The sequence below is a fragment of the Streptomyces melanosporofaciens genome (assembly GCF_900105695.1).
In the GTDB taxonomy this organism is placed as follows: domain Bacteria; phylum Actinomycetota; class Actinomycetes; order Streptomycetales; family Streptomycetaceae; genus Streptomyces; species Streptomyces antimycoticus.
Genome location: NZ_FNST01000002.1, coordinates 9845689 through 10072448, shown reverse-complemented (window position 1 = coordinate 10072448; position 226760 = coordinate 9845689). Strand labels below are relative to the sequence as shown.

Below are 226760 nucleotides of genomic sequence, written 5' to 3'. Positions count from 1 at the left end.
CCGGATTGGCACCGGCGCGTAGCCCATGCCGCCGTTACGCGTCGGTGACAGTGCGGACAGACCCGTAACGGCACGGGGGGACAACTCACGGGCCGGGTGGCGGGTCGTAGTGACCGGGAAATCAACCCGCGGCACTTCACCGACAACACCGAACACCATACGAACGGGGAACCAATGACTCACCTCAAGCGCGCCCTGGCCATCGCGGCAGTGACCGGCGCCGGCGCTGTCGCCCTCATGGCGGCCGCGCCCGGGGCCTCCGCGACCGCCTCGCGCGTTGCGTACAACGGCGCCTGTGGCTCCGGCTATACGGTCGTCAACTCCACCGAGGTCGGGGACAAGGGCACGGCGTATCTCACCTACAGCTCCGCCACGGGCAAGAACTGCCTGGTCGCGATCCGGAACGTGGCCGGCGAGCCGGTGCCGATGACCATCTACCTCTCGCGGAGCGACACGGAGATCCACGACATCTACGACAGCGGCAACTACCGCTCCTACGCGGGACCGATCTATGTGAGCGCACGAGGAACCTGCGTGGACTGGTGGGGCTGGCTCGACGGTGTGCGCTTCGAGAAGGCCGAGACCAACTGCGGCTGACACGCGGCGGTTGACACCCGACCGACCGACCCGGTGCCCCGCACGCGATGGTGTGCGGGGCACCGCTCCGCGACCGGCGGTATGGGCCATGCGGTCACCTTTATGCGGTCACCTTGGCGAGGAACGCGGCCACGTTCGCCACCGTCCGCTGGACCTTCTCCTCCAGGGTGAGCGACTCCTGGGGCCGTGAGCCCGCGCCCGCGTCCTTCTTGCCCCGCACATAGAGCGAGCAGGCGAGGTCGCTGCATATGTAGTCGCCGACCGAGTTGCCCTGCTGTCTGGCCTTCCCCGCCTTCGGCGCGACCATCAGCGAGACGCCGCCCGTGTGGGCCGTCAGGCACATCGAGCACATGCTGCGCCGTACCTGCCAGGAGGCGGGGCCGGGGCAGCGCAGCGCGACGGCGATCGGGCGGGCGTCCAGTTCGGTGACCAGGTAGGCACGGTCGGGTGCCTGAGGATCTCGCCAGCCGAGGAAGTCCAGGTCATCCCAGGGCCGGTCGGCCAGGTCGCGTGGAACGGACAGGCGCTTCGCCTCGCCCTTGCTGCAGTTCACGAACGCGGCACGGATCTCTTGCTCAGTCAGCGGCTTCATAGAACGCAGGCTAATTTGCCTAAAGGTGTTAGGCAAATGCATAATCAGTTCTGCCGAAGGAGAGGAAGGGCATGGGACGGGCAGGACTGACCACGGAACGGCTGACCCAGGCGGGAGCGGAGCTGGCCGACGAGCTCGGCTTCGACCAGGTGACCGTCTCTGAGCTGGCCAGACGGTTCGACGTCAAGGTCGCGAGTCTCTACTCGCACCTGAAGAACGGCCATGACCTCAAGACCAGGATCGCCCTGCTCGCCCTGGAGGAGCTTGCCGACCGGGCCGCCGAGGCCCTGGCCGGGCGGGCCGGAAAGGACGCCCTGACCGCCTTCGCCAACGTCTACCGCGACTACGCCCGCGAGCATCCCGGCCGCTACGCCGCGGCCCAGCTCAGGCTCGACCCGGAAGCGGCGGCCGCCAGCGCCGGCGTCCGGCACTCACAGATGACGCGGGCGATCCTGCGCGGCTACGACCTCACCGAGCCGGACCAGACGCACGCGGTCCGGCTGCTGGGCAGCGTCTTCCACGGCTACGTCAGCCTCGAGTTGGCAGGCGGGTTCAGCCACAGCGCCCCCGACAGCGAGGAAAGCTGGTCGCGGACCCTGGACGCCCTCGACGCGCTGCTGCGGAACTGGCCCGCGCCCTGACGCGGTGGCACGGCAGCACTCAGCAGCGCGGCAGCGTTCCTGAGGCGGTCAGCCTCGCGGCGCATCGGCGTAGCCGATCCATCCGTCCGTCCGGCCGCCCCCACATCCATCCATCCACACATCTGTGATCAACAGGCTGGGACCATGCACACCACCGAACACGACTGGATCACCACGCCCATCACCGCGGACATCCTGCGGGGCGCCCTCGACCTGGAGCACACCGCGCACGGGGTGCTGCCGCACCGGCTGCCCGCCTGGGCCCGCGCCCAGTACGCCGACGGACAACTCGCCATGGCGGAGGCCCAGCCCTCCGGCGTACGGCTGGTCTTCCGGACCCCGGCCACCGCCGTCGAACTGGACACGCTGCCCACCAAGCGGGTCTACGCGGGCGCCCCGCCCCGCCCTGACGGCGTGTACGACCTGCTGGTCGACGGCCGCCTGGCCGGGCAGTCCGTGGTGACCGGCGGCAACACGCTGGCCATCGACCTGGCCACCGGGACGGCCGAGAGTCACCCGGGCCCGGTCGGCACCCTCCGCTTCTGCGACCTGCCCGGCGCCGTCAAGACCGTCGAGATCTGGCTGCCGCACAACGAGACCACCGAACTCGTCGCCCTGCGCACCGACGCCCCCATCGAGCCCATACCGGACCAGGGCCGCAAGGTGTGGCTGCACCACGGCAGTTCGATCAGCCACGGCTCCGACGCCGCTAGCCCCACCGGCATCTGGCCCGTGCTCGCCGCCTCCCTCGGCGGTGTGGAACTGATCAACCTGGGCCTGGGCGGCAGCGCGCTGCTCGACCCGTTCACCGCCCGCACGATGCGGGACACCCCCGCCGACCTGATCAGCATCAAGATCGGCATCAACCTGGTCAACGCCGATCTGATGCGGCTGCGCGCCTTCACCCCGGCGGTGCACGGCTTCCTCGACACGATCCGCGAGGGGCATCCCACCACGCCACTGCTGGTCGTCTCCGCCATCCTGTGCCCCATCCACGAGAACACGCCCGGCCCCGCAGCCTTCGACATGAGCGCGCTCAGCGCCGGAAAGCTGCGGTTCCAGGCCACCGGCGACCCCGCCGAGCGCGCCGCGGGGAAGCTGACGCTGCGCGTCATCCGGGAGGAGCTGTCCCGGATCGTGAAGCAGCGGGCGGCCGACGACCCCCACCTCCACTACCTCGACGGCCTCGATCTCTACGGCGAGGCCGACGCCGACGAGCTGCCGCTGCCCGACGAGCTCCACCCGGACGCCGCCACCCACCGCCGTATCGGGGAACGCTTCGCCGCGCTGGCCTTCGCCGACGGCGGTCCGTTCGGGCACCACAGCGCCTGACGCCGGGCTCCGGCCACCATGATGCTGGGCTCTGTCCGGTACGACGTCGGGCTCCGTCCGGTACAACCGGCTGGTCCGGCCGCTCTGGACGGCCGGCCCGCCCCCTGCGCCACCGGAGCGCCAGGCCCTACCCTGGTGGCCGTGCACATCTGCTTCGTCTGCAGCGGGAACATCTGCCGGTCGCCGTCCGCCGCGCTGGTCCTCGCCGAGCAGCTGCGCCGGGCCGGACTCGACGGCGCGGTACGGGTCAGCAGCGCCGGTATCGGCCCCTGGCACGCCGGTGAGCCCATCGATGAACGGGCCGGCGCACTGCTGGCACGGCACGGCTACCCGGTCGAGCATGTCGCGGCCCAGATCGGCGCCGAGCACAGAGACGCCGACCTGTTCCTGGCGATGGACCGCGGCCACGAGAAGGCATTGCGCCGGCTGGTCGACGATCCGTCCCGGATCAGGATGCTGCGGTCCTTCGACCCGGACGCGACCGGTGATCAGGACGTGCCCGACCCGTACTACGGCGGCCCGGAGGGGTTCGACGAGGTGCTGGCCATGATCGAAGCCGCGATGCCCGGCCTGCTGGCCTGGGTGCGCGAGCGCCGCGGCTCATGAGTGCCGGTCCGGCGGCCGAGGCGGGCGAGGGCCCCGGTGCCGCGGCGGCCCGCCTCACCGGCCGCCCGGTGACCGGTCGGAGGCGGCTGTCCGCAACGCTCACCGAAGTCACCCTCGACGGCGGGCAGACGGTGATGGTCAAACGGGGCGACGGGTCACGCGCGGCACCGGCCGAAGCGGCGGGGCTGCGCTGGCTGGCCGACGCGGGGACGGTCCGCGTCCCGGTGGTGCACGGCCACGACCGGGACTGGCTGGTCACCGATCAGGTGCCGGTCGGCAGGCCGGGCACCCGGGCAGCGGCCCGGTTCGGCCGCGACCTGGCCGCCCTGCACGCCGTCGGCGCGCCCGCGTTCGGCGCCCCGCCGCCCGACGGCCCCACGGACGCGTACATCGGGTCGGCCCCGATGCGCAACGTCCCGGGCTCCGACTGGCCGCACTGGTACGCCGAACACCGGGTGCTGCCGTATCTGCGCCGCGCCGTCGACGACGGCACGGTGCGCCGCGGCGAGGCCGAGGTGATCGAGCGCGCATGCGAGCGGCTGCCCGAGCTGGCCGGACCCGCCGAGCCACCCGCCCGGCTGCACGGCGACCTGTGGAACGGCAATGTCCTGTGGGGCGCCGACGGACAGGCGTGGCTGATCGACCCGGCCGCGCACGGTGGCCACCGGGAGACCGATCTGGCGATGCTCCACCTGTTCGGCTGCCCGCACCTCGATCAGGTGCTGGACGGCTACCAGGACGTGGCGCCGCTCGCCGAGGGCTGGGCCGACCGCATCGGGCTGCACCAGCTCTTCCCCTTGCTGGTGCACACCGTGCTGTTCGGCCGTGGCTACGCCGGGCGGGCAGTCACGGTGGCCCGGGCGGCCCTGGCGCGCTGACCTGCCGCAACTCCGCGTGCGGCCCTTCCAGAGCGGTGTGGTCGTCGTCCGTGCCGGTGTGCGGGGCGGCGAACCAGCGCGCTCGGCGCCCACTGGTCCCGGCGGGAGAGCACAAGATCCCAGGAAGCGTGCGGGCCACCGCCACCGGAATTTCACGCCCCGCACCGGAAACCGACGCGCCTGGTGGCCCGTCTTGAGGTGCGGAATCGAACGGATGGAAAGCCATGGTGGAGCAGGTGGACGGCGAGGCGACCTCGCCGGTGCAGGCGGCGGCGCCCCGGCGCCTGGGGCGCTGGGCGGCGCACTGGGCTCGGGGCGGGTCGCCTTGGACGCGGGGGCGGGTGCTCGCCGGAGCGGCGGTGCTGACGGCCGGGCTGCTGGCGTTCCACCGGGTGGTGCCCAACTCCGTGGGGCACCTGGGCAGTTTGCTGGAAGCGTTCCTGCCGTGGCTCGGCCTGGTGGTCGTGGTGCTGCTCGGCCTGGCGCTGCTGCGCCGTTCGGCCATCGCGCTGGTGGTCCTGCTGCTGCCGGTGGCGGCCTGGGCGTACCTCTTCGGCGGGCTGCTCCTGCCCGGGGCGAAGCCCGGCCCGCACGACCTGGTCGTGGTGCAGCACAACGTCAGCGACGAGAACACCGACCCGGCGGGTACGGCCCGCACCCTGGCCGATGCCGAACCCGATCTCATCGCGCTGGAAGAGCTGGTGCCCACCGCGCTGCCGGTCTACGAGAAGACCCTCGCCCCGCACTACCCGTACCACGCCGTCCGGGGCACCGTCGGACTCTGGTCGAGGCATCCGCTCACCGACGCCCGGCCGTTGGACATCAAACCCCGGGGGATCACGGAGGCATGGAGCCGCGGGCTGCGGACCATGGTCCACACGCCGCGGGGCGAGATCGCGGCGTACGTCGCGCATCTGCCGTCGGTCCGCGTCGGGGCGAGTGGCCTCGCGTCCTCCTGGCGTGATGAGAGCGCCGGCCTGTTGGGCAAGGCCATCGCCGCCGAGAAGCGGGATCGGCTGATCCTGCTGGGCGACCTCAATGGCACGGTCGACGACCGTGGGCTGGCTCCGCTGACCTCACGGATGAACGTCGCGGAGCGGGGCTTCGCCTTCAGCTTCCCCGCGGGCTTCCCGCTGGCCCGGATCGACCAGGTCATGGCCCGTTCGGCGGCTGTCGGCCACATCCGCACCCTGCCCGCCACCGGCAGCGACCACCTGCCGGTCGCCGCCCGGATCGCGCTGGGCTGAAGCCGCCTTTCGAGCTGTGGCAGCCAAGGGGTGACGGCCATTTGGGCGCTTCCTCGGGAGCGGTCCCCAGACCCACGGGTTAGAAATGCCGCGCAGGAATCCCCGAAACAGGAGGTCCAACTGATGGGTATCGGTATGCGCTGGACGACCACGACGGCCGCGGCGACCATGACTCTGGCGGGCACCCTGGGACTCGGCCTGATGGCGCCGGTGGCGCAGGCCGCCGCCCACGGGCCATGCTACGACGGGCGGTGCAAGATCACCGTGTCGAGGCCCACCAACATCGCGGTCGACAGCCACCGGTTCGGCTTCGGGAAGCTGCGGATCACCCACATCAGCTCCCGGTCCGTGAAGATGTCGGCCACCACTACGGGCGGCGCGCGCCTGAGCGGCAGCACCAGTCCGGGCGGCACCGTCAGGCTCAACAGCCTGAGCATCCGGGTGCAGTCGGCCAGCGGCCACAAGGCCAAGCTCGTCCTGACACGGGCGTCCTGACACGAGCGTGCTGACACACACGCCCTGACACGGGCGTCCTGAATTCCCGTCCCACCACGATCACTTTCCCGTGATGTGGGTGGTCAGGCGGCTCAGCAGGGGCACACAGTCGCGCAGCCGCCGCTGTTCATCGGTGCTGAGCGCGTCGCCGATGGCGGCGCCCAGCGAAGTGGCGCGCTGCGCGCGTTCTTGCCGGAGACGAGCGCGGCCGGTGTCGGTGATGTCCAGCAGGAGCTTGCGGCCGTCGCTGGGATGAGGTTCGGCGCGCACCAGGCCGGCGCCGAGCAGCTCCTTGACGGACTTGGCGGCCGACTGGTGGGTCACGCCGCGCCGGTGCGCGAGGTCGGCCGTGGTCTGCGGGCCGCCGCGGTCGAGGTGGCCGAGGATGGCGGCTTCACCGGAGGGCATGGTGTCGGCGGCCCGCACGGCACGGACGAGTTCCCCGATGGCCTGCCGCAGGTCTTCAGCCAGTGTGTCGTCTTCCATGGCCCCACCCTACCCATGTCATGAATCTGAGTTGTACAACCTTGTTGTACAGTTAAACTACCCAGCCAGGTTGTACAGTTTCAGGAAGGGATCAAGGGCCCCACTATGCGACTCACCAAGTTCGGCCACGCCTGCATCCGCATCGAGAAGGACGACCGCCGCCTGGTCGTGGACCCGGGCGGCCTCACCGAACCGCACGCGCTGGACGGCGCGGACGCGGTCCTGGTCACCCACGAACACTTCGACCACTTCTCCGAGGAGACGCTCCGCAAGGCCGCGGAGAACAACCCGGCCCTGCGCATCTGGACCAACACGCCCGTCGCCAGGCAGCTGGACGGCCTCGGCGCCCGCGTCACCGCCGTCGGCGAGGGCGAGGCCTTCACCGCGGCCGGTTTCGATGTGAAGGTCTACGGCACGTGGCACGCGGTCATCCACCCCGACATCCCGGCCATCGGCAACATCGGCTTTCTCATCGACGACGCCCTCTTCCACCCCGGAGACGCGCTCACCGTCCCGGACGCCACCGTCGACACCCTGCTGCTGCCCGTACACGGCCCCTGGTCCGCCACCGGGCAGCTGATCGACTACGTCCGAGAGGTGGCCCCGCGGGACACCTACGCCATCCACGACGGTGCCCTCAATGACGTCGGCACCGCCATGGTCGGCGGGTTCCTGGGCGCCAACGGCCCCGGCATCGGGGCCCGCTACCACCGGCTGACCGCGGGCGCTTCCATCGACATCGGCTGACTCCGAGATCCCCGCCCTCAGCCCGGCGATACCGCGGGCGGCGCGCTGGTGAGCCGTACGCGAAGCTCCATCGGAATGGATCGCGGTTCGGTGTCGCCGTCGGCGGCCATCAGGGATTCCAGTCGCTGGGCGGTCTGCCTGCCCAGTTCGTCCCGGGCCATCGAGGCCGTGGTGAGGCGCCCCCAACGCCGCCATCGCACCGAATGCCACCAGGTCGTTGTACGCGACCACAGCACTCACACCACGATCCCGCACCGCGTCGGCCGCGTCGTAGCCATGCCGCGCCGTGTGGCCGCACGGGATGACCGTGACGTCGATACCGAAGGCCGCCGCGGCCTCGAAGTCCCGGATACGTTCCGCATTGGCCCAGGACGCTTCGGGATCGCTCAGGCAGGCCACCCGGCGATGGCCGAGCTAGCCCAGTTCGGCGACCGCGCTGTGCACTCGGCGCGCCAGCTCGGGATCAACGCCGGGCCGTGCCGTTGAGAACACGGGAGACGGTGGCGGCGGACACCCCCGCCGCCGTGCCGACATCGGTGATCGTCACGCGCCGCTGGCGCGCCCCCCTGAGCCATGGAACCGCTCGCCACACCGGGCCTCTCAGGCGTATCGGGCAGCCCGGCCGCAAGGGGTAGATCCGGCTCTTCGGAAGATCCCGGACTTCCCGTCATCTCCGGCGCTTTCGGATTACCAACCGAGCCCCCTGCCCTTGTGTCCCGCCAGGGTAGTTCGTCGTTCCGCGCGCCAACGGCGCATCCCACCCGCGGTCCCGGGCCGCACGCACGCCGCCGCGTACTTTCCGATCGACCCACACCACTGGCGCGGCGCCCGTCTGAGGCCCTCCGCACCGAATTGGGCCGTTGACGCTCCGGACCGGTTCGGCACGGCGGCCTCGGCCCCGCGGGGACAGGGGCTGCGGGTCGAAGCCTGGCTGGGCTCACGCACAGCACGGCGGTGGGAGAGAGCGCGCCCGAGCTGACCGTGCGCAACGCGTTCGATGAACGACACGGGTATGCCCTGTGCCCGGCGCAGCCCGAAGTGGCGGCGTACGCGGTGCGGTTGGTCCGGGCCTTCTGCGCACGGTACGACGCCGCCGAGGTGCCGTCGCTCATGCTGGAGGCGTGCGGATGGCTGGGCTTCGAGCACGGCAGCCGGCATGAGAAGACAGCGGGCGCCGATCTGAGCGCGGGCTGCCGGGATCTTTTGTCGATATGTCTGTGCGCCGCGTGCCGTACAGGGATCGAGGCCGCCGGAGCGGACCCCACCGGTGTCGCACGGGCGGTGCGCCGCACCGTCGACGCGGAGATGCGCGACGGTGTCCGCGCCCCGAGCGCGTTTCCCGAGTCGCTGGGTGAGCAGGCGGCACAGGCTCTGCGGCGTCACCGCCAGGCCCTCACCGAGCAGTTGACGCTACGGATCGCCGCGCCGGCGCCCGGCCGAGGATCCTTCTGATGGCGGACGGCGACCCCCAGGCCACCGGCCCCGACAGCGGACTCGACCTGGGCCACTTCGACGGCCGGGCCACCGCCTTCGTCCTCAAATGCTGGGAAGACGAAGTCCGGGCGGTGACCCGCATCAAGGAGGCGGTGCGCAACAGCGCACGGCCGGTCATCGCCAATGTGTCCGTGCTGGAGGAGCACCGCGCGGCCAACGCGCGGGGAGAGGTGATAGCCATGACGGGAACCACGGCACAATCAGCAGAGGGAGCAACATGACCACAGCCACCTTCACCCTCGTCATGGTCCCCCCGCTGCCGGACGAGACACGGTCCTGGCCCGGCAAGCTCATGGAGGCCGTTCCCGGAATCGAGGTCCTCTGCCCCGAAGGCCCCGAGGACGTCGGCGCCGCGCTGGGCCGCGCCGACGCCGCGTACGGCACACTCACTCCCGAACTCCTGGAGCGGGCAGGGAACTTGCGCTGGTTGCAGGCTCCGCAGGCGGGGCCTCCTCCCGGCTTCTACCATCCCGCGCTCGTGCGTCATCCGGTGCTGGTGACGAACATGCGGGACACGTACACCGACCATGTGGCCACGCACACGCTGGCGTTGGTCCTGGCTCTGGCCCGGCAACTCCCCCACTATGTGCGCGAGCAGGCCGCCGCCAACTGGGCACCGGACTGGTCGGACGGCGGGGTCCTTCCGCTCGGTGAGGCGCGTGCGCTCGTCGTCGGTACGGGTGCGGTCGGTGCCGAGACGGGGCGGCTGCTCGCCGCGTTCGGCACCCGCGTGGAGGGCGTCGATGCCCGGATCACCGAGGCGCCGCCGGGTTTCGACCGGGTTCTGCCCGCCGACCTCCTGGATCACGTCCTTCCTGAGGCGGACATCGTGATCCTGACCGTGCCGCACACTCCGCGGACGGAAGGGCTGATGGACACCGGCCGTATCGCGTTGATGAAACAGGGAGCCTGCCTCATCAACGTCGGCCGCGGTCCCATCGTCCGGCTCGACGACCTGGTCACGGCCTTGGACACGGGGCGTCTGCGGGGCGCCGCCCTCGACGTCATGGAGCAGGAGCCGCTGCCGCCGGACCACCCTCTGTGGCGTCATCCCAAGGCACTGATCACCCCCCATGTCGCGGGGGCCGGACCGCACGCCGCGGAGCGCCGGTTCGAGGTGCTCGCGGACAACGCGCGGCGGTTCGCCGCCGGGCAGCCGTTGATCAACGTAGTGGACAAGTCGCAATGGTTCTGAACGGCATCGGCTGACAGCCTGACCGCCGTGCGCTGATGAGGTCAGCGCCTGAGCGAGGCCGATATCGGCCTCGCTGCCTCGCTGTGCCTGTTCGCGGCCGTTCGCTGCCGTTCGCCGCACCGGCACTCGCCGCCGGCGCCCTGGCCTCGGTGCAGAGTGCGTCGGCCGCTCCGGCGGACGCCGCCGCCTGCCCCGCACCGGCCGCGGCCATCGGCCTGAGCACCGGCTGGAAGCTCCAGCTGCCCACCCCCAACAGCTCCGGCTCTCCCCAGGAGATGAAGCAGCCGGCCCTGCCGACGTACAACAAGGCACCGTGGTTCACGACCACGTCGGGCTGCGACGCGATCCTGATACGGGCCGCCGTCAACGGCGCCACCACCAGCAACACCGGATACCGCCGGTCGGAGCTGCGCGAGATGACCGCCGACGGGTCGGCGACCACCAGCTGGTCGTCCACGAAGGGCACCCGCACCATGGTCGTCGACGAGGCCATCACCCATCTCCCCGCGGACAAGCCGCCCGTCATGGCCGGGCAGATCCACGACGGGACGAGCGACGCCACCTCGTTCCGCCTCGAAGGGACGAGCCTCTACGTCACCTCCTACAACACCGCCCACTACACGCTGGTGACCTCCGGCTACAAGCTGGGCGACCGCTTCGAGGGCAAGTTCGTGGCCCACGACGGAAAGGTCGACGTCTACTACAACGGCACGCTCCAGGCCACCGTCACCGCCAAGTTCGGCAGCGGCTACTTCAAGGCTGGCGACTACACGCAGGCGAACTGCAACAACTCCAAGCCGTGCGACACCTCGGCCTACGGCGAGGTCGTCCTGTACGGGGTCACGGTGAAGCACAGCTGAGCACCACGCCGGGCGGCCGCGGTCAGTAGGAGGATGCCGGCTTCCTCCTGGCCGCGGCCGCCGTTCCGGCCGCGCACCTGATGCTTGTCGCGAGGGCCCGCCATGCCCCGCCTCGCCATGTCCCATCCGACTCCACCCCACGCCATGTGACGGACGTCACGGTATGCGGGAGCCTTGTCTTCAGGTCATCATATGACCCGATCGCCGCCGAGGCCGGAGGCCGATTGCGCCTTCGGCCGGCACAGCAGGGCGGCGGCGCTCCCCCATAGGCACGGCAAGGACGAGGAGGGGCATGAGCGACCAGGACAGGCCTGCACAGCCACGCGTGGGCGTGGTGGGGCTCGGGGCCATGGGACTCGGCATGGCTCGCAGCCTGCGGAAGGCCGGCTACGAGGTCGGGGTCCACGATCTGCGACCGGAGGTGGCCGAGGGCTTCGCCCGCGACGGCGGGACGGCGTTCGCCTCCCCCGGCGACCTGGCGGCCGCGGTGGACGTCATGGTCGGTGTCGTGGTCAACGCGGCGCAGGTCGAGTCGGTGCTGTTCGGTGCCGACGGGGCCGCCGCCCGGCTGAGCCCGGGGGTCGTCTTCGTGATGTGCTCCACGGTCGACCCGGGCTGGTCCGCTGAGCTCGGGGGACGGCTGGCCGAGCGGGGTGTGCTCTACCTGGACGCCCCCATCTCCGGTGGTGCCGCGCGCGCCGCGGCCGGCGAGCTGACCATGATGACGTCGGGCTCCGCCGCGGCGTACGCGGTCGCCGACCCGGTGCTCGAGGCCATGAGCGCCACGGTCTACCGCCTGGGTGAGCAGGCCGGTCTCGGCTCCAAGGTCAAGATCGTGAACCAGTTGCTCGCGGGTGTGCACATCGCCGCGGCGGCCGAGGCGATGGCGCTGGGCCTGAAGGCCGGTGTGCCGGCCGAGGCGCTCTACGAGGTCATCACGCACAGCGCCGGCAATTCGTGGATGTTCGAGAACCGGATGGCCCATGTGCTCGCCGGTGACTACACGGCCCTCTCCGCGGTCGACATCTTCGTCAAGGACCTGGGGCTCGTCCTCGATTCCGCACGGCCGGAGCGGTTCCCGCTCCCCCTGGCCGCCACGGCTCATCAGATGTTCCTGCAGGCGTCGGCGTCGGGTCTGGGTGCCGAGGACGACAGCGCGGTCATCAAGATCTTCCCTGCGATCGACCTGCCCCAGCCGGCGGAGGCCTGAGATGGGAATCCGACTCGGCTGCATCGCCGACGACTTCACCGGCGCCACGGACCTGGCCAACAACCTGGTGCGCGCGGGCATGCGCGTGGTCCAGCTGATCGATGTGCCGCCCGGCGGCGCCGAGGAACCGGTGGACGCGGACGCCGTGGTCATCGCGCTCAAGTCGCGGACGATTCCGGCCGCCGACGCCGTCGAGGCATCGCTGCGGGCCCTCGCCTGGCTGCGGTCCGCGGGCGCCGAGCAGATCTACTTCAAGTACTGTTCCACCTTCGACTCGACGCCGGCCGGCAACATCGGGCCGGTCACCGAGGCCCTGATGGACGCGCTCGACACTGGCTTCACGATCGCCACGCCCGCGTTCCCCGACAACGGGCGCACGGTCTTCAAGGGCCATCTCTTCGTCGGCGACGTGCTGCTCAGCGAGAGCGGTATGCGCCATCACCCGCTCACCCCGATGACCGACCCCAATCTCGTTTCGGTCCTGGCTGCGCAGACCACACGGGCGGTCGGCCTGATCGACCACACGGTCGTCGGCCGCGATGCCGAGGCGGTCCGGGCCCGGATCGACGAGCTGCGCGAGCAGGGCACCGGGATCGCCATCGCCGACGCCGTCTCCAACGAGGACCTGGTGCGCCTCGGCACGGCGGTCCAGGGGATGCCCCTGGTGACCGCCGGTTCGGGCCTGGCCATCGGGCTGCCCGCGAACTGGGGCTTCACGCCGTCCCACGCCGCCGCACAACTGCCACCGTCCGGCGGCCACCGGGCCGTCATCTCCGGATCGGTCTCCACCGCCACCAATCGCCAGGTCCAGGAGTTCCTGCGCGCCGGCCGGCCCGCGTTCAGCGTGGATCCGCTGCGTATCGCGGCCGGTGAGGACGTGTCCGGCCAGGCCCTCGCCTTCGCCGAGTCCCACCTGGCCGGGGGTCCTGTCCTCTTCTACTCCACCGAGGCGCCCGAGGCGGTCCGCACCGTCCAGAGCAAGCTCGGCGCCACCGAGGCCGGCGAGCTGGTGGAGCGGACCCTGGCCCGCGTGGCCCAGGGCCTCGTGGAGCGCGGTGTCCGCCAACTCGTCGTCGCGGGCGGCGAGACCTCGGGAGCGGTCGTCCGGGCGCTCGGCATCACCGGGCTGCGGATCGGGCCGCAGATCGATCCCGGTGTGCCCTGGTGCGCGACGCCGCTTCCCGGCGGGGACACGCTCCACATCACCCTGAAGTCCGGCAACTTCGGTGGCCCCGCGTTCTTCACCGACTCGTTCGCCCTGCTCGACCGGGAGGTCTCATGACCGAGCTCCTCGACGCCGCCGTGGACGAGGCGCGCGACGAGATCGTCCGGGCGGGCACGAGCCTGTTCAACAGGGGCTATGTGCACGCCAGCGCCGGGAACATCAGCACCAGGGTCGGCGACGGCCATCTGATCACACCCACCGACGCCGCCCTGGGTTTCCTCGAGCGCGACCGCCTCGCGCTGGTCGACGCCCAGGGTGAGCAGATCGCGGGCGACCGCGCGAGCAAGACCCTGACGCTCCATCGGCGGATCTACGCGGCCGACCCCACGGCCCGCTTCGTCATCCACACCCACTCCACCCACCTGGTCGCACTCACCTTGGCCGGTGTGTGGAGCCAGGACGACGTGCTCCCGCCCATCACGCCCTACTTCGTGATGAAGGTCGGGCACGTCCCGCTCATCCCCTACCACCGGCCCGGCGACCCGCGCGTGGCCGACCTGGTGACCGCCCGGATCGCCGACCGCCAGGCGAGCCACACGCCGATCAGGGCCGTCCTGCTCGACCGGCTCGGCCCCGTGGTCTGGGGCCCGGACGCGGCCGCCGCCCTCGCCGTCCTCGAAGAACTCGAGGAGACGGCACGCCTCTGGCTCCTGACCGACCGTCGACCGGAGCCGCTCACCACCGACGCCATCGACGAGCTGAGGGCCACGTTCGACGCCGCTTGGTGACCCGCTTCTCCCCTCCCCGTTCGCAGAATCCCCTGAGCCGCACAAAGGATTCGTCATGCCCATACCCGCAGTGGCGACCGAGACCCCCGCGCTCGCCCGTGAGAACACGGTCTATCGCAAGGTCGTACGCCGCATCGTCCCCTTCCTCATCCTCTGCTACGTGGCCTCCTATCTGGACCGGGTCAACGTCGGCTTCGCGAAGCTGCAGATGTCCGACGACCTCGGCTTCAGCGAGGCGGCGTACGGCCTGGGGGCGGGCCTGTTCTTCATCGGCTACTTCATCCTGGAGGTCCCCTCCAACCTGATGCTGCAACGCGTCGGGGCCCGCACCTGGATCGCCCGCATCATGATCAGCTGGGGCCTGGTCTCGGCGGCGTTCATGTTCGTCACCAACGAGGCGATGTTCTATGTGCTGAGGTTCCTGCTCGGTGCCGCGGAGGCGGGGTTCTATCCGGGAGTGATCCTCTACTGCACCTACTGGTTCCCCTCGTACCGCCGGGCCCGGGTGATAGCGATGTTCATGTCGGCGATCCCGGTGGCGGGTATCTTCGGCAATCCGCTCTCCGGCTGGATCATGGATCACTTCCAGGGCGTGAACGGCTGGCAGGGCTGGCAGTGGATGTTCCTGCTGGAGGCCGTCCCCGCGCTCCTGGTCGGTGTCGTCACCCTCTTCTACCTGGACGACAACGTGCGCGCCGCGAAGTGGCTGACCGATGAGGAGAAGTCCGTCGTCGAGCGGGCGGTCGCCGACGACACCGCGCACCGGACGGTGGACGGCCGGGTCTGGGACGCCTTCCGCGAGCCCAGGGTGTGGCTGATGTGCCTCATCTACTTCTGCTTCGTGATGGGCCAGTACGCCCTGACCTTCTGGATGCCCTCGTTCGTCGAGTCCACCGGCATCGAGGGCAACTTCGCGATCGGCGTGCTCAGCGCCGTGCCGTTCCTGGCCGCGCTCGTCGCGATGAACCTGTTCGGCCGCTCGGCGGACAAACGCCGCGAGCGCCGCTGGCACCTGGTCGTCCCGAGCCTCATGGGCGCCGTCGGATTCTCGCTGTCCGCCGTCTGGAACGGCTCGACCGCGCTGTCCCTGACCGCGCTGTCCATCGCCGCGGCCGGGGTGCTGACCTGCGCTCCGCTGTTCTGGTCGCTCCCCACCGCGTTCCTGAGCGGCACCGCCGCGGCAGCGGGCCTTGCCATGATCAACTCGGTGGGCAACCTCGCCGGCTTCGTCAGCCCCTACATGATCGGCGCGCTCAAGGACGCCACCGGCTCGGCGTCGATCCCGATGCACGTCCTGGCGTTCAGCCTGGTCGTCGGCTCCGCCGCGGTGCTCACCACCAAGAAGCACATCGTCAACCGCTGACCGGGACGGTCCCGGCCCGAACGCAGGAGCCAGCATGCCGAGGTTCGCCGCGAACCTGTCCATGATGTACACCGAACACGACTTCCTCGACCGCTTCGCCGCGGCGTCGGCGGACGGCTTCGAGGCCGTCGAGTACCTCTTCCCCTACGCGTACGACGCCACCGAGCTGCGCCGCCGGCTCGACGACCACGGCCTGAGGCAGGTGCTCTTCAACGCGCCTCCCGGCTCATGGGAGTCCGGCGAGCGCGGGCTCGCGGCGCTGCCCGGCCGCGCGGCGGAGGTGCGCTCCGGGGTCGAGCGGGCACTGGAGTACGCGGCGGAGCTCGGCTGCCCACGGGTGCACATGATGGCCGGGCTGGTGGGGCCCGCACCGGACCCGGCCGAGCACCGCGACACCTACCTGGCCAACCTCGCCTGGGCCGCGGAGCGGGCCGCCGCGGCGGGCGTCGACATTCTGATCGAGCCGATCAACGGCCGCGATATGCCCGGGTACTTCCTGAGCCGGCAGGCCGAAGCGCACACCGTGGTACGGGAGGTGGGGGCCCCGAACCTCAAGGTGCAGCTCGACCTCTACCACTGCCAGATCGTCGAGGGCGACCTCACCACGATCCTGCGCCGTGACCTGCCCACCGGCCGGGTCGGCCATCTGCAGATCGCGGGCGTACCCGATCGCCATGAGCCCGACCGGGGCGAGCTCGACATCCGCCACCTGTTCGGCGTCATCGACGAGCTGGGCTTCGGCGGGTGGATCGGCTGCGAGTACATCCCCCGCGCCGGCACGAGCGAGGGGCTCGGCTGGCGAGACGACTACCGAGGAGAGAACGCATGAGGATCGTCATCACGGGTGGCTTCGGCTTCCTGGGACAGCGGGTCGCCGCCGCATTGCTCACGGCACGGACGTTCCGCGGTGTGCCCATCGACCGGCTGGTGCTCGCCGACCGTGTCGTGCCGTCCGGTTCGGCAGCGTCCGACCCCCTCGTGGACGTCGTACGGGGCGACCTGGTCGACCGGCTGGACGAGGTGTTCGCGGAGCCGGTGGATGTGCTGATCCACCTCGCCTCCGCGGTCTCGGCCGAATGCGAGGCCGACTTCGACCTCGGTATGAGCGCCAATGTGGACACGACGCGCGCGCTGCTCGAGGCCGCGCGGGCCCAGTCGGCGGCCGGGGGGCCGACGCCGCGGGTGGTGTTCTCCAGCAGCGTCGCCGTCTACGGATCCGACCCCGCGCTGCCGCTGCCGCCGGTCGTCAGCGAGTCGACCCTGCCCACACCGCGGTCGAGCTACGGGATCCAGAAACTCGTCTGCGAGCAACTGATCGCGGACTACACCCGCCGCGGTTTCCTCGACGGGCGCGTCGCCCGACTGATGACCGTGTCGGTGCGGCCGGGCAAGCCCAACGCGGCCGCCTCCGGCTTCCTGTCCGGCATCATCCGCGAGCCGCTCGCGGGCCTCCCGGCGATCTGCCCGGTCCACCCCGACCTGAAGGTGGCCCTGGCCTCGCCACGGCGCACCGTCGAAGGCATCATCCGCGTCGCGGAGTCCGAGCGCGGCGCCGGGCCGGGCCGGATCGACGGCGGGGTTCCGGTCAACCTTCCGGCGCTCACGGTCTCGGTCGCCGACATGTTGAACACACTGCGGCAGGTGGCCGGGGACGCCGTCGCCGACCTGGTGACGATCGCACCCGATCCCGGCGTCGAGGCCCTCGTGGGCTCGTGGCCCGCCGCGTTCGACAACGCGCGCGCCGCCGCGCTCGGGCTGGCACCCGACCCGGACTTCGCCTCGGTGGTGCGCGACTACCTCGAAGACCACGCCGACGCGGTCGTGGACGGTGCGCACTCTTGGCGGCCGGGGCGACCGGGACGGTGCCGATAAACTGAAGACCATGTTCTCCAAGGTGAGCGGTCCCGTGCGGCTCGCGGATCGGGTCGCGGCGATACTCTCGGAAGAGATCGAGTCCGGGCGGCTGGCCGAGGGCGACAAGCTCCCGACCGAGGTGGCGCTGGTCAAGCAGCTGGGCGTCAGCCGCACCGTCGTACGCGAGGCCGTGTCCCGGCTCCGTAACGCAGGCCTGGTCGAACCCCGTCAGGGGCTCGGCGTGTTCGTGATGCCGCGGCGCACCCGGCCGCTCGATCTGGAGGCCGAGACCGCCGAGGACACCAAGTCCAAGGTGCGGCAGATCGTGGAGGTGCGCCGCCCCATCGAGGGCGAGGCGGCGTACCTCGCGGCCACCCGGGCCACTCCGGCCGGCCTCGCCGGGATGCGTGGGGCCCTGGAAGCCATCGACGCGGCGGTGGCGGCCGGGGGCGACGGCGTGGACGAGGATCTCGCCTTCCACCGGTCCATCGCCGAATCGACCGGGAATCCGGTGATGCTCTCGACGCTGCGCTACCTCGGCGAGGTGCTGCGCAGCGGAATCCGTGTCACGCGTGCGAACGAGGCGCGGCGCGGTGACTTCCTCGAAGCGGTCCGGGACGAGCATCACGCCATCCTGGCCGCCATCGAGGCCCGCGACGCCGAGGCGGCGCGCGACGCGGCGCTGCTCCACCTGAGGCACGCGGCGTCCCGGCTGCAGGACGCGGACGAGGGGTTCTGGACCGAGGCCGAGAACCTCGAGGTGGATCTCGACGCCGCTCCCTGAGACGCGCTCCTGAGGGGTGTCCCTGAGGTGACTCGCCGAGACGCACTGTGCGGCGCGGGTCGCTCATCGGCTCGGTGGTGGCGTGGTGGGCTCGGCGGGTCCGTCGGCCGCGGCCTTCGCATAGCGGCGGGCCAGGTGGGCGAAGGCGCCCTTGAGCTCGGTCGGCCCGATGACCTCGATGTCGGCGTCGAACCTGCCGATACTGGCGGCCAGTCCGGGCCATGACCACGCGCCCAGCACCAGCCGGCAGCGGTCCGGGCCGAGTTCTTCGACGACTCCGTCCCGGGTGTAGGTGGACACGACGGAGGCGGGGAGGTCGAGGACGACTTCCCCGAGGCAGGGCCAGCCGCCGGTGCCGTCGGACCCCTGGAATCTGCCGGCGACAAAGGCGGCCACGTCCCCTCCGGGCAGCTCGCGCGGGGTGAAGCGGGGCCCCGTGGGGGTGCGTGGGCTGATCCGGTCGACGCGGAAGGTGCGCCAGTCGTCGCGGTCGAGGTCCCAGGCGAGGAGATACCAGCGCCCGCCCCGGGTGACGAGGTGGTACGGCTGCACCCGGCGCGGCGCGGTCGCGGCGGGGTCGGCGCGGGCGGCGGTTCCCGTTGGGGAGACGGGGTCGTAGTCGAAGCGCAGTACTTCGCGGGCGCGGACGGCCGCGCTGAGGGTCATGAGAACGCCAGGGGCGACCTGCGGATGCGGCCGGGCCCCCGGGCCGTCGACGGCGGTGACCTGGAGGGCGTCGACGCGATGGCGCAGCCGTGCGGGCATGACCTGCCGGACGGTGCTCAGCGCACGCGTAGCCGCCTCCTCGATTCCGGCCCCGGTGACGGCGGCGGTCTGAAGCGCCACGGCGAGGGCCACGGCCTGGTCGTCGTCGAACAGCAGCGGCGGCAGTTCCATGCCGGCGCCGAGCCGGTAGCCCCCGTCGGGGCCCTTGATGGCCGCGATGGGATAGCCGAGCTCGCGCAGGCGGTCGACATCGCGGCGCACTGTGCGCGGGCTGACCTCCAGCCGCTCGGCCAGCAGCTGCCCCGGCCAGTCCCGGCGTGCCTGCAGCAGGGAGAGCAGTGACAGCAGTCGCGCTGATGTCTTCGGCATGACGCCTATTCTGCCTCGAGAAGCGGCCACAACCTGTCCTCTACCCCTGCGACCGTTGTCTCTGTCAGACAAGGAACGACAGAAGGACCCCATCACTGTGACCGCCACCACCACGCCCCCCACCACGCTCGACGGCGAGCGGGCCGATCTGCTCGCCGAGCTCGCCGCCGCACGATCCGCCCTGACCACCACGGTGCGCGGGCTCGGCGACGAGCAGGCCGGCGAGCGCCCGACGGCCAGCGCACTGTGCCTGGGCGGGCTGATCAAGCACGTCGCGGCCATCGAGGAAGGATGGCTGCGCTTCGTCCTCGAAGGCCCTTCGGCGCTGCGCTACGACCTGCCCGACGGTGTCACCTGGGCCGACCTCGCGGCCGGTACGGCTCGTGAGATCCCGCAGTGGGCGATCGACAACCAGAACAACTTCCAGATGCTGCCCGGAGAGACGCTGGCCGGAATCCTCCAGCGCTATGAGCAGGTCGCCGCCCGGAGCGCGGAGATCATCACCGCCGTCCCCGACCTGTCGGCGACCCACCCGCTGCCGGAGGCGCCCTGGAACGAGCCGGGAGCGGCACACAGCGTGCGCCGGGTGCTGACGCACGTCATCGCCGAGACCGCCCAGCACGCCGGGCACGCGGACATCATCCGCGAGTCGCTCGACGGGCAGAAGTCCAGCTGACCGCTGCCTGATCTCCCCCGGAACCGCGCTGGTGACGGCCGTCACCAGCGCGGTTCCGAAACCCAAGAGCCAAGGAACCGAAGGGAACGGCGCGACCGTGAAGACGCGTGAGCTGGGGCGGACCGGTATTCAGGTCAGCCCCTACTGCCTGGGCACGATGATGTTCGGCCAAGTGGGCAACCCCGATCCCGACGACTGTGCCCAGATCATCCATCGGGCGCTGGACTCGGGCATCAACTTCGTCGACACCGCCGACGTGTACGGACCCCACGGGATGTCCGAGGAAATCCTGGGCAAGGCCCTGAAGGGCCGGCGCGACGACATCGTGCTGGCCACCAAGGTCAACGGCGCGATGGGTGAGGACCCCAACCGTGGCGGCAGCTCCCGGCGTTGGATCATCACTGAGGTCGAGCACTCGCTGCGCCGCCTGCGGACCGACCACATCGACCTCTACCAGATGCACCACCCCGACCCGCGCACCGACATCGAGGAGACGCTCTCCGCCCTGACCGACCTGGTGCGCAGTGGCAAGGTGCGCGCGATCGGCTCCTCCAACCTCCCGGCCTCGGAGACCGTCGAGGCGCAGTGGGTCGCCGATCGGCGCGGACTGCAGCGCTTCCGCACCGAGCAGCCCACGTACTCCCTCCTCAACCGCGGCATCGAGCGCGAGATCCTGCCCGTCTGCCAGCGGTACGGCATGGGCACGCTGGTGTGGAGCCCGCTGGCGATGGGCCTGCTCACCGGCCGCTACCGCAAGGGCGGGCCCCCGGTGCGGAACGCGCGGATGAACTGGGTGCCCCGGCATCTGACCGACGAGCGCAAACTCGACGCCGTCGAACGGCTCATCCCACTGGCCGAGGAGGCCGGTCTGTCACTGACCCACCTGGCGATGGCCTTCGCCATCACCCACCCCGGCGTCACCTCGGCCATCATCGGGCCGCGCACCATGGAGCAACTGGAGGATCTCCTGGCCGGGGCCGCGGTCACCCTCGACGACGACGTCCTCGACCGGATCGACGAGATCGTGGCGCCCGGAACCGACATCGGCCCGCTCGATGTGTCCTACACCCCGCCGGCCGTCGAACGCGCGGCACTGCGGCGGCGACCGGCCGACGAGCGCGCCGCGGTGACACGATGACCGTTCTCGGCAACCGGGCCCTGGGCCGCGCGACGCTCGCCCGCCAGTTGCTGCTCGACCGCGCCGACATACCGGTCCTCGACGCCGTCGCGCACCTGTGCGGCATGCAGGCGCAGGAGCCGCAGGAGCCGTTCATCGGACTCTGGTCGCGGCTGCGCGCGTTCGACCCGGCGGTCCTCTCGGACCTGCTGAGCGGGCGCGGCCTGGTGCGGACCCACCTCATGCGTCGCACCGTCCACCTGCTCACCGCCGATGACACCCTGGCCTGGCGGGCCCGCCACGAGACCATGCTGCGCCAGCGGGTGCTCGGGACCTACCGCCGTGAGCTCGAGGGGATAGACCTCGACGAACTGGCCGCCGCGGGCCGGGCGGTGATGGCCGACGGCGAGCCCCGCTCGATGGCCGAGCTGGTCGGGGCGCTCGCCCCGCGCCGGCCCGCCCCGCCACCGCGGGCACTGGGCGAAATGCTGATCGCCGCCCTTGTCCCGGTGGCGCAGACACCGCCCCGCGGGCTGTGGCGCACCAAGGCGGGAGTGCGCAACGTCCTGCTCTCCTCCTGGCTGGGGCGACAGCCGGACCCGCCCTCCTGCGATGGCGCCGACCCGGTCGGCCAGGCGCTGGTACGGCGCTATCTGGCCGCCTTCGGCCCCGCGGCCTCAGCCGATCTGCGCGCCTGGTGCGGCCTCGCCGGACTCCCGGCCGCGGTGTCCGCGATACGCGAGGAACTGGTCAGCTTCCGCGATGAACGCGGCCGCGAGCTGTTGGACCTCCCCGGCGCGCCACGTCCGGACCCCGACACGCCCGCGCCGGTGCGGTTCTTGCCCGCGTTCGACAACGCGATCCTCGGGTATCACGACCGCGGCCGGATCATCGACGAAGCCCACCGGGGCCTTTCGGTCGCCGGGGAGCGCGTGGTGCTGGTGGACGGCCGAGTGGCCGCGACCTGGAGCGTCGACACCGGCACCGTGGTCGTCACCCCGCTGGGCCGCCTGTCCCAAGCCGACCGCACCGCCGTCGCCGAGGAGGGACGGGAAGTGGCGTCGTTCCTCTCCGGCGGCGAAAGCGACCGCGTGCGCCTGTCTCCAGGTTGAGCGGTTCCGTACGTCTCCATGTTGAACGGTTCCGTGCACCCGCGCGCGCGTACGCACCGGGCCCACCGGTCATGGAGTGGGGTCCTCCTGGGGCATGGGCGCGGTCTGGCCGTCGGGTACGGGGTGCGCGGTCGGCGCGGAACCGGCGCGAGGGCGGGCGAAATGGCGCATCATCGGCATCTCGACACCGCGCCACAGCAACAGCGACACCGCCACACACAGCGCCGACACCACGAGGGACAGCGCCGTGGCGATCACCGTGTCGAAGGTCCGCTGGTCCAGTTGCACCCGGATCGCGTACAGCACCGGGAAGTGGACCATGTACAGCGCGAACGACGCCTCGCCCAGCACCACCAGACCCCGGCGGCCCAGCCAGCTCCCGCGTCCCTCGATATCGCGGGTGGCGATGACCGGGATCAGGGCGGCCACCGGCAGACAGGTGGCCGCTCCCCATACGTACTCCTCCGGCAACTGCGGCCGCGCCGCGAAGACTCCCGCCAGGGCGAGCAGCGGCCAGCGCAGCCGCAGCGTCGGCCAGCGGCCGAGCTGGACCGCCCGGGCGAGCACCACTCCGAGTATGAACTCCAGCAGCCGTACCGGCGGGAAGAAGTAGATCAGCCACCACCGCTCCGTCGAGAGCGGCGACCAACTCCCCGGCGCCGCCTCGTCGGTGACGGCCATCGCCACCAGCGGCATCGTCACCACCAGCCCCGCCACCAGGGCGATCACCGGCCAGAGCAGCCGTGCCGGGAGCGCATGCACCGGCCGGATCAGCAGGGCGAAAAGGAGGTAGAAGAACGCCTCGCACGAGATGGACCAGGTGACCGGATTGACACTGCTGAAATCGGCCATGTCCGGCACCCAGGCGTGCACCAGCAGCAGATTCCGGACCGCCTCCCCCAACCCCGGATCCGGCACCGGAAGCAAGGCGGCGGTGCCCGTCACCATGAGCAGCCCCAGCATCAGGGTCCAGGTCACCACGTGGTTGGGGAAGATCTTCACCAGTCGGCGGCGCCAGAACCGGAGGGCGGTGTCGGCCGGAGAGGCGTTCCAAGCCAGCACGAAACCACTGAGGAGGAAGAAGGAGGAGACCGCCGCCGCGCTCGCCATGGACGAGGCATCGGCGGCCTCATAGACCCCCTGGTCCTCGAAGAATCTGCCCAGCGTCAGCACATGGCCCGCCAGCACCACCCCGGCCAGCAGAAAGCGAAGACCCGTCAACGACGGCAGCCGATCGCCACGCGGTAACACACCGGCCACAGGAGACCCCTCCCCAAACGACGCAGGCACAGCACCCACGAGCCTGCCCGTCGCACCACCCCGGCCCCAATACCGCCCCCACGGGAACATCCAGGCGAACACCACCACCCGCGGCAGGACCCTTGCCCTGATCGCGGCGCGCCCATAGCCACGATCCGTCGACCGGCCGCTGATCGTCGGGTGACTCAGTCGCGCGGGCCCGGCGTGCGCAGGAAGTCCGCGAGCGCCTCCAGCAAGCGGTCCACGTCCTCGGCGTCGTTGTAGGGGGCCAGGCCGATGCGCAGGCCGCCGGTGTCGCCCAGGCCCAGCCTGCGGGATGCCTCCACGGCGTAGAAGGAGCCCGAGGGGGCGTCGACGCCGCGGCTCGCGAGGTGGCGGTAGGCGTCGGTGGTCTCGCGGCCGTCGATGGTCAGCAGCACGGTCGGGGTGCGGTCCGCCGCCCGGGAGTGGATGGTGATCGGGTCGAGGGCGGCCAGGCCCTCGTCGATGCGCCGGCGAAGCGTGGCCTCGTACTGTTCGAGGGCCGTGAACGACGACGCCAGCCGCTCCCTTCGGCTGCCTTCGGCGCCGGGGGCCAGGGTGGCCAGGAAGTCGACGGCGGCGCGGGTGCCGGCGAGGAATTCATAGGGCAGGGTGCCGAATTCGAAGCGCTCGGGGACGGCGTTCGTCGAGGGGAGCAGCTTGTCCGGGGTCAGGGTCTCCAGCAGCTCGGGCCGGCTCGCCAGAACGCCGAGGTGGGGGCCGAAGAACTTATAGGGGGAGCAGCAGAAGAAGTCCGCTCCGAGCTGCTGGATGTCGACATGGGCGTGGGCGGTGTAGTGCACGCCGTCGACGTAGAGCAGCGCCCCTGCCTCGTGCACCCGCCGGGAGATCTCCGGGATGGCCGGGCGGGTACCGATCAGATTGGAGGCGGCGGTGACCGCGACCAGCCGGGTGCGGTCACCGAGCTGGGCGCTGATGTCGTCCGGGGTCAGTTCGCCGGTCGCGGGGTCGAAGTCGGCCCAGCGGACGGTGGCGCCGGCGGCTTCGGCGGCCTGGATCCAGGGGCGGATATTGGAGTCGTGGTCCAGCCGGGACACCACGACCTCGTCCCCCGGTGACCAGGTCTTGGCGAGGGTACGGGAGAAGTCGTAGGTGAGCGCGGTGGCGCTGCGCCCGAACACGACCCCGGCCCGGTCGGCGCCGAGCAGATCGGCCATGGCCTGCCGGGCCGACTGGACGAGGGCCTCGGAGTTGCGCTCCCCCGCGGTGAGCCGGCCTCGGTTGGCCAGCGGGTTGGCCAGCGCGTCGGAGATGGCCTCGATGACGGGGAGCGGGGTCTGGGTGCCCCCGGGGCCGTCGAAGTGGGCCGATCCGGCCTTCAGTGCGGGGAACTGTGCGCGGATGGCGCTGATGTCGTATGCCACGAGCGACTCCTTGCCGAAGGGTGACCAGGGCGATCTTATGCAGGCACCGGTGCGGAGCGGCAGGGGGCGGGTGGGGCCGCCGCGCCGGGGAGAGGTGTTCCGGCGCCCGGACAGCCACCCTGATTGAATCTGGACGTATGGGGATGAATAACCCTCCTCTTCCGCCGTGCGGGACCGGGACGCGGAAGGCGGTGGCGCCGACGTGAGCAGCGACGCTCCTCCCCCGCCCGAGCGACCGAAAGGGCGGGGCAGACGCGCTCGGCGTGGTGTGACCGGTGGCTCCGCGGGGCGTGCCTCGCGGGCGGTGGCACGGGCCCGCCACTCCGGCTCCGCGGCTCTGGCGGCGGCGGTGCGCCGGGCGGGGGACGAGGGCGGGCGGGTCCATCCCGGGCTGCGTCTGGCCACCGCCTACGCATGGCGTCTGATGGTCATCGGGGTGGCCGTCTATCTGGCGTTCTCGGTGCTGGGGCAGTTCGAGCTCGTCGCGGTCGCGGTGTTTCTCGCGCTGGTGGCCACCGCCTTGCTGCGGCCGCTGGCCGATCTGCTGGCGCGGGTGCTTCCGAGGCCGCTGGCGGTGGCGCTGGCGGTGTTCGGCACGCTGTTCGTGGTGATGGGGCTGCTGGCGCTGGTGGGAAACGCGGCGGCCGGGGAGGCGGGCCGGCTCGTGGGTGAGCTGCGCGGCGGGATCGGCCGGATCGAGCGGTGGCTGGAGGGGCCGCCGTTCCACGTCCGGCGCGGCGTGCTGTCGGGGGCCCACGACAAGGTCACCGCATTTGTCTTGCGGCATCGCGCGACGCTGCTCAGCAGAGCGCTCAGCAGCGCGGGGCGGGTCGTGGAGGCGGGCACGGCACTGTTCCTGGCCCTGTTCTGTTCGGTCTTCTTCATTCATTCCGGGGACCGGATGTGGCGGTGGTTCCGGGGCCAGCTCCCCGAGCGCGCCCGGTCTCCGTGGGACCGGGCGGCGCGGGCGGCGTGGACCACTTTCGCCGGATACACCCGGGGCATCATCGTCGTGGCGGCCTCCAACGCGGCCCTGGTCGGCATCGCCCTGTCCCTGCTGCGGGTGCCGCTGGCCCTGCCGCTGACGCTGCTGGTGTTCTTCGCGACGTTCGTTCCGCTGATCGGCTCGCCCATCGCGCTGGCGGTGGCGACGGTGGTCGCTCTGGCCGGGCGGGGTCCGGCCATCGCGGCAGTGGTGCTGCTGCTGATCGTGGCGGTCGGTCAGTTCGAGGGCCATGTACTGCATCCACTGGTGATGAGCTGGGCGGTACGGCTCCATCCGGTGGTGGTGGCGATTTCGGTCATCGCCGGAAGCATCGTCGCGGGGGTGATCGGGGCGGTCGTGGCGGTGCCCATGGTGTCCGTCGCCTGGTCAGTGACGCGGGCCCTGCGCCGCCGGCCGCCCGACGAGGCCTGACCGGCGCGGGGCCGCAACACTCCACGCACAGGTGACCGGAACACACCCACCTAAATGGCATCTGAGATTCGCATTAAGCTAGTGTGGCGCCATGCGGCTGACGAAGTCAACGGACCTGGCACTCCGCACGATCATGCGGCTGGCGGTCACCGGAGCCGAGCCCTGCACCGCCCGGCAGGTCGCCGGGGAGATGCAGGTGCCCTACAGCCACCTGGCCAAGGTGGCGGCCCGGCTGCAGCACCTGGGCATGATCGAGACACGGCGCGGCCGGGGCGGTGGGCTGGCGCTCACCACGACCGGGCGCACCGCCTCGGTCGGCCAGCTGGTCCGGGAGTTCGAAGGGGTCGGCGATGTCGTCGACTGCGAGGGGGATGTGCCGTGTCCACTGCGGCAGGGGTGCCGGCTGCGCATGGCACTGCGCCGGGCACAAGAGGCGTTCCTCACCTCGCTCGATCCCCTGACGGTGGACGATCTGGTGGCGTCCCCGACCGGCCCGGTGCTGCTGGGGCTGATCGGGCGCGCACCCGGCCTGTCCCCATGAGGCCGCCCCGTCCGGGGTGCGCACCGCGGGCCCCGTCCCCCTGAGCCGTGATGCCACGGAGGTCGCCATGCCTGCTCTACCCATGCCGCTGAATACGAATCTGAGATACCAGTTAGGCCCGCTCATGCTCTCCCAGAAGTCCGCCGAGACCGTCCGCGCCACGCTTCCCGCCGTTGGTGAGGCCATCGGCACCATCGCCGACCTGTTCTACCGGAAGCTCTTCGCGGCCCACCCCGAACTGCTGCGCAATCTGTTCAACCGGGCCCACCAGGCCGCGGGCACGCAACGGCAGGCTCTCGCGGGCGCGATCGCCGCGTTCGCCACCGCCCTCGTGGAGCGGCCCGGCGTCCGCCCCGATGCCCTGCTGAGCCGGATCGCCCACAAGCACGCCTCGCTCGGGGTGAGCGCCGCACAGTATCCGGTGGTGCACCGTCAGCTGTCCGCCGCCATCGCCGAGGTGCTCGGCGACGCCGCCACCGAGGAGGTGATCGCCGCCTGGGACGAGGTCTACTGGCTGATGGCCAACTCCCTCATCGAGACCGAGCGGCGGCTGTACGCGGAGCAGGGTGTGCTGGCCGGGGGGACCTGGCGGCAGTGGAAGGTGATCGAGCGGACCCGGGAGACGGCGGATGTGGTCACCTTCCGGATACGGCCGGCGGACGGCCGTCCCGCCCCGGCGTTCCGAGCGGGCCAGTACGTCTCGGTGCAGGTGGAACTGGCCGACGGGGCGCGGCAGATCCGCCAGTACAGCCTGACCAACGCCCCCGACGCCACGGTGCGCACCTTCTCGGTCAAGCGCGTGGACGCCGGCGAGGACCCGGCCGGTGAGGTCTCCGGCCATCTGCACGACCACGTCCACGAGGGCGGTGCGCTCACCGTCTCCGCGCCCTACGGCGACATCGTGCTCGACGCCACGGACGCGCCACTGCTGCTCGCCTCCGCGGGCATCGGCTGCACCCCGATCGTGGCCATGCTGGAGGAGCTGGCGGCCAGAGGCCATCAGGCTCCGGTCATCGCCGTCCACGCCGACCGCTCCCCCGCCGACCACGCCCTGCGCGCCGACCAGGAGCGGCTGGTCACCAAGCTGGCACAGGGCACCGCCCACGTCTGGTACGAGCGGCCCGAGGGCGACTGGCCGACCGAGCGCACCGGCCATGTCGACCTGTCCGGGATCGGGATCCCGGACGGCGTCCAGGCGTATCTGTGCGGGCCGCTGCCCTTCATGCGGTCGGTGCGCACCCAGCTGCTGGAGCGCGGTGTGCACCCCTCCGCGATCCACTACGAGGTCTTCGGGCCCGATCTGTGGCTGCCGCGGGGCGACGGCGAGGGTGGCTGACACCCGACCCCCATGATGTTGGCCGGATGAACTCGAATGGCCCAGGGGCCGGTCGCTTTCACCCCGGGGAACGTGGGACCGTACGGACACGGGTTCTGTCCGTTCCGTGCGCAACCATGCGGAATGTTCCGTCCGGTACCCCCACATCGACGAGGAACCATGGATCGCGAAAAGATCACTCTCAGCGGCGCTCAGGAGACCTTGCTCGCCACGCTGTACGGCAGGGCGGTCGACAGCCGTTCACCGGACTCCGTCCTGCACGACCACGCGGCCCGCGAGGCGGTGGAGCGTGTGGCCTACGACTTCAGCAAAACGGGGATGACGGACACGACGGCGGTCGGCATCGCCCTGCGGGCGAAACAGCTCGACGACTGGGCCATGGAGTTCCTGGCCGAGCATCAGAAGGCGACCGTGCTCCATCTCGCCTGCGGTCTCGACACCCGGGTGCAGCGCCTCGACCCGCCCTCGTCGGTGCGCTGGCTCGACATCGACTACCCCGAGGTGATCGATCTGCGCCGCAGGCTGCTTCCCGAGCCGTCGGGGAACTACGAGATGGTCGGCGCCTCGGTGACCGATGAGGCATGGCTGCGCGAGGTCCCCGACGACCGGCCCACCGTGGTCGTCGCCGAGGGGCTGACGATGTATCTGCGCAAGGAGGACGGCAAGCGGCTGATCCAGCGGATCACCGAGCGGTTCCCCAGCGGCCAGCTGCTCTTCGACGTCTACGGACCGCTGGGCATCCGGCTCCAGAAGATGGTCCCCGCGGTGCGCAACGCGGGCGCCACACTCCACTGGGGTCTGGACGACCCCCATGAGGTCGAGACCTGGCATCCGGGGCTGACCTGCCTGGACGCGGTGCGCAGCGTGGACATGCCGGGGGTGGAGAAGATGCCCACCTCCGGCCGGATGAGCATGCGGGTGATGGCCCATCTGCCCGGCTTCCGGGATGTGGGCCGGATCCTGCGCTACCGCTTCTAGCGGCTCGGCGCGAGGAAGCGATTTGCCCGGCGCCGGGTGGTTCCGGCGCCGGGCCGGGCGTGATGCGTGGTGGCTACGGGCCGGACGGCCATGTGATCGCTATTTGATGCCCACCAGCATGGAGTAGCCGTCCGTCAGCGGTTCGATCCGACTGCTGCGGAATCCCGCCTCCGTCATCCAGGCGCGGCCGTCGGCGGCCGTGTACTCGAAGCCGGACCGGGTCTCGATGAGCATGTTCAGGCTCGCCAGCAGACCGAAGGTGTTCTCCTTGCGGTCGTCGTCGAGGATGGCGTCGTAGACGAGGACCGCTCCCCCGTCAGGCAGTGCGTCGTACGCCTTCTTCAGCAGCAGCCGCTTCTCCTCCAGGCCCCAGCCGTGCAGGATCTGGCCCAGCACGATGACATCGGTCCCGGGCAGGTCGTCGGTGAAGAAGTCGCCCGCGTGGAAGGTGAGCCGGTCCTCCAGTCCGAAGGACGCCACGTACTTCTCGAAGACGGGCCGCACGCGGGGCAGCTCGAAGACACCGCCGCTCATGTGCGGGTGACGCTGGGCCACCGCCACCGGAAGGCAGCCCACCGCACCCCCGACGTCCAGCACCGTCCGGTAGTCGGCCCAGGGGAACCGCTCGGCTATCACCAGCGCCTTGCCCATGCTGAGCCCGGTCATTCCGTGCAGGAATCCCTCGAGGCCCTCCTGGTCCCGGTAGATGGCGTCGAATACGTCGCCGCCGTGCTTGTGCTCGTTCTGCGGTTCGCCGGTTCTCAGCGCCTCGGTGAGCGACCCCCAGAAGGGATAGAGCCGGCTGTTGGCCATCTCCAGGATGCCGCCAACATAGGTGGCCTTCTTACGGTCGAGAAAGGTGTCGGCGGACGGGCTGTTGCGGTACACGCCCCCGGAACGCTCCAGGATTCGGAGGGCGACCAGCGCGTCGAGGAAGTCGGCGGCGCCACGCGGATGCAGCCCCAGCGCCTCGGCCAGGTCACCGCCCGTGCGGGGGGCCTCAGCGAGCTGGGAAAACAGATCCAGTTCCACCGCGGTGAGCAGTGCCTTCGACGCCATGAAGCCGAGCCCGACCTGAAGTATGGGCTCGGGGCTGATCTCGTGCCGCATTGGGCTACCTCACTGTTTCCCCGGATGTGCGGTCTCACCACACCTGACCGTATTTCGACCTCCTTACGCTACCGTGCCGTTGCCCCCTACACGGGTCGCCGCCGGACCGCCGGACGAGAGCCGCGGCCCACCCCATCCCACCGCGTGAGCGCGCCCATGGGACGCCTCCAAGAAAGCGATTTCCCCCTTGTCCTGCGTGATCCTGGGGCATGCGCATCCAGACTCTTGACACCGGATGCGACAGCGCTTTCCATTCGACGAATGACACCTGGACGACGATCCGTCAGACTCGGCCGGCGACCCCTCGGCCGGCCTTCTCACGGCCGCCGCCCTCGGCGCGGCCACGCTGGTCGCGCACCCCGCCGCAGCACAAGCGACACAAGCCGCACAAGCAGCGCCGGCCACGCGGGCCGCACCGACCGCCCCCGCGGCCAAGGGGGCCACCTGAGCAGCCAGACCCCCGCGACCGGGACTCCGGGCGAGAATCTGCGGGATCTGCGCGGTATCCATATCTCGGCGGACAACGCGCGGCGGCTGGGCCACTTCCTCGTCGACGGCTACGGCTCCTCCCTGAACGCGCGCTACGACCTGCACGACGACGCCTTCTCCTCGGCGGTCGCCGACGCGAGCCTGACCACCAGCCCGACCATCCGCTACGCCAACAACGTCTACGGCGGTGCCCCACTGCCCGTGCCCGCCACCGACACCACCGCGCGCACGGGCGACCCCCTGTTGGTGAACCCTGCGGTGTCCGGGCCGTACGGCACCGCCGACAGCGGCCCGCGGCTGCGCACCGCGCTGGGCTTCGCTCCCCGGCCGGGCTCACCGCTGATCGGCAACGGCACCGTCGTCCCGGACAACGGCGGCCGTGACTACCGGGGCGCCCCGCTCTACCGCGGCCGCCCCGACATCGGCGCCGTCGAGGGCCCGCCCGGCGGAGCCCGGGCCGGCCACGCCCCGCGCTTGACCTTGTCGTAGCGGCAGGGTTTCTACTGGCACCATGCGCATCGGAGAGATCGCCGCGCTGGTCGGAGTCACCTCCCGGACCGTGCGGCATTACCACCACATCGGCCTGCTGCCCGAGCCCCAGCGGCGGGCCAATGGTTACCGTGTCTACAGCCTCAGGGACGCCATCCTGCTGGCCCGGATCCGGCGGCTGACCGAGCTCGGGCTCGCCCTGGACGAGGTGCGGGACGTCCTCGCGGACGACGCCGGGCGCGAACTCACCGAAGTGCTGGGCGAGTTGGACGCCGACCTGGCGCGCCAGGAACACGAGATCCAGCAGCGCCGCAGGGTCCTCAAAGCTCTTCTGGAGGACCCGCTCACGCCGGACGCGCCACTGTCCCCCGCGCTCATGGAGCTCCTGAAGGTCGCGCCCGCCACCGCCTCGCCGGCCGCCGCCAAGGACCGCGAGCACCTGATCCTGATGGACGGGATCGTCGGCGGGGACGCGGTGTACGCGGCGCTGCGGCCGCTGGCCGAGGACCCCGCCATACTCCCCCTGTACGAGCGGCTGGACGAGCTGGACGCGGCCGACGAGGACGATCCGCGGATCGCGGCGCTGGCCGACGACCTCGTCGCCGCCGTACCGGACGGGCTCCTGGGGGCCATCCCCGACGGCGGCCCCACGGCGACCGGCTTCGAGCAGGCGCTTCTCGCCGACTACTCACCCGCCCAGGCCGCGGTGGTGCGCCGGGTGATGGAGAAGCTGACCGCCCAGCTGCGCGACAGGAGGGCGTCATGAGTGCTCCGATCGCACGGGCGGTGGCGTGGCTGAGGGGCGCGCTGCGCAGCCTGCTCCCGGTGGTCGTGTACCGGCTCCTCGCACACGAGATCCGGTCCCTGCACAGCCTCGCCCTGTGGGTGCTGCGCCGCCGCCATCAGATCCCCGAGGGGGCACTGGCCGCCGCCTACACCGGACCCCAGACGGCCATGATGTACGGGATGGTGTTCGTCTCGGTCGTCGAGACGGTCGCGCTGGCGATGGTGATCCCATGGCCGGCCGTGCACGCGGTCCTGCTCGTCATCGATGTGTACGGGGTGGTGCTGATCCTCGCCCTGCACGCGGCCTGCGTGGTCCGGCCGCATGTCGTGGGGTCCGATGGCTCGCTGCGCGTACGGTACGGCGCGCTGTTCGACCTGCGGGTCCCGGCCGCCGCCATCGCCACCGCCCGGGTCGACCGGCGCTATCCCGACGGGCGGCTGGTGCGGGTGAGTGCGGACGGGGTGCTCGACCTCGCGGTGGGCAGCCAGACCACGGTGACGGTGGAGCTGACGGAACCGGTGAAGTTCGTGCGACCGCTGGGCGCGGAGGGCTTCGCCCGTACGCTCCGGTTCCACGCGGACGATCCGCGGGAGGCGGTCGCCGCGCTCACCCGGGTTCGGACGGATGCCGGTTGAGAGCCGCTAGGCCGATGCGCTGATGAGCTCGTCGGTGACCCACCGTGCGACATCGGCGGGATAGGGCGCCGCCAGGCCGAGGATGATGTGCCGGAAGCCCGCGTCGATCGCCTCCGCGATCGCGGCCCGGGTGACGCCGGGCTGGTCGTAGGAGACGGACAGGACGATCGAGCGGGTGATCGCGGCGGGGTCGCGGCCGATCTCGGCGCAGTAGCGGTCCAGCAGTGCGCTGCGGTTGACGGCGTCGTCGATCTCGCCGCCGGGCATGTTCCACACGTCCGCGTGCTCGGCCACCACGCGCAGCGTCGCGGACGAGCGTCCGCCGATGACGATCGGAGGGTGGGGGCGCTGGACGGGCTTGGGGTTGCCGAACGCCCCGGTGAGCTGGTGATAGGCGCCGTGGAAGTCGAACGGCTTCTCCTCGGTCCATAGCCGCCGGATCACCGTGCAGGCTTCGGCGAGGCTGCCCACGGCATGCGCGGAGTCGTGGAAGGGCAGGCCGTGTGCCGCGTACTCACGCCGGGCCAGGGGGTGGCCGGGCCGTGAGCCGACGCCGATGCCGAACTCCAGCCGACCGTCGGAGACGATGTCGACGGTCGTGGCGATCTTGGCCAGCATCGCGGGCGGCCGGAACCGGTTGCTGGTCACCAGCAGGCCGAGCCGGAGCCGACGGGTGTGGGCGGCGAGGGCCGTGAGCAGCGTCCAGCCTTCGTAGGCCGGTCCGTCCGGGTCGCCGCCGATCGGCATGAGGTGGTCGAACAGCCATGCGTGCTCGATCTCCGGGATCGTGTCCGCCTCGCGCCAGACCCGCAGGACATCGTGGTAGTCGACCTGCATGGGGGCGGTCATGATCCCGAAACGGGGCGGGGGTGTGTGTGACATGGAGCCGTTGGTCCTTTCGGCACCGGCAGCGGCGGCCGGAGCGCGCTGCCGAGATTCAAGCGGAAGAGCTTCCGGCCGGCCAACTTCCGGAAGGATGCGGAGGCGTGGTGGCCATGCGTGGCGTGGTCGCCGGGTCCCTGCTCCGACAACACAAGCAAGCGGAACATCGCTCCGGTAACGATACGGAACGCCGCTCCGCTTGGCAAACCCGACAGCGGAAGGAGCGGCACGGTGAACAGCAGCACCAAGGGCGCGAGGCCGGCGGCCCGGCCCAGGCGGGCGGACGACGGCGCCCGATTTCTGAGTACCTTCTGAGTATCCGGACGGATGCGGGGGCCGCCGCATCCGCCGATTCTTGTCCGCATGAGTGAGACACCGGTCAAGCAGCAGAGCACGGCCGCGTTCTACGGTCAGGCGATCGCCTCCTTCGCCGTCGCCATGGCCGCCACCGCCATCGGTATCTTCCAGCTGAGCGCCGACGCCTGGGTGCGCGGCTTCCTGGCCATCTCCGTGCTCTACCTGGTGACGTCCGCCTTCACCCTGGCCAAGGTGATCCGGGACCGGCAGGAGGCCGGGCAGATCGTCAGCCGGGTCGACCAGGCGCGGGTGGACAAGCTGCTCGCCGCGCACGACCCCTTCGAAAAGCTGTGAACGTCCCCGGGCCGCCCGCCACTACGCGTCGATGACGAGCCCTTTGGCCCAGGGCCGCCGTGCACCACAGCGACCCGCCGCGACTCCAGTACCTGAGGCGTTTACCGATTTCCCGCGGCGACGCCCTCAGGGGGCGGTCCGCTGGTGCCCCGTACCGTCAGCTTCGGGTCCAGCACCGCCTCCCGCGGCTCCGGCGCCGTGCCCTCCAGCCGCTCCACCGCGAACCGCACCGCGTACTCGGACATGAGCACCGCGTCCTGGCGGACCGTGGTCAGGCCGATCGGCATCAGATGGGAGAGATGGCTGTCGTCGTAGCCCACGACGGACAGATCGCGCGGGACGTCGACGCCCGCCTGGGTCAGGGTCATCAACAGCCCCATCGCGCAGCGGTCGTTGCCCGCGAGGACCGCGGTCGGCAGGGGCCGGCCGCGGTCGCGCTCGCTCAGAAGCAGTCGCCCCGTCTCGATGCCCGACTGCTCGGTGTGGTCGCCGGGGATCACCCGCAGTTCCGGCTCCAGGCCATGACGGCGCATCGCCGCACGGTAGGCGCGGCGGCGTTCGGCAGAGCCCGGTCCGCGGCCGCCGTCGATGTGGACGATCCGGCGGTGGCCCAGTTCGACGAGGTGCTCCATGGCCTGCCGTACGCCCTTGCCCTCGGCTGTGTGCACACTGTCGACGCGGGCGTGGGGGACCCGGCGGCCGACGGTGACGGTGACCGTGCGGTGTCCCAGCGCGTCGATGTCCGCGGGCTGCGCGTCGGGGCCGAGCAGGATCACCGCCTCGCAGCGGTGGCCGAGCAGCGCCTCGACGGCCCTGGCCTCGCCGCGTCCCTGAGCGGTCGCGGAGAGCAGGACGTCGTAGCCGAGCCGCTCGGCCTCGGGATAGATGCCCTCGACGAGGTCGGCGTGGAAGGGCTGGTGAACGGTGAACATCACGCCGAGCGTGCGGCTGCGGCCGCGAGCCAGCAGGCGCGCCGCGCTGTCGGGCCGGTAGCCGATCTCGTCGGCGATGCGCAGCACCCGGTCGCGGGTGCGCGGGCTCGCTCCCGGCTGATCGCGGAAGACGATCGAGACGAGTGCCCGGGACACGCCCGCCCGCTCCGCGACGTCCGCCATGGTGGGCCGCTGCTTGCCCGATCCATCCACCTGTGACCACCCTCCGATGCCGCCCACCCTACGGGCAGTCGTGAAACCCCCCGGCAACCAGCTATTGACATGACATTCGGACAGGGACCATCGTACTCGCCTAGAGCGCGCCAGTAGAGCGCGCTAGTCAACCGTTCCCCCTCCCCTCGAACCGGCAGGAGGCGGCCATGGACGTCAGGCACGACGCGACACAGGCCCCCACACCAGCCACCGCCGTCACGGGCCCCGCCCCGCGGGCGGTCTCCCGGCGGCTGCGGACCATCACGGTCGTCGCCACCTTCGGCGGTCTCCTCTTCGGCTACGACACCGGCGTCATCAATGGCGCGCTGCCCTATATGACCGACGGCCTGGGGCTCACCCCGGTCGCCGAGGGCATGGTCACCAGTGCGAGACCGTGGGCGAGGACGGCCTGCTCAGACTGCCGGACCCGGCGGCCGTCGGCATCCGTACCGCCGGGCGGCACGGCACCGCCGTCCTGCAGGACTGGAAGGGCCGGTTCGGCGATGCCTTCGACACCGAGTTCGGCGAGTGGGCCGCCTCCGTCGCGGCGGGCGCCGAGCCCACCGGCCCGTCCTTCTGGGACGGATACGCCGCCACCGTCATCACCGACGCCGCCGTCCAGTCCCTGGAGTCGGGCGGCCAGGTCATCACCGTCGACATGAAGCCCCGACCCGTCCTCTACGGAGCCACCTCGTGAAGATCGCACTCGACCCGTACATGCTCCGCGCGCTGCCACTCGACGAGATGGTACGCACGGTCGCCGAACTCGGCTACAGCCACATCGAGTTGTCCCCGCGCGACGACTTCATGCCGTTCTTCCTCCACCCCCGGGCGGACGACGAGCGCGTCGCGGCGCTGAAGCGGGCCCTGCGCACGCATGGTGTCCAGCTCTCCTCCGTGCTGCCGCTGTACAAGTGGTCCTCACCCGACGAGACCGAGCGGGAGACCGCCGTCCGCTACTGGAAGCGGATGATCGAGATCACCGCGGACCTCGAATGCCCGCTGATGAACTCGGAGTTCAACGGCCGCCCCGAGCGCGCCGCCGAGAGCGAGGCCGCCTTCTGGCGCTCGTTGGAGGAACTGCTGCCGCTCTTCGAACGCGAGGGCATCGCCCTCAATCTCGAAGCCCACCCGGACGACTTCTGCGAGGAGAACACCCCGCCGTCGACCTGGTCCGCGCCATCAACAAGCCCTGGGTGAACTACCTCTACTGCGCTCCGCACACCTTCCACCTCTCCGGTGCCGAGCCGACGGCGGACATCGCGGCGATGATGCGCTACGCGGGCGACAAGCTCCAGCATGTGCACATCGCGGACTCCTTCAACCACAAGGGCTCCTCCGGGCTGCGCTACATCCTCAACCCGCCCGGCACCCTTGCCCGCATCCACCAGCACCTGGACATCGGCCAGGGTGAAGTCGACTGGGACACCTTCTTCGGCACCCTCCGCGAGCTGAACTTCGACGGCGTGGCCACCGCCTGTGTCTTCGCCTGGGAGGAACGGGCCCGGGAGTCCTCCGCCTTCATGCTGAACCGCATCCGCAAGGAGCTCACCGCGTGAAACGGGGTGGCCGGACCGGATGCGCCGGGTCCGGCCACCTTCCGGACCGGCGGAGGCATCGGCGGAGCACCGGCGGACGCACCGGCGGAGCGCCAAAGTCCCGTTAAAGGTCATCACAGCGGCGTAAGAGGAGCGTCAGGGTGCAACAGGGTGCGTTCCACCCGCCCTGCGCCCCGCTTGGCGTGCGCGTATGGAACGGCTGATGGACGGGCCCGCCCGGACGCCCCGTGGCGGCCGTCCGCGTGCGGACGCGCGGTGGGCGGTGTGTCTCGCGCCGGCGTTCGGCGGGGTGACGACGCTGCTCGACTGGGCCTCGGGCGGGCTCACCGTAGGGCGGGCCGACCTGTGGGCCCTGCTCGCGGTGGTGGTGTTCACCGTGCTGCGGCCACCGCGGGTGACGGCGGGCGACGGCCGGCTGACCGTACGGGGCTTTGTACGCGTCCGCCGGGTACGCACCGACGCCCTGGCCGGGGTGTGGCAGGACGGCCGGATCGCCACACGCCTGCTCCTGTGGGACGTCTACGGCCATCGGGTGACGCTCGACCTGCACGTTCTGGTCGCGGATCCCCTGCTGTGGCATGAGCTGGACACCGGTGCCCGGCGCTCCCTCGAACGCGGTACGTTGCGGCACGGCACGGAGATCCTGCGGCTGCTGGGCCGGCACCTCGACAACACGGCCACCCGGGGGATCCTCAGGGCGTCCGGCTTGGAGTAGGCGGGGCGGGCGCGGACCGTACATGACCGGGCCACCGATCGCGTCTGCGGCGGCGGCAGGTCATCCACGCAATGCCCGCAGGTGGGCACTGCGGACGTCGGCGGTCTGCCCCTGCACCACCAGGAACAGACCCTCCCGGGCCAGCCGCTGCGCGGGGCTGCCGAGGCCGAAGGCGCGGCCGCCGCCCGCGACGATCGCCGCGGTGGTGGCGGCGCGCAGCACGTCATAGGCCCGGGTCTTCACCGCGAGCCGGTCCGCCAGGCGCTCCCCCGCCGGAACCTCGTCCACCAGCGCGTACGCCTCCCGGCGCACCTCACGCAGCCGCTCGCCCAGCACTTGCGCCGTCTCCTTCGCCTCCGTGTCCCCGGCGGCCTCCAGCAGGTCCAGGGCCGCCCCGGCCACGCCGAACACGGCCGGGTTGGGGTTGGTGTTCTTCGGCCGGTCCGCGGTCGCCCACACCTCGTAGGGACGGCTCCAGACCACGGCCTCCTCCGGCACCACCAGGCCGTCCAACTCCAGGCCGACGGTGCGGGTACCGGTCAGCGCGGCCAGCTGGAGCTGCGGTGTGGGGCGCAGACCGGGCTGCTCACGGGCGTCCGCGAAGGCGAACAGCGCCTCGCCGTCGTCGGTGACCCCGGCGAGGAGCATCACGTCGTTCAGGCCCCAGCCGGTGTACCACGGCACCCGGCCGTCGAACCGCCTGCCGCCCGGGACCCGGGTGACCCGCACCGGCTTGCGTGGATAGGCCGCAGATGGGAGAAGGCGATACCGGACAGCAGCGTGCCATCGCACAGCGGCCGCAGCAGCCGCTCGCGCGCCGGGGAGTCGGCGGCGGAGAGCATTTTGACCGGGCTGTGGTGCTGGGCCTGCACGAAGTAGGTGGAACAGCAGGCGCCGGCGAGGATTTCGGCGATCTCACGGGCGACCGCGTCCGGCGCCTGCGCCCCGCCGTACGCCACCGGGCCGCCCACCCCGAGCACCCCGGACCTCTTGACCTCGGCGATCGTGGCCGCGGAGACACCCTGACGGTCGGCGGACTCGGCACCGGGCGCCAGCACCTCGTCGGCGAGGCGCCGGGCCGCCTCGATCAGCGTCGGGGCCGGGGCGGTCACGACCGCTCCTTTCGTTGGCTCGTCGGCGTGGGTGATGGGTTGGCTCGTCGGCGTGGGCGGTGTCCTGCGGCGCCGAACCGCTCACGCGTGAGCGTCGGGGGACGTGAGACCGGCCAGCAGCAGGCGCATGCCACGGTGGAAGTGGGATTCCCAGTCGTCCTCCTCGAGGAGGGGGAAGTGACCGGCGAGGGTGGGGTAGTCGTCGATGTGTGCGCGGATGTGGGCGTCCACGGCCGAGCGGGTCGCCACCTCGTCGGAGCGCTGCTTCCACACCGCTTCGGAGGAGGCGGAGCCGATCACATAGTGGGTGATGGTGGCCGCGGCGGACGACAGGTAAACCCCTTCGAAGCCGCCCGTGGTGAGCGCGGTGTAGGCGAACTCCGAGGAGCGCAGGGCGTTGGGCCCCATGAGGGGGCGCGAGTTGGCCAGGGCCGCTGCCCACGGGTGGTGCAGGAGAGCGGAGCGCAGGCCGGTCATGAACGCCTCGATGTCCTCCTGCCATGAGGCGCTGTGCTCCTCGGGGAGGTCGAGTTCGGCGAAGACGGCGTCGAGGGCCAGGTCGAGGACGTCGTCCTTGGTGGCCACATGCCAGTAGAGGCTGGTCGCGTGGGCGCCGAGCCACTCGGCGAGCCGGCGCATGCTGAGCTTTCGAACGCCGTCGCGATCCAGCAGCTCGACGGCGGTGGCGATGATCCGCTCATGTGACAGCTGAGGACGGGGGCGGGACGTCTTCTCGGCGCGGAACCATACCGCTCCCGGCGCGTTGTCCAGCGCCTTCTTTCCCTTGGTCCCGCTCGTTCCCTTGGTCCCGTTCGGCTTCGCGCTCACGAGCCCGCAGCCTACCCCGTTGCCGCCACCGTTCCCTCACTCCTACAGTGTTGGGTAGATTCCAACAGTGTTGGATAAGTGGAACGAGGGAGGACCATGGGAGACGAAGAGGGCCACCCACGGCGGTGGGCGATCCTGGTGGCCTTATGTGCCGCCCTGCTCGTGATCGTGATCGACAACACCGTCCTGCATGTCGCGGTGCCCGCCATAGGCGATGCCTTCGACGCCTCGGCGGACCAGCTCCAGGCGGTGATCGACGCCTATGTCGTGGTCTTCGCCGGGCTCCTCATCACCGCGGGGGTCCTCTCCGACCGCTACGGCAGGCGGCGCACCCTCGTCCTGGGGCTGCTGGTCTTCGGGGCGGCGTCGGCGCTGGCCGCGACGGCCCCGTCGGTGTGGTGGCTGATCGCGATGCGGTCGCTCATGGGGGTGGGCGCGGCGCTGGTGATGCCCGCGACGCTCGCGGTCCTCATCGTGGTCTTCCCCGAGCCTGAGCGCCCGCGGGCCTTCGCGGTGTGGAGCGCGGTCGCCTCGGTCGGCATGGCGGCGGGGCCGCCGCTCGGTGGCGCCCTGGTGGACATGTGGAGCTGGGCCGGGGTCTTCCTGATCAACATCCCCGTGGTGGCGGTGGCCCTGTTCGGGGTCGTACGGCTGGTACCCGAGACGCGGGCGCCCGATGGCCGGGGGCTGGATCTGCTCGGCACCGTTCTGGTCACCGCGGGCATGACCGGCCTGGTGTGGGCCCTGATCGAGGCCCCGGTGCACGGGTATACCGCGCCCGCGGTGCTGGCCGGGGCGGCGGTGGCGCTGATGGCGTTGGCCGGTTTCGGTATACGACAGCACCGCTCCGCGACGCCGATGGTCGATCTGCGGCTCTACCGCGACCGGCGGTTCTCCGGGGCCGGCTTCGCGGTGGCGGTGATGACGATCGCCACCGGCAGCACCCTCTTCGTGCTGAGCCAGTATATGCAACTGGTGCTGGGCTACAGCGCGTTCGAGACCGGTCTGGCCGCGGTGCCGCTCGCGGTGGGGGTCGTGGCGGGCTCGACCGTGGGCGGCCGGGCCCCGGCGAGGTTCGGGCCGCGGGCCTGCATCGTCGCGGGATTCACCGTCACCGCGGCCGGGTTCGTGGTGCTGGCCTCGCTCTCCGAGGGCAGCGGCTATGCGACGGTGTCCATCGGGCTGGCGCTGGCCGGTGTCGGATCCGGTGTCGCCGGGCCCTCGGCCACCAGCACGGCGCTGGGGGCGGTGCCGCCCGAGCGGGCCGGTATGGGATCCGCGCTCAACGACACCCACCAGCAACTCGGCATCGCTGTGGGCGTGGCCGGGCTGGGCAGCCTGCTCGCCACCGTCTACCGGGGCGAGCTGCCGGACGGTCTGCCCGACGACGCGATGTCCTCGCTCGGCGCCACGCTGTCCCACGCCCGGGACCACGCGGACGACGGGGCGCTGGCCGATGCGGCCCGTTCGGCCTTCACCGACGCCCAGTCCGTCACGATGAGCGTCGCAGTGGCGGCCGCCCTGGTCGGCGCGGCCGTGGCGCTGTTCGTGCTGCCTGGCCGCACTACCGGGGCGACGGCGCCCGAGCCGGAGTCCGAGGAAGCGGGACAGCCGGGATCACAGCGGGGCGCGGAGTGAGGACCGGCCCTCCCGCCAGGCACCCATAAGCTCCTCGGCGAGGCGGTCTTCCAGAAACACGGTGGCATCGACGCCGAACGCCACATCCGCGGCCAGTTCCGGTTCGCGCTTCAGGAGCTCGTCGATCACCCCGTGGCGTACGACCTGCTCATGGACGGCGTCGGCCTCCACATGCTCGGTGTAGAAGAACACCGCCGCCTCACCCGCACCGAACCGTCGCAGCGCCTGGGCCAGCCGGTCGGACGCGGGTGAGGAGGTGATCTCGACTGTCGCGAAGTGTCCCACCAGAGCGCCGCGCAGCGCCCTGTGCAGCCCCAGCAGCGACATCATGTTGACCACCGCCAGCATCCGCGCCGATGTGGCGTCCAGATAGTGGTTGTACGTGGGATCCAGAGCCAGGTCGGTCATCAGGTCGGCGAACAGCTCCTGGTGCACCCGCTCGCCGTGCCCGGCCCCGAACTCGTCGTACTCCACCGCCGCCATCGCCGCCTTGGCCTGGCCGCGCAGCCGCGGAATGACCCACACATGCGGGTCGGCCTCCTTGAGCTGGTACAGCGACCGATGCGCGATGTACTCACGCAGCTGCCACAGCTCACCCTCGTCCCGGAGATAGTGCGACACTCCCGTTCCGTCGGCCGGCTCCACCAGCAGCTCGGCCACGGCGGTGTCCGGGTCGTCGTGGGTCGTGGCATCGGAGCGCAGCGCCGCCAGAAAGCGGCGCTCCAGCGCCTGCCGCACCCGGAGCAGATCCGGGTCCCACTCCCAGGTGTCGTCCACACCGGAGAAGCTCTGGTAGTGCAGTTCGTAGCACACGTACAGCGCGAGCTGCAGATCATCGCCGTAGGGATCGGCCTGTTGGAGCGACGGGCCGACGGGCAGTGGCGTGCCGCCGGGCTCCCGTACGAGGGCGTCGACGAGCGCGCCGGACACCTCTCCCCGCGCCGTGGGCAGGGGCATCAGCCGGGTCGGATTCGCCGGACGCGTTTCGCTCACTGTTCCCTCTGCCTCCGTTGTGGTGGGTTGTCTCTGTCGTCGTGGCCATCTCTGTCGTGGTCGGCCCGGCCTCGAGCCGACCTGCGCCGGTGCGTCAGTCGGCTCCGGTCCCTTCGACCAGGACGCGGATGGTGTTCAGCGCGGGGTCGGCCGCGTCGGGGAGGTTCATCCCGGCCTTCACTCCGGTGCGCAGATAGTCCAGGACCGGCTGCTTCAGCACCTCGCCGGGCAGCACGGCCGGTATGCCCGGCGGGTAGGGCGTGACCATCTCGGCAGCCACCCGGCCTGCCGCGCGGGCCAGGGGCAGGTCCTCCACGGAGCCGAAGTAGGCGTCCCGCGGCAGGCAGGACTGCTCCATCCGCAACTCGCCCGGTGCGGGTACGGCCACCTCGGGAGCGGGCCGCAGATCGGCCGCTTGGCCGACCAGGTCGCGCAGCGCGGTGAGCAGCGGGCCGGTCGTCGAGGGGTCGTCGGCGTGGGTGAGCTGGGTGCTGATCCGCCGGTGGTCGGCCAGGTGGGCGTTGATGTCGTGGTGTTCCCGGAGCCAGTCGGCCGCCCGGTAGCCACTGACCGCGAGCTCGGTGAGATCGATGACGACCGGGAACGGGTCGAAGTCAACGGCGAGACCGGGGCCCACGTAGTCCGCCCGCCCGTCCACATGGAGTCCGTCGACGGCCGCGATCTCCTCGCGTACCGCATGCGCCCGGCGCAATGCCTCGCCGAGCAGTTCCTCGCCGTTCAGCACCATCTGCCGACGCCATCCGTCCATTCCCGCGTAGAGGAGCACGGACGGACTCGTGGTGCCGAGCAGATCGGCGCGGGACTTCAGGACGGCCGGGTCGATCAGGTCGCCGCGCAGATGGAACACCGAGCCCTGCTCCAGACCGCTGCCCATCTTGTGGATGCTGGTCACGCAGACGTCGGCACCCGCGTCCATGGCCCAGCTCGGCAGCTCGGAACAGAACGGCAGATGCGCTCCCCACGCCTCGTCGACGATCAGCGGGCGTCCGCGCCGATGGCAGATCTCGGCGATCGCCGCCAGATCGGCGCAGGATCCGTACGGAGTGGGGCTGGTCACCAGGGCGCCCCTGGCCTCCGGATGTGCATCGAACGCCCGCTCGAATGACGCGGCCGACGGGGGATGGGCGATGTGGCGGGCACCGTCCCATTCGGGTTCCACCCAGACCGGCCGGACGCCGGACATGACCAGGCCCGAGATCACCGATTTATGGGCGTCACGACCCACCAGCAGGGTCTCGTGGGGGCCGGCGACCGCCAGCATCGCCGCCTTGACGGAGAGCGAGCTGCCGCAGGTCGAGAAGAACGTGTGCTCGGCGCGCACCGCGTCCGCCATCAGCTCCTCGGCACGCTCCAGCACGCGGCCCGACCCCAGCCGGTCGTCCAGGCCCCCGAAGGCGAGGAGGTCGGTGCGGAACACCTCCTCACCCAGGACCTTGACGACCTCCGGGTCGGCGCCCCTGCCCTGTTTGTGCCCGGGCGGGGTGAAGGGGAGGGCCCCACGCTCGTGGTAGCGGGCCAGGGCCTCCAGGACGGGAGCCTGCATATGATCCATGGGCCACGGGTGCCCCGCCACCTGGACGGGAAACCGTGCGGCGCCGGGCCGGACGGGCCGAGCGTCGCAGCCCTACAGCGGACTTCAGGCGCCCGTCAGCGGCCCTTCAGGTGCCCGTATCGGCGCCCCTTCAGCGATCCTCAGCTATCCCTGCGCGAGCGATGGAAAAGCCAGGCCGCGGGGACGAACCAGCAGAGCACAAACCAGATCAAGGCCGCGGCCGCCAGCCAGAACGCGGTGGCGTCGGCCACGACGACACGCAGGATCAGCAGCAGCGCCGAGGCCACCGTGCACAGCAGCAGCACCAGCCCGGCCACGGTGAAGCGGGAGGCCCAGTCCACCGTTTCCGGCTTCAGCCGGCGTCCGGTGACGATCCGGTGCAAGGAAACCGGCGCGATCAACGCGCCGGTGGCCGCCGCCCCCAGAAGGACGGTCGCCACATAGATGGACCGATCCACCTGGCCAAGGCTCTGGAAGTGCGGGGTGAAGGCGACCGTGAGCAGGAAGGCGAAGAGAATCTGCACGCCCGTCTGCGTCACCCTCACCTCCTGCAGCAACTCGGCCCACTTGCGGTCGGCCCGCTCCTCCCGGGTCTCCACACGGCCGGACCGCACTTCACCGTCCTCGTTCCTCGGCGCCTCGTGGTCGTCATGCATCAACGGGCCTCCTTCGCGTCCACCCCCGTGTTCCCAGCCGCTCCGAAAGGTGAACATGCGGTGCGAGGCCACGAGTCGGTGGAGAGGAAGGAGAGCGACACCTGGCACAAGGCACTCCGACACCCCGAGTGCCGGGCACGCGGGGGCCGGGCCTCCGAGGTCACCTACAGCACGGCGATCGCGAACGCGACGCAGAAGGCCGCGAACAGCACCACAAAGGCCCAAATGATGATCGTGGGGCCCTTCGACCAGCCCTTCGTGGGGTTGTACGTCTCCTGGGGGCCCGCTTCCGAGAGGCCGTCCTCGGCCGGTGGGGTCTCCCCCGGGGGCACGCCCACGCTGGGCCGTAGTCCGGAGTTGCGCTCGCGGTCCGGGACTGGGTTCGTCTGATCCATCACCGATGCGCTCCTTTCCGCCTTTGGGGCGCCGCTTGCCCGGGGCCCGCCACCCCGCACGACCCGTACGAGGCGGTGGCCCCGGTGGACTCTCTCCACGATACGGCGGAAAGCGCGCCGGGCACGGCGTGGCGTTCGCGGCCCACCGTGAGCGTCACGGTTGCTTCGCGTTCGAGGCCGTGCCGGTGGTGTGGAACACCAGGTGTCCGTCCGCGACCTCGACCCGGGCCCGGTCGCCGGAGGAGATGTCGCCGTCCAGCAGCAGCCGCGACAGCCGGTTGTCGACCTCACGCTGAATGGTGCGGCGCAGCGGCCGGGCACCGTAGGCGGGTTCGTGGCCCCGCCGCGCGATCCAGTCGACGGCCTCGGGGGCGAACTCGACGGCGATGTCCTGGGCGTCCAGCCGACGGCGGGTCTCCTCCAGCAACAGATCGGTGATCCGGCGCAGATGCTCGTCCGTGAGCTGCCGGAAGACCACCATCTCGTCGATGCGATTGAGGAACTCGGGGCGGAAGTGCTCGCGCAGCGGTCGCAGAACGCGCTCGCGCCGGGCCTGCTCGTCCGTCTCGGACTCCGCGGTCCCGAAGCCGAGCGCACCGCGCCCACCGATGGCCTCGGAGCCGAGGTTGCTGGTCATCACGACGACCGTGTTGCGGAAGTCGACCGTACGGCCGTGGGCATCGGTGAGCCGGCCGTCGTCGAGCACCTGGAGCAGTGTGTTGAAGACGTCCGGATGGGCCTTCTCGATCTCGTCGAGCAGGAGCAACGCGTAGGGGCGGCGGCGCACCGCCTCGGTGAGCTGCCCGGCCTCCTCATGGCCGACGTAGCCGGGTGGGGCGCCGACCAGCCGACTGACGGTGTGCCGCTCCTGGTACTCGCTCATGTCCAGCCGGACCATCAGGTCCTCGCTGCCGAACAGTGCCTCCGCCAGCGCCCGCGCGAGCTCGGTCTTGCCGACGCCGGTCGGGCCGAGGAAGAGGAAACTGCCGATGGGACGGCCGGGGTCGGCCAGTCCGGCCCGGGAGCGCAGCACCGCCTCGGCGACGGCGCCGACGGCCTCGTCCTGCCCGATGACCCGCTCGGATAGGTGTTCCTCCAGCCCGAGCAGGCGGGCCTTCTCCTCCTGGGTGAGGTTGCTGACCGGAATCCCGGTCTGGCGGGATACCACCTCGGCGATGTCCTCGGCGGTGACCTCCAGGCTCTGCCCGTCGTCGGGTTCCGTGCCGTGGTCGGCCTCCATCCGGCGGTTCAACTCGCCGATGCGGTCGCGCAGTTGGGTGGCCCGCTCGTACTCTTCCGCGGCCACCGCCTGGTCCTTGTCCCGGGCCAGCTGCTCGACCTCGCGTTCCAGGGTGCGCGTGTCGGTTCCCTTGGTACGCGAGCGCAGGCGCACTCGGGCGCCGGCCTGGTCCATCAGGTCGATGGCCTTGTCGGGCAGGAACCGTTCGGTGAGGTAGCGGTCGGACAGCTCCACGGCGGCGACCAGCGCCTCATCGGTGAAGCGGACCTGGTGATGGGCCTCGTAGCGGTCGCACAGGCCACGCAGTATCTCCACCGCGTCGGCCGCGGAGGGCTCCGGGACCAGGACGGGCTGGAAGCGCCGGGCCAGCGCCGCGTCCTTCTCGATGTGGCGGCGGTACTCCTCCAACGTGGTGGCGCCGATCACATGGAGTTCGCCACGGGCCAGGGCCGGCTTGAGCATGTTGCTCGCGTCCATGGAACCGCCCTCGGTGCCGCTCGCTCCCGCGCCGACCACGGTGTGCAACTCGTCGATGAAGACGATGAGCCCCTCGGAGTGTGTACGGACCTCGTCGATGATGCCGCTCAGCCGCTCCTCGAAGTCGCCGCGGTAGCGGGTACCGGCGACGACGGCGGACATGTCCAGGGCGACCACCCGGCGGTCCAGCAGGATGTCCGGGACGTCTCCCTCGGCGACGCGCTGGGCGAGCCCTTCGACGATGGCGGTCTTGCCGACACCGGCGTCGCCGATCAGTACGGGGTTGTTCTTGCCCCGGCGGGACAGCACCTCGACGGTCTGCTCGATCTCCTGCTCACGGCCGATGACCGGGTCGATGCGGCCCGCGCGGGCGAGGTCGGTCAGGTCGCGGCTGAACTTGTCGAGGGTGGGCGTGTCCTGCCGCCGGCCGGACTGCTGCCCGGCCCCGTTGACCGGCGGCCGGCCCGGTGTGCTCTGTGGGCCGCCCTCGGCCGCCGTGGGGCCGAAGGGGAGGGAGTTGAGGATGCGGCCGGCCGTGGAGTCGTGGTTGGCGGCCAGCGCCCCGAGCACATGCTCGGGGCCGATGTAGGAGTCGCCGTGGGCACGGGCCAGTTCATGCGCGTCCAGCAGGGCGCGCTTGACCGCGGGGGTGATGGACAGCTGGGTCCGTGGCGGTCCCTCGCCGCTCGTCCGGTCGATCTCCGCGGCCAGCGCGTCGGTGTCGGCGCCCGCCCCCGCCAGCAGAGCCCGGGTCGGCTCGGTGGCCAGCGCCGCACGCAGCAGATGCCTGGTGTCCAGATCGGTGCTGCCGTGTTCGGCGGCGTAGGAGGCCGCGTCGGCGACGAGTTGCCGGGCGGGGTCGCTCATCAGGCGGCCGATGTCGATTTGGCGGAGGCCGGGGCGCGGCCCGCCGCCGAGGAATCGCGCCATGAATTCCTCGAACGGGTCTGGACCGAAGTCCCCCGGACCCATGAAACCGCTGCTCATGGCCTTCCGTTCCGCGGTCCCGGCCAGGCGTGCGGACCGGGCCCGCTGTCTTGACAGGCGTGATCCTTTCCGGGCGCGGGTGCCCGGGAGGCGCCCGGCTTACACCTGCGCTCCCCCGGCTCGTACGGCCGCGGCGGACCACGTCGCGGCCGGGCGTCAGCGTGCGCTCGATCACCTGGCTAGGGTGATCCGGCATACCGAAGACGTCGCGTGACCAGCAGGAGGTGGCGAGTGGGGGCAGCCGATCCCCTGGCGATTCGGGTCCCGGTCGGGGAAGGCTCCGGTCGCTGGGCCAGCCGGGCCACCCCTCGCCGGGTCCTGCTGGTGGTGCACAACGTCACCTCTGCCGGACGCCTGCTGGACGTGCTGCCGCTGTTCCACGACGACTTTCGGGTGCAACTGCTGGCCACGTCGACGGAGTCATCCGCCTTCCAAGGGGGATCCGCGAGCTGTTCGCCGAGCTGGGGCTGCCCGTGCTGCCCTGGGAACAGGCGCTGGCAACGCCGGTGGACCTGGCGGTTTCCGCCAGCTTCGGCGGTCGACTCGACCGCCTGCACGGCAGGTTAGCCGTACTGTCCCATGGCGTCGGATACACCAAGAAGCTGCTGGTGACGGAAGCCGGAGGCCACGAGCCGACGTTCGGGCTGTCACCGGAGTGGCTGCTCGCGAACGGCGAACCCTTCGTGGACGGCCTCGTGCTGTCCCACCCGGAGCAACTGGAGCGGTTGCGGCGCGTATGCCCCGAAGCCGAGGAGGCGGCCGTCCTCGCGGGCGATCCGTGTTTCGACCGCCTGCTGGCCGGCCGCGCCTACCGTGAGCGGTTCCGGCGCGCCCTGGGTGTGCGGCGCGGGCAGCGGCTCGTGGTGCTCAACTCCACCTGGAATCCGGAGGGTCTCTTCGGAAACGGCGGTGGCCATGACATCCTGCCGAGTCTGCTGCCACGGCTCGCCGCCGAGTTGCCGGCCGACGATTACCGGCTGGTGGCCGTGTTGCATCCGAACATCTGGTACGGGCACGGCCCGGGGCAGATCCGGGTGTGGCTGGACCGGGCCCGCCGCAACGGTCTCACCTTGATCGACCCCGTGCACGCCTGGCGCCAGGCCCTGCTGGCGGCGGATGTCGTGGTGGGGGATTTCGGGGCGGTCTCCTACTACGCCGCGGCGCTGGGCATCCCCGTACTGCTGGCGTCCGCCACACAGGACAGGCTGGATCCCGCGGCGCCACTCGCCACGTTCGTCCGGGAGGCGCCGCGGCTCGATCCGCATGGCCCGCCACGGGATCAGCTGGAGGAGCTGCTGGCGTGGCACCGCCCGCTCGCCGGTCCGGCGGAGTTCACCAGCTCGGCCCCGGGCGCCTCGGCGGCGTTGCTGCGGCGGCTCTTCTACGGCCTGATGGATCTCCCCGAGCCCGCGGCCCCCGCGCTGCTGGAGCCGCTGCCCCTGCCGCCGTACGACCCCCCACGGCGCACGGCTCCCCTGAACGTCCGTACCCATGTGCACGGAACCGAGGTCCGGATCGAGCGCACCACGGGGCACCCGTACGACGCGGTCGGCGAAACACACCTCGCCGTGCACGAGGACACCCGGGACCCCGGCGACCTGGCCCTGGCCGATGTGATCGTACGCGAGGGGCAGCCGGACGACCCCCGCCTCGGTGGCCCGGAGGAGTGGAGCGCGGAGGTGCTGGACCGGCATCCGCACTGTGCGCTCGCCGTCTACGTGAGCGGGCCGGACCGGTGTACGGTGCGCGGCCGGGAGCACGGCGTGTTCCAGCTGAAGGCGGGCCCGGGGGCGGACGCCGACCCGGCCGCGTACGCCTCCTCGCTGCACGCCTGGCTGGCGGGCGGCCGGACCGTGCCGTCCGGTGGGACGACGCTCCGGGTGCACACGGCCGGCGGCGTGCACCCGGTGGCGGTGGTGCCCGCTAGCGCGGGGTTTGGCAGCTCAGCCGCAGACGGGCGAGATGGTTCAGGTGCGGAGTCGCCTTCTCCGGGTTGAGCAGGCGCTCGGCCTCGTCGATCTTCGTCAGCGCCCCGGCGTGGTCGCCGGCGTCGCGCAGCGTCTCGGCGAGGTCGGTGAGGGCGCGGGCCTGGTTGTACGCCTCTCCCCGTTCGGCGAAGAAGTTCCGCGCGGCCTCCAGACGGACGCGGGATTCCTCCAGCCGGCCCAGACCGCGCAGGGCTCGCCCCTGGTGGCGTTCGGCCAGGGCGAGGGCACGTGGCAGATCCTCCGCGCCTTCCTGGCCGGGAGCGATCCGCCGGTAGAGGCGCTCCGCCTCGACGAACCGCTCGTATGCCGCGTCGTACCGCCAGTCGTTCAGCTTCAGCAGGCCCAGCATCTCGACGGACGACGCCTCCCCCCGTAGGTGTCCCGCGGCGCGTTCACACGCGGCGGCGGTGTGCACCGCGCGGTCGGCCTCGTTCCACAGCCTCAACTCTCCCAGGCAGTGGCCCAGTTGGAAGTGGAGCGCGCCCGCCATGCGGGAATCGGCGTGATGCCGGTCGGCACACCGGGCCGCGATCCGCAGGGCGGGCAGCACCTCGTCCCAGAACCCGGCCTTCAGCTGCACCGGCCACAGCGCGCGGGCCATGCGCATCGCCGTGTCGATGTGCTGGTACTCCTCCGCCACGGAGACCGCCCGGACCACGTTTCCGGTCTCGGCCAGCAGCGCCGCCATGCCCTCGGCCTCGTCGCGGTGCGGAGTGCCCTGCGCCGGTGCCGGTTCGGTCCGCCAGCTCTGCGGCAGCGCCGCGTGCGCGGCGTGCAGGGCTCGGTTCAGCAGCCCGTCGAGGGCCCGGGACGTCGCCGCGGAGCACTCCGGGATCCCGTGTTCCAGGGCGGCGGTGTCCGCCAGAACGCGACGCACCTCGGGCCGGAAGCGGTACCGGCCGTCGCCCAGGGCCTCCACCAGCTGGGCGTCGGCCGCTTCGGCGAGCATCCCGGCGGCTTCCTCCTGGCCGACCGCGGCGGTGTCCCCCGCCAGCCGGGCGTCGATCGCGGGCCAGCCGCCCAGAGCGGTCAGCCGGCAGAGCCGTGCCGCCTCCGGCCGAAGGCGGTGGCAGGCGCTGCGCACCATGCCGTGGACCGGATGGCGCGCCGTGGACTCCGCCACGTCTTCCGGCAGCGGCGGCTCCTCGGCGAGCAGGCTCATCGCCGCGGCCTTCAGGGCGAAGGCGTTGCCCGCGCAGTGGCCGAGCAGGGACGGCATCCGGGGCTTGGCCAGCGCCACCTTCTCCGGGCCTGCCACCTTGCGCAGCATTTTCACCGCGTCCCGGTCGCTCAGGGGCGGCACCTCGATGCGCTCCGCCTCCAGCGCGAAGGCCGGACCGGAGGCGACCACCAGCAGGAAGACCTCCGGCGTGGCCGGGACAAGGGCGCGGACCTGCGCGGCCGAGGACGCGTGATCGATCACCACGAGCGCCCTGCGGCCGGCCAGCAACCGGCGATAGAGGTCCACACGCGCCGACTCCGCGGGCGGAATCTCCTCGGGTTCGACGCCCATCTGCCCCAGCAGGCGCAGCACGACGGCAGACGGCTCCAGTCCGCTCTCCCCGGCGGCATCCCGAAGGTCGACGTAGAACTGCCCGTCGGGGTACTGAGCGATCTGCTCGGCACCCCAGTGGAGAGCCACCGCGCTGGTTCCGATCCCGGGCGGCCCGTATAACAGCGCGACGCGTGGCCGCCCCGCCGCGGCGCGGGTCGCCTCCCGCTTCAGTCGCCGCAAGACGGCCTGACGGTCAGTGAAATCCCGTGTGGCAGGCGGGAGTCCGGCTCCTGGGCGGAGCGCCACGTCGTCGTCCTGCAAGGTCCGCAGCAATATGGCCCACTCGCCACCGCGCCGCGGATCCCCGCTGAGGCGCGCGTGCATCTCCCGCGCCAGCACCTCCCACCCCTCCGGGGTGGCCGGCAGCGGCGTCTCCCGCCCCAGGGTCCGTCTCACCAGTGCGCCCGTCGACAGCAGCATCTGCTTGCCCATCTCCCCGGCGGCGCCGTTCCCCGCCGCGGTGAGGAATGCGGTGAGCGCACTCACCGTCACGACCTCGAACACACCAGCCCCTCCCCTGGTACCCATCCGGACCTTGGCCGGACTGTATCCCCGCAGCCGCCACAGGAGACAGCCGAGTCTCGCCGACTCCGCTCGACGGCCGCCCACGCGACCACGATAGGCGACAGACGCACAACACACTGTCACTTTCCTCGGGGTACGGAACCGCCGGCGGCCGCGCCGTCGATGACGGAACCCTCGCCGTGCGACGGTCGCGTTCTTGCGAGACGCTGGGAACAGGGGAGCGTGCCCGGGTAGTGGCGACGGGCCGCCCGCGGGGTCGCGCCCGGCAGTGGCGCCGCACATCCGGGGTGACCTCTGCACCTAGTGAGGAAGGCGGGCCGTGATGAGCGCTTCGGATACGGACGCCAGGAGGCGGAGCCAGGGCGAGCCGGCCCCCTCTCGGCGATCACGTTGAACGTCAACGATCAGGTGCGGCGGCTCGAGGTGGATCCGCGGACCTCGCTGCTCGACGCGCTGCGCGAGCAGCTGCGCATGAGCGGGACCAAGAAGGGGTGTGATCACGGGCAGTGCGGTGCGTGCACGGTGCTGATCAACGGCCGGCGCGTCAACTCCTGTCTGACGCTCGCCGTCATGCACGAGGACGACGAGATCGTGACGATCGAGGGGTTGGGCGATCCCGACCACCTGGGCCCCATCCAACGGGCCTTCGTCGAGCGTGATGGCTTCCAATGCGGCTACTGCACACCCGGCCAGATCTGTTCGGCCGTCGGCATGCTCGCCGAGGTGGCCGCGGGCTGGCCCAGCCACGCCACCGCAGACGTGTCCGCGCCGCGGATCACCTTGACCGATGACGAGATCCGCGAGCGGATGAGCGGCAACATCTGCCGGTGCGCCGCCTATCCGAACATCGTCGCGGCCATCCGCGACAGCGCGGAGGGAGGCTCGCGATGAGATCCTTCACCTACGAGCGGGCGACGGACGCACAGGACGCCGTCACGGCGGTGGCGCGAACCGGCGCGAAGTTCATCAGCGGCGGCACCAATCTGCTCGACCTGATGAAGCTCGACATCGAGGATCCCAGCCATCTGGTGGACATCAGCCGGCTTCCGCTGCGGGACATCGAGGAGCTGTCGGACGGCGGGCTGCGCATCGGCGCCCAGACGCGGAATTCGGACGTGGCCGCCGATGCCCGGGTGCGCACGCGCTATCCGGTGCTGTCGGAGGCGTTGGTATCGGGGGCCTCGGGCCAGTTGCGCAACAAGGCGTCCACCGGCGGAAATCTGCTGCAGCGCACGCGCTGTCCCTACTTCTACGACACGGCCGCGGGCTGCAACAAGCGGACCCCCGGATCCGGTTGCGCGGCGATCGGCGGGTTCAACCGGATACACGCGATCCTCGGCGCCAGCGACTCCTGCATCGCCACCCATCCCTCGGACATGGCCGTCGCGATGGCCGCACTCGACGCGGAGATCGAGCTGCTCCGGGCCGACGGCTCGGTGCGCCGCGTCGCCATCACGGACTTCTACCGGCTGCCGGGCGACACCCCGAACATCGAGACCGTGCTGGCTCCCGATGAGATGATCACGGCCGTGGCGCTGCCCTCGCCCCCGCCGGGCCGGCAGATCTACCGCAAGGTGCGCGACCGGGCGTCGTACGAGTTCGCGCTGGTCTCGGTGGCGGCCGTCGTCTCGGCCGATCAGGGGACGATCAGCGAGGCACGCGTGGCATTCGGCGGAGTGGCGCACAAGCCGTGGCGGTCCGTCGAGGCGGAGGACGCGCTGACGGGCCGTCCGGCCACGATGGCCACCTATCGCGCCGCGGCCGAGGCGGCGCTGCGCGACGCGGTCGGACGGGGTGACAACGACTTCAAGATCGAGCTGGCCAAGCGCACGCTGTGCCGCACGCTGGCGCAAGCGGCCCAGCCGGGCTGAGGAGGCGAGATGATCGGGCAAGCCATGCAGCGTGTCGACGGTCCGCTGAAGGTCGCCGGCCGGGCCGCCTACGCCTACGAGCACTGGGAGGCCGGCCAACCGCTCTACGGGTTCATCGTCGGCGCCACGATCGGCAAGGGCCGCATCATCGAGATCGACACCGAGGACGCCGAAGGCGCACCCGGAGTGCGCATGGTGATGACGCATCGCAACGCCCCGAGCAGGGCATCCGCGATGAGTCCATTCCGTTCGAATACTGGCGCGCCCAGCCGGTGCTGACCGGCCCGGACATCCACTACTACGGCGAGCCGGTGGCGCTGGTCGTCGCCGAGACCTTCGAGCAGGCCCGGGCGGCGGCCGAGCTCGTCGAGGTGGAGTACGCGGGCGGGCGGGGGCGCTTCGCCTTCGCCGAGCACGAAGGTGAGGCGTACGTCCCGAAAACGGTCAACGCCGGACTGCCCACGGACACGTCGGTGGGCGATTTCGATGCTGGATTCGCCGGCGCGGCGGTCAAGGTCGACCAGCACTACACGACGCCGTATGAGCTCTCCCTGCCCATCGAACCGAACGCGTGCATGGTGGCGCCGCGTGATGAGGACCTGATCGTCTATGTCAGCTCCCAGATCGTCGACGCGGCGCAGGCATCGATCGCCAACACCCTGCGGATCGACCCGGCGCGGGTCCACGTCTTCACCCCCTTCGTCGGCGGCGGATTCGGATCCAAGCTGGGCATCCACTCCGAGACGATCCTGGCCGCGCTCGCCGCTCGCGAGCTCGGCCAGCCGGTCAAGGTCGCGCTGACCCGGCAGCAGGTCTTCCAGCTCGTCGGCATGCGCCCCACATCCAACCAGCGGGTCCGACTGGGCGCGGATCGCGACGGACAACTGGCCGCCATCGCCCATGACGTCACCATGCACACCAACCCGGACGTGGAGTACGCCGAGCAGACCGCCGCCACCAGTCGCAGCCTCTATGCCGCGCCCCACCGGCTCACCAGTCACCGGCTCACACCGCTCGACCTGCCGCGTGGGACGGACGTCCGCGCGCCGGGCGAGGAGCCCGGCCTGCTGGCGGTCGAGTCGGCGATGGACGAGCTGGCCGATACGCTCGGGATGGACCCGGTCGAGCTGCGGATCCGCAACGAACCCACCCTCGACCCCGAGCGAGGCGTGCCGTACAGCGACCGGCACCTGGTCGAATGCCTGCGCGAAGGCGCGAGCCAGTTCGGCTGGGAGCACCGCCCCGCCACTCCTGCGAGCAGGCGCGAGGGACGGTGGCTGGTCGGCTACGGGATGGCCGTCGCCATCCGGGTGCATCTCCAAGGGCCGGCCGCGGCGCGGGTGCGGTTGGAGGCGGACGGCACCGCCGTCGTCCAGACGGACATGACCGACATCGGCACCGGCACGTACACCATCCTCACTCAGGTCGCGGCCGGCGGGCTCGGCCTGCCGCCCGACCGGGTGCGCATTGAGCTCGGGCGTTCCGACAACCCCACGAGCTGGGGATCCGGTGGCTCGTGGGGCGCCGCCAACTCCAGCACCGCGGTGCACCGGGCGTGCGCGACGCTGCGCGAGAAACTGCTGGCCGAGGCGCACGACGACACGCGCTCCGCGCTGCGGGGCCTGGACCCGGCGGACGCCGTGTTCTCCGACGGCGACGTCCGCATCGGTGGCGAGTCGGAGCCGCTGAGCGAGCTGGTCGCACGCAACCACCCCGGCGGTGTGGAGGCAGAGGGCGAGACCCGCTTCATGGGCGATGAGCCCAACTACACCAACTACTCGATCCACACCTACGGAGCCCATTTCGCCGAAGTGGGCGTGGACGCGGACACCGCCGAGATCCGGCTGCGGCGGATGCTAGGCGTGTTCTCCGTGGGCCGCCTGCTCAACCCGAAGACGGCCCGCTCGCAGCTGATCGGCGGCATGATCTGGGGCGCCGGCGCCGCCCTCGAGGAAGAGGCCGTCGTCGACCCACGCTCCGGCGCCTTCGTCAACCGGGACTTCGCGCAATACCTGGTGCCCGTCAACGCCGACATCCCCGACGTCGAGGCCGTCGTCCTGGACGGATACGACGACAAGGCCAATGTCCTCGGCGCGAAGGGCCTCGGCGAGTTGGGCATCTGCGGGGCGGGTGCGGCGGTGGCGAACGCGGTGTTCAACGCCACCGGGGTGCGGGTGCGCGACTTCCCCATCACGCTGGAGAAGCTGTTGCCCGGGCTGCCACCCATGGAGGACGCCTGAACGCGCGCGACGGCCGTGCCGATGTGTCGGCCGGCAGGACGTGCTTCGAGAGGCTGGGCAGCCCGCGTTCTGTCCGGCGGATCATGTGAACACTAGGCTGCGGCGATGGACCGAGTGAGCGACATGCCCGAGATTCTCGCCCAGCCCGCGGATCCGGCCCGGGCGAATGACTACGACAGCTTCGCCGAGGCGTACTCGGCGGAAACCGAGAACAGCCTCGTGAACGCGTACTACGCGCGGCCCGCGATGTTAGCCCTCGCCGGAGACGTGGCCGGTCGCCGGGTGCTGGACGCCGGCTGCGGCTCGGGGCCGCTGTCCGCCGCGCTGCGCGAGCGCGGTGCCGTCGTCACCGGCATCGACGCCAGCGCCGGGATGCTGGCGCTGGCCAGGCGGCGGCTGGGCGAGGACGTGGCCCTGCACCTGGCCGACCTGGGCGACCCCTTGCCGTTCGCCGACAGGGAGTTCGACGACGTGGTCGCGTCGCTGGTCCTGCACTATCTGGAGGACTGGGGGCCGACGCTGGCCGAGATGCGGCGCGTGCTCAGGCCCGGCGGCCGGCTGATCGCGTCCGTCGACCACCCCTTCGTGGCCTACACGTTCCAGGATCCTCGGCCCGACTATTTCGCGACCACCGGCTATACCTTCGACTGGACGTTGAACGGGCAGTCGTTCCCGATGAAGTTCTGGCGCAAGCCGTTGCACGCGATGACCGATGCCTTCACCACCGCCGGCTTCCGCCTTGCCGTCGTCAGCGAGCCGCAGCCCGATCCGGCCGCCCGTGAACTGTTCCCCGACGGCTTTCATGACCTCTCGACCACACCCACCTTCCTGTTCTTCGTCGTCGAGGTACCGCCGTCGGCTGCCGGCTCGGACGAGTAGACCGCGGCGACGGCGTCACGCGCCGGAGCCGCCCACGGCCGGCCGCCGGAGGCGGCCGACCAGCGCGGCCATGCTCCGCGCGGTCCTGAAGTTGTCCATCTGGAGATCCGCTCCGCGCACGGCGATGCCGTACGTCCGCTCCAGGTGCACCACCAGCTCCATGGCGAAGAGCGAGGACAGCCCGCCGGAGCCGAAGACATCCGCGTCGGCCGACCAGGTTTTCCCGGTGCGCAGTTCGAGGTGGTGCAGCAGTTCCGTCTCGATGTCGCCGGGGTCGCCCAGGGGCTCCGGAACCGCACGGTCCGATGACATGGTCATGCTCTTTTCTCCCTCGTGCTCGTAGAAGCGCCTTCGATCCGCCCCGGGGCCTCGTCGTCCGGCCGTCGCCGGTCGAGGTCGACCGGCGACACCGCCCTCCCCTGCCTGTCGCCTGCGCTCACTCCTCCGAGCGGCTCACCTCGGAGCGCTCGGGCCGCGGAGGGACCAGATCCCCCGAGGGTTCCGTGTAGAACTGCTGCGCCCACTGCCGGTACCGGCCGATCGGACCGTCGCCCTTGGCGAGCCGGGGGCGCGCGACGTGCTCCTGGTGGTGCCACATCAGCAGGTCCGCGCCGGTGTCGACGCTGCCCACCCGTTGCAGGACTTCGCTGAGCAGCCGGGCCACGGGCATCACCGCCGGGCGCCCCAGCCAGTCCGGCACCCTCGGGAGTCCGTTCAGCTCCAGCTTCGTGCCGAAGCGGACCTGCATCCGCCCCGGGGCGGTCGGGGTCGCGTGGAGCATCACATAGAGGCTTCCCGCGCCCGCGGGCAGGACCGTCCGCGCCGCGATGGTGGCGAGCCCGATCACCGTGAGCGTGTAGGACTGGTGGAACCCCCGCATCATCGTGTTGCGCGCGGTCGCGGTGACCGTGCTGACCGGTTCCCCCGTCACCGGCAGGCCCTCGATGTCGACCTCCTCCAGACCGTGCAGGGCCGGCAGATGGCCCCAGTCGAAGGCGTTCTCGATGACGTCCTGCGGGTGACCGGCGATGTCGAACGTGGCGTGGCTGAACGGCTGCCGGTCGTCCATCGGGAAGAGCGGGACGTCCCACTGCGGGGGCATGCCCAGGGCGTGCCACCACACGTAGACCGCGCCGTTGGCCTCGCACACCGGGTACTGAGTGAGCGACGCCTTCGGCGGCGGCTGGTCGTAGCCCGTGCGCACACAGGCACCGGACGGGTCGAACGCGAACCGGTGGAAGGGGCAGACGATGTCCTCGCCCTCGACCGATCCGCCGACGCCGAGATGGGCCCCGAGGTGCGGGCACTGGGGCCGGACCGCCCGCAGCACGCCCTTGGCCGTCCGGTAGAGGACGACCTCGGCGCCCGCGAGCCGCCGGGTGGTGAGGGACCCGGCCCGCAGCTCGTCGCTGAAGGCCAGGCAGAACCACCCGTTCGGGTAGGGCCGTGAGGGAGCGTGCAGGGTGTCGGCCGGCTCCGCGGCGTGCAGGCTGATCTCCCGGGAGCCGAGCAACTGCTTCACCAGGGGCTTGAGGTGAGGCCTCATGGGATCACTTCCCGTGCTTCACCGGGCAGGCGGCGGCGCCCGGCTGGGTGGACGGCTGGACGGAGGCGGACAGCGGTGCGGCGGCGCTCTGCTCCGCGTCGCCGACGCCAAAGGACCGCCGCTCGGTGAGCCGCAGGCGCAGTCCCCGTGAGCTCAGGCTGGTCTCCACCTTGGGCTGGAACGGCTGGTCGCCGACCGGGGTCAGCTCCCAGCGGTCGACGATGGCGGTCAGCGCCAGGATGGCCTCGGTGAGGGCGAACTGGTCCCCGATGCACTTGCGGGCACCGGCGCCGAACGGGATGTAGGTGGCCCGGTCGGGCTGGGCGTCGAGCCAGCGGTCCGGGTCGAACCGGTCGGGCTCGTCGTAGAGATCGGCCCGGCGGTGCAGAAGGTAGGGGCTGAGCACGATGGTGCTGCCGCCCTTGAACCGCACGCCGCCCAGTTCGGCGTCCTCCCGGACGACACGGGTCATCATCCAGGCCGGCGGATACAGCCGCAGCGTCTCGGTCACCACCCGGGAGGCCAGGCCGAGCGAGGGCAGATGCGCGGGGTCGAGCTTCCCGCCCGCCAGGACCCGGTCGGTTTCGGCCTTCAGACGGTGCTGGACGTCCGGGTTCGTGGCGAGCAGGTGCAGCGCCCAGGCCAGGGTGATGGCCGTGGTCTCCATGCCGCCGAGGAAGAACGTGAGGGCCTCGTCGGCGAGTTCGGCGTCGCTCAGCTGCCGCCGGCCGTCCTCGCTCTCCTCGTCGACCGCGGCGACCAGCGTGGAGAGCAGATCGGCGTGGTCGGTCGGATCGGCCCGCCGCTCGGCGATGATCTCCGCGATGGTGGCGGCCAGCCGGGTGCGGGCGTCGTCGTAGCGCCGCTTCTGCCGGGTCGGCAGCCGCCGCAGCAGGGCCGGCGTCATCATCCGGCGGAAGAACGCGCTCACGATCACCGCGGTGTCGGCCAGGCACCGTTGCATGGTCTCCGCGGGCAGCGCGCCGCTGAACATCGTCTCCATGGTGGCCCGCGTCGTGAGCGTCATCATCTCCTGGGTGACGTCGAGGACGTCGCCGTCCCGCCAGGAGCCCGCCTTGGCCGCGGCCGCGCGCGCGAACACCGCGCCGTAGCCGGCGAGGCGGGTCGGGTGGAACGAGGGCTGGCACAGCCGACGCTGCCGCCGGTGCAGGGGGTAGGCGCAGGTGGACAGGCCGTCGCCGATCACCTCGCGGATCCGGTCGTAGATCGGGCCGCCCTTGTCGAAGGTCCGGTCGTTGAGGAACACCTGCCGGGTCAGGTCGGGGTCGCAGATCATCACGGCGGAGCTCGGGCCGAGCCGGACGCGGACCATCTCCCGGTATCCGGACAGCGACATGATGAACGCCAGCGGATCTCGGAGCAGCGGCAGCGCGTGGCCCAGCAGCGGCCACGCCCTCGGGGCGAGCGGCACCGACCCGGCCGAGGCCGTACTCGTGTCTGTCATGGGGAACCTCACTTCTTCGTTGAGTGGCCGGCCGGCACCGCGGTGACGGGATCGCGGGTGATCTCCAGCAGCGCGGTGGTCCAGCGGAAGCCGAGCCCGAAACTCACGACGAGGACCCGTTCTCCGGCCCGCAGCGTGCCGGAGCGGAACTCCCGGTCGAGGGCGAGCAGGACGTCACACGGTCCGCAGTGGCCGAGGTGCCGGCCGAAGGTCCAGCTGGTGTCGGCGGCCCGCAGGCCCAGCGGCGCACCGCCGAGCAACAGGTCCAGCACCTCCGACCCGATCGCGATGGGCAGCACACGCGCGATGCCCTCCGGCCGGACGCCGGTCTCCTCGAGGACGGTCTCGACACAGCGGCGGGTGGACTGCCGCAGCGCATCGATGTACGGCATGAATCCGGTCTCCTCGACGAGGAGCGGCCGGCCGCTGCCGTCGGGCGCCGTCCGGGCCCGGGTCAGCACCTCCAGCTGCGGCTGCGCGGCTTGATCGGTCGCCAGCAGTCGCGCGAAGCCCGTGCCCCGGGTGAGGACGGCGGCGGCGCCGGAGTCGCCGGCCAGATGCCCCATCTCCGAGACGTGGCCCCACCGCTCGGGCCGGAACCGGACACCGGCGGTCACCAGCGCGGCCTTCGCGACCGGTTTGGCGGTGAGGTGTTCGGCCGCGGTGACCAGCGCGGCTCCCCCGCCGTCGCTGGCGGCGCCCAGCTCGATCGCGTTGGTGTCCGGCCCGCCGAGCACCCGCAGCAGATAGGCGGAGGGCGCGTAGTGGTCCTCGTCCTGGAAGTTGGCGTGCACCAGCAGGCTCAGGTCGGCTCCCGTGACGCCCGCGTGGCGCAGTGCCTTCAGGCCGGCGCGGGCGGCCATCTGTGACGGCGTGCTGTCCGTGGAGACGGCGGCCGAGGTGAATCCGTTGAGCGCGACCAGGGAGGGCGGCCCGTTGTCCACCGGCTTGTCCCACGGCTCGTGTTTCTGCCGGATCGGCGGTATCCAGGAACCGGTCCCGGCGATCGTGATGTCCTGCCACAACACTGCTGTCTCCTCGGCTGTCACGAATCGGCTGTCAGGACCCGGCCGTCAGGAACGGACCGGTCGTGGCGCGTCGCCGCGGGGCCGGACGAGTTCTCCGCTGTGGTCCAGGGCGTGTGCGCTGACCCCGGATATCCGGGCCAGCACCTGCCCGTCACCGGTCAGCGCGGTCAGCTTCCCGGTGGCGAAGTCGCAGTGCAGCCGGATGACCGGATGCAGCGCGCTGAGTCGGCAGTCGTCGCCGGGCGCGCCCAGGTCGACCTCGTCGAGGCCGGCCATCGGCCCGACCAGCGGTGGCAGGTCACCGCGCGGCGGCAGCAGCAACAGGTGCACCATCGCGTCCAGCAGGATCGCCGGTACGGTCATCCCGGCCAGAACCGGACCCCAGGCGGCGTGGTCCAGACGGAACCTGGCGCTGTTGCCGTCCGGCCCGCGGGCGTAGTCACCGGTGCCGGCGAACGGTCCGGTGAGCGAGATCGGCGGATCCGGGGAGTACACCGGCATCGCGAAGTCGGGCTCGGGTTCGTGGCCCGAGAAGTCAGGCGGTCCGGCGAGCACCGGGAAGCGGTCCGCGAGCAGCACCCGCGTCTCGCACAGCAGGTCGTTGAAGCGCAGTACCTTGCCGTTCTTGCCGATCCGGTGTGCGGTGATCCGCACGGTCACCTCGGCGCGGTCGCCCGCACGGCTCACCACCCGGGCCTCCACCGCGACGGTGCGCATCGGCCCGGCGAGCCGGACCGTGATCGACGACCGGCAGACGAGACCGCGGAACCCGGTGACCCGCAGTCCGGGACAGAGGGTGGCGGCCGCCGCGGCCGCCGCCTCCAGGGTGAACGTGCCCGCGAGCGTGTACTCACCGTTGACCTGGTGGTGACGCATCCATCGCCCGTCCCGCTCGGCGAGGGTGCCCGGATCCCAGGTCTTGGTGAACACGGCCCAGTCGTCGCCCCGGTACAGCACGCCGTCGAGCAGCGGCGTGGTCAGCTCCGGGTCCGGCGGGGCCGGAGCTGGCGCGTCCGGGGCCTCGATCCGCGGTTCGACGTGGGAGCCATGGGTGCTGATGCCGCGCCGGGCCAGCAGGACGCGTTCCTCCTCCCGGATGAAGAACGCCACTCCGCCCGCCGGCGGCCGGGTCACCGCGGACAGGAACTGCGCACGTCCCTGGGCGGTGCTGATGTAGGCGTCCATCTTGTTGCGTTTGAGGGTCTCCCGCATGGTGACGCTGCTGGCGACGCCGACCTCGCGCCAGCCGCTCCACAGGACCGCGATCTCATGGCCGCCCGCCGGGCCGTGCCGCTGTGCCCTGGCGCTCGCGTACGCGAGGTACTCGTTGACGGCGCAGTAGTCGATGTCGCCGGGCGCGGGGGCGAGCGTCGCCAGGGTGCTGAAGTTGCACCAGATCCGGGGCGCGCGCCCGGCCAGGGCCCGCTTCAGGTTGCGGTAGCCGGTCGCCTTGGTGGCCCGCACGGCCCGGAAGTCCGTGAGGGTCTTGGCGTGCAGGGCGCGCGAGCGCAGGTCGAGGACGGTGTTGATGAGCAGGTCGATCCGCCCGTGCCGGTCGAGGATCTCGCCGAGGACGGCGGTGGTGCGTTCGGCGTCGAGGACATCGCACACGCGGTGGTGGACCCGGTCCGGGCCGCACAGCTCCGCCAGCCGTCGCACCGTACGGCGCACCTCCAGGCGCGCCTCGGCCTTCTCGTAGGCGACGCGCAGCTCGCGCACGGAGGCGTCGGGACGCCGTCGGCGCTCGGCGGCCATGAACTCGGCCTGCGATGGCAGCGAGTCGTCGGCATCCGGCAGCGGGGTGCGGCCGATGACGTACACAAACGGCCTGTCGGTGCTGTTCGCCACCTCGTGCAGCAGCTCGGGAGTGATCCCCCGGGCACCGCCGAAGGCGACCACGACCGCGCCGGAGGGCAGCGGGACGCCGTCGGACGGGGACACGGGATCGTCGGCCACGGCCAGGGCCGACCAGTCGTCCCCGCGGCAGGCCAGCGTGTGGGTCGGCACCTGGGCGGCGCCCGCCCGCGCCAACTGGTCCAGCCCGGCCGCCACGTCCACCGCATCGCTGATCAGGGTCAGCCCGCCGCACTGCGGCACCTCGGCCCGCACGGAGCGGACGAGACCGGTGAACAGCCCGCTCAGCGGGGGCGGCAGATCGTCCGGCACCTCTCCGAGCAGCAGCGCGGCGAGCGAGCCGCCGGAGCGCAGCGCGGGCAGCGCCGCCTGGAGCGTGGTGAAGGCGAGGTCCTGGAGGTCCTCCATCCGGGCGGCCTCGGCCTCCTCGCACCCGTCGTCGTCGACGGGCAGCCGGGACAGCACCCGGATATGGCGCGGGACGAACGGCAGGCCGGTCAGCGCGCCGGGCGCGTCCTCGGGCGCCACATGGGCGGTGCCCGCGACGCCCGGCCGCGGTGACCAGACGGCGGTGTCCGGGCCGGTGACCGCGGCGGCGAGGTCCGGGGCGTCGGTGATGACGACGGTGCCCGGCGGGATCGACGGCGTGGCGGGCTCGGCCGGCGGCGGGTCGGTCGGCACGAGGCGGAAGGTCTGACGGCGGCCGGTGAACTCCTCGGTGTGCTCCGCCCTGTCCTGCTCCGACCCGGCGTGCTCCGACTGGATGGGGGGTGGGTCGGTGTGCCCGGATCCGGCGTGCCCGGATCCGGCGTGCTCTGGCTCGGGGCGTTCGGGTTCGGCCTGTTCCGGGCCGGTGAGCGCGTCGCGCGGGCCCGCGGGCGGGGTGAACCGGATCAGCGGCGAGCCGGTGGCGGCGGGCCGGACTACGGTCTCCGTCTCCGTGACGACGGCCTTGAGAACCGTCAGCAGGGCGTCCAGGGAGAGATAGGTGTGTCCGGTGCCGGCCAGTACGGGAAGGGCGTGCGAGGGCGTGACCGGGGGCCGGGGGTCGGCGACCTCGACCTCGGTGGAGAGCGTGCCCAGGACGGGAAGTCCATGCTCCAGCGCGGTCGAGCGCCGGGTGACCGCCAGGACCGCGGCGCCCTCCGCGATGGACCGGCCCTCCGGTACCAGGTGGGCAAGGTGCCGGTCCCAGCCGCTGATCGGCCGCAGACACACCGCGCCGATCAGGGCGAGGTCGCAGGCCCGGTGCCGGAGTTGACGCAAAGCCAGGTCGACGGCCGTATGCGCGGAGTCCCGCTGGGAGTAGACGCTGGTCCCCAGGCCCTGGAAGTCGTAATAGTTGGCGGCTCGGCCCGACAGGATGCAGGAGACCGCACCGGTGAAGTCGTCCTCGTTCAGATCGCCGGGGATCACTCCCTTGGCCTCCGCCATGCCCTTCGCAAGATACTCCTTGAGCACCTGGGCCTGCGCCGGGTCGGGCAGCAGGTCGAACGCGGTGGCGCACTCGGCGGCGTGCACCCGCAGCGCCGCCTGGGTGTTGTGCGTGGTCGGCAGCGTCGAGCCCATCACGATCGCCGTGGTGGGCCGCAGGCTCGTGCCCGGCTCACCGAGCTGCTCCAGCAGCGGGCCCAGCGCCTGGAGCACCATCAGGTGGGCGGCGTCCATGTGCCGCATCGTCAGCGGTGGGATGCGCACGTCACGCGGCGAGGGCAGGGGGTACGGCGTGCCGAAACCGGGCTCGGGGAGCGGCCCGTCGCCACGGAGCCAGGCGGGCACCTGGTCGGGCTCCATGCCGGGAAGATGGGTGTTCCAGCCGACGACGACCAGGTCCTCCCTGTCGTCGCGCACATCGACGCCCCGCCTCCGCGCGGGGACGGACCGTGGCGCATGGTCGGACAGGACCACGTGCGCGTCCGCCCCGCCGAGGCCGAACGACGACACCCCGACGACGCGCGGTCGCGCCCCGGCCGGCCAGGGGGCGTCCTCGACCGGCACGGTCAGCCGCTCGCCGTCGCCCAGCAACGGATGCGGATCGGTGACCACGGGCTGGCCGGGCACCGCTCCGCGTTCGAGGGCGACCAGCGCATGTGCGACCGAGACCAGGCCCGCCAGTACCCCGGTATGCCCGAAGACCTGCTTGTTCGATGTCAGCAGACAGGTCCGCTCGCCCGGTCCGAGCCGGGACAGCAACGAGCGGAGTTCGATCTCGTCGCCGACCGGCGTTCCGGTGCCGTGCGCCACGACCCAGTCCACGTCGTCGGCCTCGACGCCCGCGTCGGCCCAGGCACGGGCGATCGCCAGCTCCTGCCCGCGCGTGGCCGGGGCGTGGATGCCCTTGCCCCGTCCGTCGGCGGCGAGTCCGGTGCCCCGGATGACGCCGAGCACCCGGTCGCCGTCCGCGACGGCCCGGGCGTACGGCTTCAGGACGAGCGCGACGGCGCCCTCGCCGATCAGGGTCCCGTCGGCCGCCCGGTCGAAGGGCCGTACCCGGCCGCTCATCGAGATGCCCTGGGCCCGGCAGAACAGCGTGAAGCCGATCGGCTCGATCACCGAGGTGCCACCGGCCAGCGCCATGTCGCAGGAGCCCTCGCGCAGCGCCTTGACCGCCGCGTCCAGGGCGAACAGTCCGCTGGCACAGGCCGCGTCGAGGGTCAGGTGCTGTGTGTCACCGGGGATCAGCCCGCGTAACGCGTTGCGGACGACGGACGCGGGCAGGTAGGACTGCGGGTCGCCGCCGTCACCGCCGTACTGCGTGCTGATCGCGTGGTCGGCGAGTTCCGCCAGCCAGTCGCCGTCCCGGTCGGTGGGGATCGCCTCGCGCACCATGCGCCGGTACTCGTCGCCGAGGACGATGCCCTGGGGACCGAGCCCGGTCTGGTCGTGGATGCCGGTGGTCGCGGTGAGCCAGCGGTCCGTCGGACGCCGGCGCACCCCCGCCAGCGCCTGGACGGCACAGTGCCGCAGCCAGCGGGTGGTGCGCGGCCAGCCGGGGTGTCCGATGTTCCCGTCCGGTTCGGCGACCGAGGCGGGGTCCGGCACGAAGTCGTGGAGGTACCCGGCCTCGCGGACGTAGAAGGCGTCGGTCTCCTCGCGGGTGGGAGCCCAGAAGTGCTTCAGGTCGAAGGCGGACGGCTCGCTGGAGAGCAGGACGCCCTCCCGCAGCCGGTCCCAGAACTCCGCGGTGTTGTTGGCCCCGGGCAGTGCCAGGCCGAGTCCGACGACCGCGACGGCGCCGGGATCCGCCTCCGGCGACCGGTCCGACAGTTCGGCCAACGCCGCGTCCGGCACTTCGTCAGGCACCTCGGCCGACACCGGGGTCACCGGTGGTCGGGGCGTTGGTGGCGGTGCGGGGGCGGGTGCGGGCGCGGAAGGCGCGGGGGCCGGTACGGACGCCGCCGGCGCGGTGGCCGGTACGGACTCGGACGGCGCGGACCCTGTCGGCACCGACGCCGACACAACCGGGCGGCGGGCGGGCTTGCTCACCTGGTCGGCCAGCCTGCTGTGCAGTCGCAGGCCCTGCATTCCGCCGATGCTGATACCACCGTCGGCGACGAGCGTCTGCCCGGTGATGAAACCGGCGTCCTCGTGGAGGAGGTGCACGATCAACCGGGCCGCCTCCGGGGTCGAGAGCGTGCGGTTCATCAGTTCATCGGCCACGGCCGTGCCGCCGAACGTCGCCGGACCGTCGAGGTTCACAACGATCTCGCTGGCGACGGAGCCCAGCAGCACGGTGTTGACCCGGATGCCCTGGCCGACCAGTTCCAGGGCGAGATAGCGGACCAGCGACTCCAGGGCCGCCTTGGTGACACCACCGGGACCGTAGCCCGGAACCGGCTGGTGCGCCCCGACGCTGGACAGGCAGAGGATGCTCGCGCCCTCGCGTCCCGCCATCAGCTCGGCCGCCCGGCGCGAACAGTGGTAGGCCGCCATCACGTTGGTGGACCACGCCCGCTGCCAGTACGTGTCGTCGATGTCGAACAGGGGCAGGAACGCCCCGCCCGCGGCGTTGTTGATCAGGATGTCCAGGCCACCGTGGCGTTCCTGGACCAGGTCGAACATCCGGTCGATCTCGCTGGTCTTGGCCACCGATGCGCGGATGAACTCGCAGCTGTGGCCGGCCTGTTCCAGTTCCTCCTGGAGCAGCTTCGCCTGGTCGACCGAGTGGAAGTAGTTCACGATCACATGGGCGCCGCCCTGCGCCAAGCGGCGCACGATGTCCGCGCCGAGGCTCTTCGCGGCGCCCGTCACGAGGGCGACCTTGCCCCGCAGGCTGTCGTCCGTCACCCGGCGGCCTCCGCCCGGCCCTGTACGACGCCCTCCGCGATCCGCCGCAGCGTACCGGCGGTCAGCAGCGAGGAGTTCGACCTCAGATCGGGCAGGTCGTACCGCTCGGAGACCCGGCCGAGCAGGGTGACCTGCTTGAGCGACTCCACGCCCAGCTCGGACTCCAGACCGTCGTCCTCGCCGAGCAGGTCCGGCGGGTAGCCCAGGAAGTCACCGTAGAGCGTGCGCAGTTCGGCAAGCACCGTTTCGTAGTCGAGCCCGGCGGATGGCGGGGCGACCGCGTCCACCGGAGCGGCCTGCGTGACAGGAGCGGCCGCAGCCTGGGCGGTTGCCGGAGCGGGCGGAGCATAGGAGATGACTGGATCGGCCGGGACGGGCGGAGCGGCGGCGATGACCGGAACGGCCGGGGCGGGCGGAGCGACGGGCTCCGTGTAGGGCGCCGGGGCGGCGGACACAGGCACGGAGGCCCGGGCCGGCTCCTCGACGACGGCGACGGCCGAAGGCGGGCCGGCCGGCGCGGGCGCGCTCGCCCGCGCGGAGGGCAAGAGCCTGTCGCTCGGCCGTGCCGACGGGCGCGAGGAGAACGCGCCGATCGCCGTGGAGTCCTCGGCCAACGCCCGGACGGCTGCGACCGGATCGCTCTCGCTGAGCGGTACGACACACCGCACACCCGGGACCGACGACTCGACGAACTTGGTGACGACGGGCCACTCCCCGCACTCGACGAAGACGTCGGCACCCGCCGCATGCAGCTCGCGGACCGTCTGCAGCATCCGTACCCGGGCGGTGAGCGCGCCGGCGACCAGGTCGACCGGGTCGTCGTCGCCGACGTCGCGCCCCAGCCAGGGTGAGCGCACGCGCCAGCGTCCGGAGCCGTACGCGACCCTCGGCGCGGTCGTCCGGAGATCCCGCGCGGCCTGCGCCATCGCCGGAGTGTGCGTCGGGTGCGGGACGTCCAGGGGGAGGCTCGGCCAGCCGAGCGCCTCGGCCACCCGCTCCACATGCCGGATCAGTTCCTCGGGCCCGCTGATGACGCTCTGCCGAGGGGCGTTCTCGCAGGCCAGTACCAGGTGGGGATGGTCGATCAGCCCGGCGAGCGACTCCGCCCGGCGACCGTCCACACCGACCGCGAGCATCTTCCCCCGCCAGCTCTGCCGGGTCAGCGCCTGGGACCGGGCCACGGCCAGGCGGGCGGCGTCCTCCACCGGCAGGTGGCCCGCGGCGGCGAGGGCCCATAATTCCCCGATGCTCTGTCCGACGATCGCGATGGGCTCGACGCCTTCGGCGACCAGCATGTGGTGCGTCGCGAGGCTGACGGCGAAGATCTCCAGATACTGGACCTCGGGACCGCGCCGGTCGCTCGTACCGTCGTCCTCGATCAGCCTGGTGCTGATGTCGGGCAGTCCCAGGCCCCCGGCTGCCTTGTCGATGCGGGACAGCGCGTCACGGACGGTCTCGTAACGGTCGTAGAGGTCGCGAAGGACGCCCCCGCGCGGAGCGGCCACAGTTCCGGGCATGACGAAGACAGCATCCACCTGTGCATCACCCTCATTTCGGTCCCGGCCTCCGGCGAGGCCTCATCCGCCGACCGGGCTCCGAAACGCCATGACGGCGCGACAAAGCCCTCGGCAATACGTTCACTTACTGCGCTATACCGGAGTGGTGGGTCCAACGAAATGGACCCCGGGCAGAAATTCGTTTCCCTGCGCATTTCGTGTCGTTCGGGGCCCGCATTTACGGTATCTGGGCCTCTTCCGGAGCGGCAATGATGTTCAGGCAGCTAGTTTCAGCCTAAATCGATCATGCATTTCAATTTAGCCAATCACCCGCAGGCACCCTTGCCGGCGCCCGAGGTCGCATGCTAATCCCGACGCCCCGCCGTAAGTACTGCCACCTTATGACCGCTTGATCCCGATTTACTTTCGGACATTCGTGCATGATTCAACGGCACAGTCGGCATGCTGCGACGATCCGACGTGACCGGGGCCGGTCGCACGGCCGACGTCGGTCGCGTACCGTGGCCCGCCCGGTCCGGCCCGTCCGATACGTCCACCATTTCGACATTCGGCCAATCAGCCGGCTCATGAGGCGGGGTCATGTTTACCGGCGACACCACCCAACGACCACCGGAACGGCGCCCTTCTCGCCGGTGGCCCGCAGGCCATGACCGTGGCGCCGCGATGACCTGATTCCGGCGGCGGAGACAAGCCGATGCCCGGCAGGCCGGGGGAACCGTCGTCGAGACCGGCGATTGGCCATGGCGTTCCGGCAGGTGAGCACGCCGACCACGGAACGGAGCGACCACACCCGCCTCGGTCACCGCATCCTCCTCGGCCGCGGGAGGGTGCGCGGAGCGGGCCCCGGCCATCGACGCGTACGCGGACGCGCGCATCCTGCCTACGACAGAGGCAGAAGCCGCTGGGGCAGCGAAACAACGGTTTCGCTCGGCTGAATGGCAGGTCGAGACAGTGGGCCCCGAGACGGTCCGAAACGCCGGCCACTAATTGTCACTTACCTTTATCAGAGGGCAACGAATCCGCGACGACGGGCAGCCGCACGCACGACGTTCCGTCATAGGACCGGCCACCGCTCAGCGGGATGTGCGAGCCTCCGTATCAGGCCTTTCGCCCTTGGGCTTGGGCGGTACGCAGAACCATGCGAGACCCGCGGCGGCCAGGTAGGCGAGCGCGCCGATGGCCATGCTGATGCGCAGCCCCTCGCCGTAGTCGGCAGCCGTGGCCAGCAGGGTGCCACCGAGTGCCACACCCATGGCGCTTCCGAGTTGGCGGGTGGTGTTGAACAGGGCGGAGGCGGTCCCCGAGTACGCCGCGGGCGCGGCGCCCATGACGGTGGAGGCGGAACCGGTGAGCGCGAAGGAGGTGCCGAATCCCGCTGCCATCATCGGGGCCACCAGCAGCGAGTAGGGAGGCTCAACTCCCGCCGTGACCCAGCCGGCCAGCCCCAGCCCCGCCAGAAGCATGCCGGTGAACACCAGCGGACGGTCGCCGGTCGTACGGGCCAGCCGCCCGGACAGCACGGAGGCGAACATGGTCATCGCCACCGCGGGGAACAGCGCCAGACCGGTGACGAGAGCGCTGTAGCCGCGCTGGTGCTGGAAGTCCAGGCTGGCGGTGAACACCATGCCGTAGAAGCCGAAATTGAACAGCAGGCCGATGACGGCTGCGCCGCCCAGCGCACGCGAGCGCAGCAGACTCGGCGGAACGGCGGGCGAGCGGGCCAGCCGCTCGCGCATCAGGAACGCCATCGCGGCCAGGACGGACAGGCCCACCCCGGCGAGGACGGCCGGATCGGACCACCCACGTCGGCCGGCCTCGTTGAGCGCCGCGGTCAGCGAGGCCACTGCCGCAACCACCGCGCACTGGGCCGGCCAGTCCAGAGCCCGGCCGGTGAGCCGGTCGGAGGGTGCCACATGGCGCAGCGTCAGCACCAGGCAGGCGACGCCGACGGGCAGGTTGATGAGGAACACCCACCGCCAGCCCACGGTGGCGACCAGCAGCCCGCCCAGCAGCGGCCCCGCCGAGGCCGCGATGCCCGCGATGGAGCCCCATACCCCGAAGGCCCGCGAGCGGGCGGCCGGAGCCGGATACGCCTGCTGGAGAAGGGCCAGTGAGCCGGGCACGAGCAACGCCGCACCGAGGCCCTCCACCACCCGGGCGGCGATCAGGACAGGGGCGGTCGGTGCGAAGGCGCACGCGGCCGAGGACACGGTGAACACGGCCACGCCGGTGCGGAAGATCCGGCGGTTTCCCAGCCGGTCCCCCAGCGCACCGCCGCTCAACAGGAACCCGGCGAAGACCAGGGTGTACCCGTCGGTGATCCACTGGATGCCGGTGAGCGAAGCCGACAGCTCCCGGCCGATCACCGGCACAGCTACGTTGATGACCGTCACGTCCAGGATCACCATGAAGTACCCGGCACACACGGCCAGCAGCGGGACCCAGGACCGCATGCCGGACGCCGGGCCGGACTCAGGAGAGGAGGCGGGCTCGCCGCCACCGGCCGACTCCGCGAACGCCACGTCCCCGACTCCGTCCCGCCCACGAAGGCTCTACAACAAAAGGCACAATAAGGGATGAATGGGGTGCGCAAAGGGAATCAGCGGCCCGGATCACGCGGTGGATACTGGACACGTGGCCCAACCTCATGAAGATCCGCAGTCCCTCCCCACCGAACTGCGGCCCTACCTGGAGGAACTCGTCCGGCGCGCCCGCACGGTATGCGGGCCTCGTCTGGTGAGTGTCATCGCCCTCGGTTCCCTGGCGCTGCGGGACTATCGGCACGGGCGCAGCGACGTCGATGTGGCGGTCGCCGTGGAGCCGTCACTGCTCCGACCGGCCCTGCACGACCTGGCCGGAGCCCTCGCCCACCCCCACCTTCCCTGCCCGGCGGCGGGCCTGGAACTGGTCGTCAACGGAACGGACTTCCTCAGCCGCCCCTCCGCTGGGGCCGGGTACCTTCTGGACCTCAACACCGGCCCGCTGCTGCCGAACCGCGCCGACTTCGACGCGGCACGGTCCCCGGCGTTCTGGTATGCCATCGACCGCTCCGTCGCCCATCAGACCGGACTCTCGCTGTTCGGCCGCCCCGCGCGGGAGGTGATCGCCGCGCCGGAGCGCCCGGACCTGCTCGCCGCGATCCGCGCGTCCGTCCGTGAGCACAGCGACGGCGAAGGTCACCTCGCGGACAACCGTGTGCTCAACGGCTGCCGCTCGGTGGTCTTCTGCCGTACGGGTCGCTGGATGGCCAAGCGCGCGGCGGCGCGGGAAGTCGCCCTGTCCGAGGGGGACTTCCGGCCGATCGTCGAGGCCGCGGTGCGCAGCTTCGAGCGCTCCCGCTCATCCGCGATCCCCCTGCCCACCACCGAGGTGCGAACCTTCCTGACCTGGGTACGCGAACACGTCGATCAGACCGCCCGGGAGAGCGGGGCCTGAGCGGGACTCCAGCGTGAGGGGGCAGGGTGGATACCCCTCTACAGCTCCAGAAACGTCGAAACCGCCTCCGTGAACGCCTCTGGGTCCGCGCTGTGGATCAGGTGCCCGACCGGGATGGTGACCATGCGTCCGCCGGGGATGCGGTGGGCCAGCTCGGCGACGCCGTCCTGGGGCACATGGCTACCTGGGCCACCGGCCACCACCAGAGTGTCGGCGGTGATCCTGGCAAGCCGCTCCCACCACACCGGGTCCGGTGTGTCGATCTGCTTCCTGATGGCCAGCACCATCTCCCAGTCGAAGGTCAGCTCGCCCTCCGGCTTGGCCGGGGTGGTCGGCCGCCGGGGACGCGGAACTCCGACATCCTCCAGGACGAGCCGCGCCACCCGCCGCGGATGGTCCGACGCGATCAGGTAGGCCACGATCCCACCCATCGAGTGGCCTACCAGCTCCACCTGGCCAAGTGCCAACGCGTCCAGCACGGCGAGCACATCGGCCCGCATGAGTTCGAGGGAGTAATCCCTCGGCCAGTCGCTTCGGCCGTGGCCACGAAGGTCGAGGGCGTAGACCCGCCGGCTCCGGGCGAGGACGGGCGCCACCACATCCCAGTCGGTGGCGTCCTCCCCCAGGGCGTGCAACAGCACCAGCGGCGGAGCATCCGGCGGGCCCGACACCTGATAGGCCAGCCGGATCCCTCCCAGCTCCACCGAACAATGATCAGCCATACCCGGAGGCTAGGCGACAGGCCGCCACCGGCAGAACGCCCTTCGCCGACAGCAGACCCGGCTCAGGGCCGCAGCAGGATGCGGATCGGGTTGCCCTCCCGGTCACGCAGCCGGCGGATGGCCTCGTTCACGTCCTCCAGTGGCAGGACCGCGCTGACCGACCCGGAGATGTCCAGACGGCCGCGGGCGGTCAGCTCGACGAGGTCCTCCAGATGCTCCATGCGATACCCGGTGTGTCCGATCACGGTGTGGCGGTTGCGCACGAAGTGGAGTTCCGGGCCCACGGACAGCGGGTCGGGAGAGATTCCGACGAGCACCAGGCGGCCCCGATGGCCGAGGGCACGCTCTGCCTGGGTGAAGGAGGGCGTGCGCCCGACGCAGTCGAAGGCGACGTCCAGGCCCTTGCCCGCCGTGATCTCCTTCAGCCTGGCCCGGGTGTCATCGTCCGTCGGGTCGAGCGCGAAGTCGGCGCCCAGGGCGAGGGCGCGCTCGCGTGCGGCGGGCAGGGGGTCGAGGGCGACGATCGGGGAGGCGCCGCAGATGCGGGTCAGCTGCACGAGGTGGGTACCGAGGCCCCCCAGCCCCCAGATGCCCACGGATTCGGCGGACCGCAACTGGGCGGTGTCGATCGCGCCGTACGGGGTGGACACGGCGTCGGCGAGCACGGCGGCGTGTTCCAGCGGTACGGAGTCGGGCACGGCGATGAGCGTGGTGGCGTCGGTCAGTACGTACTCGGCCCAGGCCCCGTCGTAGTGGAAGGCCATGACCTGGAGGTCCTCACAGGTGTTCGTGCCACCGCCGAACCGGCAGGCGGGACACGTGCCGCACGCCTTCCCCGCGCCCAGGACCACCCGGTCGCCCGCCTTCCAGTGCCCGGCGCCATCGCCGACCGCCGCCACCACGCCCGACGCCTCGTGCCCCGGGGTGACCACCGGCAGCCGGGGCGCGATATGGCCGTCGAGCTGGCTCAGGTCCGACTGGCAGATACCGCACGCGGCCACCTCGACCACGACCTCGCCCACTCCCGGCCGGGGCACGGGCACATCCTCGACCGTGAGCGTGCCCGCTGCCGCATCGAACCGGGCCGCGCGCATCGTGGCCGGGAGGGCGTCCGCCACCGCGTCTGCCGTTGAGTGCGCGCCGGAGCGTATCGGTCCTGCGTCCAAGGTCATCGGGGGTTCCTTTCAGGTGCTTCGCCGGGTGGAGCGGCCGGTCACCGCGCCGGTACGGGGACGGCTAGTGATCATGATGCCGCACGCAGTCTGCCGCATGCGGCGCATCCGATGGCAGGCCCTGAGGCCCCGTCACCGATGCGCGTCGCGCAGCAGAGTGTCGACGGTGCGGTCGACGAAGGTGGTGAGTTCCTGAGCATCGTGGCGCCCGAAGGTGGAGGTCCACAGGGCGAAGCGGCCGAAGAGGGCGGACCACAGGAGGATCGCGGTCTGCTCGGCACCGTCGGGCCAGCGCAGCCCTTCCTCTTCACCTGCGTGGATGGCGTCCAGCCACTGCTGCCACAGCAGGCGGGCCGGGTGGGTCTGGCCCAGCTCGCCGAAGCCGGACGCGTTATGACCGAACATCAGGCGGATGACACCGCGCTCGGTGCGGGCGAAGGTGCAGAAGGCGTTCGCCTGGGCGCGGAGGCGTTCGCCGGCGTCGGCACCGTGGGCGGCCGCCTGGGCATCGGCATCACGCATGGCCGCGACGACACGTTGGTAGCCGTCCTCGGCGACGGCGCGGGCGAGCTGTTCCTTGTCGGCGAAGTGCAGATACATGCTCTGAGCGGCGATGCCGACTTCGCGTGCGACCTCCCGGAGGGACACCGGCAGTGGGTTTTCCGTGAGTTTCTGGTCAAGGAGCCGTGCCACGGCAGCCAGAATCTCCGCGCGGAGCCGGCCCCCTGGCCGCGGGGATTGCGCCTGCGTGTGGTGTCGGTGGCGGTGTCCTCGTTCATGCACCTCATTCTGCGATACGTCGATGGCCAGTCCTTCTGCCGTCAGGGGTCCGTCCGGCTCACCAAGTGACCGGAAGGGAGTTGAGGCCGTAGACGATGGAGTTCTTCTTGAACGGCAACTCGTCCTGGGCGATGGCGAGCCGTAGCCCGGGGATGCGTTCGAAGAGCCGCGGCCACGCGACCTGCATCTCCACCCGCGCCAGGTTCTGGCCCAGGCACTGGTGGGAGCCGAATCCGAACGCCACGTGGCGGCGGGCGTTGCGCGCGATGTCGAGCGTGTCCGCGGGACACTCGCCCTCGTTGGCGCCGAAGGCGCGGGGGTCCCGGTTTCCCGCGATCAGCGAGACGATGACTCCCTCGCCCTTGCGGACAAGCTGCCCGCCCACCTCGACGTCTTCAAGGGCCACACGCCGCGGATCGGTGGAGACGATGCTCCAGTAGCGCAGCATCTCCTCCGCGGCGCTCGGGGCCAACTCGGGGTGAGCCCGCAGCCGGTCGCGCTGGTCGGGGTTGACCAGGAGCGCCACCGTGCCCAGGCTCAGCATGTTGGCGGTGGTCTCGTGTCCGGCGCCGACCAGGATCCCGACCAGGACGGGCATCATCTCGGGCGCGAATGCGTCCGGGCCGGTGTGGTGGGCCAGCAGCCGGCTGATCATGTCGTCCGAGGGCTCACGGCGTTTGCGCTCGACGAGGGCCTCGTAGTACGCGAACGACTCCCGCTGTGTACGGGCGCGCTCGTCGTGGCCGACGTCCAGGTCCGTCCCGGCGTTGGCGTGCCGCTCGAAGAGGTCATGGTCCTCGTAAGGGACGCCGAGGATGAGGCAGATGGCCCGGGAGGGCAGGGGCAGCGCGAAGTCACGAATGAAGTCGGCCGGGCCGCCCTTGGCGAGCATCGCGTCGATCAACTCGTCCGTGATCCGCACCAGGTTCTCGCGCATCGCCTGCGTGCGCTTGACGCTGAACTCCTTGGTGAGCATCTGCCGGAGCCGGGCGTGCTCGGGGTCGTCCAGCCGCAGGAACAGACCGCCCTCGTGTTCGGGCTGGTTGGAGTGGACCAGCGGGAAGTCGGGATTGCGCACATCGGCGCTGAAGGACGGGCTGGACAGGACGGCCCGGATGTCCGCGTGTCGGGTGGCCAGCCAATGCGTGGAGCCGTCCCAGATGGTGACCTTGTGGAGACCGCCGGCTTCCCGGAACGCGGTGTGCTGTGGAGGTGCGCTGAACGGACACGTGCGCGGGGCGGGGAAGAACGGTGCTTCCTCGGTGGACGCGGCCTCGGATGCGGTGGTCGTCATCTCGCCTTCCCTGTTGCGGAATTGATGTCAACCTGACATGCGTCACCTTACGACTGTCTGGCCAAGCGCGGCAAGGACTGTCCAGCCGTCAGGAACATGGCCACGCCGAGAGGCCGACCGCATGTGCACCCCCTGGGCCAGTGGCCGCGGCCGCCGCGCCAGCTCAACGGCGGGATCAGCCTCCACGCGGCAATCACACGGATGTACCATCCAGCACCAACGTGGTGTGCGCCCAGATGAGGGAGCTTGTAGTGGACACTCCTGCCGATAACACCAGCCTGAAATCCCAGTACGCGGCTCAGGTGGCCGCCGATCTGGAACGCAACTCCGCCGAGCACGAGCGTCTCAGCTCCGAAATCGCCTCACTGCAACAGCAGTTGGCGGTGCTGGAAGACAACCGGGCGCTTCTGCTCAGCATGCGAGAGACCCTTGGTGACGACGCCGTGGGTGGCGCACCGGAGAACGGTGGCGTCAGCGACTCCGGGGATGGTTCGTCCGCCACACGGGAGTCCGCGGCGCCGCCTGCCACGCGCAAGCCCAGGAAGAAGGCCGACGCGACCAGCGGAAAGCGGAAGGGTGCGGAGTCACCCGGCAGCCGCCCGAGCCGCAAGCCGGTGCGCGAAGCGGGCGCGCCCACGCTCCGAGAGCTCGTGCGCAATGACCTCACCCAGCACGGCGAGCCCCGCTCCGCGGCCGAGATCACCGCCACTCTCACCCAGGCTCTTCCGGGACGCGACATCAAGCCCACGGTCGTGCGCAGCACCCTCGAATCACTCGTCGCCAAGGGTCAAGCACACCGCACCAAGCAGCAGAAGTCCGTCTTCTATTCGACCGCCACCCCGGACGCGGACACCGTTGCGCACTGACGCGCGGGTGTGCCGCGTTCAGCGCGGATGACGGGCGTGGCGGCGCTCCCGGAGCAGCACCCGAGCGGTGGCCGGCAGCGGAGGGCGGACGGGGGCGCGGAGGACGCCGGGGCCCTTGGCGGCGGCCGCCGTGGCCGTGAGCTGCTCGATCTCGATCATGGCGCGGAACAGCGGGCGGCCCTCGGGCGACGCGAGGCCGACCAGGCTCCGGCTGCTGGACAGGGACTGGCGGGCCTGGCCGAGCACGTGTGCCAGCAGGCTCCGGGTTCCGGTGGTGTCCCGGGCGTTCTCCAGGTCGACGCGGGTGACACCGTGCGCGTCGAGTGTCTCCCGCACCAGGTTCAGGCGCCCGTCGGCGAGGTCTTCGGACAGGTCGTTGACGAAGTCCAGGCGCTGACTGCCGTCGATGTACGTACGGCATGCCTCGCGGTAGCCCACCGGGCTGTCCTCCCCGGCGATCAGGCCCGCGATCAGCATGAACGCCGGTAGCGCATACGTGTCGACGTAACGCTGGTAGTCCACTTCGGTGGCGAATCCGGTGAACTCCAGCTCCAGTGGGGCCGCGTCGAGGAAGTTCTCGACCCGGTGGCGCAGCGCTGGGTGCGCGGAGACGGTGTTCAGCAGCGGACGTACGGCAGCATGCTCGCTTTCGCCACCGGCCAGCCCGTCACGCACCTGTTTCACCCACTCCGCGAAAGCCCCGGCGCGCTCCTCGACGGGGCCACTGTCGAGGAGGGCGTCGGTGCGATGCATGAAGGCGGTCGCCGCGATCAGATGCGGCAGCAACGGCGGAGGCAGCAACAGGCGCGCTGCGAGATAGGAGCTGCGCCGGTAGCCCGCCACCAGTTTCCGCTGGTGCGTATAGTCCTCCCGCAGCCGGGGATCGCTGATCCCCGCGGCATCCAGCGCCGTGCCCCACAGGCCCATGCCCGACCCTCCCGATGTCTTCATGTCTCCTGGCGGCCGTCCGCGGACTCCGGCGGGCCCCGGCCCCGGCCACCAGAACGCTCCCCGTACGGCCGACCGGTGGCGATCCGCACCGGCGTGTGAAAGCGCCGTACTTGCGGGCAGCCGTCCGCGGTAGAGGCTACCGTCGCCATCCCGCACCACCGGGCAGACACGGGGCACGCCTCGGTCTCCCTGCCACGCCACTGCGATGCACGCCCCAGTAGGACTCCGTTAGGTCTTTGCGTCGGTTGTGTTCAGCGGCATGGTGGGTGTGTGGATGCACATGAAGTGAACCGTGCTCGGGCGACATTGGCGTTATTCGTGGGGGATGTGTTCGCCTCGATACCGCGGAAGGACCAGCGGGCCAAGGGCGACTGTTACCTGCGGGGACTGATGCTGGATGGTCGCCGCAAGTCCGTCCAGGCCATGGCCGCTCGGCTGCCGGACGGCAACGAGCAGACCTGCAGCAGTTCGTGCATCAGCCACCGTGGGATCCGGTGCCGGTGCGGCGGCGGATCGCGCGGCGGATGGTGCCGCGGATCGGTCCCGATGCCCGGGCCGTGGACGATGTGTCCTTCCCTAAGGACGGAAAGATGTCGGTCGGTGTTGCTCCCCAGTACTGCGGTGCGCCGGGCAAGCAGGCGAACTGCCAGGTCGCGGTCAGCGTGCACGCGGACTCCGACACGGCCTCGTGCCCGCTGAACTGGCGGCTGTTCCTGCCCCGGGAGTGGGCGGACGACGCCGTCCGGCGGCGGCGGACCGGCGTGCCGGATAACGTCGGGCACCGGGAGAAGTGGCGACCGGCACTGGACGCCCTGGACGAACTGGCCGCCTGGCACCTTGCGCCGCCGGTCGTGGTGGCGGATGCCGGCTACGGTCAGAATGCCGACTTCCGCGCCGGCCTGGCCGGGCGGGGACAGGCGTACGTGGTCGGCATCCGCGGCGATATCACCGTCCAGCCGCACGAGGCGCACCCCGCCGTCCCCGCCTGGTCCGGCACCGGCCGTCGGCCGGTTCCCCGCCACCGGCAGCCACCGGTGACGGTGGCGGAACTGGCCGCGGGCACCGGACGGGAAGCCTTCAGCGAGGTGACCTGGCGGGAAGGCTCCCGCGGACCGATGACCTCCCGCTTCCTCGCGATGCCTGTCCGGCCCGCCGGGGCGCGCTCACGCCGGCTGGCCCAGGCCGCCGCGGTGGCCGCGCACGGCCAGTGGGGCGGCGTCCTGCCCCAGGTGCGGATGCTCGCCGAATGACCCGACGGCGAAGACACGCCGACCCGCTTCTGGCTGTCCGACCTGCCCGAGGACACCCCGATCGCCGACCTGGTCCGCCTGGCAAAGATCCGCCGGCGGATCGAGCACGACTACCGGGAACTCAAGCACGGCCTGGGCCTGGACCACTTCGAAGGCCGCTCCTGGAACGGCCGGCACCACCACGCCACCCTGGTCACCGCCGCCCACGCCCTCCTCACCGAACAGCGGCTGGCCCCAAATGCCGACACACCGGACTCACCCTCTACCAGATCCTCGACGCCCTCCAGAACCTGCTGAACTGCTGGACCGGCATCTGCACCACCTGCCACCAACCCCTGCCCAATTGTGCCACGCCAAGATCAAGACAGACCTGACGGAGTCCTACTTAGTGGCTCGTCTCGCGGCGTTGAGTGGGTAATCGACGTCCCGTCTGATGATCAGCAGACTGTCTCCAGGACCTGATTTTGGAGGTGGCCGTGGGACGTCGACCGAGTGTGTTCGTGGAGGCGTCGGTGGCGCGTACCTCCAGGACCGGGGCGACCCTGCGCAGCTGCTTCATCGCGGCCGGGGGCAGATCGGGGGTCGCGAGGCCGGTCCGCACGACGGTCCTCGCCCGGACAGGTCCTCGGTGGTGTCTTCACATGATCTTGCCTGGTGCCGCGGGTGCCAGCCGTGCCACCGGCGGCAGCGGTGAGTGCTGCGGGGAGGCACGGAATGCCTGGATGACGAGCGCGGCGAAGCGCCGGGAGGCCGCGACCCGGGTGGCCTGCGATGTGGTGTGAATGCCCCTGTTGGCCATGAGCATGAGGATCAGGTCGTCCAGGACGAAGTCGGGGCGCAGATGGCCGGCGTCCTTGGCGCGGTGGGCCAGTTCGGCGATCGACTTCACTGCGTACGCACGCTCCGCGGCGAAGTCCATCGCGTCGGGGAAGGTCGACATGAAGGCTTCGGTGAAGCCTCGGCTGCGTGCGTGCAGCTCACAGGTCTTCTCGATCACGTGGCAGAAGCCACGCCATGGGTCCGGCTCGGCGAGCCCCTCGTCGACGAGGACGTGGCATGCGCGCATCTCGTCCGCGAAGGCTTCGGTGGCCAGCATCTGCTTGGTCGGGAAACGGCGGTACAGGGTGGCGGGGCCGACCCCGGCGTGCCGGGCGATCTCCCGCATCGGCACGTTCAGACCTTCGGTGGCGAACAGCGCGCGGGCCGCGTCGAGGATGCGTCCGCGGTTGTCCAGGGCGTCGGAGCGCAGGGGGTGAGGCAAACGGTCGGTCACCACTCTCACTTTAGCCAAGCGGACGGGGGCGTCCGTTAGCGTCCGAAGGCATGGAGGCCCGGCGCTTCTCCGAGTGCGGCCCCCTCGGCGCCGGGACCGGAGTCGGGCGGCCCCGACCGGTCCCGGCCGGCCCCCAGTGATCCCGGCCGGCCCCCATCGATCCCGGCCGGTCCCAGAACGAGGAGACGACATTGAAGGCAGTCGCGATCCAGGCGTTCGGACGCCCCGAAGGTCTGGCGGTCATCGACCTCCCCACCCCCGCCCCCGCGGCGGGACAGGTGCTCATCGCCAATGAGGCGATCGGCGTCGGCGGCGTCGACGTCCTGATCCGAAGCGGTGTTCTCGCCTCCTACGGCTTCAAGGAAGGCCATATCCCCGGCAGCGAGGTAGCGGGCACCGTGACCGCGGTCGGCGACGGCGTCGACCCGTCATGGATCGGTCAGCGCGTATGGGCGTTCACCGGCGTGAGTGGCGGCTACGTCGAACAGGCGATCGCCTCGGTCGAGGAGATCCTGCCCCTCCCCGCGAAGCTGTCGCCGGTCGACGCGGTGACCCTCGGAAGCTCCGGAGTGGTGGCCCACTTCGGCCTCGCCCATGCCCACTTCGCTCCTGGCGAGTCCGTGCTGGTGCGCGGTGCGGCCGGCAGCATCGGGATCATGACGGTCCAGCTCGCGGCTCGTGGCGGTGCCGGCGCGGTGGCGGTCACGACATCGTCGGCCGAGCGTGGTGATCGCCTGCGCAAGCTCGGCGCGACCCATGTGCTGGACCGCTCCGGCGGAGGTGGCGAGGACGCTCCCACGGGCTACGACGTCATCATTGACATCGTCGCCGGTGCGGACATGCCCTCCTTCTTCGCCAAGCTCAACCCGAACGGTCGCATGGTGGCCGTCGGCATGGTCGGGGGCCGGCCGCCGGCGGATTTCGGCATGACGATGATGGCGGCGTTCCAGAAGTCGATGTCCTTCGCCACCTTCAGCTCCGACACCGTGGCCGGAGCCGATCGACGTGCGGTGCGGACCGAGCAGTTCGCTGCCGCGAGCCGTGGCGAGCTGCAGATGGTGGTGCATGAGCTGCTGCCGTTGGAGGACGCCGTGTCGGCACACCGGAAGATGGACGCCGGTGAGGTGTTCGGCAGGATCGTGCTGACACCGTGATCGTGGCGGCCGGGGGGCCGTGACAGGGTACGTACCCCCGGGGAAGTTCCCCCCGGCTCGGTGCAGGGAGGGCGCGTGGAATCCGTGAGCGGGCAGGGCGACCGCGGCAGCACCTGGCCCTCGGGGCTGGATGAGGCGATACGCGCCACCGCGGCCGACATCGCCACAACGCTGCGCGGCGCACCCGACACCGGGGCTCCGGTGCCCGGGTCACGGTGGACGGTCGGGGAGGCGGCGGCGCATCTGGCGCAGGCCAACGAGCTGATGGCGCACCTCGCGGACGGGAAGACACGCAGCTACGGGGACGGCACGCCGCACGGGCTGGCCGAGGCCAACCAGCTCGCGCTCGCCGCGTTCGCCGAGCGCCGGGCCGAGCCGCTGGCCGCCATGATCGTGGAGCAGGCCGATGCCTTCCTCCGGTCGGCGGCCCGGCCCGCGTCACCCGGGGAGCTGGTCACACCGATGGGCCCGATGAGCCTGGACGTACTGGGGTCGTATCTGCTGACCCATATGCTCGGCCACGGCTATGACCTCGCCCGTGCGCTGGGCCGCCCGCACATGATCAACCGGGACCGGGTCGAGCTGACCCTGCCCTTCCTGACCACGGCCATGCCACGGGTGGTCGACACCACGGCCACGGCCGGGCTGACCGCCCGCTTCACCGTCCGCCTCAGGGGTGGCGCCCGTTTCGGTGCGACCTTCACCGACGGGGCGGTGACCGTCACCCCGCACCCGCCGAGCCGCCCGGACTGCACCATCCTCACCGAGCCCGTCGCCTTCCTTCTGATGGCGCTGGGCCGCCTCGGCCCGTGGGGCGCCGCCGCCAGGGGCCACGTCCTCGCCTGGGGCCGGAAGCCCTGGCTCGCCCCACGGTTTCCCACGCTCTTCACCGCGCCGTGATCGGGCCGGGGACCGGATCGGTCCGGTCCTTGGATGGCCTGCCACGGACGCCCCGTGGCTCAGGCGGCGCAGGCCGGATGGCCCCAGCCGTCGGAGTTCTTGCTGATCGTCTCGCCCTTGGTGTAGGGCGTACCGCAGCGGCACCGGCCGGGGAACTTCGCCTTGATGGACGCCTTGGAGCGGGTGCCTGTCCCCCGCTGTGCCGCCGTCGTGCGCGGGCGCGCCGTGCCACCGCGGCCCGCTGAGCGTGTCGTCGTCTGGGCCTCGGGCGGTGGCGGGGCGGAGCCGAGCGAGGTGCCCGCGGGCTGCTGGGTGCGGGCGGTGTGGCTGGCCGCCCCGTCGGCGGCCGCGTTGAACGGGTCCCCGTCGACCTGGTGCGCCGGAACGTAGACGAATTCCACCTTGCGGCCGTCCAGGAGCTCGTCGATACGCATCACGAGCTCGCGGTTGGCCACCGGCGATCCCGAGGCGGTCTTCCACCCCTTCTTCCGCCACCCGGGCAGCCATGTGGTGACCGCCTTCATCGCGTACTGCGAGTCCATGCGCACCTGCAGCGGCACGGCCGCGTCGGTGGACTCCAACAGCCTTTGCAGCGCGGTGAGTTCGGCCACGTTGTTGGTCGCGGTGCCAAGCGGCCCGGCCTCCCAGCGCTCCACCGCACCGTCGGTGCCCGCGATGACCCATGCCCAGGCCGCGGGCCCGGGGTTTCCCTTCGATGCCCCGTCACACGCGGCGATGATCTGTTCTGCCATACGTCGATACTGCCAGCACTCCTCATCCGACACGGCGGAGACCTGGTCATCGGCGGCCTGGGGTCTGCGCCGATGGTGGGCCGAGCCGCCCACTCCCGCTCCTCGGGCGAGCCCTCACGCGAGCCGCAGCAGAGGCCGACCGGTCCTTCCCTTGACCACTGGGCGTTCACCGGATCCGCGCCGAACGGGCACACGATGTACACGCGTTCGGGCTTCGCGCATGGGAATCTCCCAGAGCTTGTGCCTTGAACATCCGTACTCGCGGCGCCGGTTGGCGGTCCGGGTACTCATCTAGGAGAGGACACCCCCCACATCATGTCCACTCATCGCCCGAGCCGATCACGGCGTCTTCCCCTGCTGGCCGTAGTGGCCGTGGCCGGTATCGCCGCTCCTTCGGTCGCCGCCGCCAACACACCGGCCGCGACCGACACCAACCGGCCCACGGCCGTGCAGGCGCTGGACGACTACTACCAGGACGCGATGGGCAAGAGCGGCCCGGAGCTGAAAACCGCGCTGCACACGATCATCAGCGACCAGACCAAGGTGTCCTACGACGAGGTATGGGACGCGCTGAAGTCCACGGACGAGGACCCGGACAACTCGTCGAACGTCATCCTCCTCTACTCCGGCCGCTCCCAGTCCAAGGACGCGAGTGGCGGCAACCCCGACGACTGGAACCGCGAGCACGTCTGGGCGAAGTCGCACGGCGACTTCGGCACGGCCACCGGGCCCGGCACCGACCTGCACCACCTGCGCCCCACCAACGTCACGGTGAACAGCATCCGCGGCAACAAGGACTTCGACAACGGCGGCCAGGACGTGCCCGACGCCCCCGGCAACCGCACCGACGACGACTCCTTCGAACCCCGTGACCAGGTCAAGGGCGATGTCGCCCGGATGATCCTCTACATGGCCGTCCGCTACGACGGAGACGACGGCTTCGCCGACCTCGAGCCCAACGACAACGTCGACAACGGCTCCGCGCCGAATATCGGCCGCCTGTCCGTACTCAAGGAGTGGAGCGCCGAGGACCCGCCCGACGCCTTCGAGAAGAACCGCAACCAGGTCATCTACGACAGCTTCCAGCACAACCGGAACCCGTTCATCGACCACCCCGAATGGGTCGACTCCATCTGGAAGTAACCCGCGGCTCCGCCGATGCCCCTGCCCCGACACACGCGCCGGGGCAGGGGCGTCGGCCGAGGTGGCCACCATGCCACCTGGCTCCGGACGGCCGGGGCCCCTGTGGTAGGCAGTCCCCGTGCGTATTCTCCTGCCGCTGCCCGACCGGGACTTCGACGTCACCGAGGTGGCCGTGCCCTGGAAGCTCCTGACCGACCTCGGCCATGAGGTGGTGATCGCCACCGAACACGGCGACGGCCCGCCGGCCGCCGATCCGCTGCTGATCACCGGAGTGCTCTTCGGGCAACTCGGCGCGGAGCCCGAGCCCAAGGAGTTCTACCGGCGGCTCACCGACGCGACCGCCTTCCGCCATCCCCTCGCGTGGGCGGACCTCGAGCCCGAGGCGTACGACGGGCTGATCCTGCCCGGCGGCCACGCCCCGGGGATGCGCCAGTACCTCGGCTCCGACGTCCTACGAGAGAAGATCGCGGAGTTCTGGCGACTGGACCGCCCGGTCGGCGCCATCTGCCACGGCGTCCTCGCCCTGGCCCGCACCAAGGACCCGGCCACCGGCCGCAGCGTCCTCGCCGACCGGCGCACCACCTGCCTGCCCGCGTACATGGAGCGGACCGCCTACTACCTCACGGCCTGGCGCCGCGGCCGCTACTACCGCACCTATCCGGCCTACGTCCAGGACGAGGTCGTCGCCGCCCTGAACGACCCCACCCAGTTCGAACGCGGACCCATCGAACTGCGGCGCCGCGGCACAGCCACCGACGACGCCCCCGCCTTCGTCGTCCAGGACGGCCGATACCTGTCCGCCCGCTGGCCCGGCGACGCCTACCTCTTCGCGCGGCGCTTCGCCGAGATGCTCACCTGAGGGACCCGACCCCCGCGGCGAACGTAGGAACCGGCACTGCACCGCCCCTCCCGGGCAGGGCAGAAAAGCGCCGGCAATGGCAGTCGGCTCCGACACACGGGCGGAGTGTCAGGGCCGACAGTGAATACGCTCAGGCTCAACAGCCCTTAGTCATCAACGCACTTGGGGTACTTCGAGCCCCGATTGCAGTCGTGGTAGTCGTACTTGCTGACCCGGAACTTCTTCTCGTCGCCACCCTTGGCCGGATCGACGACCAAGTAGAACTTCTTCCCGTCCTTGACCTTGTCGCTGACTGTGCCATCAGGGCCCCGGTCAAAGTCCTGCGCGCACCCGGCGAGTGTGAGGGCTGAACATGCCAGGAGGGCAAGGGCAAGGCGACGCATGTCGTGCTCCGATCAACGTGAGGATTGCGAGACAGTCTAGGGGCCTCCGGAACATGTGCAGGCCAGGGGTGGCATTCCCTCGCACTCATGGGAACGCTAGGTGTGCGGCGGCGAGGGAAACGCAAGAAAAGCCAAAGGTCGTCCTCGATGCGAGCCCGGCCGACGCGCGCTCCTGAAGGGGTCAGCTGCTGCGCCGGGCTTTCGTCAGCGCCCGGTGCAGCACCTCCTCGGCGAAGGCGGGCAGCCGTGTGTCAGCGGCGGGTCCGTGCATGTCCATGTTGAGGACGATGTTGTCCTGGCGCACGAGCACCTGACCACCGCCGTCCCACCGCCACCAGACCGCCTCCTGCCCGAGGCCCAGCATTGACCTGCGACCCCGAGCGTGTTCTCCGCTGATGGTGTCCGCGCTGCGGAAGACCATCACGGCTTCCTGGACGGCGCTCTGACCCGCCTCCGCCCGCCCGATCGTGACCACCAGGTCGACCCTGGGCATCATCTCGCCGTCGGTGGACCAGTAGCAGCGGGACTCCCCGTTGCTGAAAGGTTCTCGGGTCGTCGCTTCCGGTCGGGGTATGGCCCGGGCGGCAAGGTGCTGGTCCAGCAGCTCGCAGGCTTCGGGGACAGACCGGTAGCGTTCGTCGTCCGGGGTGTTGAGTGTGATGATCAGCCCCGGCAGCATCAGGCAGAGCACGATCGGGGACAGGGCGGGGACGATCACCTGCCACGGCGAGGGTGCATCGGGTTTCGGGGTGGAGGTCGGCGGACCCGGCCGGGGTGGCGCCAGCCGGTCCTGGAGGGTGCGGTGCCGGAAGGACAGGACACCGCCGGACTGGCGGAGAGCGCCACGTTGGCAGGCGTCCTCCAGGAATTCCATCAGGTGCCAGGGGAGACGGCCGGTCGCGGCCAGCCAGAGTCTGGCGATGGCGAACTTCCCCCACGCCGAGAAGGCGAATCCGTACAGGAGCAATGCCGCCGCGCCGGTCAGGCACGCCAGCAACCAGTCCCCGCCGGTGACCAGTTCCTCGCTGTGGGCGGGGGGCGTCACACCCGGAGGGTAGTTCGTCGTGATCTGTTGGCTCAGGAACAGCGCCAGCGGCGACAGGAGGCACAGCGCCACGGCGCAGGCATGGCGGGGGTCTGTGAAGGCGCGTGTGCCGGGCAGTGCCAGTACGGTCCGGCGGTCCGAGCGCAGCAGCGCTCGCGGACTGCGGGCCAGGGCGTGGTCGGCGGTGTCCTGCCAGACCGCGCCACCCACGAGCAATACCAGCGGGGCCACCGCGTACAGCGACGACCGCGGGTCCCCCGCCGTGGCGGCCATGACCACGAAGACCGCGATCGGGACGACGGCTGCCGTTCTCCGCAGGAGGAGGGGTATCCGGCCACGGGTTGTGAGTGCGCGGGGCTGCGGGGTGCCCACCGCGTCGTCGATGACGGCGATCACACCGAAGAGGACCGCTACGGCGAGCAGGGGCGGCGAACCGATGCCCAGCGGCCCCTCAACGGGCCGGCTGTAGCCGGTGGGTGCCAGCGCCACCAGGCCCATCGCCATGGCGGCGATCACCGCCGCGTGGCGTACCGGCCACGGCAGCGCGCGTGGCAGGCTCCACCAGGTCACCTCCGGGGTGCCCAGGGTCCGGGCATGGCGAGCGAGGAAGGTGAGCCAGCGGCGTGCGTCCTCGGCGTCCCAGTGCCGCCCCGGGCTCGCGGCGGCGAGGGAGGCGTCGTAGGTGGCGGGCACGAACTGGTCGAGGAGGTGTGCCTCGATGGCCGCGGGTCCGGGGAAGCGGCTGGGGTCCAGCAGTTCGGCCGGGTCCCGGCCGGTGTCGCTGTACGCCTTGCGGGCCAGCGACGCCATCAGCGGGGTGGCCAGCGCCTCGCCCAGGACCCGGGCCCGCGCCGCGCGCGCCGGGTCGGTCGTGCGGGGATCGAGCACCTGCCGCCAGGAGCTGTCGGCTCTGGGGGACGGGGCGGCGGTGCGGGAAAGATAGGCCGTGAGGTCGGCGCGGGTGAGCGGCCGCACGCTGACTGCGGCGGCGCCGGTGAGCAGGCGCGCCTCCCCCGCCGCGTCGCGGTATTCGCCCTCGCGGCTGGTGAGGACGATCTGCGCGGCCCGGTCGAGAGTTCCGTTCAGGGTGCGCAGGGCCTGTGGCCGCACCGCCGCGGGCAGTTCGTCGAATCCGTCGAGGATGGGCAACAGGCGGCCGGTGCGCAGCAGTTCGCGTGCGATGTCGCGGGCGGAGGCGGTGCCTGTGGCCACCGAGGCGTATCGCGTGCCGAGCAGTTCGGCCGCCCACTCCCATAAGTCGGGCTGGGCCTGGGGCCGCCAGGTGGCGAGGGGCAGGATCACCGGGATCCTCTCGCCGGGGGCGCGGCGTTCGAGGCGGTCGAGTGCGAGACGGACCATGAGCACGGACTTCCCGGTACCGGCCGGGCCGAGTACGACGAGCCGGCCCGACGGCACCCGGTCGAGCACATCGGCGATCTCCTCGAACCGCCCGCCGAGAGCGACCGGGCCGCCGCCGGTGATGTTCTCCCGGTGGTCGATCAGGTCTTGGGCGGCGGTGTCCCAACGGACCGGGATCGGCGCCGGATCCTGCAGGCGGCGCAGCCGCTCCTCACGGCCCGACTGCTCCCGTACGGCGCTCGCGAGCCGGTCGGCCGCCGCGTTCAGCTCCGGGCCGGAGAGGTCGCCCCACAGGACCCTGGAGCGCCGGTGGCGCAGGATGGCACGGACGGCCAGCCACACGCCCACCGTGGCCAGCGCCATGGCCGCCGGCCCGAGCATCAGCCCGGGCAGCGCGGAAGCGTCCCCGTCGTCCCGTGCCCTGAGGGCGAACAGACTCGCGCCCGCCGCCACCGAGCAGCCCGCGAGCAGCAGTTGACCTGCGAGCTGAAGGCCGGTGACCGGGCGGCGACCGTCGTTGAAGTGGATTCCGCCGTAGATGGTGTGCGCCTGGATCACCGTGTGCGCGGTACCGGAGAACTCGTTGCGCGCCACCGGCTCGCCCTGCATGCGCTCCCCCTTACGCATCCCCCCGCACATGGTGACGCAGGCGCAGCGCGGGTGTACACCCCGGCGGGGCGCCCTTTCGGGCGCGCCACCGCTGGCCGACTCCCCCGTGGCTAGGGGCGGATATAGGGCCGGGTGATGATCTCCATGTTGTGGCCGCCGGGGTCGTCGAAGTACGCGCCACGGCCACCGAAGAGACGGTTGATCCGTCCGGGGTCGGTGTGGCCGGGGTCGGCGAAGTAGGTGACACCGACCGCTTCCAGGCGGGCGATCATGGCGTCGAACTGCTCATCGGGCACCAGGAACGCGTAGTGCTGCGGCTGTATCGGCTCGTCGCGCTTCTCGTAGTAGTCGAGCGTCACGCCGTTGCCGAGATCGACGGGCAGAAACGGGCCGAACGGGGCGCCGACCTCCACCCCCAGAATCGCGGCGATGAACTCGGCGGACAACTGCCGGTCGGGGGCGTAGACGGCGGTGTGATTCAGCTGAACGACGGTGGCCTGGGGCTCGGAGTCGTGTTGGGGCTGCGTTTGGTGGGGCATCTGTGGTGTGTCTCCGCATCGTGGAATCCGCTGGAACCGGCGCCACGTACGGGCGCCGGGAGGAATGACACGGAGGAAAGGGCGGGCCTCTGGCCCGCCTCGGACTCACGCCGAGGCCGGGCGCCTCACTCGTGCGTGGCCCGTGGCCGACCCGGCAGTCACGTTGCCGACTCTAGCAGCGCCCGCCGGTCCGGCCCCAGGGGCAGTTGGCGGTGGCGCAGAGCCGTGACGCGATGCGGGGCACTCGTTGATCCGAGCACATGTCCGAACGCCACGCTGTCCGATCCATGTGCCACCAGGTCGAGTCGCTCCCTTGCCGGTGACACCCCGGCTCCGTTCCCTTCTGTTGCCCCGCTCCCCTCCGTATGCGAAGGCGGTCCCCATGCCCACGACTGCTGCCGACCCGCGTCAGACGGCCGCGCTGCTGCTCAACCAGGCGGACGCCGCCGTCCCCGCGCCCACGGCACCCCGGCGGGCACCCGACGCTCGCCGCGGCGGGCGGGTGTCCCCCATGTCGTCGGCGTGCATCTGTATCTGGAGCGCGACGGCAAGGTCCTGCTCGGGCTTCGCCACCCCGACTCGGCGTACGCGCCATCCACCTACCACTTCCTGGCCGGCCCCTGCGAGCAGGAATCCGCCGTCGCCTTCCTGATCCGGGAGGCCCAGGAGGAAGCCGGTCTGGTGATCGAGCCCGGGGACGTGGAGTTCGCGCATGCCATCCACCTCATCGACGCTCCCGGCACACAGCCGCGCAGATGGTCCTCCGCGCCCGGCGGTGGCGGGGCGAGCCGGAACTCCTGGAGCCGGACACGTGCGTCGGCTGGGACTGGTGGCCACTAATCGGCCTGCCGGAGCCGACCGTCGCCTACACCCGGGCCGCGATCGACGGGATCAGGGCGGGGCGCCTCTACACCGAGATGGGGTGGAGCTGACTCCGGTCGAAGCGCTCGTGCCGGGCCGTTAACCGCACTGGGCCTCGGCCGGTGATCCGGTCAGGGAGGCACTGGCGGATGACTTCTCCCCCACGCCCACGGGCCCGGGAGCGTCATGTCCGATTTCCGCCAGCGCGCTTCCCCTGCCAGGGCGCACAGTGGAGGTGTGATGAGCGACGACAGCAGGTACGAGGCGGTGTGCAGCCGCGACGCGCGATTCGACGGCGAGTTCTTCTTCGGTGTCGCCACGACCGGGATCTACTGCCGGCCGAGCTGCCCGGCGACCACGCCCCGGCGCAAGAATGTCCGGTTCTTCCCGACCTCGGCCGCCGCGCAGGGCTCGGGGTTCCGGGCCTGCCGCCGCTGTCGGCCGGACGCCGTGCCCGGCTCCGCCGACTGGAACGCGCGGGCGGACGCCGTCGGGCGCGCCATGCGGATGATCGGGGACGGGGTGGTGGACCGCGAGGGAGTGGCCGGGCTCGCGGCGCGGCTCGGTTACAGCGCCCGGCAGGTGCAGCGGCAGCTGACCGCCGAGCTCGGCGCCGGGCCGGTGGCGCTCGCCCGCGCGCAGCGCGCCCACACCGCGCGGATCCTGCTGCAGACCACCCCCCTGCGGGCCTCGGAGATCGCGTTCGCGGCCGGGTTCTCCAGCGTCCGGCAGTTCAATGACACGCTGCGCGAGATATATGCCGCCACCCCCACAGAACTGCGTGCCGCCCGGCCCGCGAAGTCCTCCCTGTCCGGGCCCGGGGTGGCCACCGGCGGGGTGCTGGGGACGAACGGCGGGACGGCCGGGGTGCCGCTGCGGCTCGCCTACCGCGGTTCGTACGACACCACGCAGGTCTTCGACTATCTCGCCCGGCGTGCCCTCACCGGCCTGGAGGAGATGGTGGGCGCCCCAGGCACCCGGACCTACCGCCGCACCCTGCGGCTGCCGGTCGCCTGCGCCATCGTCGAGATCGACGAACGGCCGGGTGACGGCTGGCTGGAGTGCCGGCTGCGCCTGACCGAGCTGCGCGATCTGACCACCGCCATTCAGCGGATTCGGCGCCTGTTCGACCTGGACGCCGATCCATACGCGGTCGCCGAGCGCCTCGGCGCCGACGCCGCGCTCGCGCCCCTGGTGGGCGCGCGGCCGGGGCTGCGGTCGCCGGGCACCGCCGACCCCCATGAACTCGCCGTGCGCGCCGTGCTCGGCCAGCAGGTCTCGGTGGCGGCCGGGCGCGTGCTGGGCGACGCGCTGGTCGCCGCGTACGGGAAGCCCCTGGCGCGGCCCGACGGCGGGCTCACGCATCTCTTCCCGCGTGCGGAGGACCTGGCCGAGGCGCCGCTCACCGAGCTCGGCATGCCGGAGAGCCGACGCGCCACGCTGCGCACGCTCGCCACCGCGCTCGCGGACGGCACGGTGCGGCTGGACGCCGGGGCCGACCGCGACCGGGCCGAGAAGGAGCTCCTGGGGCTGCGCGGCATCGGCCCCTGGACGGCCGGTTACGTCCGGATGCGGGCGCTGAGCGACCCCGATGTGCTGCTGGAGTCGGATGTCGCCGTACTGGCCGGGGCTCGCGGCGCCGGGGCACATCTGGAGGACTCCGAGGGCTGGCGGCCCTGGCGCTCGTACGCCATGCACCACCTCTGGAACGTCCCGCGGGCCCGGCCCGAGTGAGCGCGCCCCGAGCGGAACCGCGCCCACCAAGCCGTCGGTGCGACGGCCGCGCGGCGGCGACGTGTGTTCTCGAGGTGCGCGGGGCAGGACGGCGTACCGCGTGCGCGCCGCGCCATCCGCGGCCGCCCCGTGAGCGGGGTCAGCCCGCCGCCAGGTCGCGGGCCCTGCGCAGCCCGGCGGTGACATCGGCGAGGGTCGCGCAGTCTCCCACCGCCGCCCCCGCGGGCAGGACGAGGTCCGTCGGGGGGCGGCGGGCGGCGACGGCGTCGGCCAGGTCGGACAGCGCGGCCCGCAGCCGGGCCGCGAGGGCGGGCTCGGGCTGCGGGGCGCCCTGATCGAGCCGTACGCCGCAGGCCGTGGCCGCGTCCACGATCTCCTCCAGGGCGAAGACCACCGGCGCCCATGCTGCCAGGTCCCGGCCGAAGGGCGGGTGTTCGGCGCTGGCCACCTCCACCGCGCTGCGCGCGTCGGCGAGGGCGCGGTATGCCTCGCGGCGCAGCCGCAGCCGGGTGGCGTACGGCGCTTCGGCGGTCAGCACCCGGTCCAGGTGGTCGCGGGTGGCGCGGACGGCGAGCGAGAGCCGCACGGATACCTGGGCGCGCGGGCCGCCGAGCCCGGGCAGCGCCCCGGCAGCCAGCACCACACCGCAGGCCAGCAGCGTGTCGGTGAGCCGGGTGAACCCGGGGTCGGTGTCGCCGCCGAGGTAGACGAGGGAGAGCAGCAGCGGTGTGAGCACGGCGGTCTGCAGGGCGAAGTGGCGTACCGAGACGGGGATCAGCGCGGAGCAGACCGCCGCGACGACGACCGGCCAGATGGCGGGGGCGCCCGCATCAGGGGTGACGCCCGCGCCGGGACCGAACAGCGTGGCGAGCCCGCCGAAGACGGCCACGCCCACCGCGGTGCCGAGCGCGCGGGAGACGGCCCGGGAGACCAGCGGGCCCATGTCGGGCTTGACCAGGAAGGCGGCGGTGGCGGGGAGCCAGAACCAGTGCTCGCCCGGCAGTTGCTGGGCGAGCACGGTGCTGACGCCCACGCACAGGGCCACCCGGGCGGCGTACTCCCGGCCCGCCGGGCCCAGCGCGCGGCGCAGCCGCTGCCGGTGGCCGGGGACGACCGCGCCGACGGGGGGCGCCGGTTCGCCGTCGAAGACCCGGGCGGCGAGCAGCACGGCCCGGTGCATGGCCACGTTGCCCGCAGTGTCGGGTACGGGGGCGGGCAGCCGGCCCGGTGGCAGTCCGGTCCGTACCGAGCGGGCCAGTTGGGCGGGGGTGCGCGCGATGCGGTCGGGCACCGGCTCGTTCTCCCACAGGAGGGTCAGGACGCCCTCGCTGAGTGCTCCGGCCACTGCCAGCCGGTCGCGCAGCCGCCGCTCCTCCTCGTCGAGGCGGTGGAGGGGGAGCCGGTGGGCGTAGAGGGCTTCGTACGCGACGTCGTAGGCGGCGGTCAGCCGGCGCCGGGCGGCCTGGCCGCCGTCGGTGCCGACCGCCGTCATCAGGTCGGCCAGGGCGTCGTATACGGCGGCCACCGTCTCCCGTTCATCGGAGGGCGCGGTCTGGCGTGAGGGGATGACGCGTGGCAGCAGCGTGGCCATCGCGATCACCCATACGGCGCCGATGAGCAGCAGGCCCGCCTTGACCGGCGGGGGCACCGGGACGGGCATGCCCGCGCCGACCACGGCGAGCACCATCAGCTGCACCCCGGCGGCGGAGCTGACCGGCCCGATGGCGCTGATCGCGCCGGAGACCAGTCCGACGGCGGCGAGCGCGAGCGCGATCCATATCCCGAGGCCCAGGGTGCCCAGCCAGGCCCCGGTCAGCAGGCCGACGGTCCCGGCGAGGGCGGGCAGGCCGATGCGCACGATCCGGGTGGCGCGGGTGGCGGGGCGGTCGTTGACATGGGCGAACATGGCCCCCAGCCCGGCGAGCATCCCGAAGGGCAAATGCCCGGACGCCACGCCGACGGCCACCACCGGTCCCACGCCGAGGGCTCCTCGGGCCACCGCCGCCCAGGGGATGGGGTCCCGCAGCGCCCGCTCCCCGCGCAGGGGGTGCGTCAGCCAGTCGGGCGGTGTGGGCAGCGTGCGCAAGGATCCTCCGTGAGGTGGAAATCGTGGGCCTCTTCGAACCGTACGTGAGCTATGCGGAACTTTCGTAACCTGCGTATTTCCGCCATGTGAGGCGCTGATGCCCCACCTCGCGCAACGGCGGTCCGCGACCCGGATACCCGGGTGTGACCTGGTGGTTTGGACAGCCTCCCCGGGTCGGCCGGACGGCCTGCCCGGGGTGCACATGCCAGGCTCATATGTCTCGCTGCGTGGCCAGCTTCTTGCGGAGCGTGTTGTGCTGGGTACGCAGGAGAACTAGCCTCCCTTCCGCCCGTTACCGAACATTCGTCTGGTAACCGCCTTCCGTTGATCCCCCAGTGCCGGAGAACGCCATGCAGGTGACCTTGCATCAGGACAAATGCGTCGCCTCGGGGCAGTGCGTACTCGCCGCCCAGGACGTGTTCGACCAGCGGGACCTGGACGGTGTCGCCGTCCTCCTCGACGATCGCCCGCCGGCGGAACTGCACGACGACGTGCGTCAAGCGGCCGCCGTCTGCCCCGCCCTGGCCATCGCCCTGGCCGACGCGTGAACACACCGGGGAACGTCGTGGTCGTGGGCGCCTCGGTCGCGGGGCTCACCGCGGCCGTCACGCTGCGCACCCTGGGATACGACGGAAGGCTCACCCTCATCGGCGACGAGCCCCACACCCCCTACAACCGGCCACCGTTGTCCAAGCAGATCCTGGCGGGCACCTGGGAGCCGGACCGGATCAAGCTGCGCACCGACGAGGAGCTGTCCGACCTCGACGCTCGGCTGCTGTTCGGCAGGTCCGCCACCGGTCTGGACACCGCCGCCCGCCGGGTGGTGCTGGAGGGCGGCGACAGCGTCTCCTACGACGCCCTGGTCATCGCCACCGGCGTCACCCCCAACAGCCTCCCCGGCGCCCACCATCTGGCCGGGGTGCATCTGCTGCGCACCCTCGACGACGCCCTCGCGCTCCGCGCCGATCTGCGCCACAAGCCCGATGTGAAGGTGGCGGTGGTCGGCGCGGGCTTCCTCGGCTCGGAGGCCGCGGCGGCCGCCCGCAGGATGCGGCTGGACGTCACCATGATCGACCCCCGGCCGGTGCCGATGCGGCGGCAGTTCGGCGACCGGATCGCCGGTCTCGTCGGGCGGCTGCACACGAAGAACGGCGTGTCCATGCGCTGCGGCACCGGGGTGCGGCGGTTCTTCGAGTCCGGCGGCCGGGTGACCGGTCTGGAGCTGACCGACGGCACGCTGCTCGACGCCGATGTCGTGGTGGTCGCCATCGGCGCCGCCCCGGCGATCGGCTGGCTGGCCGGATCCGGACTGGAGCTGGGCAATGGTGTCGAATGCGATCCCACCTGCCGTGCCGCGCCCGGTGTCTACGCGGCCGGTGATGTCGCCTCATGGCACAACGACCACTTCGGCTGCCGGATGCGGCTGGAACACCGGCTGAACGCGACGGAACAGGCCCAGGCCGTCGCCCGCAATGTGCTCGGCGAGGGCCAACCGTTCGCCCCCGTGCCGTACTTCTGGACCGACCAGTACGACGCCCATATCCAGGCGTACGGCATATTCCCCGCCGACGCCGAACTCGCCGTGCTCCACGGCGAGCTCGAAGGCGGCCACTTCGTCGTGGCCTACGGGCACCGGGGCCGGGTGGTCGGGGTGCTCGGCTGGAACAGCCCGTGCGAGCTGCGCAAACTGCGTCAACTCGTGGTCGACCGGGCACCGTGGACATCGATCCTGCCCACCCCGCCCGCGGTGTGGCCCGGCCGACACCTCTCGGCCAGTCTCCGGTGACCGCGACGTCAATTTCCGGCCATGCGCTCTCGCGACCCTGGCGTGGTGCTGCGTCGTGTTCTCGTCCAAGGTGTCGCCGTCGCTCCGGGTCACTGCCGGCTTCTCGGCCTCGCTGGGTCAGTGGCCCTGGCGGCGGGCGGGGCGGCGGCCGGAGCGCTGCCGGTGGGGGACGCCCTCACCCCTGACTCCGCGAGAGAGGCGCTCGGGCTGATCAGCACCTATTTCGGGCTGGTGTTGCTGATCGCGGCATGGTGGCTGCTGGGGCGCGAGGTGCGCGGACCGCGGTCGCCCGGCCCCCGCTCCCTGCTGCTCACGCTCGCCACCTGGGCGGCTCCCCTGCTGCCCGGGCCGCCGCTGTTCAGCCGGGATGTGTACAGCTATCTCGCCCAGGGCGCCATGGTGCACGCCCGGATCGACGTCTACACCCACGGCCCCATACGGCTCGGCGGGCCGCTGGCGGAACAGGTGGCGCCGGTGTGGCAGCACACCCCGACGCCGTACGGCCCGGTCTCGCTGGCCTTCGAATCCGCCGTCGCCCACGCCTCGCGCGCCGAGCCGTCCCTCGGGGTGATCGGGCTGCGGCTGATCGCGCTGCTCGGGGTGGCGGTGATGGTTCTGGCGCTGCCCGTTCTGGCCCGCCGCTGCGGCACCGACCCGAGCGCCGCCCTGTGGCTGGGGGCGCTCAATCCTCTCCTGCTGCTGCATCTGGTGGGCGGGGCGCACAATGATGCCGTGATGCTCGGGCTGCTCGGGGCCGGGCTGGTGGCCGCGACGGGCCGATGGCCGGCCTGCGGCGCGGTGCTGGTCACGCTCGCCGCCCTGGTCAAGGGTCCGGCCGCGCTGGGGCTGCTGGCGGTGGCCACGCTGTGGGTGCGCCGGGTGGAGGGCCGCAGGCGCCGCGTCGGCGCCGTGGCGGCCACCGGGGCGCTGGCCCTGGCCACCACCGGAGTGGCGACGGCCGTCACCGGCACCGGCTACGGCTGGATCTCCGCGCTCACCACCCCGGCCTCACCGGACAACTGGGCGCTCACCAGCACGCTCGGCCGCGCCACCGGCGCCCTGCTGGAGGCCGTCGGCAGCGGTCTGGCTCCGCTGGCCGCGCCCGCGTGGCACGGTCTGGGGCTGCTGGCCACCGCCGTGGCCATAGGGATCGCCTGGCTGCGTCCACCCCGCCCCCGGCCCGTGTACGCGCTGGGCCTGAGCCTGATAGCGGTGGCGGTGCTGGGCCCGGCGATCCGGCCCTGGTACGTGCTGTGGGGGCTGTTCGTGATCGCGGCGGCCGGGCCGGGCGGAACGGTGCGCAAGGCGGTGGTGGCCGGGAGCGGGGTGCTCACGCTGGCCGTGCTGCCCAACGGGTTCGCCCCGGATTCGCGGCAGCTGACGTTCGCCGTGTGCGGGGGCGTGCTCGCGGTGTGCGCGCTGTGGTGCGCACGGCACGCACCGGGGTTCGCCACCGGCACCCCGCTCTCCGCCGTCCACGGCGGCCACCGATCGGAGCGTTCGGCATGACGGGGCCCACCACATCTCGCGGACGGCTGGTACTGGCGCTCGCCCTCACCGTGGCGGTGGGGCTCTTCCTGGCCTTCGTCCCGCTGCACCGGGACTGGTTCGACCTGAACGTCTACTACGGGGCCGTGGGCCACTGGCTGCGGGACGGCCGGATCTACGACTTCACCATCCCCGGCGCGGACGGGGCCGACTACGGCTTCACCTATCCGCCCTTCGCCGCGCTGTGCATGCTGCCGATGGCCCTGTTCGACTGGCCGGCCGCGATCACCCTGAGCATGGTGCTCAACGTGGCGGCCTCGGCCACCCTGCTCACCTGGCTGATCGGCCCGATCGTCCGCCGGCACGGCTGGAACAAGTGGTTCGCCTTCGTGGTGGCGGCCTGTCTGTTCGCCCTGCTGGAGCCGGTGCGGGACACCTTCAGCTTCGGGCAGGTCAATCTGCTGCTGCTGGTACTGGTGTTCTTCGACGCCTGGCTGCTGTCCACGGGGCGTGGCCGGTTCGCCGGCTGCGGTATCGGACTGGCCGCCGCCATCAAGCTCACCCCGGCGATCTTCATCGGCTATCTGCTGATCACCCGGCGGTGGCGCGCCGCCGCGACGGCCACGGCCACCGCCGCGGCCGCCACCCTGCTCGCCCTGGCGGTGGCGCCGGGGGCCTCACGGGTCTACTGGACCGAGGCGCTGTGGGACACCGACCGGATCGGTGTGCTCAGTTACGTCTCCAACCAGTCGTGGGAAGGGGTGCTGGCCAGGCTGGTCGACCCGGTTCCGCCGAGCGGGGTGGTGTGGGGGCTCGGGGTGCTCGCCGTGCTGGCCGTCTGGGCGCGCCGGGTGCGCTGGGCGGCGGCCGTCGGGGACGAGCGGGCCGGATTCGCGCTGACCGGAGTCGCCGCCTGTCTGATCAGCCCGATCACCTGGGTGCACCATCTGGCGTGGCTGATTCCGGCCCTGGCGGTGCTCGTCGACAGCGGGCTGCGCCCGGACGCGCCACCGGCCCGGCGCAGGCTGCTGCTCCGGGTCTGTGCGGTGGTGTACGTGCTCCTCTGCAGCAGCGTGGTGTGGCTGTGGCGGTTCGACTCCACCGGGGTGGACGGCTTCCTCGGCAGCAACGCCTATGTGTGGATCTGCCTCGGCCTGCTGATCGCGCTCCCGCTGCGCGGCGCGCGTTCCGCGAACATGCTGGGCCAAGAGCCCTATCCGGCACGTATCCCATGAACGACAGGAGTGTCCGGACCGATGCCTGACGTGATGCCGTGCCCCGCGGGGCAGCCGCTGGAGCAGCCCCTGGACCAGCCCGTGAAGCGGGCGGGGCGCTGGGCCCTGCTCCGGCGGCTTCCGCTGCGCCAGATCCTGTGCCTGCTGCCGCTGCTCGTCGTCGGCTACTGGGTGGTCCGGCACCGGTCGCTGATCGGCTCCGGCGCCCGTCAGATGTTCACCGCCAATCCGTACTGGCTGCTGACGGCGGTGGCCACGACCGGGCTCGGCTGGGTGGCCGTGTCGTTCGCCCGGCAGGGCACGGTGCTGGAGCGGCTGCCGGCCAGGCGGCTGTTCGCCACGCAGTTCGCCGCGGGGGCGGCCAATCATCTGCTGCCGTCGGGGATCGGCGCGAGCGCGGTGAACATCCGGTTCATGACCGGCTGTGGACTGCCGCCCGCCCGTTCCTCGGCGGCGCTGGCCCTGTACTTCCTGGCGGAGGCCACGACCCGGGTGGGGCTGCTGGTGGTGCTGCTGCTGGTGTTTCCCCGGGCGCTACGGCTGGGCCCGCTGCTCCCGGAGTCGGTGAGCGGGATGGTGGTGGCCGGCGCGGTGGTGGCGGCCGGGGCGCTGGTGGCCGGGGTGGCTCTGATCGGGCCGGTGCGCCGGATCGTGGTGAGGTTTCTCCGCACCGCGATGGCCGACGCCCGGTCGCTGCACATGCGGCCGTCCAGGGCGCTGGCGTTGTGGGGTGGTTCGCTGGCGTTTCCCCTGCTGCAGGCGGCGGGGCTGGTGGCGGTCGCCCTGGCGCTGGAGCTCGAGGTACGGCCGGCGCATGTGATGCTCGCGTATCTGGCCGCCACGGCGGTGGCCGCGGTCGTCCCCTCCCCCGGTGGTATCGGCTCGGTCGACGCGGCGCTGGTCATCGCGCTGGTCGCGGCGGGGGCGCCGGTCGAGGCGGCCACGTCCACGGTGCTGGCGTACCGCTTCATCACGGTGTGGCTGCCGCTGATCCCCGGGGCGCTGGTGCTGGGCGGGCTGGTGCGCTCGAAGATTGTCTGACCCGGCGGGGTCAGGGCCGGCGCAGGGTGAGGACGTCGTCGGGCCGGACGTCGATATGCGAGCCGAGGCCCGACCCGGCCCGGTCGAGGGTCGCGCCCAGCCATGCGGCGTCCTCGTGGCCGGTGTGCTCCAGCCGCATCCGCCGCGACCGCAGGGGCACCATCCGCAGGTTCATCAGACGGCCGGTGTCCGGGTCCACCTCGGGGAAGTAGAGCAGCCGCAGATCGTCGCGGTACCGCTCATAGCCGCCGATGCCCTCGTAGTCGTCGACCACGTCGCCGCAGCCGTAGAGGATCAGCTTGCCGCGGTACACCTCGAGCGGGCGGGGGTGGTGGGAGGAGTGGCCGTGGACGAGGTCCACACCGCCGTCGATCAGGGCGTGGGCGAAGTGGATCTGGTCCGGTGAGACGCCGTATCCCCAGTTGCCGCCCCAGTGGACCGAGGCCACGGCGATGTCGCCGGGGTGGCTGAGCTGCCGCACGCGGTCGGTGATCGCGGCGGCGCGGGCGTCGGACAGATCGGGCAGGAAGTCGACCCCGGGCCTATCCTCGGCCGCGGCCCACCGGCCCGGAATGCCACTGGAGGCCGCGCCGAACGAGAACACCAGCACTCGGCGGTGGTCACCGGCCGGGACGACGGCGGGGCGCCGCGCGGCGGCCGTGTCACGGCCCGCTCCGGCCACCCGGAGTCCGGCGGCGGCCAGGGTGTCGAGTGTCTCCTCCAGCCCGCGCCGGCCGCCGTCGAGCACATGGTTGTTGGCCAGGACGCAGACGTCGGGCCGGACGGCGGTCAGACAGGGGAGGTTGTCCGGGCTCATCCGGTAGTGGACATCCTTCCCCGAGGCGAACTCATCGCTGCGGGTGACGCTCGTCTCCAGGTTGAGCACCCGCACATCGGGCGCCTCCTCGTCCAGTACCGCCAGGGCATCGCCCCAGGGCCACGAGAAGTCGACCGGGCGCGGGATCGGGCCGTTCGCCTCCTCGGCCAGCTCGACATAGGCCCGGGAGTCGCGGATGAAGGGCTCGTGGAGCTCCGGGTCGCCGGGGTGCGGCAGGATCTGGTCCACACCGCGGGCGAGCATCACATCGCCGCAGAGGAACAGCGTCACCGCTGTGCCGTGCATATCTCAACGATCGCATAGCCCGCCATGAGTGACCGTGGCCGCGGCGGGGACCCGGAGGTGTGGACGCACAGGGAGGTGCGGCGGATGAACAGAGCGGAGACGAGTGAGAGCCCACTGCGGCCCCGGGACCTGGAGGAGGCCGCGGCCCGGCTGTCGGAGCAGGCGGACCGGCTGCGCTCGCAGCTCGCCCGGACGGAGGAGGCCGCGTCCGCGTTGCGCGCGGACTGCGATCTCGACGCGGGGGACTCGGGTGCGAAGGCCATGACGCTCCGGGAGCTGCGCACGCGTGCGGAGGCGGATGAGGCCCTGCTGGTGCGGACCGCCGCGGCGCTCGACCGGCTGCGCGCCGGATCCTTCGGGATCTGCACGCGATGCGGCCGGCCTCAGGGCCGGGAGCGGTCGCTGGCCCTGCCCCATACGGAGCTGTGTGTCGTATGCGCCGAGGAGCGGGAGGCGGGACCGGGTGGATGAGACGCGCCCCGCTCACCGCGTCCTCGCTCACCGCGTCTGGGCTCGGGGCGGTGGCCGCCGGGGCAGTGGCCACCAGGGGCGCGGTCGCCGGGGACGGGGGCGCTACGCGGCACGCGCGCCGACCTCCTCGCCCAGGCGGGCGCAGGTGCGGCTGATGAGCCGGGAAACATGCATCTGGGAGATGCCGAGCCGGTCGGCGATCCGGCTCTGGGTCTCGTCGCAGAAGAACCGCAGGTAGAGGATCTCCCGCTCGCGCTCGGGGAGCCTGCGCAGGCAGGGCTTGAGGGATTCGCGCTGGACGACCCGCTCGTAGGAGGGCTCGGTGGAGCCGAGGGTGTCCATCAGCGCGTAGCCGTCGTCCGCGCCGCGCAGTGCGGCGTCCAGCGACAGCGTACGGAAGCTCTCGAGCGCCTCCATGCCGACGAGGACGTCCTCCTCGGCCATGCCGGTGTGCCGTGCGATGTCCTTGACGCTGGGCGAACGGTCGTCCGGTGAGCGGGTCAGCTCCTGGACGGCGGTGCGGACCCGGTTGCGCAGCTCCTGGACCCGGCGCGGCACGTGCAGGCCCCACATATGGTCGCGGAAGTGCCGCTTGACCTCTCCGACGACGGTCGGGACGGCGTAGCTCTCGAAGGCCGAACCCCGGTCCGGCTCATAGCGCTTGACCGCCTTGACCAGACCGACCATGGCCACCTGCCGCAGATCCTCGGGCGTTTCACCGCGGTTGCGGTACTGCGAGGCGATGCGCTCGGCCATCGGCATCCAGGCCCGGACGACTTCCTCCCGCAGGGCCTCCTTCTGCGAGCCGTCCGGCAGTTCGGCGATCCGGCGGAACGCGCCGGAGGTGTCGGGGGCGTCGTCGTGCGCGTGCTTGGGGTGTGCTCGGGGATGTGCTTGTACGGCCGTCATGAGCCGGTGCCTCCCTTGGCTGGTGTTGCTGTCACCACAGGAGGACATTCCAGACAACTCGGGCGACCTTGAACACGCCTTGCACAGCCGGGCTGCTCCCGTGGCGTGCCTCCGGTCCGAAGCACACTGACCGCGTGCCCGTCCTCGGTCCCGCGAAACGGAGTTCGCCCCGGCGGGTACCGGCTCATCCGATGCGTCATGCGTCACAACGGCCCGGGAGGCGCCGGCAGGAGCCTGCGGAGGCGTGCGCGGGGGGGCGCGGCAAGGTTTCGGCCCGCGATCAAGATTTACGGAGGCTTTCCCGCCGTTTCGCCCATTCGCCGTTGTCCGTACCGTCCCGGCGGAACAGACTGCACCGATTCCGCTACTTCCCCTCGAACGCCATAGAAAACCGGAGCGCCATGACCTCCTTCGATCGTCGACGATTCATGCAACTGGCCGGGGCCGGTGCGGCTACCTCCCTGCTGTCCGCCAGCATCGCGCGCGCCGCGGAGATACCCGCCAACCGCCGGACCGGAAGCCTGCGGGACATCGAGCACATCGTGGTGCTGATGCAGGAAAACCGTTCCTTCGACCACTACTTCGGCTCGCTGCGCGGGGTCCGGGGATTCGGCGATCCGCGGCCGGTACGGCTGCCGGGCGGCAAGCCGGTATGGCACCAGTCGGACGGCTCCAAGGAGGTCCTGCCGTTCCGGCCCGAGGTGAACGACCTCGGACTGCAGTTCCTGCAGGACCTGCCGCACGGCTGGAGCGACGGCCATGTCGCGTTCAACGACGGTGCGTACGACAAGTGGATCCCCTCGAAGTCGGCCACCACCATGGCGTATCTGACACGTGAGGACATCCCCTTCCACTACGCGCTGGCCGACGCCTTCACCATCTGCGACGCCTACCACTGCTCGTTCATCGGCTCCACGGACCCCAACCGCTACTACCTGTGGTCCGGTTACACGGGCAACGACGGCAAGGGCGGCGGCCCGGTGCTGGACAACGCGGAGGCCGGCTACAGCTGGACCACCTACCCCGAGCGCCTGGAGAAGGCCGGGATCTCCTGGAAGATCTACCAGGACATCGGCGACGGGCTGGACGCGGACGGCGGCTGGGGCTGGATCGACGACGCCTACCGCGGCAACTACGGCGACAACTCCCTGCTCTTCTTCAACCAGTACCGCAACGCCAAGCCCGGCGACCCGCTGTACGACAAGGCCCGCACCGGCACCAACGCCAAGAACGGCGACGGTTTCTTCGACATCCTGCGGGCCGATGTGAAGGCCGGGAAGCTGCCCCAGGTCTCCTGGATCGCGGCGCCCGAAGCCTTCACCGAGCACCCCAACTGGCCCGCCAACTACGGCGCCTGGTACATCGCGCAGGTGTTGGACGCGCTCACCTCCGACCCCGAGGTGTGGAGCAAGACCGCGCTGCTCATCACCTACGACGAGAACGACGGCTTCTTCGACCACGTGATGCCGCCGTACGCGCCCGGCGACAAGCGGGGCGGTTCGACCGTGGACACCACCGGGGAGCTGTTCCCCGGCTCCTCCTCGCAGCCCGCGGGCCCGTACGGGCTGGGGCAGCGGGTGCCGATGATCGTGGTGTCGCCGTGGAGCAAGGGCGGCTGGGTGTGCTCGCAGACGCTGGACCACACCTCGGTCATCCGGCTCATGGAGCGGCGCTTCGGCGTCGAGGAGCCGAACATCTCGCCGTGGCGGCGGGCGGTGTCCGGCGATCTCACCGCGGCCTTCGACTTCTCGCGGACCGACGTGAAGGTCCCGGGCATGCCGGACACCAGCGGTTACCGACCCAAGGACAACGAGCGGCACCCCGACTACGTACCGGCGCCGCCGGAGCACCCCTCACTGCCCCGCCAGGAGCCCGGGCTGCGCCCTGCCAGGCCGCTGCCGTACGAGCTGTCGGCCGATGCCACGACCGCCGCCGACGGCGGCCTGCGGGTCGACTTCGTCAACCACGGCCGGGGCGCCGGGGCGCACTTCCATGTGACCTCCGCGAGCCATGCGGGCGGGCCGTGGGGCTACACGGTCGAGGCGGGCAAGCGGCTGTCCGGCAGCTGGCAGCGCTCCTCGGCGGACCGGGGCGGCTATGACTTCCAGGTGCACGGTCCGGCCGGTTTCCTGCGCCACTTCACCGGCCACGCCACCGGCACCGGCCCCGAGGTGAGCGCCCGTCACGACCGGACGACCGGGGAGGTCAGGCTGACCCTCGTCAACCAGGGCGACGCGACGGTGCGGCTCACCGTCACGGACGGCTACGAGAAGGAGAAGCCGGTGCGCTACCGGCTCCGGCCGGGGGCGCGGATGGTGCACACCGTGCGCACCGGGCGCAGCCACCAGTGGTACGACCTGTCGGTGGTCTCCGACCACGACAGCGGCTATCTGCGCCGGCTGGCCGGGCATGTGGAGACCGGCCGTGCGGGGATGAGCGACCCCGCGCTCTCGGCGGGCTGAACCACCGCAGGCGGCCCCTCGTCGCGCGCCCGTCCGGCTCCCCCGCCGGGCGGGCGCGCGGTGCGTCTTCCGGCCGCGTACGGCCGTCGTACACGCCACCAACGGCCGTCCGCACCTCGTACACCTCATGCGCCGTGTACGGCCTCCGTACGGGCGCCGGGCCGTCAGTGCCGGGTGCCCGAGGCGCGGATGCGGAAGCCGGCCGGGGTCTCGCCCGCCCGGCGGCGGAAGAATTTGGTGAAGACGGTGGCGTCCGGGAAGCCGAGCCGCTCGCCGATGGCCGTGGCGGACAGATCCGTGTGCACCAGCAGCCGCTTCGCCTCGAGCAGCACCCGGTCGTCGATGAACCGCTTGGCGCCGCATCCGGCGGTGGCGCGGGTGGCCCGGGTCAGGGTGCGGACGCTGTAGCCCAGCCGGGCCGCGTAGTCCTCGACCCGGTGGCTGCGGGTGTAGTCACGCTCCACGGCCTGCTGGAAGCGGCGGAACGCCTCGCCGGCCGCCGTGTCCCCGCTCTGGGTGCCGGGCAGATGGGCCAGTCTCAGCACGAGGACGGCCACGAGGTGGCGCACCACCTCGACATGCGCCTCCAGCGGCCCGGACACCGTCCGGTACTCGCTCTCCAGCAGGTCCAGGACGCCGCGGACGGTCTCGGCGTCGGCGCCTTCGGGAACCACCAGCGGGGACCGCGACGCGGGCCGGTCCAGCCGGGCGACCGCGGCGGTCGCGGTGCCGAGATAGCCGGGCGGGAAGAGCACGGCGGCGCCCTCCGCGGCGCCGAGCGGGGAGCGGAACTGGTGGATCTGCCCGGGGCGCGCCCACATCCAGCCGCCCTCGGTCAGCTCGTGCTCGGTGAAGTCCACCGAGCAGCGCAGCACCCCGGAGCGCACGGTGATCAGCTGGTGGAAGGCGAGCCGCATCGGGGCGTGCACATCGAGGCCATGGCTCCGGGCGCGGGCGGCGAGCCCGGGGAAATCCAGGACGGCCGCTCCCGGCGGGGCTCCCACGGAGGGCCGGAACGGAACCTCGGTGACATCACGGTGTCCGTTTCTGTCCATAGCGCGTCCTCAGTGTACGGCTGGTGTGCCCTGGTCCGCATCTAGCGTGGAGTGCGTTGCGATGAACGGGTGACCGAAACAGTCCCCGCATCACCGCTTTCCCTTCCACCGACCGCAGCCGAGGGAGCGCGCCACCGTGCGATTGATCGTGGGCATGACAGGAGCAACGGGTGCCGTGTTCGGCGTCCGCCTGCTGGAGACGCTGGCCGAGCTGCCCGGGGTGGAGACCCATCTGGTGCTCAGCCGCTGGGCGCGCACCACGATCGAGCTGGAGACCGGCCGCTCCGCCCGCGAGGTGTCCGAGCTCGCCGAGGTGACGCACTCCCCCGAGGACCAGGGCGCCACCATCTCCTCCGGTTCCTTCCGCACCGACGGCATGATCATCGCGCCGTGTTCGATGAAGACCCTCGCCGGAATCCGCGCCGGATACGCCGACGGTCTGGTGGGCCGCGCCGCGGACGTGGTCCTCAAGGAGCGGCGCAGGCTCGTCCTCGTCCCCAGGGAGACCCCGCTCAGCGAGATCCACCTCGAGAACATGCTGGCGCTCTCCCGGATGGGTGTGCGGATGGTCCCGCCCATGCCCGCCTTCTACAACCACCCCCGGTCGGTGGACGACATCGTCGACCACCTCACGGCTCGCCTCCTCGACCAGTTCGACCTGCCCGCACCCGCCGCCAAGCGGTGGGAGGGCATGCGCGCCGCCCGCGGCCCGAAGCCCACCGCCGCCGATTCCCCCGCCGCCTGATTTCCCCCGCCCCCGCCCCACCCCCCACTTGGAGTTCCCATGGCCTACGACGACTTCCGCGGCTTTCTCGACACCCTCCGGAAGGAGGGTCAGCTGCTGCACATCGCCGACGAGGTGATGCCGGAGCCGGACATCGCCGCCGCGGCGAACGCCGCCCCGCGCCTGGGCGGCCATGCCCCCGCCCTGTACTTCGACCGCGTCAAGGGCTTCACCGACGCGCGGATCGCGCTCAATGTGCACGGCTCCTGGGCCAATCACGCCCTCGCCCTCGACCTGCCCAAGGAGACCGGCACCAAGGAGCAGGTCGAGGAGTTCATCCGCCGCTGGGACACCTTCCCGGTCGCCCCCAAGTGGCGCGAGAACCCGCTCTGGGCCGAGAACACCCTGGAGGGCGAGGACGCCGACATCTTCCGGGTGCTTCCGCTGATCCGGCTCAACGACGGCGACGGCGGCTTCTACATCGACAAGGCGGCCGTGGTCTCCAAGGACCCCGCCGACCCCGAGCACAGCGGCAAGCAGAACGTCGGCATCTACCGCATCGAGGTCAAGGGCAGGCGCACGCTCGCCATCCAGCCGGTGCCGATGCATGACATCGCCCAGCATCTGCACACCGCCGAGGAGCGCGGCGAGGACCTGCCCGTGGCCATCACGCTCGGCAACGAACCGGTGATCTCCATCGTGGCGTCCACCCCGATGGAGTACGAGCAGAACGAGTACGAGCTGGCCGGCGCCCTGCGTGGCGCTCCCGCCCCGCTCTCCCGGGCCCCGCTCACCGGGCTGCCCGTGCCGTGGGGCAGCGAGGTGGTCATCGAGGGCGTCATCGAGGGCCGCAAGCGGGAGATCGAGGGGCCGTTCGGCGAGTTCACCGGCCACTACTCCGGCGGCCGGAACATGCCCGTCATCCGCATCGACCGGATCTCGTACCGCACCGATCCGATCTTCGAACACCTCTACCTCGGCATGCCGTGGACCGAGGTGGACTACCTCATCGCCGCCAACACCTGTGTGCCGCTGTACAAGCAGCTGCGCCGCGACTTCCCCGAGGTCCAGGCGGTCAACGCGATGTACACCCACGGGCTGGTGGTCATCGTGTCCACCAAGAAGCGCTACGGCGGGTTCGCCAAGGCCGTCGGCATGCGGGTACTGACCACTCCGCACGGCCTCGGCTACGCGGCCACCGTGATCGTGGTGGACGAGGACGTCGACCCGTTCGACCTCCCCCAGGTGATGTGGGCGCTGTCCACGAAGATGAACCCGGCCGGCGATCTGGTCCAGATCCCCAATCTGTCGGTGCTGGAGCTGGCCCCGCAGGCCGTCACGCCCGGTATCACCGACAAACTCATCATCGACGCCACCACCCCCGTCGCCCCCGACCGCCGCGGCACCTACGGCACCCAGGTGCGCGATCTGCCCGAGACCGCCGAGTGGCTGGCCCGGCTGCAGAAGCTCACCGCCGCCCGCTGACCACACCACCCACCACCCCACATCACGGAAGGACTTCGGATGTCCGACACCATGTCCCTGTGCCCCCGCTGTGCCCACGAGACGATCGAGCACATCACCGGCTCCCCCGTCCCCGGCGTCTGGGAGGTGCTCCAGTGCGGGCGGTGCCTGTACATGTGGCGCACCACCGAGCCCGCGCGGCGCACCCGGCGCGACGCCTACCCCGAGGAGTTCATGCTGACGCCCGAGGACATCGGCACCGCGCCGGAGGTCCCGGCCGTTCCGCCGCTGCGTCTGCCCGGCACCGGGGCGGCTACCAGGTGACGGGGAGTTCGTAGACTCCGTAGATCACCGCGTCGTACTTGAAGGGGATGTCCGCCAGGTCCGTCGCCATCCGCAGGGTGGGGACGCGGCGCAGCAGGGTGGGGTAGACCACCTGGAGTTCCATCCGGGCCAGTGGCCGGCCGAGGCAGTGATGGGTGCCCACGCCGAACGCCTGGTGGTGGCGGGCGGCGCCGTCCGGCGGCGTCCGAGGTGGACGACGCTGAGGTAGCGCAGGAGTTCCTCCACCGCGGAGACGAGGACCTTGCTGTTCGTCTGGAAGAACGCGTGGTCCTCGTACGGGACGCCCAGCAGCTCGGAGATCACCAGCGAGGGAAGCGGCAGCGCGAGCGCCTGGACCAGATCGGCCGGTTTCGGCCCGGCCGGCATGCGGGTGATGAAGTCGTCCACCAACTCCTGTACGACGGGGCGCATCACCTCGACCCGCTTGATGGTGAAGGCACCGCTGACCATGCGGCGCAGCCGGGCGTGTTCCGGATCGTCCATGCCGACGAAGCTCAGGTCGGTGGTCTCCCGTTTGCCGCCCGTGTGCGGGACGGGGCTCGGAAAGCCGGGGTGGGAGAAGTCGGCGCTGAGCCGGGGGTCGGAGAGCAGGGTCTTCTGTTCGGCGTGGCCGGTCACCACCCAGGGGGTGCTGTCGTTCCAGGACCGGACCCGGGTCAGCGGGCCCCACTGCGCCAGGCCGCGCAGCTCCGGGGACGGGTCGAAGGGGCAGGCCGCGGCGCGCGGCTGGGGGAAGGCGGGGATCTCGGCCGGCGCGTCGCCGGCCACGGGCGAGGTGGTCGTGGGTTGGTCCGGGCCTCCTTGGCCGGGGAACGGGGCGTGACGGGGGCGAGGAGCAGACCGGTGATGGCGTCGGTCAGCGCGCCGGCCGTGTCATCCCAGGACGGCTGGCGCGTACTGGTCCCCTCGGCGAGGGCGCGCTCCCGTTCGGCGCAGGTGTGCATGATCAACTGGCGGGCCATGTCGCCGCGCTGGGCCCGCACCTCGGCGGGCAGCGTGTCCAGGCAGCGACCCAGGCCGTAGAGGGTCTCCCGCAGCGGTTCCCGGGTGAGGGCCTCGTCGGTGACGATCGCCCGCAGCAGCGGGTCGGTCATCACCTGGACGGCGAACCGGGCGTACCAGGAGGGGAGGCCGAGGGTGGCCAGGTGCTCGGGGGCGGGGCGCACCGGGCAGGCGACCCAGTCCCGGACCTCCCGGCTGCCGCGGATCTCCTCCAGCATCCGCTGCCGGATCCAGAGACATCGGATCTGTCATCGATTCCTTTTGGGATGATAGAAGCAACTAGGCGTGAAATCGTCCCTAGTATCTCGGCCACACCTCCAGCCATTCCCTCCCCAACCGTTGACCCCATCCGATGTTTCTCCTACGTTGCGGTCGAATCCCAACCGGGGAGGCTGTAGATGAGATCCGCGCTCAGGCGCATTTCCGTGGTCGCCGCCGCAGCGGCGGTCCTGACCGCGCTGCCGGGCGCCGCATCGGCCGAAGGACGGCACCAGGGGCGCACGTATCACGTCGCCACCTGGGGCGCCGACCGCGACAGCGGCAGCTCGCTCCATCCGTTCCGCACCATCGGCCGCTGCACCGAACAGGTCCGGCCCGGGGACACCTGTCTGATCCACCGCGGCCGCTATCAGGAGCGCGTCGCCCCGCCCTCGGGCACGAAGGAAGCCCCGATCACCCTCGCCGCGTACGGCGACGGCGCGGTCACGGTGGACGGGACGAGGACCGTCACCGGCTGGCGGGACGCGGGCGGCGGCCTGGTGGCCGCCGATGTGGACCTTCCGCTCGACACCAGCGAGAACGCGCTGTTCCTGGACGGCGAGCGCGCCATGGAGGGCCGCTGGCCCAACTCCGGCTCCGATCCGCTCAATCCGTCCTGGGCGGTGGCCGAGCGCTCCTCCACCGATCAGCACATCGACGACCCGGATCTGCCGGACGGTGACTTCACCGGCGCCACCGTCCATCTGTGGGCCGGTTCCAACCCGTGGAGCCAGCAGACCGGCACGGTGACCGCCACCAAGGCCGGGGCGCTGGACTTCACCGGTGGCAACTACCGCTGCACCCCGCTGTGCATGGGCGACCAGACCTACCGCAACTACTATCTGGTGGGCGCCAAGGCCACACTCGACCAGCCCGGTGAGTGGTACTACGACAAGGACGCGAGCCGTCTCTATCTGGTCCCGCCCAAGGGCGGCATCACGGGCCACACCGTGACCGCGAAGCACGAGAGCTGGGGAGTGGACCTCTCGCACAGCTCGCATGTCACGGTGCGCGGCCTCGACCTGTGGGGCACCTCGCTGCGCACCGGTACCGACAGCACCGGTGTGCTGGCCGAGGGGTTGCGGGCGCGCTACATCTCGGAGTTCTCCACGCTCCCCATGCCGCGCGACGACGAGTTGGCCATCCCGCCCGGCGAAGGCCACATCGTGGCCTCGCGGGTGCTGAACTCCGGTATCCAGATCCTCGGCAACGGCAACACCCTGCGCGACAGCGACATCGGCTACTCCGCCGGCACGGGGGTGCTGCTGCGCGGCAGCGGCAACACCGTCACCGGCAACTACATCCACGACGTGGGCTGGATGGGCAGCTACACCCCCGGTATCGAGATCAACGGCAGCGGCCAGACCGTCACCCACAACACCATCCGCCGCACCGGCCGCGCGAGCATCGACACCGCCTGGCAGCTGAACGGGGTGCCCTTCCACGACAACCGGATCGCCTACAACGACCTCTCCGAGGCGATGCGCACCTCACGTGACGGCAGCCCGTTCTATGTGTGCTGCAACCTGGACGCCAAGGGCACCAGCGTCGACCACAACACCGTCCATGACGCGGACGGCCAGGTCGGCTACTACATCGACAACTCCTCCGGCCAGTTCCTGCTGCACCACAACGTGGCGTACAACACCGGGGCCCGTGGCACCTTCTACAACGGCCACAGCGGGGTCAGCCTCGGCAACCGCGACCACCACTCCTCCTACGGGCTCGGGGTGACCACCGCCGTACGGCTGAGCGGGGCGACCGACGCCACGGGCACCTATGTGAGCAATGACGTGGCGCTCGGGCCGATGGAGATCTCCGGCCCCGGCGATCCGGCCCCGGTGGTACGGAACAACCTGCTGCCGCCCACGGATCCGCGCTACACCGACGCGCGCAACGGCGAGCTGTGGCCGCGCGCGGGCTCTCCCGCCATCGACGCGGGTGAGACCGTGGACGGGGTGACCGGTGAGGTCCGGGGCGACGGGCCGGACCAGGGCGCGTATGAATACGGGGCGCCCATCTGGTCGTCCGGCTGCCGGCTGGCGGGCTGCGAGACCCGGGTCCGCAACGACGGCTGGAAGGCGACCGCCTCGGGTGGCGGCGATGCCTCGGCCGCCGTCGACGGGGTCCAGACCACCCAGTGGAAGGGAAGCGCTCCCCAGTCCCCCGGTCAGTCGCTCACCGTCGATCTGGGCACCGCGAAGACCTTCGGCCGGATGGCGATCGACGCGGGGATGGACGCCACCGGGCACCCCTATGGCTTTACCGTCTCGGTCAGCCGCGACGGTGACCACTGGGGCGGGCCGGTGGCCCGGGTCAGTGGCCGCTCCTTCACCCAGGACGCGGTCTTCCCGCAGCACACCGCCCGCTATCTGCGGATCGAGCTGACGGCGCCGGGCGAGAACCCCTGGGCGGTGAACGAGATCCGGCTCTACGCCGACGGCCCCGACGCGGCCGCCACCTTGCAGGCGGAGCGCGCCGAGGTGGTCCGCGGCGCGGAGCGCGGCGAGGCGGCCACCTCGGTCCTCGGGCAGGGGGACGCGATCGGCTTCCGGGGGGTGCGGTTCGGTGCTGGCGCGGACACGCTGACGGTGCGGCTGGCGTCCGGCGGCTGCGGGGACTGCGCCCTGCGGCTGCGCCTGGACTCCCCGGACGGACCGGTGGCGGCCACGCTTCCGGTGCGCGGGACCGGCGGCATGGACACCTGGCGGGAGCTTTCGGTACGCCTTCCCCGTGCGGTGACCGGCTCCCATGACGTCTATCTCGTCGCCACGGGCGGCCACCGGGTGGCCGCCGTCGACTGGCTGACGCTACGTCAGGCGAGCTAGACGCGCCAGTCGTATCAGAGGGGACGAGGTGGGGGCGCGGCCGCTCCCTGGCGCACCGCGCGCCCCACCTCCGTCCGCAGCGTGATGAACTCCGGCAGCCCCCGGGTGGCGATCTGGTCGCGGTCGGCGGGCAGCGCCACCCGCAGATCCGCCCGCACCCGGCCCGGCCCGGAAGCCAGCACCACCACCCGGTCCGCCACATAGACACTTTCGTCGATGTCATGGGTGACCAGCACAGTCGTCATCCCCTGGGCCCGGTGCAGCCGCAGCAGCAGATCCTCCAGATCCTCCCGGGTCCGGGCGTCCAGCGCACCGAACGGCTCGTCCATCAGCAGCAGCGCGGGCCGGGCGGCCAGGGCGCGGGCGAGGGCGACGCGCTGTTGCATTCCGCCCGAAAGCTGCCAGGGGTGGCGGCGGGCGGCGTCGGCCAGGCCCACCTGTTCCAGCATGGCCACCGCCGCCGCATGGCGCCGCGCGCGGGACAGTCCGCGCCGCCGCAGCGGAAGGGCCACGTTCTCCCGTACCGAGAGCCAGGGGAAGAGGGAGCGGCTGTAGTCCTGGAAGACGACACCGAGCCGGTCCGGGACGCCGTCCACCACCTCCCCGTCCAGGGTGATCCGCCCGGCGGAGGGGCGGACGAGGCCCGCGACACAGCGCAGCAGGGTGGACTTGCCGCAGCCGGAGGGGCCGACGAGGGTGAGCAACTGCCCGTCGGGGACGGTGAGTTCGATGTCCTGGAGCACAACGGGGCCGTCGCCGTAGCGGTGGCTGAGGTGGTCGATCCGCAGCATGTCCGCCTCACCGGGCCCAGGGCTCGTACGCCGGGGAGTCGTCGGCGGGGACCCGGATCTGGAGCAGCACCGGGCCGTCGTCACGGCCGAGGGCGAGGGCCCGATCGAGGGCCTTGGGAAGGTCGTCGGGCCGCTCCACCCGGTCGGCCGGGCAGCCGAAGGACCCGGCGAGCGCGGCGAAGTCGATGCCGACGATCTCGGTGCCCGGCACCGGTGTGATGCCGATGCGGCGGCCCAGCGCCTTGACCGCGCCGTAGCCGCCGTTGTCGAGCAGGAGGTAGGTCACCGGAGCACGGTGCCGGGCCGCGGTCCACAGGGCCTGCACCGAGTAGAGCGCCGAGCCGTCGCCGACCACGCACACCACCCGTTCGCCGTACGCGAGGGCGCGTCCGACCGCGAGCGGCAGCCCCCAGCCCAGCGCGCCGCTGCCGGTGGTGAGGAAGCGGCCCGCGCCGCTGATGGGGAGGCGGGCGTGGAGAGCGTCGCGGTGGCTGGGGGTCTCCTCCACCAGCACGGTGTCCCGGGGCAGCCGCTCGCGGAGCAGGTCCATCACCAGCTCGGCGGAGATCTCCCCGGCCGAGGCGGGCAGTGGCTCGGGGGCGGGCCGCATCTCCGGCGCGGGCCGATCGGAGGGCTGGACGAGATCGATGAGGGTGCCCAGGGCGGGGCGGAGCGTGGTGACGATGCTGGTGCCGACGGGGAGCCACGCGGCCTGCGCGGGGTCGCAGTCGAGGTGGTAGAGCTCGGTGCCGTCGGCGAGCGGCGGGCTTTCGGTGTGCACGTGGTAGGTGAACAGCGGGGCGCCGAGCGCGACCACCACATCGTAAGGGGCCAGCCGCTGCGCCAGCTGGTCGGCGACGGGCGGCAGAAAGCCCTGGAAGAGCGGGTGGCGTTCGTCGAAGCCGGAGCGTCCGGAGAGCGGGCTGATCCATACGGCGGCCCGCAGTCGTTCGGCCAGTTCGGCCACTTCGCGTACGGCGTGCTCGTCGTCCACGCCCGGCCCGGCGACCAGCGCGGGGCGGGCCGCCGCGTCGAGCGCGCGGGCGAGCCCGGCCAGCGCGCCGGGGTCGGCGGTGTAGCCGCCGTGGACGGTGCGCGGGGCGACCGGCTCGGCGGGGCGGTCCCAGTCGTCCTCCGGTACGGAGAGGAAGACCGGGCCCCGGGGGTGGCTCATGGCGATCCGGTGGGCCTCGGCGAGCGCGGCGGGCACATCGGCCGCCCGCTCCGGCTGCCTGCTGAACTTCACGTACGGGCGCGGGAACCGGGCCGGTTCGTCGGCGCCGAGGAAGGGCCGCAGCGGGAGCAGCGCACGGGACTGCTGGCCCGCGATGATCACCACCGGCACCCGGTCCCGGTAGGCGTTGAACACCGCGCCCAGGGAGTGGCCGACACCCCCGGCGGAGTGCAGGCTGACCAGCGCCGCCCGCCCGGTGCCCAGGGCGTGGCCCGCGGCCATGGCGACGGCGGTCGACTCCTGCAGTCCGAGCACATAGCGGAAGTCCTCGGGCCAGTCGCGGAACATCCGCAGTTCGGTGGAGCCGGGGTTGCCGAAGACGGTCGTCATGCCGGTGGCGCGGCACAGTGCCAGCACCGCGTCGCGGACCGTGGTGGTCGGGGGGTGGGCGGGGGGCGCGGCCATGGGGCCACCTCCTCGGCTGGGTGCGGGGACGGGTCCTGCGTACGGGTCGTCAGGAGCGATGCGCGGCACGGTGTCTGCCGAGAGCCATGCGTTCGACGGTGAGCAGCACGCTGTTGAGCAGATGGCCGAGCGCGCCGAGCAGCACCATCACCGCCCACACCGTCAGCAGATCGGAGCGGGTCTGGGCGTCGGTGAGCTGGAAACCTATGCCGTCGGCGGTGCCGGGCAGCAGCTCCGAGAACACCATCAGGATCAGCGCGAGCGACAGGCTCAGCCGCAGCCCCGCGAAGATGCGCGGAAGCGCGGCGGGCAGATACAGCAGGACGATCCGCTCGGCGGGCCGCATCCGTACGGTGGCGGCGACGTCCAGCCGCAGCGGGTCGATGCCGCGGACCCCCTCGGCCGTATTGATCAGTACGGGCCAGATGGCGCCGAAGACGATCGAGGCGAGCTGCATCGGCGTGCCGAGGTCGAAGACGACGACGAAGACGGGCACCAGCGCGGGCGGGGGCACGGCGCGGGCGAACTGCAGCACCGGGTCGCACAGCGCGTACACGGTGCGCGAGCGGCCCAGAGCGAGCCCCAGCACGATGCCACCGGCCGCGGCGAGGGCGAATCCGGCGAGCACCCGGCCGAGGCTGGGCAGCAGATCGCGGACCGCCGCGTCGGTGAGGAACGCCCGTCCGGCGGGGCCGGAGAACCACAGGTGATGGCCGTGCTCGACGATCCGGGCGGGGGTCGGGTAGAACACACTGCCGTGGGCCCGCGCGGCGAGCTGCCACAGCACCACCGCCACCACCGGCACGCCGAGGCGCAGCGCCAGCGTCCGGGGCAGCCGCCGGACGGTGCGGAGCCGAGTGGCCTGCGCGGTCATACGCGGCTCCCGCGGTGCTCGGGCGCCCAGGGGAACAACCGCCGTTCGACCGCGGTGAGCGCGAGATTGACGACGAGGCCGAGCGCTCCCGCCCACACCACACCGGCCAGCACATCGCGGGTGCCGTCGGTGGCCATGCCGGCCTGGGCGATGAAGGTGCCAAGACCCTCGCCGAACCCGGCGAGGATCTCGCCGGCCACGGCGAGGATCAGGGCGGTGGCCGCCGCGATGCGCACCCCGGCGGCGATGAACGGGGCGGCCGAGGGCAGACCGGCCCTCAGCAGGACGGCGAGCCGCCCGAAGCCGAAGGCGCGCAGCGTGTCCTTGGCCAGCGGATCGGTCTCGCCGAGCCCGTAGACGGTGTTGAACAGCACAGGCCAGACACAGGCGTAGGTGACCAGGGCGATCGTCGTCTCGCTGCCGGCGCCGAGCAGCAGTGACACCAGCGGGATCAGGGCCACCGACGGCACCGGGCGTAGGAATTCGATCAGCACCCGCGCGGCCTGCCCGGCCGCCGGCACACTGCCCAGCAGCAGCCCGAGGGGGATCGCGAGGGCGCAGGCCAGGGCGAGCCCGGTGGCCCATGCCTCGAGGGTGGCGCCGACGCCGTTCAGGAAGGCGGTGTCGCCGCCGAGTTCGACGGCCCGTACCAGCACCTCGGAGGCGGGTGGCAGGAACGCGCGCCGCACCATTCCGGAACGGCTGAGGGCCTCGCAGGCGGCGAAGGCCAGGAGCACGCCGACGGCGCCGAGCAGCGCGTCCCTGGCCCGCCCGGTGCGCTTCCGCCTGGCCGTCGCGGGTCTCACCTGGCGGGCTGGTAGAGGACGGCGGCGGGGTCCAGGTCCTTGGTGAGCAGCTTCTGCGTCCGCATCAGGGCGATGAGCCGCTTGAGCTGGGTGGCGCTGGAGGTGGCCGGGTAGTCGGGCAGGCCGATGGTGGCCGCTTCCGACGCCTTGATCTTCGTATAGCCGGGCAGCGCCTTCTCCACGGCGCCACGGTCCTTGGCGGCGACGGCCTGGGCGGCGGTGATGGCGCGCTGGAACGCGGCGGCGGACTTCGGGTACTTGTCGATGAACGTGTCGGTGGTGACATAGCCGCTGAGCGGCAGTCCGGCGGTGGGCGTCGCATTGCCGTCGATCACGGTACGCGCCTTCAGCTCGCGTTTGAGCGCGGTGAGGAACGGCTCGGCGGCGTGCACCGCGTCCACCTGGCCCCGCTCCAGCACCGAGCCCATCTGCGGGAACGGGACCTGCCGGTACTCGGGCAGCCCGGCCCCGGCCTTGCCGAGGACGGCGTTGAGGGTGAGCGACTGGATGTTGTTGAGGATGTTGACCGCGATCTTCTTGCCCTTGAGGTCCCGCGGCCCCTTGATCTTGGAGTCGGCGGGCACCAGCACCTCCATCATGTGCGGGGCATTGCGCGCGCCCTCGGCCAGCACCCGAGTGGCCAGGGTGCCCTTCTCGCGGGCCTGGAGGAACGTCACGAAGTTGGCGCCGCCGATGACGTCCACCTGGCCGTGGGCGAGTGCGGGCAGCGCCTGGACGCTCTGCTGGACCGGCTGGACGCGGACGTTCAGCCCCTCCTTCTCGAAGAGCCCCCGATCGATGGCGATGTGCAGCGCGGCCACATCGGCGAGCGGCAGTCCGGCGACCGTGATCGTCTTCTTCTCCGGCCCGCCCCGGGCCCCGGACTCCTCATCGGAGCCGCCGCATCCGGCGAGAAGCACGGCGGTGACCGTGGCGGTCGCGGCCAACTTTGCTGAGCGAAAGCGCAGTTGGACTCTCATGGCATTTCACGATAGGGGTCGTCAGCTGTTCACACCATGGCCGGGAACACCTCGTCGAACAGGTCGAGCATGGCCCGCCAGGCCCGTTCGGCGGAGGCCCGGTGGTAGCCGATGCCCGGGCGGGTCGTGGGATCGGGGTCGAGGTCCGGGTGGGTGAAGCTGTGCAGGGCGCCGCCGTGGATGGTCATGCGCCAGTCCACTCCGGCGGCCCGCATCTCCTCCTCGAAGGCCAGCCGCTGCTCGACCGGGATGATCGGATCCTCCGACCCCACGCAGACCAGGACCTTGCCGGTGATGTCGGCGGCGTCCTCGGGGCGGGTGGCCGTCAGACTGGGGTGGAAGCCGACCACGGCCTTGAGGTCCGCGCCCCCGCGGGCGAGTTCGAGGGCCATGGTGCCGCCCAGGCAGTAGCCGATGGCCGCGAGCCGCGAGGAGTCGACCCTGGGCTCGGCGGTCAGCACGGCGAGCCCGGCTCCGGCGAGGGCGCGCATGCGGTCGGGGTCGGCGAGCAGCTCGTCGACCCGGGCGAACATCTCCTCGCGATCCTCGATGAACCGTCCACCCCCGTGGTAGTCGAGGGCGAAGGCGACATAGCCGAGCTCGGCAAGCCGGTCGGCGCGCTCGCGCTGGTGATCGGTGAGGCCGGGGCCCTCATGCGCGATCAGCACGGCGGGGCGCCGGTCCGTTCCCCCGGGCAGCGCCAGATGGCCCACCATGGTCGTGCCGTCCACGGGGTATTCGATTCGCCTGGTCGTCACCATCGCCGCGCTCCCTTGTCCTCGACCGTGTTCTTGGGGGTTCCCGGACTCTTGGGGGTCCCTGGGCTCTTGGGCCTTCTTGGGCGCCGAGCCGGATAGGGGGAAGCTAACAGCGGCGGCGCGCCGGGCCCGTGCTTCTTCGCCCGTGGCCGATTCGGTCTGCCGACAGCGAAGGCGAACGCGGCGACCAGACGGTGCTCGACCGCTACTTCACCCTCGTCCCGCCCGTGTGCATCGCATCCCGGCGAGTCGGCACCCCACGGCCCGCGCCGCGGGGTGAAACCATGGCCGGAAGGTAACCACGAGCGAGGGAGCCGTGAATGAACAGCGCCGATCTGCTGGCCGACGCCTTTGAGCGGGTGCGCGAGGAGGTGCAGGCGGCCGTGGACGGGCTTTCCGAGGACGAGCTGGCCGTACGGCTCGACAGCGGGGCCAATTCGATCGCCTGGCTGGTGTGGCATCTGACCCGGGTCCAGGACGACCACATCGCCGACGCGGCGGGCACCGAGCAGCTGTGGACGTCCGAGGGCTGGGCCGAGCGGTTCGGTCTGCCGTTCCCGCCGGACGCCACCGGCTACGGCCACCGGAGCAAGGACGTGGCGGCGGTGCGGGCGGACGCCGAACTGCTCGCCGGGTACTACGACGCCGTCCACGAGAACACGCTGGCCTTCGTGCGCGGCCTCCGCGACTCCGATCTCGACCGGATCGTGGACGAGCGGTGGACCCCGGCGGTGACCCTCGGCGTCCGGCTGGTCAGCGTGATCGGGGACGATCTGGAGCACGCCGGGCAGGCGGCGTTCATCCGCGGCGCGATCCGCAGGCGCTAGCGCGGAATCACGGAAGACGGGGGCCGTCACACCGCTCGCATTGACATGCAGGCAATCGCCTGCATAACGTGCGGTGTGAGCTCAGAGATGGACAAGGTCTTCAAGGCGCTGGCCGACCGGACCCGGCGGTATCTGCTGGACATGCTGCATGAGCACAACGGCCAGACGCTGGGCGAGCTGTGCCGGCGGCTGGAGATGACCCGCCAGTCCGCGACCCAGCATCTGGCCGTCCTGGAGGCCGCCAATCTGGTCAGCACGGTGCGGCGGGGCCGCGAAAAGCTCCATTACCTCAACCCCGTCCCCCTCAATGAGATCCAGGAGCGCTGGATCGACAAGTTCGAGCGCCCGCGGCTGCGCGCGCTGAGCCGGGTGAGACGACAAGCCGAGAAAGCCGAGAAAGCCGAGGAAGCGATGGCCGACAAGCCGGCGTTCGTGTACGTCATCTATATCGAGAGCACACCGGAGAAGGTCTGGCACGCGCTGACCGACGCCGACCTCACGGCCGCGTACTGGGGCCACAGCAATGTGTCCGACTGGCAGGTCGGCTCCCCGTGGGAGCATCGGCGGACGGACGGCTCCGGCACCGCCGATGTCGTCGGCACGGTCGTGGAGAGCTCACCGCCCACCCGGCTGGTGACCACCTGGGCCGCGCCCGACGCGGATGCCGCCGCCGAGCCCTCCCGGGTCACCTTCGACATCCAGCCGCACGGCGACATCGTCCGGCTCACCGTGACCCATGAGAACCTGGCCGACGAGGCCGAGCGGACCGCGGCGGCCGGTGGCTGGGCCGCGGTGCTGTCCAACCTGAAGTCGCTGATCGAGACGGGGAGTCCGCTGCCGCAGCAGCCCTGGCTGATCCCTCAGTAGACCCCGGCCACCATGGGACGTGGGGGTTCACCGTGCGGCCCCACCGTCCCGGACCGCGATCCCCAGGGCGTCGGCGAGCATCGGCGCCAGCTCCATCAGCTGCCCGCCGCCGATGGTGGCGCCACCCAGCGCGTCATAGCCATCGGCGATCTCCAGCCGGGTGGCGCCCCGCAGATCGACCTTCGCCATCCGCGCCTTGCCGAACCGCACACCCTCCAGCGCCGACCCGGGAAACGCCACCTCGGTCAGCTCCGCGCCGCCGAGGTCGACATCGCGCAGCAGACAGTCCACGAAGGTGACGCCGCGCAGCGTGGCGGTGCGCAGATTCACCGACTCCAGCTTGCACCGGTGGAAGACCACCCGGTGCAGCCGCGCGGAGAACATCTCCAGGCCGGCCAGCACACAGCCGCCCAGCTCGCCGTCCAGCCAGTCGGTGTCCGCCAGATCGGTGCCGACCCAGCGCACCCCGTCCAGCCACACCTCATTGAACCGGGCCCCGCGACCACGGCCCCCGGTGAAGGTCACCGAGGAGAACGCGGATTCGAGGAACCGGGCGTTGTCGCAATTGGCCCCGTCGAACGCGTCGCCGTCCAGATGAACGGTGTCGTAGTCGCCGCCCTCCGCCAAGTCCCCGTCGAACGGCCGCAGATGGTCGGCGAAGGGCAGATCGGCGAGTTCGCGGGGGGACGGCGCCATGCGGGGCTCACTTTCCTGGGGTGCGGACGGCGTGCGGGGGCGATCCTGCCATCCGGGTCGGACATCCCCGCGGGGACCGGCTGACACCGGAGGGGATGGCGTACGCCGTGCGGGTCACTCCACGGTGCGCTTACCCGACTTTCCCCCTCATTTCTCCGTTAAATCTGATCGTCAGATATCTCGCTCTGCGACCCAACACGGAGGAATCCATGCAGATCGCGAAGAAGGCCGCCCTGCTTGCCGCGACCGCCAGCACCCTCGTTCTCCTCGGCACCGGCACCGCCACCGCCTACGGCAACGGCGGCGGCTCCGACAGAGGCGCCGACGTTCCCACCAGCGTCAATCTGTCCAGCTTCATCTTCCAGACCAACGACTGCGACACCTCCACCGGCACCACCCTCTCCACCGCCGGCGCCGCTCCGAGTGGCGAGATCGGGATCGGCAGCACCTGCATCAACTCCATTGGCGGGTGACCTCCGGCGACACCTCGGCGGCCACGGTCGCCGAACCAGGGGGCTCCCCTCATCGCTCCGGCGATGAGGGGAGCTTTCTTTTCGGATCGGATGGTGCGCCGAACGGGTCACTCTTCGGTGCGCTTACCCGGCTTTCCCCGCACCTTCTCCGTTAAATCTGATCGTCAGATATCTCGCTCTGCGACCCCACACGGAGGAATCCATGCAGATCGCAAAGAAGGCCGCCCTGCTGGCCGCCACCGCCGGCACCCTCGTGCTCCTCGGCACCGGCACCGCCACCGCCCAGGGCTACGGCAGCAGCGCCGACGTTCCCACCACCTTCAACCTGTCCAGCTTCATCTTCCAGAGCAACGACTGTGACACCAGCACCGGCACCACCACCTCCACCGGCGCCGCCGCCCCGAGCGGTGACCTGAAGATCGGCAGCACCTGCGCCAACCTGATCGGCGGGTAACGTCGGAACATCACGGCGGCCACGGTCGCCGGCCCTTGCGCTCCCCTCCGCCCTCCGGGGCGAGGGGAGCGCGCCCTCACCGCCGCACCTGGATCAGCGCATGGGCGCCGCTGGTGCGCCAGTGGTCCTCGTGCGCGTCCAGCGCGGCCACGGTCCGCTCGTCGAGGCCGACGATGACATCCGACTTAAGGGTGCGCAGCGCCGCCACCGGGCCGGGGAAGTAGGCGGTGCGGTCGGCGAAGGAGGTGGTCGGGGGCCACAGCCGGTCGCCGACGAGGCGGCGGTAGTTCAGATCGCCCTTGAAGACGGTGAGCGTGGCCGCGGCGAACTCGCTCCGCAGATCGGCGGGCATCTCCTGGTACGGCAGCGGGGCCCGGAAGAAGTCATGCGCCCGCACCCTGAGCCGCCCGTCGCCCATGGCGGCCCAGAGCCGTCTGCCGGTTCCGGCCGCGGCGCCCTCCGCCCGCACCAGACGGCGCAGACAGTCGACGACATCCTCGGTGGTGGCGTCGGAGACGTAGTACGGATACGGCTTCACCTGCAGCACCACCCGCTCGGCGCGCCCGTGGTGGAGCACATGGTCGATGAGGACGAGGTCGGGGAGCAGTTCCCGCCCCGCGTTGTCCGCCACCACGCACAGCGTGGCCGGGGAACCGGCGGGCAGCAGGGACCACAGCGCCTCGGAGTCGTCCGCGACCAGCGGCGGGGTGTCGGCGCCGCTCGCGTCCGCGGCCGATGAGGAGATACGGAAGCCCAGGTCCGCGCGGTTGCCCCACAGTGAGCCGTGCACCAGCGCGTCGGCCTGTTCCCCGGCGGGTTTGCGCAGGATGTCGTCGAGGGTGGCCAGTTCGGACTCGGCCTCAGGGGTGTGCAGCTCGGCCTGTTTGAAGGGGCGGAACGGGTCGACGCCCCGCCAGGGGCCGTCGGCGAAAAAGCCCACGGCCTCCAGGAGCCGGCGGTAGAAGTAGCTCTCCGCCCACAGGAACGGCACATCGAACCAGGACCGGCCGAAGTGCTCCCGGCCCCACTCCGCCCAGCGGTCGTGGTCGTACGCGGTGGGCGGGAGCGGGGTGATGGTGCCCTCGGCGGCGTTGTCGCGCAGCGCGTCGAGGGCGCGGTGCTGCTCGGGACCGTACGGGAAGGCGTCGCGCACCTTCTCGATCAGTGCGGGATGGCGCTCGGCCAGCACACTCCGGGCGAACGATCCGGGTTCATCGCTACGGATCACGGGCGCGTCGACGGTGTCGGACATGGCAGTCAGGGTCGCACACCGCACCGTGGCGAGGAGGGGATCACCAGTGCGCGGGGCGGGTGAGGGACGGGGGCAGCCGGGTGGCGGCGTCGCCCTTGGCCGCGGCCAACTGGGACTGGGTGAGGAAGATCGCGCCCCGGAGGTCGGCCGCGCTCAGGTCGGCGTCCCGGAAGTCGGCCCCGATCAGATCGGCCGCCGTCAGATCGGCGCGGGTGAGGTCCGCCGCGATGAGGCAGGCCCCGCGGAGGTTGGCGCCCCGCAGATCGGCTCCCCTGAGGTCGGCGCCGATGAGATCGGCTCCCCGGCGGTTCTTCTTCTTGCCCGGGATCCGGGCCCGTATCAGCTCGCTCGTCCGCAGCAGCAGCTGATTGACGCTGTCGCGGTGGGCCGCCACATCGAGCTCCATCAGCTCGGGGGCGCTCCCGTGGGTGAGGCGCTCCGTCTCCCGCAGCGCCCGGCGCACCGCGCCGTGGACGGGCCGGGCGGCCGGCAGGGTCAGGGCCTCGGTGAGATACCAGAGCAGCTCATGGAGGTGGCGCATGGTGGGGAGGACGGCGAACATCTCGGAGGCCGTCCCGGGGTGCCGCCGCCAGTCGCGGCCCTCGAAGGTGAGCTGGGAGACCTTCTGCCCGGCGCCGAAGCAGTCGTAGACCGCGCAGCCCTTGAAGCCCTCTTCGCGCAGCCGGGTGTGGATACCGCAGCGGAAGTCGGACCGGAGGTTACGGCAGGGCTCCCCCGCGCCCTTGCCGATGGCGAAGTCCGCGGAGGCGGCGAAGGGCAGGGCGACACAGCACAGCCCGAAGCAGCTGCCGCAGTCGGCCCGCAGGGCGGTGCGGTCCGCGGCGGCCGGGCCGGAGGAGGGGGTTTCGGTCGGATGTGACACCGTGCGTGGTCTCCCGCGTGGACAAGAGCACCGCGATGCGGGCGGTGCTCGGTTGCGTTCCATTGTCGCAAGCGGGCTCAGCCGGGAATGATCAGGTCGATCCCATAGGCGGCGATCGCCAGGCAGGCGGCGAAACACACCACCGCCGCGGCCACCGCCACCGTGTCCGAACGGCCGCGGCGCGCCCCGTGGCGCGGTACGCCGCCACCGGCGCGGGCCCAGGCGGCGACGCCGAGGGAGAACATCACGACCACCAGGACGGTGACCCCGAGGCTGACCCCGAAGACCCCACCGATCGTGCCCCAGGTGGTGCCCATACGGATCAGCTCCTCAATTGAGGGTCGTATCCGGGTCAGACGGTCCGGTCCAGGCTGCGCTCGGCGGGCTCGGAGACGCCCGACTCGTTCACGTTGTCCGGGTTCACCGGGCGACGGCGCGAGAGGGCGTAGAAGCCCACCGCCGCGGCCACGGCGATGCCCGCCACCAGGGTCACCCCCGCGTTGCCCCGGTCCGCCACCCAGGCCGCGACACCTCCCACGGCCGCCGCCGCGGGCAGGGTCAGCAGCCAGGACACGGCGATCCGCCCCGCGATCCCCCAGCGCACATGGGCCAGCCTGCGGCCGAGCCCGGCCCCCAGGATGCTGCCAGTGCACACCTGGGTGGTGGACAGGGGGAAGCCCAGATGTGAGGAGGCCAGGATCACCGCGGTGGCACTGGTCTCGGCGGCGAACCCCTGGGGTGGCTGGATGTCGGTCAGCCCCTTCCCCATGGTCCGGATGATCCGCCAGCCGCCGGCATAGGTGCCGAGCGAGATCGCCAGCCCCGCGGCGAGCACCACCCACCACGGGGGCCCGGAGCCGTGGCCGAGCACACCGCCGGCGATGAGGGTGAGCGTGATGACCCCCATCGTCTTCTGCGCGTCATTGGTGCCGTGGGCGAGGGCCACCAGGGACGCGGATCCCACCTGGCCCGCGCGGAACCCCTTCCGTGTCGCGGGGGCGGCCGCCCGGTGGGTGATCACATAGGCGAGATAGGTCGCCAGCATGGCCACCGCACAGGCCACCATCGGTGAGGCGACCGCCGGAACCAGGATCTTCTTCACGATCGCGGCGAAGCGCACCGCGGATTCCCCGGCGCCCACCCACACCGCGCCGATCAGCCCGCCGAACAGGGCGTGCGAGGAACTCGACGGCAGCCCGGCGAGCCAGGTGATCAGATTCCACAGGATCGCCCCTATCAGCCCCGCGAAAATCATGACCGGGGAGACCTTGGCGTCGTCGACGATGCCATTGGAGATCGTCTTGGCCACTTCCGTGGAGAGAAACGCCCCGGCCAGATTGAGCACCGCGGCGACGACGACGGCGATCCGGGGCGACAGCGCCCCCGTGGCGATGGACGTGGCCATCGAATTGGCGGTGTCGTGGAAGCCGTTGGTGAAGTCGAAGGCCAGTGCGGTGAGGATGACGGCCACCAGAAGGAAGGAGACGGAGTCCATTCCCGACCTCCCGCACCAGGAGTGGTCCGGCTCGTCGCCGCGTCGGACCGTCTCGTGAAGACCGCTGTCTGTTGTCCACGCTAAGCGCGGCATCAGGAGGGCGCCAACGCTGGCTCCGGCCCAACGACCGGACCGGGTCGGCGCCATGGACACCTCGTCACCCGGCCGCGGTGCGGCAGCGGCCGGCGCGGTGCGCCCCGCCCCCTCCGTCCCGCCGACCGGACGGCTCACCGGCAGCTCAGGGAGGCGCGGGCGTTGAGCGTGCGGACATCGCCTCCCGTGTTGTCGCGGTAGGTGTCGGTGACGCGGGCGAGCTCCTCGGGGGTCCGCGCACCGGCCCGGTTCATGGCCCGGTTCGCCCGGACGACGGCCGCCGTCGCCTCGCGGCGCTCGGTCTCGTAGCGGGCCAGCGCGGTCGGCACATCGTCCGCTCGCGCGAGTTCGCGGGCCAGGACGCGGGCGTCCACGACGGCCTGGGACGCGCCGTTGGCCCCCACCGGATACATCGGATGCGCGGCGTCGCCGAGCAGGGTCACCCGGCCGCTCCCCCAGCACGGCAGTGGCTCGCGGTCGACCATCGGGTATTCGAGGATCTCGCCGCTGTTCACCAGCAGACCGGGCACATCGAGCCAGCCGAGCCGCCAGTGGTCGAAGTACGGCAGCACATCGGCGAGCCGGCCGGCCCGGTTCCAGGCCGCGTCCCCGGTGAGCGGTCCGGGCTCGGACACCCGCACCTGGCAGACCCAATTCACCCGGCCGCCGCCGATCGGATACGCGACCAGCTCGGCGTCCCCGTCGCGCACGATCACCATCGAGCGTCCGGTGAGAAACGGCTCGGCTCGCGTCGTGCCCCGCCACATCCGGATGCCCGACCACAGCAGCGGACCGTCCTGCGGGTGGAGCGCGGCGCGGACCGCGGAGTGCAGCCCGTCGGCGCCGATCAGTGCCCGCGTCGCGCTCTCCTCGACCGTCCCCGTCGCCCGGTCGAGGATGCGTACGCGCACGTTTCCCCGCTCCCTGGGCCCCGCCCCTTCCGCGGAGTCGTCGAATCCCACGACCCGCGCCCCGGTGCGGACCGCGTCCGCGCCCAGGCGCTCGTGGACCGCCGCGAGGAGCAGCCGCTGCAGCTCCCCGCGGTGGACCGAGTACTGCGGCCAGCGGTAGCCCTGGGCCATGCCCCGCGGTTCGGTGAAGACCCGGCGGCCGAACCGGTCGGCGTACACGTTCTCGGCGGTGGCCACGCCGGTGGCGGCGAGTTCGTCGCCGAGGCCGAGTTCGATGAGCTCGCGCACCGCGTGCGGGAGCAGGTTGATCCCGACGCCGAGTGGCCGGATCTCCCGGGCGCTCTCGACGACCGCCGTCCCGACACCGGCCGCGTGGAGGCTCAGGGCGGCGGTCAGCCCGCCGATCCCGGCCCCGGCGATGAGCACACTCATCACTCGGCTCCGGCCCCGGGGCGGATCTCGGGGCGGTCCATGATGCGCAGCCAGGTGCCGTCCGGCTGACGGCGGGCCACCTGCACCCGGCCGCCGGTGTGGTCGGCGGGGCGGGTCGAGGTGAGGGCCAGATCGCCGTAGCGGACGGTCGGCAGCGCCTCCTCCGCCTGGAAGGGGCGCGGGGCGTGCGCCAGCATCCGCTCGCAGACGGCGCGGATCGCCTCCCGCCCGACGGTCGTGGCGCCCGGCGGGTAGGCGAGCACCGCGTCGGGCTCGTAGAGCTCGGCCAGCCCCTCGGCGTCACCGGCGTTGGCGCGCTCCACGAACAACCGGGCCAGATCCTCGGGGGTGGTGGCGCGGGCACGGGTCTCGGTCATGGTCGACTCCCTTCGACTGCCTTGCGACCGCCTTGTGGCTGTCTTTCGGCTGTCTCCAGCCTCCGGCGGGCGCGATCAGAAGTCCAAGAGATGGTAAGTCTGATTGCTAGAATCATTGGTTATGGAGCTACGGCAACTTGAATACTTCGTGGCGGTGGCCGAGGAGCGGAACTTCACCCGGGCCGCGGAGAAGGTGCATGTGGCCCAGCCCGGGGTCAGCGCACAGATCCGCCGGCTGGAGCGCGAGCTGGGCGAGCAGCTGCTGGACCGCTCGGGCCGCTCGGTGCGGCTGACCGAGGCGGGCGCGGCGGTGCTCCCCTACGCACGGGCCGCGCTGGCGGCGGTGGAGGGCGCCCGGCTCGCGGTCGACGAGCTGACCGGACTGCTGCGCGGCCATGTGGCGGTCGGGACGGTCACCTCGCACAGCGTGGATCTGCCGGGGCTGCTGGCGGAGTTCCACGACGCCCACCCGGCGGTGGAGATCACCCTCACCGAGGCCACCTCGGACGAGCTGCTGGAGGGCCTGCGCACGGGACGGCTCGACGCGGCGATCGTCAGCGTGGGCGCCTCGACCCCGGCCGGTGTCGAGCTGGAGGTGATCACGGACCAGCCGATCGTGGCCGCGGTCAGCCCGGGCCATGAGCTCGCCGTGCACTCGGCCATCTCGCTGGACACCCTGCGGGGCCGTGCGCTGATCAGCCTGCCGCGCGGCACGGGGCTGCGCACCCGGATCGACGAGGCGTGCGCGGCCGCCGGTTTCACTCCGCATATCGCCTTCGAGGCCAGCGATCCGGAGGTGCTGGCGCAGCTCGCCGAGCGGGGGCTGGGCGCGGCGATCCTGCCCGGCGCGTTCGCCGAGGCGCGGTCGGACCGGCTGCGGTCGGTCCGCATCGAGCGGCCGGCCCTGCGCGGGCGGCTGGCCTTCGCCTGGCGGGCGGACGGTCCGAGCGGCCCGGCCGGCCGGGCCCTGGTCGAGCGCGCCCGCACCGCCCTGGCGGACCGTGCGTCCACCACGTCGGCCACCTCGGCCCCGTCCGCCGCCTCGGCCCCTGACCGCGCCGCCGGGTAAGGAGCCGTCTTCCCGCACCCGCGTGGCAGGCCCCATTGACAGCCCACCAGGGCAGATTCCAGAATTGCCGCATGATCAGGCACCGGTTCGACTCGACGGGACACCTTCGCGCCCCGGACCGGACCGGGTGTGAGCGCTCGGGCCTCTAATCGGGACTCTCCGCATCCCGCGGCCAACGCCCCCGCGCCCCCGAGGCCACGCCGGTCATTCCTCTGACGATCGCCGGTCATTTCCCTGCCGATCCGGACATCGTGACGACTGACGATCCGGACATCGCGACGATCCGGACGACGTTCCCGTGGTCCCCCTCGGCACGAGGGCATCTCCCCCCGCCTGCCCCTGCCCGTCGTCACGTATGAGGAGACGCCATGACCGTCGTCGACACCACACCAGCGACCCTGCGCGAGGCCCCCATCCCGCCGGACGGGATGTACGAGGGCCGGCGCATCCTGCGACGCGTGCCCGAGGAGTGGGAGGAGCGTCCGTACGAGCGGTTCGAGGTCGCGCCCCTCGGACGCGTCATCGGGGCCGAGATCCGGGGCTGGACCTGTCCCGGCCGCTGGAGTCCGCACTGCGCGAGGAGCTGAACCGGGCCCTGTTGGAGTGGAAGGTGCTCTTCTTCCGCGGCCAGCACCTCACTCCCGAGCGACAGCGCGGATTCGCCCGCCACTGGGGCGAGTTGGAGACCAATCCCCTGCTGGCCGCCGGTACCAGCGAGGATGTCGTCCGCTTCGACAAGGGTTCCGGCGCCACGCCGACCTTCGAGAACATCTGGCACACCGACGTCACCTTCCGCACCCGGCCCGCGCTCGGCGCCGTACTGCAGTTGCGCGAGGTGCCGCCGGTGGGCGGGGACACCCTGTGGGCGGACATGGCGGCGGCGTACGACAACCTCCCGCCGGAGGTGAAGGACCGCATCGACGGCGCCACCGCCGTCCACGACTTCATCCCCGGCTTCTCCCGCTTCTACGGGCCCGAGCGGCTGGCCCCGTTCCAGGAGGTGTTCCCGCCGGTGGAGCACCCGGTCGTGCGCACCCATCCCGAGACCGGCCGGCGGATGCTGTTCGTCAACACCTCCTTCACCACCCGGATCACCGGGATGGAGCGGGAGGAGAGCGACCGGCTGCTGAGCTTCCTGTGCCGGCAGGCCCATGTCCCGGAGTACCAGGTGCGATTCCACTGGCAGCCGGGCGACATCGCGTTCTGGGACAACCGCGCCACGCAGCACTACGCGGTCAACGACTACGCCCCGCATCGCAGGGTCGCCGAACGCGTCGCCATCGAGGGCGACCAACCGTTCTGACCCTGGCCGACGCGACCGGCCGTGCTGACCGCGGCCGCCCCGCGGTGGCCCCTGAGGCGACGATTTTCGGTCATCCGCGCAGCCCGTACCCGGCGCGGACTCGCTCCGGGCGGATGAAACGATGCCCGGCAGGGGCCACATCGGAGGTATAACCGTTGCGGAGTGGTCAGTTGGCGAGCCGAGGGAAGGCGACGGGTGCGATACCGGGTCCTGGGGGCGCTTGAGCTGCGCGACGGCGACGGGTGGACTTCCCTGGGGCCGGCCAAGTGGCGGACGCTGCTCGCGGTGCTGCTGTGCCACGCCAACCAGACCGTCTCCACCGAGCGGCTCCTGGACGAGCTCTGGGGCGAGGACCGGGCGCCCCAGAGCGCCACCAAGCTGCTGCAGACCTATGTCTCCCGGCTCCGCCAGACCCTGGGTGACGAGGCCGGGCAGACCCTGATCACCGAGAAGCAGGGCTACAGGGCGCAGGGCTACCGACTGACGGTGGAGGCCGCCGAGTTCGACGCCCACCGCTTCGAGCAGCTGGTCGAGGAGGGGCGGCGGAGCCTCGACCGGGAGGCGCCCGAGACCGCGGCGGAGCGGCTGCGCGAGGCGCTGGCGATGTGGCGCGGCGCCCCGTTCGCCGATGTGCCCCCGACCCCGGCGGTGGCGACGGAGGCCACCCGGCTCGAGGAGTGCCGGCTGCAGGCCGTGGACGCCCGGATCGACGCGGACCTGCGGTGCGGGCGGCATACGGCCGTCCTGGGCGAGCTGGAGGCGCTGACCGCCGAGCATCCGTTCCGTGAGGAGCTGCGCGGCCGGCTGATGCTGGCCCTGTACCGGTCCGGTCGGCAGGCCGACGCCCTGGCCGCCTACCGCGATCTGCACCGGCTGCTCAGCGAGGAGCTCGGGGTCGAGCCGACCCCTCCGCTGCGCGGCCTCCACGAGCGGATCCTCAACGCCGACGCCTCCCTGATGGCGCCGCCCGCCCCGGAGACGGACCGCCCCGCGCCCGCCGCTCCCCGCAAGGCCCCCGGGGCCCCCGCCAATTGCCGCCCGCCAGCCCCACGTTCACCGGCCGCCATGGCGAGGTCGCGGTGATCCAGGCGCTGATGGACGCGGCCGGGGACCCCGAGGCGGGCGAGAGCGGGCGGTCCGTGATGCTCGCGGCCATCGACGGCACCGGCGGGGTCGGCAAGTCGGCCCTGGCCATTCACGCCGCGCACCGGCTCGCCGACCGCTTCCCCGACGGCCAGCTCTATGTGGATCTGTACGGGGCGACCGCCGGGCAGTCGGCCCTGGATCCCGGCGAGGTGCTCGGCCGGTTCCTGCGCGCCCTCGGCGTGGACGGCTCGAGCGTGCCGGGCGACACCGACGAGGCGTCCGCGCAGTTCCGTTCGCTGGCGGCGGGCCGGCGGCTGCTGGTGATCCTCGACAACGCCGCGAGTGTGGACCAGGTGCGGCCGCTGATCCCCGCCGGGCCGGGCTGCGCCGCGCTGGTCACCAGCCGGGAGATGCTGACCACCCTGGAGGGCGCCACCCATCTGCATCTGGATGTGCTCCCCCAGGACCAGGCGGTGGCGCTGCTGGAGCGGGTCGTCGGCGCGGAGCGGGTGCGGGCCGAGCCCGCGGAAGCGGCGGAGATCACCCGGCTGTGCGGCGGACTGCCGCTGGCGCTGCGAATCGCCGGTGCCCGGCTGGCCGCCCGCCCCGCCTGGCCGCTGCACACCCTCGTGGCCAAGCTGACCGACGCCCGCGGCCGGCTGGACGAGCTGCGGTTCGGGGATCTGGCCGTCCGTATCAGCTTCCAGGTGAGCTACGAGGCGTTCCGGCTCGGCCGGCGCTCCGACGACCTGGACGCGGTCCGCGCCTTCCGGCTGCTCAGCGTGGTGCACGGGCACGATGTGAGCCTGCCGGTGGCCGCCGCGCTGCTGGACCTGCCCGCCGACCGCACCGAGAACGCGCTGGAGCGGCTGGTCGACGCCCAACTCCTGGAGAGCCGGGACTCCGTCCGCTACCACATGCACGATCTGCTGCGGCTGTTCGCGTCGGAGCAGGCGGAGCAGGAGGAGCCCGAGGCGGAGCGCTCGGCGGCGCTGGAGCGGGCGCTGTCCCGCTATGCGGCCACCGCCCAGCAGGCGGTCACCCTGCTCGACCCGCTCCGCCCCTGGCCCCGGCATCCCGGCGAGGGCCCGGCGGTCCCGCTGACCGGCCAGGACGAGGCCGAGAGCTGGCTGAAGACCGAGCTCCCCAATCTGCTGGCCGCCGTCGCCCACGCGGCCGAGCCCGCCCAGCCGGAGGCGATCGCCCGCCTCGGGCTGCGGCTGGCGCGGGCGCTCCAGTGGTTCCTCTTTCCCCGGGCCCACGCCCAGGATCTGCAGACGGTCAACGAGCTGGCCGTCGCGACCGCCCGCCGCCTGGGCGACCCGGAGAGCGAGGCATGGGCGCTGGACGGCCTCTCCGCCGCGTACTGGCTGCAGCACAGCTATGACGAGGTGCGGGTCGCGCTGGAGTCGGCGCTGGAGATCTGGCGCGAACTGGGTCACCGGGAGGGCGAGTTGCGCTCGGCCTGTAATCTCGCGGACGCGCTGTGCGAACTGGGCCTGTTCGAGGAGGCCATCACGGTGCAGGAGCGGCAGCTGGCCCTCGCCCGGGAGGCCGGGGATCTGCCGGCCGAGGTGATCGGCCTGGGCAACCTCGGCCGCGCCCACCGGGGCATGGGCCGTCCCGAGGACGCCCTGACCTGTTTCAAGGAGAGCCTGGAGTACGCCCGCCGCACGGGCAACATCCACCATGAGGGCTTCGCCCTCTACGAGATCGGGATCACCTATATGGAACAGGGCAGGTTCGTCGAGGGCCGGTCCCATATGGACCAGGCCCTGCCCGTGTGGCAGCGCCCCGGCACCTACGAGAGCTGGCGCGGGCACACCTGGAGCGGGCTCTTCCCCGCCTGTATGACCCTGCAGATCGGCCCCGGCCCGCGCTGAACCCGGACCGCGCCGAAAGGTCGGCCCCGGCCCGCGCTGAGGCAGGGTCCGGGACGGGCGTCGGCACCGGGGTACGACGTCGTACACCGCGGGGGCGGGGTTACGGCTTGCGGGCCACCCCGCCGTAGGCCCACACCCGGCTCGGGTCGGACTCGGCGCCGATGCCCGGGCGCCAGGAGGGCAGTTGCACCAGGCCGGGGGCGAGCAGGTCGAGGCCGGTGAAGAGTTCCATGATCCCGGCACGGTCGCGGGCGACCAGTCTGACGGGGTCCCCGAAGCTGATGATCTCCCATTCCCGGTCGGTGTCGAGGGTGAAATCACCGGTGGCGTGGGAGAGGACCAGACAGCTGCCCGGTGCGGCCCAGTCCATGAGCCGGCGGACGATGCCGACGGGGTTCTCCAGGTCCTCGATGTAGTCGAGGACAAGCGTCAGCAGGATGGCGACCGGCTGCGCGGGGTCGAGCAGCCGCCGCAGCTCCTCATGGGCCAGGAGGTCGTCGGGCGAGCGGACGTCGGCCCTGACCATGGTGGTGCCGGAGACGGAGAGACGGGCCTGGCCGTGGCTGGCCACGATGGGGTCGTTGTCGGCGTAGACCACACGGGCCCGGGGATTCACGCCCTGGGCTATCTCGTGCACATTCGGATTCGCCGGCAATCCCGCGCCGATATCCAGGAATTGGCTGATTCCACTGGCGGCGAGATGACGGACGGCGCGGTGCAGGAATCTCCGATTGGAGAGCGCGGTATCACGGACTTCGGGTGCGACTCCGAGGAATCGCTGGGCCTGTTCGTAATCGGCGAGGTAATTGTCCTTACCGCCGACCAGGTAGTTGTAGACCCTGGCCGGATTCGCCTCGCTGACCGCGAGACGGCCGTGGTCGGCCGGCCGCCACGCCCTTGTCCTGAGGAGCCCTATCCCGGGTCCGCTGCTCTTCATCGTGATTCCTTACCCATAGCACTGCCTCGCCTCACCGCGGACGGTCCCGGATCACTGCGGATGCGGAGCCGCGCCCGGACGCCAGGTGACCGTCTTGCTGGGCCCCGGTTCGGCCCAGGCGACCGGGTCCCGCGCCCATAGGTGGAAGGGCAGTCCGACATCGGCGGACACCCGGCTGAGCTGCCCCCAGGAGTACGCCCCGGAATGGGTCGCGGTGGCCTGGAGTGCCGCTTCCAGACAGGTGCGAGCGGTGTGTTCGGCCCGGCAGGTGCCGCTCGGGCCGGACCCCTCCACCCCGCCGCAGAGCTGGAAGGTGCTCCAGGCGTAGAGGGGTTCGTCCTCGGTGCGAGGCTGATGCTGCTGGTCGACGTTCACAGGCCCTCTCCAGACGCGTCCCTACCGGGCGGCTGTAGCGATGCGCCCAGCATGGAAGAGGGCGGACCAGCGGCGGTATACCGGCGGTAAAGCGACGGCCGCGGCGGCTCGACCGGGTCCGCCCCGGTCGAGAGCCCCGCCGCGGCCGTGCCGCGTTCCGACATGGAAAAGGCCCTGGTCACACGCGATGTGGCAGCAAGGCGTGAGCCCAGGGCCGCCTGGTCACCCGGCGAGCCAGGCCAGGACCTCCCGGTTGATCCGCTCGGGCGCCTCCAGGTGGAGGAAGTGCCCGGTGTCCTCGACCAGTTCCATGCGCGAACCCGCCGGGAGGTGGTCCTCGGCCCCCTTGACGACATCGGCGCCGACGCAGCCGTCGTCGGTGCCGTGCAGATAGAGGATGGGGGTCTCCCCGGTGGCCGTGACGGCCTCCTGCTCGGCCGCGTACGCCGCCACATGGCGCGACGGGTCGAACAGGGCCCGGTAGTAGCCGATCGCGGCGGCGAGGTGGGCCGGGTCCCGCAGGCTCTCCTTGACGTGCGCGATGTCCTCGGCGGCGTCCTGGTAGCCGGGCGACCAGTCGCGCCACAGGCCGTCGATCAGGGCCATGTCGTGCGCCGCCGCACCGGCCTCGGCCAGCGGCGTCTGGAACAGGAAGATGTAGAAGGAGCGTTTGAACTGGCCGTAGTCATAGTTGAAGAAGTCGGCCAGCACCCCGCCCAGCGGGGGCACCGACATCGTGACCGCGCGCCGCCAGCGCTCGGGGGCGCTGCCGGTGGCGCCGTACGCCGCGATGGCGCCCCAGTCGTGGCCGATGAGCACGGCGTCACCGTCGCCGCCGAACGCCTCGTGGAGCGCGTTGGCGTCGGCGGCGATCGCACCCGCCTGGTAGGCGCCGTCGGCCGGTATGCCGGAGGGTGCGTAGCCCCTCAGAAAGGGCGCGACGGCGTGGTAGCCCGCGCCCGCGAGCGCGGGAAGCAGATGACGCCAGGAGTGCGCGGTGTCCGGGAAGCCGTGCAAGCAGAGCGCCAATGGGGCGTCGGCCGGGCCCGCTTCGAAATACCCGAAATCAAGTCCATTTGCGTTGATGTTCTTCAGCTCTGTCACGCCCGAGGATGCTAATGCACCGTCAGGATGCCGTCCATGTATGGCCGGAACGGGCTGCGCGCCGGGCCGGAGAAGTGGCAGACTGCGCTATACCGTCCGGAAATTCGATGACGCACCTGAAGTGTTTTCACCGGCCGAGCCCCAGGGAGGCCCGATGACCAGCCCGAGCAGCCCCGTCGCGGACCACCGCGATGCCATGATGCATCGCGGATTCCTCTATCGCGACGAGGACGAAGTCGTCGACATCTGCGTCCCCTTCCTCCGCGAGGGCCTGGAGGCGGACGACGCCGTGGCCGTCGTCGCCGCCTCCTCCAACATCGACGCGCTGCGGGACGCGCTCGGGCAGGACGCCAAGGCGGTGCAGTTCGAGGAGGCGCTCAGCTGGTACCAGCACCCGGTCAAGACCATCGCCGCCTACGACTCCTTCGTGAAGGCCGAGAAGCCGCGCCGGGTCCGGGTGATCGCCGAACCGGTGTGGCAGGGCCGCACCCCGCTCGAGGTGGTGGAGTGGGCGCGCTACGAGTCGATCGTCAACGCGGCCTTCGCCCACTCCGGCGCCCGCGCTATCTGCTGTTACGACCGGCGCCTGCTGCACCCCGAGATCCTCGCCTACGCGCGCCAGACCCACCCCGAGATCATCGACGGCCATGGGCCGGAGCGCAGCGACGCCTACACCGACCCCGGCCCGTTCAGCGCCACCTGCGACCGGCGTCCCCTGCCGCCCGCCCCGCGCATAGCCGAGTCGGTGTCGATCGTCTCGACCGATCTGGACGCCGTGCGCACCTTCGTCGCCGAGCGGGCGAGCCGGCACGGCATGGGCCATGACGCGCTGCGCAACATGGTCGCGGCCGTGAGCGAGGTGTCCACCACCGCGATCCGGCACGGCGAGGCCCCGGCGCGGCTGAGTACCTGGGTCCACGACGGCGATCTGGTCTGCGAGATCTCCGGGCCCGGCCACTGGTACCCGGACGCGCTGTGGGGGTTCACCCCGCCGGCCGACGCCGAGCCCGGATTCGGGCTGTGGGGCGTACGCATGCTGTGCGACGTCGTACAGATGCAGGCCGACGCGGACGGCACCCTCATCCGGCTGCGCACCCGCATCTGACGTCGCGTCGCCCACGGATGTGCGCGGCCGGGCCGCGGGGCGGATGGGAAGCTCGCCCTCCCGGCTTCCCACCCGCTTCCACCTCCGCGCCCGTCCCCGTCCCCCGCGCCACGGCGCCTGACCTGGCAGGTGCCCGCGGCCACTCCGGTGCCGGATGCGGCCGGGGCGGTGCGGAGCGACACTGGCGGGGAGTGCAACAGCGGTGATGCGGAGTGTGCGTATGGATGGGCTGCCATCCGTCTGGGAGAGCACGCGATGAATACGCCCCACAGGCGCCGGGGCGCCCGAGGCACCCCCAGGGTGCGGGACCTCCCCACCCGCATCGACGCCACCGGCACCCGGCGTGAGACGGACGCGCTGGGGACCGTGGAGGTCCCCGCCGACCGCTACTGGGGCGCCCGGACCCAGCGTGCCCTGGTCCACTTCGCGATCGGTGACGACCGTATGCCCAAGGCGGTCTATCACGCCTATGGCTACGTCAAGAAGGCCGCCGCGCTGGTCAACGGCCGGGAGGGGCGGCTGGCGGGGTGGCAGGCAGATCTGATCGCGCATGTGGCCGACGAGGTGATCTCCGGTGCGCTGGACGACCACTTCCCGCTGTATGTGTGGCAGGCCGGCTCCGGCGCCCAGACCAATATGAACGTCAACGAGGTCATCAGCAATCGCGCGATCCAACTGGTCGGGGGCGTCCTCGGCAGCAAGGACCCGGTGCACCCCGACGACCACGTCAATCTGGGCCAGTCCTCCCACGACACCTTTCCCACGGCCATGCACATCGCCGCCGTGCGCATCCTGCACGACCCGCTGCTGCCGCAGGTCAGCCTGCTCCAGGAGGCCATCGCCGCCAAGTCCCGCGCCTGGTACGACGTCGTCAAGACCGGCCGCACCCATCTTCAGGACGCGGTCCCCCTCTCGGTGGGCCAGGAGTGGTCCGGCTACGCCGCCCAGCTCTCCGACGCGCTGGAGCGGCTGCGCGCCACCCTGCCGGATCTGTATCAGGTTGCCATCGGCGGTACCGAGGTCGGCACCGGGCTGGGCGCCCCCGAGGGGTTCGGACCGGCCGTGGCCCGGGAGATCGCCGGGGCCACCGGCCATCCGTTCAAGGTGGCGTCCAACTCCTTCGCGGCCCAGAGCGGTGTGGACACCATGGTGGCCGCCTCCGCCGGGCTGCGGGGCCTCGCCGTCCCCTGATGAAGATCGCCGACGATCTCCGCTGGCTCGCCTCCGGCCCTCGCGGCGGGATCGGGGAGCTCACCCTGCCCGCCAACGAGCCCGGCAGCTCCATCATGCCCGGCAAGGTCAACCCGACCCAGTGCGAGGCCATGATGATGGTGTGCACCCAGGTGCTCGCCGACGACAGCGCCGTCGCACACGCCGGCACCCGGGGCAACTTCCAGCTCAACGCGGCCCGGCCGCTGGTCATCAGCGATTTTCTGCACTCCGCCCGCATCCTCGCCGACGCCTGCGAGAAGCTGCGCGAGTACTGCGTCGAGGGCATCGAGCTGAACCGCGAGCGGATCGACGAGCATCTCGCCCGCTCGCTGATGCTGGTCACCGCGCTGTCCCCGGAGATCGGCCACGACAAGGCCGGCGAGATCGCCCACAAGGCCGCCGCCGAGCGGACGACCCTGCGCGAGGCGGCCATCGCCAGCGGCCATATCAGCGCCGAGGACTTCGACCGCATCGTGGACCCCCGGAAGATGGCCCGCCTGCGCGACGGCTGACCTCATCGGCGTATCCCGTGCTCGGCCAGCGGCCCCACCTCCAGACCCGCGGCCCGGCACTCCGCCACCACCACGGGCAGCGCGGCCAGCGTGGCGCGCCAGCAGCCCGTGGCCGCGGCGCGGTCGGTGTCGTGCAGCAGAACGGTGGCGCCGCCGCACAGATCGCGCCGTACGGCGGCGCACACCGACCGCGCGGTGGCGTCCGCGGACCAGTCGCGCCCCCAGACCGACCAGAGGACGGGGGTGAGCCCGGCCTGTGCCGCCGCCAGCCAGCGGCCGCCGGTGAGGATGCCGTACGGCGGCCGGTACCACAGCGGTACCTCGCCGGTGGCCAGCCGTATCGCGCGGGCGGCACGGGCGACCTCCGTGACGTCCCGGGACACCGTGGGCAGCCAGGGGCGGCTGTGGGTCCAGCCGTGGACGGCCAGCTCATGGCCCCGGCGGACGATCTCCAGCGTGGTGTGCGGGAAGCGCGTCACCCCGTCCCCCAGGACGAAGAAGGTGGCCCGGACGCCCAGCTCGTCCAGCACCCGGAGAAAGCGCGGTGTGGTGCGCGGATCGGGTCCGTCGTCGAAGGTGAGCGCCACATGGTCGGACCGTCCGCGGCCCGCCAGGGCGGGGAAGAGGGCGCGGCGGGGCCCGGCCAGCCAGGTGCCGGCCGGGGCGATATGCGCGGCCGCCGCCAGCAGCGCCGCGTTGCGCACCAGGACACCCGAGCGGTGGCGCGCGCTCATGGTGTGCCCTCGCCGCCGTCCGGGTGCCTCGGCCGTCCGGGGAGCGGTGTCCCGGACTGCCGCGGCGGCTCGGGGACGGCCTGGTCCCAGCCGCCGCACATGGCGGGCGAGCGGGTCAGCCCCACGATGCCGGCCGCCATCAGCAGGATGCCGGCCACCTCGGGCACGATGCGCAGCCCCAGCTCGACGCGCTCGCCGAACAGCACCCAGCCCAGCGCGATGCTGACCAGCGCGTCGCCGAGGGTGAGCGCGGGCTGCGAGGCGGCCAGGGTGCCCGCGCGCAGGGTGCTCTGCAGCAGCAGGAAGCTCAGCAGCCCGACGGCGCACACCGCGTACAGCGGCCAGTCGGTGAACACCGCCGCCACCCCACCGGAGAACCGCCCGGTCAACTCCTTGATCAGCGCCGCCGTACAGGCGAAACAGGCGGCGGTGGCACTTCCGAGGGCGACGGCGCGCGGGGGCCCGCGCAGCGCATGGGCCCCCGCGATCAGGGCGCACACGGCGACGGCCACCACCACGCCCACGGGCAGCCACTCGCCGTTCTGTGCCGTGGTCTCGCCATGCGAGGGATCGGCCGCCACCAGGAAGAGCGCGAGCCCGGCGGCGAGCATCACGAACGACAGCCAGGTCCGGCCGTCCGGGCGGTGGCGGAAGACCAGACTGCCGACCACCAGGGTGAACAGCAGCTCGCTGACCAGCAGCGGCTGGACCACGGAGAGCCGGCCGACCGCCAGCGCGCCCACCTGCGCCGCCGCCGACACCATCATCGCGGCCAGCCCGGCCAGCCAGTACCGGCGGCGCAGCAGACGCGCCAGCCGCAACAGGTTCCGCTTCGGACCCGGGGCGCCCCGCTCCTCCCGGACCTGGTCCATCGCGGCCCGCCGCTGCAGTACCGAGGCCATGCCGTTGCCCAGGGCGGACAGCAGGGCCAGCAACACCGCCACGACGCTCACCGGGGGTCACCCGAAGCGTGAGGCCAACCGGTGATACAGACCGGGGGCCACCGCGCGGGCCACCGCGGGCAGCCGCATCCAGGCCGGTACATACACCTCGTCCCGCCCACGCTCCACGGCGTCCCAGACCGCCTCGGCGACCCGCTCGGGCGGCAGCGGACGGGGCAGCCGACGGGCGTACGGGGCGCCGCGCCGGGCGAAGAACGGGGTGTCCACCACACCGGGGACCACATGGGTGACACGCACCCCGGCCCGGCTCAGCTCGTAGCGCAGGGCGTCGGCGAAGACGCCGAGCGCCGCCTTGGCCGCGGAGTACACCGCCTCGCCGCGTACCCCGACGGTCCCGGCCACCGAGCCGATCAGCACGATGTGTCCCCGCCGCTCGGCCTCCATCCGGGGACGACCATGCGCACCAGGCGCATCGCGGCGAGCAGATCGACGCGGACCACCTGGTCGATGGTGGCGGGCGGCATGGTGGCGAAGGGGCCGGCCCAGCCCACGCCCGCCCCCGCGACCAGCAGATCCACCCGTCCGGCGGCACGGAGGGCGTCCTGGACGAGCGCCTCCGGGCCCTCCGGCGCGGCCAGGTCGACGGGGAAGGCGAGGGCCGATGTCCTGGCGGCCACGCGGTCGAGCCGTTCCCGGTGGCGGCCGCTGACCAGCAGCCGCCAGCCGCCCTCGGCCGCGATGCGGTCGGCGATGGCGGCGCCGATGCCCGAGGAGGCACCGGTCACCAGCGCGACCCTGGTCCCGGTGGGGTCGGCGTACCCGGTGTCCCGCACGTGGCCGCGATCGAGCGGTGCGTCCGGGAGGGGGCGGATCATGGCATCTCCCTGTCTCGCCGCCGACCGGCCGCTGGCCCTGGGTCACCGGCCGTCGAGCGCGCGGTTTGACGGCGTGCGGAGCGGATACCTCCAGTGAGCCATGAGGAGCCGCGCCTCGCACCATCGGAGGTGGTCATGCACCAGCCGTCGGCACGTTTTCTCGTTGTGAGCGCCGGGATGGGGGCCGGACACGACGCGGTCGCCGCCGAGCTGGTACGCAGGCTGGAGGAGCTGGGCCAGGGGGCCGGCCGGGTGGATGTGCTGGAGTTGCTGCCGCATCGGATCGGGGCGGGGCTGCGTTCGTTCTATCGGACGACCATCCGGCGTGCCCCGGTGGTGTACGAGGGCATCTACCGGGCGTTCTTCCGCCCCGGCAGGGGCCCCCGGCCGGGGAGTGCCCCGCTGGCGGCGCTCGCCGAGGACCGGCTGCTGGCCCTGGTGGAGCGGGAGCGGCCGGACGTGGTCGTGCCGGTGTTCCATCTGGCCGCGCAGCTGACCGGCAGACTCCGGGCGCGCGGGGCCCTGGAGGTGCCCAGCGCGGTCGTGGTGACCGATTTCGCGGTGCACCGCCAGTGGCTGCACCCGGGCAACGATCTGCATCTGTGTGTCACCCCGGAGGCCGCGGACACGGTGCGCCGGGCGCTCGGCCGTCCTGCCGTGGCCACCGGACCCGTCGTGGCGCCGCGCTTCTTCGCACCGGCGCCGGGGGCGGCCCGGTGGCGGCGGCACTTGAGTGCGCTCGCGCCCGGGAGGCCGCCGGTGCTGCTGTCCGTGGGGGCGTGGGGCGCCGGGACACGGGTGGTGGACACGGCGCGGCTGGTGTCCGGGGCGGGGTATCTGCCGGTGGTGCTGTTCGGCCGGGACGAACGGCTGCGCGCCGAGCTGTCGCGCCGGCCGGATGTGGCGGCCTTCGGCTGGGAGCGGGACATGCCCGGTCTGCTGGCCGCCGTACGGGCCGTGGTGGACAACGCGGCCGGTCAGACCGCGCTGGAGGCGCTGGCCACCGGGGTGCCCGTGATCGGCTACCGCCCCATCCCGGGCCATGGCCGCGAGGGCGTCCGGCGGATGGCCGCGCTGGGGCTCTCGGACCATGCGCGGGACTCGTGGGAGCTGGTGCGGCTGCTCGACGCGCTCACCGAGCCCTCCGCGTGGCGGGAACGCCGTATCGCGGCGGGCCGCCGGCTGTTCGCCGACGACGCCGCCGTCCGGCTGACCGGGGCGGTCGCGCGGACGGCGGCGTCGGGCTGAGCCGGTCGAGGGCTGGGCCACTCGAAGGACCCCACCGGGTTTCGGCCCCCGGGGCTTTAGCCCGCCTTCTTGACGAACTCGGTGGTGTAGGTCTTCTTCAGGTCCACCGTGGCGTTCTTCAGGTTGGGGTTGAACGCCTTGAGGACGCGCTCGACCGTCGCCGGGCCGTCCGCCGGCATCACCCCGTCCTTGGTGAACATCGGCAGGGTGCTCTTGATGGCCTCCACGTAGAGCTTCGCACCGCCCTGCGCGTAGTCGCTCGGCATCTTGGCGGCGATGTCCTCGGCCGAGTGGGTGGACATCCACTTCAGGGTCTTCACGAAGGCGTTGGCCAGCTTCTGCACCGTGTCCTTGTGGCCGTTCACCCAGTCGGCGTTCATGTACAGCGAGGAGGAGGGGTACAGACCGCCGAGCGCCTGCTTGGATCCCTCGGGTGTACGCATGTCGATCAGGACCTTGCCGATCTTCTGGTCCACGATCTGGGCGACCGTGGGATCGGTCGTCATACCGCCCTGGATGGACCCCTGCTTGAGGGCCGAGATGAAGGTCTGGCCCGCGCCGACCGCCACCGGGGTGAACTCGCTGGTCTTCACTCCGCTGTCGACCGCGAGGTACTTGGTCAGGAAGTCCGTGGAGGAGCCCAGCCCGGTGACACCGAGCTTCTTGCCCTTGAAGTCCTTGGGGGATGCCACCTCCCCCGCCGCCTTGTTGGACACCACCTCGACCTCGCCGGGGGCCTGGGCGAGCTGGACGACGGACTCCACCTGCTTGCCCTTGACCTGCAGATCGAGGGTGTGGTCGTAGAAGCCGACGACACCCTGGACATCGCCCGCGACCAGCGAGGTGGTGGCCTGCACCCCGGCGGGCTCGGTGAGCAGCTGGACCTTGAGGCCCTCCGCCTTGAAGTAGCCGAGCCGCTGGGTGAGCATCGCGGGCATGTAGATGACCTTGTCCAGGCCACCCACCATGATCTTGACGTTGCCGTTCTCGCCGCCGGAGGCGCTGGAGTCACCGCCGCAGGCGGTGAGGGTGGTCAGAGCGAGCGCCGCGGCGACCGCGGCGGCGGAGAACTTGGCACTGCTGCGCATGGGTCACGTCCTTGTGAGCGGTGATGAGCTGGGAGGAAGTAGGTGGGGCTCAGCGGTCTTCGCCGGGCTGGGCGGGCTTCCAGCGGAAGAGCCGCTTCTCCAGGAAGGTGAGCAGCCCCTCGGCGAGCAGGGCCACCACGGCGAGGATCACCATGGCGGCGTACACACCGGCGGCGTTGAAGGTGCCCTGCGAGGAGGACACCAGCAGGCCGAGCCCCTTGGTGGCGCCGATGTACTCGCCGACGATGGCGCCGATGAGGGCGAAGCCGAAGCTGACATGGAGGCTGGTGAAGATCCACGAGGTGGCGGAGGGAATCACCACCTGGAGGGTGACCTGGCGGTTGCTCGCGCCGAGGATCCGGGAGTTGGCCACCAGGTTGCGGTCGACCTCCCGGGCTCCCTGGAAGGCGTTGAAGAAGACGGGGAAGAAGACCAGGACGACGGCCGAGGCGACCTTCGAGGCCGGGCCGAGGCCGAACCAGATCAGGAAGATGGGCGCGAGGACGATGCGCGGCAGCGCGTTGAGCACCTTGATGTACGGGCCGAGCACATCGGCGAGGAAGGCCACCCGGCCGAACGCGATCCCCAGGACCACACCGGCCACCACGCCGATGCCCCAGCCCAGGAGCGCCTCGTAGAGCGTGTACCAGATCTGCTCCCACAGCGAGCCCTGCGCGGTGCCGTGCAGCGCCCACTGCTCGAGCTGGTCCCAGATCTTGGAGGGCATCGAGAAGTTGAACGGGTCGATGACGGCGGCACGGGCCAGCCATTCCCACAGCCCGATGACACCGAGGAGCACCAGGGCGCGGCTGGTCTGGACGAGGATCGCGCGGTTGCGGGCGGCGCGTGCCCGGGCCTTGGTGCGCGTACCGGGTGTCTTGTCGAGGGCGGGGGCGGCCGTGGCGGAGATGGTCTCAGGCATCGACGGCACCCCTCTCACGGGTGATGCGGACCTCTTCGCCGAGCGAGGACCAGATCTCCCGGTAGATCTCCACGAACCGCGGCTCCAGCCGCACCGACTCGACCTTGCGGGGCCGGGGCAGATCGATCTCGAAGACCTCCTTGACGGTGGCCGGTCCGGCCGTCATCACGACGACCTTGTCGGCCAGCGCGATGGACTCCTCCAGGTCGTGGGTGACGAAGACGACGCACGCGCCCGTCCCCGCCCACAGCTCCAGCAGTTCGTCCGACATCAGCGCACGGGTCTGCACATCGAGCGCCGAGAACGGCTCGTCCATGAGCAGGATCTCGGGGTCGTTGACGAAGGTCGCCGCGAGCGCCACGCGCTTGCGCTGACCGCCCGACAGCTGATGCGGATAGCGGTCCTCGAAGGAGGAGAGGCCGACCCGGGCCAACCACTCACGGGCCCGCTCCTTCGCCTCCGGCTTGGGCACACCGCGAAACCGCGGGCCGGCCATCACGTTCGACAGCACGCTGCGCCAGGGGAACACCGCGTCCTGCTGGAAGACGAAGCCGACGTTGGAGGCGATGCCGCGGACCGGCTCACCGGCCACCAGCACCTCGCCCTCGGTGGGCTCCTCCAACCCGCTGACCAGCGTCAGTGTCGTGGACTTTCCGCAACCGGTGGGCCCGACGACGGCGACGAACTCACCGTGCCCGACGGTCAGGTCCAGATCCTTGACCGCGGTGTGGAGGGCCCCGGACGGTGTCCGGAACGCCTTGCTCGTTCCCCGCAGCTCGATGGCGGGGCTGGTGTGGCTGCTCATGGCCGGGAGGCTAGAAGTGACCCGGGCCACAGCGGCAGTCTTCTGGTCACAACCCGTCGTTGCGCTCACAAACCGCGTTCTGCTCGTTTTGCTCGCGCCCTGGCAACGAAAACGCCACGGAGACTGGGCATACGCCCCGGGCACCCTTACGGTGCGTTCACAGCACCATAAACGGACGAAGTACTACCGCTCGCACATGGCACCACACGGGATGAGCGAGACGGGAGACAGGGGGCCCATCATGCGCATCCGATGGCCCCGGCGTGTCTCCGGCCAGGTGCTCGCGGCGCAGCTGTCCATCACCGCCGGGGTGATGGTGCTGGCGACCGCGCTCTTCCTGGCCCCGCTCAGCTCCGAGATCGACAACCAGGCGATGCACCAGGCGCTCGCCATCGCCCAGACCACCGCGGCCGATCCGGACATCGCGCGGGACCTCGCCGCCACCGAGCCCACCCCCTCGGGTCCGGTGCAGCGGGCGGCCGAACGGATCCGCCGGGCCACCGGGGCGCTGTACATCGTGGTGATGGACTCCCGTGGTGTGCGCTGGTCGCACACCACCACGGCCCGGATCGGCGAACACGTCTCCACCGATCCGGGCGAGGCGCTCTCGGGCCGGGAGGTGCTGCAGATCGACGTGGGCACCCTCGGCCGCTCGGCCCGCGCCAAGGTGCCGCTGCGCTCGAGGGACGGACGGATCGTCGGGGCGGTGTCGGTGGGCATCGGCTACGGCAGTGTGCGCGACCAGTTGCTGGCGGCGGTGCCCCGGCTGCTGCTGTACGCGGGGGCGGCGCTCGGGGTGGGTGTCCTGGCGGCGATCGCCGTCTCGCGCCAACTGCGCCGCCGTACGCACGGTGTCGCGTTCGCCGACATCTCGGCGCTGCTGGACGAGCGGGAGGCGATGCTGCACGGCATCCGCGAAGGCGTGGTGGCCTTCGACCGGCACGGCCGGATCCGCCTGATCAACGACGAGGCCGGGCGGCTGCTCGGGATCCGCCCGGACGCCACCGGCCGCACCCTGGAGGAGTCACTGCCACCGGGCCGTACCACCGATGTGCTGGCGGGGCGGGTGGACGGGGCGGACCTGCTGACGGTCAGCGGCACCCGGGTGCTGGTGGCCAACCGCATGCCGACCGAGGACGGCGGAGCGGTGGCGACCCTGCGCGACCGCACCGAGCTGGAGTTGCTGGGCCGCGAGCTGGACAGCACCCGCGGGCTGCTGGACGCGCTGCGCGCCCAGGACCACGAACACGCCAACCGGCTGCACACCCTGCTGGGGCTGCTGGAGCTGGGACTGCACGAGCGGGCGGCACAGTTCGTGGCCGAGCTCACCAACGCCCGGCGTGCCTCGGCCGAGCAGATCTCCGAACGGGTGCCCGATCCGCTGCTGTCGGCGCTGCTGGTCGGCAAGTCGGCCATCGTGGCCGAGCGCGGAGTGGCCCTGCGCATCTCGCCCGCGACCCTGCTGCCCGGGCGGGTGGTCGATCCGCGCGATCTGGTGACCGTGCTCGGCAACCTCATCGACAACGCGCTGGACGCGGTGGCCGCACACCCCTCCCCCACCCCGTTCATCGAGGTCGAGTTGAGGGCCGAGGGCACCACCGCCGTGCTGCGGGTGAGCGACACCGGCCCGGGGGTGCCACCGGGGATGCGCGAACAGATCTTCACCGAGGGCTGGTCCACCAAACGGCCCTCCCGCACCGGATCCCCGGACGCCGGGCCCGGGGCACACGAGGGGCCCGCCACGGTGTCGCCGCGCGGCCGGGGCATCGGACTGGCCCTGGTACGGCGGCTGGCCGAGCGATACGGAGGCATGGCCCGGGTCACCGCCCGGGCGGGTGGCGGGGCGGTGTTCACCGTCGTCCTGCCCGAGGCCCTCACCGGGGACGACACACCCACTCATGAGTTCACCGCAGCAGGAGAGTCACGATGATTGACGTTCTTGTCGTGGACGACGACTTCCACGTCGCCGAGATCAACGCCGCGTATGTGGCCCAGGTGCCGGGCTACCGGGTCACCGCCCGCGCCCATACCGCCGCCCAGGCGCTCGCGACCCTCGAACGCACCCCGGTCGACCTCGTCCTGCTCGACCACTATCTGCCGGACGAGACCGGGCTGACCCTGGTGCGGCGGATGCGCCAGCTCGGCCACCACGCCGACGTCATCATGGTGACGGCCGCGTGTGATGTGGCCACCGTCCAGGCCGCCATGCGCCATGGCGCACTTCAGTACCTGGTCAAGCCGTTCAGCTTCGCCGGGCTACGGGCCAAGCTGGACGGCTACGCGGGGCTGCGCCGCACCCTTGAGGGCGTCGGCGGGCACGGCGAGACCGGCCAGGAGAGGGTGGACCGGATCTTCGGCGCCTTCGCAGCCGCCGACACGTCCGGCCCCGCCCTCCCCAAAGGCCACTCCGCGCCCACCGTCGACCTCATACGGCGGGTCCTGGACCAGGCCGACCAGCCGCTCTCCGCCCACGAAGTGGCGGAGCGCACCGGTATCAGCCGCTCCACGGCCCAGCGCTATCTGAAGTACCTCGAACATGCGGGCCGCATCAGCCTCACCCTCAAGTACGGGGACACCGGCCGCCCCGAACACCGCTACACATGGGTGGCGGTGAACTGACGGCACCCTCAGCCGGTGGCCGAGGCCTCGTACAGGCCACGGCCGGAACGCTGGGCCCGGTCCGAGGAGCGCAGCCGCTCGAGGGTGTTGCGCACCGAGTTCACATTGGTGCGGGTCTCGTCGCGGCCCAGGGCGTCGTTGACCTCGGAGGCCCGCATGGGACGGCCGGCCTTGCGCAGCGCGGCCAGCACGCTGTCGGCGAGCCCCGTGGAGCGCTCGGAGGTGGTGGCCGTCTCCTTGGTGGCCTTCTCCGCGGGCTTCTCGGCGGCCTTGGTGGCCTTGGCGGGCTTCGCGGTGGCCTTGGTGGTGGCCTTGCTAGTGGCCTTCACCGTGGCCTTGGTGGCCTTGGGAGCCTTCGCCGCGGCCTTCGCGGTGGTCTTCTTGGCGGCGGCGGTCTTCTTGCCCGCCGTCTTGGTGGCCCGCCCGGTAGCCGGCGCCTTGGCCGCCTTGCCCCTGCTGCGCTGACGGCCGATGGCCGCCTTGCGCGTGGCGGCGGAGGTACGGCCGGTGGAGCCCGTGTCCCCGGCGGTCTCCGGCTCGGTCTCGACCGTGGCCTCGGTGGCCGGCTCCGCGGCCGGCTCGGCCGGGGTGGCCTCGGCCACGGGCTTCGCCACCGCCACCGGGGCGCCGTCCACGACCTGCTCCGACACCGTGGCGATGGAGAGCGTCTGCAGGCTGCTCAGGGCGGTGCTGACCGCCTCCAGCCGCTTGGTGACGGCCTCCAAATCACCCTTGAGTGCCTCCTGTTGCTTCTGCAGTTGGGGGAGTTCGGCCTCCAGTACCTCAATGGTCGAACCCACACTGCTGTCCGCGCTCAACGCGTTCACTTCACTTCGTCCCCTTTCTGGGCGTCTGCGCCCATCGCAGCTGTGATTATGCCTGCTGTTCAGACGGTGCGGTGCCCTGTGTGCCACTACACAAAACAACCACACGTGTCTCAGCACCCCTTGAGAAGCCAACTTTCGGTGAAAACACACGCCTGTCACACCGCGATCGCACGGCCGATGTCATCCGGAAGGGTGGCGCCGCAAACGCGGTGACGACGTGTCAGGCCCCTGTTTTCGGGGTGGCTTCACACGGGTGGTAGAAACACCGTACCCGTCCGAGGAAACAGAGGTAGTCCCATGAAGCTGCGCTGCGCCGTGCTCGACGACTATCAGGACGTGGCGCTGTCGGCGGCCGATTGGTCCGGTGTGCTCGACGCGGTGGAGGTGGTGCCGGTCCATGAACACATCGCCGGTGAGGACGCGGTGGCCGAGGCGATCGGGGACTGCGAGATCGTGGTCATCATGCGGGAGCGCACGCCCTTTCCCGCCTCGCTGTTCGCCCGGCTGCCACGGCTGAAGCTGCTGGTGACCACGGGGATGCGCAACGCGTCGGTCGACCTGGAGGCCGCCGCCCGCCACGGCGTCACCGTGTGCGGCACCGGCGGCGGCTCGGAACCGACCACCGAGCTCACCTGGGCGCTGATCCTGGGGCTCGCCCGCCATGTGGTGCCGGAGAACACGGCGCTGCGGGACGGCGGGCCATGGCAGAGCACCGTCGGCACCGATCTGCACGGCCGCCGCCTGGGGTTGCTGGGGCTGGGACGGATCGGCACCCAGGTGGCGCGGGTCGGCCGGGCCTTCGGCATGGAGGTGGCCGCCTGGAGCGAGAACCTCACGGCCGAGCGCGCGGAGGCGGAGGGGGTGCGGCCGGCCGGCTCCAAGGAGGAGTTGCTGGAGACCAGCGACATCGTCTCGGTGCATCTGGTGCTCAGCGACCGCACCCGGGGGCTGCTGGGCACGGCGGAGCTGAGGCGGATGCGTACCACGGCGCTTCTGGTGAACACCTCCCGCGCGGCGATCGTGGACCAGGCGGCGCTCGCGGAGGCGCTGCGGGACGGCTGGATCGCGGGCGCGGGAGTCGATGTGTTCGAACGGGAGCCGCTGCCCCCGGGCGATCGGTTCCGCACCCTGCCGAATCTGCTGGCCACCCCGCACCTCGGCTATGTCACCCGGGGCAACTACGAGCGGTTCTACGGCGATGTGGTGGAGGACATCCGCGCCTATCTGGGCGGGGCGCCGATCCGTCGGCTGAGCCCGCCCGCCTGACCGCCCGGATCGGCTTCCTGCTTCAAGTAAACCCATTCCAGGGCGTGTTGGGTCCATCGGGGGCCCGGCCGCCCTCGTTCGCACCTTCCACACCCAGCAACCGGACGTCTTCCCGGGCTGAAAGCGACGCATGCCCTCCGCCCGGTGGACACTATTCCGTTTCGCCTTCGTCATACCGGACAGGCTGCCTGGCACGGACAACCCATCGGCCCGCACAACAGACCGGTGCCCGGTTCACCGACCCGGCACCGCGGACGGAGGGAACGTGGCTCACAGCACACCCGGAATGCCGGCAACCGACAGGGCATCGACCGGACAGGACGCCCTGCGGCACGGCGACGGCGGCGGATCGGGGACACCGCCACCGACCCGGCGCGGCATGCTCTCGGTGGCCGCGGCGGCCGGGATCGGCCTACTCGCCGGCTGCGGCGAGGAGTCGGCCGGTTCGCCCTCCGGAGCGGGCCCGCGGGGCTCCGGCAAGGCGGAGCGCTCCCCGTCAGCCACTCCATCAAAGAGTTCCCCCTCCCCCACCCCGAAGCCGCGGCCCGAGCTGCCCCGGGGCGGCCGGGAGCTGTCCCGCTACCGCCTGGTGGGCTACTGCGGACTGCCCGGGGCCGCCGCGCTCGGCCGGCTCGGCATCGGGGACCTCGACGACCAGGTGCGCCAGATCGAGAAGACCGCCCGCGCCTACGCGGCGGACCGCGAACCGCAGCCGGTGCTCGAACTCCTCGCGACCGTCGCCAACAGCAGCGCGGGCCCCGACGGCACCTACCGCTCGCGCACCTCCCCCGACACGATCCGCCGCTTCCACGACGCGGCCAAGCGCCATCGCGCCCTGCTGCTGCTGAACATCCAGCCGGGCCGGGCTTCGGTCCTCGGCGAGGTCAAGGCGTTGCGCGAATGGCTGGTCCATCCCGACGTCGGCATAGCCCTGGACCCGGAATGGGAGATGGGTCCGGGCGAGGTGCCGGGGAACACCTACGGCCACACCAGCGGCAAGGAGCTCACCGATGTGGCCCGCTACCTCTCCGGGATCATCGACGAACACGATCTGCCGCAGAAGCCGCTCGTCTTCCACCAGGTGGCCGTGTCCGTCGTCAGCGACCAGTCCGCGCTGCGCCCGCAGCCCGGTGTGGTGGTCATCAAGAGCGCGGACGGCATCGGATCGCCGGGAATGAAGCGGGACACCTGGCGGCAGTTGGTCAGGAACCAGCCCGAGGGAGTGCGCACCGGCTTCAAGCTCTTCTACGAGGAGGACACCGAGGGCAGCCGGCTGATGACCCCGGAAGAGGTGCTGGCCCTGCGGCCACGCCCGGATTACGTCATGTTCGAGTGAGAGCGGCGGCGCGCGCCACCAACGCGGCCGCCCCCGGCCGGAAGGCGGCCGGGGGCGGCGGGGAGAGGGGCGCTCAGGGGCGTGGCGCCGTTTGCACGGTGAGTGGCTCATGGCTGGTGACGTCGCCGGAGCCGCGGCGGGTGAAGCGCATGGCGACACAGGCACCCGCGTACAGCACCGCCACGACCAGCAGCAGCGCCTGATAGCCCGTGAGCAGGGCCAGATACTCCAGGGTGCCGCCGAACAGGGAGCCCAGCAGGTTGGCGCCGAAGGCCGCCGTGGGGTCGGAGGTCGCCGCCAGCCGGTCGGAGAAGATGAGGTTGGCGCAGAAGATGGGGGCGAAGGCCAGCGCGATCGCGGCGGCCAGCCGGGGGGCGAAGGGCAGTCCCAGCACCAGATGGGACGGGATCAGCCAGGCGATGGCGAGGCTGGCGAAGAGCATCAGCTGCAGCACGAGCTGATTGACCCGGCGCAGCCTGCGCCGCACCTCCACCGCGCACAGCACGGCGACCAGCACCCCCGCGAAGACCATGGCGTTGACCAGCCAGGTGGTGCCGAAGTAGAGGGCGAAGCCGATCACGTTCTTGGTCTCCAGCAGCATGAACGCCGCGCCGAGCAGGAACATGTCGACATAGCGGGCGGTGCGCCGCAGCCGGACCCCGGTCAGCCGTACCGACACCAGGGTCACCAGCAGGATCGCTCCCAGGACCCCGATGTAGAGGGTGGGGATGGTGCGGTGCAGCAGATACGGGAACGGATGGTCGTCGCTGGCGGCCGAGGGCACCGGGCCCGAGGGGCGCCAGGCGGAGGCGGTGCAGGACTGGTCGCTGGAGGTGACACCGGCCACCAGGATGGCCGCCTTCTTGCCTCCGTAGTGGGTGATGCAGGGGGCGTGTCCGAAGACGGAGGTGAGCGTGGAGCCGAACCGGTCGATGAGCCAGTTCTGCCGGTAGTAGTTGTACATGGCGAACGCGCCGCCGGGGGCGAGGTGGCGGTGTGCCGCCTCGAATGCCTGCCGGGTGAACAGATAGCTCTCCAGACGCAGGTTGCTGGCGCCCGACACCAGGGTCAGGGAGTCCGGCAGGGCGAGGACGACCAGGTCGTAGCGGGCCTTGGTACGTTCGAGGAAGGCCCGGCCGTCGTTGATGTGCACGTGCACCCGGGGGTTGGCGTAGGGCCGGGCCGGGTGCAGTGACGCACCGATCTCCTGCAGCCGGGGGTCGATCTCCACCGCGTCCACCCGCTGGGCGCCGTTGGCCAGCGCCATCGCCACGTCGTTGCCGTTGCCGGCGCCGATGACCAGCACCCGGCGGTGGGAGTTCCTCGGGGTTTCACGGTAGGGCTGCTCGTACGGGGAGCCGGGGCGTCCGAGCACCTTCAGCGGGGCGATGGACTGATGCGGTACGCCATTGGCGGAGATCTTGTAGTCCCGGCTGCCGGTGGTCGGCCTGGTCACCTCGATCTTGTAGTACGGGGACCAGGAGATGCCGCTGGCCGCCGTCTCCAGCGCCAGGACGGCCACCATCAAGGCGAGCGGGACCGCATACCGGATGCTGTTGCGGAAGCCGCCGAGGGTCAGCAAGGCCACCGCGGCGAGCACGCCCCACACCACCGACGGTGCGCGCAGCCAGGAGAGCAGCGCGAAGGACACCGAACCGGTGAGCGAGCCCAGCAGGTCGTAGCGGTACGCCTCCAGCGAGGGCAGCTGACGGAACTGATCGGCCGTCATCTTCCCGATCGCCATCATGATCAGCGCGGTCAGCCCGAAGAGCACCGGCAGGGTCACCCACTGGGGCAGACCGGTGGTCTTCACGGCGGTGAAGTAGATGACCTCGCCGCTGGTCTGCCGCACCTGCACGGGGAACTCGCGCACCAAGACGACGAGAACGGCGAGCGGGATGGGTGCCCAGCGGGTGAGCCACTGCCCACGCCCGGCGGGCATGAGGAATCCCAGGCCGATCCCGAGGAACGAGCCCAAGAGGATGAAGTTCGAGAAATAGCTCAGATGGACGATATTGGCGCCGGTCCACCGGATCAGCGCGAGCTCGACGAAGAGCATGGTGGCGCTGGCCAGCAGCAGCCTCGCGCGCACGTTTTGCGGTCCTGGGCTGTGCTCCATGTCGGCCACGCTGTCATCCGGGACGGGGCAGGTCGAGCACCCACACGGCCCGTGCCGTCGGCCGGATGGCGGGCGTCCGAGGCATCGGGAAGCGGTCCCGGTCACTTGTCTTCCGTCCGCGCGACGCCTCGCCACCTCGCCACCGCCGAGGCCATCCGCGCAGGTCAGCCGCGTGGCTTGGGCTGCGGTGCACCGGCCGTGCGGTGTGTGGTGGCCATGCCGCGGCACGCGGCACGGGCCCGCTGCCCGGGTCACCGCCGTACGGCATTCGGGTCATGGCCCGGCCGGTGTCCGTCACCTGCCCGGGCCAACGCCGGACGCCCACGCGGAGGAGGCGGAGCCCGAGTGGGTGGTCGTGTCGTACGCGGACCGAGCACACCGCTGCCCGGCGAACGGCTCGGCACACGGACATGCGCCGAGGCCGGTGCCCTGGTGGAGGCGGTCGTCCGCACCACACCGGGCACCGGCCCCGAACGGCCGGACGCGGGTCCGGGGCAGGAAAAACCCCGCTTCGGTCAGCGGACGTTCACCCGGTCAGCTCCCCCCGGTGGCGAAGTAGGGCTTGCACACGGTGCCCACGTAGTCCGTGGCGATCTCCAGCACACGGCTGCCGTCCGCCGAGGGCAGCAGCGCCGAGCTGTAGTTGGGACACCAGTCGACCACCTTGGAGTCCACCCGCACCGGTGCGGGGATCGAACGCCACGCCCCGCTGCCACCGTTGCTGTTGGTCCACACGGTGGCACCGCTGCCGGCGGCGGTGCTGCCGTCGGCGTTGTTCAGCACCTGGCCGATGAGGAACAACTTGCCCCGGGGGTTGCCGGCCTCGGGGGCCCAGGCGAGGTTCGGTGTGTGGGTGAAGTACTTGCCGTCGGCGGTTTCCGGACGGTAGCCGAGGTGCGCCGGGTCGCCCCAGTTCCAGCCGTCCTGCGAGGTCCGGTAGTGGACCACACATGAGTACTGCCCCTGGGCGGCGCAGATCTCGTACGCCATGAAGTACTGGCCGTCGGGCAGCTTGCGCACGATGGGCATACCGGGCCGGTCGGAGGCGAGTTTGCTGGCGACGGTGGCGTGGTGACCCTCCCAGGTGATCCCGTCCGCGCTGCGGGCGGCGATCAGCTTCTGGCTGTGGGCGGGGTCGGTCTCGTCCGAGTAGTGGGCCACCAGGCGCCCACTGGAATCGATGGAGAACTCCGGCTCCCACAGCCCCTTGGTGCTCGGGGCGGTGGCCACGGTGGACAGATAGGACCAGGTGCGCCCCTGGTCATTGCTGCGGAAGACCCGGATGGCCATTCGGCGGTCCGGCTCGTCCTGCCCGATGGAGGCGGACCACAGCAGGGTCCCGGCGGGCATGCCGCCGACGGCCCGCGGCAGTTCGTACAGGGTGGCGCAGCATTCGCCCTGTCCCCCCGACGCCTCGGGGTCGGCCACCTCGCCCACCTGGTGGAAGGTGGCGCCGTCGTCGGTGCTCTCGTAGATGGCGCCTATCCCGTCCGAGCCGCGGAAGGTGACCACCGAAGCGAGGACGCGGCCGTTGGCGGCGCCGTTGTGCGCGAGCCGCAGGGCGCGGGGGTAGAGGCCGGTGCCGTCGCGCAGCAGGGTGCCGGAGGCGGCCGCGGCCGGGGGCGCCTGGACAGCCAGGAGCGAGCCCAGGACGGTCAGGAGGGTCAGCAGAGCGGGCAGGAGGTGTCTTCGGTACGGCGTGGTCATGCACGCTCCTTCAGGAGGAGTGGTGGTGGGGGAAGAGCGGCCCGGGCCGTGCGTGGCGCAACGTTAAAGAGAATTTCCAACGTTGTAAATCCCTCGCGCACGCTTCCGCGAGAGCCGAGCGGAGACGGACGGGAGCCAAGCCGGGCGGAGGCCGGCACGCCCCCCCGCCCCGTTACGCCGTGGCGTAACGGGGCGGGCGGGGTGGCCGGGGCAGGCGGGTCAGTGCTCCTGGGCGGTGGGGCGCACCATGATCTCGTTGACGGCGGCATGCGCGGGCTGGACGACCATGAAGGCGATCGCGCGGGCGATGTCCTCGGGGCGCAGCCAGGACTCGCGCGCCATGCCGCGTGCGACGGTGGCCGTCCTGTTGCCGGCCGTCATCTCGGTGACGGTCATGCCCGGTTCGACCAGCCCCACCCGGACACCGCGGGCGGTCACCTCCTGGCGCATGGCCTCGCTGAAGGCGCCCACCGCGTGTTTGGTGGCCGAGTAGACGCTGTTGCCGGCCCGCGCCACCCGGCCGCCCACCGAGCTGACGTTCACCAGGTCCGCCACCCCGCGCGGGCCCTCGGACGCCGACCGCAGCAGATGCGGCAGCGCCTGCCGGGAGGTGTGCAGGACGGCCTCGATATTGAGGGCGATCATCCGCTCCCAGGCCTCGGGGTCGCTCTCCTCGACCGTGCCGGCGGCCACATACCCGGCGTTGTTCACCAGCACATCGAGCCGTCCGCACTGCTCCGCCGCGTCCTCGACGCACTGACGGGCCTGCGCCGCGCTCTGCAGATCGGCGGTGAGGACGGCGCAGGAGCGGCCCTCCTTGCGGAGGGTGGCGGCCAGGTCCTCCAGCCGTTCGGTGCGGCGGGCCACCAGCGCGAGATCGGCTCCCTCCCGGGCCAGCGCCAGGGCGGTGGCCGCTCCGATGCCGCTGGACGCGCCGGTCACCAGCGCCGCGCAGCCCGACAGCGGGCCGTCCGGGGGCGCGACACTCCCGGCCTGCCGGTCGTTCCCGGTGTTCATGTCCGTCACCCTGGCTCCCTGGTCTCGCGGGGGTGGGGAGGCCACGGGGCCGCGTGGCCCGGGCCGCGCATCGGGTACCCGGTGGAGACCCGCCCATCACCTCGCGTTCCTCCTTTCATGCCTCCTCTCGGCCCCGTCAGCGGAACGCGCCGCTGTAGGCGTTGAGCGCGGGCTGGCCGCCGAGATGGGCGTAGAGCACGTTGGAGTCCTTGGGTATCTTCCCGTCGCGGACCAGGTCAATGAGCCCGGCCATCGACTTGCCCTCGTAGACCGGGTCGAGGATCACCCCTTCGAGGCTTCCGGTGAGCCGGATCGCGTCGAGGGTGGAGTCGACCGGGACACCGTAGAGGTCCCCGGCCCAGCCCTCCAGCACGGTGATCTCCTCATCGCGCAGCTCCCGGCCGAGGCCGATCAGAGCGGCGGTCTCGCCTGCGATCTTCGCCACCTGGGCATGGGTCTCGGCCACCTTGGCGGAGGCGTCGATGCCCAGGACCCGGCGGGGGCGGTCCTGGCCCGCGAAGCCCGCGATCATGCCCGCCTGGGTGGAGCCGGTGACGCTGCACACCACGATGGTGTCGAAGAAGACGCCCAGCTCCCGCTCCTGCGCCTGGACCTCGCGGGCCCAGTTGGCGAAGCCCAGCCCGCCCAGCGGATGGTCGGAGGCCCCGGCGGGGATCGGATACGGCGTGCCGCCCGCGGCGCGGACGTCCTCCAGGGCGCGGGCCCAGCTGTCCTTGAAGCCGATGCCGAACCCGGCGTCGACCAGTCGCACCCGCGCGCCCATGATCCGGGAGAGCAGGATGTTGCCGACCTTGTCGTTGACGGAGTCGGGCCAGTCCACCCAGCTCTCCTGCACCAGGACGGCCTTCAGCCCCAGCTTCGCCGCCACCGCGGCGACCTGGCGGGTGTGGTTGGACTGCACACCGCCGATGCTCACCAGGGTGTCCGCGCCCTTCCGGAGCGCGTCGGGGACGAGGTACTCCAGCTTGCGGGTCTTGTTGCCGCCGAAGGCCAGCCCGCTGTTGCAGTCCTCGCGCTTGGCCCAGATACGCGCCCCGCCGAGACGCTCGCTCAGCCGGTCCAGGGGGTGGATGGGGCTGGGACCGAACAACAAGGGGTGGCGCTCGAAGTCATCGAGGGACATGGGTGACTCCTTATGGGTGGTGCCGGATGCCCGCATCAGTGGTGCCGGATGTCCGCCGATCCCTACCCCGCCGCTCCCCGCCGGAACACGAGCCGGAACCTCCCCGATGCCCCCCCTTCGGCACACGACCGGCGTATGCCTGTAGTCCGTTGGGGTCCCGCTGCTGTCCAGCCTGAGCACCCTGCCGCCGGGTCGCGGAGACGATCTGTTCCTGAGCCCTCATACCGCTGCTGCCGAGACGGCGCTCGACCGCCGAGTCCGCCCCGTCCGCCCCACTCGCCCAGGGAGCCGAGTTCATGCCCCAGTACTTCCGCGACTCGCCCGAGTCCCTCGTTCCCGACGCGCTCGCGGGCTTCGCCGCCGCCCATGCCGATCTCGTCGCCTACCACCCCGACCACGGATACTTCCGCACCCGCCATTGCGCACCCACCCGCCGCGTCGGGCTGGTCGCGGGAGGCGGTTCCGGCCATGAGCCCCTGCACTCCGGCTTCCTCGGGACCGGGATGCTGGACGCCTCCTGCCCCGGGCGGATCTTCGCCTCGCCCCACAACCGGCAGATCTTCGAGGCCAGCCGGGCCGTCGCCCGGCCCGATGGTGTGCTGCACATCGTCAAGAACTACACCGGTGACCGCATCAACTTCAGCATCGCCGCCGAGCGCCTCGCCCATGAGGGCATCCGCTGCGCACGTGTCCTCATCGACGACGACATCGCCAGCGACTCCGACGACATCGCGGTCGGCCGGCGCGGCACCGGCGCCACCCTGATCATCGAGAAGATCCTCGGCGCCGCCGCCGACGAGGGGCGCGGTCTGGAGGACCTGGTCGCCCTCGGCACCGATGTGACCCGGCGGGCCCGCAGCCTCGCCGTCGCCTCGGCCGCCCACAACACGCCCGCCTCCGGGGCACCGGCCTTCGCCCTTCCCGACAACATCCTGGAGTTCGGGGTCGGCATCCACGGCGAGCGGGCCGAGGGGACCACCCCGCACGCACCGCTCGGCAAGCTGGTCGAGACCATGACGGACCAACTGCTGGCCGCGCTGCCCGACACCGCGGGGACACGGGTGCTCGCCCTGGTCAACGGGCTGGGGTCGATCACCTCGCTGGAGCTGTACGGCATCCGCCACGCCGTCGCCAAAGCCCTCGACGACCGCGGTGTCGGCCTCGACCGGTCCCTGACCGGCACCTTCGTGAGCGCCCTGGACATGCGGGGCTTCTCGTTGACCCTGTTCGCCACCGACGCCGAGGCGCTGCGGCTGTGGGACGCCCCCGCCCGCACCCCCGCCTGGCCCCTGTGACCCCGCCTCTTTGACCCCGTCCGGCCCCGTTGACCCCGCCACCGCCCCGAGGAGTTGCCCCGCTCATGTCCGATCAGCCCGGCCCGAAGGGCCTTACGCACACCGCCGTCATGGACTGGCTCACACGGTTCGCCGCCACCGTACGCTCCGTGGAACCCGAGCTCACCGCGCTCGACCAGAAGGCGGGCGACGGGGACTTCGGTGGCAATCTGGTCACCGGGATGGACGGCGTCCGCCGCGCGCTGGACGCCCTGGCGGCGGGCGCGGGGAACGGCGAGCGAAACCGGAGGGGCCCGGACGCGCCGCTCGACGCCGCCGCGCGGGTCTTCCTCGACGATGTCGGCGGCACCAGCGGTCCCCTGTTCGGGCTGCTCTTCCAGGAGCTCGCCGACGCGCTGGGGATGGCCGCCGCCCCGCCCGGGACCGCCGCGCTGGCCCTGGGCACCGCCGCGGGGGCGGCCGCGATCCAGCGGGTCGGCGAGGCCGAAGTGGGCGACAAGACGATGGTGGACGCCCTCGTGCCCGCCGCCCGGGCCCTCGCCTCCTGTGAACCCACCGCCGACCCCGCGTACGCGCTCCATGTGGCCGCGGTGGCGGCCCATCGGGGCGCCCGGTCCACGACCGATCTGCGCGCCCGGCGCGGGCGTGCCAGCTATACCGGCGACCACGCCCGCGGCGTCCCGGACCCGGGCGCCCTGGCCGTCGCCCTGCTGTTCGCGTCCGCACACGCCGAGCTGACCTCGCTGAACCGGCTCCCCGTGTCCTGAGGAGAAGGCCGAGTTCATGAGCGGACCCCCGGACGTGCCGCCCGCCGGTGAACACCGCGGCCGGGCCGCACGTACTGGGATCCGAGTCCTGGACCCGCATGGGACGGGCAGAGCGGGGCAGACGATCAGGATTCGACTGTCGGCTCGATCGAAGGGGTCCGGGAGAAGCTGTGCAGCAGGAGACCTCCACCCGTGTGACCACAACACCCCCGGCAGTGCCACGACCGCGCGAGGGCGGCGCGTCGGCCGGCCGGACGCGCGACCCGTACTTCGACAATGCGAAGTACCTCACCATCGTGCTGGTGGCGTGTGGCCACGCATGGGAGCCGCTCACCTACGGCAGCCGGGCGGCCACCGCGATCTACCTGCTGGTCTACGCGTTCCACATGCCCGCGTTCGCCCTCATATCAGGCTACTTCTCGCGGAGTTTCGACATGGCGCCGGGCCGGGTGAAACGGCTGCTCACGGGTGTCGTCGTGCCGTATGTGGTCTTCGAGGTCGCGTACACGCTCTTCTACCGCTGGGCACAGGACGATCCGGGCTATCCGATCAGCCTGCTCGACCCCTGGTATGTGATGTGGTTCCTGGCCGCGCTGTTCATCTGGCGGATCACCACCCCGCTGTGGCTCGCGCTGCGCCATCCGGTGCCGGTCGCGCTGGCGGTGGCGGCACTGGCCTCCATTTCTCCCGAGGCCGGTGGGGATCTCGGCCTGCAGCGGGTGCTGGCGTTCCTCCCGTTCTTCGTGGTCGGACTCACCCTGCGACCGGACCACTTCACCCGGCTGCGGACCCGGCGGGCGCGGCTGATCGCCCTTCCGGTGGCGGCCTTCGCCCTGTGCACGGCCTATGCGGTGGCGCCCTGGATGGACGCGGAGTGGTTCTACCACCGCAAGAGCGTGGCGGCGCTGGACGGCGTACCGTCCTGGGCCGGGCTGCTCACCACGCCCGCCCTCTTCGGCCTGGCGCTGGTGCTGACGGCCTGCTTCCTGGCCTGGGTGCCGGGGCGCCGGACCTGGTTCACCGCGCTCGGTTCGGGGACGCTGTACGGCTATCTGCTGCACGGCTTCATCATCAAGTCGTCCCGTTTCTGGGGCTGGTACGACCATCCGTGGCTGCACACCCCGCTCGGGGAGCTCGCCGTCACCGCGGCCGCGGTGCTCATGATCACCGTGCTGTGCACGGGACCGGTGCGACGGGTCCTGCGCACGCTGCTGGAGCCACGCATGGACTGGGCGTTCCGGCGCACCGGTTCCTGAGGGCGCACCGGTTCCTGAGGGCGGACCGGCTCCCGAGTGGACGGCGGGGCCGCCGTCAGCGGCGGCGGACCTTGAGGGTGTTGTCGGTGCGGGTGGCCGGCTGTCCGTCGGGAGCGGTCATGTTCTCCACATGCACATCGCTGACGAGGACGTCCCACTCCCCGTCCGCGAGGTCGAGCCCGGCGAGCACCTCCTCGGGCGTGGGGAAGTGGAACTCCGGACCGGGGTCCGGCGCCCAGGACGGGAATGCGGCGTGTCCGGTGATCAGCAGCACTCCGCCCGGTGCGACGACCCCCGCCGCGGTGCGCAGGATCTGGTCCCGGGGCAGTTCCAGCCGGGAGTGGAAAAAGTAGGCGCAGACGAGGTCGAAGGTGCCTTCCGGGAAGGACTCGGACAGGTCGTGCCGCTGCCACTCGATATGGTCGCCGACACCTTCCGACGCGGCGTGTCCGGCGGCGCGGTCCAACGCCACCTGTGAGACGTCGACGGCGGTGACCCGCCAGCCCTGCCGGGCGAGCCAGATCGCGTCGCCGCCCTCACCGCAGCCGAGGTCCAGCGCGCTGCCGGGGGTCAGCCCGGTGGTCTCGCGCACCAGAGCGGCATTGGGTTTGCCGCTCCAGACGCGGTCCTCGGCGCTGTAGAAGGTGTCCCAGAACTCCTCGGGCGAGGTGTCGGGCGAGATGGTGTGCGGGTCGGTGGTCATGTCAGCTGCGCTCCCTTCGTTCCTGGCAAGAGAGTGCACACGGCCGCGCCCACTTGACAAACTTCTTTGCCGGGGTAGCAAATGAAGAGTATGGCTGACGAAGACCTCACCGAGGTACTGACCGCCGTAGGACCCCGGCTGCGGGCGTTGCGGCGCACCCGTGGCACCACACTGGCCCAGCTCAGCGAGACGACCGGGATCTCGCTGAGCACCCTGTCGCGACTGGAGGCGGGGCAGCGCAAGCCGACCCTGGAGCTGCTGCTGCCGCTGGCCAAGGCGTACGGAGTGCAGTTGGACGAGCTGGTGGGGGCGCCGGCCACCGGGGATCCCCGGGTCCATCCGCGGCCGTTCACCCGGCACGGCCAGACGTTCGTTCCGCTGACCCGCTATCTGGGCGGGCTGCACGCCTACAAGCAGATCATGCCGCCCCGGCCGCCGGGCGGGCGCGACGAACCGCTGGAGCAGCGGGTGCACGAGGGCTATGAGTGGCTCTATGTGCTCTCGGGGCGGCTACGGCTGGCGCTGGGCGAGCACGATCTGGTGCTCACGTCCGGTGAGGCCGCCGAATTCGACACCCGTACGCCCCATGGCTTCGCCAACGCCGGGGACCAGCCCGTGGAGTTCCTCTCCCTGTTCGGCGCGCAGGGCGAGCGCATCCATGTCCGCGCCCGCCCTGCCGGTACCTGACCCGCCCCGTCTCACGCCGGGGGCGCTCACCCCGAGGGCTCGTCCGGGACGGGCCGCTCGGGGTGCACGCTTCCGGTCTGCGGCTTCCCCTGCCGTCCCGTGCCGGACTCATCCGTCTCGGGGACGTCGTCCCCGAGATCCGGCTCCTGGCCGGCGCCCGCCACATCCAGGTGGTCGGGGCCGTCCTGCGCCTGCTGGTCGGGGAGGTCCCTGGGGATCCCGCCCCGGTCCTCGCGCTCCTCGCGCTCCTCGCGTTCCTCCGGTCGCCGGTCGTCGCTCACGATGCCGCTCCTTTCGTCGATGCGTCGATGGAGGGGGCACAGCAGGGGCGATTACCCGCGAGCGTCCGCGGAATGCACGGTCAGCGCCGATTGGACACGGTCACCTGTACGCCACGTGTCCGCGCGGGCGGCTACTCCCCCGGCTCCAGCACATACAGCTCCGGCAGGTTGACCACGATGGCCTCCTGGGTGCTGCGGGCGATGACCACCACCGCCTCGTCGTCGGGGTCCGGGTTCTCCTCCCGGTGCGGCACAAACGGCGGAACGAAGATGTAGTCACCCGGGCGGGTGCGCAGCCGGACCTCCTCGACCCGTCCGTCCCGCTCCTGCGCGAAGACGAACTCGGGGTGGCCCCGCACCACGAAGATGGCCGTCTCGGACTCGCCGTGGTGGTGGTTGGCGGAGGCGGTGTCCGGCGCCACATGGGTCTGGCCCATCCAGAGCCGCTCGGACCCCACCGACTGACCGCTGATCGCGGCGAACCGCCGCATCCCCTCGGTCTGGGCGGTGCCGGGGTCGACGTCCTCGGTGCGGATGTGGTGCAGCCGCATCCGCAACGGACTGTCGGGGGCGGTGGCCTTCCGATCCCTCAGATGCGGATGGAACGCGTCGTGCTGCTGCGCGGGGTCGCCGCCGGGCGTCGTCATGACACCGACCGTAGAAAGCCCGGTAATGGATGTCAACAGGTGTCCTTTCTCCCACCAGGCACAACACCATGAAATCCACGTTGCATAATGGCCGTATGCAGATCTCGGCGAAGGCGGACTACGCGGTCCGGGCGCTGGCGGAGCTGGCCGCGGACGCGGGCAGGCCACTGACCTGTGAGGCGATAGCCACCTCCCAGGACATCCCCTTCCGGTTCCTCAAGGGGGTTTTCCGGGATCTGCGCCAGGCCGGTCTGGTGCGCAGTCAGCGTGGCTGCGAGGGTGGCTACTGGCTGGCCCGCGACCCCGCCGAGGTGACCCTCGCGGACATCGTGCTCGCCGTGGACGGGGCGTTCCTGACGCTGCGCGGCGAGCGGCTGGACGACCTCGGCTACCACGGCCCGGCGGCCGGACTGCCCGGGGTGTGGCGCGGGATGGAGGACCATGTGCGCCGGGTGCTGACCTCCACCGCCCTGAGCGATCTGGTCCGCGAGCGGCTGGCGGCATGACACCCGCGAACCCGGACCGGCCCCGGAGCACCGGCGCGGACGGCGGCGGGGCCGTCGAGATCGTGGAGTACACCGATCCGGCCTGCCCGTGGGCGTGGGGTTCCGAGCCCGCGTTCCGCCACCTGCGGGCCCTGACCGCGGGGCGGGCCCGCTGGCGCCGGGTGTTCGGCATCCTCTTCGACGACGGCGACGATCCGGCACCGGATCCCGCGGCCGAGACCGCCTGGTACAGCCGCTATATCGCCGATATCGCCCGCCATACGCGGGCGCCCTACGCCCACAGGCTGCGATGGGTGGCGGCCACCAGCCGGCCGGCCTCGCTCGCCGCGAAGGCGGCCGAGCGGCAGGGCGCGATCGCCGCGGAGCGGGTGCTGCGGCGGCTGCGCGAGACCACGTTCGTCCTGGGCACTCCGGCCGATACGGCGGAGCGGGTGCTCCACGCCCTGGCGGGGCTCGACGGTGTAGATGTGGGGCGGCTGGGCGCGCAGATGCGCGAGCCGTCGGTGGTGGCGGCCGTCCGGCAGGACCACGCCGAGGCCCGCGACCCGATCCCGGAGGCGTATGCCTTCCACGCCCCGGGGCCGCATGGCACGGGCGTGAAGGAAATCGACGACGGGGTGCGCTACGCGCTGCCCACGCTGGTGTTCTCCGGACCCGGCGGGCGCGTGGCCGCCCCGGGGTGGCGGAGCATGGCCGAGTACACGGCCGCGCTGCGCACGGTGGCTCCCGGCCATCTCTGGCAGGCGGCCCTCATCGGCCCCGAGGAGGCCCTGGCGGAGCACCGCAGCCTGACCGGGCCCGATCTGTCACTGCTGACCGGCCGGACCACTCCCCCACCCGCGGCCGTACGGCTGGAGACGGCAGGCGGGCCGCTGTGGCTGCATCCGGACCAGGCCGCCACCCATCCGGTGCTCGCCGCCCGTCAGGGCTGAAAATCCCCAGGTCGTAGCCGTCTTACCCGATGAGACACCTAAAGGTGTCCATTGACTTCGCCGGCCCTCGCCCCGCACCATGGGCACATGCTGACGACGCACCCCGGTGTGGTGTGCCGATACGTGGACTTCCGGCGCACCGCCAGCGCCATCTGTCGCTGATCGCCCCCTTTCGCTGACGCGATCCGCCGACGCGATCTGCCACGTCCCGAGCGCCTCGTGCCGCTCGTTCCCCTCGCTTTCCTCCCCGGGCCCCACCGCCCCCGGCCTTCATGACCGCTGCCCGTCCGTGTGTCCTCGCTGTCGTGTGCGGACGTGTACGGCCGTGTGCTCATCGCCGTCCGGGGGCAGTTGACACCACGAAAGGCGACGTCCCGTCATGACTTCCGCCGCCCCGCCCCTTCCCGTCCGCCGTCCGCCCGATCCGCCACCGCGCCCCGCCCCGGACCGGCGCTCCGTGCTGGGGCTCGCTCTGGGGCGGGTGGCTCCCTGCTGCTGTCCGCCTGTGGCGGGGTGGCGACGACCGGGGCGGGCGGCGGGGGCGAGACCCTGCGCTGGGGCTGGGATCTGCCCTCCAGTTGGGACCCGGTGTTCTCCTCCAAGGGCTGGGACGTCCATCTGCTGTCGCTCGTCTACTCCGGGCTGACCCAACTCGACGCCAAGGGCGGCGCCCAGCCCGCCCTCGCCTCCTCCTGGCGCTACTCCCACGACGGGCGGCGCCTCACCTTCACCCTCCGCCGTGGCCTGCGGTTCGCCGACGGGACCCCGGTGAATGCCGAGGCCGTCAAGAAGAGCCTCGAGCGGGGCAAGAACCACCCCAAGTCCCTGATCGCCTCCCAACTGACCAGCATCGACACGGTACGGGCCCCCGACGCGCACACCGTGGTCCTCGAACTCACCGAGGCCGACTACCAGTTGCCCGCACTCCTGGCCGGGAAGACCGGCATGGTGGTCAGCCCCACCGCGTTCGGGAAGGACGAGGCGCGGCTGGCCACCAAACCGGTCGGCCACGGCCCGTTCCAGCTGGTGTCCTACACCCAGAACTCGATGGCGAGCCTGCGCCGCGACCCCGGCTACTGGAACGCCGGACACATCGCCGTCGAGCGCTTCGAGGCGTATCCGAAGCCCGATGAGACCACGGCGCTCGCCGCGCTGCAGTCCGGGCGGCTCAATGTGGCTCAGATCCCGTTCAGCCAGGTCGAGGCGGCACGCGAGGCCGGTTTCACGGTGCAGCTCATCCCGTCGATGGTGGTGCGCGTCCTGGATGTGAACACCGCCATGAAGCCCTTCGACGACCCCGCCGTCCTCAGGGCCCTGAAGTACGCCGTGGACCGCCAAGCCCTGCTGGACAGCGAGCAGTTCGGCCATGGCGAGGTGGACCACCAGCCCTTCCCGCCCGGCTATACGGGCTTCGACCCGGCGATCGGCGCGGTGTACCGGCACGACCCGGGGCGGGCGCGCGCACTGCTGCGGGAGGCCGGATACCACGACGGTGTCGAGGTGACCATCACCACCGCCCAGCCGCAGGGCGCGCCCGAGCAGTTGCAGGCGCAGCTCAACCGGGCCGGTTTCCGGGCCCGGATCGAGGTCATCCCGGAGGCGCGGGCGTCCCAGGTGGTGTACGTCCAGCACTCCCGCGCGCTGTACCTCGACCAGTTCGCCGGGCGGGAGTCGCCGGTGCAGGCCATGCAGGTGCTCTTCGGCGCGGAGGGCCTGATGAACCCCTCCCGCCGTACGACGCCCGAACTGGACGCGGCGGTGGCCGCGGTGCGCCGCACCCCGCTGGAGTCGCCGCGCTATCCGCAGGTGCTGCGGGCGGCCACCGCGGTGGCGGTGCGCACGATGCCGAATGTGTTCCTCTACACGGTGCCGCGCGCCCTCGCCCGTACGTCCTCCGTCTCCGCCATCCCCTCGCTCCCGGTGGTGCAGCGGTTCGAGGGGGTGACGGCCGGATGACCGCGCTCGCTCCGCACCTCGCGGGCACGCGGCGGAAGCCCGTACGGGCGGCCCGACTCCCGCGCTCGCTCGGCCGCGTCCTCGCCACGGCGGGCACGGTCTTCCTGCTGTCCTCCGCGCTGACCTTCGGTCTCGGCGCGCTCTCCGGGGCCAATCCGGCGGCGGCGGTGCTCGGCGAGACGGCGACCCCCGCCGACATCGCCCGGATGAACCACCAGTTCGGCCTCGACCGGCCGCTGTGGGAGCAGTACGTGTCCTGGCTGGGACATGCCTTCACCGGGGACCTGGGCCGCTCGTGGTTCACCACGGTCCCGGTGGCCGACAGCATCCGCCAGGCGATGCCGGTGGATCTGTCGATCGCCGGGCTCGCGCTGCTGATGGCCGTGGTGCTGGGCGGAGCCGCCGGTGTCGCCGCCGCGCTCCGGGCCGGCGGACGGCTGGACCGCACCGTCACCGCGCTGTGCGCGCTGCTCGGCACCCTGCCCGGTTTCGTCGTGGCCATCGCGCTGGTCACGGTGTTCTCGCTGAAGCTGGGGTGGCTGCCGTCCGGTGGCTATGTGCCGCTGGACATGGACCCCGCGCAGTGGCTGCGGTACACCGTGATGCCCGCGCTCGCGCTGAGCCTGGAGGCCGCCGCCGCCATCGCCCGTCAGCTCCGCACCTCGCTGGTGGGGACGTTGCGGGAGAACTATGTGACGGGCGCGGTGATGCGCGGGTTGCCCTCCCGGCGGGTGGTATTCGGCCATGCTCTGCGCAACGCCGCCGGACCGGCGCTGACCGCGCTCGGGATGAGCGTGCCGATGCTGCTCGGCGGTGCGGTGGTCACCCAGCAGATCTTCGCACTGCCCGGTCTCGCCCAGCTCACCCTGCAGTCGGCCGAGCAGCACGACATCCCGGTCATCCAGGGGACGCTGCTGGTGACCATCGCGGTGGTCCTGGTCGTCAACGTGGCCGTCAACGCGGCGCTGCTCGCGCTGAATCCGGCCGCCCGGCGCCGGGAGGTGACGCGCCGATGAGGACGTTGCGACGGGCATGGGGACATCCGTCCGCCAAGGTGGCGATGCTGGTGCTGCTGGCCATCGCGCTGCTGGCGGCGTTCGGCGGCCGGCTCGCGCCGCATGAGCCGCTGGCCCAGCACCCCCGGAACATGCTGCGCGGCCCCGGCCCCGGCCATCTTCTGGGCACCGACTATCTGGGCCGCGATGTGCTCAGCCGGCTGCTGGAGGGCAGTGGCCGCTCGGTGGCGGGCGCCGTGGAGGCGGTGGCCGCCGCGATGGCGGTGGGGGTGCCGACCGGGCTGGCCTCGCTGTGGATGGGGCGGGTGGGCGAGTGGCTCGCACAGCGTGCCGTCGACGCGCTGATGACACTGCCGTTCACCGTGTTCGCCATCGCGGTCGTGGGCGCGCTGGGCAACGGGATGCACCAGGCCATGCTCGCCCTCGGGGTGCTCTACGCCCCGCTGTTCTTCCGGATGACCCGCGCCGCAGCGCTGAGCCTGCGGCACGCCCAGTACGTCGAGTCGGCCGAGCTGTTCGGCGCCTCGGTCGGGCGGGTGCTGCGCACCCACATCTGGAGCAAGGTCCTGCCGACGGTCATCGTCACCGCCGCCCACGCGCTGGCCACCTGTCTGCTGGTGGTCTCCTCGCTGACCTTCCTCGGGTCGGTGTGCAGCCTCCCGCCGCCACCTGGGGCGGCATGCTCGCCACCGATCTGGGCTTCCTCACCCAGCAGATCTGGGCACCGGTGTTCCCCGCCGCGCTGATCGTCATCACCGCCGGCGCGCTCAACCTGCTGGCCGATGCCGTACGCGACGCCGGGGCGGACGAGTTGCTGCCCGGCGGCGCACCGGATCCGGCCACCGGCTCCCCGGGCGCCACCGCCGACACCCCCGACACCACCAAGGAGCAGGCCGATGCCGCACTCCCCGTCGCCTGACCCCGCCACGCCCGGCGGCCCCGGCGCCCTGGGCGGGCGGCCCGCCGCGCTGACGGTCGAGGGGCTCGGCGTCACCGTCGCCTCCGGACGGCTGACGGCCGTACGCGATGTGTCGTTCACCGTGGGCCGCGGTGAGGCCGTCGGCCTGGTCGGCGAGTCCGGCAGCGGAAAGACCCTCATCTGCCGGTCGGTGCTCGGACTGCTGCCGCCGGGCTGCGCGGTGTCCGAGGGCGAGATCGCCCTGTCGGGCAAGGCGCTGACCGGGCTCTCGCGCCGGGAGTGGGACCGTGTACGGGGCACCCGGGTGGGCGCCGTCTTCCAGGACCCCGCCTCGTATCTCAACCCCGCGCTGACCGTGGGGCGTCAGCTGACCGAGGTGCTGCGGGTGAAGCTCGGGCTGGACCGTGCGCGGGCCGCTGAGCGGGCCGTCGAGCTGTTCGCCGCCGTCGGGTTGCACGACCCCGCCGAGGTCGCCCGGCGCCATCCGCACGAGCTGTCCGGCGGGATGCTGCAGCGTGTGCTGATCGCCGTCGCGGTGGCCTGCGCACCGGATCTGCTGGTGGCCGACGAGGCGACCACCGCGCTGGATGTGGTGGTCCAGGCCGAGGTCCTGGAGCTGCTGGCCCGGATGCGCGCCGAGCAGGATCTGGCGCTGCTGCTGGTCAGCCACGATCTGGCGGTGATCGCCGAGGTGTGCGACCGGATCCTGGTGGCGTACGCCGGGGAGCTGGTCGAGGACGGCCCGGCCGAGCGGGTGCTGGGCGATCCCCTGCATCCGTACACCGAGGCGCTGTTGCGCGTGGCCACGGTAGGCGACTGGGAGCGGCGGGAGCTGGAGGTGATCCCCGGCGCGCCGCCCGAGGTGGGCGCGCGGCTGCCGGGCTGCCGGTTCGCCGACCGCTGCGCGTTCGCCGCGCCCGAGTGCCGCAGCGGTCCGGTGCCACTGCGGGAGACGGCCGACGGGCGGCGGGTGCGGTGTGTCCGCGCCGAGGAGATCGAGCGGTCGCGGGCCGGTGCGCTCGGCACCCGGGAGGTGGCGGTATGAGCGGGCTGCTGGAGATCTCCGGCCTGACCGTGGCCTTCGGCCGGCGGGACGCGCGGCCGGTGCTGGACGGAGTGGAGCTGTCCGTGGGCGAGGGCGAGATCGTCGGGGTCATCGGGGAGACCGGCTCCGGCAAGACCACGCTGGCCCGTACGGCCGTGGGCCTGGTTACTCCGCGCTCGGGACGGGTGGTCTTCGACGGGCGCGAGATCTCCGGGCTGCGGGGGCGCGCGCTGCGGGCGTTCCGCCGTTCGGGACGGCTGAGTTACGCGTTCCAGGATCCGCTGCGGGCCCTGGACCCGGAGCTGACGGTCCGGCGGGCGGTGGCCGAGCCGCTCGCCGTCGCGGGTGATCTCGGTGACACGGAGATCGCCGCACGGGTGGACGAGGCGCTGGAGACGGTGGGTCTGGACGCCGCACGCCTCGGCGACCGGCTGCCGGGCGCGATCTCCGGCGGTCAGCGCCAGCGGGTGCTGCTCGCGCGGGCGATCGTCACCCGGCCCCGGCTACTGATCGCCGATGAGCCGGTGAGCGCCTTGGACGCCTCCAACCGCAACCGGGTGCTGCGGCTGCTGGACGGGCTGCGCACCGAGCGCGGGATGGCCGTCGTCGTCATCTCGCACGACCTCAGCTCGCTGGCGGGCATCGCCGACCGGGTGGCGGTGCTCTACCGCGGCCGGGTGGTGGAACAGGGGCCCGTACACGAGGTGTTCGGCCGACCGCTGCATCCGTACACCGCGCTGCTCATCGCCTCCGCGCCGAGCGTACGGGCCCAGGACGGACCGGACGCGGCGGCGCTGCGCCCGTCGGCCGAACCGCCCGCCTGGACGGCGCGGGAGGGCTGTGTCTTCGGCCACCGCTGCCCGTTCGTCATCGGCTCCTGCCGCACCGCGCCCGCGCCGGCCCCGGTGGGCCAGGGGCGCACCGCCGCCTGCCACCGGGTGCCCCAGTGGCGTGAGCTGGTGGCCGGGGCGACTCCCCCGGTCACCGCACCAGGGCCGCCGCAGCTGGTGGCGGCCGCCGGAGAAACAGACAAGGAAGCCGGGCGGTGACCATCCCCCCGGCCACCTTCCCGCCCCTCGGAGAAAGGCTGACGATGTCCGTCGAGTTCATCGGAATGATCGGCACCCATGAGGTGTCCGAGGTCCACCCGGCCCGTGGCCCCGTCGTGGACGCCGAGTACACCCTGCGGTTCGCCCGCGCCCATGAGGACGCGGGCTTCGACCGGGTGCTGATCGGCTATGGCTCCGCCACCCCGGACGGCGCCCAGGTGGCCGCGTATGTCGCCGCGCGCACCGAGCGGCTCGGGCTGCTGGTGGCCCATCGGCCCGGCTTCGTGGCTCCCACCCTGGCCGCCCGTACGTTCGCCACCCTCGACCAGTTCTCCGGCGGGCGGGTGGCCGTGCACATCATCAGCGGCGGGCGGGATGCCGAGCAGCGGCGGGACGGCGACTATCTGGGCAAGGACGACCGTTACGCCCGCACGGATGAGTATCTGGAGATCCTGAAGCGGGCGTGGACGGATGAGGAGCCGTTCGGACACGACGGCCGCTTCTACCGCTTCGAGGACTTCCACGCCGAGGTCCGCCCCCATCAGCGGCCCCGCATTCCCCTGTACTTCGGGGGCTCCTCCGAGGCGGCGTACGCCGTGGGCGGCAGGCACGCGGACACCTTCGCGCTGTGGGGCGAGCCGCTGGCGGAGACGGCGGAGCAGATCGCCTCCGTGCACCGGGCCGCCAAGGCCGCGGGCCGGACCGAGCCGCCCGGTATCAGCGTGTCCTTCCGGCCCATCCTCGGCGCGACCGAGGAGCAGGCGTGGGAGCGGGCGCACCGGATCCTCGACACCATCAGGGCCCATGGCCCGGCGGGCTCCTTCACCTCCTCGCGGTGGGGCCGCGAGGCGCTCGGCTCACCCACGACCGGGGCACGGAGCCGCAGAACGTCGGCTCCCAGCGGCTGCTGGCCGCCGCCGCCCGGGGTGAGCTCCACGACCGGGCGCTGTGGACGGCGACCGCGGCCGCCACCGGGGCCGCCGGGAACTCCACGGCGCTGGTCGGCACCCCGGAGACGGTCGCGAAGGCACTGCTGGACTATGTGGACATCGGCGTCACGACCCTGCTGATCCGTGGTTACGACCCGCTGGACGACGCCGTCGGCTACGGCCGTGAGCTGCTGCCGCTGGTCCGCCAGGAGCTGGCCCACCGGGCCGGTGGGGGCGCCGCGTAAAGATCTCCTCAATCTCTCTGAACGCAACTCGTGCGCCGCCCGTATCCACTGCCGGGTCGTGCTCGTCGCGGACGAGCGGATCCCGTAACCCCCCAACAGGAGGTCATGAGTGAGCCATAAACGCGTACCCAAGCGAAAGATCGTGTTCGCGGGGGCCGGGGCCGCCGCCGTCGCGGCGGCCGCGATATTGCTGCCCAACGCCAACGCCTCACAGGACGACAAGACCGAGGCCGCCCAGCCCAAGAAGGTGGACGCCGCCTCGGCGGCGGACATCGCGGCCCAGCTCGCGTCACAGCTGGGCGAGGCGTTCGGCGGGGCCTACTACGACAAGGACAAACAGCAGGTCATCGTCAATGTCGTCGGCGACAACAACAATGTGAATGTCGAGGTCAAGAGCGCCGGCGCGGTGGCCAGAAGCGTCGAGAACAGCACCAAGGCGCTGCAGAGCGCCGCGAAGACGCTCAAGACCAAGGCCACCATCCCGGGCACCGCCTGGTCGGTGGACCCCAAGACCAATGAGCTGCGGGTCACCGCGGACTCCACCGTCACCGGGGCGAAGTGGGACACCCTCGAGTCCACCGTGAAGTCCCTGGGCGACGGCATGGCCACCCTCAAGAAGTCCACGGGCGAGTTCAAGCCCTTCGTCGCGGGCGGCGACGCCATCTTCGGCGGCGGCGCGCGCTGCTCGCTCGGCTTCAACGTCACCACGGACAGCGGCGCCCCGGCGTTCCTCACCGCCGGCCACTGCGGCGTCGCCGCCGAGCAGTGGTCGGACTCCCAGAACGGCGCGCCGATCGGCACCGTGCAGGACGCCACCTTCCCCGGTGACGGCGACTTCGCGCTGGTCACCTACGACGACGCCAACGCCGAGGCCCCGTCCACGGTGAACACCGGCGACCAGAACGTGGACATCGTCGGGGCCGCCGAGGCCGCGGTGGGCCAGCAGGTGCAGCGCATGGGCAGCACCACCGGGCTCAACGACGGCTCGGTCACCGGTCTGGACGCGACGGTCAACTACCCCGAGGGCACGGTCAGCGGGCTCATCCAGACCGATGTCTGCGCGGAGCCCGGCGACAGCGGCGGCCCGCTGTTCAGCGCGGACGGCAACGCCATCGGCCTGACCTCCGGCGGCAGCGGCGACTGCACCTCCGGCGGTGAGACCTTCTTCCAGCCGGTGACGACCGCGCTGGAGGCGGTCGGTGCGCAGATCGGGGACGGCGGCGCGGCCGGAGGCGGTGGCGCGGCGGACGGCGGCGCCGATGACGGCGGGGCGGCCGGAGACGGCGCGGGCGCGGACGGCGCCGGTGGGGCTGCCGAGAACGGCTGACCCCACGCGACCCGGGGTGTCCCGCGCCGTCACCGCGGGACACCCCGGGAGCCGCGACGGGCCGGGCGGCCGCTCAGTGGGCGGACATCCCCGCGCGCACCCGCTCCAGCGTGATCGGCAGATCGCGGACCCGCACCCCCGTGGCGTGGTACACCGCGTTGGCGACAGCCGCCGCGGTGCCGACAATGCCCAGCTCCCCGACGCCCTTGCTGCCCATCGGGTTGAGCTCGTCGTCGTCCTCGTCGAGCCAGTGCGCCTGGACATCGCGCACATCGGCGTGGGCCGCGATGTGATACGTGGCGAGGTCGTGGTTGGCGAAGTCACCGAACCGCGGGTCCGTCTCCAGGTTTTCGTACAGCGCCATCGACAGACCCATGGACATGCCGCCGCGCAGCTGCGAGCCCGCCGTCCGGGGGTTGATGATGCGTCCGGCGGCGAACATCCCCAGCAGCCGGTCGACCCGCACCTGACCGGTGACGGCGTCCACCCGCACCTCCGCGAACTGGGCGCCGTATGCGTGGCGCGAGAACTCCCGGCGCGCCTCGACGTCCTCGGCGGTGTCCGCCCGTTCCTCCAGCCCGCCGGGCGGGATCGCGCCGGAGACCTCGTCGAGTCGCTTGGCCAGCGCCCGGCACGCCTTGGATACCGCCCATCCCCAAGAGCTCAGGCCCATCGAGCCGCCCGCCCACGGTGCCTGGCCGTAGGCGCTGCGGCCGATGTCGAGGGTGACCCGGTCGATCTCCACACCGAGTTCGTCCGCCGCCACCTGGGTCAGCGCGGTACGGGCCCCGGTGCCGATGTCGGCCGCGGCGATCCGTACGCTGAAACCTCCGCCGGGCTCGGCGCGGGCGGTCGCGGTGGAGGGCCAGGTGAGGGCGGGGTAGTTGCCCGCCGCCACTCCGGTGCCGACCAGCCAGCGCCCCTCCCGGCGGCGCCCCGGCGCGGGGTCGCGGCCCGCCCAGCCGAAGCGCGCCGCGCCCTCCCGCAGACATGCCACCAGGTTGCGGCTGCTGAAGGGGCGGCCGGTCTCCGGTTCCACGGACGGCTCGTTGGCCACCCGCAGGTCGATGGGGTCGATGCCCAGTTCCACGGCCAGTTCGTCCATCGCGCTCTCCAGCGCGAACATCCCGGGTGCCTCACCGGGGGCCCGCATCCACGAAGGCGTCGGCACATCCAGCTGCGCCAGCCGATGGGTGGTCCGGCGGTGGCGCGCGGCGTACATGACGCGGGTGGGGGTGACCGTCTGCTCGCAGTACGGGCTGAGTGTGGAGCTCTGCTGCAGCGCGTCGTGCCAGATGGCGGTGAGCCGGCCGTCCCGTTCGGCGCCGAGCCGGATGCGCTGCAGGGTGGGTGTGCGGTACGAGACCATGGTGAACATCTGCTGCCGGGTGGCCGCCACCTTGACCGGGCGGCCCACGGCGCGGGCGGCCAGCGCGGCGAGCACCGTGGGCGGGCGGGGAATCGCCTTGGAGCCGAAGCCGCCGCCGGTGTGGTCGGCGACGATCCGGACGGCGCCCTCGGCAGGCCGAACAGCTCGGCCACCCGGGTGGCCGTCATCCAGGGGCCCTGGTCGCCGTTGTAGAGGGTGAGCGAGTCCCCGTCCCAGACCGCGATGGTGGCATGCGGTTCCATCGTGGTGGTGTGCTCCGGGGGCGTGGTGTACGTGACGTCGAGGACGACCGGCGCCGCGGCGAGGGCGGCCTCCACGTCGCCGGTCTCGGTCTGGCCCGGGTAGCCGCCGTTGACCGTGTCGGGGACGAAGATGCGCGGGTCGCCGTCCTTCAGCTCGGCGTCGTGGTCGTCCACGTCGTACTCGACCCGCAGGGCCGCCGCGGCCTGACGGGCCGTCTCGAACGTGTCCGCCACGACGGCCGCCACGATCTGTCCCCGATAGGCGATCTCGGGGACTGCAGCACGGCGAGTTCGGGGGCGTCGGTCGGGCGCAGCCGGAAGACATTGTGGCTGTCGAGCACGGCGATCACCCCGGGCAGGGCCAGCGCCGCCGCGGCGTCGACGGCGCGCACCCTGCCGCGCGGGATGGTGGACTGCACCGCCCACGCGTACAGGGCGTCCGGCACCGGATACTCATAGGCGTAGAGCGCGGTGCCGGTGACCTTCTCGCGTCCTTCGACACGGGTCACCTCCGCGCCCACGGTCCGCTGGAGCGTGGTCATCGACGCTGCCCTCCCACGAGGTCGCGCACGGCCGAGGTGATGACATCCACGGCGAGGTCGATCTTGAACGCGTTCTGCGGCAGCGGGCGCGCCGAGGCGAACTCGGCCCGTGCCGCCTCCCGCAGGGTCTCCTCGGTCGGCTGCCGGCCGAGGAGCAGCCGCTCGGTCTCGCGGGCCCGCCAGGGACGGGTGCCCACGCCGCCGAGCGCCAGCCGGATCTCCCGCAGTGTGCCGTCGGCGTCCGTGGCGGCCACGGCGGCCACCGACACCACCGCGAACGCGTAGGACCAGCGGTCGCGGACCTTGCGGTAGGACATGGCGGCGCCCTCGGGGGCGGTGGCAGCTCGACACCGGTGATCAGATCACCCGGTTGCAGCACCGTCTCGCGGTCCGGTGTGTCACCGGGCAGCAGATAGAAGTCGTTCAGCGGTACCGCACGGGGACTGCCGTTGACCCGCCGCAGATGGACGACCGCGTCGAGCGCGGCCATCGCCACCGCCATGTCCGAGGGGTGGCTCGCCACGCAGAAGTCGGAGGTGCCGAGCACGGCCAGGTCGCGATGGAGGCCCTGGATGGCCGAACAGCCGGTTTCCGGCCGCCGCTTGTTGCAGGGTTTGGTGACGTCCTGGAAGTACACACAGCGGGTGCGCTGCAACAGATTGCCGCCGGTGGTGGCCACCGTCCGCAGCTGCCCGGAGGCCCCGGACAGCAGCGATTCGGCCAGTGCCGGGAAGCGCTCGCGCACGCCCGGGTCCCCGGCGAGCCGGCTGCCCCCGACCAGCGCCCCGATGAGCACACCGCCGTCGGGGCGGTGCTCGATGGTGTCGTACGGGAGCTGGGTGATGTCGACGAGCATGGCGGGCTCGGTCACCCCGAGCTTCATCAGGTCCACCAGGTTGGTGCCCCCGGCCAGGTACACCGTCTCGGTGGAGTCGGCCACCAGCGTGGCGGCGGCCTGGGGGTCGGTGGCGCGCTCGTAGGCGAACGGCTTCATCGCGCCCCTCCCGCCGCGCCGGCGCGGGCCGGGGTCCCGCCGCCGTCGGCCCCGGCGACCTCGCGGATGGCGGCCACGATGCCGGGATAGGCCCCGCAGCGGCACAGGTTGCCGCTCATCCGCTCCCGGATCTCGTCGGCGTCCAGGTCGCCCGGCGCGCCGACCCCGGCCGCCATGTCCTCGGTGACATGGCTGGGCCAGCCGCGCGCGGCCTCGGTGAGCGCGCCGATCGCGGAACAGATCTGGCCCGGTGTGCAGTAGCCGCACTGGAAGCCGTCGTGTTCCAGGAACGCCCGCTGCAGCGGATGGAGTTCCTCCGGGGCGGCGAGCCCCGCCACCCCCTCGATGGTGGTGATGTCGCGGCCCTGCGCGGCCACGGCGAACACCAGGCAGCTGTTGACCCGCTCCCCGTCGATCAGGACGGTGCAGGCACCGCACTGTCCGTGGTCGCACCCCTTCTTGACCCCGGTCAGCGCCAGGTGTTCGCGCAGGGCGTCCAGCAGGGTCACCCGGTGGTCGAGGGTGAGGGGGCGGTCGGCACCGTTGACACGCAGCGTGAGGTCGCTGTGAAACGCGTGAGCTGTCACATCACTCAGCCTGGCATCAGGGTGGGCGCCCCGCATCTTCGGCGTCACTCTCCGTGTTCCGCCTCCGGGGGCAGGGGCTCCGTGGGCAGGGGATCGAAGGCCAGCCGCAGATGCGCCAGGTCCGGGGGGACCGGGGAACGGGGGTGGTAGAACGGCGGCGCCGCGTCGGCGGCCGGCGAGTCGGCCAGCCGGAAGCGGTCCCGCAGCCGGTGGTAGAACCGCGTCGGCGCGAGCCGCACCAGCCGCAGCCGATTCGGTGCCCGGTAGGCGGCCACCCAGTCGCCCGGATCCAGCACCCCGCGCAACTGCCCGTCGAGGCTGACCGCCACCCGCCCCGAGGTGGGCAGGACCCGCACGGCGACGGCCTCGTCCACCGCGGCCACCACGGTGCGGTCGAAGGCGATGTGCGGGGCGACCGGGGTGAAGACCACCGCGTCCATATGCGGGGAGACCACCGGCCCGCCGGCGGCGAAGCTGTAGGCGGTGGAACCGGTCGGGGTGGCCACGATGATCGCGTCGGCCGAGTACGAGGCGAGCAACTGCCCGGACACATACACGCCGAGCCCCGCCTGCCGGTCGCGGGCGAGCTTTTCGAAGACCACGTCGTTGACGGCGATGACATCCAGCGGAATGCCCCAGCCGACCTCCTCGGGGCCCTGGCCGGGGCGGACCTTGGGCGGGGCGGCAAGGGGCCCCGCCCGTACCGCAGCAGCGCCTCCATGCCCTCGGGCATCTCCAGCGGCCGGGACGCCCGCAGGGTGAGCAACATCCGCTCCTCGATCGTGGCACGGCCGTCGTGGACGGCGTCCAGCGCGTCCTCCACCTGATCGACGGTGATCTCGGTGAGGAAGCCGACCCGCCCCACGTTCACCCCCAGCGCCGCGGCCCCGTTCACGGCGGCGAGCCGGGCGCCGCGCAGAAAGGTGCCGTCGCCGCCGAAGGTGACGATCAGGTCGGGGTGGCCCGCGGCCGCGGCCTCCTCCTTGGCGCTGCGCCGGGGCTGGTCGCCGCGCCAGACGTCCAGTTCGTAGCAGGAGATGTCATGGGCAGCGGCCCATGCGCGGGCGGTGTGCGCCGCCGCGACAGCGGTGGGGCGGGCCTGGTGGACGACCATGCCGAGCCGATTGACAGCCATGGCCCTTCCACCGTAGATCGGCCGGCCCCGAGGTGCCCGCCGGGCCGGCACGCGGTCGTGGCGACCGGCCGGGCGTGGCGAGGGCAGGCACTCTGGAGCCGAACATCCACGCTGATCTATGGTGTTGATCGGCAGATGGCCTGCGGGGGAACCACACGGCGTCCATACGGAGCCAGGGATGGGGCAGCAGATGGCGAGCCAGAGACGAACCGAGCTGGTCGAGGGCCTGATGGCGAGCTTCCCCCAGGTGCCCAGGGAAGCCGTGATCAAGGAGGACCTGCTGCGCGGCGGCATGGCCTTCGACGAGTCCGCGCTCAGCGGCAACGAGGACGGCGACGTCAAGCCGAAGTCGTATTTCATCTTCTCGTTCGACCACCGCACCCTTCCGGAACTGGGCGCCGCGGCCCTCAACCGGCCGCCCGAGGAGGTCGTGCTCACCGGCGGACCGTACGAGCTGCGCCGCACCGTGGTGTCCGTCCGCGTCAACCCCGCGTCGCCGTATGTGGTCAGGGCCGGGGAGGACGGTGCGCTGGGCCTGTATCTGGACGGTGCGCGCATCGCCGATGTGGGGCTGCCCCCGATGCCGGACTACTACCGCCACACCCTGTCGAACGGCAAGTCGGTGATGGAGGTCGCGCCGACCATCCAGTGGGGCTATCTGGCCTATCTGACGGTCTTCCGGGTGTGCCAGTACTTCGGCGCCAAGGAGGAGTGCCAGTACTGCGACATCAACCACAACTGGCGTCAGCACAAGGCGGCGGGCCGTCCGTACACCGGGGTGAAGCCGGTCGAGGAGGTGCTGGAGGCGCTGGAGATCATCGATCGCCATGACACCGCCCGCACCTCCCAGGCGTACACCCTCACCGGCGGCGCGATCACCTCGCATATCGGCGGCCGGGACGAGGCCGACTTCTACGGCCAGTACGCGAAGGCCATCGAGGAGCGCTTCCCGGGCCGGTGGATCGGCAAGGTGGTGGCGCAGGCGCTGCCCAAGGACGACGTCCAGCGGTTCCACGACTACGGGGTGCGGATCTACCACCCCAATTTCGAGGTGTGGGACCGGCGGCTGTTCGAGCTGTACTGCCCGGGCAAGGAGCGCTATATCGGCCGCGACGAGTGGCACCGCCGGATCCTGGACTCGACCGAGGTGTTCGGCGCCCGGAATGTGATTCCCAACTTCGTGGCGGGCGTGGAGATGGCCGAGCCGTTCGGCTTCTCCTCCGTGGGCGAGGCGATCGACTCCACCGCCGAGGGGCTGCGGTTCTTCATGTCGCACGGTGTCGTGCCCCGGTTCACCACGTGGTGTCCCGAGCCGACGACACCGCTGGGCAAGGCCAATCCGCAGGGCGCCCCGCTGGAGTACCACATCCGGCTGCTGGAGACCTACCGGGCGACGCTCGAGGACTTCGGGCTGGCCTCGCCGCCCGGATACGGCCCGCCGGGGCCGGGGCGGGCGGTGTTCTCGGTGAGCTCGTTCATGGACAGCCTGCCCGCCGCGGAGCGGGAGCCGGTGGCGCCCTGACACCGACGGCCGCCGCAGGGCCCCTCGTCAGCCGACGTGGACGTGGGGGCGGCGGCCGCGGTCGGGCTCGGCCTCGCGGAGGACCTCACGGGTGACGGGGGCGACCTCTCCCTGGCCGAAGAGGAAGAAGCGCAGGAAGTGGGCCAGCGGATGGCCCTCCGTCCACTCGAAGTAGATGTGCGGGCGCTGCCCGGTGGCGTCCCGCACCCGCAGCAGCAGCGCGGCCAGCGCGTTGGGGATGGTGGCGCTCTGCAGGGTCAGCACGCGGTAGCGGCCGTGCACCACCTCCCCGCACACCTGCAGCTCGCTTTCGAACTCGGACGGGTCGGCGACGGTGACCTCGACGAAGATGATGTCGTCCTCGGGCGGGATGTCGTTGTCCGCGCGGATCTGATGTTGCTTCTCCCGGTATTCGACCAGGTCGCGGCGTTCCGGCTTATTGGCGATGAAGCGGATCCTGCGGTGGGCGGTGTCGCGCATGAACCGCTCGGCCAGGGGGTCGAACGTCACACTGGTGACCCGTAGCTCGAACGCCCTGGCGACCCGGGACAGCAGCGATACGGCCAGGATGCCCGCGATGAAGCAGGCGCCGATCTTGACGCCGTCGGGCCGTTCGATGACGTTGACCCCGGTGGTGTACAGGAAGATCACCGCGATGACGCCGAAGCCGATGGTCCAGCCGCGCTGCCGGGCGCGCCGGGCGGCGATGGTGACGGCGATGGCGGCGGAGGTGATGAGCACGAGCACACCGGTGGCGTAGGCGCCGCCCTGGGCGTCCACATCCGCCTTGAAGAGCCAGGTCACCAGGAACGCCACGGCGATGAACACCAGCACCATCGGGCGGACCGCGCGCGCCCAGTGGGGTGCCATGCCGTAGCGCGGCAGATAGCGGGGCATCAGGTTGAGGAGTCCGGCCATGGCCGAGGCGCCGGCGAACCAGAGGATGGCGATCGTGGAGGCGTCATAGACGCTGCCGAAGGCCGAGCCCAGGTACTCATGGGCGAGATAGGCCAGGGCGCGCCCATTGGCCTCGCCGCCCGGTTCGAACTCCCGCTGCGGGATCAGCAGGGTCGTGATGAAGCTGGAGGTGATGAGGAAGATGCTCATGATCACCGCGGCGGTGGTCAGCAGCTTCCTGGCGCCCTGGATACGTCCGGCGGGGCGCTCCTGGGTGTCGCCCGGCTTGCCCTCGATATGCGGCATGACGGCCACGCCCGTCTCGAACCCGGACAGGCCCAGGGCCAGCTTCGGGAAGATCACCAGCGCCACGCCGATCATCACCAGGGGACTGCCGCGCTCGGCGACCAGCGCCTGGGACCAGTCGGGGATCACATGCGGCGCGGTGCCGATATGCCACAGCCCGACCGCCACCACGACGGCGTTGAGCAGCAGATAGGCCGCGACCAGCACCACCGCGATGCCGATGGCCTCGGTGAACCCCTTGAGGAACACCGCGCCGAGCAGTCCCACCAGGATCAGGGTGACGGCCACCTCATGACCGTGCAGGGTCGAGGTGAGATGCGGATTCTCCACCAGGTGGGCGGTGGCGTCGGCGGCGGAGAGGGTGATGGTGATGAGGAAGTCGGTGGCCGCGAACCCCAGCAGGGTGAGGACGAACAGCTTGCCCTTCCAGAAGGTCAGCAGCCGCTCCAGCATCGCGATCGAGCCCTGGCCGTGCGGACTCTCCTCGGCCACCCTGCGGTACACCGGCAGCGCGCCCACCAGGGTCACCACCACCAGCACCACGGTGGCCAGCGGGGAGAGCAGCCCGGCCGCCAGGGCGGCGATACCGGGCTGGTAACCGAGGGTGGAGAAGTAGTCCAGACCGGTCAGGCACATGACCCGCCACCACGGCCGGCCGTGGTGTGCGCTTTCCGGCTCGGCGTACGGGCCGGGCTGCCGCTTGGCGATGTCGGTCAGGCCCGCCAGCAGCCATCCGCGCAACCGGTGCCGTGCCCCGCCGTCGGAGGCGCCGTCGCCAGAGGTGGAGGAGACCACGGGGTACTCCCGTCGTACAGCGAAAGGGTCCCCGGCCATCGGGTGAGACCCTCCGGTCAGCGTATGCGGGCCGGCCGGCCACCACCCGGCCGGTGCCGCCGGCCGAAGGACATCGCTTTCTCAGTGGGTTTTCATCTTCGGTCCGTACGGTTGCGGCACATGGACACCACCAAGACCGACCAACCGACCGACACCGCAGCACAGCCCGCAGAAGGCGAGGAAGCCACGGCTGAGGGCGCCCCGAACGCTGTTGCGGACCCGCAGGAAGCACCGGACCTCGAGGAAGCGTCCGACGACCTCGGAACCCCTCCCCCGGCCACCAAGCCGAGCGTCGTCCCCGGCGCCGCCGCGGTCGTCGGCGCCGGCCTCGGGCTCGCCTCGCTCTCCGGCACCTGGCTCGGCACCATGCTGCAGGAGCGCAAGCAGCTGACCGGCCAGATCAAGGCCCAGTCCGGGGCGGCCGCCGATCAGATCGCCACGGTGTACGGCACTCCGTGGCACACCACGGCCCTCGTCAACGGGCTCTTCGCGCTGGCCGCCGTGGTGATCGCCGGTGTGGTGCTGCTGCGGCAGCGGCGTCCCGTCACGACCGGGGCCCCCTGGGTGACCGCGGTGGCCTGGGGAGCGGTGGCACTCGGCGTGATCGGTCTGCTGATCGCGGCCGCCATGGGGCTCGACATCTTCAGCGAGCTGCCGAAGGTGCCCGCCTCCCCGAACGCTCCGGCCGGCTGACCGGACCGGCTGACCCGATCAGAGCGCGCCCCGCGGTCCGGATGGCTCCCGCGGGGCGCGCTCCGTCGTCGGGGCGTGTCACGATGTGCACGTCACGATTGAGGTCCCGGCATCGGGACACCCGCGAGGGGGACAGGCCGTCCGGCCGCCCCAGGCGGAGAGCGCCACCAGGACGGCACGGACTTCCGCCTACGGAGTTTCCCGCCGATGAGCCGTTCCTCAACACCTCCCTGCGACCGGCACGGGACACCACGCCCGCCGCATACGCCGGACCCACTGGGGCCCTCGCGCGCACCGAAGCCCTCGCGCGCACCCGAGACGCCGGACGCACCGGACAGCCGGCCCGAGCCGGACGGGCCCCAGGCGCAGGGGGGCCAGGACGCCCGGACCGCCGTCACCGTCTTCGTCGCGCTCGGCGCCAATCTGGTCATCGCGCTGGCCAAGGCCGTCGGCGGCGTCTTCGCCGGTTCCCCCGCGCTGCTGTCCGAGGCGGCCCACTCGGTCGCGGACAGCCTCAACGAGGTGTTTCTGCTCGCCTCCCTCAAACGCAGCAAGCGGGCGCCGGACGAACAGCACCCCTTCGGCTACGGCAAGGAGCGCTACTTCTGGGCGCTGCTGGCCGCCGTCGGCATCTTCGTCATGGGTGGCTGCTTCTCCTTCTTCCAGGGCGCCGAGGCGCTGAGCGCGGGCAGTTCCGAGGATCACAGCGGCTATCTGGTGGGCCTCGGGGTCCTGGTCCTGGCGCTCATCGCCGAGGGCTCCTCGCTGGTCCGGGCGCTGTTCCAGGTCCGCGGGCACGCCCGGGAGGCGGGCCGTGGCATGGCGGCCGAACTGCGCAGGGGTGGCGACCCCACGCTGCGCACCGTCCTGGCCGAGGACTCCACCGCCTGTCTCGGTGTGGTCTTCGCCCTGCTCGGCATGTGGCTGCACATGGTCACCGGCGAGGTGGTCTACGAGGCCACGGCCTCCTTCCTGATCGGGGCGCTGCTGGTCTATGTGGCCTACCGGCTGGCCCGGGAGTCGCGCGGGCAGCTCATCGGCGAGGCGATCGACCCGGTCCAGCGCCGGGAGCTCCGCCGGTTCCTCGAGGGACAGCCGGAGATCGACACCGTGACCAGTCTGCTGACGATGCGCCTGGGCAACGATTCGACGCTGGTGGCGGCCCGGGTCGATCTCTTCCCCGGCCTCGACAGCGAGGAGGTCGAGGAGGTCCTGGTCCGCGTCAAGACGGCGATGGCGGAGATCTGGCCGCACGCCGACCAGATCTTTCTCGATGTCACCGATGCCTCGGCCAGGGACCGGGCGCAGGCACGCGAGGACCGCCAGGCGCTCGATGAGACGGTGGCGGCCGTGGAACGGGAGGACCGCGGGGCATGAGATTGGCACCGGCGGGCCTGGGTACCCGGTGAAGACCAGCCCACAACAGCGAACTCATGTACGGAGGCAGAACTGATGGGCCTCGGCGGTTGCATATTGATGATCGCGGTGGGAGGGATTCTCACCTTCGCCACCGACTGGAACGCCAGCGGCTTCAACGTCCAATTGGTCGGCCTGATCCTGATGGCCGTCGGCATCATCGGCACATCGGCGTATGTGAGTGTCTACAAGCGCCGGCGTGTCGTAGAACCGACAGCCGTGGCGCCCCCCGTGGTCGAGGAGTCCGACCACCACCGGCACCACCACTACTGATTGCCGGTCAGCCCCTTTCCGACGAGGTGGCCCCCGCCGCGGGTGGGGGCCACCTCGTCGTCGTACGACTCGCCCAGGAGGACACGATGAGCAGCGAACGCACCTCGGACCAGGACGCCCGTGGCCGCCGGGCCGCGCTGTTCGATGTGGACGGCACGCTCGTGGACACCAACTATCTGCACACCGTCACCTGGTGGGAGGCGATGCGGCAGGCGGGGCACACCGTGGGGATGCGGGAGATCCACCACACCATCGGCATGAGCTCCGACAAGCTCATGGACCGTCTGCTCCCCGAGGACCGGGACCGGTCGCAGGACGAGCGGATCAGCACCGCCCACAAGACCCTGTACGCGGAGTACTTCCCCCGGCTGCCCGCTCTCGACGGCGCCTCGGATCTGCTGCGCACCCTGGCGGAGCGCGGCTGGTACCTGGTGCTGGCCAGTTCCGCCTCGCAGGACGAACTGGCCGCGATGCGCGCCGCGATCGGCGCCGACGAGGCCATCGGCGCCGCGCTCAGCTCGGACGACGTCGAGGAGGGCAAGCCCGCGCCGGACCTGGTCGAGCAGGCTCTGGAGCGCGCCGGGGTGCCGGCCCGGGACGCGGTCTTCGTCGGTGACACCGTGTGGGACGTCGTGGCGTGTGTGAAGGCCGGGGTGCGGTGTATCGCGCTACAGTCCGGTGGCATCCCCCCTGAGATGCTGAGGGACGCCGGTGCGGACGAGATCTACCGGAACCCCGCGGATCTGCTCCACCACCTCGACGGCAGCGCGCTGGGGCGCTGAGACCTCTGCGGGACCCTTGACAGTTCCCTGTTTGAAACTGTCAAAATCTGTTGCGTGAGGGGCTGTTGTGGTCGGTCACGTGCCCTTCTCCACCACACAATCGAAGAGAAGGGGATCGCGATGGCGGTCACGCGCAGATCGATATTGATCGCAGGCACCGCCGCCCCGATGGCCGGGGCACTTGTCACGGCCAATCCCGCTCAGGGCGCCACCGCGTCCCGCGCCCTGGGGGGACGGACGATCCCGCTCACGGACGGCTGGCGCTTCGCCCTCGTCAACCCCGGCGGGATCACCGACCCGACCGGCGCGTACGAGACCGCCCATGACCCGGCGTACGACGATTCGGCCTGGCGCGAGGTCGCCGTTCCGCACGACTGGAGCATCGAGCTCTCCCCCACCACCGACCACGGCACCAGCGGCGGCACCGGATTCCTGCCCGGCGGGCTCGGCTGGTACCGCACCACCTTCACCCTGCCGCACACCCTCGAGGGCAAGCGGATCTCCGTCGAATTCGACGGCGTCTACATGGACTCGTCCGTGTACTGCAACGGACGGCTCCTCGGTGAACACCCCTACGGATACACCGGCTTCGCCCTCGACCTCACCGAGGTGGCCCACACCGACGGCACCACCCCCAACGTCCTCGCGGTCAAGGTGCGCAACCGGCTTCCCAGCAGCCGCTGGTACTCGGGCAGCGGCATCTACCGCCACGCCCGGCTCGTCGTCACCGACCCGGTCCATGTGGCCCGGTGGGGCACTCAGATCACCACCCCCGGCCTGGCCACCGCCCCGCGCGCCGGACACGCCACGGTGCGGGCACGGACCCTCGTCGTCAACGCGTCGGACGGCCGGAAGCCGGTGACCGTGGTCTCCACCGTCAAGGACCCCGACGGGCACACGGTGGTCCAGGCGCACTCCACCGTCACCGTCGGTGCGGGTGAGACCCGCACCACCACCCAGGAGCTCAGGATCGACCGGCCGCGGCTGTGGTCGTTCGACGCCCCGGAGCGCTATGTCCTGGAGACCGAACTGCGGGTCGGCCAGGACACCACGGACCGGTACCGCACCCCCTTCGGGCTCCGCCACGTCACCCTCGACCCCGACCGCGGATTCTCGCTGAACGGCGAGTACGCCAAGCTCCGGGGCGTCGATCTCCACCATGACCTGGGCGCGCTCGGCGCCGCCGTCAACACCGACGCCGTGCTGCGTCAGCTGACCATCATGAAGAGCATGGGCGTCAACGCCCTGCGCACCTCGCACAATCCGCCCTCACCGGAGCTGATCGAGGTCTGCGAGCGGCTCGGCATCGTGATGCTGGTGGAGGCCTTCGACTGCTGGCGCACCGGCAAGAACACCTACGACTACGGGCGCTTCTTCGACGAGCACTGCGAGGCGGACATCACCGAGATGGTGCGCGCCGCCCGCAACTCCCCCGCCGTCGTGATGTGGTCCATCGGCAACGAGATCCCCGACTCCACCAGCGCCGCGGGGCTGGGCATGGCCCAGCGGCTCATCGACGCCGTCCGCGCGGCCGATGACACCAGACCCGTCGTGATCGGCTCGGACAAGTACCGTGGTCTGCCCGCCGAGGGCTCCCCCGCCGATCTGATGCTCGCCAAGCTGGACGGGCTCGGCCTCAACTACAACACCGCCGCCTCGGTGGACGCCCTGCACGCCCGCTATCCGCGGCTGTTCCTCTTCGAGTCCGAGTCCTCGTCGGAGACCTCCACCCGCGGGGCCTATCAGGAGCCCGAGCACCTCAACACGGGCGAGAACCACACCCCCGGCAGGCGCGAGACCTCCAGTTACGACAACAACCTCGCCTCCTGGACGATGAGCGGCGAGTACGGGCTGAAGAAGGACCGGGACCGGAGGTTCTTCGCCGGGCAGTTCCTGTGGTCGGGCATCGACTACATCGGCGAGCCCACGCCGTACGACGTGTTCCCGGTGAAGGCGTCGTTCTTCGGCGCGGTGGACACCGCGGGCTTCCCCAAGGACATGTACTACCTCTTCAAGAGCCAGTGGACCAGCGAACCGATGGTCCATCTGGTCCCCATGGACTGGACCGGCCACCGGCCGGGCGAGACGGTGGAGGTGTGGGCCTACTCCAACGTCGGCACGGTGGAGCTGTTCCTGGGCGGCCGGTCGCTGGGGGTCCGCGAGTTCGACGCCAAGAAGACCACCGACGGCCGCGCCTACCTGGAGACCACCGAGCCCACCGGCGACGACAAGACCGTCACCTCCGGCCCCTACCCCGGCAGCTACACCAGTCCGGGCGGCAGCGCCGGAAAGCTCCACCTCACCTGGAAGGTGCCGTTCGCACCGGGTGAGCTGAAGGCCGTGGCCCGGCGCGGCGGCCGGGTCGTGGCCACCGATGTGCTGCGCACGGCGGGACGCCCGCACACCGTACGGCTCACCCCCGACCGCGAGAGCGTCGACGCCGACGGCCGCTCGCTGTGCTTCGTGACCGCCGAAGTCGTGGACGCCCACGGTGTGGTGGTGCCCGGCGCGGACCATCTGATCGCCTTCAAGGTCACCGGAGGCTCCCTGGCCGGGGTCGACAACGGCCGCCAGGAGAGCGCCGAGCGCTACCAGGCGAGCACCCGCACCGCCTTCCACGGCAAGGCCCTGGCCATCGTCCGCTCCGGCACCAAGGCCGGGCCGCTGACCATCACGGCCCGCTCGGCGGGGCTGCGCACCGCGACCACCACCGTCCGCGCCACCGGCGGGACATCGGAACAGGTCGCCCGCCCGGCGCCCTTCGCACCCGGCCCCGGGCCCGGCGCCCCGGACGATCCACACGCCGACGCGAGCTATTCGGGCGCGCCGACGACCCTGCCCGCGGCCATGCTGGACGGCGATCCGGCCACCGGCTGGTCCAACGCCTTCCACAAGCCCGCAACCGCGCTGCTGCCCGCCTTCGACGGTGCCCGGAAGGCCGACTGGGTCTCGGTGACCTGGAGCGGGAGGCGGCGGCTGCGCCGCGTCGAGGTGTCCTTCACCGTCGACGCCACACACACCCTGCCCGCCTCGATCGAGGTCTCCGCATGGAACGGCCACGCTTACGTCCCGGTGCGCGGGGCATCCGTCGACTGGGCCACCGCCTCCGGCACCCCGACCGTCATCACCTTCGACCCGGTCCGCACCTCCCGGCTCCGGCTGGACCTCACCAGCCGTCATCCGGGCGCGGCCGACGGCGCCCAGCGCATCGTCGCCTTCGAGGCCCGATGATGGCCGGGTGAGCGGCTGAGTGAGTGACGGAGTCCAACGGCGCCACGCCGGACGGGTGGAAGCCTCGCGCGGTCGTTTGTCCGCGATACCAAGAGGGCACCCGATCTCTCCGACGTCGTGCTGGAGGCGAGATGACCCTTTCCCGTATGCCGGTGACCCGTGCGTGGCGGCGGTGGCGGCGGCCACGCGATCTAAAGGTGCCGCCAAACGCCGTGGACGTCGAGGACGCCAACCGGCGGTTCCTGATGTACGGGGTGATGCCGCTGTGGTTCGTCCCGGCGGTGGCGGACTGGATCATGCACCGGCGGACCAGGATCGAGGAGACCTCGGGCACCAAGGAGTCGGCGATCCACGCCCTGATGATGACGGAGGCGGGCATCCCCGTCGCGATGGGGCTGCTGGCCCGGGTCAATCCGCTGGTGCTGTCGGTGATGGGAGGAGCGGCCGTCGCCCACGGCGCCACCGCGCTGTGGGATGTCAGCCTGGCCACCGGGGAACGCGAGGTGCGCCCGGTGGAACAGCACATCCACAGCTTTCTGGAGGTCCTGCCGCTGTCGGCGATGGCGTTCACCTCCTGTCTGCACTGGGACCAGGTCCGTGCCGCGCTGCGCGGCGGGGACCGGCCCGAGGACTGGAAGCTGCTGCCCAAGGACAACCCGCTGCCCGCCCGCTATCTGGCGGCCATCGGCCTCGGCATCGGCGCCTTCGTGGCGCTGCCCTACGCCGAGGAGATGACGCGGTGCCTCAGGGCCGCCCGGGCCCGTAAGGCGGTGTGAGCCGATGCCGCGCATACGATCCCGTATCCGGACGGGCGTGGCTGCCGAACCGCTGCCGTATCCGCGGGTGCTGGCGCCGGAGGCGCACGGGCCCGAACATGTCGCCGTCGACGCGGACGGCCGGATCCTGACCGGGACCGCGGACGGGGCCATCCGGCGGCTGACGATATCCCCCGACCAGGAGCTCATCCGCTCCGAGGTGCTCGCGCACACCGGCGGCCGGCCACTGGGCCTGGTCCCCTGCCCCGACGGCGACCTGCTGGTGTGCGACGCGCGGCGCGGACTGCTGCGGGTCGGGCCGGACGACGGGTCCGTACGGGTGGTCGCCGACACGGTGGCCGGGAAGCCGCTGCGGTTCTGCAGCAATGTCGCCACCGCGGCGGACGGCACGGTCTACTTCACCGTGTCCAGCCGCCGCCACGGCCTGGAGAACTGGCTCGGCGACATCGTCGAGAACACCGCCACCGGGCAGCTGCTCCGGCTGCGGCCGGGCGGCCGGCCGGAGGTGGTGCTGGACGGGCTCCGGTTCGCCAACGGGGTCGCGCTCGCCGCCGACGAGTCGTATGTCGCCGTGGCCGAGAGCGGCGCCTACCGGATCAGCCGGCTGTGGCTGACCGGCCGCCGGGCGGGGACACGGGACCTTCTCATCCGCGATCTGCCGGGCTTCCCGGACAATCTCACGCGTGGCCCCGACGGCGTCCTCTGGGTGGCCCTCGCCGCGCCGCGGCAGCCCGCCGTGGATCTGCTGCACCGCGCGCCCGCCCCGCTCAGGAGGGCGGCGGTGCCCGTCGTCAGCAGGTTCCGGCCCAGCCCGCGGCCCACCGTGCGGGCCCTGGCGATCGGGCCCGACAGCCGGGTCGTCCGCCATCTGGTGCGGCACCGGGCCCCGTACCGGATGGCCACGAGCGCGTGTGTGCTCGGTGGCCTCCTCATCCTGGGCAGCCTCCTGGAACGGGGCATCGCGGTGTGCGCGCTGCCGCCGCGGGACGCCACCGCACCGGCTCATCCCCAGCCGGCGGGATAGCGACGGTAGCGGCGGCTCCGGGGCCGGATGGCCAGCGTGGACAGCAGACCGGCGAACCCCACCACGATGACCACCAGGCCGGGGCCCAGGCTCTGGGCATAGGCCACGACGTCGTCGAGCGTGGAGACGCCGTCGTCGATCCCCGAGGTGCCGGGCGCGGCGCCCGTCTGGCCGCCGGACGCGATGGACGGGTTGGCGCTCTGGGCCTTGGCGCCCGGGATGCTCACCCCGAGCGCGCTCAGCGCCTCGGTCACGGGCTGGAAGAAGGTCACTCCGCCCTTGGTGCAGTCGCCGCTGCCGCCGGAGGTGACGCCGAGCGCCACGCCCTGGGCGAAGAGCGGGCCGCCGCTGTCACCGGGCTCGGCGCACACGGTGGCCTGGACCAGCCCGGTGACCGTGCCCTCGGGGTAGTTGACCGTCGCGTTGAGCCCGGTCACCTTGCCCGAGCGCAGCCCGGTGGTGCTGCCGCTGCGGAACACCTCCTGGCCCACGACGGGGTCGGCCACGCCGGTGACCCGCACCTCCTGGCCGCCACCGACGCCCAGCACACTGCGCTGGTCCAGCGAGGTGTTGTCGTACCGCACCAGCGAGAAGTCATTGCCGGGGAAGCTGGTCCGGACCGTGGTGCCGATCCGGGTGCGGCCGGTGCCGTCGGTGAACCAGGGGGTGCCGGGGGGACCGCAGTGCCCCGCCGTCAGGATGAAACCGGTCTGGCCGTTGGTGACGTTGAAACCGGCCGAGCAGCGGCTGCCGTTGGTGAACATCGGGGAGGCGCCGGCGGTTCGGGTGGTGAAGGAGTCCGTCGTCCGCTGTGTGCGCACCTCGTCCCCCACCTGCGCGGCGAGGTCCTTCATCTTCGACCAGCGGGCGGTGGAGACGGTGCTGTCGCCGACCAGCACGACCTGGTTGGACTTGGGGTCCACCAGCCACGCGGTGCCCGCCACCCGGGGCGCCGAGCGTAGCTTCTCGGTCGCGGAGTCCAGTTCTTCCATGCTGTACCGCACCCGTTTGGCGGTGGCCCCGGCCCGGCTGACCTCGCCCGCCGCCGTGTCGTCCGTCACCGCGACCACCGGACGGCCGTCGGCGCCGATCCAGTTGCCCGCCGTACGGGAGGTGCCGAGCGCGGACACCAGCCGTCCGCCGACATCGTCGGTCTGGCGCGCGGTCAGGGCTCTCGAACCGTCGCTTCCGGTCGTCCCGTGGGCCGATCCGCCCGGCACGGCCTGGGAGACCATCACCCCGCCACAGACCAGTGCCCCGACAGCCGCGAACCGCACGACCCGGCGCACTCCTCGCCGCATGTGCTTCACCACCCTGTCTCCTTACGTCGATCCGGCCGGGGCCCAGGACGGCGAAGGCCCTGCCCCTCATACGTAAGGAAGCGGCGTCCTGCTCACTCCCCGGACGGAACGGCGGCCACGGCTTGCCGCGGCCCGCGGGAGACGGGGATCAGCGCCGGTCGCCGTAGCGCTTGCCGAGGAACCCCCCGACCAGGGCGGCCGTGCCACCGCCGAGGATGGCCGCGCCTTGTGTGGCGGCGTCATGGGCGAGGAAGTACGTGGCCACCCAGATGTACGCCACGACCGTACCCGCGCCGAGCAGCGAGCCGAATGCCTGCAGTCCCGTGTGGACCCAGTCCATGCGGCGGCGGTGCTCGCGTTCCCGCTGGAGCTCGGTGAGCATCCACTCCACCGTGCCGGGCCTGACCGCCTCCCACTCCTTGGCCTGTTCCACCGGCAGCCGGTCCCCCAGGGCACCGCCGTCTCCGGGGGGCTGCCCGGGGCGGGGTTCTCACTCACGTTCTCGGTCACGGCGCCTCCCCCGGACGGTCGGGACGGGATGGGGGATCCGCGGCCGCGGACCGTGGCGGAGGCGGACCGAGGGCGGTGAGGAAGTCGGCCAGGTCCCGCTCCATCTCTCGCTCCACCGGACGTCGCGCCCGCCGCACCGGGGGCTGAGGGATCGCCAGGGACGCCAGATATCCCTCGCGCAGCGCCTGCCAGGGCCCGGCGGGCCGGTGGGCGGCCGCCTCCGCGGCATCCGGGCGCAGGGCGTCGAGCCACCGGGCCCGGCGGTCCCGCTGTCTGGCCGACGCGAAGCCGCGCGCCGCGAGCGTCAGCCACAGCAGGCCCAGGCACCCGAGCCCGACCCATCCGGGAACGTCGTCCAGGGAGCCGGAGCGCAGCGAGGGCAGGGCCATCGCCCCCGACAGGGCGAGGAAGATCCCCAGCACGACGACGATCGAGACGAGGGCTCCGACGCTCACAGCACTCGCCCGGGGGCCGACCGCATCGCCCCCACGGAGGCCGGGGCGGCCCTTGCCCGGGCCGGCGGGTCGGGCCAGGACGGCTCTTCCCGGGCCACGGTGCGCAGCAGCGCCTCGGCCTGCTCGGCCGTCAGCCGCCGTTCCGGGTCCTTGACCAGCAGACCCTCGATCAGCGGCCGCAGCGGACCCGCGTATCTCATGGGCCGCGGCGGGTCGTTGAGCACCGCGCTCATCAGCTCGCCCACGCTCTCCCCCTGGAACGGCACGACGCCTTCGACGGCCTCGTACAGGGTCACGCCCAGTGACCACAGATCGGCCTCGAGCATCGCTTCCGCGGCCGCCGGACAGGGCGAGGGCGTGAAGCGCTCGGGCGCCATGTAGGCGGGCGTTCCGACCACCGTGTCCTCGTCCACGAAGGTCAGGCCGAGATGGTCCACGAGCACCGCGGGGCCGTCCGGGCGGAAGAGAATGTTGCGCGGTTTGACGTCCCGGTGGGCCACCCCCGCCGCGTACAGGGCCCGTAACCCGCGCAGTACCTCCAGGCCGATCCGGGCTATCTCCGGCGCGTGCGGCCGTCCGTCCCACTCGCCCATCCGGTCCGCCAGCGAACGCGGGTCGAGGCGCTCCATGACGATCCAGACCCGGCCGTCCCGCTCGCCCAGGTCATAGACGGTGGCCAGATGCTGATTCACCGCCGTGGTGAGGACGCGGACCTCACGGCGCAGCCGTTCGCGCCACCGCCGGTACGCCTGCGGGTCCGGATCGCCGCCCGGTCGCAGCTCCTTGACGACGACGGGGCGACCGCGCGCCACGTCGTAGGCGTCCCAGACCAGGCTCGTACCGCCCGCGCCCAGGCGCCCGCGCAGCTCGTACCGGCCGCCGAGCACGCTCCCGTGCGGCGAACCCCGCTCGGAGCCGTGCTCGTGCCGATCGTCGCCGGAGGTTCCCCCGGTCGTCCCCATCCGCCACCCCCTCACCAGCCGACTGACGCCCACAGTAAGGCGTCGGCCGGTCCCGGCGAAGAGGGTCGCGCGCACACGGACACGCGTGCGGTGGCGCACCGCGGCTCAGGAGGCGCCCCTCTCGTACGGCGCGCTCGTGAACACCACCTTGTCACGGGTACCGTCGGTCACCCAGAACCGTTGCGGCTTCTCCCCGTAGAGCGCGAAGAGCGAGTCGGGTCCCCAGGCCAGCACGACCTCGTCCTTGCCGTCGTGGTCGAAGTCCCCGGCGCCGAAGAGCCTGACGGCGCGCTGCTTCTTCGGCACCTCGCGGCCGTCCACGCGGGCCGGGACGGTGCGGTCGAGGGTGCGGCGGTGGGCGATCTCGCCGGGGGCGTCCGGGCGGATCGTCAGCAGTTCGGTGCCGCCGGTGCGCAGCGAGACGGCCAGTTCGTCGGTGCCGTCTCCGTCGGTGTCGGCCGCGGCGAGGACATCTCCGCCCAGGGCGGGGATCTTGATCGGCGAAGGGGTCGATCCGGCCGCGCGCTTGGTGTACACGCTCACCGACTGGCTGACGTCCGCGGGTTCGGTCTCATAGCCCGGTTCGTCGTTGCGGCTGCCGGTGTCGGCGACCGCGACATCCCGCTGCTCGTCGCCGTCGAAGTCGCCGAAGGCGATCGCGTTGCCCTTGCGGAGGGTGCGGCCGGTGGTGGCGAGGCCGTCCGGGCCCGCCGTGAGGAGCGCGGACTCCATCTGGTCGTCGTCGCCCTGTGCGTGCACCACCAGGTCGGTGGGCCGATCGCCGTCGATGGCGTCGGCGTACAGCTCCGCGATCTGGCCGCTGGGCCCGAGCGGATTGGCGTACGTCTCGGTGCGGGCGGCCCTGCCGTCGCGGCCGAACGGGCCGTACATCACGTGGAAGTCCTTGCCGCTCTGACGCACGGCGGCCAGATCGTGGTGTCCGTCCCCGTTGAAGTCACCCGCCGTCAGGGGCCGCGGGATCTCCAGGCCGTCGTCGGCGTCGGCCAGTCGCACCGGCGTGGCGGGGGCTCCCCGGCGCGGCCCCTCGGGGCCGCCCCAGGTGATGTAGGGGAGCGTCTGGGTGGTGATGTGAACGCGCTCGGTGCCGGCCGGATCGCGCTCCTTGGTGGCGGTGGCGATCACATCGGCGAAGCCGTCGCCGTCGAGGTCCGCGGTGGTCGCGGAGTGCATCTCGCCCGCGTTGCGCTCCTGCCATCCGGCGCCGGTGGGCAGGCCGAGGTCCGCACGGCCGAGCACGGTGCGGACGGCGGGGTCGACGCCCTTCGCCGCGCCGTACACATAGGCGATACGGCGCAGGCTGCCGAGTTCCTGGCCGGAGGCGAGCGGGATTCTGAGCTCGGGGCGGCCGTCGCCGTTGAGGTCGTCCGGCAGCGCGCTGCCCTTGCCCCGGGTGACGGGAGCGGTCGCGGTGGGCGTGACGACGGGTGAGGCCGTGCTCTTCCCGGCCCCGTCGCCGCCCTTCTTCGCATCGTCTCCACCGCCACCGCCGCATGCGGTGAGCAGCGCCAGCGCGGCGGCGCAGACGGTGGTGGTGACGGGGCGGAGCCTGGTGGTGGGGGATGCCATCAGGCCACGACAGCGCATCCGGTGGAGCAGCGCCATCGGAGAGATCATTTCGTTACGGCACAGCCCCATCACGGGGCGGGTCCCACTACGGAGTGGGTCCCACCACGGCGCGCTCCCCGTTGGCGCGGGCGCCCCGTTACGGCAGGCGCCCCGTCAGAGCGCGTTACGGCACGCTCCCCGCCAGCGGGTGTCCGCAGCGCAGATTCCACCGGCCCGCACGGCCGCTGAGCTCCGTCGCGGTCAGCGGGGCGACGTCCAGCCGCCAGAACGCGGGCGCGGGAAGGCCGAGGGCGTGGACGAGCGCGGCCCGGACCACGGCCGGTTCCACGACGGCGAGCAGCCGCTCCTCGTGGGCGGGGGCGGGCGGTACGCCCGGTGCCGGGCTCTCCCGGTGCGCCTCCAGCCAGGCCCCGATCCGCTCCACCAGCTCCAGCAGCGACTCGCCGCCATGCGGCGCCGCGGCCGGATCGGACAGCCACGCGGCGACCTCCTCCGGCGCCTCCTGCCCCACCTCGTCCAGCGAACGGCCCCGCCAGCGGCCCACGTCGAGATCGCCCAGCTCAGGCGCCACGGCGGCGTCGAGCCCCAGGGCCTGGGCGGTACCGCGGCAGCGCGCGGAGGGCGCGGTGAACGGCGTGTCGTGGTGGGGCAGCGCCGCGGCCGCCGCCGCGGCCCGGCGCATCCCGGCCGGGTCCGGCGGTGCGTCGTCGAACCGCACCTGCCGCAGCGCCGCGTTGACGGCGGGCGCGACCAACGTGATCCGCACCACCCAACCTCCTCATCCGCACCATTCGCCCACGTAGAAGCGCACATTCCGGCATCCGCGCCGTAGCGGCGGACGACCGTCGCGCGCTACGGTCTCATGACAAGACGACGGCGTGACGGAAGCCCGGTGAGATTCCGGCACGGTCGCGCCACTGTGTGTCCGGCGGAGCACCCGTACGCGGGCCGCCCGCCGGGCGAGTCAGACCCAGCGCCGTCGCATGAGTACCAACGACCGGGACGCGTGTTCCCCTGGAGGTTCCGCCATGGCACAGTCCGCCATTCCCGCACCCAGCGCTCAGCCGGTGCCGGAGATCACCCCCATCTCGCTGAAGGCCATCGCCCCGTGGGCGCTCTTCTTCGGCATCCTCATGCTGATCCTCCTGTATTTCATCGGCGCCGAGCAGGGCGCCACCGCCGTCGTCTCCGGCGAGGGCGTGCACGAATGGGTCCACGACGGACGCCATCTGCTCGGCTTCCCCTGCCACTGACCTTCGACCTCCGCTTTCCGCCGCAGGTCTCGTTCCCAGGGGAATCGACACGTTCATGAACTCCATATCCGTCCGGGCGTTGCTCGTCCGGGGCATGCTCGCGGGCCTCGCCGCCGCGCTGCCGGCGCTTGCCGTGGCCTATCTGCTCGGCGAGCCACGCGTGGACTCGGCCATCGCGTTCGAGGAAGCGCACAGCCATGAGCACGGCGGCGCCGAACTCGTCAGCCGCACCATGCAGTCCACCGCGGGGCTGAGCACCGGCGTCCTGGTCTACGGTGTCGCCTTCGGCGGCATCGCGGCTCTCGCGGTGTGTGTGGCCCTCGGCCGCATCGGCCGGTTCGGGCCGCGCGCCACCGCCGCGCTGGTGTCGCTCGGCGCGCTGGTGGCCGGCTATCTGGTGCCGTTCTTCAAATACCCCGCCAACCCGCCGGCCGTCGGCGATCCGAGCACCCTCGACCAGCGCACCACGCTGTACTTCCTGATGGTGGTGCTCAGTGTGCTGCTGTCCGTGGGCGCGGTCATCCTCGGCAAGCGGCTCGCGCCGAGGCTGGGCAACTGGAACGCCACGGTGGCCGCTTCGGTCGCCTTCATCGTGGCGGTGGGTCTGGCGTACGCCTTCCTGCCGTCGTTCAACGAGGTGCCCGAGGGGTTCCCGGCGACGGTGCTGTGGCAGTTCCGGCTGGCCGCCCTGACGGTCCAGTGCACTCTGTGGGCGTCGTTCGGCCTGGTCTTCGGGCATCTGGCCGAGCGGCTGCTCGCGCCGCGCCCCACGGCGGCGGACCAGGTGACGGCCACGGGCGCCACCGGTCTGGCCACGGCGGAACGGCCCTGAGCACACCCGCGTGACCCGGGTGGCGGATCCCGCCACCCGGCAAGCGCAGCCGCGGATGCGTATCACCATAAAGCCCCACACGGTGGAGATATCGGACATCACCGACCGGGTTGGGGTGCTGTGGTATGCGCGTGACCGGACTTGGGCATGCTGGGCTGTTCATCGAGACCGCGGCGGGGTCGGTGCTCTGCGATCCATGGGTGAATCCCGCCTTCTTCGGCTCGTGGTTTCCGTTCCCGGACAACACCGATCTGGACTGGGCGCACTACGGGCGCGCGGCGGACTATCTGTATGTCTCCCATCTGCACCGCGACCACTTCGACGCGGAGAATCTGCGCCGGAACGTGCGCAAGGACATCACCGTGCTGCTTCCGGCCTTCGCCACCGATGAGCTGGAACGCGAGCTGAGAGCGCTCGGCTTCACGAACTTCCTCCACACCCGCCCGGGCACACCGGTCGAGCGCGACGGCCTGCGCATCATGATCACCGCGCTGACCGGCCCCGGGGACGGCCCCATCGGGGACTCGGCGCTCTCGCTGGACGACGGCGATACGGTGCTGCTCAACCAGAACGACGCCCATCCGCTGGACATCGCGGCGATCCGGGAGTTCGGCGAGGTGGACGCGTACTTCGTCCAGTTCTCCGGGGCGATCTGGTATCCGATGGTGTACCAACTGCCGGACTCCGCCAAGAAGGAGTTTGCCGCGCGCAAGCGGCAGGGGCAGTTCGACCGGGCGCTGCGCTATATCGACGCGGTGGAGGCCAAGCATGTGTTCCCCAACGCGGGCCCGCCGTGCTTTCTCGACGACGAGCTCTTCGAGCACAACGGCACCGGCCGGGACGGGACAAGCATCTTCGTGGACCAGCTGGAGTTCCTGCGCCAGCTGGGCCGGGCGCGCCCGGGGGTGAGGGCGCGTCTGCTGCTGCCGGGGACGGTGGCCGAGCCGGAGGACACCGCGTGCAAGCTCACCCACCGCTACACCGAGTCGGAGATCGAGCACATCTTCGGCGAGAAGCGCGCGTATCTGCGGGACTTCGCCCGGCGGCAACAGCCCGTGCTCGCCGCCGAGCGCGCCTCGCGGGCCCCGGCGCTGGCGCGCGAGCGGCTGCTGGCCGAGCTGAAGCAGTGGTGGGAACCGCTGTTGACCCGGGCCGACCGGATCTGCGCGGGCGTCGGCGGCCCGGCGCGGCTGGACGTGGGCGAGGTGCCGATCGTGATCGACTTCCCGGCGCGGGAGGTCCGTCTCTGGGACGGTGAGCGCTGCCGCTACACGCTGTCCACCTCGGCCGATCTGGTGGCCACCAACATCGAGCGGCGGGAGGTGGACTGGTCCAACAGCCTGCTGCTGTCGATGCGGTTCACCGCCAGCCGGATCGGGCCCTACAACGAGTTCCTGTACGTGTTCTTCAAGTGCCTGTCCATGGAGCGCATCGAGTACGTGGAGAACTACTACGACTCATGCCAGGACGACGGCCAGGACATCGAGCTGGACGGCTGGCGGGTGCAGCGGCGCTGCCCCCATCTACGTGCCGACCTCGGCCGGTTCGGGAAGATCGAGGGCGAGGTGCTCACCTGCACCCTGCACGGCTGGCGCTACGACCTGTCCACGGGCCGCTGTCTGACCTCGGACGGACACGACATCCGCGCATCGGCCACCTCCTCCCCCGACGCCGGCTCCTGACCCGCGGCCGGATCGACCGGTCACGCACCCGCGCTGTCCCGGACAGAACACAGACGCCCAGGCCACGGCCGTGAGGCTGTCCGGGACAGCGCTCAGCACCACCATCCGCCCCCGGGCGCTGGCACATTCGTCTCCGTCGACCTCGCTCATTCGTAACGGAGGCAATGTGATGACAGGCAAACTGCGCCGGCTCTCCCTCGCCGCGGCCGGGGGCATGCTCTCCCTGGGGGCGGTGCTCACCACCGCGGGCCACGCGAACGCCGCGCCCACCGCGACGTACTACGGCACGTACGAGCATCGCGACGGCTGTGTGTATCTGGTGACCTCGAGCGGCACCCCGTACTACCTCCCCGGCTACACCATGGGCGGCAACGGCGGCCTGTACAAGCAGGGTGGCGGCTTCATCGCCTACCCCGGCTGGAACATCAAGGCCAACGGAACCGCCTACACCAGCTCCGGTGGGACCACCCTCTGCACCACATGGGGCACCGACCACCGGATCAAGGCGACGTCGATCTACTCCTACTGAGACCGACCGCCCGAGGGGGGACGGCCGTGGCGGCCATCGCCGCCACGGCCGGGCGTATTGCCCCGGAGCGCGCTCGGCACCGGCGCGAGCCGCGCCTTGGTGGCCGGGCCGTCCCTACGATGGGTGGGGCCAGCGACGATCGGTACGACAGGAGCGATACCCCCATGCCCGAGGCCCCGAAGCCGACCGGCTCCCCCGCCCGTCAAAACGTCACCTTCCCCAGCGCGGACACCACCGCCCACGGCTATCTGGCGCTGCCGCCCTCCGGGCAGGGGCCCGGAGTGATCGTCATTCAGGAGTGGTGGGGCCTGGACCACCACATCGCCGAGGTCACCGACCGGCTGGCCCGCGAGGGCTTCGTCGCGCTGGCGCCCGATCTGTACGGGGGCAGCGTCGCCCATGACGCCGAAGAGGCGCACCGGATGATGGCGGATCTGCCGGTGGAGCGCGGCGTCGAGCTGCTCTCCGGGGCGGTCGGCCATCTCCTCGGCCGGCCCGAGGTCACCTCCGCCACCGTAGGGGCGGTCGGGTTCTGCATGGGCGGCGGCTTCGTGCTGTATCTGGCCGCCACCGATGCCCGGGTCGGCGCGGCGGTGCCCTTCTACGGTGTCATTCAGGGCGACCTGCCGGACTTCTCGGGGCTGCGGGCCGACATCCTGGGCCATATCGGGGAGAACGACAACGCTGTGCCGCTGGACGGTCTGGAGCGGCTGAGCCTGGCCATCCGGGAGCAGTCGGGGGTGGACCCGGATTTCCGGGTCCACCCCGCCGGTCACGCCTTCTTCAATGACGAGCGGCCGTCCTATCACGCGGAATCCGCCGCGTCGGCCTGGCGGAGCACGCTGGACTTCCTGCACCAGCGGCTGGGCTGAGGAAATCGACTTATGCCCGAAAGGGCCTTAAGGCTTCATGAAGCCTTAAGGCCCTTTTAAGGTGAGGCCCGGAACGCCTCAGCACCGTTTAACCCTCAATCACATTCGTCAAAAAAGTTTCCGCCGGTCATGAGACGACTCCGGCATCCGCCCGTATGGGATGACGGGCAGCTCGAAAAGGAGTCGAAATGACACGCAGAAGGACACTCAGCGGCAAGAAGAAGCTCGGCCTGATGGTCGGTGCGCTGGCGCTGGCGGGCACCGGCGCCGGGGTCCTGGCGGCCACCAGCAACGCCAGCACCGACAACGCGGCGCAGTCCTCCACGGCCTGCACCGGGCTGGACCAGGCGCTGGCCAACAACCAGAAGTTCATCGCGGACCAGCAGGCCAACCCGGACGCACAGTCGGAGGCGCGGATAGCCAATCGCCAGGCCGTCATCGAGGAGATCAAGCGAAAGCAGCAGGCGTCGGGGTGCGCCGTCGACGAGACGGCCGGCCAGGGGGAGGCGGCGGCCCCGTCCGACGGCGGCGCCTCGGCCTCGGCTCCCGCCTCGGCCGCCCCCTCGGACTCCGGCGCCGGTGATTCCGGCGCCTCCGGCGAGGTCGTCTGCGCGGGGTCGACCGTCACCCTGTCCGGTGAGGGCGGGGCCCCGGCCGCCTCCAGCAATCAATTCCCGGTCGGCACCAAACTCAAGGTGACCAATCTGGACAACGACAAGTCGACCACGGTCTCCGTCGCCTCGACCTCGGGCAGCTGCGCCCTGCTCAACAACGCCGCCTTCGAACAGGTTCGCGAGCCGGGCAAATTCCTGATCCGTAACGCGCGCATCGAACGCGTGGGCTGAACCGACGGCACCGAGGGCAGGCCGTGGACGCGTCGCAGATCGCCGACGTCTCCACGGCCTGCCCTCACGCGGGCGTGAACCGCACCCGGGCATGAACCGCACCCAGGTGTGAACCGCCGATCTGACCGCCATGTCCGACTGTGACCGGTATCGCAGGGTGAGCCTGCCGCGCCTGGGTACCCGCTGCCCATGAACAGAAATGAGCAGCCAATGCTCACTCCCGATCTGCCGCCGGTCGTCGATGTACCGGACCTGACCTTCCCTGCTCGTGGACGTCAGTCCGATGAGTCGAAGCGCGCGGCGGAGCGGAACGGTGACAAGGAAACCCCCAGCTCTGCCTCCACCCCCACTCCCTCCCCCGACCAGCGCCGCATGGCGGCGTAACGGACGTCTTCCCCGTCGCCGCCCCGACGGCCCGAGCCCGTCGGGATGATCTCGCGTACTCCTCGCGTTGTCGGGATGATCTCGCGCACTCCCCGTGTTGAGGATGAGCACGGGGAGACGTCAGGCGAGTCTTCGCATCAGGGACAACGCAGCAAGGGGACGGACATCATGCCGTTGCAGGGTGAGTACGAGCCGAGCCCGGAGAAGTTCGTACGGGATCAGGTCGAGCTCTTCGAGAGCTCCGGTGGCACCGAGGGAACGACCATGCGGGGCATGCCCGTGGTCCTCCTGACCACGCGGGGCGCGAAGAGCGGGAAGATCCGCAAGACCCCGCTGATGCGGGTGGAGCACAACGGCACCTACGCCGTCGTCGCCTCGCTGGGCGGCTCCCCCAAACATCCGGTCTGGTACTTCAACGTCCTGGGCGACCCTCGGGTCGAGCTGCAGGACGGCCCGGTGCGGCAGGACATGACCGCGCGCGAGGTCACGGGGGAGGAGAAGGCCCTGTGGTGGGAGCGCGCGGTCGAGGCGTACCCGGACTATGCGGATTACCAGAAGAAGACCGACCGCCAGATCCCGGTCTTCGTCCTGGAGCCGGCGCCCGCCGGGCACTGACCTGCGACGGGGCCCGGCGCCTCGCACCGCGCCGGGCCCCTGTGGATCACCGGGAACCCCTGTGTGATCTACGCCAAAGCATGACCGTTTGATAGATCGGGTAGCCGGGGGCTGACCCGGAATCCGTAGCCAAGGAAGTGCGCCACATGACCGCGACCGACAAGCCCGACTTCGTGCCGATCTACGACAGCCTCGTGGCGGAGCACGGCGACGTCCCCGCCGAGGCCCGGGAAGCGGCCGAGGTCATCCAGCGGGAGGCCGCCGAGGCCCTGGACTGGAGCAGGGTGCACGGCGGCGGCTGACGCACTCCGGCCCCGCGCCCGGGCACCGTATCCGTGTCCCACGAGCGGCCGTCCGTCATCTACCCGGAAGGCCGCTCGGCACCCCTCACCTTCGATAAGCTGCCGATGACGCACGGTGCTTGATGGCGTCGACACTTATCACATGAGGGGAAACAGTTGACTACAGGGGTCGAGACTTTCGAGTTTCAGGTCGAGGCGCGGCAGCTTCTGCAGTTGATGATCCATTCGATCTACTCGAACAAGGACGTCTTCCTGCGCGAGCTCATCTCCAACGCTTCCGACGCGCTGGACAGACTGCGCCTCGAATCGCTCCGTGACCAAAACCTTCAGGCGGACACCTCTGATCTCCATATCGCCATCGAGGTCGACAAGGAGTCCCGCACGCTGACCGTTCGCGACAATGGCATCGGCATGTCGCACGACGGAGTCGTGGAGCTCATCGGCACGATCGCGAACTCCGGCACCGCCACATTCCTCAAGGAGCTGCGGGAGTCGAAGGACGCGGCCGCTTCCGCGGACCTCATCGGGCAGTTCGGGGTGGGTTTCTACTCCAGCTTCATGGTGGCCGACGAGGTGACCCTGCTGACCCGTCACGCCGGGGAGAGCCAGGGCACCCGCTGGGTTTCCAGCGGTGAGGGCACCTACACCCTCGAACCGGCCGACGACGCGCCCCAGGGAACCTCCGTCACGCTGAAGCTCAAGCCGGAGGACACCGAGGACCATCTCTACGACTACGCCTCGCCCTGGAAGATCCGGGAAATCATCAAGCAGCACTCGGATTTCATCACCTGGCCCATCCGGATGGCCCCCGCCCAGGCCCCGGTCACGACGGACGAGACGGACGAGGCCGAGCAGGGCGAGGAGAAGGCGCCCGAGCTCGAGACCGTCAACTCGATGAAGGCGCTGTGGGCCCGTCCCAAGGACGAGGTCACCGACGAGGAATACCACGAGTTCTACAAGCACATCAGCCATGACTGGGTCGATCCGCTCGAGACCATCCGCATGCAGGCGGAGGGCACCTTCGAATACCAGTCGCTGCTCTTCATTCCGGCCCGCGCACCGCAGGACCTGTATATGCAGGACCGCAAGCGGGGTGTGCAGCTCTATGTCAAGCGCGTCTTCATCATGGACGACTGCGAAGCGCTGATGCCGGAATATCTCCGCTTCGTCAAGGGCGTGGTGGACGCCGCGGATCTCTCGCTGAACGTCTCGCGGGAAACCCTTCAGCAGGACCGCCAGATTCAGCTGATGCGGCGTCGCCTGGTGAAGAAGGTGCTCTCGACGGTGAAGGACATCATGTCCTCCGACGCGGAGCGTTACGGGACCTTCTGGACGCAATTCGGCCGCGTTCTCAAGGAAGGTCTCCTCAGTGACCTGGAGAACCGTGAGGCGATCCTCGAGGTGTGTTCGTTCGCCTCGACGCAGGACGCCGAGCAGCCGACCACGCTGCGCGGTTACACCGAGCGCATGAAGGACGGGCAGGAGCACATCTACTACATGACGGGCGAGTCCCGCTCGATCGTGGAGAGCTCGCCCCATATGGAGGCGTTCCGGGACAAGGGCTTCGAGGTGCTCCTCCTCACCGACCCCATCGACGAGCTGTGGGTCGACGCCGTGCCGGAGTTCGAGGGCAAGCAGCTGCGTTCCATCGCCAAGGGGCAGGTCGACCTCGACTCCCAGGACGAGAAGGACGAGGAGGCGGAGGCCGAGCGGGAGCAGCGGCAGAAGGACTTCGCCGAGCTGCTCTCCTGGATGACGACGGCGCTGAGCGAGCAGGTCAAGGAGGTGCGGCTGTCCACACGGCTGACCACCTCACCGGCCTGCATCGTGGGTGACACCTTCGATGTCACTCCGGCCCTGGAGAACATCTATCGCTCCATGGGTCAGAACCTGCCCCAGATCAAGCGCATTCTGGAGCTGAATCCCACCCATCCGCTGGTCACCGGGTTGCGCAAGGCCCATGGTGAGCGCAAGGACGACAGCGGTCTCGCGGAGACGGCCGAGCTGCTCTACAGCATGGCACTGCTCGCCGAGGGCGGTGAGCTGAGCGATCCGTCGCGCTTCATCAAGCTGGTGGCGGAGCGGGTGCAGCAGACGCTGTAACCACGCCGCGGCGCGAAGCGGGGCGGGCCCTGTCGGGGCCCGCCCCGCGGGCGTTGGTCACCGTCCGGGGCAGGCCGCCGCGGAGGCGTCGATCAGCTGCCGCAGCGCGCCGCGGTAGACCTCGTGGTCGGTCAGCGCGGGCACGACGACGCCGAGGTTCCCGGTGAGGGCCGGGAATTCCTCGGGGTCCAGGGCGGCGAGCGCCGTGCGCGCGGCGGTGCGCACCCTCTTCGCGTCGCGGTGGTCGACGAAGGCGACGGCGCCGAGGGTGAGCAGATACAGCCGCCGGTAGACCCGGATCGCCGTCTCAGGCGCCATTCCGGCGGCGATGCTGTGCGCCAGCTGCGGCTCCACGAGACGGCTCAGCAGATGCGGGCCCCACCAGGCGCGCCCCGACCGCAGCGCCACCAGCCCGGGATGCTCGATCAACACCTCGTAGAACGCGGAGAAGCGGGCCTCGGTGGCGGCGGCCCAGTCGAGGTCCTGCCCCACCAGCGGCATGCGCGCGGCCAGCCGGTCCGCGCACGCGTTCACCAGACCGTCGAAGTCGCCGCAGCGGCGGAAGACCGTGGCATGGGAGACGCCCAGCAGCTGCGCCACCCTGCGGAAGCTCAGTGCCTCGGGCCCCTCGTCGTCGACGACGGACACAGCGGCCTCGGCGATGGCCTCGAGGGTGGGCTGATCGGCTCGGTCCCGGCTGCTTGGCATGGTCCGAGCGTACCAGTGGTTGTTACAGTGTTTCAGTGACTCTTTCCATCGAGGACGTACGAGCCGCGGCCCAGCGGGTCGCGGGACATATCCGGCCGGTGGCGCTCGCTCCGGTGGAGCAGGGGGCATGGGGTGCGGCCGAGGGTTGGCTGGCCCTGGAGTTCCTGCAGCACACGGGCACCTTCAAGGCGCGCGGCGCGTTCAATTTCGTCAGGGCCCACCAGGAGGCGGGCACCCTGCCGGACACGGGTGTCACCATCGCCTCCGGCGGAAACGCCGGGCTCGCGTGTGCGTGGGCGGCGGCGCGGCACTCCGTGCCCGCCACGGTGTTCGTGCCCGAGACCGCGCCCCCGGTGAAGGTGGACCGGCTGCGCCGGCTCGGCGCCGAGGTCCATCAGATCGGCACCCAGTACGACGACGCGCGGGAGGCCGCGCAGAAGCACGCCGCCGAGAGCGGTGCGCTGCTCTCGCACGCGTACGACCACCCGCTGATCGCCGCCGGGGCGGGCACCGTGATGGAGCAGATCCTCCAGGCCCGGCCCGACCTGGACACCGTGGTGGTGGCGGTCGGGGGCGGCGGGCTGTTCACCGGTGTCGCGGTGTCCGCCCTGGAGCACGGGGTGGGGGTCGTCGCCGTGGAGCCGTACGGGTGCCGGGCCCTGAACGCCGCGCTGGAGGCCGGCGCCGTGGTCGATGTCCCGGTGGACTCGGTCGCGGCGGACTCGCTGGGGGCGCGCCATGTGTCCTCGGACGCGCTGGAGTGGGCCCGCAAGGACGGGGTGCGGTCCGTCCTGGTGTCCGACGAGGCGATCGTCGCCGCGCGGCAGGCCCTGTGGGACGACCGCAGGATCGCGGTCGAGCACGCGGCGGCGACGGCGCTTTCGGCCCTCACGTCCGGCGGGTACCGCCCGCGGCCCGGGGAGAAGGTCGCCGTGCTCCTCTGCGGCGCCAACACCGACCCCGCGGACCTCACCCACGGCCACCAGTAGGACGAGGTGGACGTCACCCACCATCAGGGCCTCGAGCGCTACCGGCATGTGGCTCAAGAGTGCTTCGAACAAGAGGGGCAGGTCGACAACGGAGGAGCGAGTTAACGGAGTCCTACTAGGGGCGCGCTCGCGGGCCGGGTCCGTACGACCGCGGGACGGGCCCGTACGGCAGCCTGACCGCATGCCGTACGGGCCCGCCCCCAGGGCCGGCTACGCGCCGTCGTACGCCGTCTGGAGCGCGGCGATGTCGAGCTTGCCCATCTTCATCATCGCGTCGGTGGCCCGCTTGGCCTTCTGCGGGTCCGAGCCGCTCACCATGTCGAGGAGCGCGGTGGGGACGACCTGCCAGGACACCCCGAACTTGTCCTTCACCCAGCCGCAGGGGCCCTCCTCGCCGCCCTCGGAGAGCGTGCTCCAGTAGTAGTCCACCTCGTCCTGGTCCGCGCAGTGCACCTGGAAGGAGATGGCCTCGCTGAAGGTGAACTGTGGCCCGCCGTTGAGCCCCACGAACTTCTGTCCGTTGGCCTCGAACTCGACGGTCATCACGGATCCCTCCGCGCCGCCGGGCTCGACCCCGGTGTAGTGCGCGATCCGTCCGAGCCTGGAGTTCTTGAAGATCGAGATGTAGTGCTGCGCCGCCTCTTCGGCGTTGCCGTCGAACCACAGGCATGTGGTGAATCCGTCGGTGGCCATCGGTTCCTCCTGCGCTGGGGAGCGTTTACCCCTATCGACCGCTCCCGCGCCGAGAACTCATCGGTCCTCGGACGACCGATTTTCCGTGAGGTAGTGGTGCAGTCGGCAGGAGCCCTCGAGCATGGCCGCGGCGCGCTGGGCGAGCCCCTCCTGACGTCGGGCGATGACCGCGCGCAGAGCCTCGCTGCTGCCGGTGCGGCGCAGGCCCTCGAGGACGCGGGGCGATGTCCTCGGCGTGGACGGCCCGCATGACCGCGCGGGCGGTCTCCGTGCCGTATCCCGGCATCAGGGCCCGGTAGGTCACCAGGGCTCTGCGGTGCCGGTCCTCGAACCTGCGGTAGCCGGCGGGGGTGCGGGCGGCCGGGGGCAGGACGCCCGCGTCGGCGTAGTTGCGGATCTGCCGGGTGGAGACGCCCGCCATCCGGGCCGGATCGACGGGGCGCAGCGCGGCGTCCGTAGGGCTCACGGTTCGCCACCTTCCCGGCAAGGGTTCACGGGCGAGTTGAAGGTTAGCGCAGCTCTGTCGCACCGTATCCAGCGTGTGTCGGGTGGAAATCCGCGAAAAGTCTCAACCGCTGCTTCAATGAAACACTTGAAGGCATGGATGTCAGCGAAATCAAGGTCCGTGGCGCCAGGGAGAACAATCTCCGGGGCGTGAGTGTGGACATTCCCAAGCGAAGCCTTACGGTCTTCACCGGCGTCTCCGGCTCCGGTAAGTCCTCGCTCGTCTTCGACACCATCGCCGCGGAGTCGAGGCGGCTGATCAATGAGACCTATACGGCGTTCGTCCAGAACTTCATGCCGACGCTCGGCCGTCCGGATGTCGACTCGCTGCGGAATCTGAGCGCGGCGATCATCGTGGACCAGGAGCCGATGGGCTCCAACTCCCGTTCCACGGTGGGCACGGCCACCGATGCCCACACCCTGCTGCGGATCCTGTTCAGCCGGATCGGCAGCCCTTATGTCGGCCCTCCCCTCGCCTTCAGCTTCAACACGGCCGAGGGCATGTGTCCGCGGTGCGAGGGGCTCGGCAGGGTCACCGACATCGACATCGCCCAACTCATCGACAGGGAGAAGTCGTTGAAGGAGGGGGCGATCACCGTCCCCGGATTCGAGGTGGACAGCTGGCACTGGCAGGTTATGGCGGCCTCCGGCCTTTTCGACCCCGATATCAGGCTCCGGGACTACTCCCCCGCCCAGTGGGAGGACTTCCTCCACAAACCGGCCACCAAGATCAAGGTGGGGAAGAACAACCTCACCTACGAGGGGCTGGTGACCAAGGTCCGCCGGTTGTACCTCGCGAAGGACCGGGAGACGATGCAGCCGCGGATGCGCGCGTTCGCGGACCGGGCCATGGCCCTGACCGAGTGCGCCGAGTGTGAGGGCGCCCGGCTGTGCGAGGCCGTCCGGTCCTGCCGGATCGACGGCCGCTCCATCACGGAGTGCTCGGCCCTGCAGATCAGCGATCTGGCGGAGTTCATGCGCGGGATCCGGTGCGATTCCGTCGGACCGGTGCTGGAGAGCCTGCGGGGGCTTCTCGACTCACTGGTCGAGATCGGCCTGGGCTATCTGAGCCTGGACCGGGAGTCCGGCACCCTCTCCGGTGGCGAGGCCCAGCGGGTGCGGATGGTCCGGCATCTGGGCTCCAGTCTGACCGATGTCACCTATGTCTTCGACGAGCCCACGGTGGGCCTGCATCCGCATGACATCGAGCGCATGAACCGTCTGCTGCTCCAGCTGCGGGACAAGGGCAACACGGTGCTGGTCGTGGAGCACAAACCGGAGACCATCCGAATCGCGGACCATGTGGTGGATCTGGGGCCCGGCGCGGGAGTGGCGGGCGGGCGGATCTGCTACCAGGGCGATCTGGCCGGGCTGCGCGCCTCGGACACCCTGACCGGGCGCCATCTGGACCACCGGGTGCGGCTGCGGGAGACGGTGCGACAGCCCAGTGGGCAACTGCCGGTCAGGGGCGCGCGGCTGCACAATCTGCGGGATGTGAGCGTCGACATCCCGCTCGGTGTGCTCACCGTCGTCACCGGTGTCGCCGGATCGGGCAAGAGCTCCCTGATCCATGGGTCGCTGTCCGGGCGGGAGGAGGTGATCGTCGCCGACCAGTCGGCGATCCGCGGCTCCCGCCGCAGCAACCCGGCCACGTATACGGGGCTCCTCGATCCGATCCGGGCGGCGTTCGCCAAGGCCAACCACGTCAAACCGGGTCTGTTCAGCGCCAATTCCGAGGGTGCCTGCCCCCGGTGCAAGGGCATCGGGCTGATCTACACCGATCTCGCGATGATGGCCGAGGTGGCCTCGGTGTGCGAGGACTGCGAGGGGAAGCGGTTCCGGCCCGAGGTGCTGACGTACCGGTTGCGCGGGCGGAACATCAGCGATGTCCTGGGCATGTCGGTGGCCGAGGCGCGGGAGTTCTTCACCGGCGGTCAGGCCCGGCTGATCCTGGACCGGCTGGCCGCGGTGGGGCTGGGCTATCTGGGGCTCGGCCAGCCGCTCACCACGCTCTCCGGGGGTGAGCGCCAGCGGCTGAAGCTGGCCATCCACATGGCGCGGAGCGGCACGACGTACGTCCTGGACGAGCCGACCACCGGACTGCATCTCGCCGATGTGGACCAGCTGCTCGCGCTGCTCGACCGCCTGGTCGACGCGGGCAACACGGTCGTCGTCATCGAGCACCACCAGGCCGTGATGGCCCATGCGGACTGGATCATCGACATGGGTCCGGGGGCGGGTCATGACGGCGGTCAGGTGGTGTTCACCGGCACCCCCGCCGACCTCGTGGACACCGGCGGCTCCCTCACCGCCGTCCACCTGCGCGACTACGTCAAGCGGGCGTGAGCCTCCTCGCGCCGGTGGCCCTGGCCTGTCCCGTCCCGGGCCGAGGGCTCGGGACGGGACAGGACCACCGGGGCGCCCACTGACTCAGGCGGCGGGCGGGGGCGCGGGAGCGCCCGCGGGCGGCGGGATCTTGGCGTACGCGGCCGTGGTGGTACCCGCCTCGGCGGGCGCCGCCACGCTCTCGCGCGGCATCAGGGCGTCGCGCGCCGCGCCCGGGTCCCAGCCGGTGTCGACCACCCGCTTCTGCACCAGGATCGCGCCCCGAGGACGGCGAGGCCGAGCAGCACGATGATGACGAGTCCGGCGGCGCCCCCGGCCTTGCCCGCGTTGCCGATGAGCGCGCCGAACCAGCCGAAGTCGGCGTCGCCGAAGGTGGTGTTCTGATCGCCGAACGCGCCGAGCACCTTGAGCAGCAGGGCGGGGAGGAAGGTGATGAGCAGCCCGTTGAGGAACGCCCCCACGACCGCGCCGCGCCGGCCGCCGGTCGCGTTGCCGTAGACCCCGGCCGCGCCGCCGGTGAAGAAGTGCGGCACCAGACCGGGCAGCACCAGGGCGAGGCCGAAGGCCGGGTTGAAGATCCAGGTGAGCAGGGCCAGGCCGATCAGGCCGCCGGTGAAGCTGGAGATGAAGCCGATCAGCACCGCGTTCTGCGCGTACGGGAAGACGATGGGCGCGTCCAGCGCGGGCAGGGCGCCGGGGACGACCTTCTGCGCGATCCCCTGGAAGGCGGGGACGAGCTCGCCGAGGATCGTACGGACACCGAAGAGGATCACCGCGACCGCGATGCCGAACTGCAGCCCCTGCATCACGGACTGCATCAGGTAGTTCCCGGTGCCGGTGGCCACCGTGCCGGTGCCCGTGGCGAACGCCTTGAAGGCGGTCTCCTGCCCCTCCTTGACGAGCAGGAGGACGGCCATGACCAGGTAGATCAGCAGCATCGACAGGGCGGTGGCCACCATCGAGTCGCGCAGGAACCGCAGCCCCTCGGGGAGCTTCATCTCCTCGGTGGAGCGGCTGCGCTTGCCGACCACCCGTCCGGTCGCGCCCGCCACGATGTATCCGGCCGTGCCGAAGTGGCCGATGGCGACGGTGTCGCTGCCGGTGACGCGCTTGGTCCAGGGGTGGGCGAAGGCGGGCATCGCGACCAGCATGATGCCCAGCAGCACACCGCCGACGGCCACCACGGCGACGGTCGAGCGGCCGCCGTTGGCCAGGACCACGGTCAGCAGCGTGGCCATGAAGAGCATGTGGTGCCCGGTCAGGAAGACATAGCGGAGCGGAGTGAACCGGGCCAGCAGCAGGCTGACCACGAAGCCCAGGATCATCAGCCAGGCGACCCGTGAGCCGAACTGGTCCTGGGCGATGCCGACGATGGCCTCGTTGGTGGGGATGACGCCGTGGGCGCCGGTGACACCCTGGATCATGGTCCCCAGCGGGTCGAGGGAGGCGGTGACCAGTCCCGCTCCCGCGCCGATCAGCAGAAAGCCGAGGGTCGCCTTGATGGCGCCGCCGATGATCTGCCCGGTGCTCTTCTTCATCGCGATGAGTCCGACGGCGGTGATGATGCCGATCAGATACGCGGGCTCGCTCAGAATCTCATTGACGAGAAACGTGGCAAGGGTGACAAACCAGCCCATGGTGCTTCCTCTGTCCCCGTCGTTCAGACGTCGTACGTGTCCCGGAGCACCGCGTCCACCTCGGCGGTGCTGGTGAAGTCCTGGACGACCTTCACGGGCCGTCCCACATCCCCGAGGGTCCTGGCGATCTCACGGGAGGTGAGCAGGGCCACGGCCTCGGACGCCTTGCCCTTCGCGGAGATGGTGTCCGTGGCCTCCACGGTGACGAACCTGGACCACCCCCAGCGGTCCAGCACCTGTTCCAGGGTGTTCTTGAGGAACAGGCTGGTGCCCACGCCGTTGCCGCAGACCGTGAGGATCTTGTGCAGCGAGACCGCTCGGGGCGCGGAGGCGGCGGACGGCTCGGGGGCGGCGGACGGTTCAGCAGCGGTGGACGGCTCGGGGGCGGCGGACGGCCCGGACTTCTCGGAGCCGTCCTCGGGCCGCTCCCCGCCAGCAGGGCGTGCAGCGCCTCCGGGGTGGGCGCCTGCGCCAGGGCGGCCGCGGTGTCGGGGTCTCCCAGAAGCCGCGCCAGGCTCCCCATCGCCGAGGTGTGCGCGGCGGAGTCCTGGGCGGCCAGGGCGACGACGAGGGTGACGGGGTCGTTGGACTCATGCCCGAATTCCACGGGCTCGGCGAGCCGGACCCAGGACATCCCGGTCCTGCGCACCGCCGGGGACGGTCGGGAGTGGGCGAACGCCACCCCCGGGGCGATGACGATGTACGGCCCGTTCTCCTCGACGTTGGCGATCATCTCGCCGGTGTACTCGTCGGTGGTGGCGCCGGTTTCCCCCATGAGCCGGCCGGCCGCGCCTATCGCCTCACGCCAGTCGGCCGCCCGGACGTCGAGCCGGACGGCTTCGACGGGCAGCAGGTCTTTCAGGTCTTCCATGCAGGTCATCATGCCTGACATGCCTCTGTCACACAGCCCCCGGGGGCAGATCCGGAACGACAGCCTCCGTATCGTCCGGCAAGCATACGAACACCAGAGCCGCGAGTGCCTCGCACCCCCCTGCGGCCACCAGGGCGCCCGGCAGCGACCAGGTGGCGAGCGGACCGGCCAAGGCAGCGCCCACCGCGAAGCCGGTGATCTTCAGGCTGGCGCCGGTGATGAAGACCTGGCCGCGCAGCCGCTCGGGCGCCTCCCGGTGGCGCACCGCGAACAGGGCCGTGAGCTGGGGGCCCTCGGCGGCGCCGGCGAGCAGCACGGCGGCGATCAGCGCGACCGGGTGCCCGGTGGCCGCGAGCAGGGGCGCGAGGACGAGCAGCAGGGCGCCCCCGAGGAGCACGGTGTCCGGACGCGGCGGACGGGGGCGGCGGGCGAGAACCGCGTTGGCCACAAGGGCGGACGCGGCGGTGGCGGACAGCAGCAGGGCGCCGCGGTCGGCGCCGCCGAGCACGGCCGCACCGAGGAGCGGACAGCAGGTGAGCAGCGCGCCCTGGCCGACGCAGGAGACGACGGAGGTGGCGGTGGCACGGGCCAGGGGCCGGTTGCGGACGATGGCACGTAGTCCGGCGGTGAGATCGGCGACAACCGAGGTGGCCGGTGGCCGGACCGGGCCGGGCCGCGGAGGCGCGGGGAGCGCCCAGGCGGCGGGCAGCGCCAGGCCGATCAGGGCGATGGACACCGCCGCGGCGGCGGGCGCCCCTGCCGCCCCCGCGACGGTCCCGGCGAGTGCCGGCCCCACCAGCGCCGCGAGGCTGAAGGTCATCGCGTCGAGCGCGGTGGCCCGGGGCAGGGCCCGCGGTGGTGCCACCCGCGGCAGCTGGGAGGTCCATCCGCCGGACAGGCCCGGTCCCAGCAGCCCCGCGCCCACCGCGAGAAGAACCGTGAGGGCGAACGGCAGCCGCCCCAGGCCCAGGAGGATCGCGGTCAGCGCCACCGCGTAGAGGGCGAGTGCCGCGGCCAGCAGCCGGCCCGGCCGGGCGGAGCGGTCGAGCAGCACCCCGAAGAGCGGTCCGCCGACCGCCGCCGCGACCATGATGCCCGCCAGCAGCGACGAGCCCGAGGAGGCCGAACCGGTGAGCACCGGCCCGGCCAGCAGCAGCGCGGGCCCGGACATCTCGTCCCCCGCGCGGGCGGCGGCCGCCCCGCCCAGATAGCAACCCATCCCGTAACGCCCTGGCATGCGGATCACGTTACGGAGGTAACGTAAATGTTCGCCAGGTGCGTTACATTGGCGTCGTGTCGCCCCCCTCGAACGACGACCGATCGACCCGGCTTTCGGTGCGGGACACCGCCCGGCGCACCGCCGCCCTCGTCAACGCCCTGACGGCGGAGCCGAGCCCGGATCCCCGCGCGATCGCCGGGATCCTGCTCGACCACGGTGAGCCCGGCCCGGTCGAGCTCACCGCTGGTGATGTCGCGGGCATGCGCACCGCCGCGCTGCGGCTGCGCGAGGTGTTCGCCGCCACACATGTCGACGAAGCCGCCGAAGTGCTGAACCGGCTGCTGCGGGAGAGCACGGGTCCGCTCCGGCTCAGCTCGCACGGCGGCCGTTCGCCCTGGCATCCGCACCTGGACAGCGATGACGAGGCGCCCTGGGGCGAGTGGTTCCTCGCCTCCTCGTGCATGGCGCTGACCGTGCTGATCTGGGACGGTCAGCGCCCGCCCGGCGGTCTGTGCTCCTCCCCCAGCTGCGGCGATGTCTTCCTCACCGTGGGCGGCGGACCGGAGCGCCGCTACTGCTCACGCCGGTGCGCGACCCGTGAACGGGTGGCCGCCCACCGGCGCGCCAAGGCCGGGCGCCAATCCCCGTAAAGGACCCGGGACGGCACCGGGCGGGTCAGCCGGTGTGCATCGCGTACGGCAGGTCCCCCCGCGTGGGGTCCTGAGCATGCCGGGCCCGCCGTCCGGTACGGGAGCCGAGCCAGCCGAGCAGAAACCCGGCGGGAATGGTGATCAGGCCCGGGTTGCGGAGCGGGAACCAGTGGAAGTCGCGCTCGGGGAAGACCGCGAGCGGGTTGCCGGAGATCGCCGGGGAGAAGGCCATGGTCACGGCGGTGAGGAGGAGTCCTCCGTACAGCGCCCAGCGCAGTCCGTTCACCGTGAAGCCGCGCCACAGGGTGCCGTAGAGAACGATCGGCAGCAGGGCCGAGGCGGCGGCCGCGAAGGTGAAGGAGATCAGGACCTGCCGGTTCCAGTGCTGGGTCACGATGGCGAGGACGACGGCCACGACGCCGACGACCACGATGGCCGTACGGGCGGCGGCCAGCTCCCGGTTCGCCGAGAGCCCGCCCTTGAAGACGACCTTGGCCAGAACGTCATGGGCGAGGGAGGCCGCGGCGGCCAGGGTGAGTCCGGCGACCGCCGCGAGGGTGGTGGCGACGACCGCACAGGCCACGACGGAGAAGAGCAGGCTGCGGTGGGCCTCCTGCGCCGCCGGGTCCAGGGCGAGGGTCAGCAGCAGCAGCGAGTCGCTGCCGGTGGGGTCGGAGGCGCGCAGGGCGCGGGCGCCCACGACGGCGGTGGCTCCGGCGCCCACGATCACGATCAGCCCGAGGATGGTGGTGACCGCGCCCACCGCCCAGGTGGTGGCGGCGCGGGCGGCCCGCATGCCGCGGATCGGGTGGAGCCGCATGGTGAGATGCGGCATGCAGGCCGCGCCGACGGCGAGGGTGAGCTGGACGCTGATGACATCCAGGCGGCCGCTGAGGGAGTCGCCGTACTGGCGGCCGGACTGCCAGAAGCCGTCGCCGTAGCCGCTGGCGTCGGCCGCGGCGTCGAAGAGGGTGAACGGGTTCCAGGAGAAGCGCTTCAGCACCAGAGCGGCCAGCAGGACGAACGCGGCGAGCAGCAGCACCGTCTTGAGGATCTGGATGAATCCGGTGCCCTTCATCCCGCCGAGGGCGGCGTAGCAGACCATGAGCGAGCCGATGAAGACGGTGCAGCCGGTGACCGCGCCGCTGCCCGGGATGCCGAGCAGCACCGCCAGCATGGCGCCGGCGCCGTTGAGCTGGACCAGCAGCAGCGGCATGACGACCACCAGCACCACGACGGCGGTGCCGATGCGGGCGGGGCGTTCGCTCAGCCGCTCGGAGAGGACGTCGCCGAGGGTGAACCGCCCCCGTCCGCACAGCGGTCCGGAGAGGATCAGCATGAACAGCAGGATGGAGAGCACGGTGGACGAGGCGATGAGCACCCCGTCGAAGCCGGCCAGGGCGATGGTGCCGGTGGTGCTGAGCACGGTGGCGGCGGAGATGTAGTCACCCGCGATGGCCAGGCCGTTCTGCATCGGGCTGAGCGAGCCGGTGCCGAGGTAGAACTCGGTGGGGTCGTCATTGCCGGTGGCCGCGAGGATGCACAGCAGGAACGAGATGGCCATGAAGCCCGCGAAGAGCACGAACGCGAGCGTTCTGGGATCGAGGAAGCTCACCCCTGCCCCTCCCCCGTCGTATCGGTGGACCGGCGGTGGGCCCGGGCCAGGACGGTGAGCAGCACCGCCGTGTCCAGGCCGATCAGCAGGGCGCCCACGGTGAACCCGCCGCCCGCGCCGAGGTTGACGACGCCTTCGGCGGCACAGTTCACCACCACGGCGGCCACATGACAGGCGAGCGCGGTGCAGGCGGCCCGCGCCGGCCAGGGCCACGGCCGCTGCCACGGGGTGCGCCGCGCCGGCGGAGGGGGTGCCGTGGGGCGGGGCGGCATGGTGACGGTGCGGCGCGTGGTGCGGGGCTCGACGGGCGAAACGGACGCGCGCCAGGGCTGGTCGTAGTCGGGCATGTCGCGGCTCCTTGTGCGGGTTCCGCCCCATGTCACAGGAGCGGAATCGCCACGACAGCAGGTCAGCGCGGTCGCGTACAGTCCAACCGGCGGACCGTGTGACGGGTGCACATGATTGGCCGAGGGCCGTTGTGCACGCCCACATCGCCTCAGGCCGAGGGCGCTTCTCAGGGCGTCAGCAGCCGGTGCGCGGACAGCGCGAGCGACAACTCCATGACCTCTCGGGGGTGGTCCAGCGAACGCCCGGTCAACTGCTCATAGCGGCGGAGCCGGTTGAGCACCGTGTTGCGGTGGCAGAACAGCAGCTCGCCCGCGCGGCGCGCGGACCCCCCGCCCTCCAGCCAGGCGGCCAGCGTCGTCAGCAGCATCTCCCGGTCGGCTGACTCCAGCGCCAGCACCGGTCCGAGCATCCGGTCGGCGAGCGCGGCGCCGAGGTCCGGGCAGGACACCACCAGCGCCTCCGGATAACGCTCGTCCAGCAGCGCCGCCTCCCCGGCGGCCGGTCGGGTGCGCAGCGCCGTATCGGCGAGCCGGCGGGCCGTGTTCACCGCGGCGAGACCGGACACGGCGGGGCTGACCCCGGCCCGTGCGCCGGGCGGCACCTCCAGCCCGCGCATCAGCCCCTCCGCTCCGGCGTCGCCGAGCAGCACGATGGCGTGGGCGGTGCCCTCCGCCGTATGCCAGACCGTGCGAAGTCCCGCGCACACCGCGGCGGGATGCGCCGCCCGGGCCGAGGCGTCGGCGTCCTCCAGCGCCACGACCGCGTAACGGCCCCGCTCGGGCAGCCCGAGGACCTCCTCCGCCTCGGGGAAGTCGCTCACCCGGGCGGTGCCGTCGAGCAGGGCCGCGACGATGATCCGGTAGCGGTTCTCCCGGTGCCAGGAGAGCTGCCGCTCGACCTCCTGATACGCCGTGGCGACGAGGGTGCAGTGCTCGTCGACGAAGTTCCATACGTCGGCGGCGACATGGACCAGCGACTGGGCGCCGAGCGGGTCCTCCTTCGAGGCGGTCTCCAGGAGCTGCTCCCATACGACGGTGCAGCCGATGCGGTACGCGTGCAGCAGCGCGTCCAGCGGAAAGCCCTGGGCTGCCCGGTCGGTACCGATCCGCCACGCGCACGACCTGGCCGATTCGCGCGTCTCCTTGGGGCGCACCAGCGAGCGCACATTGTTGCTGAGCGAGTCGTGGACCTCCCGCCACACCTCATGCGGGTCGAGGGAGGGCGAGCGGTAGGCGGGCTCCCGCTCCTTCATCAGCGCGACGATACGGTCCGCCAGCCGGGGCACCTCCTCCATGAGCACCCGGGCGGCCCGGTGGAGCAGCGCCACGGTCTCGGCATCGGCCCGCGACCGGATCGGCGGACGGGCGGCGGGCATCCGGGGCGGCGTCCGCACCTGGTCGGCAGAGAGGCGGGGGGCCGGGCGGCCCTTGGCGGGGACGGAAGCGCGGGAGCCGGTGACTGGGTGCATGAACGTTCCTCCACCTGTGACGGGCAATGCGCAGCTCGGCGCGGCAGCGTGAGGCCACGGCCAGGTTTGATACCAGAGCCTGCCCCGCTATTGCACCATCGACATACCGGCGGGTCGGTGGCTTCCACGAATTCTCCTGTGCGCCCGGCCGGTAGTGGCTCGTCTTCGACGGGGGACGGTTCGAGGTGTCGGTCCGGACCGGGGCTGTGCTCACATCCGTTCGGGCGCCGAGCCCCCGGGCAGCCGCAGCCCGTTGCGCAGCACCAGCCTGCTGGCCTCGGTGAGCCACAGCCGGGCCCGGGTGCGGTCGGCGCACAGCCGGGTGTGCGCGTACTGGACGGAGTAGACGGGGTTGTCGTTCGACTGCCGGGTGAGCAGGTCGATATCGAGGTCGATCATCGCGTCCACGCCGGCCCGCGCGAGCGCGTACCGAGCGGCGTGCCCTCGTCCTCGAAGACATGGCCGCCCTCCCGCAGGCGGGCGACGGCGGCTTCCAGGTCGCCCTGGTCGTGCAGGTCCTTCTCGTTGAAGTAGACGTCGAAGTGGGTACCGAACGCGGCGAGCGACGTCTTGATCTCGTCGAACATCAGGGCCGTGCCCACCGCCCGGAAGGCGGCGAGGGCCTGGGACTCCGGCAGCGCCAGGACGTCGGGGTGCCGGCGCGGCACCGCGGCGGCGATCTCCAGATTGAGCCGAAGGCCGCCGAGCCGGTCCGTACGGCCATAGGTGTCAGCGGCCAGGACGATGTCGCGTGCCAGGGAGCCGATCGCCGCGCTCTCCAACGTGATGTTCAGGAATCCGGGGCCCGCGGCCTCGGCCTTCGCCGTGGATCTCCCGCGGCGCCTCTCCCGAGATACGTCCGGACTGGATGGCCTGGTGCACACCATCGGAAATGACGGCCGCGAGATCTACTGGAGTCACGAAGGTGACGGTACCGGGACGAACACCGCGGGAGACAGCGAATACGCGGGCGGTCCGCTGCTCCCTGCGCCGGCCGACGCCCGCGGAAAGGCGCCAAGAGGTCCATACGACAATCGCGGCGGCCACCTTACGAGAAGGTGGCCGCCGCTCCCCCGTTTGTCCCCCGTCGGCCGTGCCGACGCGTGGCTTTCGGGCCTTACCAGCCCTTGGTCACGCGGTGGGCCTTCAGGGACCCGCAGTTCGATCCGTACGTCCAGGTGGACTGGTTCTCGATGCCCCCGGCCCAGTCCACGCACTTACCGCGCCCGTCGCCGTACACCGGGCCCGCGTACGAGGTGTACGCGCCGCCGTCCTCGGCCGACTCGTCGGCGCCCTGAACGTACAGGTAGGCGAACATCGGAACCGCCGTGCCCGTGGTGTTCCGGACGGTGACCACGCAGTTCTTGCCCTTGGCGGAGTTGTAGGTGAGGAAGACGGTGCCCTTGGAGCCGATGGGCGCCGAGTTCACCACCTTGTACCCGCTGCCGCACACCCCGTTGTACGCGGCCGTGGCGGCGGCCGATGCCTGCGGCGTCAGGGCCACGGTGCCCGCGATGGCGGTGGCGAGCACCGCGGTGGCGGCCATACGGCGAGAAAGATTCATTTGTCCCCCTTAATGATTCTTCATGGGCGTAGGCGCTGTTTGCGTCTGCCTAGGGAGACATGCCGCGGTCGCGGATGGTTGTACGGCATTGCACGACTGCTTCCGGCGGCCGTTGAACGCCCCATCCGGGCTTCCCGTATTCGACGGGACGGGCGACGCGCCCGTCCCGTCGCACCGAGTCGGAGGGCCGCACCGGATGACCTCGTATCGCACCGCCGCCGTGGGCGCTCTTCTCGGGGCCCTCCCCTGTCTGTTCACGGCGCTGGCCGCGCAGCCCGCCCAGGCGCACGGGGCGCCGACGGACCCGGTGAGCCGGACGTTCGCCTGCTCCCCCGAGGGCGGGGGCGCGGCGCGGTCGGCGGCGTGCCGGGCGGCTCAGGCCGCCAACGGTCCGGAGGCGGCGGACTGGGACAACCTGCGTATCGCGGGAGTGGCGGGCGAGGACCGGGAGCGGGTCCCGGACGGGAAGCTGTGCAGCGGGGGCCTGGAGGCGTACCGGGGGCTGGACCTGGCGCGCGCCGACTGGCCGTCGACGCGGCTGTCGGCCGGGGCCGACCTCACGCTCACCTACCGGTCGACGATCCCGCACACGGGGACCTTCGAGCTGTATCTCACCAAGGAGGGCTACGATCCCGCGCGGCCGCTGAAGTGGTCGGACCTGGAGGCGAAGCCGTTCGCCACGGCCAAGGACCCCGCGCTGGTCGACGACGCGTACCGCATCAAGGCCACGCTGCCCGCCGGCCGGACCGGCCGTCAGCTCCTCTATACGATCTGGCGGAACACCAGCACCCCGGACACCTACTACTCCTGTTCTGATGTGGTGCTGGGCGCTGCGACCCCCTCGCCGGACGCTCCCTCGTCGGAGGCCGCCAACCCGCCGTCCCGCGCCGCCGCCCCGCCGTCCCGCGCCGCCGCCCCGCCGTCCCGGGGCGCCTCCGCCGACCCCGCCACCTCCGCCACGTCCGAGGAGGACGACGGCGACAGCACTCCGGTGCTGCTCGCCGGTGGTGCGTCCGTGCTGGTGCTCGGCGCGGGTGTCGTCGCCACCGTACGGCGGCGACGCCCGAGCCGCTGACGCGCTGCTGTCACCGGTAGCCGTGGCGGGCCGTGACGTGGCGCGGGTAGTAGCGCTCGTCGGGCGCGGGCCGGTACTCCTTCCAGCGCGGGGTGCCGCCGGTGGGCTGGTCGCCGAGGACGGTCACCCGCTGGCCCCTGCGGGGTTCGGTGTAGTCGTTGACGGCCAGGTGCTGGGTGGCGCGGTTGTCCCACATCGCGACGGCGCCGGGCTGCCAGCGGTAGCGGCAGTTGAACCGGGGCGACTCGGAGTGCTCGAAGAGGTACTGCAGCAGGGCGTCGCTCTCCGGGCGGCTGAGCTGCGGGATGTGCGAGGTCCACATGCGGGTGACGTACAGGGAGCGCCTGCCGGTCTCGGGGTGGATCCGCACCACCGGGTGTTCCGCCCAGTGCTCGCCGGTCTGCGGTGTGTTGAGGACATGGACGGCGGTGAGGCCGTCGAGGAGTTCGCGCATCGGCTCGGAGAGCGTCTCGTAGACCAGGTACTGGTTGCTCCACATGGTGTCGCCGCCGGAGGCGGGACACACCTGCAGATGGAGGATGGAGGCGACCGGCGGATTGGGCTGGAAGGTCACGTCGATATGCCACTCGTCGGCCTTGGCGCCCTGGTCCGCGTCCAGGACGACGATCTCGGGATGGCCCTCGACCTTGGGCAGGAACGGATGGACCTCCAGCTCCCCCAGCCGCCGCCCCAGGGCGATATGCGCCTCGGGGGTGAGGTGTTCCTGGTCCGGGAAGAAGACCACGAGGTGCTTGAGCAGCAACTCGTGGATCCGGTCGAAGAGTTCATCGGTGAGCTCGGTCAGATCGACACCGCGGATCTCCGCGCCGAGTGCTCCGGAGACGGGCGTCACCATCAATTCGGAAGTGGACATGCGGTAAACCGTCCTCACATGGGTCGCGGTCGGCCGGCCGGGGCGGTCGGCACTCGGTGGGCGCGGGGATCGGGGAGGAGACCGAGCTGCTGCAGCCGGTCCAGAGGGGTCAGCGGGCGCTGGCCGAGGCCCGACATGTTGTGGGTGACGGTGTGCAGCAGCCGGGGGTTGGCACCGGTGTGACGGACGGCCCGGCGCCCCAGGACCCGGCCGCGCCACGACAGATCGGTGACCATCCGCGCCGCGTTGCCGCTGGTCCTGGCCGCCTGGGTGAGCAGGGGAAGCTGCCGCTCGTGGTAGTCGCGCAGCGCGGCGTCCACCACCGCGGCCGACATCCCGCCCGTTCGCTCCAGATGGCCCGACAGCCGCTCGGCGAGGGCACCGGCGCTGGTGATGGCGGTGTTCATGCCCTGCGCCGCCATCGGATGGACGGCGTACGCGGCCTCGCCGACGAGCGCCAGTCCGCGGCCGGACAGCCGGGGCGACAGCAGCCGTCCGACGGGCAGCGTCTGGCGGCTGTCGAGATGGGCGAGCAGGGACGCGGTCAGCGGCTCCAGGGCGGGCACCTGGGACAGCGCCCCGGCGGCCCAGTCGGCCAGTCCCCCCTGTGCCGTGACACCGCGCAGCTCATCGGGCCCGGCCTGGAGGTAGAGCCGCAACCGGCCGCCCGGCAGCGGATAGAGCAGCCGCAGCCCCCGGTCGGTGACATACGCGGAGAAGTCGTCGGCCCGCGCGGCCGCCTCGGGGTCGCCGATGTCGAAGGAGACCAGCCGGTGCGGATAGTCGGCCCGCTTGGCCTCGATGCCCGCCCAGGACCGCAGCCGTGAGGAGATGCCGTCGGCGGCGACCACGAGCGGCGCCCGCTGCTCGTAGACCCGGCCGCCCTCGGCCAGCCGCAGTCCGGTGATCCGGCCGGAGTCGTCGCGCAGTGGCGCCTCCGCGCGGACGCCACGGCGCAGTTGGACACCCGGCCCGAGGCTCTCGGTCAGGGCGGCGAGGATGGTGGTGTGGTCATGGGCCAGCAACCACTGGTCGGAGGCGGGCAGTTGGCCGTAGTCGAGGGACATCAGCGCGGTGCCTCGCGGATCACGGACGACCAGCCGTCCGAGCCGGACCGCACCCTGCGCGTCGAGCCGCTTCTCCACGCCCCATGAGCGCAGGAGGCGCAGCGCACCCGGCTGGAGCACCTCTCCCTTGGCTATCGGACGGACCTTCGGCTGCTTGTCGACCACCAGGACGTCCAGCCCGAGGCCGCCGAGCGCGCGGGCCGCGGCGAGACCGCCGACGCCCGCCCCGCACACGAGCACATCGGGGCTCATCCTCGGCCTCCTTCTCCGGTTCCGGCTGCGCGAACGGCCTCCGCGGAGCGGTAGTGGGCGAGGGCCCGCAGCGCCAGGCCCGCCGCGATGCCGTCGTCGGCGTAGCGGGCACAGCCGCGGACGTACTCGTTGACCGGGCCCGGGGTCCAGCCGCCGTCCGCCCGCTGGGCGTCGACGAGCCATCGGGCCGCCGCCGCGGGGGCCGGGTCGGCGGGGCTCAGCCCGGAGGCGAGCAGCCCGCGCAGCGCCCAGGCGGTCTCCTCGACGGTGCCCGGCCGGGTGCCCTCACCCGTGCTCCACGAGCCGTCGGGGTGCCGGGTGCGCAGCAGCCAGTCCCTGGCCCGGGCCGCCGCGCGGTGGTGTTCCCCGGTGCGGCCCGCCCGGCTGAGCGCCTCCAGCGCCGCGGCGGTGCCGGGGGTGCCGCCGCGGTACCACATGGCCTCGAACGATCCGTCGGGGCGCTGCCGGCCGAGCAGCCAGCGCACCGCCTTGGCCACGCGCGGGTCGTCGGCCCCGGCCCCGGAGTCGAGCAGGGCACCCACGACCTTGGCGGTCATCTGGGGGCAGGGCCCGAAGCCGCCGGGCTTGCTGTTCCGTACGGCCAGGCTCCAGGACCCGGCCGCGTCCTGGGTGGCGGTCAGCCACGCCAGCCCGGCGCGGACATGGCGGTCGTCCGCGCCGCCGGGCAGCTTCAGCAGGATGGCGCTGGACTCGGCCGTCTCCAGGGCCATCGGCCAGCTGCGGGGGCTGGAGAACCCCCAGTAGCCGGCCGGGCAGCCGAGGGCGTCGAACGGCTCGGGCTGCTGGTGGCGGTGGAGCATCTCGCGGGTGCCGATGAGCTGCGGGTCCTCGGCGTGACCGGCCTCGATCAGCGCGGCGGTGGCGAAGTTCGTCCAGGTCACATCGAGCGGCATCAGATCCCAGGAGCCGTCGGGGTTCGCCGCCGAGCGGAGCCAGCGGGCGGCCGCGCGGACCAGGTCGGGCGCCCGGCCGGAGCGGGCGAGGCCCAGGCAGATGAGTCCGGTGAGCCAGGGGTCGGTGCTGAACCCGCCGGTGGCGCCCTCGCGTTCGTACGCGTCCTGGATGATCGCCAGAGCCCTCGGCCGGGCCAGCCGGTCCAGCGCGCGACCGGCCGGGCCGCGGTGGCGGTGTGCGGACTGGGCGAGCGCCTGGCTCGCGTAGATGGGCAGCCGCAGGCTCAGCAGGCGGCGGCTGAGGCCGGGGAAGAACAGCAACTCCAGGGGGAGCCGTCGCTGGGCGCCCTCGTGGGGCAGTCCGGCGAAGGTGTGGAACTGGCGGATGAGGGCGGTCATCGCGGGTTCCGGGACGGCCCCGGAGCCGCCGAGCTCGTCGAACCGGGCCCGTGCGGCGTGTACGGCCGACGCCGCACGGCGGGGGGCGAGCAGATGGAGTGCCGCGGCGGCGAGCGCGGTGGTGAGGGGCTCGGTGGGTACCCCGCGCATGGCCCAGCCGCCGTCGTCCCGCTGGGTCTCGCACAGCCAGGTGACACCGCGCTCGATGGTCTCGCCCGAGCCCTCCGGATCGGCGAAGTGCAGTGCGGTGAGGGCTCCGGCCGTGTTCAGCGGGGAGGCGTGGTGCGCGCCGAAGACGAAGGCGCCGTCGTCGCGCCGGTGGGCGAGGAGCGCCTCGGTACCGGCGGTGACGGCCGTGCCGACGCTCTCGGTCAAGGCGGAAGCGGGCATGGGAGCGGACCCTTCTGCTGGTGGCGCGCGGTGTTTCAGGGGCGTGGATCGGGGAGGGTGGGCCCGCCGTCGGCCAGGGGGGCGGGAAATTCATGCCGGGACCGCATCCGGCTCTGGGTGATGACGCTGACCGTGAGGAGCGGCGTCAGCAGCGCCAGGGCGGGTGCCGCGCCGGCGCCCGCGGCCACCACGGCCGCGGCCAGCACCAGGCGTTCGGCGACGAGGACGGCGTGGGCGCGCAGCGCCAGCGTGGGGGCGAGGTGACCCGGTGACCGCAGCAGCAGCCCGAAGGCGCCCGCGCCACACAGCGCCGCTGCCGACAGCAGCACGAGATAGCCGGCCGTGTCCTTGGGCACCAGCCCGGTGGCGGCGCAGGCCACCGCCACGGCGGCCAGATACAGCGCGGCCGCGGTGTGGGTGGCGCGCCGGACGCCCTGGCGCACCGGCACGGTGGCATAGCCGCCCTCGCGGTCGCCATCGACGTCGCGGAGGGTGCCGACGAGGTTGGACGCGGTGTCATGGGCCAGGAAGACCAGGGCGAACGGCAGCGCGCGCCACGGTGGCCACGGCTGGACGGCCATCGCGCCGAAGAGCACGGTGAGCGCGGTCAGCACGCCCCGTATGAGGTTCCCCGACAGGCCACGCCCCTTGAGCACCCGGCTGTAGGCCACGATGCCCGCCATCGCGGCGGCGGCCACGGCCACGGCGCGCCAGTTGGCCCACAGGGCCAGCGCGGCCACGGCTAAGGCGCAGCCGATGCCCGTGGCCACGGCGGCTCGTGGGCTCAACCTGCCGGAGGGTATGGGGCGTTGGGGTTTGCTGAGCGCGTCGAGGTCACGGTCGTAGTAGTCGCCCAGATAGTGGCCGGCGAGCCAGCCGAGGGTCGGCGCGGCCCAGGCCACCAGCAACTGCCCCGTGGTGGGGTGTGATCCGGCGAGCGTGGCTCCGGCGAGGCCGACCAGCCCCGGATACCACAGGGTGTACGGGCGCCAGGTCTGCAGATGGGCCAGGAGTGCCGTGCGCGGGGCCGCCACGGCGTCACCGGTCCCGGCTGACCGACAGATCGGCCACCGCCGCGAGCACGGCGGTGGCCCGGGAGCGGGGCAGCTCCGCCAGACAGGAAGTGGCCCGGTCCGCCTGGGCGGTGGCCTGGTCCCGTGCGGCGTCGAGCGCGCCGGTCGTCTCCAGCAGTTCGTGCACGGTCCGCAGCGCGTCGGCGGCGGGCAGGGCGCCGCCGAGCGCCGCCTCCAGCCGGGCGCGGCCCCGGGCGCCGGCCATGGCGTAGCAGAGCAGGACGGGGAAGGTGGGCCGGGCGGCCGCGATGTCGCTGAGGGCGGACTTGCCGGTGGTGCGGGGGTCGCTGGTGTACGGCAGCAGGTCGTCGTACATCTGGAAGGCCAGCCCCAGATGTTCGGCGTACGCGGTGAGCGCGCGCTGCTGGGCGGGGGTTCCGCCACCCAGGATCGCCCCGCCCCGGCAGGCGGCCCTGAACAGTGCCCCGGTCTTCAGGGAGCTCATGGTGAGATACCGGTCGAGTCCGCAGCCGAGGTCGCCGCGGAGTTCGCCCTCCATCGCCTGGCCTCGGCACAGGTCGACGCCCGCCCGGGCGAAGACCCGCACGGCGCCGAGAACCCGGCCCGGCGGCAGTCCGCCGGCCTCTTCGGCGCCGTCGGTGAGCACGCCGAACATGCCCAGCATCAGGGCGTCCCCGGTGACGATGGCGTCAGCGGTGCCGTAGCGCGCCACGACGGACGGACGGCCGCGCCGCATCGCGTCGCCGTCGATGACATCGTCGTGGACGAGGGATCCCACATGGAGGTACTCCACGCTCAGCGCGGCCGGGACGACGGCGGGTCCGCCGCCGCCCACCGCCTCGGCCGACTCCATGAGCAGCAGCGGGCGCAGCAGCTTCCCGGCCGGGAGCAGGGCGTACCGGGAGATCCGGTGGAGGCGTTCGGCCTCCGGCGGCCAGCGCCGGTCGAGCTCGCGCAGCAGGAGCTCCATGGTCGGCGCGGCCTCCGCCAACGGGTCGGCCACATCGGTGACCGCGACGTCGGGCGGGGTCATACGGCCGCCTCCCGGTACTTCCCGGCGAGCTCCGCGAACGCCTGGTTGGCGGCGGGCTCGGCGACGGTCACCCGTACCCCTTCGCCCGGTTTGCCGCAGACCACCACGCCGTGGTCCGCGCAGAACTGGGTGAAGCGCTCCACCCCGGAGGTCATGGGCAGCCACAGGAAGTTGCCCTGGCTCGCGGGCGCCTCCCAGCCCTGGTCGAGCAGGGTCCGGTGGAGCCGGTCGCGCTCCTCGGCGGTCTCGGCGCACTGCCGCAGCACCTGCTCCTGGGCGCCGAGCGCGGCGATGGCGGCCTCCTGCGCCACGGCGCTCACCCGATAGAAGGGCAGCACCGAGCGGAGCGGGGCGAGCACGGGCTCATGCGCCACGAGATAGCCGACCCGCAGGCTGAGCAGCCCGTACGACTTGGAGAACGTCCGCACCACACAGACCCGTTCATCGGCGCGGTGCAGGGCGATGCCGTCGGCGACGGCGCCGGGGTCGGCGAAGTCCCGGTAGGCCTCGTCGATGACGACGGTGACCTGCGCGGGGAGCCGGTCGAGGAAGCGAAGGATCCGCTCCTGGTCCAGCGCGGTGCCGGTGGGGTTGTTGGGGGTGCACAGCAGGACCATGCGGGTGCGGTCGGTGACGGCGTCGGCCATCGCCTTCAGATCGTGGTCGTATCCGGTGAGCGGCACCCGGACGGTGGTGGATCCGGCGTTGGCCGCCATCATGGGGTACGCCTCCCACGAGGGCCAGGCGTGCACCGTGTGCGTATCCGGTCCGGTGAGGGTGGAGAACAACTGCTGGAGCAGCGCGCCGGAACCCGGTCCGGCCAGCACCTGTTCCGGGCGCACTCCCAGATGTGCGGCGAGAGCCTGACAGAGCCCGGCGCCGAGGGCATCCAGGGTACGGTGGGCGGTCCGCGCGGTGCGCAGGACGGCGTCCACCACTTCGGGGAGCGGGGGGTGAACGGTTTCGTTGAGCGACATCTGGTGGAAGGGATTGTTCTCCGCGACCACCGGAGTCATGCGATTCCAGCCATCATGCATCGGGCACCATCCATCCATTCCAGCGGGGGATTCGGGCGGAGGGAGGAAAGTCACCGCGCCCGGGTCCCCTTGCCGGTCCGGCCGGATCGATGGGGAGGAAACCGTCGTGGGCGGGCTGTGACCGTACGGGCAGCCAGTGCGGGTGGGGCTATGTCCGATCGGTCAGTTCAATGAGCGGGTGCGGGCGAAATCCGTCACCATGATTTTGACGGTCTCTCGATCACGCGTCCAATTAGAGTCTTACGGGAATTGATAAACGATTTTTATCGTCCTGTAGTGATCGATCTTCGCCAGCTCACCGTACTCGCAGAGGTCTGTCGCGCCGGCTCGTACAGCGCCGCGGCGGACCGCCTCGGTTACACCCAACCTGCCATCAGCTATCACATGCGCGCGCTGGAACGTGCCGTGGGAGTGCCGCTCACGGTCAAGGCGGGACGGGGGGTACGGCTCACGCCCGCGGGCCACAGACTCGCCGAGCGCGCCCAGGACGTGCTGGCCGGGCTGCGGGATGTGGAGAACGAGTTCGAGGCGCTCGCCGCGCGCACCCGTGGCCGGGTGCGGATGTCCTCGGTGCAGAGCGTCTGTGTCGCCGTGCTGCCCGCGGCGCTGGCCAGACTGGGCGCCTCACGTATCGAGGTGGAGGTGGAGCTGGGCCAGACCGACTCCCATGACGCGCACCGGCTGCTGGACTCGGGCGAGACCGATCTGGCGATCGTCGCCGACGATGAGACGGGAGACGCCTCCGGGACCGCGAACACCCTGCTGCGCCGGGTCCCGCTGCTGGTCGACCGCCGCCATGTGCTGCTGCCGCGGGGCCATGAGCTCGCGGGGCGGCGCAGCGTCCGCCTCGCCGATCTGTCGCGGGAGCGGTGGATCCTGGAGCGGGACCGCGAGCGGCTGCTGCGGCGGTGCGCGGAGGCGGGGTTCGAGCCCCGGGTGGTGACCACGACCGATGACCAGGCGACGACCCTCGGCCTGGTGGGCGACGGGGTGGGCATCGCCCTGATGGACGGCCTCGGTCTGCTCCCCCGGCCGGATCCGCGGGTCGAGCCGCGCCCGCTGGACGACTGGCCGAGGCGCCATGTCTGCGCGCTGCTGCGGCCGGAGGCGGCGCGGGTGCCGGCGGTGGCCGCCCTGTTGGAGGCGCTGCGGGCGGTGGCCGTCGAGCAGTCGGGGGAGGTCGCCGAAGCGGCGACGGCCTGACGCCGGAGCTATCCCGGAGCCGGCCCATCCGTGCGCCCGAGCTGGCCCATCCGCACGCCGGAGCCATCTCATCCGCACGCCGGAGCTGGCCCACCCGTGCCCCGGAGCTACCTCATCCGCACGCCGGAGCAGCTACCTCATCCGGCGCCGGCCAGGCTCAGGGCCCGGGCGCCGGGGGCGCAGCTCTCGCGGAGGGCGGCCAGTTCGGCGGGCGGCAGGGCCGCGGCGGCCGTGCCCCGGCGGTCGCCGTCGAGCAGGGCGCTTCCGGCCGCCAGCCACTCCGGAAGGGGTTCCACGCCGAGGTGGTGGGCCAGCCGGGTGAGCTCGCGCTCGGGCGCGTCGAGCAGGCTCTCGTACGACAGGGACATCCGGATCGCGGCGGGGAGCCGGGACAGATGCGCCAGCCCCTCCACGATCGTGTGCGACCACAATCGGCCGAACTCGGCGACGGGTACGGACCGTTCGTACAGCGGACGCAGATCGGCGTCGTCGTCGCTGAGCAGCGCCTCCAGACCGGCCGGAAGGCTCTCGGTGGTCTCGGCGCGCTCCGCCATCAGCTGGATCAGCCGGAATCCGGGGTGGCGGCTCATGGAGAGCGCGCAGTCGGCGCCGTCCCGGTACAGGTGGACGAACCGGGCCTCGGGAAAGACCTCCCGCAGCCGGGGCACCGACCGCAGCGAGTAGCCGGAGCGCTCCACCACGGCCCGCCCGCCGAACCGCGCCCCCAGCAGGCCGAACAGCGCCCGGTAGTGATCGGCCACCGGCGCGGCGGGCCGCCGGCACAGCTCCGGCTCCAGCGCGTCGAACAGCGCGTCGGGGTCGTCGGTGAGATGAGGCAGCGTCATCATGCACAGGGCCGGAATGCCACCACCCGCCACCGAGAAC

The 226760-nt window shown here is 71.7% G+C and carries 202 protein-coding genes and 17 pseudogenes (1 of these 219 running past the window's edge); 116 read left to right on the top strand and 103 right to left on the bottom strand.

Features of this window, described 5'->3' with window-relative positions; translation table 11 throughout:
• Positions 1-174 precede the first annotated feature (174 nt).
• On the top strand, positions 175-597 hold the full coding sequence (locus BLV72_RS45440; protein ID WP_093469845.1) for a spore-associated protein A: 423 nt from the start codon (positions 175-177) through the stop codon (positions 595-597).
• Positions 598-697: 100 nt separating this feature from the next.
• On the opposite strand, the gene BLV72_RS45435 is transcribed toward BLV72_RS45440, so the two are convergent.
• Positions 698-1189, bottom strand: a complete 492-nt coding sequence (locus BLV72_RS45435; RefSeq protein WP_093469842.1) for an FBP domain-containing protein — start codon at positions 1187-1189, stop codon at positions 698-700.
• A gap of 71 nt (positions 1190-1260) precedes the next feature.
• Between BLV72_RS45435 and BLV72_RS45430 the strand changes: the two genes are divergently transcribed.
• The 6 genes from BLV72_RS45430 to BLV72_RS45405 all read left to right on the top strand — a co-directional run bounded on the left by BLV72_RS45430 (position 1261) and on the right by BLV72_RS45405 (position 6388).
• The gene (locus BLV72_RS45430; RefSeq protein WP_093469840.1) at positions 1261-1830 is read left to right on the top strand and encodes a TetR/AcrR family transcriptional regulator; all 570 of its coding nucleotides are present in this window, start codon (positions 1261-1263) and stop codon (positions 1828-1830) included.
• Between the two features lie 144 nt (positions 1831-1974).
• Positions 1975-3162, top strand: coding sequence for a GDSL-type esterase/lipase family protein (locus BLV72_RS45425; RefSeq protein WP_093469838.1), 1188 nt, complete (start codon positions 1975-1977; stop codon positions 3160-3162).
• 141 nt (positions 3163-3303) lie between these two features.
• Positions 3304-3768 carry a low molecular weight protein-tyrosine-phosphatase gene (locus tag BLV72_RS45420; protein ID WP_093470916.1) on the top strand — a complete coding sequence of 155 codons (465 nt, stop codon included), beginning with the start codon at positions 3304-3306 and terminating at the stop codon, positions 3766-3768.
• Positions 3765-4646 carry a fructosamine kinase family protein gene (locus BLV72_RS45415; protein ID WP_093469836.1) on the top strand — a complete coding sequence of 294 codons (882 nt, stop codon included), beginning with the start codon at positions 3765-3767 and terminating at the stop codon, positions 4644-4646. Before BLV72_RS45420 ends, BLV72_RS45415 begins: the two co-directional genes overlap by 4 nt.
• A 224-nt stretch (positions 4647-4870) precedes the next feature.
• Positions 4871-5893, top strand: coding sequence for an endonuclease/exonuclease/phosphatase family protein (locus tag BLV72_RS45410; protein WP_244321342.1), 1023 nt, complete (start codon positions 4871-4873; stop codon positions 5891-5893).
• Positions 5894-6016: 123 nt separating this feature from the next.
• The gene (locus tag BLV72_RS45405; protein WP_093469834.1) at positions 6017-6388 is read left to right on the top strand and encodes a hypothetical protein; all 372 of its coding nucleotides are present in this window, start codon (positions 6017-6019) and stop codon (positions 6386-6388) included.
• A gap of 60 nt (positions 6389-6448) precedes the next feature.
• Here BLV72_RS45405 and BLV72_RS45400 read toward each other — a convergent pair whose 3' ends face one another.
• Positions 6449-6874, bottom strand: coding sequence for a MarR family winged helix-turn-helix transcriptional regulator (locus BLV72_RS45400; protein ID WP_093469832.1), 426 nt, complete (start codon positions 6872-6874; stop codon positions 6449-6451).
• A 105-nt stretch (positions 6875-6979) separates the two neighbouring features.
• Between BLV72_RS45400 and BLV72_RS45395 the strand changes: the two genes are divergently transcribed.
• Positions 6980-7621: an MBL fold metallo-hydrolase gene (locus tag BLV72_RS45395; protein ID WP_093469830.1), complete on the top strand. Its 642-nt coding sequence runs from the start codon at positions 6980-6982 to the stop codon at positions 7619-7621.
• A 17-nt stretch (positions 7622-7638) separates the two neighbouring features.
• Here BLV72_RS45395 and BLV72_RS48560 read toward each other — a convergent pair whose 3' ends face one another.
• From BLV72_RS48560 to BLV72_RS50870, 3 genes and pseudogenes are all read right to left on the bottom strand, one after another.
• The gene (locus BLV72_RS48560) at positions 7639-7782 is read right to left on the bottom strand and encodes a hypothetical protein (RefSeq protein WP_167746540.1); all 144 of its coding nucleotides are present in this window, start codon (positions 7780-7782) and stop codon (positions 7639-7641) included.
• Positions 7783-7861: 79 nt separating this feature from the next.
• Positions 7862-8020, bottom strand: a pseudogene (locus BLV72_RS52410) (LacI family DNA-binding transcriptional regulator); the annotation flags it as partial.
• A gap of 64 nt (positions 8021-8084) precedes the next feature.
• Positions 8085-8135, bottom strand: coding sequence for a hypothetical protein (locus BLV72_RS50870; RefSeq protein WP_244321523.1), 51 nt, complete (start codon positions 8133-8135; stop codon positions 8085-8087).
• A gap of 440 nt (positions 8136-8575) precedes the next feature.
• Between BLV72_RS50870 and BLV72_RS45385 the strand changes: the two genes are divergently transcribed.
• The 11 genes from BLV72_RS45385 to BLV72_RS45335 all read left to right on the top strand — a co-directional run bounded on the left by BLV72_RS45385 (position 8576) and on the right by BLV72_RS45335 (position 18334).
• Positions 8576-9073, top strand: coding sequence for a hypothetical protein (locus tag BLV72_RS45385; protein ID WP_093469826.1), 498 nt, complete (start codon positions 8576-8578; stop codon positions 9071-9073).
• Positions 9073-9336, top strand: coding sequence for a hypothetical protein (locus BLV72_RS45380; protein WP_093469824.1), 264 nt, complete (start codon positions 9073-9075; stop codon positions 9334-9336). The genes BLV72_RS45385 and BLV72_RS45380 overlap by 1 nt, the downstream gene beginning before the upstream one ends.
• A complete protein-coding gene (locus tag BLV72_RS45375; RefSeq protein ID WP_093469822.1) occupies positions 9333-10310 on the top strand; it encodes a D-2-hydroxyacid dehydrogenase in 978 nt (325 codons plus the stop codon). Before BLV72_RS45380 ends, BLV72_RS45375 begins: the two co-directional genes overlap by 4 nt.
• Before the next feature lie 83 nt (positions 10311-10393).
• Entirely contained in the window at positions 10394-11170 is a 777-nt protein-coding gene (locus BLV72_RS45370; RefSeq protein WP_093469820.1) for a polysaccharide lyase family 7 protein, read from the top strand.
• A 292-nt stretch (positions 11171-11462) separates the two neighbouring features.
• On the top strand, positions 11463-12380 hold the full coding sequence (gene ltnD / locus BLV72_RS45365; protein ID WP_093469818.1) for an L-threonate dehydrogenase: 918 nt from the start codon (positions 11463-11465) through the stop codon (positions 12378-12380).
• Position 12381: 1 nt separating this feature from the next.
• Positions 12382-13662 (top strand): 3-oxo-tetronate kinase, encoded by a 1281-nt coding sequence (gene otnK / locus BLV72_RS45360; RefSeq protein ID WP_093469816.1) that lies wholly within the window; start codon positions 12382-12384, stop codon positions 13660-13662.
• On the top strand, positions 13659-14333 hold the full coding sequence (locus BLV72_RS45355; RefSeq protein WP_093469814.1) for a class II aldolase/adducin family protein: 675 nt from the start codon (positions 13659-13661) through the stop codon (positions 14331-14333). The genes otnK and BLV72_RS45355 overlap by 4 nt, the downstream gene beginning before the upstream one ends.
• A gap of 55 nt (positions 14334-14388) precedes the next feature.
• A complete protein-coding gene (locus BLV72_RS45350; RefSeq protein WP_093469812.1) occupies positions 14389-15696 on the top strand; it encodes an MFS transporter in 1308 nt (435 codons plus the stop codon).
• 34 nt (positions 15697-15730) lie between these two features.
• Positions 15731-16525: a 2-oxo-tetronate isomerase gene (otnI, locus tag BLV72_RS45345; RefSeq protein ID WP_093469810.1), complete on the top strand. Its 795-nt coding sequence runs from the start codon at positions 15731-15733 to the stop codon at positions 16523-16525.
• Positions 16522-17568, top strand: a complete 1047-nt coding sequence (gene denD, locus BLV72_RS45340) for a D-erythronate dehydrogenase (RefSeq protein ID WP_093469808.1) — start codon at positions 16522-16524, stop codon at positions 17566-17568. Before otnI ends, denD begins: the two co-directional genes overlap by 4 nt.
• Positions 17569-17578: 10 nt before the next feature.
• Complete coding sequence (locus BLV72_RS45335) at positions 17579-18334, top strand: FadR/GntR family transcriptional regulator (protein WP_093470914.1); 756 nt, start codon at positions 17579-17581, stop codon at positions 18332-18334.
• A gap of 63 nt (positions 18335-18397) precedes the next feature.
• On the opposite strand, the gene BLV72_RS45330 is transcribed toward BLV72_RS45335, so the two are convergent.
• Complete coding sequence (locus BLV72_RS45330; RefSeq protein WP_208905957.1) at positions 18398-19429, bottom strand: helix-turn-helix transcriptional regulator; 1032 nt, start codon at positions 19427-19429, stop codon at positions 18398-18400.
• A gap of 97 nt (positions 19430-19526) precedes the next feature.
• On the opposite strand from BLV72_RS45330, the gene BLV72_RS45325 reads away from it, so the two are divergent.
• The 3 genes from BLV72_RS45325 to BLV72_RS45315 all read left to right on the top strand — a co-directional run bounded on the left by BLV72_RS45325 (position 19527) and on the right by BLV72_RS45315 (position 22334).
• Positions 19527-20105: a DinB family protein gene (locus BLV72_RS45325; protein ID WP_093469806.1), complete on the top strand. Its 579-nt coding sequence runs from the start codon at positions 19527-19529 to the stop codon at positions 20103-20105.
• A 97-nt stretch (positions 20106-20202) separates the two neighbouring features.
• Positions 20203-21243 (top strand): aldo/keto reductase, encoded by a 1041-nt coding sequence (locus BLV72_RS45320; protein ID WP_093469804.1) that lies wholly within the window; start codon positions 20203-20205, stop codon positions 21241-21243.
• Complete coding sequence (locus BLV72_RS45315) at positions 21240-22334, top strand: winged helix DNA-binding domain-containing protein (RefSeq protein ID WP_093469802.1); 1095 nt, start codon at positions 21240-21242, stop codon at positions 22332-22334. The genes BLV72_RS45320 and BLV72_RS45315 overlap by 4 nt, the downstream gene beginning before the upstream one ends.
• Positions 22335-22403: 69 nt before the next feature.
• On the opposite strand, the gene BLV72_RS45310 is transcribed toward BLV72_RS45315, so the two are convergent.
• Together BLV72_RS45310 and BLV72_RS45305 are read right to left on the bottom strand one after the other, a co-directional pair.
• On the bottom strand, positions 22404-23555 hold the full coding sequence (locus BLV72_RS45310; protein WP_167746539.1) for an acyltransferase family protein: 1152 nt from the start codon (positions 23553-23555) through the stop codon (positions 22404-22406).
• Between the two features lie 224 nt (positions 23556-23779).
• Complete coding sequence (locus tag BLV72_RS45305; RefSeq protein ID WP_093469798.1) at positions 23780-25000, bottom strand: cysteine desulfurase-like protein; 1221 nt, start codon at positions 24998-25000, stop codon at positions 23780-23782.
• Positions 25001-25268: 268 nt separating this feature from the next.
• Between BLV72_RS45305 and BLV72_RS45300 the strand changes: the two genes are divergently transcribed.
• The 4 genes from BLV72_RS45300 to BLV72_RS45285 all read left to right on the top strand — a co-directional run bounded on the left by BLV72_RS45300 (position 25269) and on the right by BLV72_RS45285 (position 29272).
• On the top strand, positions 25269-26417 hold the full coding sequence (locus tag BLV72_RS45300; protein ID WP_093469796.1) for an AI-2E family transporter: 1149 nt from the start codon (positions 25269-25271) through the stop codon (positions 26415-26417).
• Positions 26418-26508: 91 nt separating this feature from the next.
• Positions 26509-26958, top strand: a complete 450-nt coding sequence (locus tag BLV72_RS45295; protein WP_093469794.1) for an RrF2 family transcriptional regulator — start codon at positions 26509-26511, stop codon at positions 26956-26958.
• 124 nt (positions 26959-27082) lie between these two features.
• Positions 27083-28294, top strand: a complete 1212-nt coding sequence (locus BLV72_RS45290) for a globin domain-containing protein (RefSeq protein WP_093469792.1) — start codon at positions 27083-27085, stop codon at positions 28292-28294.
• Positions 28295-28453: 159 nt separating this feature from the next.
• Entirely contained in the window at positions 28454-29272 is an 819-nt protein-coding gene (locus BLV72_RS45285; protein ID WP_093469790.1) for a class I SAM-dependent methyltransferase, read from the top strand.
• Between the two features lie 99 nt (positions 29273-29371).
• Here the strand turns inward: BLV72_RS45285 and BLV72_RS45280 are convergent, their stop codons facing one another.
• Positions 29372-30382, bottom strand: a complete 1011-nt coding sequence (locus BLV72_RS45280) for a methyltransferase (RefSeq protein ID WP_093469788.1) — start codon at positions 30380-30382, stop codon at positions 29372-29374.
• Between the two features lie 261 nt (positions 30383-30643).
• On the opposite strand from BLV72_RS45280, the gene BLV72_RS50865 reads away from it, so the two are divergent.
• The 3 genes from BLV72_RS50865 to BLV72_RS45265 are packed head-to-tail and all read left to right on the top strand — an operon-like array spanning position 30644 to position 32782.
• Positions 30644-31360, top strand: a complete 717-nt coding sequence (locus BLV72_RS50865) for a hypothetical protein (RefSeq protein WP_244321341.1) — start codon at positions 30644-30646, stop codon at positions 31358-31360.
• 22 nt (positions 31361-31382) lie between these two features.
• Positions 31383-32126, top strand: a complete 744-nt coding sequence (locus tag BLV72_RS45270; RefSeq protein WP_093469786.1) for a MerR family transcriptional regulator — start codon at positions 31383-31385, stop codon at positions 32124-32126.
• Positions 32123-32782: a hypothetical protein gene (locus BLV72_RS45265; protein WP_093469784.1), complete on the top strand. Its 660-nt coding sequence runs from the start codon at positions 32123-32125 to the stop codon at positions 32780-32782. The genes BLV72_RS45270 and BLV72_RS45265 overlap by 4 nt, the downstream gene beginning before the upstream one ends.
• 6 nt (positions 32783-32788) lie before the next feature.
• On the opposite strand, the gene BLV72_RS45260 is transcribed toward BLV72_RS45265, so the two are convergent.
• Positions 32789-33664, bottom strand: coding sequence for an LLM class flavin-dependent oxidoreductase (locus BLV72_RS45260; protein ID WP_093469782.1), 876 nt, complete (start codon positions 33662-33664; stop codon positions 32789-32791).
• Between the two features lie 363 nt (positions 33665-34027).
• Between BLV72_RS45260 and BLV72_RS45255 the strand changes: the two genes are divergently transcribed.
• Positions 34028-34315: a YiaA/YiaB family inner membrane protein gene (locus BLV72_RS45255; protein ID WP_093469780.1), complete on the top strand. Its 288-nt coding sequence runs from the start codon at positions 34028-34030 to the stop codon at positions 34313-34315.
• A 101-nt stretch (positions 34316-34416) separates the two neighbouring features.
• Here the strand turns inward: BLV72_RS45255 and BLV72_RS45250 are convergent, their stop codons facing one another.
• Entirely contained in the window at positions 34417-35430 is a 1014-nt protein-coding gene (locus tag BLV72_RS45250; RefSeq protein ID WP_093470912.1) for a LacI family DNA-binding transcriptional regulator, read from the bottom strand.
• Positions 35431-35627: 197 nt separating this feature from the next.
• Here BLV72_RS45250 and BLV72_RS50860 point away from each other — a divergent pair.
• The 4 genes and pseudogenes from BLV72_RS50860 to BLV72_RS45230 all read left to right on the top strand — a co-directional run.
• A pseudogene (locus tag BLV72_RS50860) lies at positions 35628-35849 on the top strand (MFS transporter); the annotation flags it as partial.
• A pseudogene (locus BLV72_RS45240) lies at positions 35831-36157 on the top strand (Gfo/Idh/MocA family oxidoreductase); the annotation flags it as partial. The pseudogenes BLV72_RS50860 and BLV72_RS45240, both read left to right, overlap by 19 nt.
• A pseudogene (locus BLV72_RS45235) lies at positions 36154-37019 on the top strand (sugar phosphate isomerase/epimerase family protein). The pseudogenes BLV72_RS45240 and BLV72_RS45235, both read left to right, overlap by 4 nt.
• A gap of 190 nt (positions 37020-37209) precedes the next feature.
• Complete coding sequence (locus BLV72_RS45230; protein ID WP_244321340.1) at positions 37210-37734, top strand: hypothetical protein; 525 nt, start codon at positions 37210-37212, stop codon at positions 37732-37734.
• Positions 37735-37794: 60 nt separating this feature from the next.
• Here the strand turns inward: BLV72_RS45230 and BLV72_RS45225 are convergent.
• Positions 37795-38846 (bottom strand): annotated as a pseudogene (locus BLV72_RS45225) (acyl-CoA dehydrogenase family protein).
• A gap of 81 nt (positions 38847-38927) precedes the next feature.
• A complete protein-coding gene (locus tag BLV72_RS45220) occupies positions 38928-39674 on the bottom strand; it encodes a TetR/AcrR family transcriptional regulator C-terminal domain-containing protein (RefSeq protein WP_208905955.1) in 747 nt (248 codons plus the stop codon).
• Positions 39675-39770: 96 nt separating this feature from the next.
• Between BLV72_RS45220 and BLV72_RS45215 the strand changes: the two genes are divergently transcribed.
• Positions 39771-41312, top strand: coding sequence for an MFS transporter (locus tag BLV72_RS45215; RefSeq protein ID WP_093469778.1), 1542 nt, complete (start codon positions 39771-39773; stop codon positions 41310-41312).
• Here BLV72_RS45215 and BLV72_RS45210 read toward each other — a convergent pair.
• From BLV72_RS45210 to BLV72_RS45190, 5 genes are all read right to left on the bottom strand, one after another.
• The gene (locus BLV72_RS45210) at positions 41292-42269 is read right to left on the bottom strand and encodes an iron-containing redox enzyme family protein (protein WP_093470909.1); all 978 of its coding nucleotides are present in this window, start codon (positions 42267-42269) and stop codon (positions 41292-41294) included. The two genes, BLV72_RS45215 and BLV72_RS45210, sit on opposite strands and share 21 nt — an antisense overlap.
• A 130-nt stretch (positions 42270-42399) precedes the next feature.
• Positions 42400-43878 carry an aminotransferase class I/II-fold pyridoxal phosphate-dependent enzyme gene (locus tag BLV72_RS45205; RefSeq protein ID WP_093469776.1) on the bottom strand — a complete coding sequence of 493 codons (1479 nt, stop codon included), beginning with the start codon at positions 43876-43878 and terminating at the stop codon, positions 42400-42402.
• A 140-nt stretch (positions 43879-44018) separates the two neighbouring features.
• Positions 44019-44534 carry a DUF6328 family protein gene (locus BLV72_RS45200; RefSeq protein ID WP_208905954.1) on the bottom strand — a complete coding sequence of 172 codons (516 nt, stop codon included), beginning with the start codon at positions 44532-44534 and terminating at the stop codon, positions 44019-44021.
• A gap of 164 nt (positions 44535-44698) precedes the next feature.
• Positions 44699-44929 (bottom strand): DUF6480 family protein, encoded by a 231-nt coding sequence (locus BLV72_RS45195; protein ID WP_093469774.1) that lies wholly within the window; start codon positions 44927-44929, stop codon positions 44699-44701.
• Positions 44930-45083: 154 nt separating this feature from the next.
• On the bottom strand, positions 45084-47633 hold the full coding sequence (locus tag BLV72_RS45190; protein ID WP_093469772.1) for an ATP-dependent Clp protease ATP-binding subunit: 2550 nt from the start codon (positions 47631-47633) through the stop codon (positions 45084-45086).
• Between the two features lie 473 nt (positions 47634-48106).
• Here BLV72_RS45190 and BLV72_RS45185 point away from each other — a divergent pair, with 473 nt between their 5' ends.
• The gene (locus BLV72_RS45185) at positions 48107-49630 is read left to right on the top strand and encodes a hypothetical protein (RefSeq protein WP_342030714.1); all 1524 of its coding nucleotides are present in this window, start codon (positions 48107-48109) and stop codon (positions 49628-49630) included.
• Here the strand turns inward: BLV72_RS45185 and BLV72_RS45180 are convergent.
• On the bottom strand, positions 49557-51680 hold the full coding sequence (locus BLV72_RS45180; protein ID WP_093469770.1) for a P-loop NTPase family protein: 2124 nt from the start codon (positions 51678-51680) through the stop codon (positions 49557-49559). The two genes, BLV72_RS45185 and BLV72_RS45180, sit on opposite strands and share 74 nt — an antisense overlap.
• Before the next feature lie 411 nt (positions 51681-52091).
• On the opposite strand from BLV72_RS45180, the gene BLV72_RS45175 reads away from it, so the two are divergent.
• The 5 genes from BLV72_RS45175 (at position 52092) to BLV72_RS45160 (ending at position 56691) form a co-directional block, all read left to right on the top strand.
• Positions 52092-52592 carry a 2Fe-2S iron-sulfur cluster-binding protein gene (locus tag BLV72_RS45175; RefSeq protein ID WP_342030713.1) on the top strand — a complete coding sequence of 167 codons (501 nt, stop codon included), beginning with the start codon at positions 52092-52094 and terminating at the stop codon, positions 52590-52592.
• The gene (locus BLV72_RS45170; protein WP_093469768.1) at positions 52589-53572 is read left to right on the top strand and encodes an FAD binding domain-containing protein; all 984 of its coding nucleotides are present in this window, start codon (positions 52589-52591) and stop codon (positions 53570-53572) included. The genes BLV72_RS45175 and BLV72_RS45170 overlap by 4 nt, the downstream gene beginning before the upstream one ends.
• Positions 53573-53581: 9 nt before the next feature.
• Entirely contained in the window at positions 53582-53851 is a 270-nt protein-coding gene (locus tag BLV72_RS50855; protein ID WP_280143048.1) for a hypothetical protein, read from the top strand.
• Positions 53845-55812, top strand: a complete 1968-nt coding sequence (locus tag BLV72_RS45165; RefSeq protein ID WP_280143047.1) for a molybdopterin cofactor-binding domain-containing protein — start codon at positions 53845-53847, stop codon at positions 55810-55812. The genes BLV72_RS50855 and BLV72_RS45165 overlap by 7 nt, the downstream gene beginning before the upstream one ends.
• Positions 55813-55917: 105 nt before the next feature.
• Positions 55918-56691, top strand: coding sequence for a class I SAM-dependent methyltransferase (locus BLV72_RS45160; protein WP_093469766.1), 774 nt, complete (start codon positions 55918-55920; stop codon positions 56689-56691).
• A gap of 15 nt (positions 56692-56706) precedes the next feature.
• Here the strand turns inward: BLV72_RS45160 and BLV72_RS45155 are convergent, their stop codons facing one another.
• The 7 genes from BLV72_RS45155 to BLV72_RS45125 all read right to left on the bottom strand — a co-directional run bounded on the left by BLV72_RS45155 (position 56707) and on the right by BLV72_RS45125 (position 70910).
• Positions 56707-57009 (bottom strand): acyl carrier protein, encoded by a 303-nt coding sequence (locus BLV72_RS45155; protein ID WP_244321339.1) that lies wholly within the window; start codon positions 57007-57009, stop codon positions 56707-56709.
• Between the two features lie 118 nt (positions 57010-57127).
• Positions 57128-58237: an aromatic ring-hydroxylating oxygenase subunit alpha gene (locus tag BLV72_RS45150; protein ID WP_093469764.1), complete on the bottom strand. Its 1110-nt coding sequence runs from the start codon at positions 58235-58237 to the stop codon at positions 57128-57130.
• A 4-nt stretch (positions 58238-58241) separates the two neighbouring features.
• On the bottom strand, positions 58242-59702 hold the full coding sequence (locus BLV72_RS45145; protein ID WP_093469762.1) for a cytochrome P450: 1461 nt from the start codon (positions 59700-59702) through the stop codon (positions 58242-58244).
• An 8-nt stretch (positions 59703-59710) separates the two neighbouring features.
• Positions 59711-60751, bottom strand: coding sequence for a 3-oxoacyl-[acyl-carrier-protein] synthase III C-terminal domain-containing protein (locus tag BLV72_RS45140; protein ID WP_143059876.1), 1041 nt, complete (start codon positions 60749-60751; stop codon positions 59711-59713).
• Positions 60752-60775: 24 nt separating this feature from the next.
• Positions 60776-66871, bottom strand: a complete 6096-nt coding sequence (locus tag BLV72_RS45135) for an SDR family oxidoreductase (protein WP_093469758.1) — start codon at positions 66869-66871, stop codon at positions 60776-60778.
• Entirely contained in the window at positions 66868-68388 is a 1521-nt protein-coding gene (locus BLV72_RS45130; protein ID WP_143059875.1) for an acyltransferase domain-containing protein, read from the bottom strand. Before BLV72_RS45130 ends, BLV72_RS45135 begins: the two co-directional genes overlap by 4 nt.
• Before the next feature lie 1073 nt (positions 68389-69461).
• Positions 69462-70910 carry an MFS transporter gene (locus BLV72_RS45125; RefSeq protein WP_208905953.1) on the bottom strand — a complete coding sequence of 483 codons (1449 nt, stop codon included), beginning with the start codon at positions 70908-70910 and terminating at the stop codon, positions 69462-69464.
• A 112-nt stretch (positions 70911-71022) separates the two neighbouring features.
• Here BLV72_RS45125 and BLV72_RS45120 point away from each other — a divergent pair, with 112 nt between their 5' ends.
• Positions 71023-71823 (top strand): aminoglycoside adenylyltransferase domain-containing protein, encoded by an 801-nt coding sequence (locus BLV72_RS45120; protein WP_244321338.1) that lies wholly within the window; start codon positions 71023-71025, stop codon positions 71821-71823.
• 38 nt (positions 71824-71861) lie between these two features.
• On the opposite strand, the gene BLV72_RS45115 is transcribed toward BLV72_RS45120, so the two are convergent.
• The 4 genes from BLV72_RS45115 to BLV72_RS45100 form a co-directional block, all read right to left on the bottom strand.
• Positions 71862-72545, bottom strand: a complete 684-nt coding sequence (locus BLV72_RS45115) for an alpha/beta fold hydrolase (protein WP_093469752.1) — start codon at positions 72543-72545, stop codon at positions 71862-71864.
• Between the two features lie 62 nt (positions 72546-72607).
• Positions 72608-73717 carry a zinc-binding dehydrogenase gene (locus BLV72_RS45110; protein WP_093469750.1) on the bottom strand — a complete coding sequence of 370 codons (1110 nt, stop codon included), beginning with the start codon at positions 73715-73717 and terminating at the stop codon, positions 72608-72610.
• Between the two features lie 132 nt (positions 73718-73849).
• A complete protein-coding gene (locus BLV72_RS45105) occupies positions 73850-74365 on the bottom strand; it encodes a TetR/AcrR family transcriptional regulator (protein ID WP_244321519.1) in 516 nt (171 codons plus the stop codon).
• Positions 74366-74555: 190 nt separating this feature from the next.
• A complete protein-coding gene (locus BLV72_RS45100; protein ID WP_093469748.1) occupies positions 74556-75791 on the bottom strand; it encodes a cytochrome P450 in 1236 nt (411 codons plus the stop codon).
• A gap of 236 nt (positions 75792-76027) precedes the next feature.
• Here BLV72_RS45100 and BLV72_RS45095 point away from each other — a divergent pair, with 236 nt between their 5' ends.
• Positions 76028-76657, top strand: coding sequence for a hypothetical protein (locus BLV72_RS45095; protein ID WP_167746538.1), 630 nt, complete (start codon positions 76028-76030; stop codon positions 76655-76657).
• An 18-nt stretch (positions 76658-76675) separates the two neighbouring features.
• Here BLV72_RS45095 and BLV72_RS45090 read toward each other — a convergent pair whose 3' ends face one another.
• Positions 76676-77608: a squalene/phytoene synthase family protein gene (locus tag BLV72_RS45090; RefSeq protein WP_244321337.1), complete on the bottom strand. Its 933-nt coding sequence runs from the start codon at positions 77606-77608 to the stop codon at positions 76676-76678.
• A gap of 270 nt (positions 77609-77878) precedes the next feature.
• On the opposite strand from BLV72_RS45090, the pseudogene BLV72_RS45085 reads away from it, so the two are divergent.
• Positions 77879-79155, top strand: a pseudogene (locus tag BLV72_RS45085) (IS701 family transposase).
• Between the two features lie 340 nt (positions 79156-79495).
• Here BLV72_RS45085 and BLV72_RS45080 read toward each other — a convergent pair.
• Entirely contained in the window at positions 79496-80131 is a 636-nt protein-coding gene (locus tag BLV72_RS45080) for a TetR/AcrR family transcriptional regulator (RefSeq protein WP_208905952.1), read from the bottom strand.
• Positions 80132-80322: 191 nt separating this feature from the next.
• On the opposite strand from BLV72_RS45080, the gene BLV72_RS45075 reads away from it, so the two are divergent.
• Both BLV72_RS45075 and BLV72_RS45070 read left to right on the top strand, forming a co-directional pair.
• Positions 80323-81285: a zinc-dependent alcohol dehydrogenase family protein gene (locus BLV72_RS45075; RefSeq protein ID WP_093469740.1), complete on the top strand. Its 963-nt coding sequence runs from the start codon at positions 80323-80325 to the stop codon at positions 81283-81285.
• Between the two features lie 75 nt (positions 81286-81360).
• The gene (locus BLV72_RS45070) at positions 81361-82185 is read left to right on the top strand and encodes a maleylpyruvate isomerase family mycothiol-dependent enzyme (RefSeq protein WP_093469738.1); all 825 of its coding nucleotides are present in this window, start codon (positions 81361-81363) and stop codon (positions 82183-82185) included.
• Between the two features lie 59 nt (positions 82186-82244).
• On the opposite strand, the gene BLV72_RS45065 is transcribed toward BLV72_RS45070, so the two are convergent.
• A complete protein-coding gene (locus tag BLV72_RS45065; protein WP_093470904.1) occupies positions 82245-82937 on the bottom strand; it encodes a ribonuclease H family protein in 693 nt (230 codons plus the stop codon).
• A gap of 315 nt (positions 82938-83252) precedes the next feature.
• Between BLV72_RS45065 and BLV72_RS45060 the strand changes: the two genes are divergently transcribed.
• Both BLV72_RS45060 and BLV72_RS45055 read left to right on the top strand, forming a co-directional pair.
• Entirely contained in the window at positions 83253-84080 is an 828-nt protein-coding gene (locus BLV72_RS45060; RefSeq protein ID WP_093469736.1) for an endonuclease I family protein, read from the top strand.
• A gap of 118 nt (positions 84081-84198) precedes the next feature.
• Complete coding sequence (locus BLV72_RS45055) at positions 84199-84939, top strand: type 1 glutamine amidotransferase domain-containing protein (RefSeq protein WP_093469734.1); 741 nt, start codon at positions 84199-84201, stop codon at positions 84937-84939.
• A gap of 564 nt (positions 84940-85503) precedes the next feature.
• Here the strand turns inward: BLV72_RS45055 and BLV72_RS45045 are convergent.
• Complete coding sequence (locus BLV72_RS45045; RefSeq protein ID WP_093469733.1) at positions 85504-88335, bottom strand: NACHT domain-containing protein; 2832 nt, start codon at positions 88333-88335, stop codon at positions 85504-85506.
• Between the two features lie 110 nt (positions 88336-88445).
• Entirely contained in the window at positions 88446-88874 is a 429-nt protein-coding gene (locus tag BLV72_RS45040) for a VOC family protein (RefSeq protein WP_093469731.1), read from the bottom strand.
• 522 nt (positions 88875-89396) lie between these two features.
• Here BLV72_RS45040 and BLV72_RS45035 point away from each other — a divergent pair.
• A complete protein-coding gene (locus tag BLV72_RS45035; RefSeq protein ID WP_244321336.1) occupies positions 89397-89714 on the top strand; it encodes an NUDIX hydrolase in 318 nt (105 codons plus the stop codon).
• 261 nt (positions 89715-89975) lie between these two features.
• On the top strand, positions 89976-91469 hold the full coding sequence (locus tag BLV72_RS45030; protein WP_093469729.1) for an AlkA N-terminal domain-containing protein: 1494 nt from the start codon (positions 89976-89978) through the stop codon (positions 91467-91469).
• A 139-nt stretch (positions 91470-91608) separates the two neighbouring features.
• Here BLV72_RS45030 and BLV72_RS45025 read toward each other — a convergent pair whose 3' ends face one another.
• Positions 91609-93555, bottom strand: coding sequence for an FUSC family protein (locus BLV72_RS45025; protein ID WP_093469728.1), 1947 nt, complete (start codon positions 93553-93555; stop codon positions 91609-91611).
• A 350-nt stretch (positions 93556-93905) separates the two neighbouring features.
• On the opposite strand from BLV72_RS45025, the gene BLV72_RS45020 reads away from it, so the two are divergent.
• The 5 genes from BLV72_RS45020 to BLV72_RS45000 all read left to right on the top strand — a co-directional run bounded on the left by BLV72_RS45020 (position 93906) and on the right by BLV72_RS45000 (position 99105).
• On the top strand, positions 93906-94103 hold the full coding sequence (locus BLV72_RS45020; RefSeq protein ID WP_059148697.1) for a ferredoxin: 198 nt from the start codon (positions 93906-93908) through the stop codon (positions 94101-94103).
• Complete coding sequence (locus tag BLV72_RS45015; RefSeq protein ID WP_208905951.1) at positions 94100-95341, top strand: NAD(P)/FAD-dependent oxidoreductase; 1242 nt, start codon at positions 94100-94102, stop codon at positions 95339-95341. Before BLV72_RS45020 ends, BLV72_RS45015 begins: the two co-directional genes overlap by 4 nt.
• 120 nt (positions 95342-95461) lie before the next feature.
• Positions 95462-96850 (top strand): polyprenol phosphomannose-dependent alpha 1,6 mannosyltransferase MptB, encoded by a 1389-nt coding sequence (gene mptB, locus BLV72_RS45010; protein WP_093469726.1) that lies wholly within the window; start codon positions 95462-95464, stop codon positions 96848-96850.
• Positions 96847-98064, top strand: a complete 1218-nt coding sequence (locus BLV72_RS45005; protein WP_093469724.1) for a glycosyltransferase 87 family protein — start codon at positions 96847-96849, stop codon at positions 98062-98064. Before mptB ends, BLV72_RS45005 begins: the two co-directional genes overlap by 4 nt.
• A 21-nt stretch (positions 98065-98085) precedes the next feature.
• Positions 98086-99105: a lysylphosphatidylglycerol synthase transmembrane domain-containing protein gene (locus BLV72_RS45000; RefSeq protein WP_244321335.1), complete on the top strand. Its 1020-nt coding sequence runs from the start codon at positions 98086-98088 to the stop codon at positions 99103-99105.
• Positions 99106-99115: 10 nt separating this feature from the next.
• Here the strand turns inward: BLV72_RS45000 and BLV72_RS44995 are convergent, their stop codons facing one another.
• The gene (locus BLV72_RS44995; RefSeq protein WP_093469723.1) at positions 99116-100228 is read right to left on the bottom strand and encodes a CapA family protein; all 1113 of its coding nucleotides are present in this window, start codon (positions 100226-100228) and stop codon (positions 99116-99118) included.
• 84 nt (positions 100229-100312) lie between these two features.
• On the opposite strand from BLV72_RS44995, the gene BLV72_RS44990 reads away from it, so the two are divergent.
• Entirely contained in the window at positions 100313-100699 is a 387-nt protein-coding gene (locus tag BLV72_RS44990) for a TraR/DksA family transcriptional regulator (protein ID WP_093469722.1), read from the top strand.
• Between the two features lie 102 nt (positions 100700-100801).
• Here the strand turns inward: BLV72_RS44990 and BLV72_RS44985 are convergent, their stop codons facing one another.
• Complete coding sequence (locus BLV72_RS44985) at positions 100802-101608, bottom strand: SigB/SigF/SigG family RNA polymerase sigma factor (RefSeq protein WP_093469721.1); 807 nt, start codon at positions 101606-101608, stop codon at positions 100802-100804.
• A 401-nt stretch (positions 101609-102009) separates the two neighbouring features.
• On the opposite strand from BLV72_RS44985, the gene BLV72_RS44980 reads away from it, so the two are divergent.
• Complete coding sequence (locus tag BLV72_RS44980; protein WP_093469720.1) at positions 102010-104070, top strand: phosphocholine-specific phospholipase C; 2061 nt, start codon at positions 102010-102012, stop codon at positions 104068-104070.
• Between the two features lie 164 nt (positions 104071-104234).
• Here the strand turns inward: BLV72_RS44980 and BLV72_RS44975 are convergent, their stop codons facing one another.
• Positions 104235-105125, bottom strand: coding sequence for a helix-turn-helix transcriptional regulator (locus BLV72_RS44975; RefSeq protein ID WP_093469719.1), 891 nt, complete (start codon positions 105123-105125; stop codon positions 104235-104237).
• 136 nt (positions 105126-105261) lie between these two features.
• Here BLV72_RS44975 and BLV72_RS44970 point away from each other — a divergent pair, with 136 nt between their 5' ends.
• Genes BLV72_RS44970 through BLV72_RS44960 form a run of 3 tightly spaced genes read left to right on the top strand, consistent with a single transcriptional unit; the run spans position 105262 to position 107637 of the window.
• Positions 105262-105870, top strand: coding sequence for a non-oxidative hydroxyarylic acid decarboxylases subunit B (locus BLV72_RS44970; RefSeq protein ID WP_093469717.1), 609 nt, complete (start codon positions 105262-105264; stop codon positions 105868-105870).
• A 39-nt stretch (positions 105871-105909) separates the two neighbouring features.
• Positions 105910-107334, top strand: a complete 1425-nt coding sequence (locus BLV72_RS44965) for a non-oxidative hydroxyarylic acid decarboxylases subunit C (protein WP_093469716.1) — start codon at positions 105910-105912, stop codon at positions 107332-107334.
• A gap of 39 nt (positions 107335-107373) precedes the next feature.
• Complete coding sequence (locus tag BLV72_RS44960) at positions 107374-107637, top strand: non-oxidative hydroxyarylic acid decarboxylases subunit D (RefSeq protein WP_208905950.1); 264 nt, start codon at positions 107374-107376, stop codon at positions 107635-107637.
• On the opposite strand, the pseudogene BLV72_RS44955 reads toward BLV72_RS44960, so the two are convergent.
• Positions 107627-108426 (bottom strand): annotated as a pseudogene (locus tag BLV72_RS44955) (cytochrome P450). The gene BLV72_RS44960 and the pseudogene BLV72_RS44955 overlap by 11 nt on opposite strands.
• On the bottom strand, positions 108315-108878 hold the full coding sequence (locus BLV72_RS44950) for a hypothetical protein (protein WP_244321332.1): 564 nt from the start codon (positions 108876-108878) through the stop codon (positions 108315-108317). The pseudogene BLV72_RS44955 and the gene BLV72_RS44950 overlap by 112 nt, the downstream one beginning before the upstream one ends.
• Before the next feature lie 180 nt (positions 108879-109058).
• On the opposite strand from BLV72_RS44950, the gene BLV72_RS44945 reads away from it, so the two are divergent.
• A complete protein-coding gene (locus BLV72_RS44945) occupies positions 109059-111746 on the top strand; it encodes a carbohydrate-binding protein (RefSeq protein WP_093469714.1) in 2688 nt (895 codons plus the stop codon).
• 14 nt (positions 111747-111760) lie between these two features.
• On the opposite strand, the gene BLV72_RS44940 is transcribed toward BLV72_RS44945, so the two are convergent.
• The 6 genes from BLV72_RS44940 to BLV72_RS44915 all read right to left on the bottom strand — a co-directional run bounded on the left by BLV72_RS44940 (position 111761) and on the right by BLV72_RS44915 (position 117597).
• Positions 111761-112537, bottom strand: a complete 777-nt coding sequence (locus tag BLV72_RS44940; RefSeq protein ID WP_093469713.1) for an ABC transporter ATP-binding protein — start codon at positions 112535-112537, stop codon at positions 111761-111763.
• A 7-nt stretch (positions 112538-112544) separates the two neighbouring features.
• The gene (gene mdlC, locus BLV72_RS44935; protein ID WP_093469711.1) at positions 112545-114176 is read right to left on the bottom strand and encodes a benzoylformate decarboxylase; all 1632 of its coding nucleotides are present in this window, start codon (positions 114174-114176) and stop codon (positions 112545-112547) included.
• A gap of 49 nt (positions 114177-114225) precedes the next feature.
• Positions 114226-115050 carry an ABC transporter permease gene (locus tag BLV72_RS44930; protein WP_093469710.1) on the bottom strand — a complete coding sequence of 275 codons (825 nt, stop codon included), beginning with the start codon at positions 115048-115050 and terminating at the stop codon, positions 114226-114228.
• Entirely contained in the window at positions 115047-115856 is an 810-nt protein-coding gene (locus BLV72_RS44925) for an ABC transporter permease (RefSeq protein ID WP_093469708.1), read from the bottom strand. Before BLV72_RS44925 ends, BLV72_RS44930 begins: the two co-directional genes overlap by 4 nt.
• Positions 115853-116803 carry an ABC transporter substrate-binding protein gene (locus BLV72_RS44920; RefSeq protein ID WP_093469707.1) on the bottom strand — a complete coding sequence of 317 codons (951 nt, stop codon included), beginning with the start codon at positions 116801-116803 and terminating at the stop codon, positions 115853-115855. Before BLV72_RS44920 ends, BLV72_RS44925 begins: the two co-directional genes overlap by 4 nt.
• Before the next feature lie 62 nt (positions 116804-116865).
• A complete protein-coding gene (locus tag BLV72_RS44915) occupies positions 116866-117597 on the bottom strand; it encodes a dienelactone hydrolase family protein (RefSeq protein WP_093469705.1) in 732 nt (243 codons plus the stop codon).
• Between the two features lie 317 nt (positions 117598-117914).
• Between BLV72_RS44915 and BLV72_RS44910 the strand changes: the two genes are divergently transcribed.
• Both BLV72_RS44910 and BLV72_RS44905 read left to right on the top strand, forming a co-directional pair.
• The gene (locus BLV72_RS44910; protein WP_086708049.1) at positions 117915-118421 is read left to right on the top strand and encodes a mycothiol transferase; all 507 of its coding nucleotides are present in this window, start codon (positions 117915-117917) and stop codon (positions 118419-118421) included.
• An 87-nt stretch (positions 118422-118508) separates the two neighbouring features.
• On the top strand, positions 118509-119288 hold the full coding sequence (locus BLV72_RS44905) for an ArsR/SmtB family transcription factor (protein WP_093469704.1): 780 nt from the start codon (positions 118509-118511) through the stop codon (positions 119286-119288).
• A 27-nt stretch (positions 119289-119315) separates the two neighbouring features.
• On the opposite strand, the gene BLV72_RS44900 is transcribed toward BLV72_RS44905, so the two are convergent.
• Entirely contained in the window at positions 119316-119984 is a 669-nt protein-coding gene (locus BLV72_RS44900; RefSeq protein WP_093469702.1) for a pentapeptide repeat-containing protein, read from the bottom strand.
• A gap of 209 nt (positions 119985-120193) precedes the next feature.
• Here BLV72_RS44900 and BLV72_RS48555 point away from each other — a divergent pair, with 209 nt between their 5' ends.
• Positions 120194-120457 carry a hypothetical protein gene (locus tag BLV72_RS48555; RefSeq protein WP_093469701.1) on the top strand — a complete coding sequence of 88 codons (264 nt, stop codon included), beginning with the start codon at positions 120194-120196 and terminating at the stop codon, positions 120455-120457.
• A gap of 202 nt (positions 120458-120659) precedes the next feature.
• A complete protein-coding gene (locus BLV72_RS44890) occupies positions 120660-120911 on the top strand; it encodes a hypothetical protein (RefSeq protein ID WP_093469699.1) in 252 nt (83 codons plus the stop codon).
• Positions 120912-120987: 76 nt separating this feature from the next.
• Here BLV72_RS44890 and BLV72_RS44885 read toward each other — a convergent pair whose 3' ends face one another.
• From BLV72_RS44885 to BLV72_RS44860, 6 genes are all read right to left on the bottom strand, one after another.
• On the bottom strand, positions 120988-122163 hold the full coding sequence (locus BLV72_RS44885) for a damage-control phosphatase ARMT1 family protein (protein WP_093469698.1): 1176 nt from the start codon (positions 122161-122163) through the stop codon (positions 120988-120990).
• A 40-nt stretch (positions 122164-122203) separates the two neighbouring features.
• Entirely contained in the window at positions 122204-123046 is an 843-nt protein-coding gene (locus tag BLV72_RS44880) for a pentapeptide repeat-containing protein (RefSeq protein WP_093469696.1), read from the bottom strand.
• Positions 123047-123123: 77 nt separating this feature from the next.
• The gene (locus tag BLV72_RS44875) at positions 123124-123363 is read right to left on the bottom strand and encodes a hypothetical protein (RefSeq protein WP_093469695.1); all 240 of its coding nucleotides are present in this window, start codon (positions 123361-123363) and stop codon (positions 123124-123126) included.
• A gap of 35 nt (positions 123364-123398) precedes the next feature.
• Positions 123399-124541, bottom strand: a complete 1143-nt coding sequence (locus BLV72_RS44870) for an inorganic phosphate transporter (protein WP_093469693.1) — start codon at positions 124539-124541, stop codon at positions 123399-123401.
• 227 nt (positions 124542-124768) lie between these two features.
• Complete coding sequence (locus BLV72_RS44865) at positions 124769-125977, bottom strand: flavin-dependent oxidoreductase (RefSeq protein WP_093469692.1); 1209 nt, start codon at positions 125975-125977, stop codon at positions 124769-124771.
• Complete coding sequence (locus tag BLV72_RS44860) at positions 125977-126354, bottom strand: YybH family protein (RefSeq protein WP_093469690.1); 378 nt, start codon at positions 126352-126354, stop codon at positions 125977-125979. Before BLV72_RS44860 ends, BLV72_RS44865 begins: the two co-directional genes overlap by 1 nt.
• Before the next feature lie 121 nt (positions 126355-126475).
• Between BLV72_RS44860 and BLV72_RS44855 the strand changes: the two genes are divergently transcribed.
• The 4 genes and pseudogenes from BLV72_RS44855 (at position 126476) to BLV72_RS44845 (ending at position 131695) form a co-directional block, all read left to right on the top strand.
• A complete protein-coding gene (locus BLV72_RS44855) occupies positions 126476-127423 on the top strand; it encodes a LysR family transcriptional regulator (protein ID WP_244321331.1) in 948 nt (315 codons plus the stop codon).
• A gap of 368 nt (positions 127424-127791) precedes the next feature.
• A pseudogene (locus BLV72_RS44850) lies at positions 127792-128726 on the top strand (TauD/TfdA dioxygenase family protein).
• Between the two features lie 195 nt (positions 128727-128921).
• Positions 128922-129809: an AfsR/SARP family transcriptional regulator gene (locus tag BLV72_RS50845; protein WP_244321330.1), complete on the top strand. Its 888-nt coding sequence runs from the start codon at positions 128922-128924 to the stop codon at positions 129807-129809.
• On the top strand, positions 129758-131695 hold the full coding sequence (locus BLV72_RS44845) for a tetratricopeptide repeat protein (protein WP_244321329.1): 1938 nt from the start codon (positions 129758-129760) through the stop codon (positions 131693-131695). Before BLV72_RS50845 ends, BLV72_RS44845 begins: the two co-directional genes overlap by 52 nt.
• Before the next feature lie 100 nt (positions 131696-131795).
• On the opposite strand, the gene BLV72_RS44840 is transcribed toward BLV72_RS44845, so the two are convergent.
• From BLV72_RS44840 to BLV72_RS44830, 3 genes are all read right to left on the bottom strand, one after another.
• Positions 131796-132632: an SAM-dependent methyltransferase gene (locus tag BLV72_RS44840; RefSeq protein WP_093469688.1), complete on the bottom strand. Its 837-nt coding sequence runs from the start codon at positions 132630-132632 to the stop codon at positions 131796-131798.
• Positions 132633-132683: 51 nt separating this feature from the next.
• Positions 132684-133007 (bottom strand): hypothetical protein, encoded by a 324-nt coding sequence (locus BLV72_RS44835; RefSeq protein WP_078638415.1) that lies wholly within the window; start codon positions 133005-133007, stop codon positions 132684-132686.
• Positions 133008-133229: 222 nt separating this feature from the next.
• Complete coding sequence (locus BLV72_RS44830) at positions 133230-134111, bottom strand: alpha/beta fold hydrolase (protein WP_093469687.1); 882 nt, start codon at positions 134109-134111, stop codon at positions 133230-133232.
• A 154-nt stretch (positions 134112-134265) separates the two neighbouring features.
• On the opposite strand from BLV72_RS44830, the gene BLV72_RS44825 reads away from it, so the two are divergent.
• From BLV72_RS44825 to BLV72_RS51330, 3 genes are all read left to right on the top strand, one after another.
• Positions 134266-135216, top strand: coding sequence for a sensor histidine kinase (locus BLV72_RS44825; RefSeq protein ID WP_093469685.1), 951 nt, complete (start codon positions 134266-134268; stop codon positions 135214-135216).
• A 255-nt stretch (positions 135217-135471) separates the two neighbouring features.
• Positions 135472-136407, top strand: coding sequence for a lyase family protein (locus BLV72_RS49130; RefSeq protein WP_208905948.1), 936 nt, complete (start codon positions 135472-135474; stop codon positions 136405-136407).
• On the top strand, positions 136407-136940 hold the full coding sequence (locus BLV72_RS51330) for a lyase family protein (protein WP_208905947.1): 534 nt from the start codon (positions 136407-136409) through the stop codon (positions 136938-136940). Before BLV72_RS49130 ends, BLV72_RS51330 begins: the two co-directional genes overlap by 1 nt.
• Positions 136941-136942: 2 nt before the next feature.
• On the opposite strand, the gene BLV72_RS44815 is transcribed toward BLV72_RS51330, so the two are convergent.
• The 3 genes and pseudogenes from BLV72_RS44815 to BLV72_RS44805 all read right to left on the bottom strand — a co-directional run bounded on the left by BLV72_RS44815 (position 136943) and on the right by BLV72_RS44805 (position 139451).
• Complete coding sequence (locus BLV72_RS44815; RefSeq protein ID WP_093469684.1) at positions 136943-137674, bottom strand: polysaccharide deacetylase family protein; 732 nt, start codon at positions 137672-137674, stop codon at positions 136943-136945.
• A complete protein-coding gene (locus BLV72_RS44810; RefSeq protein ID WP_167746537.1) occupies positions 137671-138627 on the bottom strand; it encodes a DMT family transporter in 957 nt (318 codons plus the stop codon). The genes BLV72_RS44815 and BLV72_RS44810 overlap by 4 nt, the downstream gene beginning before the upstream one ends.
• A gap of 6 nt (positions 138628-138633) precedes the next feature.
• Positions 138634-139451, bottom strand: a pseudogene (locus BLV72_RS44805) (SDR family NAD(P)-dependent oxidoreductase).
• Between the two features lie 135 nt (positions 139452-139586).
• On the opposite strand from BLV72_RS44805, the gene BLV72_RS44800 reads away from it, so the two are divergent.
• Positions 139587-140699 carry an MGDG synthase family glycosyltransferase gene (locus BLV72_RS44800; protein WP_093469682.1) on the top strand — a complete coding sequence of 371 codons (1113 nt, stop codon included), beginning with the start codon at positions 139587-139589 and terminating at the stop codon, positions 140697-140699.
• Positions 140700-140755: 56 nt separating this feature from the next.
• Here the strand turns inward: BLV72_RS44800 and BLV72_RS44795 are convergent, their stop codons facing one another.
• From BLV72_RS44795 to BLV72_RS44785, 3 genes are read right to left on the bottom strand one after another with little or no spacing between them, the layout of a single operon-like run.
• Complete coding sequence (locus tag BLV72_RS44795; RefSeq protein WP_093469681.1) at positions 140756-141787, bottom strand: ABC transporter substrate-binding protein; 1032 nt, start codon at positions 141785-141787, stop codon at positions 140756-140758.
• Between the two features lie 49 nt (positions 141788-141836).
• The gene (locus BLV72_RS44790; RefSeq protein WP_059148245.1) at positions 141837-142709 is read right to left on the bottom strand and encodes an ABC transporter permease; all 873 of its coding nucleotides are present in this window, start codon (positions 142707-142709) and stop codon (positions 141837-141839) included.
• The gene (locus BLV72_RS44785; protein WP_093469679.1) at positions 142702-143514 is read right to left on the bottom strand and encodes an ABC transporter ATP-binding protein; all 813 of its coding nucleotides are present in this window, start codon (positions 143512-143514) and stop codon (positions 142702-142704) included. The genes BLV72_RS44790 and BLV72_RS44785 overlap by 8 nt, the downstream gene beginning before the upstream one ends.
• A gap of 241 nt (positions 143515-143755) precedes the next feature.
• On the opposite strand from BLV72_RS44785, the gene BLV72_RS44780 reads away from it, so the two are divergent.
• Both BLV72_RS44780 and BLV72_RS44775 read left to right on the top strand, forming a co-directional pair.
• Positions 143756-145444 carry an ATP-binding protein gene (locus tag BLV72_RS44780; RefSeq protein ID WP_093469678.1) on the top strand — a complete coding sequence of 563 codons (1689 nt, stop codon included), beginning with the start codon at positions 143756-143758 and terminating at the stop codon, positions 145442-145444.
• The gene (locus tag BLV72_RS44775) at positions 145441-146133 is read left to right on the top strand and encodes a response regulator (RefSeq protein WP_093469677.1); all 693 of its coding nucleotides are present in this window, start codon (positions 145441-145443) and stop codon (positions 146131-146133) included. The genes BLV72_RS44780 and BLV72_RS44775 overlap by 4 nt, the downstream gene beginning before the upstream one ends.
• A gap of 8 nt (positions 146134-146141) precedes the next feature.
• On the opposite strand, the gene BLV72_RS44770 is transcribed toward BLV72_RS44775, so the two are convergent.
• The gene (locus tag BLV72_RS44770) at positions 146142-146960 is read right to left on the bottom strand and encodes a prephenate dehydrogenase (RefSeq protein ID WP_093469675.1); all 819 of its coding nucleotides are present in this window, start codon (positions 146958-146960) and stop codon (positions 146142-146144) included.
• A 297-nt stretch (positions 146961-147257) separates the two neighbouring features.
• Between BLV72_RS44770 and BLV72_RS44765 the strand changes: the two genes are divergently transcribed.
• Both BLV72_RS44765 and BLV72_RS44760 read left to right on the top strand, forming a co-directional pair.
• Entirely contained in the window at positions 147258-148226 is a 969-nt protein-coding gene (locus BLV72_RS44765) for a D-2-hydroxyacid dehydrogenase family protein (RefSeq protein WP_093469674.1), read from the top strand.
• Between the two features lie 286 nt (positions 148227-148512).
• Entirely contained in the window at positions 148513-149562 is a 1050-nt protein-coding gene (locus tag BLV72_RS44760) for a hypothetical protein (RefSeq protein WP_244321328.1), read from the top strand.
• A 73-nt stretch (positions 149563-149635) separates the two neighbouring features.
• On the opposite strand, the gene BLV72_RS44755 is transcribed toward BLV72_RS44760, so the two are convergent.
• The 4 genes from BLV72_RS44755 to BLV72_RS44740 all read right to left on the bottom strand — a co-directional run bounded on the left by BLV72_RS44755 (position 149636) and on the right by BLV72_RS44740 (position 155549).
• The gene (locus BLV72_RS44755) at positions 149636-151654 is read right to left on the bottom strand and encodes a spermine/spermidine synthase domain-containing protein (protein WP_244321327.1); all 2019 of its coding nucleotides are present in this window, start codon (positions 151652-151654) and stop codon (positions 149636-149638) included.
• Between the two features lie 561 nt (positions 151655-152215).
• Positions 152216-153388, bottom strand: coding sequence for a sialidase family protein (locus BLV72_RS44750; RefSeq protein WP_093469671.1), 1173 nt, complete (start codon positions 153386-153388; stop codon positions 152216-152218).
• A gap of 219 nt (positions 153389-153607) precedes the next feature.
• The gene (locus BLV72_RS44745; RefSeq protein WP_093469669.1) at positions 153608-154405 is read right to left on the bottom strand and encodes an SDR family oxidoreductase; all 798 of its coding nucleotides are present in this window, start codon (positions 154403-154405) and stop codon (positions 153608-153610) included.
• Between the two features lie 136 nt (positions 154406-154541).
• Positions 154542-155549, bottom strand: a complete 1008-nt coding sequence (locus BLV72_RS44740; RefSeq protein ID WP_093469668.1) for a 1-aminocyclopropane-1-carboxylate deaminase — start codon at positions 155547-155549, stop codon at positions 154542-154544.
• A gap of 296 nt (positions 155550-155845) precedes the next feature.
• On the opposite strand from BLV72_RS44740, the gene BLV72_RS44735 reads away from it, so the two are divergent.
• From BLV72_RS44735 to BLV72_RS44725, 3 genes are all read left to right on the top strand, one after another.
• Positions 155846-156844, top strand: coding sequence for a dihydroxyacetone kinase subunit DhaK (locus tag BLV72_RS44735; protein WP_093469666.1), 999 nt, complete (start codon positions 155846-155848; stop codon positions 156842-156844).
• Positions 156845-156909: 65 nt separating this feature from the next.
• Positions 156910-157611 carry a DAK2 domain-containing protein gene (locus BLV72_RS44730; RefSeq protein ID WP_093469665.1) on the top strand — a complete coding sequence of 234 codons (702 nt, stop codon included), beginning with the start codon at positions 156910-156912 and terminating at the stop codon, positions 157609-157611.
• Positions 157612-157781: 170 nt separating this feature from the next.
• Positions 157782-158867, top strand: a complete 1086-nt coding sequence (locus BLV72_RS44725) for an acyltransferase family protein (RefSeq protein ID WP_093469663.1) — start codon at positions 157782-157784, stop codon at positions 158865-158867.
• A 55-nt stretch (positions 158868-158922) separates the two neighbouring features.
• Here the strand turns inward: BLV72_RS44725 and BLV72_RS44720 are convergent, their stop codons facing one another.
• A complete protein-coding gene (locus tag BLV72_RS44720) occupies positions 158923-159570 on the bottom strand; it encodes a class I SAM-dependent methyltransferase (RefSeq protein WP_208905945.1) in 648 nt (215 codons plus the stop codon).
• Positions 159571-159660: 90 nt separating this feature from the next.
• Here BLV72_RS44720 and BLV72_RS44715 point away from each other — a divergent pair, with 90 nt between their 5' ends.
• A complete protein-coding gene (locus BLV72_RS44715; RefSeq protein ID WP_093469662.1) occupies positions 159661-160257 on the top strand; it encodes a helix-turn-helix domain-containing protein in 597 nt (198 codons plus the stop codon).
• Positions 160258-160283: 26 nt separating this feature from the next.
• On the opposite strand, the gene BLV72_RS44710 is transcribed toward BLV72_RS44715, so the two are convergent.
• Complete coding sequence (locus tag BLV72_RS44710; RefSeq protein ID WP_244321325.1) at positions 160284-160538, bottom strand: hypothetical protein; 255 nt, start codon at positions 160536-160538, stop codon at positions 160284-160286.
• 131 nt (positions 160539-160669) lie between these two features.
• Entirely contained in the window at positions 160670-161185 is a 516-nt protein-coding gene (locus BLV72_RS44705) for a cupin domain-containing protein (RefSeq protein WP_208905943.1), read from the bottom strand.
• 95 nt (positions 161186-161280) lie between these two features.
• Here BLV72_RS44705 and BLV72_RS44700 point away from each other — a divergent pair, with 95 nt between their 5' ends.
• The 12 genes and pseudogenes from BLV72_RS44700 to BLV72_RS44660 all read left to right on the top strand — a co-directional run bounded on the left by BLV72_RS44700 (position 161281) and on the right by BLV72_RS44660 (position 171109).
• Positions 161281-161691 carry an RrF2 family transcriptional regulator gene (locus BLV72_RS44700; protein ID WP_093469660.1) on the top strand — a complete coding sequence of 137 codons (411 nt, stop codon included), beginning with the start codon at positions 161281-161283 and terminating at the stop codon, positions 161689-161691.
• Positions 161688-162623, top strand: a complete 936-nt coding sequence (locus BLV72_RS44695; protein WP_093469659.1) for a DsbA family oxidoreductase — start codon at positions 161688-161690, stop codon at positions 162621-162623. The genes BLV72_RS44700 and BLV72_RS44695 overlap by 4 nt, the downstream gene beginning before the upstream one ends.
• A 513-nt stretch (positions 162624-163136) precedes the next feature.
• Entirely contained in the window at positions 163137-164579 is a 1443-nt protein-coding gene (locus BLV72_RS44690; protein WP_244321324.1) for an ABC transporter substrate-binding protein, read from the top strand.
• Positions 164576-165595 (top strand): ABC transporter permease, encoded by a 1020-nt coding sequence (locus tag BLV72_RS44685; RefSeq protein WP_093469657.1) that lies wholly within the window; start codon positions 164576-164578, stop codon positions 165593-165595. Before BLV72_RS44690 ends, BLV72_RS44685 begins: the two co-directional genes overlap by 4 nt.
• The gene (locus BLV72_RS44680) at positions 165592-166341 is read left to right on the top strand and encodes an ABC transporter permease (protein ID WP_244321323.1); all 750 of its coding nucleotides are present in this window, start codon (positions 165592-165594) and stop codon (positions 166339-166341) included. Before BLV72_RS44685 ends, BLV72_RS44680 begins: the two co-directional genes overlap by 4 nt.
• On the top strand, positions 166275-166514 hold the full coding sequence (locus tag BLV72_RS50835) for a hypothetical protein (RefSeq protein WP_244321322.1): 240 nt from the start codon (positions 166275-166277) through the stop codon (positions 166512-166514). Before BLV72_RS44680 ends, BLV72_RS50835 begins: the two co-directional genes overlap by 67 nt.
• The gene (locus BLV72_RS44675) at positions 166492-167559 is read left to right on the top strand and encodes an ABC transporter ATP-binding protein (RefSeq protein ID WP_093469656.1); all 1068 of its coding nucleotides are present in this window, start codon (positions 166492-166494) and stop codon (positions 167557-167559) included. The genes BLV72_RS50835 and BLV72_RS44675 overlap by 23 nt, the downstream gene beginning before the upstream one ends.
• Positions 167556-168608, top strand: coding sequence for an ABC transporter ATP-binding protein (locus BLV72_RS44670; protein ID WP_093469654.1), 1053 nt, complete (start codon positions 167556-167558; stop codon positions 168606-168608). The genes BLV72_RS44675 and BLV72_RS44670 overlap by 4 nt, the downstream gene beginning before the upstream one ends.
• Before the next feature lie 44 nt (positions 168609-168652).
• Positions 168653-169342: pseudogene (locus BLV72_RS52405) on the top strand (LLM class flavin-dependent oxidoreductase); the annotation flags it as partial.
• A pseudogene (locus BLV72_RS52400) lies at positions 169237-169608 on the top strand (hypothetical protein); the annotation flags it as partial. The pseudogenes BLV72_RS52405 and BLV72_RS52400, both read left to right, overlap by 106 nt.
• A 42-nt stretch (positions 169609-169650) precedes the next feature.
• The gene (locus BLV72_RS52395) at positions 169651-169782 is read left to right on the top strand and encodes a hypothetical protein (protein ID WP_425288575.1); all 132 of its coding nucleotides are present in this window, start codon (positions 169651-169653) and stop codon (positions 169780-169782) included.
• A 109-nt stretch (positions 169783-169891) separates the two neighbouring features.
• Positions 169892-171109 (top strand): S1 family peptidase, encoded by a 1218-nt coding sequence (locus BLV72_RS44660; RefSeq protein WP_093469653.1) that lies wholly within the window; start codon positions 169892-169894, stop codon positions 171107-171109.
• Between the two features lie 73 nt (positions 171110-171182).
• On the opposite strand, the pseudogene BLV72_RS44655 reads toward BLV72_RS44660, so the two are convergent.
• From BLV72_RS44655 to BLV72_RS44640, 4 genes and pseudogenes are all read right to left on the bottom strand, one after another.
• Positions 171183-173283, bottom strand: a pseudogene (locus tag BLV72_RS44655) (xanthine dehydrogenase family protein molybdopterin-binding subunit).
• Positions 173280-174277, bottom strand: a pseudogene (locus BLV72_RS44650) (FAD binding domain-containing protein). The pseudogenes BLV72_RS44655 and BLV72_RS44650 overlap by 4 nt, the downstream one beginning before the upstream one ends.
• A complete protein-coding gene (locus BLV72_RS44645; protein ID WP_093470896.1) occupies positions 174274-174900 on the bottom strand; it encodes a 2Fe-2S iron-sulfur cluster-binding protein in 627 nt (208 codons plus the stop codon). Before BLV72_RS44645 ends, BLV72_RS44650 begins: the two are co-directional and overlap by 4 nt.
• A gap of 8 nt (positions 174901-174908) precedes the next feature.
• A pseudogene (locus BLV72_RS44640) lies at positions 174909-175999 on the bottom strand (NAD(+)/NADH kinase).
• A 190-nt stretch (positions 176000-176189) separates the two neighbouring features.
• Here BLV72_RS44640 and BLV72_RS44635 point away from each other — a divergent pair.
• Positions 176190-177521, top strand: coding sequence for a radical SAM protein (locus BLV72_RS44635; protein ID WP_093470895.1), 1332 nt, complete (start codon positions 176190-176192; stop codon positions 177519-177521).
• 27 nt (positions 177522-177548) lie between these two features.
• Here the strand turns inward: BLV72_RS44635 and BLV72_RS44630 are convergent, their stop codons facing one another.
• Entirely contained in the window at positions 177549-179558 is a 2010-nt protein-coding gene (locus BLV72_RS44630; protein WP_244321321.1) for an APC family permease, read from the bottom strand.
• Positions 179559-179678: 120 nt separating this feature from the next.
• Here BLV72_RS44630 and BLV72_RS44625 point away from each other — a divergent pair, with 120 nt between their 5' ends.
• From BLV72_RS44625 to BLV72_RS44595, 7 genes are all read left to right on the top strand, one after another.
• The gene (locus BLV72_RS44625) at positions 179679-180251 is read left to right on the top strand and encodes a hypothetical protein (protein ID WP_093469650.1); all 573 of its coding nucleotides are present in this window, start codon (positions 179679-179681) and stop codon (positions 180249-180251) included.
• A gap of 207 nt (positions 180252-180458) precedes the next feature.
• Positions 180459-181628, top strand: a complete 1170-nt coding sequence (locus BLV72_RS44620; RefSeq protein WP_093469648.1) for a cation diffusion facilitator family transporter — start codon at positions 180459-180461, stop codon at positions 181626-181628.
• Positions 181629-181703: 75 nt separating this feature from the next.
• Positions 181704-181940 carry a hypothetical protein gene (locus tag BLV72_RS44615; protein ID WP_059148275.1) on the top strand — a complete coding sequence of 79 codons (237 nt, stop codon included), beginning with the start codon at positions 181704-181706 and terminating at the stop codon, positions 181938-181940.
• Positions 181941-182026: 86 nt separating this feature from the next.
• Positions 182027-182722 (top strand): HAD family hydrolase, encoded by a 696-nt coding sequence (locus tag BLV72_RS44610; protein WP_093469647.1) that lies wholly within the window; start codon positions 182027-182029, stop codon positions 182720-182722.
• A 120-nt stretch (positions 182723-182842) separates the two neighbouring features.
• Entirely contained in the window at positions 182843-185953 is a 3111-nt protein-coding gene (locus tag BLV72_RS44605; RefSeq protein ID WP_093469645.1) for a glycoside hydrolase family 2 TIM barrel-domain containing protein, read from the top strand.
• A 131-nt stretch (positions 185954-186084) separates the two neighbouring features.
• Complete coding sequence (locus tag BLV72_RS44600) at positions 186085-186729, top strand: diguanylate cyclase (RefSeq protein WP_208905942.1); 645 nt, start codon at positions 186085-186087, stop codon at positions 186727-186729.
• Between the two features lie 4 nt (positions 186730-186733).
• Entirely contained in the window at positions 186734-187753 is a 1020-nt protein-coding gene (locus tag BLV72_RS44595; protein ID WP_093469642.1) for an SMP-30/gluconolactonase/LRE family protein, read from the top strand.
• Here the strand turns inward: BLV72_RS44595 and BLV72_RS44590 are convergent.
• The 6 genes from BLV72_RS44590 to BLV72_RS44565 form a co-directional block, all read right to left on the bottom strand.
• Entirely contained in the window at positions 187732-189063 is a 1332-nt protein-coding gene (locus BLV72_RS44590) for a S1 family peptidase (RefSeq protein ID WP_425288571.1), read from the bottom strand. The genes BLV72_RS44595 and BLV72_RS44590 overlap by 22 nt on opposite strands.
• A gap of 139 nt (positions 189064-189202) precedes the next feature.
• A complete protein-coding gene (locus BLV72_RS44585; protein WP_093469639.1) occupies positions 189203-189487 on the bottom strand; it encodes a hypothetical protein in 285 nt (94 codons plus the stop codon).
• A gap of 73 nt (positions 189488-189560) precedes the next feature.
• On the bottom strand, positions 189561-190019 hold the full coding sequence (locus tag BLV72_RS44580) for a hypothetical protein (RefSeq protein WP_093469638.1): 459 nt from the start codon (positions 190017-190019) through the stop codon (positions 189561-189563).
• Complete coding sequence (locus BLV72_RS44575) at positions 190016-190981, bottom strand: serine/threonine-protein kinase (RefSeq protein WP_093469636.1); 966 nt, start codon at positions 190979-190981, stop codon at positions 190016-190018. Before BLV72_RS44575 ends, BLV72_RS44580 begins: the two co-directional genes overlap by 4 nt.
• Positions 190982-191086: 105 nt before the next feature.
• Positions 191087-192568: a VCBS repeat-containing protein gene (locus BLV72_RS44570; RefSeq protein ID WP_244321319.1), complete on the bottom strand. Its 1482-nt coding sequence runs from the start codon at positions 192566-192568 to the stop codon at positions 191087-191089.
• Between the two features lie 163 nt (positions 192569-192731).
• Positions 192732-193337: a histidine phosphatase family protein gene (locus BLV72_RS44565; RefSeq protein ID WP_093469633.1), complete on the bottom strand. Its 606-nt coding sequence runs from the start codon at positions 193335-193337 to the stop codon at positions 192732-192734.
• Between the two features lie 259 nt (positions 193338-193596).
• Between BLV72_RS44565 and BLV72_RS44560 the strand changes: the two genes are divergently transcribed.
• The 10 genes from BLV72_RS44560 (at position 193597) to htpG (ending at position 201985) form a co-directional block, all read left to right on the top strand.
• Positions 193597-193821, top strand: a complete 225-nt coding sequence (locus BLV72_RS44560) for a CbtB domain-containing protein (protein WP_093469631.1) — start codon at positions 193597-193599, stop codon at positions 193819-193821.
• Between the two features lie 55 nt (positions 193822-193876).
• Complete coding sequence (locus tag BLV72_RS44555) at positions 193877-194653, top strand: CbtA family protein (protein WP_093469630.1); 777 nt, start codon at positions 193877-193879, stop codon at positions 194651-194653.
• A 125-nt stretch (positions 194654-194778) separates the two neighbouring features.
• Complete coding sequence (locus tag BLV72_RS44550) at positions 194779-196335, top strand: Rieske 2Fe-2S domain-containing protein (RefSeq protein WP_093469628.1); 1557 nt, start codon at positions 194779-194781, stop codon at positions 196333-196335.
• A gap of 169 nt (positions 196336-196504) precedes the next feature.
• On the top strand, positions 196505-196864 hold the full coding sequence (locus tag BLV72_RS44545; RefSeq protein WP_174893923.1) for a hypothetical protein: 360 nt from the start codon (positions 196505-196507) through the stop codon (positions 196862-196864).
• 164 nt (positions 196865-197028) lie between these two features.
• A complete protein-coding gene (locus BLV72_RS44540) occupies positions 197029-197736 on the top strand; it encodes a dienelactone hydrolase family protein (RefSeq protein WP_093469627.1) in 708 nt (235 codons plus the stop codon).
• Between the two features lie 188 nt (positions 197737-197924).
• Complete coding sequence (locus BLV72_RS44535) at positions 197925-198581, top strand: RlpA-like double-psi beta-barrel domain-containing protein (RefSeq protein WP_093469625.1); 657 nt, start codon at positions 197925-197927, stop codon at positions 198579-198581.
• A 210-nt stretch (positions 198582-198791) separates the two neighbouring features.
• Positions 198792-198965: a hypothetical protein gene (locus tag BLV72_RS48550; protein ID WP_167746536.1), complete on the top strand. Its 174-nt coding sequence runs from the start codon at positions 198792-198794 to the stop codon at positions 198963-198965.
• Positions 198966-199133: 168 nt separating this feature from the next.
• Positions 199134-199580, top strand: coding sequence for a nitroreductase family deazaflavin-dependent oxidoreductase (locus BLV72_RS44530; protein WP_093469624.1), 447 nt, complete (start codon positions 199134-199136; stop codon positions 199578-199580).
• Positions 199581-199726: 146 nt separating this feature from the next.
• On the top strand, positions 199727-199882 hold the full coding sequence (locus tag BLV72_RS48545) for a hypothetical protein (RefSeq protein ID WP_167746535.1): 156 nt from the start codon (positions 199727-199729) through the stop codon (positions 199880-199882).
• A 156-nt stretch (positions 199883-200038) separates the two neighbouring features.
• Positions 200039-201985, top strand: coding sequence for a molecular chaperone HtpG (gene htpG / locus BLV72_RS44525; RefSeq protein WP_093469622.1), 1947 nt, complete (start codon positions 200039-200041; stop codon positions 201983-201985).
• Positions 201986-202042: 57 nt separating this feature from the next.
• On the opposite strand, the gene BLV72_RS44520 is transcribed toward htpG, so the two are convergent.
• Positions 202043-202693 (bottom strand): TetR/AcrR family transcriptional regulator, encoded by a 651-nt coding sequence (locus BLV72_RS44520; RefSeq protein WP_093469621.1) that lies wholly within the window; start codon positions 202691-202693, stop codon positions 202043-202045.
• Positions 202694-202728: 35 nt separating this feature from the next.
• On the opposite strand from BLV72_RS44520, the gene BLV72_RS44515 reads away from it, so the two are divergent.
• A complete protein-coding gene (locus BLV72_RS44515) occupies positions 202729-203682 on the top strand; it encodes a threonine/serine dehydratase (protein ID WP_093469619.1) in 954 nt (317 codons plus the stop codon).
• A gap of 210 nt (positions 203683-203892) precedes the next feature.
• On the opposite strand, the gene BLV72_RS44510 is transcribed toward BLV72_RS44515, so the two are convergent.
• Entirely contained in the window at positions 203893-204375 is a 483-nt protein-coding gene (locus tag BLV72_RS44510) for a VOC family protein (protein WP_093469618.1), read from the bottom strand.
• A 220-nt stretch (positions 204376-204595) separates the two neighbouring features.
• Positions 204596-204796: pseudogene (locus BLV72_RS50830) on the bottom strand (MerR family DNA-binding transcriptional regulator); the annotation flags it as partial.
• A gap of 179 nt (positions 204797-204975) precedes the next feature.
• Between BLV72_RS50830 and BLV72_RS44500 the strand changes: the two are divergent.
• Entirely contained in the window at positions 204976-207225 is a 2250-nt protein-coding gene (locus BLV72_RS44500) for an ATP-binding cassette domain-containing protein (protein WP_093469616.1), read from the top strand.
• A gap of 84 nt (positions 207226-207309) precedes the next feature.
• On the opposite strand, the pseudogene BLV72_RS44495 reads toward BLV72_RS44500, so the two are convergent.
• The 4 genes and pseudogenes from BLV72_RS44495 to BLV72_RS44485 all read right to left on the bottom strand — a co-directional run bounded on the left by BLV72_RS44495 (position 207310) and on the right by BLV72_RS44485 (position 210970).
• Positions 207310-208862 (bottom strand): annotated as a pseudogene (locus BLV72_RS44495) (PTS ascorbate transporter subunit IIC).
• 23 nt (positions 208863-208885) lie between these two features.
• A complete protein-coding gene (locus BLV72_RS52390; RefSeq protein ID WP_425288495.1) occupies positions 208886-209137 on the bottom strand; it encodes a PTS sugar transporter subunit IIB in 252 nt (83 codons plus the stop codon).
• A 215-nt stretch (positions 209138-209352) separates the two neighbouring features.
• Positions 209353-209733 (bottom strand): annotated as a pseudogene (locus tag BLV72_RS52385) (PTS sugar transporter subunit IIA); the annotation flags it as partial.
• A 28-nt stretch (positions 209734-209761) separates the two neighbouring features.
• Positions 209762-210970 (bottom strand): MFS transporter, encoded by a 1209-nt coding sequence (locus tag BLV72_RS44485; protein WP_167746534.1) that lies wholly within the window; start codon positions 210968-210970, stop codon positions 209762-209764.
• A gap of 56 nt (positions 210971-211026) precedes the next feature.
• Between BLV72_RS44485 and BLV72_RS44480 the strand changes: the two genes are divergently transcribed.
• On the top strand, positions 211027-211602 hold the full coding sequence (locus tag BLV72_RS44480) for a CGNR zinc finger domain-containing protein (RefSeq protein WP_093469613.1): 576 nt from the start codon (positions 211027-211029) through the stop codon (positions 211600-211602).
• Between the two features lie 25 nt (positions 211603-211627).
• Here BLV72_RS44480 and BLV72_RS44475 read toward each other — a convergent pair whose 3' ends face one another.
• The 6 genes from BLV72_RS44475 to BLV72_RS44455 form a co-directional block, all read right to left on the bottom strand.
• On the bottom strand, positions 211628-213217 hold the full coding sequence (locus tag BLV72_RS44475; RefSeq protein ID WP_093469612.1) for a sodium/solute symporter: 1590 nt from the start codon (positions 213215-213217) through the stop codon (positions 211628-211630).
• A complete protein-coding gene (locus BLV72_RS44470; protein ID WP_093469610.1) occupies positions 213214-213564 on the bottom strand; it encodes a hypothetical protein in 351 nt (116 codons plus the stop codon). The genes BLV72_RS44475 and BLV72_RS44470 overlap by 4 nt, the downstream gene beginning before the upstream one ends.
• Before the next feature lie 167 nt (positions 213565-213731).
• The gene (locus tag BLV72_RS44465) at positions 213732-215033 is read right to left on the bottom strand and encodes a PucR family transcriptional regulator (protein WP_093469609.1); all 1302 of its coding nucleotides are present in this window, start codon (positions 215031-215033) and stop codon (positions 213732-213734) included.
• 210 nt (positions 215034-215243) lie between these two features.
• Positions 215244-215432: a hypothetical protein gene (locus BLV72_RS49120; RefSeq protein WP_208905941.1), complete on the bottom strand. Its 189-nt coding sequence runs from the start codon at positions 215430-215432 to the stop codon at positions 215244-215246.
• A complete protein-coding gene (locus BLV72_RS49115; protein ID WP_208905940.1) occupies positions 215429-215815 on the bottom strand; it encodes a hypothetical protein in 387 nt (128 codons plus the stop codon). The genes BLV72_RS49120 and BLV72_RS49115 overlap by 4 nt, the downstream gene beginning before the upstream one ends.
• Before the next feature lie 335 nt (positions 215816-216150).
• Positions 216151-216579, bottom strand: coding sequence for a spore-associated protein A (locus tag BLV72_RS44455; protein WP_425288569.1), 429 nt, complete (start codon positions 216577-216579; stop codon positions 216151-216153).
• A gap of 214 nt (positions 216580-216793) precedes the next feature.
• Between BLV72_RS44455 and BLV72_RS44450 the strand changes: the two genes are divergently transcribed.
• The gene (locus tag BLV72_RS44450; protein ID WP_093469606.1) at positions 216794-217672 is read left to right on the top strand and encodes a lytic polysaccharide monooxygenase auxiliary activity family 9 protein; all 879 of its coding nucleotides are present in this window, start codon (positions 216794-216796) and stop codon (positions 217670-217672) included.
• Between the two features lie 10 nt (positions 217673-217682).
• Here BLV72_RS44450 and BLV72_RS44445 read toward each other — a convergent pair whose 3' ends face one another.
• From BLV72_RS44445 to BLV72_RS44420, 6 genes are read right to left on the bottom strand one after another with little or no spacing between them, the layout of a single operon-like run.
• Positions 217683-218546: a TauD/TfdA dioxygenase family protein gene (locus BLV72_RS44445; protein ID WP_093469604.1), complete on the bottom strand. Its 864-nt coding sequence runs from the start codon at positions 218544-218546 to the stop codon at positions 217683-217685.
• A 14-nt stretch (positions 218547-218560) separates the two neighbouring features.
• Complete coding sequence (locus BLV72_RS44440) at positions 218561-219865, bottom strand: FAD-dependent oxidoreductase (RefSeq protein WP_093469603.1); 1305 nt, start codon at positions 219863-219865, stop codon at positions 218561-218563.
• Positions 219862-221568 (bottom strand): prenyltransferase/squalene oxidase repeat-containing protein, encoded by a 1707-nt coding sequence (locus BLV72_RS44435; RefSeq protein ID WP_093469601.1) that lies wholly within the window; start codon positions 221566-221568, stop codon positions 219862-219864. Before BLV72_RS44435 ends, BLV72_RS44440 begins: the two co-directional genes overlap by 4 nt.
• A 35-nt stretch (positions 221569-221603) precedes the next feature.
• Positions 221604-222602, bottom strand: coding sequence for a UbiA family prenyltransferase (locus tag BLV72_RS44430; RefSeq protein WP_208905939.1), 999 nt, complete (start codon positions 222600-222602; stop codon positions 221604-221606).
• 4 nt (positions 222603-222606) lie between these two features.
• Positions 222607-223635 carry a polyprenyl synthetase family protein gene (locus tag BLV72_RS44425; protein ID WP_093469599.1) on the bottom strand — a complete coding sequence of 343 codons (1029 nt, stop codon included), beginning with the start codon at positions 223633-223635 and terminating at the stop codon, positions 222607-222609.
• Positions 223632-224651 carry an aminotransferase class I/II-fold pyridoxal phosphate-dependent enzyme gene (locus tag BLV72_RS44420; RefSeq protein WP_244321318.1) on the bottom strand — a complete coding sequence of 340 codons (1020 nt, stop codon included), beginning with the start codon at positions 224649-224651 and terminating at the stop codon, positions 223632-223634. The genes BLV72_RS44425 and BLV72_RS44420 overlap by 4 nt, the downstream gene beginning before the upstream one ends.
• A gap of 297 nt (positions 224652-224948) precedes the next feature.
• On the opposite strand from BLV72_RS44420, the gene BLV72_RS44415 reads away from it, so the two are divergent.
• On the top strand, positions 224949-225875 hold the full coding sequence (locus BLV72_RS44415; protein ID WP_143059874.1) for a LysR family transcriptional regulator: 927 nt from the start codon (positions 224949-224951) through the stop codon (positions 225873-225875).
• A gap of 137 nt (positions 225876-226012) precedes the next feature.
• On the opposite strand, the gene BLV72_RS44410 is transcribed toward BLV72_RS44415, so the two are convergent.
• Complete coding sequence (locus BLV72_RS44410) at positions 226013-226720, bottom strand: sulfotransferase family protein (RefSeq protein ID WP_244321317.1); 708 nt, start codon at positions 226718-226720, stop codon at positions 226013-226015.
• Positions 226720-226760, bottom strand: partial view of a sulfotransferase gene (locus tag BLV72_RS50825; protein ID WP_244321316.1) — the final stretch only. 259 nt of this gene lie beyond the right edge of the window; 41 of the gene's 300 nt are visible here — the last part of the coding sequence; its start codon lies off the right edge, out of view; its stop codon occupies positions 226720-226722. Before BLV72_RS50825 ends, BLV72_RS44410 begins: the two co-directional genes overlap by 1 nt.

Excerpts from the sequence above, each read along its gene's own strand:
- BLV72_RS45440 (WP_093469845.1), top strand. The coding sequence starts at position 175 with ATGACTCACCTCAAGCGCGCCCTGGCCATCGCGGCAGTGACCGGCGCC.
- BLV72_RS45435 (WP_093469842.1), bottom strand. The coding sequence starts at position 1,189 with ATGAAGCCGCTGACTGAGCAAGAGATCCGTGCCGCGTTCGTGAACTGC.
- BLV72_RS45430 (WP_093469840.1), top strand. The coding sequence starts at position 1,261 with ATGGGACGGGCAGGACTGACCACGGAACGGCTGACCCAGGCGGGAGCG.
- BLV72_RS45425 (WP_093469838.1), top strand. The coding sequence starts at position 1,975 with ATGCACACCACCGAACACGACTGGATCACCACGCCCATCACCGCGGAC.
- BLV72_RS45415 (WP_093469836.1), top strand. The coding sequence starts at position 3,765 with ATGAGTGCCGGTCCGGCGGCCGAGGCGGGCGAGGGCCCCGGTGCCGCG.
- BLV72_RS45410 (WP_244321342.1), top strand. The coding sequence starts at position 4,871 with ATGGTGGAGCAGGTGGACGGCGAGGCGACCTCGCCGGTGCAGGCGGCG.
- BLV72_RS45405 (WP_093469834.1), top strand. The coding sequence starts at position 6,017 with ATGGGTATCGGTATGCGCTGGACGACCACGACGGCCGCGGCGACCATG.
- BLV72_RS45400 (WP_093469832.1), bottom strand. The coding sequence starts at position 6,874 with ATGGAAGACGACACACTGGCTGAAGACCTGCGGCAGGCCATCGGGGAA.
- BLV72_RS45395 (WP_093469830.1), top strand. The coding sequence starts at position 6,980 with ATGCGACTCACCAAGTTCGGCCACGCCTGCATCCGCATCGAGAAGGAC.
- BLV72_RS48560 (WP_167746540.1), bottom strand. The coding sequence starts at position 7,782 with ATGGCCCGGGACGAACTGGGCAGGCAGACCGCCCAGCGACTGGAATCC.
- BLV72_RS45380 (WP_093469824.1), top strand. The coding sequence starts at position 9,073 with ATGGCGGACGGCGACCCCCAGGCCACCGGCCCCGACAGCGGACTCGAC.
- BLV72_RS45375 (WP_093469822.1), top strand. The coding sequence starts at position 9,333 with ATGACCACAGCCACCTTCACCCTCGTCATGGTCCCCCCGCTGCCGGAC.
- ltnD (WP_093469818.1), top strand. The coding sequence starts at position 11,463 with ATGAGCGACCAGGACAGGCCTGCACAGCCACGCGTGGGCGTGGTGGGG.
- otnK (WP_093469816.1), top strand. The coding sequence starts at position 12,382 with ATGGGAATCCGACTCGGCTGCATCGCCGACGACTTCACCGGCGCCACG.
- BLV72_RS45355 (WP_093469814.1), top strand. The coding sequence starts at position 13,659 with ATGACCGAGCTCCTCGACGCCGCCGTGGACGAGGCGCGCGACGAGATC.
- BLV72_RS45350 (WP_093469812.1), top strand. The coding sequence starts at position 14,389 with ATGCCCATACCCGCAGTGGCGACCGAGACCCCCGCGCTCGCCCGTGAG.
- otnI (WP_093469810.1), top strand. The coding sequence starts at position 15,731 with ATGCCGAGGTTCGCCGCGAACCTGTCCATGATGTACACCGAACACGAC.
- denD (WP_093469808.1), top strand. The coding sequence starts at position 16,522 with ATGAGGATCGTCATCACGGGTGGCTTCGGCTTCCTGGGACAGCGGGTC.
- BLV72_RS45335 (WP_093470914.1), top strand. The coding sequence starts at position 17,579 with ATGTTCTCCAAGGTGAGCGGTCCCGTGCGGCTCGCGGATCGGGTCGCG.
- BLV72_RS45330 (WP_208905957.1), bottom strand. The coding sequence starts at position 19,429 with ATGCCGAAGACATCAGCGCGACTGCTGTCACTGCTCTCCCTGCTGCAG.
- BLV72_RS45315 (WP_093469802.1), top strand. The coding sequence starts at position 21,240 with ATGACCGTTCTCGGCAACCGGGCCCTGGGCCGCGCGACGCTCGCCCGC.
- BLV72_RS45295 (WP_093469794.1), top strand. The coding sequence starts at position 26,509 with ATGCGGCTGACGAAGTCAACGGACCTGGCACTCCGCACGATCATGCGG.
- BLV72_RS45290 (WP_093469792.1), top strand. The coding sequence starts at position 27,083 with ATGCTCTCCCAGAAGTCCGCCGAGACCGTCCGCGCCACGCTTCCCGCC.
- BLV72_RS45285 (WP_093469790.1), top strand. The coding sequence starts at position 28,454 with ATGGATCGCGAAAAGATCACTCTCAGCGGCGCTCAGGAGACCTTGCTC.
- BLV72_RS45280 (WP_093469788.1), bottom strand. The coding sequence starts at position 30,382 with ATGCGGCACGAGATCAGCCCCGAGCCCATACTTCAGGTCGGGCTCGGC.
- BLV72_RS50865 (WP_244321341.1), top strand. The coding sequence starts at position 30,644 with ATGACACCTGGACGACGATCCGTCAGACTCGGCCGGCGACCCCTCGGC.
- BLV72_RS45270 (WP_093469786.1), top strand. The coding sequence starts at position 31,383 with ATGCGCATCGGAGAGATCGCCGCGCTGGTCGGAGTCACCTCCCGGACC.
- BLV72_RS45265 (WP_093469784.1), top strand. The coding sequence starts at position 32,123 with ATGAGTGCTCCGATCGCACGGGCGGTGGCGTGGCTGAGGGGCGCGCTG.
- BLV72_RS45260 (WP_093469782.1), bottom strand. The coding sequence starts at position 33,664 with ATGTCACACACACCCCCGCCCCGTTTCGGGATCATGACCGCCCCCATG.
- BLV72_RS45255 (WP_093469780.1), top strand. The coding sequence starts at position 34,028 with ATGAGTGAGACACCGGTCAAGCAGCAGAGCACGGCCGCGTTCTACGGT.
- BLV72_RS45250 (WP_093470912.1), bottom strand. The coding sequence starts at position 35,430 with ATGGCGGACGTCGCGGAGCGGGCGGGCGTGTCCCGGGCACTCGTCTCG.
- BLV72_RS45230 (WP_244321340.1), top strand. The coding sequence starts at position 37,210 with ATGGAACGGCTGATGGACGGGCCCGCCCGGACGCCCCGTGGCGGCCGT.
- BLV72_RS45215 (WP_093469778.1), top strand. The coding sequence starts at position 39,771 with ATGGGAGACGAAGAGGGCCACCCACGGCGGTGGGCGATCCTGGTGGCC.
- BLV72_RS45210 (WP_093470909.1), bottom strand. The coding sequence starts at position 42,269 with ATGCCCCTGCCCACGGCGCGGGGAGAGGTGTCCGGCGCGCTCGTCGAC.
- BLV72_RS45205 (WP_093469776.1), bottom strand. The coding sequence starts at position 43,878 with ATGGATCATATGCAGGCTCCCGTCCTGGAGGCCCTGGCCCGCTACCAC.
- BLV72_RS45200 (WP_208905954.1), bottom strand. The coding sequence starts at position 44,534 with ATGCATGACGACCACGAGGCGCCGAGGAACGAGGACGGTGAAGTGCGG.
- BLV72_RS45195 (WP_093469774.1), bottom strand. The coding sequence starts at position 44,929 with ATGGATCAGACGAACCCAGTCCCGGACCGCGAGCGCAACTCCGGACTA.
- BLV72_RS45190 (WP_093469772.1), bottom strand. The coding sequence starts at position 47,633 with ATGAGCAGCGGTTTCATGGGTCCGGGGGACTTCGGTCCAGACCCGTTC.
- BLV72_RS45170 (WP_093469768.1), top strand. The coding sequence starts at position 52,589 with ATGAGATCCTTCACCTACGAGCGGGCGACGGACGCACAGGACGCCGTC.
- BLV72_RS50855 (WP_280143048.1), top strand. The coding sequence starts at position 53,582 with ATGATCGGGCAAGCCATGCAGCGTGTCGACGGTCCGCTGAAGGTCGCC.
- BLV72_RS45160 (WP_093469766.1), top strand. The coding sequence starts at position 55,918 with ATGGACCGAGTGAGCGACATGCCCGAGATTCTCGCCCAGCCCGCGGAT.
- BLV72_RS45155 (WP_244321339.1), bottom strand. The coding sequence starts at position 57,009 with ATGACCATGTCATCGGACCGTGCGGTTCCGGAGCCCCTGGGCGACCCC.
- BLV72_RS45150 (WP_093469764.1), bottom strand. The coding sequence starts at position 58,237 with ATGAGGCCTCACCTCAAGCCCCTGGTGAAGCAGTTGCTCGGCTCCCGG.
- BLV72_RS45145 (WP_093469762.1), bottom strand. The coding sequence starts at position 59,702 with ATGACAGACACGAGTACGGCCTCGGCCGGGTCGGTGCCGCTCGCCCCG.
- BLV72_RS45130 (WP_143059875.1), bottom strand. The coding sequence starts at position 68,388 with ATGCCCGGAACTGTGGCCGCTCCGCGCGGGGGCGTCCTTCGCGACCTC.
- BLV72_RS45115 (WP_093469752.1), bottom strand. The coding sequence starts at position 72,545 with ATGGCTGATCATTGTTCGGTGGAGCTGGGAGGGATCCGGCTGGCCTAT.
- BLV72_RS45110 (WP_093469750.1), bottom strand. The coding sequence starts at position 73,717 with ATGACCTTGGACGCAGGACCGATACGCTCCGGCGCGCACTCAACGGCA.
- BLV72_RS45100 (WP_093469748.1), bottom strand. The coding sequence starts at position 75,791 with ATGACGACCACCGCATCCGAGGCCGCGTCCACCGAGGAAGCACCGTTC.
- BLV72_RS45095 (WP_167746538.1), top strand. The coding sequence starts at position 76,028 with ATGAGGGAGCTTGTAGTGGACACTCCTGCCGATAACACCAGCCTGAAA.
- BLV72_RS45090 (WP_244321337.1), bottom strand. The coding sequence starts at position 77,608 with ATGAAGACATCGGGAGGGTCGGGCATGGGCCTGTGGGGCACGGCGCTG.
- BLV72_RS45065 (WP_093470904.1), bottom strand. The coding sequence starts at position 82,937 with ATGGCAGAACAGATCATCGCCGCGTGTGACGGGGCATCGAAGGGAAAC.
- BLV72_RS45060 (WP_093469736.1), top strand. The coding sequence starts at position 83,253 with ATGTCCACTCATCGCCCGAGCCGATCACGGCGTCTTCCCCTGCTGGCC.
- BLV72_RS45045 (WP_093469733.1), bottom strand. The coding sequence starts at position 88,335 with ATGCAGGGCGAGCCGGTGGCGCGCAACGAGTTCTCCGGTACCGCGCAC.
- BLV72_RS45040 (WP_093469731.1), bottom strand. The coding sequence starts at position 88,874 with ATGCCCCACCAAACGCAGCCCCAACACGACTCCGAGCCCCAGGCCACC.
- BLV72_RS45030 (WP_093469729.1), top strand. The coding sequence starts at position 89,976 with ATGAGCGACGACAGCAGGTACGAGGCGGTGTGCAGCCGCGACGCGCGA.
- BLV72_RS45020 (WP_059148697.1), top strand. The coding sequence starts at position 93,906 with ATGCAGGTGACCTTGCATCAGGACAAATGCGTCGCCTCGGGGCAGTGC.
- BLV72_RS45005 (WP_093469724.1), top strand. The coding sequence starts at position 96,847 with ATGACGGGGCCCACCACATCTCGCGGACGGCTGGTACTGGCGCTCGCC.
- BLV72_RS45000 (WP_244321335.1), top strand. The coding sequence starts at position 98,086 with ATGCCTGACGTGATGCCGTGCCCCGCGGGGCAGCCGCTGGAGCAGCCC.
- BLV72_RS44995 (WP_093469723.1), bottom strand. The coding sequence starts at position 100,228 with ATGCACGGCACAGCGGTGACGCTGTTCCTCTGCGGCGATGTGATGCTC.
- BLV72_RS44990 (WP_093469722.1), top strand. The coding sequence starts at position 100,313 with ATGAACAGAGCGGAGACGAGTGAGAGCCCACTGCGGCCCCGGGACCTG.
- BLV72_RS44985 (WP_093469721.1), bottom strand. The coding sequence starts at position 101,608 with ATGACGGCCGTACAAGCACATCCCCGAGCACACCCCAAGCACGCGCAC.
- BLV72_RS44980 (WP_093469720.1), top strand. The coding sequence starts at position 102,010 with ATGACCTCCTTCGATCGTCGACGATTCATGCAACTGGCCGGGGCCGGT.
- BLV72_RS44975 (WP_093469719.1), bottom strand. The coding sequence starts at position 105,125 with ATGGACAGAAACGGACACCGTGATGTCACCGAGGTTCCGTTCCGGCCC.
- BLV72_RS44965 (WP_093469716.1), top strand. The coding sequence starts at position 105,910 with ATGGCCTACGACGACTTCCGCGGCTTTCTCGACACCCTCCGGAAGGAG.
- BLV72_RS44960 (WP_208905950.1), top strand. The coding sequence starts at position 107,374 with ATGTCCGACACCATGTCCCTGTGCCCCCGCTGTGCCCACGAGACGATC.
- BLV72_RS44950 (WP_244321332.1), bottom strand. The coding sequence starts at position 108,878 with ATGCTGGAGGAGATCCGCGGCAGCCGGGAGGTCCGGGACTGGGTCGCC.
- BLV72_RS44945 (WP_093469714.1), top strand. The coding sequence starts at position 109,059 with ATGAGATCCGCGCTCAGGCGCATTTCCGTGGTCGCCGCCGCAGCGGCG.
- BLV72_RS44940 (WP_093469713.1), bottom strand. The coding sequence starts at position 112,537 with ATGCTGCGGATCGACCACCTCAGCCACCGCTACGGCGACGGCCCCGTT.
- mdlC (WP_093469711.1), bottom strand. The coding sequence starts at position 114,176 with ATGGCCGCGCCCCCCGCCCACCCCCCGACCACCACGGTCCGCGACGCG.
- BLV72_RS44930 (WP_093469710.1), bottom strand. The coding sequence starts at position 115,050 with ATGACCGCGCAGGCCACTCGGCTCCGCACCGTCCGGCGGCTGCCCCGG.
- BLV72_RS44915 (WP_093469705.1), bottom strand. The coding sequence starts at position 117,597 with ATGGTGACGACCAGGCGAATCGAATACCCCGTGGACGGCACGACCATG.
- BLV72_RS44910 (WP_086708049.1), top strand. The coding sequence starts at position 117,915 with ATGAACAGCGCCGATCTGCTGGCCGACGCCTTTGAGCGGGTGCGCGAG.
- BLV72_RS44905 (WP_093469704.1), top strand. The coding sequence starts at position 118,509 with ATGGACAAGGTCTTCAAGGCGCTGGCCGACCGGACCCGGCGGTATCTG.
- BLV72_RS44900 (WP_093469702.1), bottom strand. The coding sequence starts at position 119,984 with ATGGCGCCGTCCCCCCGCGAACTCGCCGATCTGCCCTTCGCCGACCAT.
- BLV72_RS48555 (WP_093469701.1), top strand. The coding sequence starts at position 120,194 with ATGCAGATCGCGAAGAAGGCCGCCCTGCTTGCCGCGACCGCCAGCACC.
- BLV72_RS44890 (WP_093469699.1), top strand. The coding sequence starts at position 120,660 with ATGCAGATCGCAAAGAAGGCCGCCCTGCTGGCCGCCACCGCCGGCACC.
- BLV72_RS44885 (WP_093469698.1), bottom strand. The coding sequence starts at position 122,163 with ATGTCCGACACCGTCGACGCGCCCGTGATCCGTAGCGATGAACCCGGA.
- BLV72_RS44875 (WP_093469695.1), bottom strand. The coding sequence starts at position 123,363 with ATGGGCACCACCTGGGGCACGATCGGTGGGGTCTTCGGGGTCAGCCTC.
- BLV72_RS44870 (WP_093469693.1), bottom strand. The coding sequence starts at position 124,541 with ATGGACTCCGTCTCCTTCCTTCTGGTGGCCGTCATCCTCACCGCACTG.
- BLV72_RS44865 (WP_093469692.1), bottom strand. The coding sequence starts at position 125,977 with ATGAGTGTGCTCATCGCCGGGGCCGGGATCGGCGGGCTGACCGCCGCC.
- BLV72_RS44860 (WP_093469690.1), bottom strand. The coding sequence starts at position 126,354 with ATGACCGAGACCCGTGCCCGCGCCACCACCCCCGAGGATCTGGCCCGG.
- BLV72_RS44855 (WP_244321331.1), top strand. The coding sequence starts at position 126,476 with ATGGAGCTACGGCAACTTGAATACTTCGTGGCGGTGGCCGAGGAGCGG.
- BLV72_RS44840 (WP_093469688.1), bottom strand. The coding sequence starts at position 132,632 with ATGAAGAGCAGCGGACCCGGGATAGGGCTCCTCAGGACAAGGGCGTGG.
- BLV72_RS44825 (WP_093469685.1), top strand. The coding sequence starts at position 134,266 with ATGACCAGCCCGAGCAGCCCCGTCGCGGACCACCGCGATGCCATGATG.
- BLV72_RS49130 (WP_208905948.1), top strand. The coding sequence starts at position 135,472 with ATGAATACGCCCCACAGGCGCCGGGGCGCCCGAGGCACCCCCAGGGTG.
- BLV72_RS51330 (WP_208905947.1), top strand. The coding sequence starts at position 136,407 with ATGAAGATCGCCGACGATCTCCGCTGGCTCGCCTCCGGCCCTCGCGGC.
- BLV72_RS44815 (WP_093469684.1), bottom strand. The coding sequence starts at position 137,674 with ATGAGCGCGCGCCACCGCTCGGGTGTCCTGGTGCGCAACGCGGCGCTG.
- BLV72_RS44800 (WP_093469682.1), top strand. The coding sequence starts at position 139,587 with ATGCACCAGCCGTCGGCACGTTTTCTCGTTGTGAGCGCCGGGATGGGG.
- BLV72_RS44795 (WP_093469681.1), bottom strand. The coding sequence starts at position 141,787 with ATGCGCAGCAGTGCCAAGTTCTCCGCCGCCGCGGTCGCCGCGGCGCTC.
- BLV72_RS44790 (WP_059148245.1), bottom strand. The coding sequence starts at position 142,709 with ATGCCTGAGACCATCTCCGCCACGGCCGCCCCCGCCCTCGACAAGACA.
- BLV72_RS44785 (WP_093469679.1), bottom strand. The coding sequence starts at position 143,514 with ATGAGCAGCCACACCAGCCCCGCCATCGAGCTGCGGGGAACGAGCAAG.
- BLV72_RS44780 (WP_093469678.1), top strand. The coding sequence starts at position 143,756 with ATGCGCATCCGATGGCCCCGGCGTGTCTCCGGCCAGGTGCTCGCGGCG.
- BLV72_RS44775 (WP_093469677.1), top strand. The coding sequence starts at position 145,441 with ATGATTGACGTTCTTGTCGTGGACGACGACTTCCACGTCGCCGAGATC.
- BLV72_RS44765 (WP_093469674.1), top strand. The coding sequence starts at position 147,258 with ATGAAGCTGCGCTGCGCCGTGCTCGACGACTATCAGGACGTGGCGCTG.
- BLV72_RS44760 (WP_244321328.1), top strand. The coding sequence starts at position 148,513 with ATGCCGGCAACCGACAGGGCATCGACCGGACAGGACGCCCTGCGGCAC.
- BLV72_RS44750 (WP_093469671.1), bottom strand. The coding sequence starts at position 153,388 with ATGACCACGCCGTACCGAAGACACCTCCTGCCCGCTCTGCTGACCCTC.
- BLV72_RS44745 (WP_093469669.1), bottom strand. The coding sequence starts at position 154,405 with ATGAACACCGGGAACGACCGGCAGGCCGGGAGTGTCGCGCCCCCGGAC.
- BLV72_RS44740 (WP_093469668.1), bottom strand. The coding sequence starts at position 155,549 with ATGTCCCTCGATGACTTCGAGCGCCACCCCTTGTTGTTCGGTCCCAGC.
- BLV72_RS44735 (WP_093469666.1), top strand. The coding sequence starts at position 155,846 with ATGCCCCAGTACTTCCGCGACTCGCCCGAGTCCCTCGTTCCCGACGCG.
- BLV72_RS44730 (WP_093469665.1), top strand. The coding sequence starts at position 156,910 with ATGTCCGATCAGCCCGGCCCGAAGGGCCTTACGCACACCGCCGTCATG.
- BLV72_RS44720 (WP_208905945.1), bottom strand. The coding sequence starts at position 159,570 with ATGACCACCGACCCGCACACCATCTCGCCCGACACCTCGCCCGAGGAG.
- BLV72_RS44715 (WP_093469662.1), top strand. The coding sequence starts at position 159,661 with ATGGCTGACGAAGACCTCACCGAGGTACTGACCGCCGTAGGACCCCGG.
- BLV72_RS44705 (WP_208905943.1), bottom strand. The coding sequence starts at position 161,185 with ATGACGACGCCCGGCGGCGACCCCGCGCAGCAGCACGACGCGTTCCAT.
- BLV72_RS44700 (WP_093469660.1), top strand. The coding sequence starts at position 161,281 with ATGCAGATCTCGGCGAAGGCGGACTACGCGGTCCGGGCGCTGGCGGAG.
- BLV72_RS44695 (WP_093469659.1), top strand. The coding sequence starts at position 161,688 with ATGACACCCGCGAACCCGGACCGGCCCCGGAGCACCGGCGCGGACGGC.
- BLV72_RS44685 (WP_093469657.1), top strand. The coding sequence starts at position 164,576 with ATGACCGCGCTCGCTCCGCACCTCGCGGGCACGCGGCGGAAGCCCGTA.
- BLV72_RS44680 (WP_244321323.1), top strand. The coding sequence starts at position 165,592 with ATGAGGACGTTGCGACGGGCATGGGGACATCCGTCCGCCAAGGTGGCG.
- BLV72_RS50835 (WP_244321322.1), top strand. The coding sequence starts at position 166,275 with ATGCTCGCCACCGATCTGGGCTTCCTCACCCAGCAGATCTGGGCACCG.
- BLV72_RS44675 (WP_093469656.1), top strand. The coding sequence starts at position 166,492 with ATGCCGCACTCCCCGTCGCCTGACCCCGCCACGCCCGGCGGCCCCGGC.
- BLV72_RS44670 (WP_093469654.1), top strand. The coding sequence starts at position 167,556 with ATGAGCGGGCTGCTGGAGATCTCCGGCCTGACCGTGGCCTTCGGCCGG.
- BLV72_RS44645 (WP_093470896.1), bottom strand. The coding sequence starts at position 174,900 with ATGCGGGGCGCCCACCCTGATGCCAGGCTGAGTGATGTGACAGCTCAC.
- BLV72_RS44635 (WP_093470895.1), top strand. The coding sequence starts at position 176,190 with ATGGCGAGCCAGAGACGAACCGAGCTGGTCGAGGGCCTGATGGCGAGC.
- BLV72_RS44630 (WP_244321321.1), bottom strand. The coding sequence starts at position 179,558 with ATGGCCGGGGACCCTTTCGCTGTACGACGGGAGTACCCCGTGGTCTCC.
- BLV72_RS44625 (WP_093469650.1), top strand. The coding sequence starts at position 179,679 with ATGGACACCACCAAGACCGACCAACCGACCGACACCGCAGCACAGCCC.
- BLV72_RS44620 (WP_093469648.1), top strand. The coding sequence starts at position 180,459 with ATGAGCCGTTCCTCAACACCTCCCTGCGACCGGCACGGGACACCACGC.
- BLV72_RS44615 (WP_059148275.1), top strand. The coding sequence starts at position 181,704 with ATGGGCCTCGGCGGTTGCATATTGATGATCGCGGTGGGAGGGATTCTC.
- BLV72_RS44610 (WP_093469647.1), top strand. The coding sequence starts at position 182,027 with ATGAGCAGCGAACGCACCTCGGACCAGGACGCCCGTGGCCGCCGGGCC.
- BLV72_RS44605 (WP_093469645.1), top strand. The coding sequence starts at position 182,843 with ATGGCGGTCACGCGCAGATCGATATTGATCGCAGGCACCGCCGCCCCG.
- BLV72_RS44600 (WP_208905942.1), top strand. The coding sequence starts at position 186,085 with ATGACCCTTTCCCGTATGCCGGTGACCCGTGCGTGGCGGCGGTGGCGG.
- BLV72_RS44595 (WP_093469642.1), top strand. The coding sequence starts at position 186,734 with ATGCCGCGCATACGATCCCGTATCCGGACGGGCGTGGCTGCCGAACCG.
- BLV72_RS44575 (WP_093469636.1), bottom strand. The coding sequence starts at position 190,981 with ATGGGGACGACCGGGGGAACCTCCGGCGACGATCGGCACGAGCACGGC.
- BLV72_RS44570 (WP_244321319.1), bottom strand. The coding sequence starts at position 192,568 with ATGGCATCCCCCACCACCAGGCTCCGCCCCGTCACCACCACCGTCTGC.
- BLV72_RS44560 (WP_093469631.1), top strand. The coding sequence starts at position 193,597 with ATGGCACAGTCCGCCATTCCCGCACCCAGCGCTCAGCCGGTGCCGGAG.
- BLV72_RS44555 (WP_093469630.1), top strand. The coding sequence starts at position 193,877 with ATGAACTCCATATCCGTCCGGGCGTTGCTCGTCCGGGGCATGCTCGCG.
- BLV72_RS44550 (WP_093469628.1), top strand. The coding sequence starts at position 194,779 with ATGCGCGTGACCGGACTTGGGCATGCTGGGCTGTTCATCGAGACCGCG.
- BLV72_RS44545 (WP_174893923.1), top strand. The coding sequence starts at position 196,505 with ATGACAGGCAAACTGCGCCGGCTCTCCCTCGCCGCGGCCGGGGGCATG.
- BLV72_RS44540 (WP_093469627.1), top strand. The coding sequence starts at position 197,029 with ATGCCCGAGGCCCCGAAGCCGACCGGCTCCCCCGCCCGTCAAAACGTC.
- BLV72_RS44535 (WP_093469625.1), top strand. The coding sequence starts at position 197,925 with ATGACACGCAGAAGGACACTCAGCGGCAAGAAGAAGCTCGGCCTGATG.
- BLV72_RS48550 (WP_167746536.1), top strand. The coding sequence starts at position 198,792 with ATGCTCACTCCCGATCTGCCGCCGGTCGTCGATGTACCGGACCTGACC.
- BLV72_RS44530 (WP_093469624.1), top strand. The coding sequence starts at position 199,134 with ATGCCGTTGCAGGGTGAGTACGAGCCGAGCCCGGAGAAGTTCGTACGG.
- BLV72_RS48545 (WP_167746535.1), top strand. The coding sequence starts at position 199,727 with ATGACCGCGACCGACAAGCCCGACTTCGTGCCGATCTACGACAGCCTC.
- BLV72_RS44520 (WP_093469621.1), bottom strand. The coding sequence starts at position 202,693 with ATGCCAAGCAGCCGGGACCGAGCCGATCAGCCCACCCTCGAGGCCATC.
- BLV72_RS44510 (WP_093469618.1), bottom strand. The coding sequence starts at position 204,375 with ATGGCCACCGACGGATTCACCACATGCCTGTGGTTCGACGGCAACGCC.
- BLV72_RS44500 (WP_093469616.1), top strand. The coding sequence starts at position 204,976 with ATGGATGTCAGCGAAATCAAGGTCCGTGGCGCCAGGGAGAACAATCTC.
- BLV72_RS44485 (WP_167746534.1), bottom strand. The coding sequence starts at position 210,970 with ATGCCAGGGCGTTACGGGATGGGTTGCTATCTGGGCGGGGCGGCCGCC.
- BLV72_RS44470 (WP_093469610.1), bottom strand. The coding sequence starts at position 213,564 with ATGCCCGACTACGACCAGCCCTGGCGCGCGTCCGTTTCGCCCGTCGAG.
- BLV72_RS44465 (WP_093469609.1), bottom strand. The coding sequence starts at position 215,033 with ATGCACCCAGTCACCGGCTCCCGCGCTTCCGTCCCCGCCAAGGGCCGC.
- BLV72_RS49120 (WP_208905941.1), bottom strand. The coding sequence starts at position 215,432 with ATGATCGACCTCGATATCGACCTGCTCACCCGGCAGTCGAACGACAAC.
- BLV72_RS44455 (WP_425288569.1), bottom strand. The coding sequence starts at position 216,579 with ATGGCCGCCACCGCGGTGCTCGCCACCGCCATCGCGGGCACCGTGGCC.
- BLV72_RS44450 (WP_093469606.1), top strand. The coding sequence starts at position 216,794 with ATGACCTCGTATCGCACCGCCGCCGTGGGCGCTCTTCTCGGGGCCCTC.
- BLV72_RS44445 (WP_093469604.1), bottom strand. The coding sequence starts at position 218,546 with ATGTCCACTTCCGAATTGATGGTGACGCCCGTCTCCGGAGCACTCGGC.
- BLV72_RS44440 (WP_093469603.1), bottom strand. The coding sequence starts at position 219,865 with ATGAGCCCCGATGTGCTCGTGTGCGGGGCGGGCGTCGGCGGTCTCGCC.
- BLV72_RS44435 (WP_093469601.1), bottom strand. The coding sequence starts at position 221,568 with ATGCCCGCTTCCGCCTTGACCGAGAGCGTCGGCACGGCCGTCACCGCC.
- BLV72_RS44425 (WP_093469599.1), bottom strand. The coding sequence starts at position 223,635 with ATGACCCCGCCCGACGTCGCGGTCACCGATGTGGCCGACCCGTTGGCG.
- BLV72_RS44420 (WP_244321318.1), bottom strand. The coding sequence starts at position 224,651 with ATGACTCCGGTGGTCGCGGAGAACAATCCCTTCCACCAGATGTCGCTC.
- BLV72_RS44410 (WP_244321317.1), bottom strand. The coding sequence starts at position 226,720 with ATGACGCTGCCTCATCTCACCGACGACCCCGACGCGCTGTTCGACGCG.